Raw genomic sequence first — 230,686 nt, 5'->3', positions numbered from 1 at the left:
GGAAGACCATACGGGCTGTTCGCGGGGAAGGCCATTCTGGTCGCCAATATCGGTAATGCCTCCGGGAATGAAAACCATGCCTTCGGGTACAGGCGTATTTTCCGGTAGCTTAAACAGCAAATCTTTGTCTCCGGAAAGAGAGACCTGCTCATCAGATGGAGACCTGTTTTCATTCCCGTCGGCTTTGCGACTGGGCGTATTTTTTACAGCATTGGTGCGGCTGAGGTCGAGTTCGTTTCCTTCAGTTACGGCCACACTTTGTTTGTCGGAAGATGATTCGCCACATCCCGCTGCCAGCATCCAACAACAAGCCAAAACTGTCCAGGCAAGGTATTTCATAGATAAACTTTTCTCCAATTTAAGAAAGAATACCTGATAATACGCCCTTCCATCGAGAATATAAATCTTGCAATTGCTGCGAATGCGCGGTATTGGGGTGGATTTCAGAGAGTTTGGTCAGTCCGGCAAATGTCTCTTCACGCCCTGCATAATATCCGGCGCCAAGTCCGGCTGCTCTTGCTGCACCCTGGGCACCATCGGTGTCGTAAAGTTCGATCGGCACGCCGGTAAGTCCTGCCAGTGTATCTCTGAATATTTCGCTGAGAAACATATTCGCCCGGCCGGCCCTGATCACTTTGGGCGCAATGCCCATGTCTTTCATGATTTCCATCCCATAGACAAACGAGCAGACAATTCCTTCCTGCGCAGCTCTCAGCAAATGCCCTCTGCTGTGGCGGTTAAAGTCAATTCCGGAAATCTGACACCCCGGGTTTCTGTTTTCCAGCACGCGTTCTGCGCCGTTTCCAAAGGGCAATATCACGAGTCCTTCCGAGCCAATAGCCACTTCTGCTGCCATCTGGTTCATTTCCTGATAGTCCCATTCGGTATGGAGATTGCGTTTGAGCCAGCTGTTGAGAATACCCGTTCCATTCACACAAAGCAATACGCCAAGACGGGTTTTTTCTGCAGTGTGGTTGACGTGGGCGAATGAATTGACCCGGGAGAACGGATCGTATTTTACGGTACCACTGACGCCATAGACTACGCCTGAAGTTCCGGCTGTTGCGGCAATGTCGCCGGGTTCCAGTACATTCAGGGAGAATGCATTATTGGGCTGGTCTCCGGCACGATAGGTAACGGGAATGCCTGCGGGAAGTCCCAGCTCGGCGGCAACCGAAGCCCGCAAAGTGCCCTGCGGACCAAATGTTGGAACGAGGCCGGGGATCAGCGACTGCGAAAATCCGTAATGATCCATCACCGGTTGGGCGAGTTGATTTTGCTGAAAATCCCAGAATATGCCTTCTGACAGCCCAGAAACGGTGGTGGTAATTTCGCCGGTAAGTTTCATGGCGATATAGTCGCCCGGCAGCATGATGCGGTGGATTTTTTCATAAATAGCCGGTTCATTTTCCTGTACCCATTTGAGTTTGGATGCGGTAAAATTGCCGGGCGAATTGAGCATACAGCTCAGACACAATTCTGCGCCGATTTCTTTAAACGCCTGGTTGCCGGTTTCTACGGCGCGGCTGTCGCACCAGATAATGGAAGGGCGAAGCGGGGTAAATGACTGATCCACCGCCACCAGCCCGTGCATCTGGTAGGAAATACCGATGGCGCCTACGGCTGCCGCTTCGGCCTTGCCCGCAGTAAACAATTCCCGGGAAACTTCTTTGATGCAGTTCCACCACGTATCGGGCGATTGTTCGGCCCATCCGGGATGTGGCGCAGAAATCGGAAGCTCCTGCCGGGGGTATTGCGCCGAAGCGATACATTTTCCCGTAGCGCCATCAATGATTGCGCCCTTTACCGATGAACTGCCGATATCAAAACCTAGTAGTAGCATAGAAAATGACTTTTGACTTCCTGTGAACCCCCTTTCCGCCGTGTCGTCCCCCTTTGAAGGGGGACTGGCGGAATAAGGTGTGAACTACAGATATTTGATTTGTAATTTAATCAGGATATCAGTTCTGACTTCCTCTAATTTAGCATCTCCATTGCCTGATTAAATACGTTTTCGGCGGTGTAGCCAAATTTTTCGTCCAGCACTTCATAAGGCGCTGAATAACCAAAATGGTCCAAACCGATCACTTTGCCGTATGGGCCAACAAGCCCCTGAAGTGTTGCGGGCAAGCCAGCGGTCATGCCCAATACGGGGATTCCGTCGGGAATGATCTGTTTCTGATATTCGGCAGACTGCGCGCGGAACAACCCTTCAGAAATGGCGGAGACGATTCTTATTTTCAATCCTTTTTCCTTGCGGAGTTTTTCTGCACCTTCGACGAGGGTCGCTACTTCGGAGCCATTGGCTACGAAGATAATGTCGGGGGTTCCGCCGTCTTCCTGCACGATATATGCACCTTTTTCAGCTTCCTGGGCATCGAGGTAGCGGTTGCCCGATTTGGAAGGCAGATCTTTGATATTCTGCCGGGAGAAAATCAGGCCCGTAGGAGTATCGGTATTTTCCATAGCCATTTTCCAGGCTACGGTGGTTTCATGACCGTCGGCAGGTCTTAATACAAGGAAGCTGCTTTTTCCCGAATGGTTTTTGAGTTGTTCGAGCAAACGCACCTGCGCTTCCTGTTCGATCGGCTGGTGAGTCGGGCCATCTTCTCCCACGCGGAAAGCGTCGTGTGTCCAGAGAAACTTCACGGGCTGCTGCATCAGGGCGGCAAGGCGCATCGTGGGTTTCATAAAGTCGGAGAAGACAAAAAATGTCGCACAAACCGGGATGATTCCGCCGTGAAGGGCCATGCCGGTAGAGAGGGCCGCCATCGTAAGTTCGGATACACCCGCCTGTAAAAATTGCCCCGAAAAGTCTCCTTTGGTAAAGGGATGTGTCTTTTTGAGGAAAGAATCGGTTTTGTCGCTATTGGAAAGGTCGGCAGATGCTACGACCATATTTTCTATATGATCGGCAAAATAGCTAAGAACGGCACCGGAAGCATTTCTGCTGGCAGAATTGGGTTTTTGTTCGATTTTGCTGTAGTCAATGGCGGGAACTTTTCCGGAGAGGAAAAAGTTGAGTTTCTCTGCAAGCGCAGGATTTTCAGCTTCCCATTTTGCCTGAACGCCTTTTCTGATTGCTGCGTTTTGTTTGTTGTGTTCATTCACTTTGGCATAATAGGCCGCTACTTCGGGGAAAATCTGAAACGGATCTGCCGGATCGCCGCCGAGATTTTTGATTGTATTTTCGAAGGAAGCGCCGGCTTTGCTCAGGGGCTGTCCGTGGGTTTCGACTTCCCGCTCAAAACTATGTCCGTCAGCGGTAACGGCGCCTTTGCCCATGATGGTTTTGCCGATGATCAGCGAAGGGCGGTCGGTTTCAGCAATGGCTGCTTTCAATGCTGCGCGAATCTGATCCTGATTATTGCCCTCGATGGTCTGAACATGCCAGCCCCAGGCTTCATATTTCTTCGCAGTGTCTTCATTCATTACATCAGACACGACAGAAGAAAGCTGAATATCATTGGCATCGTAAAACATGATGACGTTGCCGAGTCCTAGAAAACCCGCGGTACGGCCTGCGCCCTGGGAAACTTCTTCCTGAATGCCTCCGTCGGAGATGTAGATATACGTTTTGTGTGCCATCCATTCGCCAAAGCGGCTGGCGAGGAATCGTTCGGCAATCGCTGCCCCAATCCCAAAAGTATGCCCCTGCCCGAGCGGCCCGGAGGTATTTTCAATTCCGCGTTTGACGTCAATCTCCGGGTGGCCGGGAGTAGGGCTGCCCCACTGGCGGAAGTTTTTAAGATCTTCAAGAGAAATGTTCCCTATCAGCGTCTGAAGGGAATAGAGCATGGCAGACATATGGCCGGGGTCCATAAAAAAGCGGTCCCTGTGAGGCCAGGTCATATCGGAAGGATCGTACTGGAGGAATTCTGTAAACAGAATATTTACAAAATCAGCACCTCCCATAGCGCCGCCGGGGTGGCCGGATTTGGCTTTTTCCACCATGGCGGCGGAGAGAATGCGGATATTATCCGCGGCTTTATCTGCAATAGAGCTGTTTGCCGAAAAGGTCGTAAAATCGGACATAATGATCGGGGTGTTAATTGCTAAAGCTGAATATTTTCTAAACCGGTTGAAATTTGAGCTGTAAAGTAACAAACTTCCGGAGCTTTTTCCCACCCATTCATGCAGAAGATATTACGGGTTTAGGGGAATATTTGGGGAGGAGACAGATTTACGGAATATCCTTGGGGGTTATTGGCGTACTTTGCAGGCGGAAATTTTACTCATAGATGTCTTTTCGATGCCCCAGGTCAATAACATTTACTTGGAGTATATCATCAAAAATATCATAAATAATACGGTAATCCGCTACACGAATACGATATCCATCTCTGCCTTTAAGTTTTTTGCATCCTTGTGGGCGGGGATTTTCGGCGAGGCGGTAAATAGCTTCTTTGATAGAGGAATAGTAGGGCTCACTAATTTTTTTCAGAGATTTAATAGCACCTTTCCTTAAGGTAATCTGATAAGCCATTAAGATTTATTTTTCGTTTTTCGGTTGCGTTTGGCTTCGATTAACTTAAATGCCTCATCAATGGGCAGTGAGGATTCATTTTTCGACTTGGCCTCGTCATAAAGCCGGATATCCGCCAATTCTTCCAACTTTTCAATTAATATCCGAAACTCCTTCATCGGCAGGATGACGGAGATTTTTTTGCCTTTATTGTCGGTGATGTATTGTGGATGTACCGTAAGCATAACTTATAAATACTCTTTTTACAGTTAAAAAAATAATGCCGATTTATGGGAGAAAGCTACCAAATCTCAATCGGAAAAACAATACGATCATCTGAGACAAGACCAATTAGGCCAACGAGTAGTTTCAACCGTAAAATAAAAAAAGAGACCTGGCTATTAAACCGGGTCCCCATTAAGGCAAATACGATACTTCTTGATACTTTTTGTTTTCTTAAAGAATTGGGGGCCGGGCCCTTGCGTGTTTCCGACCCCCTTGATTCCCCCATTTAATCCGTTACCAGCACGAGGAACTTCGAGGTTTTCCAGAACTTAGCCGGATTCGTGATCTCGAGGCTGGTTATTTTTTTATCTTCCTGATTGAAGACATATGAGTCTGAAGGATGACTTGTCAACAGTTCTGCTTTTTTGGCGTCAACCGGTATGCTGCTGATCTTTGTGATGTCGATCGAGGTGAAAGCTGACTCGCTCAGGTTGCCAGACAGTTTGGTTTTGCTGTCTAATACTTTGCGATCTTTCAGTTCTTTGGTCGAACCGGCGATATAATAGGCAGTGTTGAGTTTGGTGGTTTGTTCGTTGAGTTTTTGAGTCTGCGCATCCAATGTCTGCTCCTGGTCGGCGAGCAGGGTACTTTGCTGCTCATTTTGCTGAGTCAGATTGTCGGCTGCATCTTTTAAGGTATCAACTCTGCGGTTGAGCGTTTCGATAGAGAAGTTGAGGTCAGCCAGATTGTTTTTTAAGGAAGCGACTTCTTCATCTTTGGTAGCCAATTGTTTTTTCAACTGGTTGACCATTTTGCGAAACTCATCGGTTTTTCCTTCTGAGGCCTGAAGTTTTTGATTCAGGTCATTGATGATCGCTTCGTTTTGTGCCAGCAATTCATTGATCGTTTGGATATCTTCCAGAATCTGATCTTTAGATTCTTTCCGCATCTCTGGGTTTTCATTGCTCATATTGACCAAAGCTTCACGCTCTTTGATCAGATCCAGATTTGCCTGGAATGATTCAAATGAAGACACGAAGTCATTCAAAAGAGAGTCTTTCTGTTGTGTCTGCTCTGAGAGTTGTGCATTTTGTAGCTCAAGTTCTGCGATCTTAGCTTTGTTACAGCTAAACAAAACGGAAGCAAGCAAGACTAAAATGATCAGATATTTTTTTGAGGAGATATTCATAATGCTCTGTGTTAAAAATTTCTGTGCTTGTTTGTTGAATGGTAAATGGCAAAGCACATTCCATTTTGGCACAGAGCAGTAAGTGGCTGAAAATCAAGTATTTAATTTTTGGCCTATTTTCTTTTTTTTCTCAATTTGAGAAATGACCTGTTAATTTGGGAATTGGGTTGCGCAATCTGTAAAATATATCCTACTCTGATACCCGGTTTTTCGAAATGATTCCATTCAACCAATAAGTCCCGGCCATAAATCCGAAAAAAATCGCTGCCAGTACGGGGTTGTAGATCGTAATGGCGATCAACGCTACAGTTGAGATCGCCAGCGCAATTGCCGGAAACCACGGATACAGGGGCACACGAAACGGGCGCGGCAGTTCTGGTTCGCGTTTTCTGAGCACAAACAGCGACACCATCGAAATCATATAGAGACACAGGGCACCAAAACACGCGATCGTAATGATTTCCGCGGTTTTGCCAGTCAGCAGGGCAATGATCCCGATGATCATATTAAATATGAGCGCATTGGCGGGAGTTTGCCTTTGTGGAAGGGTTTTTCCCAATGCTTTGGGGCCATAGCCCATTCTGCCAAATTCGAAGGTGGCTCTCCCGGCTGCGAGGATAATACCGTGGAATGAGGCGACCAGGCCAAACAGCCCGATAAATGCCACGCCTGACGTAAGCCAGTGATGATCTCCCATGACCCTGGCCATGGCCAGCGGGAGGGGCGAATCCAATGGCTCCGTACTCCCCGGCTGATACACGACACTTTCCCAACCGCCTGCACCTACAGAAGCGGCAAAGGTAAGCCCGCACAGTACCACCAAGGTAAGGATCGCCGAACCAAATCCTACCAGCACATTCCGCTGGGGGTTGATGGTCTCTTCAGCGACATTCGCTACGCCTTCTATCGCAAGGTAAAACCAGATCGCAAAGGGAATGGCTGCGAATATGCCTCCGACACCGTGTGGGAAGGCATTCTGCTGAAGATTTTTCCACTCAAAATGTGGCAGTGTGCCACCCGCAAAAAGCAACAATCCTAATACGGCAACCACCGTTACCAACAGCTCAAAGCCGGCAGCGGCGGCTACGCCATATATATTCAGCCCCGTAAAAATGAGATAGGCAAAAATTGCAATCGCCAATATCGGCAGCCAGGGCAGGAGGAGATTCAGGTACGCGCCAATGGCAAATGCAATGGCTGGTGGGGCAAAAATAAATTCAATATTTTGCGCCATTCCCCCTACAAATCCCCATTTGGGTCCCAAAGCCCGGGTGGCATAGTCAAAAGCTCCCCCTGCTTTAGGGATCGCGCAGGCCAACTCCGTATAACTAAAGGTAAAAGTCAGATACATCAGGGTGATAAACAGCGTGGCAACCGCCAGTCCGCCCGTGCCGCCTTCCGGCAAACCGAGGTTCCACCCGAAGTACATACCGGAGATTACATACCCTACCCCCAGTCCCCACAACATGACCGGACCAAGGGTTCGCTTTAATCCGGCGGATTCATTTTCTGGAATTTCCATAAATCAGGATTGGTTAATTCCGGAAAAAATAGCAAAACCTTTTATATATTTGAAAATTCGTTTTTCGCACAGGCCAGACTCAACTGCTGAATTTAACTGTTTTTCCCTATGAAAGTATATCTGGACAATGCCGCGTCTTCACCTATGGCCCTGGAGGTATTTGAACACATGAAGCCATACTTCCTTGAATTTCAGGGAAATCCGTCTTCAACACATGCGCATGGACGGCATCTTCGCAATGCCATTGAAGATGCCCGTAGAATCATAGCCACCAATCTGAAGGTATCTCCTTCCGAAATATTTTTTACCAGTGGCGGTACAGAATCTGACAATACCGCCATCGTTGGGGCCGTAAAATCTCATCATATTCAACATATCATTTCTGCCCGGACCGAGCACCATGCGGTTACGCATACCCTCGAACATCTGGAAGCGGAAGGCAAAGTTTCCGTCACCTGGCTTTCCGTTGACGCCCAAGGGCATATCGATCTGGCTGAACTGGAAGAAGTGCTGGGTCGTACGCCCCAGACGCTGGTAAGCCTGATGCACGGCAACAATGAGATCGGTACACTCCACGATATTGCTGCCATAGGAGAAATATGTCGCCGCCATAAAGCTTTATTCCACTCTGATACGGTGCAGACCATGGGCAATGTTGCCCTGGATTTCAGTCAGATTCCGGTAGATTTTGCTGCGGCTTCGGCACATAAGTTTTATGGCCCCAAAGGCGCCGGATTTATGTTTGTAAGGAAAGGGGTAAAAATTCCTGCTTTGATATATGGTGGTGGCCAGGAAAGAAATATGCGTGCCGGAACGGAAAATGTAGCCTTTATTGCCGGGGTAGCCTGTGCGTTTGACCATTGTAATCAGACTATGGCCCAAAAGACCGCGCATATTCTGGGGTTGAAAAATTATATGAAAGCGCAATTGCAGGAACAAATACCCGGTGTGCGGTTTAATGGCGAAACAGATCCACAAAGATCTTTGCCATCAGTGCTGAATACCACTTTCCCCTGCGGGGAAGAAGATGCGATGCTGCTTTTTCATCTCGACCTGGCCGGCATTTCTGCTTCGGGTGGTTCGGCCTGCAGTTCCGGTGCCCTGATGGGATCGCACGTACTGCGCGAGATCGGCGCTGATAAAGAAACCCTGCTCAACTCCGTGCGGTTTTCTTTTGGTGTACAAAACACAAAAGCGGAAATAGATTATGTAGTGGAAACCGTCAAAAAACTGGTCCCACAAACCGTAAGGTAAGATTTCCTGAATCCTTATCGCAAAAGCTAAAAATAATTGAAGCAAATTTTCACTAATTTTGCTACCGCTATCGTTATTCCTCAGATTACCTGTTATTTCGACCCTTGTTCTTCTTCCTGTTGTGGAACTTTAGTTTAAGAACAATTTGTTTGTGAGGATTGATGGAAGGACAAAATGTAGCTATTTACCTGGATTTTGAAAATCTTGCGATATCTGCTGAGACGGTTTACCCCTCAAAGCGGAAACCATTTTTAATAGAACCGCTGGTGGATTATGCCACGACCAAAGGCGCAGTGCTGATCAAAAAAGCCTATGCTGACTGGTCGAAAGACATATTTTCCCAATACCAGAATTCACTGATGGAGCAGGGGTTTGAACTCATTCACCTGCCGGAAACCAACCTTCAGGGGAAAAATGGTTCGGATGTACGCCTGGCCGTAGATGTCATGGAGTATATGGAGTTGTTTCCCCGCATCAATTCGATTTTGATCGGTTCGGGCGACACAGATTTTATTCCCCTGATTCAGCGGTTGCGTGCCAGAGGAAAAGAAGTCATCATTGTAGGATTTGAGCACAGTGTCGGCAAACTGGTTAAGCGGAACAGCGATGAATTTAAATCGCTCGAAGAGTTGTTGGGCAAGCCGGAGGCGGAATCACCGGTTTCGGGGCTTTCCGATGACCTGGATATGGTGTATGGCCGAGACCTGATGTTGCGGTTTCTCCGCAGTCGTAACGAGGATGAGCCGATGCTCATGTCCAAACTCAAGCAGCAGTTGCTGCGGCTGGATCCTTCATTCTCTGAAAAGGAGCTGGGTTTCTCCACGTTCAAGCAGTTTGTGGAGTCTCTGATAGGAGATCTTGTAGAAAAAATCGAGGCCGAAGATCAAAGCCTGCCACTCGTATTTTTTGCTGAAGTACCGGAGGAAGAAATTACCCGGGAAGTCAACACCCGCGAAAATGCCATACAGTTTCTGAATAAAAAACTACGCTACCAGAAGGCCGCACCTAAAAGAATAGAGCTTTCGGGCGTTTTGCTAAAAGCGCTGAAAGAGGACAAGTCCATGTCGATGAATCAAATGTTTGAATATGTAAGCGAAAATCTCGACAGGAAAATTCCCAAAACAGACATTAAAAAGTATATCAATACGCTTTTTACCGGCGGTGCTTTCCAGCCCAGTGATAAAAAAGCAAACGGCCCTTTACTATCCCGGCCATTTTACCTGAAAGAATCTCTCCGAAACCCGGAACTTCTGGATGTCATATATATTCAGCGGGTGAGTGAAATATTACAAAGCCGTTACACAGAGCTTGGCGCGCAGGAAATATTGGAGATGTTGATTTGATCTAATTCGTTCAAACACAAATATTGTCAGTTGGCGGTAAAAGATGACAGGGTGAACAAACATTCTCCTATCTTAGTGTCGCTTGCCTTGATATCCATTTTTATTCCATAGCCTCTTTCTTGTACGTCCTCGTTCACGTAATCAGAAAGCCGTTTTGCTATGTTCAGTCCGTTAAAAGAAACTCATACACCAAACACCAACCGCTCTAAAGCTGGCTCAGCCGGAACCGGTAAAAAACTTCGGGCCAAACAAACAAACCAAGAGGAAGAAGTAAAAATTGTTCCTCTTAACGAATCACAGCATAACAGTGACCTTTTGTCCAGTAAAAGCCCCAAAAAGACTTCTCCGAGAATAAAAGAATCAGGAGAAAACAAGGTAATTGTCCCGGTAAAAAAAGCGTTCAAAGCTCCGGGAAAAGGAGCGAGAAAATTATTTACCGAAACAGAAATCTGGGTTTGCGGAAAATGCCAGGCTGAGAATCCTGTCGCCAACACTTCCTGTCTCGGTTGTAAAGGCGTGTTACCTGTCATTACCCTGTTTAAGGCGAGTCACAAAAAAATCGCATTAGGTACACCGATCCGTCTTTCCTGGGAAGTTTTTGAAGCAGATACTGTCGAATTGAATCCCGGTGAAGAAGTCCTTCCAAAAAAAGGGATGATGGATGTGATGCCAGATGAGACGACCGAATACATCATCACCGCAAGAAATGAAATCGGCGCCCGTACGCTTGCCGTGGAAGTTGTATTGGATGCTCCCCAAATTCATTATTTTGATGCGACCGATACCCAGATCCAGGTTGATTTTCCGATGATTTTTCACTGGGAAGTAGAAAATGGCGCAGAATTGTCGCTCGATATGGGGATAGGAGATGTTTCTGGCAGAAGTTTTACCGAAGCCATGCTCACCCAGCCGGGCGTTTGTACGCTTACGGCGCGCAATAAGTCTGGCGAAGATTCGGTATCTATTACCCTTACGATCGGCAAACCTGATATCATTTCTTTTTATGCCGGTGGCGAAACGATTCGCGTCGGAGAACCTAATATCCTTTACTGGGAAGTCCTCAATGCGGAAAAAGTCATTCTCGAACCCGATGGGCTGGAGTTGACAGGCCTATCTTCGACTGAAGTATTTCCGGACAGAACCACAGCATATACGCTGCGGGCAGTAAATGCAGCCGGAGATGTATCCCGCTCTCTGACACTGACACTTCCCCCTCCCAAAGTCCTGCACTTTGGCGGGGAAAAAGAACTTTCAACGGAGGGAGAACCCCTCGACATTTCCTGGCGGGTGGAAAATGCACATACGGTAACCATCGATAACGAAATCGGTGAGGTGGAAACTTCCGGAGAGATTCGTTTCCGGCCTGTACAGGCTTATACCTACCTGACACTCACAGCTACAGGGTATTCGGGGGAAATCTCACAAACAATTCAGCTTACCCGATTCCCGATTCCGCTGGAAGAGTCCCTGATTCCTGTAAACCACGAATTATCAGATGACATGGATTTAAACGAAAAACAATTTGACCAAACAATCTCCGAGCTCGAAAAACTGGAAAATGAACTCCAGAAAGCGCACAAACAAAGGATAAAAGAAGCGCAAATAAAAAAAGCCAGAGAAATGAGTCTTACAGACGAAATGCTTTCGCTTAAAAAGGCCAGTGTGCGCTCTGAACTGCAACATATTATCCGGCGATTTAAGTCTATGTTTTCATCTAATAATTAATCCCATCTTCTTTAATATATTCTGCAATTATGGATCAGTATTCAAATTATATAGATTCCGGTACTTATGACGATTCGCCGGAGCGGCCAGGGGGATTTAAGCGATTTTTCTTCGCCTGTGCCGGTGCATATATCAAAATTCTGGAAGCCTGTCCTTCAGAACATACCAAATATGTAGGGATCGGCGCCACAATTTTCCTCACCGCCTGTCTGGCCGTAATCTCCGGATCATTTGCCATTTATACCCTGATCGACAATGCGTTTGTGGCATTTATGTTCGGACTTTTGTGGGGCGCGATGATTTTTAACCTCGACCGGTATATCGTATCAAGTATCCGGAAGGAAGGCAAAACCTGGAATGAACTTGGGCTTGCCATGCCACGTCTGATTCTTGCAGTGTTGATTTCTATTGTCATCACCAAGCCGATCGAAGTAGAGTTGTTCCGCAATCAGATCAATTCGGAGATGTTTGCTTATACCACTCAGCTTGAAAAAGAGGCCGAAGCCAAACTCGACAACCGCCTGGGGCTTGACTCCATCCGTATGCAGCTTGCTTATGTGGACAGTATCCGGATGGAATACAAAAAGCTGAAAGAAGGTAAACCTACTTCCTTTGATTTTGGTGAAGTCTCTGCCGAATACCGCGTGGCGAAACAAACCTATGATAGTATTGTAAATGTCTATATGCCGCGCATTAAGGCCAACGAAGCGCGGAGAAGTTACCTTTGGAATAAATATGCCACGAAGGTATTTGCCGAAGGCGAAGATGGCAGCACGAAGTTTATCCGCTGGGATTTTCCCGAAAAATGGCAGGAAAGCAGCAACCAACTGTATCTCGTCAACAAACGCCTTCAGGAGGAGATTGATGCACAGTTTGCCATTGTCAAAAAACTGGAAGGAGAACGCCGCGGCGCCCGGGAAGCTTTTGCCGAAGGGATTGATGAAGAATTGCGCCTGCTCCAGATTCAACGCGACGAACTGATAGCCGCCAAACAGGAACGCGATGAGATCCGAAAAGAGCAGGTCGGAGGCGCGATTGAAAAAGCCCGCCGCTATGGTATTGGTTTTCCCGCCAAAATTCAGGTGCTGGAAAAAATGAAAGACAATGACTCTACGATCTGGTGGATCAGCAACCTGATTGTCATGCTGTTTATCCTGCTGGAGACTTCTCCCGTTTTTGTCAAACTTATCACCAAACGCGGACCTTACGATTATCTCCTCAGCCGGATCGAACACCATAAAAAAGTAGAGTCTCTGCGTTATATTTCCGATATGAATTACGACCTCAACGCGACCATTAAACTTCAGTCCCGCAAACATTCAGGTACTGGCAGTGTCAATGGCGTCAATGGTGTCAACGGTAAACATGTAGAAGAAATATTTGAAGAATCAAACTGATCCATTTCATTCAGACATTTATAGAAAAAAGCCCGTTCTGTTAACAGCACGGGCTTTTTTTGTGGCCGGTTTTTTTCCCTATATTGTCCACTGATTCCCCATTTTTTTTTCAAAGTCTCACACCTAATAATTATCTGTTTATGGATACTACCAACTTCTTTCTTTCAAAAACAAAGGGAATCATGGTTTTTGTGATGGCCAGCCTCTTGTCCATTTCCTGTAATACCAGCAATGCGGTCAAAGGCGGAGCAATTGGCGCCGGCACGGGCGCTGTGATTGGAGGTGTGATAGGCAAAAAAGCCGGTAATACCGCCGTAGGTGCAATATTGGGCGCAGCTGTAGGCGGCACAGCCGGTGCACTGATTGGCCGTTATATGGATAAACAGGCTGAGGAAATCCGAAGAGATGTCAGAGGGGCAGAGGTAGAAAGAATAGGGGAGGGTATAAAAATTACTTTTGACTCTCAGGCTATGTTTGATTACAATTCTTCCGAACTCAAAGCAGGAACTAAACGAAGCCTTCAGGATCTGGCCCAAATCCTCAATAAATACGGCGATACGCAGGTACTTATCGAAGGCCATACAGATGCTTCCGGTTCGGATGAATATAACCAGACCCTTTCCGAACAAAGAGCTGCGGCTGTAAATCAGTATCTTTCTGTCTTGCAGGTAGATCCTGCGCGAATGACAAATGTCGGTTATGGCGAATCCCAACCTGTGGCTGACAATGAAACCAATGCAGGAAGACAACAGAACCGCAGGGTTGAAGTAGCTATTTATGCTACTAAAAAATTAAAAAAACTGGCCAAAAAAGGCAAAATAGGGTAGTTTTAACCGATGATCACCGTTCGCTTTACTTCCGCACTGAAACGTTTTTTCCCCCGGCTGAAAGAAGAATCTGTCAGGGGAAAAAACCTCGCGGAAGTTCTCGCCGAACTGGAAACCCGATACCCCGGCCTTCGCCATTACCTTACCGATGATCAGGGCTGCCTTCGCGAGCATGTCAATATCTTTATCGGGCAGGAACTCCTCGCCGACAGATATGATCTTTCTGACCACCTGAAAGATGGCGACGAAATTTATATCATGCAGGCGCTTTCGGGTGGATGATGCTGGATTTTCGCATTTTTTCCGGCTATCTTGCGTAATTAATCATTCTGCTCTATGGAAGCTTATGCACAGGTTTTAAGTTATGCAATTCCGGGTTTCATTTTGCTGATCATCATTGAGGCGATCGCCGCCAAAAGGATGGGCATGAAGGTGAATTACGGCATGGACACTATTTCCAGTCTCAGTTCCGGTATGACCAATACCCTCAAAAATCTCACAGGCCTTTCCATTGTGATCATCAGCTACGAATGGATGGAAAGCCATCTGGCGATTTTTGAAATCAAGTCGACTATCTGGCTATATGTGCTCGCCTTTATCGGAATTGATTTTGCCGGCTATTGGTCGCACCGCTTTGACCACGTGGTAAACCTGTTCTGGAACCGCCACATTGTGCACCATAGCAGTGAGGAGTTCAACCTGGCCTGTGCCCTGCGGCAGAGCATTTCGGCTGTGGTGGGCATTTACTTTTTTCTCTACATTCCTATGGCGATCATCGGTATTCCGCCTAAAGTAGTGGCAATTACTGCTCCGCTCCACCTTTTTGCCCAATTCTGGTATCATACAAGGCTGGTAGGGCGAATGGGCTTCCTCGAATATATCATCGTTACGCCTTCCCACCACCGCGTACACCATGCGATCAATCCGGAATATATCGACAAAAATTTTTCGCAGATCTTTATTTTCTGGGATAAATGGTTTGGCACTTTTCAGGAAGAATTGCCCGATGTACAACCTGTATATGGAACGAAAGTTCCCGCGCATACCTGGAACCCGGTACTGATCAATTTTATGCACGCCTGGTCACTGGCCAAAGACGCATGGCATACCCGCAACTGGTGGGACAAAATCAGGCTTTGGTTTATGCCCACTGGCTGGCGGCCTGAAGATGTAAAGGAAAAATACCCGGTCAATATGGTGAAGGATATATATAACCGACCCAAATACCATACCGGTGGTTCTGTCCTGTTTCAGGGTTGGGTATGGTTTCAGCTAATCGTCAACAACCTGTTGCTGTACCATATGATGGTACAGATCGGCGATTATACATTCCCCGAAATCCTCCTCTATGCGCTGGTACTGATGGTATCTATTTTTGCCTATACCTCTTTGATGGATATGCACCCGATTGCCTTTCCCGCCGAACTGGTAAAGTTGGGTATGGGGGTATGGGTGATTTTTTCTACGGGCGGATGGTTTAAGCTGGACGAAATCATACCCGGGGGAACAATGATTGTGGCTGCCTATCTCATAGTTTCAGCGGCGATGGCGGGATATTTTCACTTTGCCATCAGGTCGGCCAGACTTTGATTAAACACTTCCAGCATTTCCTGGCGCAGTTCCTGAAAGAGTTTGCGGATATGGCAGGTGACTTCGTCGTGGCATTCGTCGCATTTTTCGTAAAAATTTTCCGACACGCAGGGGATGAAGGCGATGGGACCATCCATGATGCGCATGATTTCGACTACCTGAATTTCTTCGGGAGATTTTCGCAGCGAATAACCGCCATTTATCCCCCTGTCGCTTTTCAGCAGAGCCGAGCGGGTAAGTTCGCGGAGAATGGCCTCCAGAAATTTGGGTGGGATATTTTCGGTTTCAGCAATAATCCTTGAAGGCAGGGGTTGTCCGGAAGTATCTCTGGCGATTGCCATTAGGGCTTTGAGCGCGTATTTTGCACGTTTTGAAAGCATATGTAGCGAAGATATGCACGAGACGGGGAAAAACAAAAGGAGCCTGGGCCAGATGGCAGCCGGGCTTCACATTGCCTGTGCATCTTTTCCCGCAGCGATGGCTTTTCTCTTCAATCCATGCCATCAATATGCCTGCTAAACCTAACGAAATATCCGGAAGATCACCGGATTTGCTCCATATTTCCCAGCAGTTCAAGCACCCGCACATCCATCTCCTTTGCCGTTTCCACCGTTATTTCCCTGTCCGATTTGAAATACAGACGGTTGTCATCAGGACCATAGGGCACGATAAGCGACACCTTGTAGGATTTTCCGTTGAATGAAAATAAGTAAACCCTCATCCAACCATTTTCCTTCACCAAATCAGCCGTCACACTGATTACTCCTCCGGGAAACCTGGCAAGCTTGTCTTGCGAAGGCAGCGTTTCCATTTTCACCTTATCGAAGTCCGTTTCCCTGCGCATTTGGGTAAGTACCTCCAGTGCCCATGCGTTTGGGTCCCCCTCCGTTTGCTCAAAAACGACCTGAGGATATGCCGTACCAAGTCGGTCGCAACGCCCTATATGATAGCTGTTTTTTTCCGAATCATAGGCAGCCATTACATTCCCCCTCACGTGAAGGCGGAGCCCGATTTTGGGCAGGTCGAGTGGCCGCAGAATGCTGCTGTAGCCAGGGTCGCCAAAGATTTCAGCACCTATAGCAGAAAAGTTCTCATTTACGAAGACCACATCAATTATCAATATCTGGCTGCCGTTGAAAAAAGCCTGCACATAACGCACGACATTGTCTCTGATGTTGTCAATAGTCAGCATGGCATCATAAAAGGTCCATCCCAGGTAGTGGGTATGACTCTTTTGCGTGAGCGGACGAAATTTTCCGGGAGATCCATCCGCAGTGGCGGCGTACCGCTCCATCATATTGTAGAAAGTATCAGCCTTTGCGCAGCCCCATTCCGGGTACAAATACATATTGGCGATAATTTTTGCATTCTTATCCTCGCTATTGTACGCATACTGGATGAAACTTTGGCTGCCGCTTCCTTTTAGCGTCGACTTACCGGCCTCCTTGAAAAATGGTATGCTGATACCAAATTCTGGAAACTCGTACCGTTGAAGCGTGTGCTGTGCAGTGGCAATGCAGAACAGGTGCAGGCTGATTAGCAGAAGGATTGATTTTACCATAGAAAACATAAAAGTGCCTCTTTGGAGCCTTCGTAAATACCCATTGGTTTCAAGCATCTGAAAAAGAATTTGGAAACCTCAATCCTTCAGATACACGACTTTGGATGACATGAAATCCGGCTTTTTCATGGAAGCAACTACTTCCTTTCGGAGCGCCTCTCTGCTGGTCACAGCATCTATCCCCCCCTCCAGCAGGCTGACATCGTGGACTATCAGATCCTCACCATCAAATACGTAATGATAGTGATAAAACTTCTGGTCGTTTTCATCATGGGGCTTGCCAAAAAGAAAGGATTGGCCTTCGAGGGTTGTCACCCAGGCATCAAGGTAGTCAACCTGGAGAGCATACATCTCGCCCTTTTCCAATACGTGGACCTCGTAAGTATAGTCGTCTTTTTTTGTGAGGGTCAGTTTCTGCATTTCGGCCTCCCCGCTTTGGTCGATCCACGTACCAAGCAGCCGCTCATCAATTTTTTCTTTCCCGGGGTCACCCAGCGGGAAATCTAAGCCCACCGGACAGCCCGAAATCAGAACCGCAAACACCAAAAGCATAGTTGAAAACAACAGGTTTTTCATTTGACAAAAATTTAAGATCACTGGTGATATTTTGAACTTTCCCGGATGGGTGTCAAACAGGCAGATGTTTCAGTGAACCTGGTTTTTAAATTACTGACGGCCAATCACTTGAAATATTTCTGCTCGCTTGTTCCGGCAACTTCTATTCTGCACATATTTAATGAGATTCAGGAAATTTTACAATATGGTATATCAAAAAATTCCCTCTCTCCCCAGCACCAGTTTCTGTGTCTCAGTTTTTTCTGTACCAAATGCAAAAGCACTCAGTACAAGTTCTTCCGTTCCGGAGATTTTCTCCATTGATGCAGCGTGAAGGGTTGCCAGCACTTCGCCTGCATGAACAAAATCCCCCGTTTTTTTGTGCAGCACAATTCCGGCTGCCAGGTCGATATTTTCTTCCTTTGTTTTTCTTCCGGCCCCCAACTGCATGGCTGCATTGCCGATGGTGCGCGCATCCAGGTGTGTAATGTATCCACTCTGTCTGGCTGCCAGCGCAATCGAACAAACGGCTTTGGGCAACTGTGTCGGATCAAATACCGCTGCCGCATCGCCCCCCTGGGCGATGACCAACTCTGCGAGTTTGGCAAGGGCTTCGCCATTGTGGAGTTTTTCTTCCAGAATTTTCCTCGCGACAGTCTCATCAGGCGCAAATCCAGAAAGCATAAGCATTTCCGCTGCCAGTACGAGGCATATTTCCCGGAGATCTTCGGGCCCCCCGCCCCGCAAAGTGTCGATCGCTTCCTGTACTTCGAGGGCATTGCCGATGGCATATCCCAATGGCTGCTCCATGTCAGTGATAATGGCTACGGCTTTTTTGCCCATATTCGCAGCAATCTCCGTCATGGTTTTTGCCAGTAAACGTGCAGATTCAAGGGTGTTAAACGAACCGCTGCCTGTTTTCACATCCAGCACGATCACATCTGCGCCGGAAGCCAGTTTTTTGCTCATAATACTGCTGGCTATCAGCGAAATCTGCTCCACTGTGCCCGTCACATCGCGCAGGGCGTAGATTCTTTTGTCAGCAGGAACGAGCTGCGCCGACTGCCCGGTGATGGCGATGCCCACGCGGTTGACATTGTCGATAAAAGTCTCCCTGCTCAGCTCCATGTTTATGCCGGGAAATACGGCAAACTTATCAACGGTTCCGCCTGTATGCCCCATTCCCCTGCCCGACATTTTGGCGACTTTTACCCCACATGAAGCGACCAAAGGCCCCAGCACGAGAGAGGTTTTATCGCCCACGCCACCCGTGCTGTGTTTGTCGGCTTTTACCCCATCGATTCCGGAAAGATCAATTACTTCCCCCGAATACATCATGGCACGGGTGAGGTCAACGGTTTCACGGGCATCCATCCCTTTAAAATAAATGGCCATCAGCAGCGCCGAAGTCTGGTAGTCAGGGATAGAATTGTCGACCAGTCCGGAGATAAAAAAATGAATCTCATCAGAAGAAAGGGCGAGTCCGTTTCTTTTTTTCAGAATGATATCGATCATTCGCATAAAAATCAGCTTAGAGGGTACGGATAATTTCTTTGAGTAGAGGAATGACCCGGGGTTTTACCTGATCCATGGCGGCGAGTACATCCTCGTGTTCGAGCGGTTTGTCGGAGATTCCTGAACCCATATTGGCGATATAGGTTACTCCCAGCACGTCGATGCCCAGAGCAAAAGCCGTAAGTGCCTCCGGCACAGTGGACATACCCACGGCATCTCCTCCCATACGGTGAATCATTTCGATTTCGGCGGGTGTTTCAAAACTGGGGCCAGTCATAAAAGCGTAAATACCTTCTTTGACAGCCACCCGGATATTATGAGCAGAAGCCCTGGCAACTTCGAGCAGGCGGGCGGAATATACATCGGGGTTGCGGAGGAAGGATTCAGCAAAATGTATCCCCAGTTCGCCCCAGAGCGGATTACCTCTTACGACATTGAGGTGGCCGGACAGGAGCATAAGGTCGCCGGGGGTAAAGGAGCGGTTGACCCCGCCGGAGGCGGAGGTGATAATGAGCGTGCGAATCCCCAGCCCAGCGAGTACATGCACGGGAAAAGCCAGTCGCGTCATCGGGTGGCCTTCATAATAATGAAAACGACCTTGCATGGCTGCGACGGTTTTTCCGCCAAAGGTACCGACCACCAGCTGTCCGGCATGGCCGATGACAGTTGTCGGCGGGAATCCCGGGATTTCGCTGTAAGGCACAAAGACAGGGTCATCAAGCCCCTCGGCCACAGGGCCGAGGCCGGAGCCCAGGATGATACCTGTGTCGGGAATCCGCTCACCACAAAAAGCCCTGATAGCAGCCAAAGCCTCAGGAAGCCTCTCTATATATATTTGATTTTTACGCATAAAACCCACAAAACCAAATCTCACGATTTCTGGAACCGGATTCAAGTTACGAAAAATGATAAAAGTCACTCTATAAGTTGACCACACGCATCTTTTACTTTCTTCCAGCCCAATACTTTTGGGGAAACAAATTTCTACATGAGTGCAATAATTATCCTGATCGTCTTGAGCCTCGTAGTTGCCCTGGGATTTCTGGCGGCGTTTCTATGGGCAGTCAAATCGGGTCAGTTTGATGATGATTATACGCCGGCAGTAAGAATGCTGTTTGAAGAAAAAATTCAAAACCCCAATACTTATGATCAAGAATCCCACCCTGAACACCGAACAGGAAGTGAGACCAGGCCAGATTGAACATTTTGCCTACGACAACGTCATCGTAAAAAACTTTGCTATCGCCAGTGTATTCTGGGGAATAGCCGGTATGTTGGTCGGGTTGATTGTGGCACTGCAGCTGGTTTTACCTGAATTTGGATTGTGGGCCGGTATCGGAGAATTGTCCTTTGGGCGTATCCGGCCACTGCATACCAACGCTGTCATTTTTGCCTTCGTTGGTAATGGTATTTTCATGGGAGTGTACTACTCTCTTCAGCGTTTGTTAAAAGCATCTATGTACAGCAAAGCCCTGAGTAATATCCACTTTTGGGGTTGGCAGACCATCATTGTCATGGCCTTGATTTCGCTTCCTATGGGGATTACCTCCGGAAAGGAATATGCGGAGCTCGAATGGCCGATTGATATTGCGATTGCGCTGGTATGGATTGTTTTTGGTTTGAACATGTTTATGACGATGATTCACCGTCGTGAACGCCACTTGTATGTGGCGATATGGTTTTATATCGCTACATGGATTACGGTGACAGTACTGCATGTTGTCAACAGCATTGAGCTTCCTTTTAGTTTCTTAAAAAGTTACTCCGTGTATGCAGGCGTGCAGGACGCACTGGTTCAGTGGTGGTATGGTCACAATGCGGTTGCATTCTTCCTGACTACTCCTTACCTCGGATTGATGTATTACTTTATCCCTAAAGCGATCAATCGCCCGGTATATTCTTACCGACTTTCGATTATTCACTTCTGGGCACTGATATTTATTTATATCTGGGCAGGTCCTCACCACCTGTTGTACACCTCACTGCCTGACTGGGCGCAGTCGTTGGGAACGGTGTTTTCCATTATGCTGATTATGCCTTCATGGGGTGGTATGCTCAATGGTCTGATGACACTTCGCGGTGCATGGGACCGTGTGCGCAACGAGCCTATGTTAAAATTTCTGGTTGTAGCGGTTACTGCTTATGGTATGGCTACGCTGGAAGGCCCGCTGCTTTCTGTAAAGAGTTTCAACGCGATCACACACTTCACCGACTGGACCATCGGACACGTACACGTGGGCACGCTGGGCTGGAACGGCTTCCTTACTTTTGGTATCCTTTACTGGCTCATACCCAAGATGTGGAAAACACAGATTTTCTCCATCAAACTGGCCAATGCACACTTTTGGATCGGTACACTGGGCATTATTTTCTACTGCGTACCGATGTACTGGGCAGGTTTGACCCAAAGTCTGATGTGGAAAGATTTTGATGCAGATGGGTTCCTGGTTTATAAAAACTTCCTCGAAACCGTATTGCAGATTGTTCCTATGTACTGGATGAGAGCTTTAGGCGGAACGCTGTACCTTGTGGGTGTATTTATCATGGTCTATAACCTGATGAAAACCGCAGGTGCTGGCAGCTTTGAAGCATACGAACAGGCAGAAGCACCTGCACTGGAAAAAGATTTCGAAGAGAAAAAAGGCGAATACTGGCACCGCTGGATCGAACGTCGCCCCATGCAAATGCTGGTCTTCAGTCTGGTAATGATTCTGATCGGTGGTATTGTGGAGATGATCCCCACCTTTATGATCAAATCCAATATTCCTACCATCGCTTCTGTTCAGCCCTATACACCGCTTGAACTTCAGGGCAGGGATCTTTATGTGAAAGAAGGTTGTTATACCTGCCACTCACAGATGATTCGCCCATTCCGCTCCGAAACAGAGCGTTATGGTGAATACTCCAAATCCGGTGAGTTTGTTTATGATCACCCATTTCAGTGGGGTTCCAAACGCACAGGGCCTGATTTGCACCGTATTGGCGGTAAATACTCCGACAGCTGGCATTATCAGCACATGCTGGACCCGAGATCGATGTCTCCCGGTTCGCTGATGCCCAACTATTCGTGGCTCTTTGAACGCCAGATTGATATTGCTTCTACTGAAGCGAGAATCAGTGCCATGCAGACCCTTGGTGTACCTTACCCCGCCGGTTTTGAGAAAGAGGCCAACGATGACCTTTTCCGTCAGGCCGACGAAATTGTCGCAAGGCTGAAAGCAGATGATATCATTGACGCAGAAACTGGTGCCTATATCCGGGATAAGGAAATCATCGCTATGATTGCCTACCTGCAAAGAATGGGTACGGATATCAAGGCCCAAAACAAATCCGGTCAATAATCCCCTTACTTCTATTAACGCTACAATTATGTATAAAGACGTTTTGAGATCTATGGATGATGTGAGCATGTTTCCCCTGGTGGCCATCCTGTTATTCTTTGTACTGTTTGTCATCATATTTATCTACGTGATGCGAATGGACAAAGGGACAGTGGACCACATGGCCTCCATGCCGTTGAAATCGGGTACAATCTCCGATCTGACCAATGATATCTCCCTTAACGGTAAAGCAAAATGATCATGAATCGAAAGTTGATAAAATATATTTTCATGGCAGGGCTGGGAACATTTACCTTCCTGCCTGCCTTCAGCCAGACTGCTGCTACGTCGACCACTCCGGCTGCCAACATGCAGACCCAGTTGTTATGGTTACTGGTATTTTCTCTGATTGTACTGGCCTTTACCATCCTTGTCCTGACTTTTACAGTTATGGCACTGGTGAGGAAAAATCGCGAATTGGAAACCTCAGCAGAGGCAGTAGTAACCGAAGATGGCACGACAGTCGTACCCGTTGAATCCACTCCTTCAGCTTTTAGCTGGACTTCTATCCGGCAAAAACTGGTAGGCGCCGTCCCCGTAAGCCGTGAGTCAGAAATTGACCTTGGCCACAACTATGACGGTATCCGCGAACTGGACAACAACCTCCCACCCTGGTGGAAGTACGGATTTTACCTTTCTATTGTATTTGCGGTAGTATATATGATTTACTATCACATGTCGGGCAATGGCTGGTCTTCCAAAAAGGAATACGAAACAGAAGTCGCAGAAGCAAATGTTCTTAAAGAACAGTACCTTCAGAAAGTTGCCAATCTTGTCAACGAGACCAATGTAGCCGTACTCGAAGACGCGGTAAGTCAGGAAAACGGGAAGAAGATCTATATGACCAACTGTATCGCCTGTCACGGTGCACAAGGACAAGGTGGAGTAGGACCTAACCTGACTGACCAATACTGGATCCATGGCGGTGGTATCAGCAATATCTTCAAAACCATCAAGTATGGCGTTCCCGAAAAGGGAATGATCTCCTGGCAGGATCAGTTGAAACCGAAAGAAATGCAGGAAGTAGCCAGCTTTATTCTGACTTTCCAGGGAACTAATCCTCCGGATGGGAAAGCGCCGCAGGGCGATCTCTACCAGCCGGAAGAATCCGCTCCTTCGCCAGAAGCAACCACTGATACTACTACTGTTGCAATGAACCAATGATTATAAGTAATCATTAATAAGTAAAAAAATGTCTGCCCAATCAAAAGAAACCAATCAGTCCAAAACCTCAACCCTTCCTGAAATTGACTATGAGGCATTTCGGGATACGATCGGAACTGTAGATCAGGAAGGGAAGAGGCGATGGATTTATCCAAAGAAACCCGCTGGTCGCTACCATCGGAGAAGGATAGGTGTTAGCATTGTCTTATTATCATTGTTGTTTCTGGGGCCAATTCTTAAGTGGAACGGTCAGCCGATGTTTCTATTCAACATCCTCGAGCGAAAATTCATCATTTTCGGGTTGACCTTCTGGCCTCAGGACTTCCACCTGTTTGTACTGGCGATGTTGTCCTTCATGGTCTTTGTTGTACTTTTCACCGTAGTTTTTGGCCGTGTATGGTGTGGCTGGGCCTGTCCTCAGACGATTTTTATGGAAATGGTTTTCCGTAAAATCGAATACTGGATCGAAGGCGACCGTAACCAGCAGCTCAAACTCAATGAAGCACCCTGGAATACTGAGAAAATCATTAAAAAGGGAAGCAAGCTGCTGATCTTTTATGCCATCTCTTTTCTCATTGCCAATACGCTCATGGCCTACCTGATCGGCCTGGATGAAGTAGCCAAAATTGTTACCGAGTCCCCCTTTGAAAACTGGGGGAAATTCACAGGCGTAATGATTTTTTCGGGCATATTTTTCTTCATTTTCTCCTATTTCCGCGAACAGGCCTGTATTGCGGTTTGTCCTTACGGGCGTCTGCAGGGAGTCATGCTGGGAAAAGATTCAATCGTTGTGGCTTATGATTTTCTCCGGGGAGAGCCACGCCAGCGGGTAAAGAAAAATCAGGTCCGCGAAGGCGGAAATTGTATCGACTGTAGCCTGTGTGTGCAGGTTTGCCCCACCGGCATCGATATTCGCAACGGTACCCAGATGGAATGTGTCAACTGTACAGCTTGTATGGATGCCTGCGATGATGTCATGGACAAAGTCGGTTTTGACCGTGGACTGATTCGTTACGATTCATACAATGGAATCGCCAGTAAAACTCCCTTCCGGTTTACGGCCCGAATACTTGGGTATTCCCTGGTATTGGTAGCCCTGCTTTCGGTTCTGGGTTTTCTGCTTGCCGGTCGTTCTATGGTAGAAACAACCTTGTTGCGCACCCCGGGTATGCTTTTCAAAAAGACCGATGACGGAATGATCTCCAACCTCTACAATATCGAGGTGGTGAATAAAACCGCAGAGACCTTTGAAATGGAACTGAAACTCGTCTCTCACGATGGAAGAATACGTCAGGTGGGTGCAGAAAAGCTGCATGTCAACCCCAGAGATATCACCAAAAGTGCTTTATTTGTGGATATTCCTCCGGACGAACTTACCGGTAACAAGACTCAAATCGAAATAGAAGTATGGTCAGGAGATAAAATGCTGGATCATGTTACCACTAATTTTCTTGGACCTGTAAAACACTAAGCTATGAACTGGGGAAAAAAAATCGCACTCGTATATACCATCTTTGCAGTTTCGATGATATCGGTAACGGTTTACTGCTCTCAGCAGGATATCAATCTGGTAACTCCGGAATATTACGCTGAAGAATTGGGCTATGAGTCTCATATTACAAAAGTGAAAAACGCCGGTGAGCTGGCCGATCCGCTACAGATTTCGTACGAGTCGGGGGCAAAAAACATTCTGCTGACTTTTCCGGCAGGCATGACTGATATCCGGGGAGATGTAAAGTTGTATCGCCCATCCAATTCACGGCTGGACAAAGACTTCCCGATTGCGGTCAGCAATCTTCAGCAGCAAATTGCTGCGGGTGAGCTTCAGTCAGGGCTCTGGCGGGTAAAAGTAGAGTGGGAGACCGCTTCAGGGGCCTACTTTCAGGAAAAATCGATTTTTATTCAATAAGCTAACTGTAGACGTAGTATATGTTCCTCCCAGCTTTCATCCTCGGTCTGTTTAGCAGCCTTCACTGTGTAGGTATGTGCGGACCGATTGCGCTGGCGCTGCCAGGCATACGGAAGCCGGGAGGACAATTTGTCTTGCGCCGCCTCCTCTACAATCTGGGACGGATTGTAACTTACACGCTCCTCGGAGCGGTGGTCGGTGTCTTTGGCCAGACGATTTCCTTCGCTGGCTTTCAGCAATTTTTGTCTATTGCTCTGGGTGCGATGCTCCTGGTACTGGTCGTCGCCACTGCCAACTGGGAATCACGCCTTCACCTGATACCCGGGCGCTGGTTGTACCGGCTGAAGAGCCGGATGGCGACATTTCTCAACAATGACAGCCCCGCTTCACAGTTTAATATCGGCATCCTCAACGGGTTTTTACCCTGTGGATTTGTTTATCTGGGACTGGCAGGCGCACTGGCAACCGGCGATATCTTTAAGGGAATGTTCTATATGACCGTTTTTGGACTCGGTACGCTCCCTGCCATGCTGAGCCTGTCGCTGGCTAAGGGGTTTCTTCCCGCATCTTTTGGCACCAAACTGCGCCCCATTCTCCGTGGGGTTGCCATTACATTTGCCTTCCTGCTCATCCTTCGGGGAATGAACCTTGGCATTCCCTATGTAAGTCCGGTAATTTCGTCGCCAGGCGAAGTGGCCGTTTGTGAGTGAGCGCATTTCCGTATCCATCTTATGTATTGAGCAAAAAAAATCGGGCAAATCCATTGGATTTGCCCGCCGTTCCGCATGGCGAAGTTGTCTACCCGTACTAAATTAACGCTTCTGCGGACTTGTTACTTTAGCGCGTTTTAATGGAATATCTTCTTCCGGATCTTTGATCACTTTCCAGGATTTTACCTCATTGGCATTGATGGTCAACACAGGGGTCTCCAGATGATTGACCAGATTTTCGGTCAGACTACCCGTAAACACACGCTTAATAGGCTCTTTTCCAAAGTGTGCGATAGACACAAGGTCCGCTTTCACTTCTTTGGCGAAATGCGTTACGCCCAATTCGAGGTCAACATCCCCACGACCATAAACCGTACATGGAAGTGCCCAGCACATTTTTTCAAAGGCTTTCATTCTGGTCAGATCTTCCTCGTTTACCGTAAACTTCGGATAAGCTGCTACATTCAGGAGATGGATATGTGATCCAAATTTCCGGGCAAATTCAATCAGTTTTTCAAATGGTTTTTTTGCCAGATCGGAAAAGTCTGAAGCAAATACAATGTTTTTGAATATTACTGTATTTACGGGATGTTTTACCACCAGTACCGGGCAATAAGCATTTCTGACAATCTTCTGGGTTTGGGATCCCATCACCATTCCCTTTAATCCCGAAGCACCGCTTGAACCCATTACGACCATATCAATATTTTCTGTACTGATATAGTCAGTTACAGTTTTGACCAGATCGCCTGAGGAAAAAGTGGTGATGATCCGAAGATTGGAGGAGGCATATTGCTCCCGTATTTTGTAATATTTTTTCTTGATAAACTGAAGCATGGCATAAGATTCCATAGACTCCTGTTGCGAAACCGTAGAGGATTCATCAAATGCAGGGTCTATGTCTGCACGGTGATAAATGTGCAGCTCTGAACCAAATTTCTCAGCAAGTTTGACTGCCGTATCGAGGGCATAACCGGCGCAGTCGGAAAAATCAGTGGGTATAAGTATCTTTTTCATAGTCTGGTTTTTAGGTATTAAAATGTCTTACTGTTTACTCAAATTGTCTTTTGAAATTTTTCCTCTGTATCCGGTTTTTCCGTCGCAAAACCGGATAAAGGTCTGATAACCCAGATCGGTATATCAAAATCGTATGCGAGTGTTTTTTCTGTTACGCTACCCACAAGAAAAGAAGTAAGGGCCGAATGGCCTTTGGCTCCAATGAGTAACATATCGCTTTGTTGAGAACTGGCAAACTCATAAATATGACGGGCAATGTTCATGTAGTTGTTCTGAATCATGATCGGTTCTATCCTGATGCCTTTATGCTCAATCTGCATCAGGTACTTTTGCATATAATCCCTGATATTGTCCCGGATCATCTGGGCAAAGTGCGCATAGGTGCGGCCAATCTGATAATGAACACCATCAGGTACCTGGTAGATATTCAGTAGTTGAATTTCTGGTGCGGGATCAAACGTGGATGCAAAATCGATGGCTTGTTTCAATGCAAGAGTCGAGTCCATCGAAAAATCTGTGGTTACGAGCAATTTCCGGACGGTGGTTTTTACTTTTTCCGGTACAAATAATACCGAGCAGGGAGCATTTCGGAGAAATCGCCTTGCGCTGATACCACTACTTTCATTGCTGAATTTTTTTCCGAGAATCACCATATCCACCTTTTTGATCTCACTCCAATGGAGCAACTGGCGGGTGACAGAGCCTTCTACCACATCAAACTCAGTATCAAATAAACCGGGTTTTATCTTTCTTCCGACTTCCGATTCCATTCTTACACGGATCTGCTCGTCAGGGGGAATAGAAGGGATTTCCATTTCTTTGTAAAAATTTTCATTGCCGTTTGGCACTTCCAACCCCGGACTTACATGAAAAAAATAGGCCTTCTCTATTGGAAACCTTTCACCCATAAAACGCGCATAGGTCAGTAGCGCGTAATCCGTGTCAGAAAGGTCCATGCCGACAAGTATTTTTCTGAAAGTGTTCATTTTCGGGTAGCTATGGGCTTAATTCTTACATTACAAATCTCGTATTACCGAAGGCCTGTCGAAAGGAGGGCCGTCATACAGGGTGGTGATTTTAATCATCTGCGAAAAAAGATTCCTCCCAATCGGCAAAAATTGCTTTTTAAAGCGTGTTTCGTTTGTGTAACTTTGAACTCATGAATCTTTCATTCACTTATTCTCCGGCCTGGATTTTCCTGATTGTAGTTCTGGCTGCTGGTCTTACCTGGTTGATGTACAGGGGAACCCGGGATTTGCTCCCTGCTGTTCCTCGTATTCTGCTGAGTGTTTTTCGCTTCCTCGTATTGACGACGATCGGAATCCTACTGCTTCAGCCCCTTATCAGTTCCTTTTCCAAAATCTCCTATGCACCGATTGTTGCTGTATTGCAGGACAATTCGGAAAGTCTTATTATCCAGAAAGATTCTGCCTTTGTAAGGGATACTTATCCTGGCCTGCTCACAGGCTTCCTGGATGCGTTTCCTGAAAAAGATTATCAGGTTGATCTCTATGCTTTCTCCAATGATGTTAAAGCCGGGGTTTCGCCCGATTCGCTGAAATACAACCAGACCGGCACCAATATCTCACAGGGAATCAAAGCGGTGCAAAACCTCTACCAAAATCAAAATCTGGGCGCAATTGTCCTTGTCAGCGATGGCATCACTACTGCGGGTATCAGCCCGTTGTATGCGCTTGAAGGGATTCGCCAGCCCGTATATACTGTATTGCTCGGCGATACAACTGCCCGCCAGGATGTACGCATCAAGGAGGTTCTCTTCAACGAGATCGCTTATATGAAAAATGAAATGCCGATAAAGGTCAAAGTACAGAGTGTCGGCTATGACAAGGCAGATTTGAAAGTAACGCTGAGCAGCCAGGGGAAAGTTCTTGGCAGCCAGCCACTTACGCTGGGAGAAAGTAAGCAGGATGGTGAGGTGAACTTTTTTGTATTGCCCGAAGCACCCGGCCTTCGCCAGTACACTGTGCAGGTATCCCGTATGCAAAATGAAATCACTTACCGCAACAATACCTCCCAGATATTTATCAATGTACTGGAAACCCGCGTAAAAATCGCCCTGTTTGGCGGTTCACCACACCCCGACCTCGGGGCACTCACCAAAGCTTTTGCCCGGGATGACAGTTATGAGGTTACCGAATTTATTTTAAAACAACCTGGTGTGTTTTATAATGACCCGTCTAAGTATAATCTCGAAGATTTCGACCTGATGATTCTTCACAATTTTCCCCAAAGCTCACTAGACAGCAAAACGGTAACCGAAATCGCCGGGCAAATCAAAGACAATAAAAAACCAGTGATCTTCTTTGTCGGAATGTTTACCGATCTCCGCGCCCTTTCGCCATTGTTTGAATATATGGCCATTACTCCCAAAAATTTCGCGCAAAAATCAGAAGAAGTTATCGCCAATTTCAGCTCCGAATATCGCAACCATTCTACTTATACATTTCCCGAAAACTGGATACAGTGGGCAAATTCGGCTCCGCCTGTTTTCCGCAATCAGTCTAATTGGGAAGCGAAAAGTACGGCCGAGGTATTTGCCACAGCCAAAATCAAAAATATCGCACTCGACTATCCGGTATATGCGCTGCAAAATTATCTCGGCAGAAAAAATATGGTTTTCCTCGGAGAAAATTTCTGGCGCATGCGGGCGCATAGTTACCTCGAATCCAGTGATTTTGAATTGTTTGACGCCTGGCTCTTCAACAATATCAAATACCTGATGGTTGCCGACGACAAACGGAAATTTCGCGTCGCACCGGCTAAAAAAATATTTACCGGAAGTGAAGCCGTTATCTTTAAAGGTCAGGTATATGACGACAGCTACAACCCGATTCCCGATGTAGAAATCAAACTTACCATGACTTCTCCCGACGGCAAACAAAACGAGTATTACCTCAATGAAACCGGACAGGCCCAGTATTTTCTGGAATTGTACAATCTGGCAGAAGGAACTTACAGCTACCAGGCGGAAGGGCGCCGAAATGAAGTCCCCGTCGGGTCAGACCGGGGGCAGTTTTCCATCGGTAAATCAAATGTCGAACACTTTCAACTGCAGGCCGACAAAGACCTGTTGCAACAAATTGCCCTACGCACCGGCGGCGAATTTATCTATGCTAAAGATATGGGCGAACTTTCTGACAAAATCAAGGCACTGCCCGGACTAAAACCTTTGGTAGATTTCAAAAAGGCAAACACGCCTTTCAACCAGTTTTTGTGGGTAATGGCTTTGCTGCTGATTATGCTTTCAGTAGAATGGGTGGTAAGAAAACTCTATAGCCTGCTGTAAAATCACAAAAATATAGTCAGCCCCACTTCCATCGGCGGAATGATGGGGTTTTTATACCCGGCACCTCCACGCGGCGGGTCATTGGCAAACTCGTCAAACAGGGCACTCAGCCTGAAAGAATAATACAGTGAAGCCCATTTGTACCCAACCCGTGCATAAATACCATATCGGATTCGCTGAAACTCATCACTGATTTTCTCCAGATCGCTAATCTGAGTTTTGACGCGCTGCCCGTCCGAATTGACATATTTGGACTTATAGGAGGCTGAAAACAAATAGCCCAGATAGCCTCCCCCCTCTACAAAAAATTTCGGATCATTGTCCTCGTCACGGCTGATATTCACATAAAACCCTAGCGGCAATTCGGCATAAATTAGACTGTGTTTTTCACCTGTAAGGGTAAAACTCAGCGAATCAGGGATGGTGGGGAATGTTTTGATAGAAGTCTGGTTGTACTGGATGCGGGAAAAGGCAATCCCAGGCGTAGCCCGAATCCCCATCGTGTTGTTTGCCAGCGGAAATTTAATTCCCCCACCAATAAAAAATGTGCCTGAGTTGCTGCCACTGATCGGAACAGAGTCCTGGGTAGAACTTACCAGCATCAATCCCCGGTTGAAAACCAGATCAAAACGCGACGGCGGGTCAGCAGGAAGATCATCTGCGGCAGGCTGAGGCGGGAGAGGTTGTGGTTTGATTGTGTCCTGAGAAAAACTAACACTAAACAGAAAAACTGTGTGTAAAACTGTAAGAAAAAATGTTCCGATAATGTATTTCATATGCGTATTATTGGGACAAATTTAAATGAATTTTGGCGAATGAACCGGTTTAATATACGTGTGTACGGGATTTATATTGAGCAGGGAGCCCTGCTTGTTACAGACGAAATTCGCTATGGGCAGCGCATGACCAAACTTCCCGGCGGCGGGCTTGAGTTGGGAGAAGGGATTGAAGAAGGACTGAAAAGAGAGTGGCTCGAAGAGCTGAATGCCGAAATAACCGTAGGAGATATCGTCTATGTTAACCCTTTTCTGCAAGCCTCTGCTTTTCGGGAAACAGATCAGATGATTTGCCTGTATTTTCTGGTACAGGTGCATTCTCCACTGCAAGGCCCTTTCAGTGAACTTCCACAGGATTTTTCGGGTGATGAGGATGATCAGCAAATCTTTCGCTGGGTTCCGCTCGAAACTATTTCTGCGGAAACATTTACTTATCCCATCGACCGCGCCCTTGTACCCAAATTGAAACAGCTGCATGGTTAATCGCCTGAAAAAGTTGTGGATGACTGACTTTGGGAAAAGTGTAACTACACTGGTCTCGGGTTCGTTGGTGGCACAGCTTATGGGCGTAATTTCTATTATTGTTCTTCCCCGTCTGTACGACGATAATGCTTTTGGTCTGTTTGGCTTTTTTGTAGCGACGGTAGCAATTATCGCCGTAGTGATCAATGGCGGCTACGAACATGCTATCATGTTGCCGGAAGAAGAGCCAGTTTCGCAAAAACTCACCGTTCTCAGTCTCTGGATTGCAGTTAGCGGATCGTTGCTGCTGCTGGTGGTCATGGCGGTGAGTGGAAAATGGATACTTGCGTTTGGAGAAGTTTCCGAATTGTATGGATGGCATTTGCTGATTCCGCTGAGTATTTTGCTGGAAGGCTTAAGCCAACCTTACCGCACCCTGCTCAACCGAAGCGAATCTTATCGCGCGCTTTCGCTCAGCAAAATATCCCGATCTCTGGTATTGGTCGCAGTCAGCATCTGGCTGGGCGTTCTTAACAGCGGTTTTTCCGGGCTTATTTTGGGTTATATCGCCGGACAGGTAGCCGGGCTGGTGATTTTGCTGGTATATGTAAAAGGAGAAAATAAAAACCACAACCGTTGGTTTCAGTGGAAAAAGTTACTGGAAGCTGCGGGTGAGTTTAGCGATTTTCCCCGGTATTCGATTGTCAGTGCCTGGCTGAATACCGCTTCCAAACACCTTCCCTTTTATATGCTGATACCACTATTTGATGCGGGTGTCGCCGGGCAGTTCAGTCAGGCCGATCGCGTGTTGACGATACCGGTGGTACTGGTTGCGATGTCGATTGGTACAGTTTACTATCAACACGCCAGTAAGGCCAATCTGGTGAGTGAAGAGGCGCTGGCCGGGGTGACACGTCGTACATTTTTCAGGCTGTTGATACCGGCGGTTCCCTTTTTGGCGATCACGATGATTTGGGGGCCAGATTTGTTTGGTTGGGTGTTGGGGGACGAATGGCGTACCGCAGGAACATACGCCCGCTGGCTGATGCCGTGGATGTTTATGGTGTTTATGGCTTCGCCGTTGGCGTATCTAATCGATATCAAACGCAAATTGCGGGAGTTTTTGTATTTTAATATCACCTTGTTTGCCATAAGGCTGGTGGCTTTATGGCTGGGCGGACTGTATTTTTCGGCGGAGGGCGCGATGATGATTTACGGTTTTTCAGGCATGTTGATGGTGGGGTTGCAGTTGGTGTATTTACTTCATATTGGAGGGGTGTTGCGGCTACCGAAATCCATTTTACCGACATTACATCCCTAAAGAGGCTTGTGAATTCAGAAAAAAGGGAAGATATTCGTAAACAGCGACGAAAGGATGAAGGGGATGGGAAACAAAGGTAGTGAGGGTCATTTGGATAGGGTTTACGATGGATAGCAGGATTGGGGGTTAAATATAGAAAATGATGGGGATTTTTGGTAGGGGATAAGCCACGAATAACACGAATGATATCTGAAATGCGGGGTTTTACCGACAGGCAATACTAACACCCAACAGCTAACAGCTAACACCCAACAGCTAACACCCAACAGCTAACACCCAACAGCTAACACCCAACAGCTAACACCCAACAGCTAACACCCAACAGCTAACACCCAACAGCTAACACCCAACAGCCAACACCCAACAGCCAGACTCCCAAGACCGCAGTCGATTGCGGGGTTTCGGAAGCAGGTGGTAATGCCGAAGAAGCAAGGAAAGACGAAACCCTCAAGGCGACTTCCTGACGATTTTCCAATTGCCGGATTCATCACTGAGATAGGCAATTCTGTCGTGGAGGCGGCTGACTCTTCCCTGCCAGAATTCAAAATAATTGGGAATCAGCCGAAATCCGCCCCAGTTTTCGGGTCGGGGAATGATCTCCTGGCCTTCAAACCGGGCTTCCAGTTCTGTTACTTTTTTTTCCAGCAACTCCCTGTCGGGGATGATCTGGCTTTGCGCCGAAGCCCATGCGCCGATACGGCTGCCCCGGTCCCGGGAAGCGTAATAGTCGTCAGACTCTGCCGATGTGGTTTTTTCGATGCGCCCTTCAATATGGATCTGCCGGTGCAGGTCTGCCCAAAAGAAACTGATGGCAGCTTGCGGGTTTTCCGTCATTTCCTTTGCCTTACGGCTTTCATAATTGGTATAAAACACAAAACCCGTTTCGTCAAACCCTTTCAGCAGCACAATCCGCAGAGATGGCCGCCCGCCTGCGGCTGTAGCCAGACTCATGGCATTGGGCTCTTTGACCCCTGCTTCGACCGCAGCGGCAAACCAAACTTCAAATTGGGTAAATGGATTATCTGATACCTGGGATTCATCCAGGGTAAAGAGATTATAAGATTCTCTAAAATTGCGAACTTCTTTTCCTAAAGACATAAGCGCATGGTTTAGTCCTTCAATTTAAGCCAAATAATCGTAATTTTCCCCCATGGAACCACGCTTTATTTACATTACCTGCCGCGATGAAGCGGAGGCCGCGGTAATAGGAAAAACACTGGTTGAAATGCGTCTGGCTGCATGTGCCAATATTCTTCCTCCAGTCACTTCTTTTTACCGGTGGAATGGCAAACTGGCAGAAGACAGGGAAGTCGTACTCATTGCCAAAACGCTCGAAAACAGGGTGGAAAACCTGGTAGAAACCGTGAAAACGCTCCACAGTTATGAAGTCCCCTGTATCGTGGCATTGCCTATATTGCAGGGAAATGAAGCCTATATCCGTTGGATAAAAGAAGAAGTAAACCCCTATGAGTAACAATATAATTGCCATAAGAAAAGGAGTAACCAAAGATATTCCGGCGGTTCACCAGTTGGTATGCGAACTGGCAGCGTACGAAAAGGCCCCGCATGAGGTCGCAACAACTGTCGCACAGTATGAGCAGGACAGCACAGGCCCACGACCCTGGTTTGAATTTTTTGTGGCAGAACATGAGGATGAGGGAATCATCGGAATGGCCCTGTATTATTATGGATATTCTACCTGGAAAGGCAAAAAACTTTATCTCGACGATTTGGTTGTGACCGAAAGATGGCGTAGAAAAGGCATCGGGCAGATGTTGTTTGATCAATTGGTTTTTGTCGCGCTCGAAGAGCAAGCGCAGGTAATGAGCTGGCAGGTGCTTGACTGGAATACGCCAGCGATCAGGATGTATGAAAAAATCGGGGCATTTCTCGATCCGGAATGGATCAACTGTCGCATGAGTCGTACCCAAATGGAACAGTGGCTGAACCGCTGATGGGGGAGAAAATCAGTCAGATTGTAATAACTTAGCAATATTGGCTACTATTATAACCAAACGGCGTTTTAAATAGCGTCAGAAATGATTTGATAAAACTTTATTAACTTGCAAACTTAAGCTGAAATCAGGAACTAAATTTTTATTTATGACTAAGAAACTTTTTGTGTGGCTGTTATTCCTTGGGGTTTTTTCTCTCAACTCTGTTTGGGCGCAGGAATCCAATGTGCAATCTTCCAGTGAAGGAATGTGGTTGCCGCTCAAGGTAAAAGAACTCAATTATGAGGACATGGTGAAGAAGGGAGTTGAACTTCCTGTTGAAAAAATATACAACGAAAGCGAACCCAGTCTGGAAGATGCAATCGTAAAACTCAACGGCGGTCAGTGTACTTCAGAGATGATTTCTCCCGAAGGGCTGATGCTCACCAACCACCACTGTGCTTACGATGCGATCGCGTCACTAAGTACCGAAGACAATGATCTTCTTACCAATGGATTCTGGGCAATGTCTCGTGGAGAAGAATTGCCAATCCCCGGCTCTACTGCGGCTTTTCTGATCCATTCAGAAGATGTGTCGGAGAAAGTACTGGCAGCTGGTGACGACATCGAGCAGGTGATTGATGAAATTGTTTCCAAAGCTACCGAAGGTACAGACTATACAGCGGAGGTGGAGGAAATGTTTCACGGCACCGAATACTACCTCTTTGTCTATCAGGTTTTCCGTGATGTACGTCTGGTAGGCGCGCCGCCCAGCTCTATCGGGAAATTTGGCTTTGATACCGACAACTGGGTATGGCCACGGCATACCGGAGACTTCTCCCTGCTAAGAGTGTATGCAGGTCCGGACAACCAGCCTGCCGAATATTCTCCCGAAAACAAACCATACCAGCCCCGTCATTTTCTTCCGATCTCCCTTCAGGGGGTTGCTCCCGAAGATTATGCCATGGTAATGGGATATCCAGGAAGCACCACCCGCTATCTGACGTCTTCTGCGATCCAGTTGGCACTTGACCAATCCAACCTCGACAAAATCGAGCTTATGGGAGAGAAAGCCCGGATCATGAAATCGTATATGGATAAAGACGACAAAACCCGTATCGCCATGGCATCTGATTATGCCAGTCTGATGAATACCTACAAATATTATATCGGTCAGACAACCATGATGAACCGCTATGATGTGCCCGGACAAAAGAGAATGGAAGAAGTAGAATTCCAGAAATGGGCTGACAGCGACCCCGCGCGTAAAGAAAAATATGGTACCGTACTGAAGGATATTGATGAACTGCATACGTTGTACAAACCGGCAGACCATTTTATGAACTATCTGTATTACGGTGCGCTGGCTCCTTCCGCTTCGGTATTCTCCTATTTTGAATTTTCCGGCTTACTGGGAGCGCTCCAATCGGGCGATACTGATGCGATCGCAGGAGCAGTCGCAGAGGTGGAGGAAGCCAAAGGAGAACATTTTAAAACCTTCTTCTACGAGGCCGACCGGGATATATTTGCGGCGTCTTTTATCAGCTTCTACAATAATATAAGCCCGCAGCTTCGCCCCAAAATCTTTGATGAAGTCCTAAACCCTGTGGCTGTTGTCGAAGAAGTAACCGGGAAGAAGAAGAAAAAGAAGAAAAAATCAGAACCGGAAATTGTCCAGCCTGTAATGCCTATCGATATCAATGAGCGAATCAAAGCCTGGACAAATGCTGCCTATCAGACTTCTCTTGCAACTGATGAAGGACGCCTCGAAGCATTCCTTAAAAATCCTGATGCAGAAGTGCTGACCAAAGATCCGATTTTTCACTTTGTAGCAGGTGTCATCGATTTTTATCGCCAGAGAGTAGGTCTGGCTCATGCTACCTTCAATTACCAGATCGAAGGATTGAGAAAAACCTATGTGGAAGGATTGAGAGAAATGCACCCTGAGAAGAACTTCTATCCCGATGCAAACTCTACCATGCGACTCACTTATGGGAAAGTGCGCCCTTACGATCCTGCTGATGGAGTTTCCTACCACTATATGACCACACTTGATGGGGTAATGGAAAAAGAAGATCCTACCAATGAAGAATTTATCGTTCCGGCCAAACTCAAAAGCCTTTGGAAGGATAAAGATTATGGCAGATATGGAAAAGGCGGTGTCATGCCCCTTTGTTTTATCACTACCAATGACATTACTGGTGGTAACTCCGGATCACCCGTTATCAACAGCAAAGGTCAACTGATCGGAGCAGCTTTTGACGGAAACTGGGAGGCTATGTCGGGCGATATTTATGTATTCCCCAACCTCAACCGTACGATTTGTGTAGATGCCCGTTATATTCTCTTTATCATTGACAAATATGCAGGTGCAGGTCATCTGTTGAAGGAAATGACGATTGTAGAATAGTTGATATTCTTTTTTTAAAAATAAGGCTCCTGATTTCGGGGGCCTTTTTTTTTATAAATGCTTTTTGTCATTTTCCATAATGGCAAGGGATTAGTACTTTTGCGAGTCTCTAAAAAAAAGAAAGATGGTAAAAATGATCAGAAGGCTGGTTGAGTATCTGGCAATTGTCATACTGATAGGAGGAATAGTCATTATGATCCTCATGGCAGGAAAATTCCGCAACCATAAAAAGATGGAAACCGCCGGCAAGACGGAGGGAAGCTCGGAGCTCGTTACGCCGTCAGACCTCCATCTATCGGAAGACACAGCCCGGTGACGAAGGCGGCTTCTGCCGAACAAAGCCAGGCGATGCCAGCCGCGATATCTTCCGGCTGACCATATCTGCCCAATGGAATACTCTGCACGAGTTTTTCTTCCAGACGGGGATCAATTTCAAACATTTTGTCCACCATGGCTGACCGCGTAAAAACCGGGCAAACTGCATTGATCCGGATATTTTTTCGCGCATATTCGACCGCTGCCGTTCGCGTAAGTCCTAATACTGCGTGTTTACTGGCACTGTAAGCTGCGCTTAGCGGCAAAGCTTTCATGCCTGCAACAGAAGATACATTGACAATTATCCCGCCTTTGGCTTTGAGCATGTGCCGGAGTTGGGCCTGCATACAGTAAAACACTCCGTTGAGGTTGATATTCATAATGTCATGAAACTCCTCCGCAGAAATTTCCCCCAGCCGCATCCGCGGCCCGCCTACTCCCGCATTGTTGATACCAACGTCCAGTCTGCCATAATGGGAAACCGCAAAATCCATCAGCTGATTGACTTCTTCCGCCGAACCTACATTTGCCTGAAAAAAAACTGCCTGCCCACCCGCTGCGGTGATTTCAGCCACCGTTTGAATTCCGCCTGTGGCATTTACATCAGAAACTACCACATTCCCGCCCTTAGCGGCAAAAAGCTGTGCAGTCGCTTTGCCAATGCCTGAGGCCGCGCCTGTGATGACAATTGTTTTTCCGGAAAATAGCTGTTCCATAAAAATGATTGATAAATCTACTTACAAAAAGAGCAGTGGGAAAGATTTGTTAAATTTGTCATCCTGAATATACGAATCAAATGATGATAAGGAAATTCCTGACGATTGTGTTTTCCTTTGTGCTGCTGCTACTGGCGGCCTGCCACTCGTGGCTGAATATTTCCCTGCCCGTGTCTCAAACCCGAGAAGAACCCGTACCCATTCCCGCGTATCCGCAGTTTGTCGGTGGCGATCCGGACGCAGGGCTAAACTATCTGATCTATGGCGACTATATCGGCAGTGGTATTCCCTGGGATCTGTATCAGGAGTTGTTTGGCGAATATACAGATACCCTTCTGCGCAGGGAAGGCGACAATCTGCATGTGCCCTATTCGAGCAATGTATTTACCGCTGCAAACGGAGTGAAGGTCGTGAGCGGGAATTGTTTTACCTGTCACGCGAGCTATTTCAACGGAAAACTGGATCTGAGCATCGGCGAAAGCTGGTCTGACTTTACCGCCAATCAGAAGCTGAAAGTAAAACTGCTGAATCTCAAAGTTGCGCTTACCTATAAAAAAGATTCTCCGGAAAGGCTGGCTTTTGAAAATCTGGGGCACTTCCAAAAGGCGCTGGCACCGCATATTATCACCGAGGTCAAAGGCGTAAATGCTGCCTTCCGCCTGGAGGAGGCTTGTGTTGCCTACCGCAACCCCGACGACCTGACCTATCAGGATAAACCCTCCTTCAAGATGAATGGTTTTGATATCGGCGCAGATGTACCGCCGCTATGGAATGTAAAAAAGAAAAATGCGCTCTATTACAATGCAATGGGCCGGGGCGATTTTACCAAATTGCTGATGCAGGCTTCCGTGCTGGGCATTAAAGACAGTACCGCCGCCCGGGAAGTAAATGGGCATTTCCGCGATGTGCTCGCCTGGCTCAATTCGCTTGAAGCGCCTGCCTATCCCGGAGAAGTTGACGAAAAACTCGCCAGAAAAGGGAAAACAATTTTCACCCTTACCTGCAAAAAATGCCACGGTACGTATGGCGAAGAAGAAGAATACCCCAACTTGCTCGTTCCGCTTTCTGAAGTGAAAACCGACCCCTATTACGCCTGGTATTTTTCTCAGCAGTCTGGGCTCGCCGACTGGTACAACCAAAGCTGGTTTTCCCAGTCAGAACCTAAGTCCCGCATGGAACCCTCACTGGGGTATGTCGCCCCGCCACTCGATGGTATCTGGGCTACTGCACCTTACCTTCACAATGGCTCTGTCCCAACACTCGACGATCTGCTTTACAGCCCGCAGCGACCGCTGTACTGGCGCAGAAGCGGAAAACGCAGCGATTATGACTACCAGAAGGTCGGATGGAACTACAGCGTCGAAACCAATGCCAAAGAAGACTGGACTTACGATGGTACGATCGAAGGGTATGGAAATCAGGGGCATACATTTGGCGACCACCTGACATCTGAAGAAAGAGCGGCGCTGATCGAATATCTGAAGACCTTGTAAATAGCTCCAATATGAAAAAACTACTATTACTCTCCTCCTGTGTATTTTTTATTTCCACAATCTCCGCACAGAAAGTCATTCGCCTCTATGAAGGCAAAGCACCCGGCTCTGAACGGTGGACCTGGACTGAACAGACAAGTACTGTCAATCCCTGGAACACTGAAGTGGTCTATAATGTGGCCGATCCGACCATCACTGCTTATTTACCGCCCTATTATCTGGCGACAGGAACGGCTGTCATTATTGCGCCAGGAGGAGCTTTCCATACGTTGAGTATCAACAGCGAAGGCGTAGATGTTGCCAAATGGCTCAATACACTGGGAATCGCTGCGTTTGTATTAAAATATCGGCTGGCGCGAAGTTATACCGATGATCCTGTAAAAGAACTTTCAGCTAAAATGGGGGACTTTAACAAGCTGGATGAAGAGAATGCGCCAATCATTCCGCTGGCGATGGCAGATGGCCTGGCTGCTATTCAATACGTTCGTGACCATGCTTCGGAAATGGACATCGACCCCAACAAAATCGGTATCATGGGTTTTTCGGCAGGCGGAACGCTCGCAATGTCTGTGGTTTACAATGCAACCGATGAAAACCGCCCCAATTTTATCGCGCCGGTGTATGCCTACGAACCGGCCATCATCGGCAGTAAAATACCGGCTGTAAAGACACCTGCTTTTATTGCCGTCGCCAGTGACGACCAGTTGGGTATGACGCCTTTCAGCCTGAACATTTATAAAAAATGGCTGGACGCCGGGCAGCCAGCCGAACTCCATGTGTACGAAAAAGGCGGACACGGATTTGGTATGCGGGTACAGAATCTGCCAGCAGATACCTGGTACGAGCGATTCGGAGAATGGATTCGTTCGCAGGGATACCTGAAAAGAGTCTATCCCAGCAAATATGAAAAACTATACGGCGAAGAGGCCGTCAGACTCGGTGAAATCAAAGAGATAGAGCGTATGAGAAAAGATTTTGGCAATCTGGCCCGATATAAGGAGGCTAACAGCCAGGTAAAACCGCCAGCCGCAGGCGAAAACAGGGTGGTGTTTTTGGGAAATTCCATCACAGAGGGATGGGTAAGAGCTGATCCCGATTTTTTCACCCAAAACCACTACATCGGAAGGGGGATCAGCGCACAGACTTCTGTCCAGTTGTTGTTGCGTTTCCGGCAGGATGTGGTGGCACTCCAGCCCAAAGTGGTGGTCATCCACATCGGCACAAACGATGTCGCCGAAAATACCGGGCCCTATGACCCCGAATTTACCCTGAACAATATCCAGTCTATGTCTGATATTGCCCGCGCCAATGGGATAAAAGTAGTATTGGCTTCGGTTCTGCCCGCAACTAAATTTGAGTGGCGGCGCGCCCTGGGCGACCGTTCGGATATGATCGTTGACCTCAACCGACGCATCGCAGCATATGCCCGCCAGCAAAAAATCCCCTATGTTGACTACCATTCTGCCATGAAAAATGATAAAAATGGATTGGATACCGACCTTGCCGAAGACGGCGTACATCCTACCCTGAAAGGCTATAAAATCATGGAAGAACTGGTGCAAAAGACGATCAAACAAGTGCTTAGCAAATAGCCCTCAATGAAAAACATTACCACAGCCCTCCTACTGTTCGCCGCATTATATCTGCCGGTTGCGGCTCAAATGCCTGTTCCTCATCTCGCAAAAAAGGGCAATGCCACTCAACTTCTTGTCGAAGGGAAACCCTTTCTGATTTTAGGCGGAGAACTGGGCAATTCGTCAGCAACAACCATGCAGTATATGGAGCCCGTCTGGTCCAAACTGACCACCATGAATCTGAATACCGTTTTGGTGCCGGTGTATTGGGAACTGATTGAAAAAGAGGAAGGTAACTATGATTTTTCGCTATATAAGGATTTGATCACAGAAGCCCGTAAACACAAACTGAAAATCATTTTCCTCTGGTTTGGTAGCTGGAAAAACAGCATGTCAAGTCACGCCCCTGCCTGGATAAAACAAAATCAGGAAAAATACCCGCGGGTAAAGGACAACAACCAGCGTAGTCAGGAGATATTGAGTGCTTTCAGCGAAAATGTGCTACGGGCAGACCAGCGGGCATTTGAAAATCTGATGCAGTTTATCAAGGAATTTGACATTTGGGAGCAGACGGTGATCATGGTTCAGGTTGAAAATGAAATCGGCATGCTGCCTTCTGCAAGAGATTATCATCCCCTGGCAAATAAAGCTTTTCAGCAAAATGTGCCCGCCAGATTGCTGAACTATATGCAACAGCAGAAAGCGCAACTCGTACCGGAGTTTTTACAAATATGGAAAACCAACGGCTACAAAACCTCCGGCACCTGGGAGGAAGTGTTTGGGAAAGGCGTACATACAGACGAGATTTTTATGGCCTGGTATTATTCTGTATTTGCCAACAGAATTGCCGAAGCCGGCAAAAAAATATACCCGATCCCGATGTTTGTCAATGCAGCCTTAAACCGACCCAATCGGGAGCCCGGCCAGTACCCCAGCGCAGGACCACTCCCTCATCTTATGGATGTGTGGAAAGCCGCGGGCACTTCTGTAGATTTTCTTGCCCCTGATTTTTACAATCCCGATTTCCGGCACTGGTGCGATCTTTACACCCGGCAGGGCGATCCGTTATTTGTGCCCGAACATGCATTTGATGCAACCGTGGCCGCAAAATCGCTGTATGCGATTGCGCAATATGAGGCCCTCGGATTTGCCCCTTTTTCGATCGAGTCAACCCAGAAGCCCGAGGAAGAAACACTGGGAAAAATGTATGGATTGATTAAAGAATTAACGCCTCTCATCATTGCCAATCAGGGGCAGGGGAAAATAAAAGGCGTGCTGGCCTCAAAAACCAGTCAGGAAACCATCGTGAGAATGGGAAAATACGAGCTGACCTGCAAACACGACTATACCCTGAGCTGGACACCAGGCGCCCGAACCGATGACTGGCCTGTCACTGCTGCCATGATTATTCAGACCGGCGAAGACGAATTTTTTGTCGCGGGTACAGGCATTGTCATCACCTTCAAACATGTAGATAACAAAAGTCTCAACGTAGGCCTGCTGAAAGTGGATGAAGGAAAATTTGACAACGAAAAATGGATGATCAGCCGCCATTTGAATGGCGACCAGACGCATCAGGGCAGGCATGTCAGCATTCCGGTGGGGCAGATAGCGACACAGCGGGTGGAGTTGTATTTGTATGAGTAAACCTTAAAACTGAGAGAAAACCAGCGTTGTGCCCTGATTGCGGGTTGCGACAATCAATTTTTCCTGTTTAAGGTAGATGATTTTCCGCACGTCTCCGTCAAGTTTTAACCCGCTTTCATCCATCGGGCATTCCACAAATTTGCCATTACCCTTTCCGAGCAGAAGCACCCCGTATGACGCATCGCTTTGCCCAAATATCGGTTCGTTGGGGTAAAAGTTGCCGGCAAGGAGAATATCCCCGGTTCCATCGCCATTCAAATCTTCTATAAATAAATCATTTACCGGTGCCTGCTGTGCGGCCAGAGGGAAAGCGGTGAATGCAAATTTACCCGTACCGTCGTTGCGTGCGATGCCTGAGCGCAATTCTGTAACCTGATAGTCGATCGCGCCTTCTAAATCCCCTGAGGTGAAAAGATCGCTTAAATCAGCCTGCGAGTAATCCTTAAAGAGCTGATATCGTTTTTTGAATTGAATGATCTGGTCAGTCAGGGTGCCCAAAGGATGAATGGCAACTTCTTTGTCTTTGAGGAAAAGTCCCCAGATAGGATCTATCCGGCCGTCTGCGTTAAAATCTTTGGCGTAAAGCGTTACCGGCTGCGAAGGCGAAGCTTTAAATATACAGTTCAGGCCTTCGTTGCCCAAAACAAGGTCAATGTCTCCATCGTTGTCAACGTCTGCAGGTTTTACACAATTCCACCAGCCAGAAGGCAGGTTCAAATTTTCTCTCACATATTCTTTTCCCTTCTTTCTCAACAGGATTACCCCTGACCAATATCCGGTCATTACCACATCCATGTCACCATCCTGATCAATGTCAACCGATTCCATGTCTTTAATTGCCATATCATCGGGCATCCAGTCAGATTCTGCCTGACGGAAAATGCCGTCCTGCTGAACCAGTAAAACGCTTTTGCAGGTATTGGGATAAGTATCAGGGACATAACTTCCTCCCAGGAGAATGTCCATTTTCCCATCCTCATTAAAATCCTGTGCCAATACACTTTCAGCGGAGATATTTAGCGGGGGCAGCGAAGGGTTTAAGGTAAATCCTTTTCCATTTCCCATAAACAACAACGGCTGAAACGCTTCGCGCTGCGTCATAGGATTTTCACTTGCACCCGGGGCGATAAAGATATCCGCAATGCCATCCTGATTGGCATCAAATACAGCGATAGCTCCCACTTCCATCTGGTCAGTGGGTAGGGTATCTTTGGGGATAAAACTTCCGTCGGGTTGTTGGTAAAAAATGACGGTAGGGCTTCCGTTGAAAGCGCCGCCAATGACTATATCGGTGCGTGTATCTCCATCAAAATCACCTTTTGCGATGACCGGGCCATTGCGGGTAAGCATTTTTTGAAGGGTAGGGGTACGGAGAAAATCGACATAATTTGACTCTTTATGTTCAAATTTCAGGAGGGAGTTTTTCTCTGTAAACAATGCCTGTGATGGTAGATTTTTTTGGTCCGTTTTGATGGCATCCGCTTCTTCAGCTACAAGTTGCTGGCCGGCAGCCACATCTGAAAATAGCTGTTTTTTCCCTCCTGTCCAGGTTATTTCCAGTTGATCTATTGTTTTGTGATTTCCCAGCCCAATAACCAATGGCGTATTCATACTTGACAAGTATCCATGTACCGGGAAATAATCATAGACCTGACAAATAGAGTCTGTCCAAATTTTTACGGAAGCGCCTATTCCTTCCTTATTGCCCTCCAGGCCTTTGAAAGCCACTTCTATATAGTTTTTATCGATGCTTCTGTTTTCATAGACAAAAGCCGCTTCGTCGATATTATTTACCACAAGATCCAGGTCTCCATCCATATCGAGGTCGGCATAAGCTGCGCCATTGGAGTACGAGGCCTGGTCAATGCCCCATGAGGAGGAAGTATTTTGAAAACTGTGGTTGGGGATATTTTTAAAAGCGTAGTTTTTGAGTTTGATCTCCGGAATCGCCTTTAGTATTTCCTGTCGGTTTTGCTCCTGAGTTTGTCTGTTGCCGAATATATTTTGGGTTTTGTTATAAGTAATAAAATCGAGGTCAGTCACATTTTTGCGGTAGCCATTTGTAATAAATACATCCTTCCAGCCATCAAGATCAAAATCAGCCATAAGCACACTCCAGCTCCAATCTGTTGCCGCCACATTATAGAGGAATCCCTGTTCGCTGAACATCGGAATGGTGTCGCTGATCCCTAAATTGACCTGAAGGGAATTGCGCATGTATTGCAACTGATAATTGAATTGAGGTGCCTGGCTCAGGCGTTTTTTGTCATAGTCGCCACGGGCAATCATCTGTTTTTGCCGTTCGCTATCCTCCGGCAGCATATCGAGCTGAAAAATATCGCGGTGAGAGTCGTTGTTAAAATCTGCGGCATCTATGCCCATACCGTATAAACTGGTATGTTTTACGGCCTGTTTAATGATATTGGTAAAGGTTCCATCTCCGTTGTTGAGATATAGGGCATCATCGCTTTGGAAATCATTGGAACAATAGACATCGGTGAACCCATCCTGATTGACATCAGTGAGTGCCAGACCCAGGCCGAGGCCTTCAAAACGGATGCCTGCTTCGGCAGAAGCATCTTCAAAATGCCAGGTTCCGTCGGCTTGTTTTCCTGTATTTTTAAATAACTTATCCGACGATGGGTGAGTACCATTATTGATGGAAAGTCTGAGGTGATTGGGATTAGAGATATCAGGCGCTGTATTGAGCATAAAAGCATCCAGATCTCCATCCTGATCATAATCAAAGAAGGCCGTTTGCATGGTAAATCCGGCAAAGTCAAGCCCATAAGCCTTTGCTTCTTCCCTGAAGCTGGGGATTTGTGTTTTTTGGTTGATATATAGCTGGTTGACGGAACTTTTAAAAGAAGTATGCTGCGCCATAGACAGGTAGATATCCGGCCAACCGTCCTGATTGACATCTGCAATACTGATACCGGTTACCCAACCGGGATTTAAGAGACCCGTTTGTGCAACTTTTTCAAATTTCAGGGAACCTTTCCCAATGTAAAGTTCGGGGTTTGCCTGGTTGGCGGTAAAACAAATATCGGGGATCCCGTCCTGATTAAAATCTGCAATTCCCACCCCTCCACCATTATAGAAATTGGTAAAATTAAAGGCATTGATCGTATCGTCGGGGAAGAGGTCGTTTCGGAAACCGATACCGGTTTCGGAAGTGTCGAGGCTTCGAAACAATGTATTTTGTTTGCCAACACAACCGATGAGTAATGCAAAAATGGCGAGTGGAAAGGCGTAAAATTTCATCTGTTTTCCATTGAAAGAAAATCAAACTGATTAAATATCAATAAACGAAAAAACTCCCGATATCTAATGACAAAGGGAGTTTTTTCATTAATCAAGGTTCTAAATCAATAGCCTGGGTTTTGGTCGGCTTGTGTCAGTTTTGGATTGTTGTCGATCTCGGTTTGCGGGATTGGCAACAGTTCATGCTTGTTGGGCAGGAAATAAGAGATAGGCTCCTGGTCGAGCTTACCATTCTTTCTCCATCGTATAATATCAAAATTGCGCACCTGCTCACCAGCAAGCTCAATCATACGTTCGTGCTGAATGGCTTTTCTCACTTCGCCCTGGTTTCCGGCAGGAATATTTGCTGTAGGAATAGGCGGCATATCAACGGAAGGCCTTGCACGTACCTGATTTACAAGACTAATGGCGGCTGGCTGGTTGCCCAGTTCATTTTCACACTCAGCGAGCATGAGCAGTACATCTGCATACCGCATAATACGCTGGTTGATCGCGCTGGTAGCATAACCTGCATCGAGTTTATACAGGACGGAATATTTTTGCCAGGATACTTTTTGTTCGACACCATCGACAATGGAAGTATTGCCCTGTACACGGTCAGGCGTCATGATACTGTTGCCATTGTTGAACGGTTCGTTTTCCAGCCAGTAGCTAAAGTCATAGCGAGGATCATCCTTTGCATCACCTTTGGAAACCCGCTCATAGGAGTTGAGGAGTTTGTTGGAAGGGATGACGTTTCTCCAGCCTACGGCAGAATATTCCTGTGTGCGCACAGTTTCTTCCTGCACGGCCTGGCCGTCGCTATCTGCGCCCCAGTTATAAGAACCACCGGAAGGAGAGTACACTACTTCAAAAATGGATTCACTGTTAAATTCACCTTCTTCATTGGTAAGGTCGAGGTACTCTGGTGTCAGGGAATAGAGTCCGGAATTCACAACTTTTTCCAGTTCTGCTTTAGCGCTATTGTAGTCTCCTTTTTGAAGGTAAACACGAGCCAGCAGGGTTTGCGCAGCAGCTTTGGTTGCTCTTCCCAGGTTGTTGGCATCATAGGTAGCGGGCAGCAATGTCTGAGCGGCAATAAGGTCTTCTATTGCTACACCATATACCTCGGTTTGGGAGGACTTGGCGTTGGAACCATCGACGGTCTGTACAAAGTCGGTGTAAACAGGAGCACTTCCGAAAAATGTGCCGATCTCATAATAAGCCCATGCGCGAAGGAAGCGGGCTTCTCCTATCAGCCGGTTGCGCAGCCCATCGTCAATATCTTCAACGGTAGGCGCTTTGGAGATAATTACATTTGAGCGGTGAATGGTGCGGTACCATCCCTGCCAGATGGCATTGACCAATGCATTGCCGGGGTCGTGTACCCCGATCAGCAACTGGTTGCGGGGAGTTTCCAACTGACCTCCGCCGGAAGCCATTTCATCACTGCGAAGGTCATGAGTAAAAAACCATTCGCGGGAAACGAGGCTGTTTGACTGCACCAGTGCATAAATAGAGTTGACACCTGCTGTTAATTCTGCACCATTTCTAAAATATGTGTCAAGGGTAACACCATTTGGGTTTACCTTGTCGAGATCTTCTTTATTACAACTTGTAATGGTACCTATGATAAGTACAGTGAAAATTATGAAAATCTTTTTCATCATTTTATTATAAATAACTTATATCTAATAATTAGAAACCAAGGTTTATACCTGCCATAATCGTTCTGGCCTGAGGGAACTGACCATAATCAATACCTTGTGTGAGCAATGCTCCATACTTGGAACCCACCTCCGGATCATATCCTGTATATTTGGTAAAAGTCAACAGGTTTTGTGATGAGACATAGATGCGAATTCTGTTGATCACATTGTTGGTTGCGTTACCAATGTTTGGAATTGTATAGCCGATGCTCAGGTTTTTCACACGCATGTAAGAACCATCTTCGAGGAAACGGTCAGAGGTTCTGGAGTTTTGATTGGGGTCACCACTCACGGCACGAGGTACATCGGTATCGGTGTTTGAAGGTGTCCACGCATCCAGTACGTCAGTAGAAGCATTAAACAAGCGCAGCATACCCTGACCAATGACTTTGGTTCCGTTGTACACTTTGTTGCCATACACACCCTGAATATAGAGGGTGAAGTCAAAGTTTTTGTAGTTACCTGTCCAGTTCAAACCGTAGGAGAATTTAGGCAGATAACTTCCAAGGAAGTCGCGGTCATCAGCGTTTACCTGGCCATCGTTGTTCACGTCAACAAATTTGATGTCGCCGGGAGCCGTCTTGTCATTCTGATAATAACCGTTGGGTGCTTTTGCATTGAGAGCATCAATCTCTTCCTGAGTCTGGAAGATTTTTTCTACCTGCCATCCAAAGAAAGACTGAATCGGCTGTCCTTCCTGTGTGCGGGTAATCGCAAAACCGCCAAAGTCTGAGTTTGCGCCTGCATCAATGGTTGCATTGGCAGTAGCCAGACTCTGTACCTCGTTGCGGGTGATATCAAATGTTCCTGACAGGCTCCAGTTGAAGTTGTCGCTGCTGTGATTGTAACCCAGGCTTGACTCAAATCCGTAGTTGCGCATACTGCCTACGTTGGCCAGCGGGCTGGAGGAATAACCGATAGATACCGGAACGGGAACACGCAGCAGAAGACCATCTGTCTGACGGTTGTAATATTCAGCGGTAAGGAAAACCTTATTGTTCCACAACGACATATCTACACCAAAGTTGGTCATAGTTGTAACCTCCCAGCTGAGGTCGATGTTTCCAAGCTGATTGAAGTATGAGCCCAATGCAGGATTATTGCCAAAAGGATACAGCGTGTTGTTGGCCTGTACCAGCGGCTGCCACTCGTAATCGCCTATGGCGTTATAACCAGATTGTCCCCAGCTTCCGCGAAGTTTCAATTCACTGATAGCAGGGACGGCATCCATGAAGGCTTCTTCACTAATTCTCCATCCCAAAGAAACGGCTGGGAATGTACCCCACTTTTTACCGGGTGCAAATTTGGACGAACCATCACGGCGTACCGATGCACTTACCAGGTATTTTTCAGCAAAGTTGTAGTTCAGACGTCCGATATAAGAGAAGAGCGTATTTTCCGAAATGGAAGAATTGGTAGAAGGGTTAGAAATACCCTGCAGCACCATGATATTGTTGTCCGGACGCTGTCCGCTGGAATTCAGGGACTGGAATTTCGAGTCCTGACGTTCAGCTACAGCCAGTATGTTTACGTTGTGTCTGCCAAAGCCTTTGTCAAAAGTAAGGGCATTGGTATAAACCGTCGAATTAAACTGGCTGCGGTTGTCCTGAAGTGAGGCGAGTGGGCGCGTGCGGTTCCCATCATCATAGATCGGAAGGAAGCCGTTAAACCGGTTGTTGGCATAATCAATCCCCATCGTAAAGCGGTACTTCAGCCAGCTGGTGAAATTCACGTCTGCGAATAAGGAACCGATCATTTTGAATCCATTGTTGACCTGGTTTTGTTGTTCCTGCTCTGCAACGCGAAGGGGATTTTCAGGGTCGGTAGCATCAAGTCCCTGAGCGGTGGTACTGAACCCGCCCAGTTTGGTAGGATCTCTTTCAGGCCAGTAAGGAATCATACGCATGGTATTCATTACGAGGCTGCGTCCCCCACCGTCTCTTTCCGCTACTTGTTGATCACCAGCGATCATCAGGGTCTGTCCGATCGTAATAAATTTGTTAACTTTGTGATCGGAATTGATCCGGAAACTCTTACGGTTGTAGCTGGTAAATGGCATGATACCATCCTGTGAGAAATAACCCAGAGAAGTGTAAAAACGAGATTTGTCATTACCTCCACTCAGCGAAATTTTGTTGTCGCTAATGGGTGCATTGCGAAACATGACATCTTGCCAGTCTGTATTAGTTTGCGCAAAAGTTGTGCTTGCGCCATCGTAAACCGGGGTATTCAAGTTGGTAAAACGTCCCGGAACCGGTTGCCCCGAAGCTGTGAGCAGGGCAGTGCCATACTGTATATACTGGTCGCGATCCAGCAGATCAAGTGTACGCCACGCAGATTGCATACCATAGTAGCTGTCAAGACTCACCTGCATTTTGCCAGAAGAACCTTTTTTGGTAGTAACCAGAATAACACCGTTTGCCGCACGTGATCCGTAGATAGCCGCCGCACTCGCATCTTTCAGTACTTCAAGGGATTCGATGTCCTTGGGGTCGATATTGTTGATGCCACCGGCAGGAATACCGTCAATCACATACAGCGGATTGGGGTTAAGGCTGACAGAACCTACACCCCGTATCCGGATGATAGGCTCGGTACCAGGGCTACTGTTGTTGGTAACCTGGACACCCGGAACACGGCCCTGGATAGATTGAGTAAGGCTCACAACCGGGAGCGCTTTCAGGTCTTCACTGGAAACGGATGAAACCGCACCTGTTACAGAAGATCTTTTTTGTGTACCGTAACCGATAATTACAACCTGCTCCAGGGATCCGTTGGTTTCTGTCAAAGCAATGTCAATGACTTTTCTTGAACCTACCGTCTCCTCTACCGTTCCATAGCCAATGTAACTGAATATCAGTACACTGGATGAGGTCGTTCCATCAATACGGTATTTGCCATTGTCATCAGTGAGAGATCCCTGACTTGTACCTTGTACTCGTACGGTAACACCAGAGAGGGCTTCGCCACTTTCAGTAGTTACGGTACCTGTTACCTGTGCAAAAATCATAGAGTAGGGTAGCAATGCAATCATTAGCCCTAAAAAAATTCTGGAAGGGAATGATCGCCAAGCCACGTCGCGAGAGAAATAGTCGCAGTTTTGTTGCATAGTTAGTAGTCTTAGAAATTTAGTTTTTGCTAAATGGTTACATAAATCTAATATTCTTTTTGACTATAACTAATTTTTTCTGAAAAAAGTTGGCTGCCTTATAAAAAAATCTTACAGGAACGGGAATATTGGTCTTTCGGCAAATAGCGATTTGTATTTTGGTGCAATCCTGTATAAATAGTTGTATTTCAAATATTTGTATATTATCTGGACTAATGTATTCAGGCATTTTCAGCATTTTTATGACTCTTTTCTGTCGGGATAGATGAGCATTAAACAAAAAGACCTCCGGAGGATATTTCCCCTTTAGATTCTCTTTAAATTTCCCGCCCTACTTCACGGTGGCGAAAGCTTTATATTTACATATATGGTCAAACTCCTGATAGTTGAAGATGAAGCACCCCTGCTGCTGGAACTGGTGGACTATCTCTCCGGGATGGATTACCTGTGTGAGTCTGCGGCATCTTTCTCTGAAGCCGAAGACAAAATTGCACTTTATGACTACGATATCGTGCTGCTCGATCTGATGCTCCCTGGTGGAAACGGACTGTCGCTGCTACGGCAATTAAAAAAGAAAAATGCGCGCACCGGCGTCCTCATCCTTTCCGCCAAAGACTCCCTCGACGACAAACTCACAGGCCTTGACCTTGGCGCTGATGATTATATTACCAAACCTTTCCACCTCTCCGAAATCAATGCCCGCATCCACGCCCTCATCCGCCGGAAACATTTCCAGGGAAGTGAAGTGATCCATTTTGGCGCTATCGGGCTGGATGTCAAAGCACAAACCGTAAACGTAGAAGGACAGAATGTGGAGCTTACAAAAAAAGAATACGACCTTCTCCTGTTTTTTATCATCAATAAAAACCGTGTTCTGAGTAAACGCTCAATTGCCGAACACCTTTGGGGCGACGACTACGACATGGCCGACAATTATGACTTTGTCTATGTCCACGTCAAAAATTTACGCAAAAAACTCCTGGCCGCAGGCAGTCCCGACTATCTGAAAACCATTTATGGTATGGGGTATAAATTTTCGGAAGCATGAAACTACTGCAAAAAACCAACCGGCTGCAATTGCTTTTTACGGCTATCATTCTGGTGGTTTCATCGGTCGTTTTGCTGCTTTTGCTGCGTTGGATGGTAAATGAAGAACTGGACGAACAACTGCTCCTCAAAGCCGAGAGGCAGATTCAGATAGTTGCTGAGGGACATTTTTCCGGTGATCCGCTGACTGTACTTACGCCTGTACCAGAGGTCAAAACAGGCAGGCGATATGCCGACACGATGATCTACGACCACCTGAGCCAGGAGAACGAAACCTATCGCCAGTTGTCTTTTGACCAGAATATCAACGGCAAACCCTTTCATATATGGGTGGCCACTTCCCGGCTGGAGTGGGAAGATTTTTATACCGCCATATTTGGTGTTTTTTTGGGCATGGCACTTTTGCTGTTGATTGCCAGCCTATGGATTCACCGCGCCGTCTCCCGGAGGCTGTGGGCACCGTTTTTCGACAATCTGGTCATTGCCCGAAAGGCCTCTGTAAAAAGCGAGGAATCGCTGCGGTTTGAGCCTTCGGACATAGAAGAGTTTCAGGAACTGAAAGAAACCCTGGAAAACCATATAGCCAAAGCACGCCACGATTACCGGCTGTTGCGCACATTTGCCGACCATGCATCTCACGAAATACAGACACCACTGGCGGTGATTCTCGCCAAACTCGACCGCCTGAGTCAGCATCCGGCCATGGACGAAAAAATGGCTGAAACCATCAACAGTGCCCGCGAAGCTGCGGAGCGACTGTCCCGGCTCAACCGCAATCTCCTGCTGCTTACCCGACTCGAAAACCGCCAGTTTGACCTCGAAGAACATATACCCCTGACCGACCGGGTTCAAAGCCACCTGGCCCAGATGTCGGAACTATTTGACTATGAAGCCCTCTCGGTACACTCCCGGCTTTCTCCCGCTGTACAGATTATCGGCAACGGATTCCTTACCGACACCCTGATCATCAATCTTTTTTCAAATGTTTTGCGGTATGCAGATAACGGCTCCACCGTGGAGGTGGTGGTGGAAGATAACCGTTTGGAAGTGGTGAATGAGGCACCGCCATTGCCCTTTGAGCAAGAGGTGTTATTTGCCCGTTTTCAAAGTGGCAGTGATACAACCAAAGGTGCAGGACTGGGACTGGCAATTGTAAAAGAGATTTGTGAAATCAGCAAGTGGCAGGTAGAATATACCTATGAGGACGGGAAACATTTTTTTAGGGTCTGTTTCCCCGTTTAGATTCTCTTTAAATTTAGTCCCCATGTTTACATAAATCTATAAATAATACCATGATGAAAAAAGCTGTAACGTTGTCAATGATTTCCCTGTTGGCGCTGTACCTCGCAGGATGTAAGCAAACGGAAAGCCTTTCTACCACTGTTCCTGCCGCAGTAAGCGCCGCTTTCGCTGCAAAATTCCCTAAAGCAAAATCTGTGGAATGGGGAAAAGAAGGCGAAAAGGAATACGAAGCCGAATTCAAACTTTCTGGAAAGGAAATGTCCGCCAATTTTTCCGAAACCGGAGAATGGATGGAGACAGAAGCTGAAATCAACCCCCAGGACCTGCCCGCAGCGGTCAGTGAATCCATCGCCCTCAATTTTGCAGGATATGATGTGGAGGAAGTTGAAGTGGTTGAAAAACCCGAAGGAGCAACGGTCTATGAAGTAGAAATGGAAAAAGGAGAAAAATCCATTGAAGTGGTTTTTTCTGAAAATGGCCAGGTGCTGAGCCAGGAAGATGAAGGAGACGACGATGGAAATGACGAAAATGGACACAAAGATGATGATGACGGAGAAAAATAACCCGATAGTAATAGTATGAGGTATTTCAGGTCTATCAGCAGGTTTGTCATAAACCTGCTGATAACTTTCCTTCCGGTTTTTTCCACCGCCCAAATGGCTACGTTACCTGATTTCCTCGATCAGGCAAAAATGAATAACCCTCAACTCAAAGATTTTGTCAACCAGCAGGAAATTGCTGGTTATGAAAACGCAAAAATTCATGCCACTTATCGCCAGCCTTCTGTAGATATCCGCTCCCAATGGATGCAGGGCCCGATAATCAAAGGTGTTGGGTACGACGAAGCAATCACCAACGGGGCACTGTACAGTGCCATTGCCGGAGTTTCGTATCCTTTATTTACCCGCAGTTTTCTCGAAACGGAACAAAAACAGCAAACCCTTCTTCAGGAAAAAGCAAAATGGCTGTATGAAGCATCGTGGCGACAGCTGCAAATGGCCGTTTCCGACCAGTACATCACGTGTTTTTTCGACCAGATGTACATTCAAAATGCAATAGAACTTCGCGAAACGCTTGCAGCACAGCTAAAAATGGCTGAGACTCTCGCAAGAAGCGGAATCATGAAAGCGAGCGATGTGCAGTTGTTGAAAATAGAAACCGGCAATCAGAAGCTTATTCTCGCAGACCTCAATGCACAGCTTCTTCGTGATCTCCGGGACCTGTATTCACTTTGTGGAATAACTGACACCGCAAGGGTATCACTCAGCGAACCCCAGATACGTCTCTCCGAAAAACCAGGCGAAGCCAGCCGATTTGAAGAACAATTTTATATTGATAGTTTGCTTGCACAAAACCAGCTCGACAGATTTAATCTGAAATATAAACCCCAGGTTTCAGCCTTCGCAGACGCTGGTCTGAATGCGGTTACCTTGCAATACCCTCAGAAAAACCTCGGGGTTAGCTTTGGGATCAATTTCAGCCTGAATATATTCGACGGACACCAAAAGCAGCTCACCCGTGCGCAGACACATCTGGAACAGCAGACCACCGCGGGTTACCAACTGTATTTTAACCAGCAAAAACTACAGCTACTCGACAAATATATCGGGCAGATAGAATGGGTGGACAATAAAATCAGTATTATCCAACAGGAAGTGGTGGATTACAACAACCTGCTCGAACTTTACAAAAAAGAATTACAGCGTGGAGACCTTTCGGTCAATGATTATCTGGTAACCTTCCGCAATTATGTGCAGTTCAACCAGCAACTGATCGAACAGCAAAAACAAAAATATTTATCCATCAATGCATACAATTATTGGAACTGGTAAGCATTTTCTGGTGCTGATGATCTGTTTGTGGGCGGTTGCCTGTGGACAAGGGGAAAATAAAGCAGACGAGGCGCAAACGTCAATCCCTGTTAGTAAAGTACGGGTAACCCGTATTTCAAGAGCTGATCTGCATCCTTCGCGCAGCATTCCAGCGACAGTGACTTATCTCGACAAAAGTAATATCGCTGCCCCTTCCGCCGGATTTTTGACCGAAGTTTTGGTGCAAACAGGAAGTTTTGTGAAAAAAGGTCAGCCCATGTTTACGATAGAAACGAAAGAGCACCGGTCGCTGGAAAATGATACGACCTTTCAGAAAACGGAAATCGCAGCTTTTGGTCTTATTACGGTCGCTGCATCTGCCAACGGATATATAGCCGGGCTTTTGCAGCAGCAGGGAGAATATGTGCAGGAAGGAACCCCCCTCTGTACATTTACGCGTAGCGATAAAGCGCTTGTTACCGGTTACATGCCTTTCCATTTGCGAAAGGAAGCGGGTTTAGGTACGAGATGTATGTTACTTCTTCCCGATGGCACGCGGGCTCCGGGCAGAATCGCCAATATACTCCAGGTGCTGGATGCAGCATCCCAAAGCATTCAGATTCTCATCCGGCCTGATGTAATGCAAATCTGGCCCGAAGGGCTAAATCTTGAAGTCAAATTCGAGTCCTCAGTTGTCAAAATGGCTCAGCTATTGCCAGAGACTGCGATTTTGAGCAATGAGCAACTCGACGAATTTTGGGTAATGAAACTTGCCGATGATACTACCGGTGTAAAAATACCGGTCGAAATTGGCATGCAAATTCATGACTCTGTACAAATACTCGCACCAGAGTTTGACCCTTTGGATCGCTTTATTACGGAGGGTGCATACGGATTGGCAGATACGGCAAAAATCACTGTGGCAAAATGAACAAACTGTTTTTCAGAACCTACCGTACTCCCCTGATTTTTGTAATGCTCATTTTACTTGTGGGGGGCGTTTATGCCTTTCTGCAGATCCACGTGTCGCTTTTTCCACCTGCTACTTTTCCGAAAGTAAAAATTATCGCAGAGAACAATGAGCAGCCCGTCGATAAAATGATGATTACGGTAACCCGACCATTGGAGGAAGCCATCAAAAAAATTCCCGCACTCAGCGGCATCAACAGCATTACCAGCAGGGGCAGTTGCGAGATATCCGCTTTTCTGGACTGGAACACGGATATTTATACCAGCCAGCAGTTGATTGAGTCGAGGATCGCAGCCATCAAAAATGATTTACCCGCCGACACACGCATAACCGTAGAACGCATGGATCCGTCAATTTTGTCTGTGATGGGATTCTCGCTGGAGAGCAAAGACAAAAACCTTATGGAGTTAAAACTCCTGGCCGATTATACCATTAAACCCTATTTGTCACAAGTACAGGGAGTCTCCGATGTACAGGTGCAGGGAGGGAAGGTGAAAGAATACCGCATTTCTCTTGATCCAGACAAATTACTTCAGTACCGGCTGAGTGCACAAGCAGTCAGTGATGCAGTGGCAAAAACCGGCTTTATCAGTTCCAATGGCTTTATGAACAGCTACCGCCGACTGTATCTCAACCTGACAGATGCGGGGGTATACTCAATGGATGAAATTGAAAATATACCAGTCAGCATGGGAACCAATACGCCAGTTTTTATTAAAGATATAGCCCGCGTAAGTATTGAGGAAAAAGTTGAATATATAAAAATCAATGCCAACGGGCATGAAGGGGTTCTGATTAATATTTTGAAACAGCCTGACGCGAACCTCATCGACGTAACAGAAGCTACTCGGCAGAAAATCAGCGAGTTAAAGCAATTGCTGCCAGTTGGAGTTACAGTAAACCCATATTATATTCAGGCCGATTTTGTCAATACTTCCATTATTAGTATTCGGGATGCCTTATTGATCGGGTTATTACTGGCGATCGTCGTTGCGATCTTGTTTTTGCACTCTGGCCAGGCCAGCATCGCTATTTTGGTGACCATACCTGTAACGCTTTCTGCGGCTCTGCTGGTCATGCATAATCTCGGTTATACGCTCAATATTATGACGATTGGCGGCCTGGCTGCGGCCATCGGCCTTGTGATTGATGATGCAGTGGTGGTGATCGAGCAGTTGCACCGTACACGGGAAGAGCACCCAGAAACCCCTGTTTTTCAATTGGTGCAGCAATCCATGAATTATTTGTTTCCCTCATTGATCGGATCTTCGCTCAGCACTATGGTGATATTTATCCCATTTTCTCTGATGACAGGGGTTGCCGGAGCCTATTTCCGAATCCTTGCCTACACAATGGTCATCACGCTTGCCAGCTCATTTCTGGTTTCTTCTCTTATGTTACCTGCATTATACGGGTGGCTGGTCGATATACTCCCTAAAAGGGTCAAGCCAATTTTGCATAATGAAACCAGAAGGTGGATTAACTACCTTGTTCACCGCCCCGTGATTTCTTTATTGTTGATTGCAATTCTGGTAGCTGCCTCGGTTGTCATTTTTCCCCGACTGGAAACAGGCTTTCTTCCTGAAATGGACGAGGGGGAAATCGTGATGGACTACAATTCTCCTCCGGGTACTTCCATTGAAGAAACCAACAACATATTGACGCGGGTGGATAGTATGATTTTACAAATCCCGGAGGTCGTCGCCTATTCGAGGCGTACAGGTGCTCAAATGGGGTTTTTTATTACAGAGCCCAACCGCGGGGACTACCTGATCGAACTCAATAAAGACCGCCAGCGCTCCACCAATGAAGTAATCGCTGCTATTCGCCATCGGGTAGAAAGCGAAGTGCCCAACCTTACGATCGACTTTGGGCAGGTAGTTGGGGATATGCTGGGAGATTTGATCACATCCGTGCAGCCCATCAACCTGAAGGTGTTTGGGCCGGATCGAGAAAAACTTCAAACGTATGCTGCGCAGATTTCCTCTTTACTGGAAAAAATACCAGGTACAGCTGATGTGTTTGACGGAGTCGTAATTGCTGGTCCCAATATTACTGTTCATCCAGACTTTGCCAAAATGGCTGTTTATGGGATATCGCCCTCCGATCTCCAGTATCAGTTGCAAACAGCGATGCAGGGTGTGGTAGTAGGGGCCGTCATAGATCCACAGCAAATGACCGATATTCGGATGATCTATGACGGCGGCACAGATCTCAGGGAAGGTGAATTGCGGAGAATGAAAATTTTGTTGGCCGATGGCAAATTTGTGCCGCTTGAAACCATCGCAACAATAACCATCCAAAGTGGGGTGGCAGAGCAGGAGCGGGAAAACCTCCAGCCAATTGTAGGCATTACTTCCCGGCTGGAAGGGCGCGACCTGGGTAGCGTGATGCAGGAAATTAAGGCATCTGTAGCTACAAATATAGCTTTTGAAAAAGGATACGGGGTATTATATGGAGGCGCATATGCCCAGCAACAACAATCCTTCAGAGAACTGTTGTCCATTCTGATTCTCGCTTCGCTTATGGTACTGTTGGTGCAGATGATCCTTTTCCGAAATCTTCCGGTTGCACTTGCCATTCTGTTTGTTTCCCTTTTAGGCATTGGCGGAGCAGTAACCGGCCTTTACCTGACTCATACCCCTCTGAATGTGGGCAGTTATATGGGGATGATTATGATTGTAGGGATTATTGCCGAGAATGCCATATTCACCTACCAGCAATACAGCACGGCAAGGCAGAAAAACAGCCGGGATGATGCCCTTAATTATGCTCTCGCTGCAAGGCTTCGGCCCAAACTTATGACCGCTCTTGGAGCAATTATCGCCTTAATGCCACTGGCTTTGGGAATAGGAACAGGTGCACAACTGCATCAGCCGCTGGCAGTCGCTGTCATCGGTGGATTGATCGCTGCGCTGCCGTTGTTGTTGGTTGTCTTTCCTGCAATCATCCGAATGCTAAACCAGCCACCCCCTCCGGTAAAATAATTCTTTTAACCAGAAGGAATGGCTGGCCGGCACTTTGGAAAAGCCTACTTCATCTTGTTAAACATATATCGGGCGATTTTCCAGCTACCACTGGTCTTCTGAAGCACAAATAGCTCTCTGTTTTCCTCCGGAACCGTCTCCCCGGTAGCATGGATAAGGGTTGTACCTTTTGATGTGGTACGTGCTAAGGCAAAGTCACCGTTTACGACAATCTCATCGATATAGAATTCGATATTCAACTGAATATTGCTAAATACAAATTCATAAGCGCCTTTTACCTGCTCCTGCCCGACTGAAGTTGGCGCAGAAGAAGGCATAAATACTCCATCTTCGGTATATAACGGTAGTACTTTGCTGACATCTGAGGCATTCAGTGCATCGCGATAAGCAAAAAGCATGTTCTCAATAGCGGCTTTTTCGGTGTTAATGATCGTTTCCATTTCAGTTTTTTGATTAAGGGTTGAAGATTGATTGGGTTTGCTCTGGCTGGCCATGATCAACGATAAAATGACTGCCGAGGTAAAGATTCTTTTCATTGTCTTTTTTGTTTATTGACAATGTAAAGTTGGGCTGAAATGGACGCAGAAGCCTATAAGGTATATTAATAAATACCCTTAAACTTGTTTAAGCTGGATTTGGAAAAAAAGACTGATTATGTGAATCTGACCATTAATAATACATCTAGTCAAACGACTTTGAATTTCTTACTGCTTCTCAATATTCCCACTGGTTTTTGGTCGGATTAAAAAAGTTGACGCCAAATTTGATCTGACCACTGATGGCGTTGGTGTGGTTGCTGTAAGAGACCACGTAAAATCCGCCTATTCTGAACCGCTGCTTTAATATCCGAAACGGCCACTGCAATCCGGCAAATACTTCCGTGTGCAGAAAATTTCCATCTCTTATGACAAGGGTGGCAGCGCCTGCCGATTCCTGTAAGGGTGTGCGCTTCAGCAGCGGGATTTTATCGATCCATATGCCGTTGAAGTCGTGCACAAAATGGGCGTGTAGGTATTCATTTTTTGTGCTGATTGTCGGCCCAAGCAGCTGAAAATTTTTCATCGGGTTGGCAAAAAAATAGGGATCAGAGCCTCTGAAAAACCGGTAGTCGGTAAAGCGGATATTATTTGCCTGAATGAATTTGCCCATTGAAAGGCTCCATCGTGAAGTGCCCAGTGTACCTGGTTTAAACTCGTGGTTGAGGCCCAGTTCGAGAAAATCGTAATTCAGTTCACTGCCGAATATCCCCGGTAATGCTTTTTTGTATTGGGCATAAAACGTCGGCCACCGGCTTCCGGTAATAATTTTCCGGTATGGCTCCATCTGATATTTTTGTCCGGGCGTCCAGGTGAGCTTGAGTTCTATCAGAAATTCTCTGTACGGATCAAATGTGCGGGGTGTGTTCAGGTCGCCAAATAGTTGTTTGGACCAATCTTCCAGCTCAAGCTGATCTATGGCACTCCGGTCGGCAAAGTCCAGGGATGCATTCAGGTACAGGCCATTCAACAATTCGATATTATTTCCTACCCCGATAGATTTCTTCTGGATAAAATTGCTTCGACTCAGAAAAGCAAAAACAGTCTCATAGTTGTTGATAAAATCGTAGGTATTACCCGCCCTGACATAGGCGCTGGCAAATCGTTTGGGGGCATAGGTAAATCTGAGCGTTCCCGTTCCCCTGACATCCTGATTTTTAAACCCGTAGTTGATTTCTCCTCCCACCCTGACGGCTGTGTATCGGGTCCAGCGTTTTCCTACCGACCCGCCCAACTGATGCCGGTATCCGCCTACTCCCAAAGGCTGAATCTGTTCGATTAGCGGGTTAATATAATAATCCATTTTTCGCGGACGGTCGCGCCATTTTACCCCATAGATGAGAAAATCCAGAAAATCGAGGTGGTTGTAGGCGGAGTCTTCCTTATAGCGAAATTCGGGGCTGCGGCGATAGGCAATGATGCTGTCCTGGGTTTTGATAAATGATTTTTCAGCCATTCCCAGCCCCATTGGCCGGATGCCTGCCCAGGTCGCGGAGTCTTTTTCGAAGGCTTCTTTATCGGTGCGGCGGAGTTCGTTTTTGAAAAAATTGTTGGGAAAATCCACATTCGCCTGGTACTCGGTATGAATGGCCAGACTCTGACCGTAGTAAACAGCTTTTCCGTCTTTGATCTCGTAGATATATTCCTCCCGCGTTTTGTAGCGATAGTTGTCTTCGGTTTTTCCAAAACTGTGCAACATCCGGAAGCTTCGGAAATAACTGAGTGCTGATTTTTGCACTTCAAAATCCACTGATTTCACCTCCCATGTTCCGTCTTCTACAATAAACTGACCGGAAAAACAGGCGCCTTCCGGATTGATGGGCGTTACACTGATGAGATAGGTGACGCGGTTGTCTTCAAACCAGGTTTTTTCGAGTTTGTAGCGGTAGGTAACCCGCCAGAGAGTGCTGTGGAAAGGCGAAACAAAAGGCCTGTCTCCCAGGGTTGGCGCGTCGATGAGGTTGCGGTAAAAGTTAAAATCCGCCTCCGAGACATCCTGAAAAAACAGATAGGGATCGTTGAGGCCGGAGGAATAGCCCGTAGCCGGTCCTTCGTCAAAATCATAAACCGTACTGGAGGCTTTAGCCGCCGAGTAATTGCGATAAGCGTGAACGATGGACTTGTACTTGCCGGGGGATTCAAAATACGTTGTGGACTTCGATTCGATCATTTCTACCGGCTTGCGGTTTTCCCCGGGTTCGGGCAAAGAATCTACACCGAGCGAGTCGATCAGTGCTTTGCGGGCTTTGCCCTTGAGCAGGGTATCCGCTTCGAGGATAATTTTCTGATATGTTTCACAGGTATAGGAACTTACTTCATCGAGTATATCCTTTTTTGCGTCGATGATCTGGCGCACAATATCGTAGGCTGGGTCGCGTTTTCCACCGCGGATTTCGATCGTTTCGAGCTGGATATCGCGGGCATCAAGCGCAATGTCGAGGTTTTGGTTGCCGGTAATTTCGACCGGGACAACCTTCGTGATGAAGTTGAGATGTTGAAAAACCAGCCGGTACGAACCTTTGGGCAGGGAAACAGAGAAAGATCCGTCCGCTTTTGTGAGGGTGGCAAAGTCAGAACCATCCGCAAAAACCCGAACCGATTCGATCGGCGCACCTTCTGTATCGGTTACTTTCCCCCGAAGGGTTTGGGCGGAAAGTGTGTATCCGCAGGAAATCAGAAAGATTACTAGTAGTAAATTTTTTGTCATACCCCTGATAGACGGCAAACGGGGGTTGCAGGTTGTATGGGGTGAGGAATCTTTTCAATCCTCCACCATCCCTACATCCAGCCGGGAAATTTTGCCGTTTCTGACTTCAAATTTCCAGAAGGTGGGAAAGGTGCCCCATTGGGCGGAGTGAAAATCAGAAAGTTTCAGAATTTTTGCCAGTCGGAGCGAACGTGTTTGATGGATAAAATCGTAATGACTTCTTCCTCAAATTTGTAGAGGATTACTACCTGAGGTGATTTTAAAAATCCACGTCGGATTTTTTGTTTTAGCGTATTGCCAGGATTCAGGGTTGAATTCAATTTTGAGTAAAAAGTCACCCAGGCTATCAATAAATATATCACCTGCACCCTGTTTGCGTTCCTCGAAGAAGGTGAATAAATCCATGATTTCTGTACTGGCGCCTTCAAGGATAACTAATTTATATCGCTTATTTCCCGCCATAGATCCGCGTTTTCACTTCGTCCCATGTATAAGTCGCGGATTTCCCTTGCTTATACTTTTCATCTCTTTCTAATGCTTCTTTTATCCATTCATCCGGAACCGTAAATAAATGTCCTACCTCATCACCAGAAATGGATGTGGCGATAAAAGCAATTAACTGCAAACGCTCTGCTACAGGTAAAGCCAATATTTGTTTCTGAAGTTCGCTCATACTGCAATATACAAAAAAATAACCGCTCAATCATCCACCATCCCTACATCCAGCCTGGAAATTTTGCCGTTTCTGACTTCAAATTTCCAGAAGGTGGGAAAGGTGCCCCATTGCGCGGAGTGAAAGCGGCCATATATGGTCAATCCTTTATCTTCGACTCGTTCGATGGACTGAATAAACCCTCTTTCTTCGCTGAATAACTCGGTATTGCTCCATTCTACAAATTCCTGACTTGTGCCGTCATCGGTAAGCGAAACATCTTTAGAAAAAAGGGTAAACCACGCTTCACTATCGCTATGGTTCATCGCTTCAATGGCTGCTTTGACTACGGGATGCATAAGTTTGTCTGTTGCCATTGTTGTCGTATTAGTGTTTTACAATATGGTCAATTTCAGGGGGGGAAAAAAATTTCTGCCGATAATCTCCGGAAAACCGCTCCGGTACTGTAAATTGTTTGCATTAAACGGAAACTACTCACCCTATGAAACGATTAGCCACTATCTGTCTGCCCGTATTTATCCTCCTGTTTTCCTGTAATGTTATGGTCTATGCCCAGAAAAGTGAAACGCTGGTTTTCAGACCTTTGTTTAATGGAAAAAATCTGGACGGATGGGTAGATGTGAATACTTCCCCTGAAACCTGGAAAGTAAAAAAAGGCACGCTGATTTGCAGTGGATTGCCTATAGGGGTGATGCGCTCAGACCGGCAGTATGAAAATTTTATCCTCGAAGTCGAATGGCGGCATATGACTGCCGGGGGAAATTCGGGAATTTTTATCTGGAGTGAAGGCACGCAGTTTGAAGATGACCCGCTGACCAAAGCCATCGAGGTACAGATGCTGGATCTCGAATATGCGACCATCCACAATGTAACCGATGATTATGTACATGGAGAGTTGTTTCCCACCATGGGGATGACGGCCGTCCCTGACAATCCCAGAGGCATTCGCAGTAAATCCATCGAAAAAAGATGCAAGGGAAAAGGCGAATGGAATAAATATGTAGTAGTAGCCGTGGACGGAACGGTGAAATTGTCTGTGAATGGAAAGTTTGTCAATGGCCTTCGGGATTCCGAAAGAAAAAAAGGTTATATCTGCCTCGAAGCTGAAGGCGCTGAAATACAGTTTCGCAACATGCGTATTATGGAACTTCCGCCCGGGGTGACATCAGCCGCACAAACTGCACCGCTGGTAGATTGAGCATTTTTAATTTTTTTTAATTTTTTTTTCATTCCCACCATGCAACACTAAAAAAACTTTTGTCTTAGGGGTATATCACAAACTTCCAAAGGTTATGAAATACAATTTACCCCTGGTCTTCTCAATTCTGGTTACACTTCTGGCCGCCGGCTGTACGCCCGCAAGTCAGGTCGCGCAATCCTCCTCCCAGCGCCCCGCAACCCCTGTCGTAAAACCCCACAGCGCTGCTACTGTGGAAGAATCCCCCGCCGAGACAAAAGGCTTCATGGCTTTTGCCGGTGCACCTGAGATAAAAGTTAATGTTGATACTGCTATGCAAACGGAACCGTCTCCTTCCCAAAGCAAACTTCCCAAAAACCTGGATGATCTTTGGAGCCAATTCACCCAGCGGCAGTCTGCGGAAGGAGAGCGGTCCAAACCCAATTCAAACACCGACACCCTCACCACTTCATTTGCACAACCCACCCACCTTTCATCTACCCAAACCCAGGCAGTCTCTACGCCTGTTTTGCGCACAGCCAATACAACAACCAAAGCTGCGGCTTCTACTAGTGCTCAATCCGTCCCAATTTCTGCTGAGTCCACCTCACGCGGTGAAATGATCACCGTCGTCATCTCAGGCGACAAAGCGCTGATGTACGGCGAAGAAGGGAAAGCACGATTCGAAGAAGCCCTGGCCGCCATCAAACGCGGTGAACACGTGGCCGTAACGCTCGACGACCCGCTCGATCTTCCGGTCAGTGATTTTCCCGAAGAAAAAACTTCAGAAAAAGAAAAATTTGACAATCCCAACGACATGCTGCTTCATCTGATGGAACAACGTGTCGCGGACAAACCCACACCCAAACCTTCCTACGAAGTGACTGCACTTTCTATCCCCGGAAATCAGTCCGTAGTACTGGACGAAAATCTTCTCATCCAATGGGAAAATGCCATAGCCGCCCGCAAAAAGGGAGTGTATTCTCCTACTGCAGTACCCGCCTGGGTCATGCAGGGCCTCGAATGGCTGACCCATGCACCCAAGGAGGAACCTGCGCGCAGTCAGACAATTATGCCGCTGTACCGCCATATGGAAGCCTCCGGCCTGTTTGCCGACGTCAATGTCTCCAGCATGAAACCCGACCAGGTGGTCAGCAAACTGCGCCTCTTTGTGGATGAGATGAATCGTGAAAAAAAAAATTGGTAGATAGCATGGGGTTATTCGAACCAGAGGCAGGATCAATCCTGGTCCTGCCAATAGGTTCTCCTCAGGCAAACCCGCTCACCTACACAATCTCCGCTCCTGCTCCCGCTCCGGTCGCTATCGAAACCCCTGAAGTTTATCCTGACCCGATTACCCCCATTCTCTCAGAGGAAAGTACGGTCGCAGATCAACAAATATGGGGAAAGGCTTACCGCAAAAAATTACTCCGTGTTTCTCCCAGAGTTCATTATGGTACTGGTTTTTATAAGTCTGCAATGACCTATACCCTTCCCGATCTGAACGCAGGCCTGGATGTAGTCAAAGCAGAACTAAAACCCACCTTGCCCTGGGTACCCTGGGAAAAAATTGACCTGACGCCCTATAATACAACCAAAGAACGGGCACTGCGCAAACAAGGACAGTTTTTTGGCAGAGCAGGCATTAATCTTCCGCTCTTTTTCATAGACGTAGAAGGAGGCATTGGCATGTTTAGTGAGTCAATGGTTGAAGTGGGGGACGTGGTTCCTGTGAAACAGTTTTTCAACGAACAAAATCTGAAAGAGTTGATTCTGAAACAGGTAACTACCCCCCGGCCCAAAGGCGCACTTACAGCAAGAATGGGAATGGAACTCAGCCGCGTACTGCCTGATCCCTGGTTGCCAAGGGTGAGATTTGGACAGGTAGCGATGGGGGTGGATGCTTCAGGTTATTATATGTTTGGTACGGATATGAGTTATCAGGCTGGTCTTGAACTCATTGCTCCGGAAGCTGTTACAAACCTGGAATTGCTGTTTGACCCGATTCCACTGATTCCGGCCAAAGCCAAAACAGAAGCAGCCCAAACCATTATCGCCCGTGTTGAATCCAAACTTCCTGCTTACTTCTGGCCACCCGCCCTCACAGGTTATGGCCTCTCAGGAAAAGTGTATGTGGATGTAGGCAGATCGCTTCGCTTTTCGGCCTGCTACCACTACGAAAAAGCAAGGGGCATCAGCTTTGAGTCTTCAGAATGGCTCGGTCAGGGCCCCCGCGTCATCAGAACTTTTTATTCTTTCGGAATTGAATCCCAATTATAATCCTACTAATGAAAAATTTATCCTTGCTAATCGTTTTTGCGGCAATCGCTTTCCACGCGACCGCTCAGATCACCGACATTCAGGTTAGATTTGGTGCCGACATCTGGAAACTTGGCTACACAGCTTCGAGCCTCCAGATCAACTGCGGACTTTGTCCCCAGCTTATTGAACAGCAGCCCAATACGGTCTTTGCCATCAACAGCCTCAAAGATTCTTTGATTTCTGAAAATTATATCAACCGTGGGGCGGTCATCGCAGTAAGTGGCGCTATCTGGTCTCCTGCCATTCGCGCCGAGATTCAAATCAGTCCTTCGATGCGCAAGCTCGACGGCGAAAATGCACAGGGTCGATATGTCAACCGCAACTTCAGCACAATGATCGGTATCAACCCCCTTCAGTTCTCAAAGTTTGCCGGCCGATTTTACCTCGGTGAAACACAGAAGTTGTTTCTCGACTTTAGCGACGGGGGAGTGTATGCTCAGTTTAGCTACGACGGAGGGTTTGAGGAATATGTCCGCAGCACCAACAATATCGCGCTGATGGCTCGCTGGCAGCCTACACTTTGGACCAGCGACCAGAAGCGTTTTGGTATCGCCCTTCGCGGAGGAGCCAAAGTATGGATGCTTGGAAATGAAAACCCCGAAGGTCCATTTCTTACCCCTACCGGATTACCCAAGAAAGTACGCCCCGATACAGACTGGTTTATGGGTGCGGCGATCCGGATGACTATTTTCTAAAAGCTTCTGTATTATGAAAAGAACTATATCCCTGGCCTTTATCTCTTGTAGTTTTCTTGCACTGTTTGTTTTTTTCTCTTGTAAAGAGAATTTTCCCGACAATTTTGGTAATGCCGTGGTGGTGGGAGAGATCGTCAGTCAAATCGACGGTAACCCCATCCCCGGTGCCAGAATTGAGCTCTGCTTCCAGGAAGTCATGATGCTGAAAGAGGGGCTGTTTATCGGGGGAATTAATTGCGACTCTGCGGATCGCGTCGTTCAGACCGATGAAGAGGGGGTCTTTGAAATCATGCTGAATGCAGATACGACCGGACTTCCCACGTATGTATGGTTGCGTGTTTCTCATCCGGGTTATGAGGTGATGCACGAAATGTATGTACATGTGGGCAAAGGGGGAAATTCTCTGGGAATGATGCCCCTTCGCCCTTCCGGAAAACCCTCCGATATCGCGGGCAGCCCCAAAGCTCCCCGAATGATTGTGCCGCGCGACCCTTATATTTTTACACATAGCGTGAAGAGTTTGCGAAAAGTTTTTCCTGTAAATAGTCTGGATCTGCTTCCCTCCGTTACCGAAGTTTTTCCCGAAGGAAATTATGCGCGGTTTTACCAACCCATTCGCGGCTACAATACCATTCCGGAAAATTTTAGCCTGAAAAAATGGGACACCTGGGAAACCATCATTATTCCCATGGATGCAGCTATGGCAGGGGTAACGGAAGGAGAGGTCGGAGAATTTACCGATCACCCTGAAGCGCTCAAAACGCAAGCCATCTGGGCCAGAACGTATGCGCTTTACAAGGGCCTCATGTTTCGTATGCCGCAGAACCTTCAGATGGCTTTTCGCACCTGGGTCAGCGATCGTACCCTGACCGCAAGTCGGGAAACAAGTGGTATGATCCTGACTCACCCTGACGCCCCGGGAGGAGAAGGGTATCCACTCATGGCTGTGTACAGTGCCCAATGTAATGGCGACTTCACCCAATCTGGCCGGCTGGCCAAGTGGAGTGGCTGCAAAGTAGGCGGTACATGGGTTCCCTATCTGATCGCGGTTGAGTGTAGCAAACACCCCAATTGTTTTCAGACAGGCAGCAACTCCCAGTCCTGCTGTAATGTCGATCCCGAGTGGCAGCGATATGTCTATGGCCATGGTGCCGGCGGCTGTCAGCATGGGATGCGGGACTTCGCAGAGGGAAACTTTCCCAAAGGGAAACAAGGTCTGCCGCATACCGTCATTGCTCCGTACTATTTCTATGGTTCCAGCCTGATTCAGTTTAAGGAAGATGTCTGGCTGATGAAAAAACCTTCTGCCCGCCCGAAACTCGCCCTCAACGAAGAGTAATTTCCTTTTTCTCTCACTCCCATACCCCTGAAAAAATGAAACCCCTACTTCTGTTGCTGCTTGCAGCGGGGCTGAATATGCCCCTTTTTTCCCTGGCCTTTGCTCCTGATACCCTTTTTTGCGGCGATACGCTCTTCGCTGTTTACAACCCAGCCCTGGGTGGTTCTACCACCGATTCTCTATTTATCTGGACAGGAAACTGCGCTTCTTCCCTTCGGTTTGACTTTACTACTGCCAGCGTCCCCGATGGTGCCACCATGTTTTATGTGGACATATTCGGGAATCTCACCCCGGCAGGAAGTATGCCCTGGTTTGGCGGTAACTGTTTCAGTACGGGTAACTATTTCAACGATTCAGCCAGTTATCCCCTTTCGACGATGCTCGACCCCGGGCACTGTGTGCCCGGCTTTCTTGAAGTATATGGCCGCGGGCTTCCCCTTCAGGATTCTATTGTCCGGCGAAATGTCCTGCCGGCAGATTTCAAACTTCCGGGTTCTGTCGCAGAAAGTGCCAGGCTTCATCTGACCATTCCGCCGGGCTCTGTCGGGGTACTGTTTGTGATCGAGTTTCAGCCTGGCATCTACTCCACGCTCAATGCTTTGTGGGACTGTTCTCCCACCTGCTGTATTACTGCTTTGAGTCAGAATATCTGCGCAGGAGACAGCCTCCGGCTGACTACAGAATTACCCGCGCTCGGGTATCAGTGGACAGGGCCCAACGGCTTTACCTCTACACAGCGGTCGCCGGTCATCGCCGGCGCTACCCATGCAGCCGAAGGCTGGTATGTAGTCAACGGTTTTTACCGCCCGGGGTGTGTGGCAACCGATTCGGTTTTCGTCTCCGTCAACGGCCCTGTCGTTACGTTAAACCCTGCCAAAGCCTACGTTTGCAAAGGCAATTCGATCCAGCTCAAAGCCAGCGGCGCAACTTTTTACGCATGGGACATGAGCGCACAAGGGCTTTTGTCTGCCTCCGGCCCCAATGCTACCGTCGCTCCCGGCGACTCCGTAGCCTATACCGTTACCGGTGTGGATGTCAATGGTTGTGCAGATACCGCAAGGGCCGTGGTTGTGGCAACCCAAATCCGCGCTGACCTCTCAGGTTTGGACCCTACCTGTACCGGCAAAAATGACGGCAAAATCGTCGCCACAGTACAGGAAGGCCGGTTTCCCTTCGAAATCAGGCCTGCTGGCGCCACCTGGATTTCCGGCCTTAACCTGACAGGTCTGGGGGCGGGTTCCCACACGGTGGAAGTCCGCGATGCGGGAGGCTGTACCACACAGGAAACAGTCGTACTCGAAGAACCGGAGCCTGTATCTGCGTTTCTCGCTACAGGCGACGCCCACTGTGCCGGCGACTGCAACGGCGAACTGATGATTTTGGCCGATGGGGGCCATTCGCCTTATACCTTTCAGATCAACGGACAGCCAGCCGCACAGGAAAACGGCGGGCTTTGTCCGGGAGAACATGAAGCCCTTGTCACTGACACTCACGGCTGTGAGTGGAGAGAAATATTTACGATCGATGATGCAGAGCCCTTTGAAATAGACCTCGGCAAAGACCGCAAGGTATATAAAGGCGAAAGGCTGGAAGTCGCTGTTATGGCCAACGAACCGCTCGAATCCGTTGTCTGGCACGGGTTGTGCAATTCTGGTTGCGAGTATTATTACCATCTCGAGCCTGACACTTCCCTGACTGTTTATGCGACTGCTTATTCCCCGCACGGCTGTGCGGCTACAGACAGTGTGCAGATCACGGTCAAAGTCCAGGCATTGTGCAATCAGGATATTTACGTACCCACTGCATTTTCCCCCAACGGCGACGGGATCAACGACCAGTTTACCTTTTACGCCGACAGAGAAACCGCCGACGTCAAGATTGTGGAGCGACTGATGATCTATAACCGGTGGGGAAATAAAATCTTTGACCGGGGCAATATATTGCTCAACAACCCTGATGAAGGCTGGGACGGCATGATCCAGGGCAGCCCTGCCGATGTGGGCGTGTACACCTGGGCCGCCTCATTTTTGCGGGAAGACAATCACAGCTTCGAATGTGGAGGCACAATTACGGTGGTGCGGTAAGAAAATTTTTCCACCTCTGGCTTGATTCACTGTATTTAGCCTATATTGGATAATCGAAGTTTGCCATGTCGCAAAATCCCTTTATCTCCTATTGCTGAATATGAAATCAACGCTGGTTTGCCTTTTGCAACTTTTTTGGATTTTTGAAGTGTTTTCTCAAAATCCCGCTGTTGAGAAGAGCCCTTTGTGGAAGAATACCGGAACTCACCTGATGCAATTCTGGGCAACGACTGAATATCGCGGTGATGCGCAGTGTTTTTCGATTGTTCAGGATCCAAGCGGTATTATCTATGCGGGTACGCCTCCCGGAATTGTTGAGTATGACGGAAGCACATGGAAGACGATCAGCATGCCTAATCTTGTCGCTTTTTCGATGGATGTGTCTGATGCGGGTGTTGTGTATGCCGGCGGGCCGTCTGACTTTGGTTTTTTATGGCCTGATTCGGTCGGTAACAACCAATACCACTCGCTCCTCAACCAGCTTCCTAAAGAAAAACAAGATATTGCCCAGGTTTGGGGAACTTTTGCCATTGGGGAAGATGTGTTTTTCCAATCCTTTACCCGCCTGATTCGCTGGCGACCAGAACCCAACGTAAAACCTGATAAAGGCAAAATTACGGTTTGGGAATTTCCGTTTGCTTTTTCCTTTGCTGCCAGTGTCAGGGATGAACTGTACTTTTTTACCAGAGAGCGCGGGGTCACAAAATTAGTCGGAGATAGCCTGAAGACGATTCCCGGTGGCAGTGTGGAAGCCATTTCCGATAAACTGGAGACGATATGGTCGATGCTTCCCTATCCCGATCCTGAAGGTAAAAAAATACTGGTTGCGACTCAGGAAAATGGGCTTTTTCTCTACGATGGAAATTCCTTTACCCCTTTTGAAAGCCCGGCAAATCGTTTTATTGTCGAAAGTCAGGTCTACCTGAGAGGTGTTTTGCTGGAAGAAGGCGTTTTTGCTTATAATTCACTGGGGGGCGGGATTATGATTATTGACTCACACGGAAATATACTCGAAAAGGTAGATGATCAGTCAGGACTTATTTCTAATAGTGTTTTGAGCCTGTATGTGGATAAAGAAAAAAATCTATGGGCCTCTCCGCTCGGGCAAATCATCCGAATGGAGATCCCCGGGCAAATGACGGTCTTTGCTGATAATATGGCTGATGCAGAGATGATTTACCACCAGGGCAGTATGTATTTTGGAAACCTTACCGGCATTCGGTATAAAACGCTCTCCGATACTCAAAATTCCAGCCTGATAAATATTTCCGGCCCCATTACACAGATTTCGAGATTCCATGAAATAGATGAAAAGCTGTTTGTCTCTACCCGTGACGGGATTTTTGAAATCAGGAATAAGACCTGGATTCCGCTTTTTCCGCCAGAGTTACAATCTGTAATGGTATTAAACTCTGATATTGTTGTGTCCCGGTTTGTACCCAACCAATGGTATATAAACATCCGCTTCAATATAGGTATCTACAATCCACAGACAGGTAAACCCCCATTGAAGATAACTCAGATTGATGAAATCGTTGAAAATATTGAGGAGGAAGGGCTTGGGTTGCTTTGGGTAAAGACGCAGTCGGGGAATGTATTCAGGGTAGAATTTGATCCTTACGCAAAGGCAGCCGCATTGGCAAAAACAACCCCTTATGGCGAAAGTGAAGGTTTGAAAACCATGAATACCTACATGCTTTCTTTACATGATAAGATGCTGTTCTCAACAGAAAAGGGACTGCGTGAATTTGATGCAAACACCAAACGGTTTGTTCCTTCATTTGCCCTCGGTAAAAAATTTGCTGATACAACCCTAAATATTGACCTTCTTCAAAAATTGCCAGGAGAGAAACTGGCGATTGGCTATTCGTCCGCAGAAGGGGAAAATATGTTGGAAATTCTCCAGCCCAAAACGGAAGGTGGCTATTCATCAATTTTTCTGCCAACCCATAAGATATCGGGGGGGGAAACGATAAAAGAAATTATTGAAGAATCACCCGGTGTATTCTGGATTCTGACCATTACCAAAACTGTGCGATATGTTTATCCCGTGAATGAAACAAAAACAGCTGTTCCGCCCTTCAAGGCATTGGTTCGAAAAGTAACCTTCAACCAGGACTCTCTGATTTTTGCAGGCAACATTGTGCCCGGTTTTGATAGCTACCCCGCTCTTCATCTGCCCTATTCAAAAAACAATATCCGGTTTGAATATAGCGCGACCACCTATCAGACACCAGAGAATGTCTGGTTTCAGTACCGACTGATAGGAAATAACGAAACATGGTCTTCATGGACAGAAGAAAAAGTAAAAGAATATACCAACTTATGGGAAGGTGCATATCAGTTTGAAGTCCGTGCAAAAAATATTTATGACCAGATCAGCGAGCCTGTAATATACAGTTTTTCGGTTTTTCCTCCCTGGTACAGAACCTTATGGGCATATCTGGGCTATTTTATTTTGGCTGGAGGAATGGTTTTTCTCCTGCTTCGCTTTCAGAAAAAGAGACAGCAAAAATTGCACGAGAAAGAGCTGAACAGGGAAAGGGCCATCAACGAACGCCTCATACAGATTGACCACATGAAGGACCAGTTTCTGGCCAACACCTCCCACGAACTTCGCACTCCGCTCAATGGGATTATCGGTATAACAGAGTCGCTGTTTGATGCATCTGACGATCCGCACGTCCGTAAAAATCTGGGCATGGTGGTATCTTCCGGCAAACGACTGGCCTCCCTGGTTGATGATTTGCTGGATTTTTCCCGGATTCGCAATGCCGATTTGGAACTGAGACAACGACCCACAGACCTGCATACCCTCGTGGAAGTTGTGCTTCAGGTTTCCCAGCCCATGACACAGGGGAAAAAGATCACTTTGTATAATGAAATCCCCGCTGACCTTCCGGCAGTCTATGCCGACGAGGACCGGATCACCCAGGTGCTTTACAACCTGGTGGGTAATGCAATCAAATTTACCGAACAGGGATTTGTAAAGGTTGGAGCCAAATTGGAAAACGAGCAGATGGAAATATCGGTAACGGACTCAGGGATCGGTATTCCTGAAGATAAAAGAGAAGCGATCTTTGAGGCTTTTGTGCAGGCCGATGGCTCCATCAGCCGGACATATGCCGGGACAGGTCTCGGGCTGAGTATATCCAGAAACCTCATTGAGCGACACAATGGACGGATTTGGGTGGAGTCAACAATAGGTGAGGGGTCAACCTTTTTCTTTACCTTGCCCGTTTCAAAAGAAATACCCGAAACATTTGCCGTTACCCGGTCTCTGACTCCCCTTGTGGATTCCAGCTTGTCTATTCCCAGACATCCTGCGGCAGAATTAATACCCGCAAAAACTTCGGAAATTGTGGCAACAAATGGGTTAATCCGAATTCTCATCGTAGATGATGAACCTATTAACCATCAGGTACTCAAAAACCATTTGCCGGAAAATTTATATCAGGTTTTTTCTGCGATGAATGGAAATGAGACCATGAGTATTCTGGAAAATGAAAAGAAACCCTTTGACCTGGTACTTCTCGATGTGATGATGCCTCGAATGTCAGGCTATGAAGTCTGCCAGCGAATCAGAGAAAAATATCTGCCCAGTCAATTGCCGGTTATCATGGTTACAGCAAAAAATCAAATCAACGATTTGGTTCAGGGGCTTAACACTGGCGCCAATGATTATCTTGCCAAACCCTTCAGCAAAGATGAATTTCTTGCGAGGCTGGGTACTCACCTTAATCTGCATCGCATCAACCTGGCTACCAATCGCTTTGTACCTTCCGAATTTATCCAGACCCTGGGGCGCAAAGCAATCACAGATGTTCAGCTTGGAGATAATATTTACCGGGAAGTGACCGTCTTTTTTTCCGATATCAGAGGTTATACCACCATCGCAGAACAAATGACCCCTGTCGAAAACTTCCAGTTTGTGCAGGCGTATGCGCAGCGAATGGGGCCTGTCATCCAGCGAAACAACGGATTCGTAAACCAGTATCTTGGCGATGGAATTATGGCGCTGTTTCAGGGCAGTTCAAAAGACGCACTAAACGCTTCCATAGAAATGCAGGCGGAAATTGACCGTTTTAATCAGGAACTTAAGAAAAACGGATCTCTGATTTTGCAGGTCGGAATGGGCTTTCACACCGGCCCACTTGTCATGGGGATTATTGGCGACATGGATCGATCTAATCCTGCCATTATATCTGACACGGTCAACACTGCAGCCCGTCTGGAAGGACTGACGAAATACTACCACGCGAAAATTATTTTTAGTGAAATCAGCTACCAAAGTTTAAGCCCGGAACAAAAAGAATTGTGCAGACATCTGGGATTGGTTCAGGTAAAAGGCAAAAAAGAGCCTATGGGAATTTATGAATGCCTGAGTGGTGAGTTACCTGATATCAGGGACCAAAAACTGGCTACCCGCAATGATTTTCATCAGGGCATTCAGGCTTATATTAAAGGCGATTTTATGCACGCCGTGGAGGCCTTTAAGTCTGTACTTACCCGACATCCGGAAGACGAGACCGCCATTCATTTTTTGCGCAGGTGTGAAGAGCTAAACACAAAAGGAGTCCGGAAAAACTGGGCAGGAGTGGAAGAAATGAGCGAAAAATAAAGAAGTCAATCCACTATTTTACCGCAATCTCTGCGTGGGGTAAGGCCCATTCCCGGTCTTGGGTCATCAGGACAATTTTATCGCCTGATTTGCAGCGAGAGAGGATTTTGCTGATCTCGATTTCTTTATAAGATTCTCCGGAATACATCCAGTAAGTCTGTGTCACTCCGTCGCGAATGGCTACCATAAAGGCTATTTCTTCACCTTTAATATCGCCATCCTCGTTCAGACTGATCTGCGATACCGAAAGTAACCCTTTTGCCGACTGTGTTACTTCGCAAAATCCCTTTGTCGTATATTCGTTGACTAGCCGGGTTTGCCCCAAATAAGCTGCTGCACAACTGGTGAAGTCAGACTGGGCCCGGGCGGATAAAACACAGCTAAACATCAAAGCCAGAAGAAAAAAATAATTTGATTTCATTTTATGTGTATTATGGATTAGAATGTATTTCAAACCTACGACCCTTCTGATAACCTTGCCGTAAAGCCTGGGTAAAACAGTGTAAAAGAAGTGTAAAAGCTATGACTGCCGTCATGTTTTTCCGTAAATTGAGCCTCAGAAGGTTATGAATATGGCCAAAACTCACCTTTTATTTTTTTTTCTTCTCATTTTGCTCCAGACATCTTTGGAGGGAGAGACACTATGGGGAGAAACAGATTCCCGGGCAGAATCCCTCAATGCAGAAAGTGTAAATCTCGCTTTACGCCGTACAGGACACTTGCTGTTGCTGGCAGAGGAAGATTCTACGACGACCATTCCGCCAGTAAAACAGTTGGACGTGCAAACATTTATGCTTACGCTCCATGAAGGATTTGACTATGATCAGCTGCCAGGTATCCTGAGGGAATCCTTGTACCTGCGAAATATTACGGCAGATTACGAGGTACAGGTTTTTGACTGTGTGACCGATACCTTGATTTTGGGGTATTTTTATATGTCCCAAATCCCTGATGCCCCGGTCCCCTGTGTAGGCAGAAACCTGATACGGGGCTGTAGCCATATAAAAGTGGTTTTTCAGCCTGGCCCAAAAGCCGAGAATGGGAAAGGACTGCTGATGACATTGATCATTGTTATATTTGTGCTCGCTGGCCTGATTTTTTTCAGAAATTACAAACAGCCACCACCCATTTCAAAAGATGAACCCGCCACAGCATCGGGTATTCATCTATCCGCCACTGTGTTTGATCTGAGCAAACTTAAAGTCGTTGTAGCGGAAACGGAGCGCGATCTTACCTTTCGCGAGGCAAAACTCCTTCACTATTTTTTTCAGCACCCCAATGAATTGCTGGAGCGTGACCGCATTCAAAAAAATGTATGGGAAGACGAGGGCATCATCGTTGACCGAAGCCTGGATGTATTTGTATCGCGCCTTCGGAAAATCCTGGCAGAAGACCGGGGACTGAGAATCGTCAATGTACGTGGCGTGGGGTATCGGTTGGAGGTAAATGAGCAATAATTGACCTTTTATTTAATTTTTTTTCACCCCCACCGTGCAACTTCCCTAAATCTTTTGTCTTAAGGGTATAATAAAGATTTTTACAGACCCAAATGAAAAAAATGACGGCGTAATACAGTTTTTGTAAATTTACCGTTAATAGACTATCTCGAATTATACAAACTGCCTTGCTGTGAATGTAACAGTATTTATCTTGCTTCTGTGCGCTTTAGCGCTTATGGCTGAGAAAGGTCTCAAGGGATTTTCTATTGGCGAACTGATTAAACAATACTTTAGTAGTAAAGAAAATCAGGTTGCGCTCGAACTGTTGTTGCGATATAAGGAAGCTTCGGAAAAAGAACGCGGGGAAATCATCTGGTCTCTCCTCGCTCCTCACCGGAAAGACCTGTCGAAAATTATAGCAGCGATGAATGAAAATCCGCAGGATGAAATTCAGCGACTCTATGTCAGGCTTCACCACTTGTTTTTGCAGGGAAAAATCCCCGATAAAAACTGGAAATCCTGGCTGGCTCGTATCCTTCGCAATGATCTCATCAACCAGAAAAAGCGAAAATCGCCTGTAATCTCCCTGTCATTCGAACATTTGCCTGAACCCGAAAATCCGCAACCGGATGAGAACATGAACACAAACAAACTTCACGAGGCACTCAAAAAATTGCCAGACGCACAACGTCAGGTGATCGAACTGAGATACATGCAGAGTGAGGATAAAATCATGACCTACAAGGAAATCGCAGTTCTGATGAACTGTTCCGTAGGTCAGGTACATGGATATCTTGACAGAGCTAAGGAGAACCTAAGAATGAATCTCAATGAATACGTTTGAACCGATAGACAAAGACCGACTACGCCATGTTGACCTGATGATTGCTTATCTGACCGATACCGCCAGCCTGGATGATGTCGAGCAGATCGAAGCCCTGATGGAAGAGGATGACCTCTACCGTCTTTCAATGGAAGAACTTTCTGCTGAGGTTGTCAAAAATCCCGGGGCTGCCAGAGAAAAAGTCCTTTACGCTGAAAAAAATATTGATGCCCTCCTTTTGGCTGGTAAAAATGCGTTCCTTGAAAAAAATGCCGGTACGACAGATGCAAATGACCTGATCGCCCGATTCCGGAAAACACCTTTTATCTATCGGTTTTTTGGCGTCCTTGCAGGCCTTCTGGTGGCAGCTTTACTTATCTGGCTGCCGCTGCGAAAATCCAATCTGCCTTTTGACCCGACTGCAAATCTTATCGTTGGCGAAGACCTTCAACTGGCGACAGTCTTTGTGGGTAGTTGTGATGATAAAGGATTCGGTCGCCCGAAAAATGAAGTTCATGAAGGGGTTTCAATTTCCTCTGCCCTCGTTGATAATTATGCAGAAGGCAATTTCGAAGTTGCTGCATCGCAGTTTACCGAATTGCTTGCCAACCCCGCTTTTTCTGACTCATGTGTTGCATTGATCAACTTCTATCAGGCCAAAAGTCTGATGGCTGTCGGAAATAATCAACCCGCTATCGCCGCTTTTTCACAAACTATCAACCAAATTGCCGCAAAACCTTCGGTAATTAATGCCAGTCATTGGTATATTGCTAATCTGCTTCTTGTCACCGGAGACTATGCTGCCGCCCGTCAACATTTTGAAAAACTGGCGTCTTTAGAGAAAACGGATAAACAAAACCATTTGCCTTCACTCTTGTCGAAAAATTATTTATCCGAAGCCAGGCAATTTTTGGAATATTTGAAATAGAAATTTTAAATTACTTGGTGCATTTAATTCCCCAAAAAAGTTATGTATCAAAAAATGTTCTTTACGGCCTTCCTTACGCTCTTGTACCTGACATTCTGCCCCTCTATTACCCTCGCTACCCCTTCCGGTGATGATGATTGCGAAATCCAGCTTTCCGGCAGTTATAATATTACTCCGGAAAAAGGCTCCGATGCTATTGTAATTACCACCGACAACAAAAAAAGCCTCAACATCCGGTTTATGCTCAGTTGCTGTGAAGCAAAAAACCTGGATATTACCGTTGAAGATCCGATGAGTCAGTCCCTGAAGGCTGAGTTGGTCGAAGGTAATATCTTCGGCTTTACAGCTAAATTATCAGGCCCTGAAAATGCATTTATCATTTCGGCCAAGTGTAAAAAAAATAAGGTAGCTGAGCAGAAAATCATTATCCGCGTACAGGAAATCCCTATCGACCGGGAAGATTATGCCGTGATTTTTGCCGTGAGCAAACACTACAAAAAAGCCGCTAAACAAGGCTGGGTAGATCTTAAATATTCTCTCGAAGATGCACTCGCCCTTCAGTATGTGCTGGAAAAAAGATATGGATTTAAAGTCCGGCTGTATGCTGACCCCACATGGGAAGAAATGAACACGGCCATGCAGGATCTGATCGAACGCGATTGGGGTATCCATGATCAATTGATGATCTTCTATACCGGTCACGGCCACAAAGGCCCCGACGGAGGAGGGTATCTTGTGCCCAGCAATGTAGACGAAAGCATCAAAACCTACTATAAAATGGAAGACCTGAGAGATCAGGTTGATCAGATTACCTGTAATAATATTGTGGTGGGAATCGATGCCTGTTTTGCCTCCTCCTACCTCGAAAGAGGAGGAAAAGATCTTGTCGTGAGGGGGGAAGGTGTTCCCTTCAAATATTTTATCGGTTCCTCTCCCTCCAACCGGGAAATACCCGAAAAAGGTATCGTCATCAAAGATCCCAAAGCGCATACCGACAACTATAAGTTTGGCGGCAAAAAGTTTCAGGTCTCCGATTTTATGATGGTATTGCTCGAATCAATGGAAATGGGTGAGAAGGAATACCGGGGTAGCTCTGTACCAGTATGGTATGTCGGCAGAAAAGTAGAAGAACTCTATCGCCCCAAAAATCCGGGTAAAGGAGAAAATATCTATGCACGAGCTACCCGATACGGTTCTCAAAACGATCAGGGATTCCATTTTTCAGCTAAAAAATAGGGGAGAATGAGGCATCTCCCAAGGCGAATTTTCTTGCTGACAGGTATCTTATGGGTGTTCTTTTCGCCGGCAAATATATTTGCTCAAAATCCCGTCCCCAGAGATAGATGTATAGCGATCCTTCAGAAACTCTGGGATAAGCAGGGGGGCGAACAACCTCCCTCGATCTCTATTCGCCCGATCAACCAGTTTGGCAAACCGGCGGAGTATGACTTTGCGACGCGTACGATTGTCATTGACCCCAAAGCCTACGACCTCTGCATGACTTTTTCGGGAAATAAAGACGATGCCCTCGCCTTTCTTATCGCCCACGAGTTGGTTCACTCCTTTCAAAAAAATTTGTTTGACTACGAGTCTCCGGGTTTCTATACCCCTTCCGAAACGCTGAAAAACTGGGCAAAGTCTGAACGGGAAAAACGCAAGCGGATGGAAACCAAAGCAGACATATGGGGCGCAATCCTTTGTTATATGTCGGGCTATAAAGTCGATGATATTCTGCCCCAATTTATCGAATCCATTTACGATTCTTTTAATCTCAAAGAAGAAGATCCGCAATACGACTCCAAAAAAGAGCGGCTGGCCATCGCCCAAAGGTCGCAGGAAGAGCTGATGAAAACGGTTCATATTTTTGAGTTGGCCAGCTACCTCACGGTTCTTCAGCAATTCGAAAAAGATACCATCCTGTATCAGTATCTGATCGACGATTTTAAGAGCGCAGAGTTTTACAACAACCTGGGATTAAGCTATATTATGATGGCCTTGCCCAAGGTGCCTGAACCTTATCGCCATTGCCCGTACCCGTTTGCGCTGGACACGGATACGCGGCTGGAGCAGGCACTTAAAGGCCGAAATAATACCCCGCTTTTTTTCCTTCAAAAAAGTCTGGGAACGCTCAATGAGGTCGTAAAACTCAATCCGGGATACCTGCCGGCACATATCAACCGGGCCGCAGCTTTCCATCTGATCAGTGCCGTGGATCAGGCTTCGAAAAAAGACGAATATATTGCCAAAGCAAAAGAGGATATCAGTTTTGTGAAACGTGCAAATACCGGCACAGGCACTGATGTAGAAAAAAAGGAAACAAAAAATATGGTGAACGCCGCGAATCTCCTTGCGACGATTATCAACTCCCCTCAAAACTGCCCTTCCCGTTCGATAGAAATGCCACCGGTTGCGCCAGCTTCGGCATTTGAGCAGATCGAGAAAATTAAATATACCTGGTACGAAAAAGTATCCTTTGCACAAGATATTACGGTAGCCGGAAAACAGTTTGGCGGGACTACTATGCTTCTGTACAACGATAAACTCAACGGGCATAAGTTTTATCTCCAGCGCGTAACCAAAGATATTGCCTCACTTTCTGCTAAGTATGAGGCGTTTATATACCCCATCGGGAGCACCATACCCGACGCAGACCGCGCACAATTGCGAAAATCCCTGCCTACAGTCGAAGGAGATTATTTCCTGATTCACGACAAACTGGGCATGATCTACAAAATGGGTCAGGATCACAGGATCAAAGAATGGGCACTTTTTCGCGGGGTATAAAAAATTTACATTTCCACCATGCAATTTTAAAACCGGGGTTGTCTTAAGGGTATAACCTATTAACCCAAACCCTGGCTCCATGAAGAACCGCTACTTTCGTATTCTGGTGATCATCATTGGAACTTACGTACTTCGAGTGGTTGTCGATTCCTACTGGAACACCTCAAACCTGGTCGCTTCATCGCACCAGGGAAAATACGAGGACCAGATGCGACTCCCAACCCTAAAACCCGTAGCCATAGAAGCACCCGTAAGTAGTGCTTTTGGTATGCGGATTCACCCCATTATCAAAAAATGGCGAATGCATACAGGCGTCGATTTCCCCGTCCCTGTAGGTACTCCAGTCAGAGCTGCCGGCTCTGGTATTGTAACCAAAACGGTAGATCGCACAGGACTCAGTTCGTATGGCAAGCACCTGATTATTTCACATGATCAGGTTCACAGCACCATGTATGCACATTTGTCAAAAGTTTTGGTAGAACCCGGCCAATCAGTACAGCAGGGTGAAACCATCGCACTTTCCGGCAATACCGGTCTGAGTACCAGTCCACACCTGCACTTTGAGATTTTCAAAAATGGCAAACGAGTGGATCCTGAATCTTATTTAAACTTCAGTCCTTAGTAATCATCACTTTTATGGCCTTCATTTACCTTATTCTTATGCTCAGTTTTCCCGGAATGAATCCTTCCGTATCTGTTGAAACAGAGGCTGGAAAAATTCTCCGGTCGATGCATCAGCAGATTGAAGCAATCAGCTTCCACAGTTATCGGTTGAAGGTGGAAGAACGACGTACCGACAACACGATCCATGAGGCGGAAATGTTTATCTCCGTGCAGACTCGCCCGTTGAAGGTTCAGCTGGAAGCCATTAAACCCAATAAAGGCACACTTGTCGAATATGATGAGGCTACGAATACCCGTGAAGCAATCGTAACGCCGAGCAAATGGGTACCAGCGATAAAGTTTAGTGAAGATATCCACGGCAATATGTTGCGCAGAGGCCATTATGCAGTAAATGAAACCTCGCTGGGATATTTTGATCAGGTAATCCAAAAACTTGAAGAGACATTTGAGCACAATGAGGTGTACCCCGCCAATGTACAGTACCTCGGCGACGAAATGGTAGAAGGCCTGCCATGTTACCGGATCGAACTCACAGACCCCGCTTACCGGATCGCCAATTATACCGTGAAAGAAGGTGAAAACCTGATCACTATTGCCCGAAAAAAACTCATTAACCCCTACAAAATCAGAGAGTTAAATCCTGATATAGAAGATTATTACAATATATATCCGGGGCAGATTATCCGAATCCCCACCTCTTATTGCCGGCGGTGCGTGGTCATGCTGGATAAAAACCAGTTTCTTCCCCGCCGTATGGAAATTTACGACGAGAAAGGCTGTTTCGAACGGTTTGTTTTCAGCGAACTGGTTGTGAGCAGGTAATGACCGTGGCTTCATATCCGGTGACTTCGAGAGCCTCAGCCACCGGATATGAAGCCAAACAATCGGTGGCTTCGAGAGCCTCAGCCACCGGATATGAAGCCCCGATAGCACTTAATAAAATTTCATTTTACACCTAAATACCCCTTCTAACCTATGGATTCTGTATTTATTCTCGAACTTGCTATTGTAGCAATTATCATTGTAGCGCAGTTCCGTGTGTTCAGCCGCAATGGCGTTTCCATCCGCACCTTAGCGGAAATATTTCCCAAAACTGAAAACCTGAATGTATTTTCTCAGGTAGTAACCGATCCGCGCGAGCCTGCGGGAACAGAAAGCCAGAGCTTTTATCTGATCGAAGATCAGGAAAGTTATCAACCCGAATTCCGCGAAATCCTTCACAGCACCAATGCATGGCTTATTAAGACCCAGGGTGCAGCAGAAACCGAGACCCTGGAGCAAATTGCCGAGCGTAAGGTTGATTCTGTAGAGCAATCTATTGAGTCGAATATTTCTCTTCCGCTGTATATCGGGTTGTTGTGTACATTTTCAGGTGTGATCATCGGTCTGGTGAAAATTGCCACGACGGGCGTGAGCGACCTTGCGATACAGACTTTTATCGGAGGTGTGCTCATCGGAATGATTGGCAGCGCAACCGGTATGGCTCTTACCGTCAGAAGCAATTATCTGTTTCGCGAGAGCAAAAAACTTCGCGATAAAGGCTTGTATGAATATTTTCACTTCCTTCGCGCCAATATGCTTCCGGTGGTCCATCGCGAAGGGTGGGAATCTGTTCAGGATTTTCGCGAAAACCTGGTAGCGTTTAATGATGGATTTGCCAAATACCAGCACCATACCAATGAATCTCTTTCTGAAACGCTGCGCCTGTTTAATGAAATGCGAAACGTATTTGAGCAGATTCGGGTAATCAAAAAAGGCATGAGCAGTATAGGCGAATACCTCAACGCCAATGACGGACTACTTGACAAGCAATTTGCCTGCATGGATGCCTATGCGCGGAAAGCCGAAGCCCTGACAGAAAAACTGCAACGCCATCATGCGTATGTCGATAAAGAGCTGGCCGGAATCGTTTCTGAGAAAATGGCGGTGCTCGAATACCAGACACAATCCGCTTATCAGGATGTAGATTATTATCTCAATGGCGGCTACAACGGCAATGGAATGAGTTATGCAGAAGCCATTGATCGCGACATTTCGCGCCTGCGCGGAGATTTACAACAAATACACAACAATGGCTACCAGACCAACGGGAAACTGATCGAAAGTCTGGTGCAGGAGAAAAAATCCCTCGAGGAAATGACCGATCAGGTCAGGGAAATGAACACACGCATGGCGATGATGCTCGCCGGGCAAAGTTCCCAGTTTATGAATACCAGCACTTTTCGGGCATTTATTTTCACCGGAATCGCTGCATTCTCTGTGGGTATTGTGGGCGGATTTATTTACCTGATAAACACCCTGATAGCATGAGATCGGAAAGTGGAAAACTGTTCTGGGTGAGTTACGCCGACCTGATGACCTCCCTGTTTATCATCGTGCTGGTGTTATTTATTCTGAGCTATCAACTGTTTAAAGTCAGGGAAAATGATTTCCTGATGACAGAAGAACAACTTCGCCTGCGAAGTGTGGAACTTGAAGAACAAAACCTGACGCTGGATAAACTCAGGGTGCGCAGTCTCGAACTGGATAAACAGACCGTTGCGTTCAACGAACTGAAACGGAAGCTGACAAATGAGGAAATCCATGCGGGAACGCTTATTCAGCAACTCAACGACGAAAGAAACCGCCTGGCGGTGATGGAGATCGAATACAAAAAACTCCGGGAAATACAGCGGGCGATAGAAAACCTGGATTCGCGCTATTTTGCCTACCAACCCGAGTACAAACGCCATGTACTTCGCGGACAGGTGCAGTTTGCCAAAGGAGAAAGCAAGATTGATCCCCAATACAAATCCATGCTGGTAGAATCAGGCAGAGCCTTAAAGAGGTTGATGGACAGGCTCGATCCTGACGACAATATCAACTATATGCTGGTGATCGAAGGAATGTCTTCCCGCGATGCTTATAGCCGCAACTACGAACTCAGCTATGAACGCGCACTTTCCCTTTTCCGGTTGTGGGAAAATGAAGGACTACACTTTGACCCGGGAAAAGTGGAAGTGATGATCTCCGGAAGCGGCGAAGGCGGTATGGGAAGAGACCGCTACAATGAACAGAAGAACCAACGGTTTCTTATCCAGATTATCCCCAAAATCGGCGAATTGAAAGCAATAGCGCAGGGAAACGACGACGCCCGTGCCATTGTCTCCAATTGGTAAAAAAAGTAATCAACAGAAACTGTTGAAATGTGGATAACTCGATACAATCGGAGCGGGGTAAATTCAGTTACTTAGTAGGAACGCTTTTGATAACGCCGGTTACCAGCCTTCCGAACTCAATTAACACCACTAAAAATCATTAGTATGAAAGGACTATTACCCCCGGTTTATCCCCTGTATCTGGCTGGATGCTAAAGCTTTTTCTCGCAAAAACCTGTTAAAAACCAAGCAGCTGAACCCCAACGGTTAGTTTTCCCATAGTCGGGAGGCAGACCAATGCGTAAAAACTATCTATCAACAAAACAAATACCCGTCGTCATGATCTCACCATCCATCAAGTCAAAAAAATCTTCCAACGGAAAACATCACGCAACCTACACCTACCCTGAAGTACTGCCGCAAGCAGTGAAATATTTCAACGGAGACGAGCTGGCCGCCAATGTGTGGATAAACAAGTACGCCATGAAAGATTCTTACGGCAATATTTATGACCGGACGCCCGATGATATGCATCGCCGGATTGCCAAAGAAATCTTTCGCATAGAAAGTAATTATCCCAACGGATATACAGAAGAAGAGATTTATGAATCCCTAAAAGACTTTACTTATATCGTTCCGCAGGGAGGTCCTATGACCGGTATTGGTAATGACTATCAGATTATCTCTCTTTCCAACTGCTTTGTCATCGGTCATGACAACCTCGCCGACTCTTATGGTGGTGTGATGAAACTCGACGAAGAGCAGGTGCAACTCATGAAACGCCGTGGCGGTGTAGGACATGATCTTTCCCATATTCGCCCCAAAGGCAGCCCCGTGATGAACAGTGCCCTAACGTCCACAGGGGTTGTCCCTTTTATGGAGCGGTACTCCAACTCTACCCGTGAAGTTGCTCAGGACGGAAGAAGAGGTGCTTTGATGCTCAGTATTTCGATCAAACACCCCGACGCAGAGCGTTTTATCGATGCCAAACTCGATGGTACCAAAGTGACAGGTGCCAATGTCTCGGTGAAAATCGACGATGAGTTTATGCAGGCGGTGAAAGACGGCAAACCCTATGTTCAGCGTTATCCGCTCGATGGGCCAAGTCCTGTTGTGGAAAATGAAATTGATGCCCGTAACCTTTGGAAAAAAATCATTCACAATGCCTGGGCATCTGCCGAACCGGGTATTCTTTTCTGGGATACCGTGCGCAAAGAGTCTATTCCGGATTGTTATCAGGACCTTGGATTCCGCACCGTTTCTACGAATCCGTGCGGTGAAATCCCCTTGTGCCCCTATGACAGCTGCCGCCTCTTGGCAGTGAATCTCTATAGTTTTGTGGATCACCCGTTTACGGCAAAGGCGAGCTTCAATTTCGACCGCTTCCGCAAATATGTCACAATGGCACAGCGGATCATGGACGATATCGTAGATCTTGAGCTTGAAAAAATTGACGCGATCGTCACCAAAATTGAAGCTGATCCCGAAGACGAAGAAGTAAAACGCACAGAAAGGCTGCTTTGGGAAAAAATCAAAGAAAAATGTATCAAGGGTCGCCGCACGGGTGTGGGTATTACTGCCGAGGGAGATATGCTTGCCGCTTTAGGCCTTCGCTATGGAAGTGAGGAAGCGCTTGCTTTTTCGGTGGAAGTGCACAAACAACTGGCGCTGACCGCCTACCGCTCTTCGGTGGACATGGCCCGCGACAGAGGCGCGTTCCCGATTTACAACGCGGAGCGTGAAGCCAATAATCCGTTTATCCAACGCATCAAAGAAGCAGATCCTGCGCTTTATGCAGATATGGTTAAATATGGCCGCCGCAATATTGCCCTGCTCACGATTGCTCCTACCGGTACGACTTCTCTGATGACACAGACAACCTCAGGTATTGAACCGGTATTTATGGTGTCGTACAAACGCCGCCGTAAAGTCAATCCCAATGACCAGAATATCGTCGTGGATTTTGTAGATAGCGTAGGCGATGCGTGGGAAGAATTTCACGTTTTCCACCACAAATTTGTCCTCTGGCTGCGTGAACAAGGGTACAATACCCAGACGGTTTCCCGCATGAGTGAAGCGGAGCTTCAGCAACTGATCGACCGCTCGCCGTATGCCGGCGCCACAGCCAACGATGTGGACTGGGTGATGAAAGTCAAAATGCAGGGCGCCATTCAGCAGTGGGTGGATCACTCCATTTCCGTGACCGTCAACGTCCCCAATGACACCACGGAAGAGATGGTGCAGAAAATTTACATGACGGGTTGGGAAAGCGGTTGTAAAGGAATTACCGTTTACCGCGACGGCAGCCGCTCCGGGGTACTGGTTTCCAATGATGATACGGGCAAAGGCAAGAAGGCCAAGAAAAAAGCCAATGAATTTACCGATACGCTGGCGCCCCGTCGCCCTGATAAACTGGAAGCCAGAGTAATCCGCTTCTACAACAAGGACGATGCATGGGTCGCAATTGTCGGTTTGTTCGCTGACCGTCCGTATGAGATTTTCACCGGACTGGCCAAAGATTCTTTCTCCGTATTGTCTCAGGTGGACAAAGGCTGGGTCATCAAAACAAAAGATGACAATGGCCGTGGACGTTATGACTTCCAGTATGTGGATAAAGAAGGGTACAAAGTCACGATTGAAGGCCTTTCCCGTACTTTCAACAAAGAGTACTGGAACTATGCCAAACTGATCTCCGGTGTGCTCCGCCACGGGATGCCATTGCCCTATGTGGTCAATATGGTCTCCAAGCTGCACCTCGACGCCGAATCTCTCAACACCTGGAAAAATGGCCTGGTTCGCGCCCTGAAGCAGTTTATTCCCGATGGAACCGAAGCCGTAGAAAATACCTGTAACGAATGCGGCGCTCCCGCGTTAGTATATCAGGAAGGATGCCTCACCTGCAAAGAGTGTGGCTACAGTAAATGCGAATAAGTTTACGTTTACAGTTTGATACTCAAAAGGCTGCCTTCGGGCAGCCTTTTTTTATTGATTTCTCACACCTTCACAAACAACGGTTTCTGTACAGTACATACAAAAACAGCCATACCAGTCCCATGGCGCCCAAAGCCTGAAGGCAGGTATCCTTTTTTTGGGGTTACTAAGAGCCTTCATACTTCACAGAATCTTCCAATAGCCATTGCGGGGGGAACCGATGCGAGTCAACAGGTCGCGCGCCTTTAGGCGGGCAATATATTTTTTTACATTTCGGGGATTGATCCCCATGTTTTCAGAAAGCAGATCCGTGGTTATATGTGGGTTTTTTCGAATTTCATCCAATACCATATGCTCCTTGTCAGACAGGGTTTGCGTGTCTTTATTGGTGTCTTTATTAGTGTCTTTATTAGTGTCTTTATTGGTGTCTTTTAATGGCAGGGGGCAGATGGTGCCCCACAAAGTTAGCGAGGCCATATAAAATTGTACTTTCCTGTATAATAGGTTTTCTTCAAATACCGGAGATCATCTTCCCATTGATTAATAGCAATAGAATAATCCTTTTCAGAATTTTTTTTAGCCTGTTTAGCAAATGTAGCAATTGAGTTTGCCATTTTTTTTAAGCGCTTACCAGTTTTTGGTTTTCCCCATTCTACATGATATGTTTCACCGTTAATCTTAGGTAAATCGAAAAAATAGACAGTTTCCAGAATCAACCATCGATCTTTTTGTTGTAATCCCTTTTTTCCAACATGATAACCAAGAACCCCCAACATACCATACTCATACCAGTCAACATCTTCTAAGCTTTTCCGGCCCTTAATAACATTCGTTTGTGGCCATTTAAATTGCTCTAAGAGCAGGTCGCTAAATCGGGTTTCTACTTTCTCCCTTAGTTTTTTTGCACCACGTCTATTTCTTAACGAAAACTCGTGCATCAGGTCTTTAAGAACCGTTAAATTATCTGAGTTTTTCCTAAAAATGATGTCCAGATCGGTCCAGTAATAGTCGATATATTTCCGGTCGTACGACATATACTTATAGTTTTACTTTCTTCATTATTTAAGGCAAAAAATATATCCCTGTCGGGGATAAGAAATAATTGAGTTGGTATCATGTATGCTGATCGGAATGGGCTCCCAAAAATTTGATTTTTATTCGTTCATTATTCGTGTCGTCAGATCCCCGCAGGAGTATTCGTGGTTACTTCTGTTTGGGGTTGGTCTACAAGCCATTATGTTTTGGGTATAAATTAGTAAAAATGACTTTTTAAAGACTATTATTTGCACCTAATATATACCCCGACTACACCTTCACAAACAACCGGTTTCTGTACAGTACATACAAAAATAGCCATACCAGTCCCATGGCGCCCAAAGCTTGCCACACTTCGTGCCAGGGTTCGGCAGTCCATGTATAAAAACCTTCAAACAACAGCCGCGATGTATAACCAAAGTCTACAAACCGGTACACCAGATAAATCGCCAGTGAATTCAGCCCGATCACTCTGAAGAAAAATGCCCATTTGCGATAGCCGAGAATATCAATCACGCCGTAAAATATCGCCAACGCCAGAAAACCCATTCCCCCGGTCAGTAAAATAAACGCGCTGGTCCACAGGTGTTTGTTGATCGGAAAATGAAGGCTCCACAACAGCCCCAGGGCTATTCCTCCCAAACCCGCAGCAATCAGGTAGTTGAGTTTTTGTTTTTCACTTTTTTCAAGCCGCAATATATCACCCGCAAAGGCCCCCAGCATAGCCAGACACATAGCGGGAAACTGTGTCAACAGCCCCAACTCGTCATATGTTCCCTGCAACAGTCTGCCGGGCAAAAATGTGCGGTCAAACCACCCCACGAGATTTCCTTCAAACGAGAGATCGCCCGCTCCATATCCCGGTACAGGTACCAGAAACAAAGCAGCATAATAACCCAGCAGTATGCCTGCAATCCAGGCTATTCTCCCCCGGGGGGAAAAATTGAGGTAAATGATTGTGGTGACAAATCCGGCAAGGCCGATTCTCCCCAATACACTGACAAATCGAATTTTTGAAGGTTCGAAAAAGGGAACCGGTGCATTTTTATACAGGATACCCAGGCCAATCAGGATTAGCATCCGGAAAAAGGCTTTGCGGTAAAGGTGTTGTTTACTAAGGCCTTTTTTTAGTCCGCTGTTGAGGGAAAAAGGCAGGGAAACGCCCGAAATAAAGAGGAACAGCGGAAAAATGAAGTCGTAGAAGGTAAAACCATTCCATGTGGGGTGCTCAAATTGCATAGCAAGGGCATCTACCCAGGAGAGACCAGTTTTGCCATGAAGCAGAAAAAAGAAACTTCCGGCACCGGAAATCATCAGCATATCAAAGCCCCGGAGGGCATCGATGGATTCAAGACGGGAGGCAGGAGCAGGTTCAGCCATATTTTTTTTCGAGAATATAGGCTTTTTTCCTGAATTCCTATTTTTCGCTTACCGGCTCTTTTACAGAGATGAGTGAAACAAAAATTCCTGCCAGCAGAGATACCAGGATAAATGTCAGCGAAAACCACTCTGGAAATTTAAAATGATGTACCAGCAACATTTTTATGCCGACAAATGAAAGGATAACCAGCAGGCTGTATTTGAGATGGTGGAACCGTTCGAGCATATTGGCGAGGAAAAAATACATCGAACGCAAACCCATAATGGCCAGAATATTGGAACTAAAAACGACAAAAGGCTCCGAGGTAATTGCGAGAATCGCAGGGATGCTGTCCAGCGCAAAGATAATATCGGTTACCTCTATGACAATCAAGGCGATAAATAAAGGCGTGGCTATATGAAGATTTCGTTTTTTGATGAAAAAATGCTCTCCGGACATAGTCGCTGTTACAGGGACAAATTTCCGAACAAACCGGTATACCCATGAACCTTTAGGATCAAACCCCTCCTCACTGTCGTCTTGTTTCAGCATTCCAAAGGCTGTATAAAGCAGGAATATACCGAAAAAATAAGTGGTCCAGGTAAACTTCTCAATCAGAATTACGCCGAACAATATCATCACTGCCCGGAAAACAATCGCGCCCATGATACCCCAGAACAAGACTCTGTGCTGGTATTTTTGCGGAATGCGGAAGGATTTAAAGATGACGGCAATGACAAAGATATTGTCAATGCTCAGCGATAGTTCAATCAGGTAGCCGGTAATGTATTTTAATGCAGCTTCCTGAGGGGCGATATTGTGCACATTGGTGACCAGGTGGTGTTTATACAACCAGTAGATCACCACCGAAAAACTCAAGGCTATGGTCACCCATATACCTGTCCATACCGAAGCCTCTTTGGTTCTGATAATATGAGGATTTTTGTTAAAAACCCCCAGATCAAGTGCAAGAAAGAAGAGAATACATACAATAAAAATAATCCAGACAGCCATATCTCGTAATTCATTCGGTCCCCGGGTTCTTATACGTTACAAAGGAAATAATGATTAGTTCCAGAGTACGGGTTAGAACGCGAAAGGGAGCTTTTTGTTTTCTCTTACAATATCAACATCTTCAGACAGACCGGACTGGGCACGCTCACATTTATTCCTGCGTAAGTAAGCTTTCCGGTTTGGGCATCGCGCCTGAATCCGACGATATTGTCTGAATTTTGATGGGCGACAAACACAAATTCCCCTTTGGGGTCTATCATGAAATTGCGGGGTGTTTCGCCCATTGTTTCTTGAAATCCGACAAGGGTAAGTTTGCCCGAATCTGCATCGACCGAATAAATCACCAGGCTATTGTGTCCGCGGTTGGATACGTACAAAAACTTTCCGTCGGGGCTGAAGTGAATGTCTGCTACGGAGTTGTATTGGGTAAAGGTATCGGGTAAAGTCGATAGTCTTTGAATTTGCTCAGTGATCCCTGCATTGACATCTAATTCGTGTACACTTACTGAGCTGGTCAGTTCTTCTCCTACATACAAGCGTCCGCTTGATGGGTGAAAGGCAAAATGCCGGGGGCCGGATCCTGGTTCGGTAGCCACAAAGGGAACCGGAGCTGGGGTAATTTTGCCGTCTTTCATTTCGTAGATCATGAGTTTGTCTAGTCCAAGATCTGCGACCATAAAATAAGGCGTACCGGGGATAGACTGCGCGGAATGTGTATGCGGTTTTTCCTGACGGGTGGGGTTGACACTGCTGCCGGTATGGGTAAGAGAGTCAGCCAGTGGACCGGCAGCGCCATTTTCTTCGACAGTAATTACAGAAACAGAGCCTCCGCCATAGTGAGAAAGGAAAAGCCAGTGCCCATCTTCTGAAAACTGAATATGACAGGGGCCGGATCCGTAAGCGGAAACTTCATTGATCAGCGAGAGTTTACCATCGGCCTGATTGATGGAGAATGCACCGACAGAGCCAAATTTAGACGTCGAGTCAATTCCCTGGCCATTGATAGAATAGAGAAAACGGCCATCGGCGCTAATGTCAAGAAATGAGGGATTATTGCGGGTCGTAGCAGTTTGGATGACCGCTAGTTTGCTGCTATCTCTTTGAAATTCAAGGACATAAACCCCTTCGCTACCGCGAACGGAGTACGTGCCGGCATAGATATATTCACGCTGAGGTGTGGATACTTCAGCCTGAGGCGTGCAGGAAACTGCAAGCAGGAGGAGGATAGGGAGTATAGTTCGGAGCATGAGGGCTGGTGTTTAATACACGAAAGATAGGGATTCTTTGCGATAGTTTGCGAAAAATGTGCAGCCAACGCCCGTCAGATAATGTTTATGCGTTTGGAAAATGTATTGCGGTCGCTCCGGATTTGCACGATATAGGTACCAGCGGGCAATGGAGGCAGGCTCATTTCAATGATCGCTTCCCAGGGTCGTTTCGTGCTGATGACCTTTCGCCCGGTAATGTCTGTTATTTCGATAATTAGTTCTTTTGTCTCCTTTGGTTGCGGGAGGGAAACAAACAGCTGTCTCTCTGTGGGGTTGGGATAGATATGGATTTCTGAATCGGAAACCTCTGTTTCAATGGACGTAGAAGCGTTACATGGCCAGGAAATCGCGTGTGAACGAGGTTTACAGATGCCAGAGACTCTTTCGACATAATATTCGCCCGGTGTGGAGGGCAGAAACTGTTGACCGGAGCCGACCAATTGACCCTGAGTATCGTACCAGGCCGTGGCGGTTGAGTCTCCTGAGTCGAGGGTATCATTGTGGCAGCTAATCACAGGAATACCTTCAGAAAGTGTGATATCGAGGTGAAAGGTTGTGCTCGTTACCAGTTTGGTCGTGATGACAACTTCCAGGTTATGGGCTGGCTGAAAAAGGGTATCGCCGGTAATATTTGCCGGCACCAGCACATACCCCAGATCTTCCCCCGAAAGATTCCAGCAGAAGGGCCATGCGATCATAAAGTCGTATTCCCAGACTGCGATACGGAAGGCCTCACGTGTCAGTATTCCGTCTATCATAAAATCAACGGGGGGAAAGGTATTATAAGCTACAGGAGTCGAGGTGTAGAATGTGCCGCCGGAAGAATTGTAGAAATAAAGCCGAAGGTCGGGTTTTAGATCGCAACTGCCTGCATCATCCCAGACATTGCTGATCTGGGTAACAGTGATTTTATCTATCACCCGGAAAGGTGTATTGTCGGTAACAGTGAGGCTCAGTGCGTAAGAACCTTGTTCCTCATAAGAAACAACGGGTGGCTGATAACCCGGATAAGTGAAACCATTTCCCAGATCCCACATATAGGAATCAAAAATGTCGGGAACCAGCATATCAATGTGTACATTCTCACCCGGGCAGGGAGATTGACCGTCGGGCAGGTAAAACATGGGTTGCGAAAAAACCCGCTGCGCGAAAAACGAGAGTAGTATGAAGCCGGTGATCCGGGCGAAGGGTAGGGTCGTCGTCATAATATTCGCAGTTAGTGTATATGTTGAGACGGAGTTTTGGCTGCGAAAATCAAGAACCGGGGGTGTCGCGGGCAAACCATTTGGGCTGGTGAAGGAATGTTTGTAGATTTATGATTTATACGAAGACAATTTACAGGTGAAATATTTCTAAGTATTGAGATATGAACTGTAATTCAGAGTTTTAGGTATGGATAAACTAATACATGACATAAAGCAAATTCTGGAACAAGCCCGCCGAAATGCCTATGCTGCAACTGCTTCAGCAATGATTGAAGCCTACTGGTTAATGGGTAAACGAATTGTTGAAGAGGAGCAGGAGGGAAGAGAACGAGCCGACTATGGCAAAGAAATTTTAAGCAGACTTTCTTCGGCCCTTGGCAAAGGATTTAGTGCCAGAACTTTGAGGGACTATCGCCAGCTTTATAAGACCTTCCCTGAGTGGAAACATTTGGCACACGCTTGTGCCAAATTGAATTGGTCGCACATACGGCTGATTATGAGAGTTTTAGATAAGAATGCTCAACAATACTACCTGAAAGAAGCCTCCGACCAAAACTGGGCAGTACGTACATTGGAAAGAAATATCAATACACTGTATTATCACCGTTTGCTTTCATCGCAGATGCAGCAACCCGTGGAGGATGAAATGAAGGAAAATACAAAAGCTTTTCAGCAGGATACTCATGAGTTTATAAAAAACCCTACCGTACTGGAGTTCCTTAACATACCCACCCACTATGTGTACACTGAACAACATTTAGAACAAACTCTTATCAATAATCTGCAACATTTTCTGCTGGAACTGGGAAAAGGTTTTGCCTTTGTAGCCCGGCAAAAACATATCCGAACCGAAACAAAGGATTTTTTTATTGACCTGGTTTTCTACAACTATATCCTGAAATGCTTTGTGATTGTGGAACTCAAAACCGATAAAATCACCCATCAGGATATTGGTCAATTAGACATGTATGTACGGATGTTTGACGATTTGGAAAGAAAAGAGGGAGACAACCCCACGATAGGAATCTTACTCTGTACAGAAACGGATCGTACCATTGCCCGCTATTCTGTATTACATGAAAACAAACAAATTTTTGCCAGTAAATATCTGCCTTACCTGCCTACGGAAGAAGAACTCGCCGCAGAAATAGAAAGAGAGCGACAAATCATCCGAGAAAAACTAGCAGATAACGAATTATAAGAGAATCATCTCTCTGACGACTAACTCGTAGAGTAGCCCCAAGACACGTAGTTCTGCATTTGGGTTACCCAATGTCGTCAAAAGTGTATGGCGTTGTGACGCAGTTTTTCCCCGAAAATCAAGAACCGGGGGTGTCGCGGGCAAACCATTTGGGCTGGTGAAGGAATGTTTGTAGATTTATGTGATTAATTATAAATCCGTCGTATGAAATGTAAACACATGCGATATTGTCTTATATTTTTTATGGTTACATGGGGAAACCCGCTTTTTCCCCAGGCAGAAATCATCACAACGGATATTGATAATTTCTGGAGGGCATACGACCTTCTGGCAGAGGCCCGGAGCAATGCGGACAGTATAAAGGTTTTCGAGCAGGAGTATATAGCGAAAGCCTCAAAGGACAACCAGCAGTTTATCAAACTGCGCGACTTTACTGCCGGGGAGATCGTCAAGGTGATTCGCCGGTACCCCGGTTATCTGACATCCATCAGGGAAAACACGCTGAAAATCGAACACCAAAAAGCCGAAATAGAAAAATACTTATTGATGCTTCAGGATATTCTTCCTGGATTTAAGCCGCCGCGGATTTGTTTTGCTTTTGGATGCCTCCGCACCGGCGGCACAGTTTCGAAAGGCCAGATTCTGGTCGGCACAGAAATGGTGGCCGCTGATTCTAGTGCTATTATTTCCGAGCTTTCACCCTGGCTTCGGAGCACAATAAACAAGACTGGAAATGTAGTACCGGTTGTGGTCCACGAAGCCGTTCATTCATGGCAGAAAAATAAATACACCCGGGACCTTGCGTCCACTGCTATGAAAGAAGGATTTGCAGATTTTGTCACCCGAAGCCTGCTGAAACTCGACAGCAATCCTTTCCTGCACGAATATGGCGCACAACACGAATGCGGGTTGTGGCAAAAATTTAAGGCAGATGTGAATAAGGGTATAGCCGATTACTCAGATTGGGTTTATGGGGGAAGTGTGGACGAAAATCAACCTGCAGATCTGGGGTATTTTGTCGGAATGAAGATTGTGGAAGCGTATTATGCCTCCAGTCCGGACAAAGCGAAAGCAATCAAACTACTGTCTGACTGCAAAAACTACCCGGCGATTTATTCACAAAACCTGTACACCGGGAGTTGCCGGTGACATGCTCACTGCTTCACCTCCTGCTTCCGTGTGGCATTCATCGCCACTGCTACTATCAATCCTACCCAGGGTAGTCCGTGCAGCAGGGTGTCAAACCAGTCCATCGGAGCCATACCCACGGCACCGCCAGCGATCCACTTGATTTTGCCCCAGATATGCGGCTCAGGGAAAAAAGGTGCCAGACCCAGTGTCAGGCTTATCATCAGCCAGAAAGAAATATTGGAGAAGGGATTGTTTTTCATGGGGCAAAACTAATGTTATCTTTCCAGGCTTTCTGTGATGTTTGTTACCAAACAAGATTTTTGACAAGATCATCCATTGGAATAATGGGAAGAAGAAATGATTCAAACGGTGTCCCTGAGCTATAATGCGCGAGCAAGCCCCTTGTATGAGAAATCGAAATTGATAATAATGTATGGATAATTGAATCGGGAATTTCATAAGATATTCCCTTTTGGAAAGAAGCCAAATCTTTAACAAGGAAGGTATTGTCCACAGTTAGAGAAAATAACCTGTTATCAGGTGATTCTTTCCAGTAAAATACCCCTACAGTAATAATTAATACATCGCGCGCTGCTTCAACCGTGAGGGAAAAGTTATAGCTTATTTTCAATTCACCCTCAGAAGGCGAAGTATCTGGTTTATTTAAAAACTCGCGTACCTTCACAGACTGAATTCCTAACTCTATTTTTAGGTTCCGGCTTTCTTCCATCTCCTTATGCATAATGTTTTATCTGTTCTGATCCATATTCTAATAATTCTGGCTCTGAGGCTATATTAGATTGAGCGTAAACCGTACTCATACGGATGATCCTGCCTGTATTATTCTTTGATTGTATAGGAATGCTGGTTAGCATTTCATTTGCATTGCGAATCGTAATCGTTTCTAAATTTTTTCCGGAAAGAAATTCATTCACCGACAAAACCCTAAACTCCGGAACCTTCCCGATGGAGAGTAATAGCTCTACGAGCTTTTTTATAGTAAAATTAAAGTTACCATTCAGTATCTGTGAAATATACCCTTTGGTAACTCCCAGCCGGGTTGCCAGTTGAGTCTGATTAAGCCCTTCTTTTTCCATATATGCATGTAGCTGGCGAAACAGTTCATTCTGAATGCCTTCCAGCCAATACTCAGGGTATTTTTTGAGTTCTTCTTTCTTAAACATAGGATTATGATTTGCTTTAATTCCGGCTTTCAAAATATTCATGAATGATTCTCCTGAATCTTTTTATGTCTTTTTTCTGTGTTGATTTTTTCCCCGCACAAGCTATGATTTTGCCATGAAGTTCTTCATAAAATAAATACACTCTCAGGTCCCGGGTTTTAACTTAATATTCTTTTATCCTGCTCTTTGAAGGCGTTATATCCCGAAATTTTGAGACAGGAAGTAGTCGCATATTCGCAACGTCTTCCAAACGATTCTGAATAACAGCGAACTGAGCCTCCAGGTTTCCTTCCTTTCTTATCTCCATACAAAATTCATCAAACTCGCAGTGATCATCTCTGAAAAGTTTGTAAATGCGAACACGGTTTCCGCTGACTTCTTCTATTTCTTTAATGGTGAACCTGGGCATAAAACGTCAGCATTGTATTGTGCTTTCAATCATTCTATACTTACAAATTTACAAAATGTTTAGTCATAACTAAACATTTTGTAAAGATTTTTATCTATCAACTTTCCCCATCCTTTTTATCATCTTTGCATTCAAACTACGCCCCTTATGAAACTTATTGATTTTCCCATGATCGTCGCCGAAGCCTGGAAGGCGTATGATCCCAAAACGCCGGTCAAATCTATCACCGACATCAGCGCCAAAGTCTCTACCAACCATGTCTATAAGGTGAAACTTCAGGGCAAAAAGCGCTTTGTTATCGCCAAACTCTCCTACTTTGGCAAATACGAACATTTCAAGGAAGACCACACCATTATCAATGTTCTCGCCAATAGTCTGCCCAAACCTTTCAGCAAATTTCTCGCTCATTCTCTGCTGAAAGAGGGGGAAGTGTTTACCTACCGCTTTAAAGATGAAATTCAGGACGTATGGGTGGTTTTTTATCAGGCCATACACATCAAACAAAAAATGCCCCGCAGGCTTGACGATGCCCATATTATCACGCTGGGGCAGCAGGTTGCGCTTTTTCATAAAGCTTGTGCGTCCATTGTCTCTCAGCTTCCGGCTTCTTCCAAGACGGTTCAGTCTGATATCATCGACCTGCAAAATATCCTCGAAACCGGTGCAGGCCGGTTTGAATACCGCCTGCAGATAGATCAGATCAAAAGTCAATGTGAGTTGTTTCTGACCAATACTGAAAAAATCGGTTACAACAACTTCCTCAAGCTTCCGGTATTTGTTGACTGGAACATTGGCAACTTCTCGATCAGGGAAAATGGCCAATTTTACAGTCGCTGGGATTATGACTGGTTTCGAATGGCCTCCCGTGTGCTGGATTTCTACTTTTTTAGCCGTGTAGTATCTGATGCCGGAGACCGGACCGTTTTCAGTTATCTCGTTTCTCCACTAATGGAAGACCGGTTTTTGCTGTTTCTGAAATCGTATCACGAGATTTACCCGCTCAGCGAAGCGGAAGTATTATTTATTAAAGAAGCTTTTCGTTTTTTTATCCTTAACTATGTCATTAAGTACGGAAAACACTTTTTCCATAGTTTTTATGCGGGCAAACTACAAAAAGAAGCTTATGAACTATATTTGCCCTCACTCGACGCTCAATTTGATCCTGCCCCCATTCTTCAGGCATTAAATCTATAACCGAACGCATTCATGCATTTACACGATTTTAAGTCAGTCGCTCAGAATTACCGCGCCATTTTCTTTGATGCTTATGGTGTGCTGAAAAACCATAAAGGGTTGATTCCCGGAGTAGAACAGACCTTCCAGTTTCTCAAGGAAAATGATATCGATTTTTATATCCTTACCAATGATGCATCCCGGAGCCCGCTGGCCCTTGCATCAGTATATCAGGAGCGGGGGATCGCGGAGATCAATGAGCATAAAATCATTTCCTCCGGAATGATCGCCCGCGAATACCTCCGGCTTAAAGTCAAATCAGGCGTTATCGCTTATCTGGGTACACCGCAATCTGCGCATTATGTGGAGGCCATTGGGTTGAAGGCTATATCCATTCGCGATCTGGAACTCGAAGATGCTGACAAGATCAGTGCGCTTGTCCTCCTCGACGATGAAGGATATGACTGGAATCACGACATCAATAAGGCGATTAACCTCGTGCGTATCAAAAATATGCCTGTCATCGTCGCCAATACAGATGCTGCATACCCGGTTTCAAAATACGACCTTGCCGTAGCGGTAGGGTCTATTGCCAATATGATGGAGCATATTGTGGGAAAGAAATTTATCCGTTTTGGTAAACCTGATGCGCAAATGTTTAACTTTGCTTTCGAACATATTCAGAAAGAGCGCCCCATTCAAAAGAATGAAATCCTGATGGTAGGAGATACCCTTCACACAGATATTATGGGAGGGAATAAGTTTGGGATGGATACGGCCCTGGTTCTTTCAGGCAATACCCTTCCCAACCGCGCCGAAATACTCATTGAAGCCTACGGCATTATTCCCAATTATATTTGTGAGTCGATTGCTATTGGGTAGCTAACGCATTTATTTTTTCACATCAATCCATATATTACCTATGAAAAGATCAGCAACTGCTTTCTGGCAGGGCACCGGAAAAGAAGGCCATGGGCATCTTTCCACCCAAAGTACAGTGCTAAATCAGACACAGTATTCCTTTAGTTCTCGTTTTGAAAATGGTGTGGGCACAAACCCTGAAGAACTGATTGCCGCTGCGCATTCCGGATGTTTTACCATGAAACTCAGCTTCAACCTCAGCGGAGCCGGGTTTATCCCCGACCAGTTGGAAACCCGCTGTATTATTACCCTCGAAAACGGAGCGGTGACAAGTTCTCAGCTTACGCTTTCTGCTAAAGTACCCGGGATTTCTGAAGAAAAGTTTGCCGAACTGGTAAAAGACGCAGAATTGAACTGCCCTATTTCCAAACTCCTCAATACGGAGATTTCGGTAGAATACACCCTCAACGCTTAAGATCATGAGACGCAGAGACTTCATCAAGACAGGATCAATTCTGGCTGCCGGCTTACCGGCGATTTCGGCGGCTCCTTACATTCAGCGCCAACCAGAGGTCATTATCCTTGGAGCCGGATTGGCCGGCCTCGGTGCAGCCCTGCGGCTTCAGGAAATGGGTGCAAAATACACCGTCCTCGAAGCTCGTAACCGCATCGGGGGCAGGGTCAACAGTCATACTATTTCCCCTGAAAATGGCCTCACGGTTGAGCTTGGCGCTGAATGGATTGGCGAATCGCATACCGAATTGCTGAGTCTCTGCGAATCTTTTGGTCTCGAAATTCTCGATCACCGCTTTGATACGGCGCTCCTTCTCAATGGCTCTTACAGTAAAGCCAATGACTGGTCATGGGAGGCCGGCCACAAAAAACTGGAAGAACAACTCAAGGCCTTCACCTCGGCTTCTGCGAAGGAAGAAAAATCGCTCGATACGACAGACTGGTGGCGTTATCTCAAAACGCTCGGTCTTTCTGAGCGCGACCTCGAAATCCGTGAATTGCTCGACAGCACTGATTTTGGGGAGACTATCCGCAATGTTTCGGCTTTTTCCGCGCTTTCTGAATACGCCTATTCCAGCCCCAAAAATGAAATGGACTATATCGTCAAAGGGGGAAATTCGAAGATCATCGAAAAACTTGCAGACAAAACCGGCCGGGAAAATATTCACACCAGCCATAAAGTTACCCGTGTAAGCCAATCGTCGGGAAGGGTAACCGTTACCTGCGAAAACGGAAAAACCTTCACCGCAGACAAAGTAATCTGTACGCTTCCGACTTTTGCCATTTCTCAGATCCAGTGGGAGCCCGCTTTTCCGGAAGCCAAACAGGAAGCCATTTCTGCACTTCAGTACTGCCGGATTATGAAATTCAGCGTGCTGTTTTCCGAAAGGTTCTGGAAAGAAGAGGCATTTGACCTGATCACCGACACACCTGCCCATTACTTTTTCCATTCAACCAAACTCCAACCCGGAAAAGAAGGTGTTCTTACAGCTTACGCCACCGGTGATAAAGCTTATCTCATGTCCAAAATGAGCCCCCAACAGCGCAAAAAAATGGTCGCCGAAGCCCTGGATATTCCCTTCGGAAAAGTGGATGATTATATTCTGAAAGTTGCCGGATATTACTGGGGCAATGACCCGCTCACTCAGGGTGCTTATGCGATTTACGATACCAACCAGTGGTTTACCCTGTTGCCTGTACTGCACAAACCTTTCCGGCATATCCATTTCGCTGGTGAGCATATCGCTGAGTGGCAAGGATTTATGGAAGGCGCATTTGTGACAGGGAAAGAAGCTGCGGAGGCTGTGGGGTAGGATAGGGTAATATCCAAAAAGGCACTCCTGTTGTTGTGGGTGCAATTTTTTTTTCCGAACTTTCAGTAATACCGCGCGGCTATGAGGAATTTATTGAAAATATTTCCGGCTATGCAGAAAAACGTGAACCGCTCATTAATTCCCAATTGTAAACCATCAAATATTCCCGATTTGAAACGGGTTATGGGCAGAATTTGTTCTAAGCAAACGATTGCTCATGAGTTTTAACTTTTTTCTAAGGTCAGAAAATCTACTTTTAGAAAACGTAATACCTGATTAACGCTTTCTTAAATACGTGCTGGGGCAAAAATATAGATCACTCAAATACTAAGTCAATGTCTAAATCAGCCACTTCTCTTTTCTGTTTGGTGCTTGGAGTATTTTTTATGGGAATACACTCCATTTATGCACAAGGGTCCGGTAATATTTCGGGATCAGTAGTTGAAAAAGCATCCGGTGAAAAGATTCCGTTTGCGGGTGTTCGATTGGAAGGAACCAGTCATGGCGCCTCTACTAATGATGATGGGGAATTCATTCTTAGGCAGATTCCTGTAGGAGATTATCAGTTGGTGATCAAATACATTGGTTATGTAGAGCAAAAAATACCCGTCTCCGTAGCTGCGGGAAAAACGCTGGAAGTCAATGTTGAATTAGATTACGTCGGTGTTCAGGGTAAAGAAGTAGAAATCTCTGCCCAGGCTTCCGGTCAGCTAAATGCTATCAACGAGCAGTTGGCCTCTAATACCATCAAAAATGTTGTATCCGCAGACCGGATAAGAGATGTTCCGGATGTAAATGCCGCAGAATCCGTATCAAGGCTTCCCGGTATCTCCCTGATCAGAAATGGAGGGGAGGGCCAGAAGGTGTCTGTCCGGGGTATCTCGCCACAATATAATGTGACGATGGTCAATGGGGTGCGCATGCAGTCAACAGACCGGGATGACCGAAGTGTGGATTTGAACATGATTGCTCCCAACATCCTTAGCGGTATTGAAGTTACCAAAGCTTTGACACCCGATATGGATGCAGATGCGGTGGGGGGAACCGTTAATCTCAAAATTGCGAAGGCGCCTGAAGGATTCAGAAGCAATATCGGGCTGCAGGGGGGATATGGCTCCCAGGCAAATACCTATGGAAACTACCGGGTAAACGGTTTGCTTAGTAACCGGTTTTTTAAGAAGAAGCTTGGGGTGCAGGTTTCCGGGTACTTAGATAATTTCAATAGAAATTCTGATGTCCTGAATGCCGGTTATGCATTAAACGAAGAAGATTCACTGGACGGCGGGTTTATTCCGATCGACCTCAACCAGGTGAGCATCAGCGACAGAGTTACGGAAAGACAAAGATTGGGAGGAGGATTAGTGCTTGACTATCAGTTTAAAAAGGGCTCCATACTTATGAACAATTTTGTAAGTAACCTTTATCAGCATCAGATAGAGCAGCAAAATTCACTTACCCTTATCGGGAATCAATGGTCAGGATTTGCAGCAGACAGAGAGATGAGCAATACGGTGCTTAGTAATGCGCTTCAGGGAGAATTTAAATTTTCTTTTTTTACTGTTGATTTCTCCGTTTCCAATTCCATTTCCAAACAATACAACCCCGGCGACCTTAGAATGAATATAGGGATTGCCCAAAACGAAGCCGGTTTTACAACGCCATCGCTGGATGAACCTGTTAAAGCAACACCCAATGAGTTGTTAAGCGCTGCTAAAATTATTCAGGGAACCAGTGCGAAGCGGGTGACAAATTTTACCACTTTAGAGCGGGATGTTCAGGAGTCCGCCCAGGAGGCAATGCTCAATGTTAATGTTCCTTTTAGCCTTTCAAAAGCGGTTTCGGGTAAAATAAAATTTGGCGGTAAATATGTGCGCAATGTCAGAAATAATGATGAAACACAACATTTTAGCCAACCCGACCGGAACTTCTGGGGGGAAGAATTTGTAAGGGTATTAAAAGATTCGCTTTGGACAGATTTGGGTCTGGAAAATCTCGATCAGAATCTCGGAATCAGGGCTTTTCTGTTTGAAGATCCTTCCTATAAAGTGGGAAATTTCCTTGCAGGGGAAGAAGGCGTTAATGATTTATTTTATAAAGCGGATATCTGGAAAATGAATCACTATGAGGATTTAGCCGTTAATAGTGGTTATTATCTCAAGGCAGTAAAAGAATCGATTCAGTATGATTATACCTACAAAAAAGACCTTTATGCCTTTTATGCCATGTCAGAGATTAACGTTGGCAAATATGTCACACTCTTTCCCGGTATCAGGTATGAAAATTTTGCCTTTGGTTACAATTCATTCCTGACAGAAAGATTCGGCCCCAACCCGGAAGATTTCAGAAATTCAGAGCTGTCCGCAGACAATAACAAGGGCCAAAACTGGTTTCCTCAGCTCCAGGCTCGTGTGAAGCCGGTGAGCTGGCTGGATGTTCGTCTGGCCCGAACAAAAAGTATCATATATCCCGATTACAGGGCTATTTCTCCCTATATGTATTATGATTCGTACAGTGGCCCTGCGCTGGATTTAGGTAATCCGGTCCTTCTGCCAGCCATATCTCAAAACTATGATGTTTATGCTTCGGTTTATAAAAATCGCATTGGTTTGTTTACTGCCGGATATTTTTACAAAGAGATTGACAATTTAATTGTTACTACCAGTTTTAGAACCAAAGATCCGGCAAGAATTGATAACAGATTTAATTTAACACCAACCCAGCAAACGGTTGTTAATACCTGGATGAATCTCGATGGTATTTCTTATGTCAAGGGATTTGAGCTGGACTGGCAAACGCATTTCTGGTATCTGCCCTCATTCCTTAAGGGTTTTGTCTTAAATGTTAACTATACCCATATCAACTCAGAAACCACTTATCCCTATCAGACATCGGTTAAGTTAGGAACAGGGCCATTTGCGCAAACCATATTTGTCGATTCCACACGAGCAGGCAGGATGCCTAATCAGCCCAATGATGTATTTAACTTTACATTAGGTTATGATGTCGGCGGTTTTTCGGCTCGTTTATCCTTCGTATATCAGGATAATATTCTGACGGGTGTAAACAGAACTTACGATGAACTGGATGCCTATACGGCTGCTTACAGACGTTGGGATTTTACCGCTTACCAGAAACTACCCTGGCTGAATGGACGATTCCAGTTGTATATGAATGCCAATAATATTTCCAACGCAGCCGATCGTTCGTTTATAAGTGTATTACAAAAACTTTCTTCTGTGCAATATTATGGAAGAACCATTGACATAGGGATTCGCTACGGATTTCAATAATTTAAACCTTAACTTAATGACCTTTTTTAAATCGTACTTATTATGAAAAAAGCTATTACTCTTTCATTTGTGTTTGTGTTTCTGGTTGGACTGTTTACAGTTTCAACTGCACAAACAGCTTTGGATCCAAACTCGTTCGTCAATACGCAGATAACCGGCCCGGGTGTTTACACAGTTGCTGCTGGTCAATATTACGCGTTTGACGGCCGTATTGACTTGACATTTGATGTAACCATCGTGGGGCCTGATGATACCTGGATTATGGATCAAACCACCCCTCCCGTTTTGGTAAATACACCTGCCGCTGACGGTACTGCAAGAACTTTCTTTGAAATTAAAGCCGGAGGATCACTGACCCTCAAGAATGTTCTTTTTAGTGGTACAAACAGCAACGGTGAGATTAGTGGTAACTTCGTCGCAAATACCGGTGGTAGCAAAATGATGGCAGTGAACTGCGTATTTACTGACTGGCGGGATTTTGCACTCAGAAACCAGTTTAAAGGCGATAGCACCCTGATCACCGACTGTGTATTCATCAATGGCGTTCGCCCACTTTTTAATCCTTTCGGTGGCTTCCCGCTCCGTATGGATGTGGCTTGTAATAATGTCGTGATTGAAAACAACTCAGTTGTAAACTCCGGTCGTTTGACAGGCAATAGTGGCCCGTGGCACAATGCCAAAATTCATGAGATGCACAACACCTATCTCAATCAAACGGTAAATGGCCACGAGCAGCGCGCTTTCGAGATGATCACTGCCAATAATATTTTTTATAACTGGCTGTTTGTAGGCCGTAAAAATGAAAATGCAGCAACTCCCAGCAATACCTATGATTCGCATTTTACCACATGGAATTATTTTGCCGATTCCAAAACCAAGCTGGACAGTATTTCACTGTATTTAGGTCAAAACCTGTTTTATCGCGAGCAGAAAATTTTAGATTGGTTTACCACATCTGGTGGTGATTCTATTGCTCCCGGCCTTTTGTGGGAACATGCTGATGTGGACTCATTTATCACAATTGATGATAATTATACCATTGGTACAAACTACGCCGAACGGGATCCCGGATTTACTGTTCATCCCGGAAATACAGATTCGATCGTTAGTTATATAAATTCCCACTGGTATAACCAATCAGGAACCTGGCCTGACTGGCGTGTTACTTCACCCGTATCATTTGATGGAAATGGCTTGCCCGTACTTAGCTGGCCTCCGGCATTTGACCTGAGTTACTCAAATACATATATGCAGACAGCTGGAACAGACGGATTACCGCTGGGTGATTTGAACTGGTTCCCTGATAGAAAAGCAGACTATATAGCCGGCAGAGCGAATATTGTAGCAGCAATCAGAGATTCAATGGCAAATGCTACCGCAGTTTACGATCCTCTTACTATGGATAACACGCCGATGATTGTTCCATGGGCTACTTCTATTGACAAAGTGCTGCCGACGCAAATTTATGCTTTGAGCAACTATCCGAACCCATTTAACCAGACTACCACCATCCAGTTTGGTTTACTCCAGCCCGCAAATTCAGTTACACTGAGTGTATCCAACCTTTTTGGTCAGAAAGTATTTGAATTGACTGAAAGCAGATTGGCCTCAGGTACACATGAATTTAATTTTGATGCTTCAAACCTTAGCAGTGGTATCTATATCTATCAGATCAATGTTACAGGTGTAAACGGTCAAAATTTTGTGGCCTCTAAGAGAATGATTTTGTCTAAGTAGTAAACCTGCTGTAGATACTTTGAGGTGGTTTCCAATTCTGTCAAAAGATTGGGGACCACCTCATTTTTTATATGGATTCATAACTGCCTGGCGAATAAGTAGCAAGGCACTTTTTCATTTCTTTAGTTCATAATTGGTACTTCTTCCTCCCGCTGGTTTTTTTGTAATATGTCTTTATCTATCAAGTCGTTAATATCTCTAATCGCTGTATCCTTTGAACATTCAGCAATCTTTGCCCATTTCGAAGAAGTCAACTTCCCCTCAAATCGGAATTATAAACATATTGGGATAAACCACCAGGGACACCAGGAAGCCACAAGGGACACAAAGCGCAGTTTCCTTGAGGCCTTTGTGAGTCTGCCCAGGCAGATGGTTTCTGCTTCGCTTCGGAAAGATCACTTTCTCCCAATTACTTTATAATTCTGTTTTTAAATGCACCACAACATCCAAACGGGTTCCTCTTCTAAACGAACATATTTTTGACGTTGTCCTGCGGGTTTGAGTATATGAATATTTCGTTGTTCACAGAGCCGTATCTCATTTTTCTTCTGTGAATTTGTCGTATTCGTTCCAATAAAATTGTGCGCCTTCTGGATCAATTGTTTTGTAATACTCCAACAAGCGGATAAACAAATCATTGGCTAAGCCGTGAATGGTAAGCGAAACCAATGTGTCCAAATAACATTCAATTGCATTGCCGTTAGTTGTTTTACTGGAAATAAGCGTGTTTACTTCGCTTTCCAACAAAGGCAGTTGCTGTTTTATACTATCGTTAAACTGCTCGATGATTTGCTTAATGTCGTCAAACATGTTATCGCTCATTGGTCTTTATCCTGTAATTGGTTTTCTAATTGCTCAACTGTGGGCAACTGGTTTTGGAAATCTTTTGGTAAGGCTTGTGTTAAAATATATTCGCTGATGCCAATGGGTTTATTGATGTCCCGAAGGGTGTATTCTGCTTCTACCTTATCTTTGTGTTTGCATAAAATAAGTCCAATACTCGGATTATCGCTTTCGTGTTTCAGTTGGCTATCAACTGCTGACAAGTAAAAGTTAAGTTTACCAGCATATTCAGGTTTGAATTTTCCTGCTTTTAGTTCAATAACCACAAAACAGCGCAGTTGCAGGTGATAAAACAAAAGGTCTAAGTAATACTCATTTTCACTTACAATGAGTTGATATTGCCGCCCAACAAAGGCAAAACCCTTGCCCAATTCTATCAAAAAGCGGGTAATGTGTTCCATCATTGCGTTTTCGATTTCCCGTTCCAAAGCATCATTTTCTAAACCTAAAAAGTCGAGATTATAGGGGTTTCTAAGGGTTTCTGTTGCCAGTTCAGATTGTGGTTGTGGGAGCGTGTGCTGGAAATTGGTTATGGATTTGCCTTTGGTTTCATAATATTTATTTTTAATAGCTATATCTAAATTGTCTCTGCTCCAACTGTTTGCCATGGTTGCACGACAATAAAAAAGAGCCTGTTCCACATTTTTTATTTTGCTTATTATCAGTCGATTATGCCCCCAGGGGATTTGTGCCACAAGCTGTGGCACAATTGGGAACTCTTGGCTGTAAAACAGATACCATTGCCTGATGGCATATAGATTTCTGCGCGAAAAACCATTGATATTCGGGAAACTCAAACGTAAGTCAACGGCAAGCTGCTCTAAAACAGCATCGCCCCAGTTGGCTTCGTTTTGCTTGTTTACAATGTCTTTTCCCAAGTCCCAGTATAATTCTATAAGCTGGGTGTTTACGCTTATGGCTGCTTTCAGTTGGGCAGATTTTATTTTCTGCTTTATGTTTTCAAACCATTGTTTATAGTTGTTGTCTGCTAAATGCATAGTTTAAACCCCACGGTTTAAAAGTGGCAATTATTTATTTTTGAAATGTCTGTTTTGATGAAGTTCATTGAAACGCTCAGTTTGATTGCCATGATTTCTTAGCCTCCGCCAATGAGGGGTAAGTTTCATTGAATTCGTCTGTTGGAACTTAGTTGAAATTTCTGCCTTTCCGAAAACTAAAGCTGCTACCGTCACTACAATAAATGTCAGTATTGTTTTCATTATTCGTTGTCGTTTTTTGTTCCTAACATGCCCTTCTTGACACTTCCGAATATCCTTCCTTTCCCCCGAAATCACAACTATTTGGCGGAGAAAAAGGCAGGTATATAATATCACACAAGGCTGTAGCGGTAGAGGTTTTGGTGATTTTTGCCGACGGAATTATAAATTTATTAGGACATAGAATAGAACCATCTGCATAGGCAGATACACAAAGAAGGCAACAAGGATACAAAGAAAACCACTTAGATCACGATGAAAAGTCCTTCCTGAACTTAGTGCGGGCCTTGTGGTCATTGTGGTTTCTCTACTCCTTCCCAAAAGTCCCTATATCCCGATTTATAATTTTGTATCGGTATTTTGCCCTGGCAAAATTCCTATCTCATCACATTGTACTTCTCAAGCAGGTTTTCAATTCTTTCCTTTTCTTGTCCTTCTGTCATGTCGAGAATTACGACTTTGTCAATCAAAATGTCTTCATCATTGGCCGCAAAAATTGAGAACCAAACTCCTTCATCAAAGTCATGATGCCAGGTGGTCATTATATCGTGTTTCGGTAAATACAAGTCTTCAATGTCCAATTGTCTGTACACAATCTCCTCGTCAATCAAGTCGTGATTTCGTTCACAAGCCTGTCCAACAGTAGAAACCCAGCAAACGTCATTGTTGATGATTTTTGAAATTACTTCAGCAACATAGTTCCGCGGTTGTCCGTTGTCTACGAGGATGCATAGCCAGTTTGACTTGGGTAAGTCATCTGCCCAATTTCTCTCTGTCGAGTATAAAATGAAAATTATTTCTCTGTCATGGAGTGTCATAGAACAAACTTTATCCCTATTCTGAACATCAGCATTAAAGAAGCATAATGCTGTGCACAGTTTTTTCATTCTCTGAAGAATTGTTCAACTTCTTTGTCCGTCAGTTTTCTTTGTCGCCTGGTCCAATTTTTACTTTCTGGAAATCCATTTCTACAAAGTCCAATTTCATTTTTAAAATCTATAATTGCATGACAATAGTCGTTGATGATCAAAGCAGATTTAGAAAGATCATCTGTCCAGAATATTTTTATTTCAGATGGCACATTTTTATGGACTACAGATGCAACGTCATAAACATGTACAGCGTCCAGAATCATTAAAGCTGTTGCGTCTGATTTCTCAATTGCATAAAAATATCCGGTTTGTCCATCATCTTCAAAAACTACTCCTTTGTCAATAGAGGCCGGAAAACTGTCAACAACAGTTTCTTGTCCAATGCTTAATTTGTCTTCTGTCAATAAAAACATTTTGGAAAATATTGTGGGCAACGTTTAATATATGAAGCGTAGCATCCCGCAGGGTGCTATGATTTCATATATAGTGTTAGGTGTTTTATTCAATTTATAATTTTGGTTTTGGGGAGATATGATTGCAATCTTATCAAATCCTGATCACTTAATTTAACACCTTGAATAACCAACTCTTCAAGGTGACTTAAGTTTTTAAATTCTTCAGTGACGTTAAAGGCTTGATTAAATGATGCGTTTATTTTCCTTAGATGTTTAATCTTAGATAATACAGCTATTTCGTTAGCTAAATCAAAAGAATTCTGACGAATTGATAATTCTTCAAGATATTTCAATTTTAAAATCGAAATGGGTATTTGCCTTAATTCGCACATAGACATTGATATTGACTTTATTTTGGCAGTTTTAGAAATAGTTGAGAAAACTTTTTCAAAGTTCATTGACCTATTTGCATCTAAGTCGATACTTTCAATCTGATCCAATTGCTTAAATGATTCTGGGAGGCTGCGGATGTCCAATACACCTAAACCTAAATGCTTTAATGTTCTACAATTTGATAGTGATTCAAAAGCTTGGGTTAATTCTAACTTTGGATTATTGCCAATGTCTAATATTTCTAAACTAGATATTTGATTTATGTTTGACGGTATACTTGTAAGGCCAGTGCTTAAAAGATTTAGCTCTTTTAAATTTGGCAAACGGCTTAGAACTTGAACGTTTTTAGATAGTTCAAATCTTTTGTTGTATGCGAATGAAACCACCTTAAGCTTACTCAGATTACCGAAAGACTCTGGCAATACCTGCAAATCATTTGACCATATTTGCAACTCTTCTAATTGATTTAAACGGCCAAACGAGTCTGGTAGTTCGCTTAGCTTGTTTCCTGAAATTTGCAGGTATCTTAGATTCACGAGATTGCAAAATGTATTTGGGATTGTTTGAATGTCATTTCGCCTGATATCTAGAAATTCTAAATTGGGTAACGATCCAAGATTAATAAAACTGAGCGAGTCTTTTACAAGATTATTGGATAAGGAGATTTTATTCAACCCTTTTAGATAAGATATATTCTTATTTATTTGAGAGACCTCACACTTATACATCATTAGATGTTCAATTTTAGTGTTTTGTATGTATTGGAATATTGAATCAAGAGGCAACGGCTTTTGTCCTCCTAAATTTAAATATGTGAGATTATTAAATTTGGCAAGTTGAGCCAAAGGCTCGTCTTGTGAATACCACAAACTCATTCCATAAACCGAATCTGCTTTATCTATGTTCTCAACTATCCCACGGTAGACTTTTCCATCAAATGCCATTGACCCAAAACCGTCTTGAGCATTACCGCAAACTGTCAAGCCTATCAATATTAAAGTTGTCAAAATCTTAATTCTCATATTCGTTTTTATTACACCTAACGTTTTATGGTATGGTGTCGTGCGGGATTACGAAGCACTTTCCTATCAGTTTACACTAACCTTTTTTACGAGCCACAAACTCTCGCAAACCACTGAAACCCGCATGCACTATACCATGTGTTGGCAGCAGTAATTTATTCATATTTGTATTTATATGTCCTATGTTTATCTTCATCTCTATAAACGAATTCCTTATAATCTACAGAGGATTTTAAATCAAGTTTAGCATTCAATTCTTTATCTGTTAAATTATAATGTCTTTTATTTAAGAATCCTACTGTCCTAATTGTTGGATGTTCAATAATCGGAGTTAAGTCTCCATCAAGAATTTTTGTATCTACAAATCTAAAATCAATCAGTTTGGGGAAATTGCTAAGAAATTTTAGATTGTCAAGTGGCGCACATACATTTAAGCATAATACTTTTAAATTCTTAAGTTCAAATAGTTCTGGAGTTGGAATAAATTTTTTGGATTGATTAATATGCAAAAATTCCAACGAGTCTTTTAGTGAGGAAATCCCTTTATCATTCGCAAGTTTAAGACAATAATGCAACTCCAACCTTTTTAAATTATTAAATTTCTCAATACCGCTTAAATCCTTGAAATTTGCCCAATTCATCTCCAAGTATAGAAGTCTATCCGATTGCGGTAACTGGTCAAATGCCAATCCTTTATGCTTAAAGTGAAAAGTCTTGGCATACTCAACTTTATCAAAATCAGTTTTTGTCACTCGATTATCCTTATAATCACAGTGAAAAATATTGTTTTGGTCAATATGGTCAAACCATATCGTATTATATCTCCAATCCATTAAATCAAGTTATAATTTATCATTGTCGTAGGGCTCTGTTTTATTGCTGCCAACATCCATATAAACGCTACGCGTAGCGTTTATGTCCTTATTGACTGAGTCCAATATCCTCACTTCCCCCCGAGATCACAACTGTCTGGCAAAGAAAAAATCAGGTCGCAAATCCTGGTAAGAAGCTTTTGAGGAAATGCATGACGAGGGGGCAGATCAGCTATTGATGGATGAGGTGTTTGAAGATGAAAATTTTGACGAATGGATTTGAAGCAATACGAAATTGTGCTGGTCAATCTTGATCCGACAGTGGGAAGCGAGATCAAAAAAACACGCCCCTATGTCATAATTTCTCCGGATGAGATGAACAAATATCTCCGGACTATTATCATTGCTCCAATGACAACACAATCAAAAAAATATCCCACCAGAATAGAGTTCAAACACGAAAACAAAATCGGCTGGATAGTGATTGATCAGGTCAGAACAGTTGATAAGCAGCGAATTATCAAAAAACTGGGCCGTCTCTCCCAGCCTGAAATCAAAGAGGTGAAATCCGTTATCAACGAAACCTTGGTGCGGTGACCTCTGTGGTTTTTCTGTAAGGTTTAGCATAAAACACATCAGGCACAAAGATTCTCTGTTTCTATTCCCCTTACTTCTTCCCCACCAATCTCTCCGCCAGGTCGCGCCTGTCAAGCCGTAGGAGTTTGTCCTTGATTTTGGCCTGGTTTTCGGGTTTGTACCAGAAGAAAAATAAATGCTGGTTGCGTTTTTCTTCCTCGGTTTTGGCGGTGTAAATGGGCTTCAGGGTATAGGGGTGTACGCCTGTATAATAAATCACTTCCGCAACGGTCATCGGCGTCGGGGTAAATCCCTGTACCTGCTCCAGCCGGAAACCCATGTCTTTGGTCTCAGCAGCCAGATTGGCCATGTCCTGTTCCTTGCAACCGGGATGACTGGAGATAAAATACGGAATCAAGGGCTGCTCCATATCGTTCTCCTCATTAATGCGGTCGTAGTTTTTCTTAAACTCGTGAAAATGTTTAAACGGCGGTTTCCGCATGATATGCAGCGTATCGTCGGAGGTATGCTCCGGCGCGACTTTCAGCCGGCCTGAAATATGGTTTTTTACCAGTTGCTGCATGTAGTCCTCGATATCGTCCGCGTCGCCCTGCTTGTTGTAGGATTTGGTCAACAAGTCATAACGAATTCCACTGCCGACAAATGCTTTTTTCACCTTAGGGTGTGCCGCCGCTTCTTTATAGATTTCGGTCAGGGGCTTATGGCTCGTGTCGAGGTTGTGGCAAACCACAGGATGAATACAAGACGGACTGCTGCAACGGTCGCAGATTTCCTGTACCTTGCCTTTCATCTTGTACATATTGGCCGAAGGGCCGCCCAGGTCGCTGATATAGCCCTTGAAGTCGGGCATTTTCGTCACTGCATCCACCTCTTTCATGATGGACTCTTTCGAGCGCGAAGCGATAAACTTGCCCTGATGCGCTGAGATCGTACAGAAACTGCATCCGCCAAAACATCCGCGGTGCATATTGATCGAAAAGCGGATCATCTCATAGGCCGGGATGGTGCCGCGTTTGTTGTATTTGGGGTGTGGCTGGCGGGTAAATGGAAGGTCAAACGAAGCGTCAATTTCGTTTTCCACCATCGGCGGATAGGGCGGATTGACCACCAGCATTTTTTCGCCTATCCCCTGAAGAATGCGCCGCGCCTGCACTTTGTTGGACTCCTGCTCGATGATTTTAAAATTGGCGGCGTAGCGGATTTTGTCTTCCAGACAGGTTTCGTGCGAGGCGATTTCGACGTCGGTCCAGTTTTTGTTTTTGGGTACTTTATCTGCCGATTCAGCCAGAAAAGCGGTCTGGGGAATGGTTCTCAGGGAGTTGAATGGAACCCCTTTTGCCAGCAATTTCATGATTTCATTGAGCGGTTGTTCCCCCATGCCATAGACCAGCATATCGGCGCCGCTGGTTTCGAGGATGGAGGGAAACAGTTTATCTGCCCAATAATCGTAATGAGAAACCCTTCTCAGCGAAGCCTCAATGCCACCGATCAGCACCGGCACATCGGGATAGAGCTGTTTAAGGATACGGGTATAGACATTGACGGCGTAGTCGGGGCGAAAGCCCGCTTCTCCACCGGGAGTATAAGCGTCTGTGGATCGGCGGCGTTTATTGGCGGTGTAGTGATTGACCATCGAATCCATACAGCCGGAGGAAACGCCAAAAAACAGCCTTGGGCGCCCAAATTTTTTGAAGTCGCGGAGGTCGTCCTGCCAGTTGGGTTGGGGAATGATCGCCACGCGATACCCCGCATGTTCGAGGATACGGCCGATGACCGCCGGGCCAAAGGCAGGATGATCTACATATGCATCACCGGATATCAAAATGACATCCAGTTCTTCCCATCCGCGTTGCTGAACTTCCTTCGCAGTGATGGGCAACCAGTCGGTAATCGGTCGCTGTTTTTCCACATCACAAAGATACGAAATTTCCTTATATCCCAACCCATCCTTGCACCTTAGCATGGTTGGGGCCCATATCGTCGATGACGGTGTGGCTCATGTAGAGATGCCGGGCGTCGCTGATGAGGTAGGCATCGAGCTGAAGCATGACAGGAATACAGGAAACGACGGTTTTGTCGGTTTGCCGGATGTCGCCAAACGCAAAAGATTTGACAAAACCCACCTCATCACCGATGAAGGGATCGCCGGAAAGCATGAGCTTGCAGTCGTTCTGGACAAGCGTGACATCGGTCGGGTAATTGAGCCTCAGGGTATCATTTCCATAAAAATAAAACAGTGCAGAGTTCCACCGGTCGGGGATGAGCGCATAATCACCGGCGCTGGTCAGGGAGTATTCTATGGGTTGTTGAAAAGCGCCGCTCACATACATGGGAGAGGTGGGGGTAAGTGATTCACGGAGGTGGATTTGGCCGCTTTTTTCGATGACTTCAAGGATGAGGGTATCGCCGGTAAATACAAAATCTTTATTGAGCTGCTGGCAGGTGGTGGTGTAGTGGAGGAAAAGGGATTTTTGCCCTACTGCGGGTGCGGCAAAATTGACGGCGTCTTTGTTTTCTGCCGGGTCAGGTACAACCGGCGCCACTTTACAGGCAGCAAAAGTCAGAAGTGCGAACAGAGAAATAAAGGTTAGCTTGTTCATGGTTTTGGAGAATTAGGATTTTCTCCTATGACGGAAGGAAGGGGAGGAATGCTGCGTGGGGGCGCGGAGGAATCAATAGAGGCTATCAGAAGTAATTTTGGAAAACCTCGTAAATTTTGAGAAATTTAAGCTCATAGATGCTAACAAAACTTAAAGATGGAATTGAAAATAAAAATAGCATACGAGCAGGTAATTGAAATTATCAGACAATTACCGGTTAATCAGATCGCCAGGCTGCTGGTAGATGCGAAAGGTATTCTTGAAAAAGAAAAACCACATGAGGATATTTCTGCTTTTCAGCGATTTTTATTGACGGCCCCTACTATGTCCGATGAGCAGTATGAAATGTTTGTGGAAAACAGGAAAATGTTCAACCAATGGCGAAAGAAATAATTTGTCTGGATACGTCTATTCTGATTGATTTTTTCCGGAAGAAAAAGAAGGAAAATACAGTCTTTTACAAATTAACTTTAACATATCAGATCTTTGCAGTATCTGTAATAACAGAGTATGAGATTTTTTCTGGCAGTACTACTGACCAACTAGGATTTTGGGAAAGTTTTTTCTCTCAAATCTCAGTTCTTCCTTTTGATAGTGAAACGGATGCGTTTGCTGTAAAAATATTCAAACAACTCAAAGCCCGAAATAAACTAATAGATATACCTGATATATTAATAGCCGCAACTGCAGTTAAAAATAACATGAAACTAGCAACCATTAATAGAAAACATTTTGACCGGGTGGGTGATTTGGAACTCGTTGATATTACTGTTTCATAATTCCACTTCACGGCCAAACAACTCATTACCGCTTTCTCTGGCTTCCTTTAAAGAATCATTAAAATCTGACTCAGGCATATCAGACCAACTCCCTGCCAGGGCAAGAATCGCTAACAGGTTTTTTTCTTTATGTGAAATCCGACTTCTTAAGTTTTCTAAATAAGCATTCACCTGAACAAGGTATGCTTCAGGAAGCAGGCTTAAGCTTTTTAATACTGATTTATATAATTTCGCTTCCATCTTTTTTCTCACAATCCACGAATTTCATCTCTCACAAAACTTCCTGTCTTAAAGGTGCGATTTTTTATATTTTTCCACCCGCTTTATCACCTTCTCCACCCGGACTCGTTTGGCGTCTTTTTCTATTTCCCCCAACCTGCCTGAAAGCGTATCGATAAAGCGCGATTTATTGTTGGCATTGACAATGGGCAGAGCTCTTTCGGCATACATGGGCAGCTGGTTTGTCGGGCTTTTGATCAGCCGCTCGATAAGCAGGGAAAAAGCATCTGCCTCATACGTTTTCACGGCACAGAGTTTAATCAAAATTCCGACGCAGTGGTCATTGGTGATCACAGAGCCTTTGTCAGCTACGGCGATGATTTTGGGTAAGGCTTCATAAACAGCCTTTGGGCTTTCAGCTGCAATTGCATCCAGCGCTGTCATAGCGCCCCATTGCAGGCGATTGTTTTTGCTGTCGAGCAGTGTGATGAGGTCGTCTGCAAAAGGGGCAATCAGCACCGGCTTTTTCTCCCCGATTTCATACAGGACTTTGATGCAGTTGCTTTGGATAGACTTATCCTTATGGTGAAGATTTTCCACCAGTTCTTTGATCGCAGCGAGGTCTTCATTTTCTGCGATTTCCTGCGCGAGTTCCTGATTGGGAACTTCATCTTTTCTGCCCAACGAAGATGATAATCGGTCGGTTATGGACATAGCATCTGCAAATTTTACTGTCCGATGGGATGCCAGGTTGTTTTTGTCTCCTGTGTATCGCTGATAAAGTAAGGCCCCTGGGCTTCCTGTGAAAACCAGTCCGCCTGCTGCCAGGCAATTACCCGCTTGAGATTTTCTGCTGCCCGCTCGCGAATGCCGGTAAGCATCTCCCGGTTTTCATCGCAGTAAATCATGGCATTTACATCCTTATGACTGGAGAAGTGAGAAACCAGCTCTTTTTTGAATCCGGTGAGTATATTGATCACCCCTCCCGGCAGGTCGGAGGTCTGGAGTACTTCCGCAAAGGAAATCGCAGATGTAGGTGCGGCATTGGATGCAAGGACAATTACGGTATTGCCGCCCGCAACGGCGGGAATGATGGCTGAAATCAATCCCAGCAAACCGGGGGGTTCGGGTGCAAATACAGAAATCACGCCCATGGGCTCCAGCACCGAAAAGTTGAAGTGTGAAGAATCCACCGGATTCACTGCGCTGAAAATCTGCTGGTATTTGTCTGTCCAGCCTGCATAATAGACCAGTCTGTCTATGGTCGCTTCTACTTCCCTTCGTGCGTTTTCGGGTGTTTGGCCCAGCGCAACCAGTTCTGTTTCAAACTGTTGTTTTCTCCCCTCCAGCATTTCTGCCATGCGGTAGATGATCTGCCCGCGATTGTAGGCCGAGCGGGCAGCCCAGCCGGGCTGGGCATTTCGGGCACTGACTACTGCATCGCGAAAATCCTTTCGCGACGCCTGGCAAAGATTTGCCAGCAGGATACCTTCCGGGTTTTCTACTTTGTAAAAACGCCCTGACTCCGTCCGTGGAAACTTTCCGCCGATATAGAGTTTATAGGTTTTCTGCACATCGAGCCTGAGATGTTCTTTCGCAGGCTGGGTTTCTTCCTGATGCGCTGTTTCTTTGCCGTTGGCAGTGGTTTTTGTTTTTGCCATATCAGTTCAGTTTGAGGTAGGAAGATAATCCATGCAGCCCACCTTCCCTGCCAAATCCACTTTCTTTATATCCGCCAAAAGGAGCGGTTGGGTCAAATTTGTTGTACGTATTGGCCCAGATTACCCCTGCTCGCATCTGGTTGGTAAGTTTGAAAATTTTGGAGCCTTTGTCTGTCCATACGCCGGCCGAAAGGCCATAATAGGTATTATTGGCTTTTTCAATGACTTCTTCTACTGTCCGGAAAGACTGCACGGCCAGTACAGGGCCAAAAATTTCCTCCTGTACGATCCGGTGTGACTGTGAAGCATGCAAAAACAGGGTAGGGCGGCACCAGTTTCCGCCATTTTCCGGAACAGGGCAATTGCTTTGGTAAAATTCTGCGCCTTCGTTTTTGCCCAGTTCGATATAGGCTTCTATTTTTTCGAGTTGTGCGCGTGAATTGATGGCGCCGATGTCGGTATTTTTGTCCAGTGGGTCCCCGACGATGAGGGTTTCCATCCGGTCTTTCAGTTTTTGCACGACAATTTCTTCTACCGATTCCTGCACAAACAACCGCGAACCGGCGCAGCAGACGTGGCCCTGGTTGAAATAGATTCCATTGATAATTCCTTCGACTGCCTGGTCGAGGGGTGCATCTTCAAAGATGATATTGGCTGCTTTGCCGCCAAGTTCGAGGGTGATTTTTTTATCGGTAGAAGCCGTCGCACGCTGAATGATTTTGCCAACTTCTGTCGAGCCTGTGAAGGCTATTTTATCTACACCGGGATGATTGACAAGGGCTGCTCCGGTAGCGCCTGCACCTGTAACGATATTCACCACGCCGGGGGGCAGATCTGCGTCCTGGATAAGTTCGGCGAGTTTAAGCGCGGTAAGTGGGGTGGTCTCTGCCGGTTTGAGTACAACGGTATTGCCGCAGGCGAGCGCGGGTGCGAGTTTCCACGCTGCCATGAGCAGGGGAAAATTCCACGGAATAATTTGTCCGGCTACTCCCAATGCACCTGGTCTCCGGTTGGGGAATGCGTATGCTAGTTTATCAGCCCATCCTGCATAGTAGAAAAAATGTGCGGCTGCCAGCGGAATATCCACACTTTTAGACTCCCTGATGGGTTTGCCTCCATCGAGGCTTTCGATGATGGCAAATTCTCTGGCCCGTTCCTGAAGCATTCGGGCGATCCGGAAAATATATTTGCTCCGGTCTGCGGGTGCCATTCGCGACCAGTATTTATCATAGGCTTTTCGGGCCGCTTGTACGGCATGGTCTATGTCGGCAGCAGTGCCTTCGGCGATACTGGCGATGATCCTGCCGTTGGCGGGATTGAAGGTGGGGAAATAACCTCCTTCAGCAGGCGGCACAAATTTCCCTCCGATGAAGTGGTTGTACTGTGGCAGCAAGTGGATATGGTCGCTGCTTTCCGGTGCGGGCGCGTATTCCCACCGGGTATCAAAATTGAGACGGGGAGTCGAAGCCATAATTTAGTCTTTGGAGAAATAGTCGAGAGATTGATAAACGCCCGTGGATTGTTTGACGATCTGCATCAGCAGGTCGTTGGCGAGGCTGCTGGCGCCAAAGCGGAAAAAGTCTGGGGTAAGCCAGGCTTCGCCAAGGGTTTCCCGGAGTACTACCAGATACTGGAGGGCAAGTTTTGCGGTGCTGATGCCACCGGCGGGTTTCATGCCGATCATTTTGCCGGTGCGGTAATAGTAGTCGCGAATGGCTTCCAGCATTACCAGGGTAACGGGGAGGGTTGCTGCGGGCTGAACTTTGCCGGTAGAGGTTTTGATAAAATCTGCTCCGGCATCCATGGCGATATCGCTGGCCTTGCGCACATTGTCGAGGGTGCTGAGTTCACCGGTTTCGAGGATCACTTTGAGGTGTGCCGCACCGCAGGCCTCTTTGATGGCAGCGATTTCGTCGAAGACAAACTGATAGTCTCCCTGAAGGAAACGGCCACGGGAGATGACCATGTCAACCTCATCGGCTCCTTCGCCTACGGCGAAGCGGGTGTCTTCAAGTTTGACCGAAGAAGAGGCCTGCCCGCTGGGAAAAGCGGTCGCCACAGCGGCTACTTTGATCGAAGTACCCTGTAAAGCTTTTTTTGCCGTGCTTACCAGGGTCGGATAAACACAAATGGCGGCAACAGTGGGAAGGCCGGGAAATGCATCGTGGACGTGCGCAGCCTTATAGCATAACTGCCTGACTTTTCCGGGGGTATCATTTCCCGCCAGGGTAGTCAGGTCCAGCATGCTAAGAGAAAGTTTTAGCGCCTCATTTTTTGAGTCGTTTTTGATACTGCGGCTGCTCAGTCTTGCAACCCGTTCCTCCGTGCCAATCTGATCGATGGCAGGAGAATGTGGGAAATAGATCGTTTTTTCCTTCACAGAATCCTCATTTAATCATTCAAGATAAGCATATTTACCCCTATCTCAAAAGATCATTCAACGATCAGCCTTTCAGTTTGAGACCAGGGTCAATCCTCGTCGTCGTCGTCATCATCCAGATCGTCGTCGTCGTCGTCATCATCGTCATCATCCTCGTCGTCATCATCATCTTTCGATTTTGGGAATTCTTCAACGTCATCGTCGATGGCATCCTCATCGTCGTCACCGACGGGCGGAGGGGTCGCTTCTACGCCGGTGGTTTCTCCGCTGTCGTCATCTTCGTCCTCATCATCGTCATCCTGAATGATGACGGCAGGGCGATTTTTGACCTGAACATGATCCATGGAGATTTCAACTTTGAGCTTGAGCTTTCCCGCCAAATGACCATTCAGGCCCTCAATGGCATCATAAGCGTCCTGCTCCCGCCGCATCTCAATAAATGCGATACTTTCGCCGGTAATTCCTTTCAAGAACCTGATGGAGGAAACTTCTCCAAATTCTTCAAACATTTCCTCCAGCCGTAGCTTGTTGATGCTGATGTCAATGGAAGATACCCGAAGTCTCATAATACTAAATCATTAAAATGTTGGAGGACCTAAAAGTAAAATTTCGAACCGCAATAAACACAGTTTTTTGCTTTAACAAAACATTAACAAAGCCCTAACAAACTATTAAGGCAATGTCGGCGTAACCATTCTAAAACAGAAACTGTGCGAAAGTACGTTTCTGGGCCGAATTTTAAGGAATCAAATACAAATCTGAAAATCAACAATGAAAAAATTTGCAGCTATCGTGTTATCAGCCATGTTAGGAAGTGCCATCACTTTAGGTGCTTTTAAGGCTTTAGACAAAAAAGATGCGAATATATATCGCATTGAGCATACATCTGGTTCTCCCGCAATTTCTGCGAGATACGATCAATCCTCTACGGGTTCCAATGGTTTGATGGACTTTACCGCCGCCGCTGAGCAGGTTATGCCAGCCGTGGTGCACATCAAATCTACGGTTACACAATCCCGGTCTTCCCAGCCACAAATGAATATTCCTGACCCTTTCAGAGATTTTTTTGGTGACGACTTTTGGGGCAATCAAAGAGGAATGCAAAACCAACCCAGGGTAGGAACGGGTTCTGGGGTTATCATCAAAGGTTCGGGGTATATTGTTACCAACAACCACGTGATCGAAGACGCTGATGATATTGAAGTGTCCTTGTATGATAACCGTACGTTTAAGGCAGAATTGATCGGCACTGACCCTTCCACAGACATTGCGTTACTGAAAATTGATGCCGATGATCTTCCTTCTGTGCCCATGACAAATTCTGATGATGTAAAAGTCGGGCAATGGGTACTCGCTATTGGTAACCCATTCAACCTGAACTCAACCGTTACAGCAGGTATCGTCAGCGCCAAAGGACGTAACATCAATATCCTCAAAGACCAGTCGGCGATAGAGTCATTCATCCAGACCGATGCAGCGGTCAACCCCGGTAACAGCGGCGGTGCGCTCGTCAATCTCGACGGACAATTGATCGGTATCAACACAGCGATCGCCAGCCCGACAGGTTCTTATTCCGGATATTCATTTGCTGTACCTTCCAACCTCGTAGGCAAAATCATAGAAGACCTGCTCAAATACGGAACCGTTCAGCGTGGTTTCCTCGGCGTGATGATCCGCAATGTGGACGGCAACCTCGCCAAAGAGAAATCACTTGACCTCAACGATGGGGTATATGTAGACAGCCTGATGAAAAATGGATCTGCCATTGACGCGGGAATCAAACGGGGAGATGTCATCACAGCTGTAAACGGCCATACTGTAAAAACTTCTGCTGAACTTCAGGTGGCAATCGGTACACTTCGCCCGGGTGATCAGGTAAATCTGACCGTTCACAGAGACGGGAAAGTCAAAGACATCCCGGTTACGCTCAAAAACCGCGAAGGTAATACAGATGTGGTAAAGAAAGAGGAAGCGACGATCTCCTCTCTGTTGGGGGCCGAATTTCAAAATCTATCGAAAGAGGATCTGAAAAAACTGGATATAGACTCAGGCGTGAGAGTAAGCAAACTTTATCCGGGCAAACTGAGAAAATATACCGGAATAGAGGAAGGATTTGTGATCACAAAAATAGATGGAAAAAAAGTAAGTAGTGTGGAAGAAGTGGAAAAAGCGTTGGAGGGTAAAAAAGGTGGAGTGATGTTGGAAGGTGTATATGAAGGGTATCCTGGCACCCGGTACTACGCCTTCGGTTTATAGGTTGATTTTCTTTTTTCACTTGAGAGGCTGCCTCAATTTTGGGGCAGCCTCATTTTTTTGGTAGATATTTTTCAGTGATTTCAGATCGGTGGTCAGTTTTGCTGCCATCTGTTCGAGTTCTTCGAATGTCATTTCCGCCAAAATGCAAACCTTTCAAAAATAGCAATAATTTCATTTCGGGGAATTAGACTTGTTACTGGAAATTAATTACCTTTCAAAGTTTCGGGTAGGGCCAGGTGTTTGTGTCCGGCTTTGAGTTTTTAAAGATATAGCTGCCAGATATCTTTCATATAGTAGAATCAAATTAAATTTATGACAAATCGCATTTTACTGCAAGTTTTCTGTCTATTTTGGTTATCTCCTTTTGGAAATGTATTCTCCCAGAATACGCAAATAGAAGAGAGAGGAAAAACATTAGGGATAATAATTGGGCGCGGATATGAAGATGGTTGGATAAATTTATCAAAGCTGCCTACTATTGGTATTGCTTATACCCATCCCATCCATAAAAGGATTGCTCTCAGGGGCCAGGTATCCTCTTTCTATCGCTCAATGCCGGATTCATATCTGTATGATGATGCAAATGGGAGGATTATGGCAAATATTATTGTTCGGGATAGTAAAAGTCCGTTCCTTGACGATATACAAAGAGATAGAATAACGTCTATTGGTTTAAAGGATCTTGACCCGAGCTACACGGTTAAAACACTAAGTGTACCGTGGGATTTTGGCGTACTCTTTTACCCTCTTATGTTCAAAAGACATGCTTTGGGATTATTTGTCGGTGGCAGTCTAACCTATGAATCACATAATTGGATGAGGGATTATTATCCTGCAGATATAACTTTGGATGATGGGAGTGTCTATGAGGGTACTTTTGTTGCATTGAATACAGAATTCAATAGTTTGACCCCTGGTGATTGTATAAAAATTGAATACTCTTACAATTTTAATAAGTTTTTAGCAACATTCGGAGTTAGTGAGAACAACCTTCTGTTGAGCCATCGTAGTTCCATCATTTTTTACAATATTTCAATTGGAATCCATGCAAAAATTTAAACTTTTTTTAATCTCTTTAAGCCTGATCGCTATCTCACCGATATCAACAGTAGCCCAAAAGGTGGGGATTGGTGGCACAATGGGGGTACGTTCAGATTTTAATGTAAAAGCGAAAGGATTTGCACAGTCGATTTATATATATAATCGATTTACAGATAAGTTCTCTATTAAATGTGGATTAGGGCACGCTATGTCTGAATCACAATCTGCTATTTATCAAAGTGGATCAAGTAATACACTGATCCGAAACAAAAATCAACCAGTTCCGATAGAAGATACTGGTTTTTTTGGCTGGGATAATAGCGCATTTCCAAACATTGACATCTCCGACAAAGGAAATCGCTATGATGACCTGTTTGTCTATTTGGCATTAAATTATAAAATAATTCAAAAACATAGGCATTTTGGACAAATTGGAGCAGGCACTAGCCTTCATAGAAGGGATCATTCGGAGCAGATCGGTTCGATCATAGCAGCTGAGGCTCATTTTCCTATTGGTATTGGTAATGTTAATGACTTAGAAATTCCTGTTTTTGCCTATAATACCTTTTTAGATTATTCTATAATTGCAGAAGGCACTTATGGATTTATTTTAACAGAAAGCCTGGATATTTTGCTTGAGTCAAATCTCTTTTTTTATCCTAAATCAAAAACAATGTCCCTAAATATTGGATTGGGATTTAATATTGATTTTTAAGGTTGTTTACTCAGTCGGATTCGCGGTTGATTCTCTTTTTCGGAATTATCAACTTATTGGGATAAACCACCAAGGACATCAGGAAGCCACGAGGGCCACAAAGCGCAGTTTCCTTGTGCCCTTTGTGAGGCCTTTCTGAGTCTGCCTATGCAGATGGTTTCTGCTTCGCTTCGGAAAGATTACTTTCTCCCAATCACTTTACAATTCCGCTCTTTTTTCACTAGAAGGCTGTCCCTGCATGTGGGTAGCCTCATTTTTTTGGTAGATTATTTTTGAAAAGAAAAATGCAGGTATTATTTTTTGCCAAAATCCAGAAATATGAAAAAATATCTGCTTTTTATTGCGATTGTCGCGGGGGGATGGCATTTTTCCTCTGCGCAGGGCTTTGGCCTGGGGCCCAGATACAAGGAAAACATTAAAGGCATAATTACCTCACCTGAGATTTTAGGCTCTGATGAAAGCGGTTATTATGTGTACCAGAATGTTTTTTATTATGGTTCTTATTTGGACAGAAACAAAACCGAAAACTATATCTACCCCAGAAAATCAGTTCCTTTCAGAAAATTTGGAAAGGATCTCAGGCTGGAAGCTAAAGCCAAAATCCAGTTTGGAACCCCAAACCGGCCCGAAAGAGCGATGGGGGGGCTTATGCTGAAAGACAGGATATTTTTGTTTTCTGTATTCAATGACCGAACGGAAGGCAGGTCGGAATTGTTTGTGCGTGAGATGAACAAACAGGCGCTGACCATTCCCGTTAAGGGAAAAAGCCTGGGCAAGGTTTCCTTTGAAAGTTCTTTTTTTAAAGGGTTTATGCAGTATTTTTTTGTTACCTCTGCAGATACTTCCCGGATACTTGTAGTGGGACAACTTCCTCAAAAGAAGGGATTGCCGGAGAAATTTGTGGTAAAAGTACTTTCCGATGATATGACTTTGCTCTGGTCAAAAGAAGTTGTGTTGCCCTATCAGGAAGAACTTTTCTCCGTTTCGAGTTTTTCAGTAGATAATAGCGGTAAGGTTTATATTCTGGGGAAAAACTATTTTGAGAAAAAGGACGAATCGGTAGGGCGGAAACCCAATTACAACTTTAAAATCCTTATCCTCGAATCTGACAAGCAAACCCCATCAGAGCTGACGATTGATCTGGAAGACAAATTCCTGATTGATGTTAATATTGAGCCAATGGAGAATGGGCAGATTGTTTGTGCAGGAGCTTTTTCCGAAAAAATAAACGCGACCAAAGTGAAAGGTATATATTATCTGGCGGTTGATCCTGAAAGTAATAAAATAATAAAGGAGAGTTATACCGACCTGCGTTTGTCAATGTTTGGAGACGATGACGACCTGGATGATGAAGATAAACCCCAAAAACCGAGGGATAAGAGGGCTTTTTACAATTATGTTTTCAGAAAAATGATCCCGCTGAGCGACGGAAGAACTCTATTAGTTGCGGAAGAACAATACGAATTTTACAACTCAACCACCACCACTACCAGCACCAAGGCTCCAAATGCGGGAGTTGTGACTTCTACAACCACTCAACACTACATTGATTTTTATCGACATAATATTATTGTAGTTGTTATCGGCACTGACGGCTCAATCGAAAAAGCCTCGATGATCCGAAAATGGCAGCATTCCATCAATGAATTCATTTCTCTTTCCTATGGAATATTCCGGGATAATTCCAATTTGTATTTTGTATTTAACGATCATATAAAAAACCTTGATGCGGAATCCGATAATAAAATAAGACCTTTTGGAAGTTCGGTTCGGGCCAAAAAATATATTCTGGAACTTGTAACCCTCGATTCCAAAGGAGAAATCTTCCGAAGCCAACTCACGACACTTAAAGAAGCCCGGTCAGTCGCGATTCCGACATCTACCTATCAGGTTTCTCCGCATGAGGCAGTTTTGTTTTTTCAATTCAATAAAAAACGCCGTCTTGGCCGTATCTCTTTTTAATATTTTTTACAATGAAAAAATATCTGCTTTTTATTGCGATTGTCGCGGGGGGATGGCATTTTTCCTCTGCGCAGGGTTTTGGCCTGGGCCCCAAATACAATGAAACGATTTATGGCATAGCTACCTATCCTGAGGTTATCGGTGCTGATGAAACAGGTTATTATGTGTATCAGTCTCCTTATCGCCTGGGTAACTTTTCGGAAATAACTAAATATGAAGGAGCCGCTTATGCTAGAAAATCTGTTCCTTTCAGAAAATTTGGAAAGGACCTCAAACTGGAAAAAAAAGCCGAAATCGGACTTGGAACCAAAAGCAGGCCCGAAAGAGCGATGGGGGCGCTAATGCTAAATAGTAGGATATTTTTGTTTTCTGTATTCAATGAACGAACGGAAGGCAGGTCTGAATTGTTTGTTCGTGAGATGAATAAAAAGACACTGGCCGTTCCCACTAAAGGAAAAAGCCTGGGCAAGGTTTCCTTTGAAAGTTCTAATTTCAAGGGGTTTATGTGGTATTATTTTGTCAACTCTGCAGATACTTCCCGGATACTTGTTGTGGGACAACTTCCTCAGAAAAAAGGATTGCCGGAGAAATTTGTTTTAAAAGTACTTTCCGATGATATGAGCTTGCTCTGGTCAAAAGAAGTTGTGTTGCCCTATCAGGAAGAACTTTTCTCCGTTTTGAGCTTTTCCGTAGATAATAGCGGTAAGGTTTATATTCTGGGGAAAAACTATTTTGAGAAAAAGGACGAATCGGTAGGTCGGAAACCCAATTACAACTTTAAAATCCTTATCCTCGAATCTGACAAGCAAACCCCATCAGAGCTGACGATTGATCTGGAAGACAAATTCCTGATTGATGTTAATATTGAGCCAATGGAGAATGGGCAGATTGTTTGTGCAGGAGCATATTCCGAAAAAGTAGATGCGACTAAAGTAAGAGGTATTTATTATCTGGCAGTTGATCCGGTGAGTAATAAAATAATGAAAGAGAGTTATTCTGACCTTCGGAAGTCATTGTTTGGAGGCGATGACGATTTGAATGAAGAAGATACCCCTCAAAAACCGAGAGAAAAAAGGATATTTTACGACTATGTTTTCAGGAGAATGATCCCACTGAGCGACGGAAGAACGGTATTGGTTGCAGAAGAACAATTTAGAATTGATCGTCAAACCACTAAAACTACCACTTCTGCGGGTCCAAATGGGGGCTATGTAAGTTCGTCAACCAGGGAAACAATCCCTGTTTTTTACCGGAATAATATTATTGTCATTTTCATCTCTCCTGAAGGTACTATTGAGAATGCTGAAATGATCCGCAAAAGGCAGGCCATCAATTATGATTTCTATTTTCTTTCGTATGGAATATTCTGGAATAATTCTAATCTATATTTTGTATTTAACGATCATATAGATAATCTCACTGCAGGATCTCGTGATAGGATACAAGTATTTGGAGACAGAGAACCCAAAAAACGTATTCTGGCGCTCGTAACCCTGAATTCCCAGGGAGAAACCTTCCGAAGTGAGCTTATTAACCTGGGGGATGCCCAGTCAATTTCGCTTTCAACTACTACCTATCAGGTTTCCCAGCATGAGGCAGTTGTATTTTTTCAAGACAGAAGAAAAAACAACCGCCGTCTTGGACAGATTTCTTTTTAATATTTTTTGTCATGAAAAAGTACCTGCTTTTTATTGCGATTGTCGCGGGGGGATGGCGTTTACTACCCGCTCAGTTGCCTGATCTGGAAATGGGGCCGGTTTTTAAAGTAAGTGAAAGCTATCGCATGAAGAACCCCGTTATTGTGGGTAACAATGAAATGGGGTATTTGCTTTATCCATGGAGTTTGCCTGAGAATGTTTATACCTACAGAAGTAATTACCCCTCCACAGGGTTTATACTTCAGTACGTATCTCCTGATCTGGAATTTATTGAAAGTAAAAGAGTTATCATCGGTATCAGAAAAGATCAGGAGGATTTTATTGATTGCTGGATAATCGACGGAAAATTTGTGTTTCTCTCATATAAAGATAACCGAAAAGAGAAACGACACGAACTCCATTTAAGAGAAGTAATCACAAACCCGCTGAGCATACCCGAAGAAGGAACGAAAATCTGGGATTGTAGTTATGTTCACCGCCCGGAGTTTGAAAATATTAGATTTGGAATTACCAGTTCTCCTGATGGTTCGAAAATACTGATCTATAACACTCCTCTAAGGAGGCTGCGACAGCCCATTATCCGGTTATCTGTCCTTGCCACGGATTTTGAGGACCAATGGGAGGCTGAAATAACTTTGCCTGTACATTCCAATAAATGGGAACTGGCAGATGTGGGAATCAGAGAGGATGGAAATGTAGTCATTGGCGGAAAAACTGATTCAGGATCAGTACAGGATTCGATCAGGGGTAACCTCAGGTACTATACCGTGAATCCACTTAATGAAAAACCTGAAGAAAAGAACTTTGAACTGAAAGAAAAGTGGTCTGATATTCTCCTGACAGATCTTTCCCACGAGGATTCTATTTTTCGTATAGGCTACTGGAAATTAGGGGCGTTTAAAAAGATCAAAGGCTACGTGTATCACTCTTTTGACCCAAAAACCGGAAAAATTGTATCAGAGAAATATCATCCCCTTTCAACTAACTTATTTACGCTGAGTGGCCTGCCGGAAGATACAGGCGAAAATAACCTTTGGGAAGGACCTTTGTTTCCAAATGATTTTACAAAATCGCCGCATGGTGTTTTCTTCGGCGAACTGAACGAAAACATGTATCAGGGCGAAGATAAAATTGCTGCATCTGAGGGTATTGTGCTAGAGATTTCCCCGGAGGGCGAACTAAGCAGAACTGCCTTTATTCCCAAACCACGTAAAAAGTTCTTTTACAGAGGCGGCAGGCTATCCTATGGATTTTTGGAGAACACCAGGGAGATATTTCTTTTGATTTCAGCGCACCCGGAAAACCCGGGTTTGAATTCCAGCTATTCACCCGAAAAATCATTTAATAGCACAAGTTTAAAAAAAATGGCGGTCAGACTTGTATGTCTGGGAGAGCCAGGTGAAGGCTATACCAGCAAAATTATTTATTCATCGGTTGAAGACGGATTTTTCACAGACCCATCACAAGTCTATCAGACCGTTTATTCCGAAGAATATTCCGAGGGAATAATGATATTCAAAAACGGTGATTATTACCGCCTCGGCCGCCTCACCTTCTGAAAACCTTCTCACTTAACCACAACTGTTACTTCCCTTTTAAAGGCAACCATCAGGCTCTCCAACAACTCTCTATCCGGCACTCCTGAGAAGGTGACAACTCTATACCTGGAGGAGTAGGGTTCACCTTTCCGGATGTAAAATCCCTCTTCCACCATGGGGGTAAAACAAAAGTAGGGCATGTCGGGGTGGAGGCGCACAAACTGCGGAAAACGGAAGTTGTCCTTATGATCCAGCACAGCGAAACCCTCGGTTTTGCCGTCGATCGTACCCGACATGGCCACCCAGTCGGGGCGGGTGTGGTTGCCATCTGCCCGCGTTTTGCCCTCGCTGGTCAGAAAGTTTGCGGTAAATCCTTCGCCCGCGACGGGGTTCCATTGCTCCGAACCGCGAAAACCCATGCCGCCGTAGTGGTATTTTGCCACGTTCAGCGGACTGTCGGTTACACACTCCTGGTGCGAGGTGATATCCCATATAAAATAATCGCTGAGGGCATAGACGGTTATATCCCAGGTTTCAGTCAGGATCACCGTTGTGTCTCCTTCGACAATACCCAGATGTTCCTGTTGGGTCTTAAACTGCCCGTAAACAGGGCCTGAGGTATGTTCTCCCACTCCGCTGTTTCGCACGGTTCCCTCTCCGTGTTGCTGGTTCCAGAAATCGGTTTTGTGCCCCTGCCAGAAGGCATTGACCCAGGCAAAAAATACCGCATGCTGGTGGGTATGGCCTTTGGGGAAGTCATCGCTCAGTACGGCTCCATCGGGTCCATACATGGGGTGGATAAACCCGCTGCGCTGATAATAGGCAGGAAGGGTGTCAGCAGGAAAAATAGTGGATATCTGATAACTCAATACAGGCTTGTCAGAATAAGAAACCGTAATTTTATCATCGCTGGTATTAATTTCCACTTCTGCGAATGTTTCTCCCTCTCTCAAAGGTCGCAAATGATAATTCGCTTCTGTTCCTGCCTTAAGGGTTGTTTCGGGAATAAAAACTGCACGTCCGTCCAGCCGCTGCGCGGGGACTTTTACTCCGGATTGGGCATTTTCCAGCACAAGGTATTCCCAGGCAGCAAACTGCGCAGGGATGTCAAAAAATAGAGGAGAGGGCACAAGGTCTTTTTCGCCAGCTTTTACTACGATTTCAGCCGAAGGGCCCGACTGGCAGGAGATCAGGATGAACAGGGCGCAAAATAGGAACAGGGGGGAAGTTGATTTTTTCATCGGAAGAGCTTTTCTCCAAAAAAACAAAAATCCTGGAATCTCTGTCTTATTATTTTTGGGAATGATACCCTCTGCGCAACTTTGCGATTCCTTTGCGGGACTCTGCGTCAAAAAACAGAGAGAGGATCTCCGATCACAGATTCTTCCGTTCACGCTGAGGTCGCTAAGAAGTGTTTTGCGTCTTCTGTGTGAATCCTTTGCTTAATAAGTTTATAATTCCGTAAAATTTTATATATTTGCGACCAGGTAGTCGCTTTTTATTATGCCACTTTCAACTTTTTTCAACTTGCCTGAAGATCGCCGGGAGGAAATTCTGCAAATATGTTTTGAAGAATTTGCTTTGCGCGACTATCAGGGCGCTTCGGTGTCCAATATCGTACGTCGCCTCAATCTTTCCAAAGGAGGATTCTACCGCTATTTTAAAGATAAAAAAGACCTGTACCTCCATCTTCTGGATCATGGTATGCAAATGCGCATGAAACAGGTGCAAAATCTGTTTGCCCAAAGTGAAGATTTTCAGGAGTTGCTGAATGAAAATTTCTACCAGCGAATTCTTTTTGATCTGAACAATCCCGTCGTGGGGCAATTTCTCTACAATGTAAATCTGGAAGGGTATAGTGAAGACCTTGGTGATTCGATGATCGAGGTAAAGGGACGTATTCTGGAAATCATCAGGCAAATGGTAAAATCATTTCAGGGAAAAGGCAAAATCCGTGCGGATGTCTCCGAAGAGGTGATTGCTTTTATTGTTTTTCAGGTTCAACTGGGAGTATATGACTTCCTGCTGACCAAACACGGCATTCACCCTCATAAAAAAATCATCAACGAAAATCCTACGGCTTTGGTTCCTGAAAAAGAAATTATGGATACGGTCAGGGCCTTCACCGAAATTCTTGTCCATGGCCTGAAACCTGCGACTGGGTAGTCGCGTATATTTTTTGACCATCGTGCGACTGGTCAGTCGCTTTTAATCATCTTCGCTATGATTTCTGTAAATAATCTTCAATTTACCTACCGTGGCAATAAAGCGCCTACTGTCAAAAACATAAGTTTTGACTTAAAAAAAGGGGAAATCCTGGGGTTTCTGGGCCCAAGTGGTGCAGGGAAAAGCACGGTTCAGAAAATTTTGATACGCCTGCTGAGTGGCTACTCTGGAGAAATCTCCATTCTCGACAAGCCGCTCCCTTCGTGGGATCACACATTTTACGAGCATATTGGCGTGGGTTTCGAATTGCCCAACCATTATCTCAAACTTACCGCCCGGGAAAATCTGGCTTTTTTTGCCTCTTTTTATAAACGCAAAACTGCCGATCCGATGGAATTGCTGGCAATGGTCGGACTTGATCCTGATGCTGATAAAAGAGTGGAGGAATATTCCAAAGGCATGAAGATGCGGCTGAATTTTATCCGCGCCCTCCTTCACAATCCTGAAGTTTTATTTTTTGACGAACCCACTTCCGGCCTCGATCCCTACAATGCCCGGATCATGAAAGATATCATTATTCAGCAAAAAGTATTGGGGAAAACCATATTCCTGACCACACATAATATGCAAGATGCAAATGAACTATGCGACAGGGTGGCATTTATTTCTGATGGGGAAATTCGCACAATCGATACCCCGCGCCAGCTCAGGATGGATTACGGACAAAAAATGGTCACAGTAGAATACCGAAATGGAAGTCTGCAAAAAGAAGATTTTCCACTGGAAAACCTTGCGCTAAATGCAGGTTTTCAGCAGATATTACAAAAACATCCGCTGGAATCCATTCACTCACAAGAGGCTTCACTTGAGGATATTTTTATTCAGGTAACGGGAAAAAGACTAATATGAAAATGCTCCTTAATACCATCGGATGGGAACTGAGACTTCAGATTCGGTACCATATTGTGACAATTACAGCACTGGTTACAATTAGTTATGCCGCGATTTTTTATTTTTTACCCATGAAGGGCTATGAAAAAATATTAATTACGTTGATATTTTCTGATCCTGCTATGCTGGGGTTTATGTTTATCGGTGTATTGGTCTTATTTGAAAAAGGTGCAAACACCATTCAGGCCCTGGTCATAACTCCCTTAAAACCATCTGTTTATATCTGGGCAAAAGCCTTTTCTCTAACCCTGATTTCTATTCCCGCAGGATTTATTATGGCTATTATTGCCCATGGCTGGGACTTTAATTATTTGTACTTGTTACTGGGAATTATTTATTCTTCCTTTCTAGCTTTATTAATCGGGTATATAGGCGTGTCGCGTGTCCGCACACTGAATCAGTATTTAATGATCCTGCCATTTTTTCTTACACCGCTAATACTTCCTTTGTTAAATTTTTTCCACCTGACAGACAGCTGGTTACTTTATTTTATTCCCACTCAGGCTGCTTTAAATTTATTCGAAGCAGCTTTTACCGGATTCTCCCAAACCGGAGATATTTTATATGCTGTGTTTTATCCTGTTCCGTGGATATGGATATTATTTATTCAGGCGAAAAAGGCATTTATTAAATACAACTGATCTTCAGTAAATAAAATGATATGAATTACTTCCTCATACTTGTCCGCAATGATATCCGGAATATTTTCCGGGACAAGGTGCTGATTATTTTCTGCTTTTTGCCGGTAATTATGGCGGTTCTTATGCGGTTTGGCTTCCCATTGACAGTCAATTATTTCCCGCTCATAAAAGACTACCGGTTGTATGTCCTGGCTATACTTTGTCTGGTGAGTGTTACCGGGCCGGCATTTTTAAGTTCGATGATTATGCTGGATGAAAAGGATGAAAACCTGTTTACAGTACTTCGGGTAATGCCGGTTTCGTCAGGAACATTTATTTTATTCCGGCTGTTGTTTATCACTCTTTTAGGGTTTTTCGCCTCGTGGGTTACGATTGTATTTTCTGAAACTGCCGGAGTTAATTTTTTTAATGCTGTTTTATTGTCTTTACAAACGGGTTTGACGGCTCCTTTGATTACACTTCTCTGTATTACTTTGGCGAGAAATAAAGTAGAAGGTGTTACTTTTTTAAAAGGGCTGAATTTCCTGTCTATGCTTCCGCTGGTATTTATTTTTGCCGTTCCGGACTGGGAGTATGCCGGAGGAATCATTCCCTTTTACTGGGTATATAAGGCTTTTGGGAGTATCGAAATTTTCACAAAAATGATAGTTTACTCGGGTATAGGAGTTTCCGTGAACCTGCTTTTTATCAGTTGGTTGTATAAAAAATTCCAGTCGATCTGATTACAGGGAGGGAAATATTTTCCACTTATTTGGCAACTACTTTTACATGATTATATTTAATTCTTTCTATTTTTATTATTTGTTGTAATTTTATAGCTAATTAGACAGCTCATGCAAGACATAATACTTTTTTAGAAAAGTATTTTAATCAATCAGTAAAAGTGAAAGCAAAAAAAATTAACAAGTGGGTACGGGAAATAAAAACCCTGAATAAGAAGCTGGCAAAAATTGAACGTATCCTTGAAGAACAATTAAGCAAATCTCAGCCAGTTGAGGTAGTGGAATCCACAGAAACCGTTGCTATGGCCGAAATCCCTGCACCTGAAGTGGTCGTTCCTGAGCCCAAAAAACGCGGTTCCCGCACGGTGAAGACAACTAAGACCGCTAAAACGCCTGCTGCGAAAACGACAACTCCCACTAAACGCCGTGGTCGCCCTGCTCAGGTGAAAAGTGAAGCTGTAACGGTGGTCGAAACTCCCGCAAATGAAGTTGTGTCAGAGGCACCCGTTAAACGCCGCGGTCGTCCCGCTGCATTGAAAAAAGCAACAGAAACCGTAGCAGATACACCTGCGGCAGAAGTTGTGGCAGAGGCACCCGTTAAACGCCGCGGTCGTCCCGTCGGATGGAAGAAGCCCGTTGATACAACTGCCAAAACTCCCGTAAAAAAAGTTTCTATTGATGCGCCGGTAAAACGCCGTGGTCGCCCTGCCGGATGGAAGAAACCTGTGTCAAATACAGAAGTGCCTCTTGTCGAGAGCTCCGCTGAAAAAGTACAGACACAATCCAAACGCTCTTCCGGCTGGAAAAGAACTCCGAAGAATCAGGCATGATATTCCTCAATGGATACCTGATTCACTTAAGTTTTATAAAAAATTATTAATCAGAGGTGGACGGTAAAAAGTTATCGTTCACCTTTTTTTTCAATACGCATACTCCTGAAACGCTCACATCTCTTTATTATGAAAAGTAAAAAAGCTGCAAAGAAAAAAGAAAAAGAAGTTGAAGCTCTCCGGAAATCCAGTATCACTGCTCTGCTCAGGAAAATAAAAAAAGAGCAGGAAAAAAAAGCCGATAAAAAGAAAGAGAAAACCAAAATTAAAGAATTGGTACTGGATGACATGATTCAATCGATGAAGCTGAGAATAGAGAAGCTTGAGAAGGTCTTGAATAAATAGGTTTCCCTATGGATTTTTCAGCATGGACCGTACTCCCTCATACCATTGACCGGGGAAATGAATATTTTCGCCAGGGAAGAGTGCAGAAGCTTGAGCGATTTGGAAATGTATTTTCTGCTCAGGTTACAGGTGGGAAAATCTATCAGGTAGTGATTGATCTCCGGATCGAAAAACCATCATTTTCCTGCAACTGTTTGTACGATGTTGCCGGGCCTTGTAAACATGTGTTTGCAGTTTCGAATGCAATACATGCAAAACAATTTATTGCCGAATATCCGGAGTTGTCCTACAGCCAGGCGGCAATTCTGGATCTGGTGAATATCAATGCTGTCCGCGACAGGGTAAAAGATTCGCTGATAAAAGACAATTGCAATCAGGCAGACTGGCTTGCCGAAATAAGCGGTTGGTTAGCGGAAGATAATATCCGCAATGCCATCCGCTATTTGCTCGGGATTTATGAAGCAACCGGTAATACGAGCGCGAGTAAAACGATCCTTCCGGAAGGATTTATTTTGTGCATGGACCGCATACAAGCTGCCATTTCCCCCCGGAAATTGTCAGTAAAAAATGCCAGAGAAATCATGGACATCATTTTTATAAGATGGGATAAATACGAACAGTTGTATGACTATATCCAACCCGGAAAAAGTTTCCGTTACGATTTTGAATTACTCCAGCCGCTGATGGTCAAGCTGACCTTTGATAAGGTGATGGTACATTTTCTTGAAATGAAGTTTTCCGGTTATGGAGTAGACCTGACAAAGCTAATATTGCTAAAAAATCAGATGCAAAAATTTGTCATTTGATAAAGTAGGCGAGATTTTTGGAAAACATGAGGAATGATAGCATTTTGATTGAATGTTCTGTTTATCACTCTACAAACTCGCTAAGTCAGTCAGTCTATGGAAATTCAACATCAGCAATCTGGCAGTAAGGGGACATTTTTTATCAGCAGAAATAATGAAATCCTGGCAGAAATGACGTATTCCCGTGCCGGTGAAAAATTAGTAATTATCGATCATACAGAAGTCTCTGATGAGCTCCGGGGGCAAGGTGCGGGCAAGGAGCTGGTTTACACTTTGGTTGAATGGGCGAGGGCAAACGATATCAAGGTAATGCCCCTGTGTCCATTTGCAAACTCCGTTTTTAGGCGTGATCTTACCATTCAGGACGTATTAACATAATTGTATGGCAGCAAAACACCGAATTTGGCATGTGGGTAACTGGTGTATCCACGTCGGCCAGACTTATATCGAATCTCCATTTGAAGCCCCCAGTAAGGATGTCGAAATCCTCAACTATGCAGCGCCATTTGTGGAAGCACTCCGCTCGATTCCCGATGCAGAAGTGATTTCCCAGCCTTCATGGGAGCTCTACCGCATGTCGCCCGAATCTTTTGAAAAACGCCTGAACTGGGCGACAGCCATTATCTTTGGCGATGTAGAAACCAAATGCCTGATGCTTCACCCCGATTTTTTTACCCGTGCAAAATGGGGAGATGAACCGGTGACTTTCCCCGACCGTTTTGATATTCTTAGGGATTGGGTAAACAATGGCGGCCATTTTCATATGAATGGCGGCTGGTTGAGTTTTGGCGGTGAACTGGGAAAAGGTGGCTGGGGGAGAAGTCGTTTTCAGGATGTATTGCCTGTCAAATGTCTTCAGCACGATGATCTCATTGAATCAACGGCGGGTTATAAAGTGCGTGCCAATACCAATCATCCTATGGCTAAAGGTATAGATTGGGACACGATCCCACCGCTGCTGGGCTTTAATGAAACTTCAGTAAGGCCCAAAGCCGAAGCCGTGGTCGAAATTGAAAGCATGGGAAAATGGTATCCGCTGTTTGCCGTACATGACTATGGAAAAGGCAAAGTAAGCTGCTTTACCAGTGGCGCGAGTCCGCACTGGGGAATAAATTTCATGAAGTGGAATCTCTACGAACAGTTCTGGCAGCAGGTATTTGATAGCCCCTCCAAATAAAATACCCGTGGAAATATTTATCTACCAGTCAGTCGATGCTTCTGTCAGGAATTTTCTGGAAAATCATTTCCCGGAAAACAGACTGGTATATGGCGACGATTTACCGCCGGAAGCGCGCGAAACTGCGTTTATGAAAGCAGAGGCAGTTTTTGGAAATGTTCCGGCTGCCTGGCTCAACCGCACCCAAAACCTGAAATATATCCAACTGGCTTCTGTAGGTGTAAACCAGTATATCGGGCTGGATTGGGAAAAGCTGGGCGAAAAAATTACCCTTACCAACCTGGCCGGATTTTTCGGAATTTCCGTATCAGAAACAGCGCTTGGAGGAATATTGGCCATTTACCGCCGTATCGACCATCTGGCAAGACTTCAGGTCAGCCATACCTGGCGTGGAAAAGAAGAGCGGGAACTTGTGCGCACACTCTGGCAAAAAAAAGTGGTGATACTCGGCCCCGGGGCAATCGGCACCCACCTGAAAAAACTGTTGCTGGCGTTTGAATGTGAAGTGATCATGTACGGGCGGAGAAAGGAAAACTCAGACATCACAACGGTTGCCGAACTGGACGCTATTTTGCCGGGGGCAGACATTCTGGTTGCCGTTTTACCTGAAACAGAAGCGACCGTAAACTTTTTGGACAGACAAAGACTGTCTTTGTTATCTCCGGAATCGGTGCTGGTAAGCATTGGCCGCGGCTCTGTGCTGGACGAATCAGCCCTGGCCGAAATGTTGCACAACGAACAGTTGCTGGGCGCTGTGGTGGATGTGACGGTTCAGGAACCGATGCCTGAAGATCATATATTCTGGTCTTGCCCGCGCATACTGTTGACGCAACATACCTCCGGTGGATTTGAGTCAGAGGTGGCGGCTTTTGCAAGATTATTTTCAGAAAATCTCAAGCGGTATCTGAGTGGAAATCCATTGGTCAATGTTGTGGATTGGAAAAAAGGATATTGAAAGGCAATTATTCAATATTTTTTCCTTACTTAAAGCTGCTATTATCTACTACCCAATCCTGTACACATGGCTGCTACTGGAAAAGAAGCACTGACAGAAGTCAAACAACCCCCCATTGCATTTTTTGATAAGCTGAAGTTTTTGGGGCCGGGTTTTATCCTTTCGGCGAGTATTGTGGGTTCGGGCGAACTCATTGCGACGACGACCCTGGGGGCGGAAGCTGGTTTTATCACCTTTTGGGTGATTTTGGTGAGTTGTGCAGTGAAGGTGGCCATTCAACTGGAATTTGGGAAACACGCCATTTACTCTGGCGAAACAGTCATGGAAGCCTTTAACAACCTTCCCGGACCGCGTTTTGGCAAGGCACATTGGACGATCTGGACCTATCTGGTACTTATGATGACCAAGTTTCTGCAAGTAGGCGGAATTATCGGCGGGGTTGCCATTACCATGAATATCGCCTTTCCCCAAATGCCTGTTCCTGTGTGGACATTTATTATAGCCATTATTGTTTCAATGATGGTTTTTAGGGGGCATTACAAGTTTATCGAGCGGGTGTCGCTGGCTTTGATTGCTATGTTTACCCTGTTTACGTTTGGCTGTCTGTTTTTCCTTCAATACACACCATATGCCATTAGTCTTTCGCAGATCGGAGATGGGCTGACTTTCCAGCTTCCGGTAGCGGCAATTGCTGTGGCGATCGGGGCATTTGGCCTTACCGGAGTAGGAGGAGACGAAATACTGTTTTATAACTACTGGTGCCTGGAAAAGGGGTATGCCCGTTATGCCGGCCCCCGGGAAGAAAATGCCGAATGGGAATACCGCGCAAAAGGATGGATCAAAGTCATGTATCTGGATGCCATTCTTGCGATGGTAGTATATACTTCCGTTACGGCTGCGTTTTACCTTCTGGGAGCAGCCGTGCTCCATGCCCGGGGCGAAATTCCCAAAGGTTATGAAATGGTCGAAACCCTTTCCAAAATGTACACCGAATCGCTGGGCCCCTGGGCAAGATCTGTATTTTTGATGGGGGCCGTGGCTGTGCTGTTTTCCACACTATTTTCGGCCCTTGCATCATGGATACGCATATATGGTGATGCCTTTAGCCAGATCGGTTGGATAGACTATAAAAACCCGGTTTCAAGAAGCCGAATCCTGGCGGTACAGGCCTGGGTGATTCCTTTCGTTTGGGGAGTATTATTTCTGATTGTCGGAGAGCCGGTATTTATGGTGCTTACCGGCGGGGTAATCACATCCATCATACTGTTTATGGTGGTGTATGTGGCCGTTTATTTTCGCTACCGGCGGCTGCCAGCTGCATTATTTCCCGGAAGGATATATGATGTGGCATTCTGGCTGAGTGTAATTTCTATCGGCTGGGTAGGATTGTTTGGCCTGGTAAAGGTGATACAACGCATTTTTTAGTGAAAGGATGATTATTTTTTACTGAAAAAAATCCGCGAAATTCCTTCAGGAAGCCATGAAATTAGAAAATTGAAAAATTCGATTTGCGTAGGAATATTTTTTATCATAGATTAAGGCGCACAATGTTTATTTCCCTGATGCTCTTAATTCTGTGCCATGAAAAATGTCTTTACCTTTCTGTTAAGTTTGTTTTTTTTATTGCAGTTGGTGAGTGCCCAGCCAATCACAGACCATGGTGTTTCGCGTGGTATGATGGAGGTGCCGGCTCCCATTTTAAATGCTTTTGAGGAATCTTTTTCCGGAGCGGAAAAAGTGTCCTGGAGCAGGTTAAACGGCGACTATCTCGCTGAATTCACAAAGGGTGGCCATTCGATGCGGGCGATTTTTGCCGCAAATGGTGTCTGGAAGTATACGGATATTGATGTTCGGGAACAGTTCCTGAATGATCGTATACGCCAGCATATCATGAATTACTATCCGGATGCTGTGATTAAAAAGACAACCCTTCACGATGAGCCTGGAAAGTCTTCGTATTCAATTGAAATACTGACTGGCGGGCGACCCAAAGTGCTTCGTTATTCCGATAAATATCTCCCTATGGATTGATCGTTTATTGAATTAACGGATCAGAAACACCCAGCACATAAATCATGATCATACCTGAGATCCCTACTATCAACAAATAATAGATAGTGGGGATCATTGTTTTTCGCAAGGTTTCGCCTTCTTTTCCAAGCAAACCTACGGTTGCAGATGCCGCAACTACGTTGTGGATGGCGACCATATTACCGGCCGCAGCACCGACCGCCTGTAATGCGACTACCATCGCGCCTGAAATCAAAAGACTTTCTGCAACCCCATGCTGAAATAGGCTGAACATGAGATTGCTCACCGTATTGCTTCCCGCGATAAATGCTCCCAATGCGCCGATAGCGGGCGCAAAAAATGGCCAGATTTTCCCTACAGATCCCGCTACCCATTCTGCCATCGCTATGGGCATGCTGTCAAATCCTGAATCATTTATCCCGGAATTGATATACACCCTTACCATTGGTACGGTGAAGAGTAATACAAATCCGGCCCCAAGCAGCATTCGCCCCGATTCATCTATAGCATTCCACAATTTTTTTCTATCCATCTTGTGAAAAAAACCAGTGATGATCACAACAAGTATCAACACCGTACCCGGCAGGTAAAAGGGTTTGCTTGATCCACTGATACCGGTTCCAAAAATATTCGTCCAGCTTACTTCTATTCCATTCAGAAAATCTTTTACCGGTAACTGCGGTAACCTCGTGATTACCAGAAAGACAGCCACGAGCAGGTACGGAAGCCACGCCTTGCCGACAGACATAGGTTTGCCAGATGGCTGGCTTAGGTTCATCGAAAGGTTGCCCGACCACCCTTCCGGCCATTGAGATTCTGCGGGAAAATGCCAGGTGTCTTTGGGGAGCAGAAACTTTTTCTTTGCAGCAAATGTCATGATTCCCAGCCCGAAAAGCGATCCCAGCAGGGAAGGGAATTCCGGTCCCAGAAAAAGTGCCGTAAGCAGATAGGGGATCGTAAAGGCAAACCCTCCGAGAAGGGCAAACGGGAATATGGAAAGTCCTTCGCGAAATGATTTGTTGGCGCCAAAAAACCGGGTCATCAACATGACCATCAGCACGGGCATGATCGTGCCGGCGACAGTATGAAGAATTGCTACGTTGCGGGAGATCACCAACAGGTAATCCTGAAAACTCAGCCCTTTTGCTGCGAGAAGGGTGGAAATCGCCGGATTTTCCAGTCCACCTTTTACTCCCACCAGAATAGGGGTTCCCACTGCCCCAAATGTCACGGCGGTACTCTGCACCATCATCCCCAGCATGACTGCTGCTGCCGCCGGAAACCGCAATGCGACCAGTAAGGGCGCTACGATTGCCGCAGGTGTACCAAAACCCGATGCCCCTTCGATAAATGAGCCAAACAACCATGCGATGATTACGGTCTGCACCCGTGGATCGGGGCTTATCTCTGCAAAACCAGAGCGAATCGCGGTAATAGCCCCCGAGTGTTTTAGCGTATTGAGAAGCAGAATAGCTCCAAATATGATATACAGGATATCGCCTGTAATAAAAATTCCCTGAACGGAAGCCGCCGCAACGTGTTTCCACGGTACTTCCCAGGCAAACAGTGCAATGAAAACAGCAAGAATATATACCAGAGGCATAACTTCCTTTGCCGGTCTGCGAAGTCCTACCAGCAGGATCCCTGCGACGAGGATAGGGGTAATGGCGATCAGCGCCTGGAAAAATAAACTCATTTCATCGGGAAATTTGATGGATAGGTGTGGAGGTCAATTCCCCATACCAGGGGTAATATCCAGTACAGATAAAAAGTGATCAGTACGATCGAAATTATATTCATCCAGATTCCGGCACGCACCATATCTTTAATCCGAATCATTCCCGACCCAAAAACTACTGCATTGGGAGGGGTGGCGACCGGTAACATAAAGGCACAGGAAGCTGCCAGAATCGCAGGAACCATCAATCCATAAGGGTGGATGCCTATAGCCATTGCCAATGCGGCAAGAATGGGCATAATCATACTGGCTGTCGCCAGGTTGGAAGTGATCTCTGTAAGAAAGTTTACCAAAGTCGTCACGACCAGAATAATCAGAATAAAGCTGACGCCATGCAAAAGTGTCATCTGACTCCCAATCCATACGGCCAGGCCTGATTTTTCAAATCCTGCGGCAATCGCCAGTCCTCCGCCAAACAGCAACAATATGCCCCAGGGAAGCCGAATGGCATTTGACCAGTTCATCAGCCGGTCTCCGGGGTGATTGGGAGAAGGAATGAGAAAAAGCAAAACCGCGCCACCGAGGGCAATCAGGGTATCGTCCAGGGCAGGAAACCTTTTGGCAAACAAAAAAGAGCGGGTAATCCAGAGAAATGCGGTGAGCATAAAAATAATCAGTACCATAATTTCTTCGGCCTGCATTTTACCCAAACCTTTCAACTGTTGGCGGATAGTTTCTCTGCCTGTGCCAGAGGGGAGATGCTGGACTTTGAAAATGCCCCTTGTCAGCACCCACCAGCATAAAAATAATAACGCAACGGAAAACGGCAGGCCAACCAGCATCCATTGCGAAAAAGTGATTTCCTGTTGAAAGATTTCTTTTACCACACTCGCAAATACGAGGTTGGGGGGTGTGCCGATCAGGGTAGCCATTCCCCCGATTGAAGCTGCATAGGCAATAGAAAGCATCAAAGGACGGGCAAATATATGGATATCCGTATTTTCTGAATGATCATTGAGGTGGGTAACCACTGCCATAGCGATGGGCAACATCATCAGTGCAGTGGCTGTATTGGAAATCCACATAGAAATAAACGCCGTGGCGAGCATAAAACCCAAAATCAGCATGGGCAGATTGGTGCCCACCACATAAATAATATTGAGGGCAATTCTTTGATGCAGATTCCATTTTTCGATGGCCAGGGCTATGATAAAGCCGCCGAGGTAAAGAAAAACAAGCGGATGCCCATAAGCAGCAGTGGTCTGTCCGATAGAAAGCCCGCCCGTAAAAGGAAAAAGCAGAATCGGCAATATGGACGTCGCTTCGATTGGTATAGCCTCTGTGATCCACCAGACGGCTATCCAGAGTGTGGTGGCTAATATACCGACGGCTGGCTCCGGCATACTGTCAGGGCCACCGGTAAGAATGGTGATAAAAAACAAAGCAGGCCCCAGAATCAGGCCGGTAAATTGTCCGGGGTTGTAGGTCGCTCGGTGAGTGGTAGTCATAAAACGAATATAGAGACTTTTCGGAGTTTGTGAAAATGCGAAAAATCTATTATGTTTAGGCGCTTTTGTGATCTATAATATTTACCCTAACCAACGGCCATGACCAGATTTTGGATAATCGCCTGTGCGCTGGTATGTTTTACTACTTACCTTAAGGCACAAACCCGAGGGGCCTATTCGCCTCCGACAAGTCTCTCTCATGTGTTTGAAGACCATTTTCCTGATGCTGAAATGGCAAGCTGGAAAAAAGATGCTTCCGGGTATGAGGTTACTTTTGTCAACCATGAATTGAAAATGACTGCACACTATTCTTTCTCTGAAGTGTGGGAACGCACCGATATAGAAGTACCGTTAAATATGATGCCGGCAGAATCTATGGCACATTTCCGGAAAAATTTTCCGGGAGCGACACTGCTCAAAACGGGTTATCTTGATGCGCCGGAAGCCCGTTACTACAAAATAGATATTTCGATCGATGGCAGACGCCGCCAGTTGAGATATGATGATAAAGGGGTCTTTATAAAATAAATCGCTGATTTATACATGAATCCCTAACACCCTTGCTCAATAAGCATTTTTTTTTTGCCGGTCCGAAAGGGCTGGCTTTTTTTATATACCATTTTTTTTATTATCATCAACGCATGAAAGGATTTTTGGACGAACATTTTCTATTACAAACAGAAACTGCCCGGTTTCTCTACCATGAGCATGCGAAAGACATGCCTGTGATTGACTACCATTGTCATTTGTCTCCGGAGGATATTGCCAATGATCGGCAATTTGAAAACCTCACCCGTATCTGGCTGGAAGGTGATCACTACAAATGGCGGGCAATGCGCACCAATGGTGTCCCCGAAAGATATTGTACCGGCGATGCCTCAGACTATGAGAAGTTTGAAAAATGGGCAGAGACAGTGCCGTGGACCATGCGCAATCCGCTGTATCATTGGACGCACATGGAGCTAAAGCGTCCGTTTGAGATTTCTAAAATTCTCAATTCCGATACGGCCAGAGAGATTTATGATGAATGTACAGCTAAACTTCAGCAGCCTGATTTTTCGACCCGCGGTATCCTCAAACAAATGAATGTAAAGGTTATCTGTACAACCGATGACCCTATAGATTCTCTGGAAGCTCATAAAAAAATCAAAGCCGACGATTTCGGTATTCAGGTTCTCCCTGCATTCCGCCCCGATAAATCACTCAATATCGAAAATCCTCCTGCCTATAATGCGTACATGGAAAGGCTTTCGGAAGTTACGGGTTTTGAAATCAGTCACTTTATCGATTTGTTGAATGCCTTACAGGAGCGGGTGGATTATTTTCATGAAAATGGCGCACGACTCTCTGACCATGGTCTTGAGACGATGTATGCAGAGGCGTTTGACTATGACGACATCAACCGCATTTTTCATAAAGTGAGGCTGGGTACAACCCCCGATCCTCAGGAGATTCAGCAGTTTAAATCAGCCGTTTTATACCATCTGGGTGAAATGTATCATGAAAAAGGCTGGACAATGCAGTTTCACCTCGGTGCTCTGAGAAACAATAGTTCCCGAATGGTGAAGCTGCTGGGCCCTGATACAGGCTTTGATTCGATCGGTGATTTTGAAATCGCCCGGCCACTGGCAAAGTTTCTCAACCGGCTCGACACCGAAAATAAACTTTGTAAAACGATTCTCTACAACCTCAATCCCCGCGACAATGAACTGATGGCTACCATGATCGGCAATTTTAACGATGGTTCATTTCCCGGTAAGATGCAGTTTGGTTCGGCATGGTGGTTTCTCGACCAGAAAGACGGGATGGAAAAACAGATCAATGCGCTTTCCAATATGGGCCTTCTGAGCCGCTTTGTAGGTATGCTTACAGATTCGCGCAGTTTCCTTTCTTACCCCCGGCATGAATACTTCCGAAGAATTCTTTGTAATATGCTCGGCAATGATGTTGAAAATGGAGAATTGCCCAATGATCGCAAATGGCTGGGGCAATTGGTGGAGAATATCTGTTATCACAATGCGAAAGCATATTTTGGTTTCTGACAATGAGAAAACAACGAATACTGGCGATTATACTTGGCGTGTGCATGCTGAGTGGTTTGTCCTGTGAAAAAATTCTGAACCATCGGTCTCTTAAGCTGGCACACGGGCTTCCGATCGACCATCCTGTGCACAAGTCGATGGAGTTTATGGCTAAAAGATGCGCCGAAATCTCCGATGGCAAACTTCTGATCGACATTTATCCCAATGAACAATTAGGCAGGGAAAGAGAGGCCGTAGAACTCCTCCAGGTTGGCAGCATTGCGATAACCAAGGTATCGGGTGCGGTACTGGAAAATTTCGCGCCAAAGCTCAGGGTACTGGGCCTCCCGTATATATGGCGAAGTCGTGAACATCAGTTTAAGGTGCTCGATGGCCCTATCGGAGAATTGTTGTTGGAAGCTCCTTCCGCTTATCGCCTTCGCGGACTGTGTTTTTACGATGCGGGTTTCAGATCATTTTATACTACACAAAAAGGTATTCATACCCCTGATGACCTTTCGGGGATGAAAATTCGTGTCCAGAAAAGTAAAACTGCCACAGATATGGTCAATCTTCTGGGCGGATCTGCTACCCCCATTGACTGGGGGGAACTGTACAGCGCGCTCCAGCAGGGGGTGGTCGATGGGGCAGAAAATAACCCGCCGAGCTTTGAAACCTCCCGGCATTATGAAATTTGCAAATATTATTCCCTCAATGAACATTCAGCGGTGCCGGATGTCTTGCTGATCAGTACGAGGTGGTGGGAAATTCTTTCGGCACAGGAGCGCGAATGGCTTATGGAAGCCGTACATGAGTCTGTCATCTTTGAAAGGAAAGCATGGGCCGAAGCCGAACAAAAATCGCTGGATGTAATAAAAGCTGCGGGCGTAGAGGTGATTTACCCCGATAAAACGCCTTTTATGGACAAGCTTTCGGGCGTTTTTGATCAGTACAAATCGGAACCTGAGTTATATGATCTCATCCTTCAGATACAAAATGTAAAGGCCGATTCAGTAAGTTCTTCCATTAACCCTTCTACCCTGACTCAATGAAAAAATCCATTGACCGGATTCTCGAAATCATTCTGATTGTATTTATGTCTCTCATGGTGATCAATGTCACCTGGCAGGTTCTGTCCCGGTTCCTTGCGCAGTGGGGGGTAATTGCAGCTGCGAGTTCTGCTTCGGAAGAACTCGCGCGGTTTTTTCTGGTATGGCTGGGCCTGATGGGTGCTGCTTATGCTACGGGTAAGAATATGCACCTGGCCGTTGACCTGCTTCCCAATAGTTTGGCCGGGCGGTCCAAACGAAACCTGAATATGGTTATTCACGGGGTGGTTTTTGTATTTGCTTTTGTAGTGATGACCCTGGGTGGTTTTTTTCTCACAAAGCTCACCTTTGAGTTGAAACAAACCTCTCCGGTTCTCTTTATGCCACTGGGTTATCTGTATATGGCTGTTCCCGTGAGCGGACTGATTACCGCATGGTATAGCCTGGCCAATATCCTTGAGGTGAAAAACAGTTAATCCATTTACTACCTACTATTATCCTGACATGACAGTTCTTATACTCGCTTTAAGTTTTATCATTCTGCTGGCTATCGGTGTGCCGATCGCTTACAGCATTGGCATATCAGCTATCCTGACGATTGCCGTAAGTATGCCGGGCGATATTGCGCTCAGTACAATCGCACAGCGTATGGCCACCGGCCTCGATAGTTTTCCGTTGCTGGCTATTCCGTTTTTTATCCTTGCCGGGCAATTGATGAATGCGGGGGGAATTGCCCGTCGGCTGATCAGTTTTGCCCGTACCCTGATCGGATGGCTTCCCGGCGCATTGGCCCATATCAATATCCTCGCCAATATGCTTTTTGGGGCTATTTCGGGATCTGCGGTAGCTGCTGCCTCGGCCATCGGTGGGGCGATGCACAGCCAGATGGTCGATGAAGGATATGACCCTGAATACAATGCTTCGGTAAATATCAGCTCCGCAACTACGGGTATGATTATTCCTCCCAGCAATATTATGATTGTCTATTCTCTTGCCAGTGGCGGTGTTTCTATCGGTGCACTGTTTGTGGCTGGTTATATCCCCGGCGTGCTGATTGGGCTGGTACTGATGCTGGTGGCAGGGGTGATCGCTGTCAGGAAAAAATACCCGACACAGAGCAAATTGTCGAAAGAAAAAGTAGCGCGTCGTCTGATGTATGCAATACCGGGCTTGTTGGTGCTGGTGGGAATGGTTGCACTCAGCAGAAGTGTGATTGGGGCGATGGAAAATACAACGATGCGTTATCTGCTCAACTTTTTATTATGGGGGGGATATCTGGCGGTGATGGCTGTATTTGGAAGGAAAATATTCACCCATAAACTTTCCGGAATCCAACGGTCGCTGAGCCAGATTGCCTTTTTGCTGTGGGGTGGGGTATATGCAAAAAAAGACAATCGAGAAGGGGAGGAATTTTATCGGTTTACGATGGGTTTCCAGACTTTTCTGGATGCTGTACCCAGCCTGTTTCTTCTGTTGATTGTCATTGGAGGAATCATCGCCGGGGTATTTACCGCAACGGAAGCTTCTGTGATTGCAGTGCTATACACCTTATTGCTGGCTTTTATTTATGGAGAAGTGAAAATCTCGCATTTGCCGGAAGTATTGTTAAATGCAGTCAAGACTACCTCTATCGTACTGATTCTGATTGCCACTTCTATGGCTATGTCCTGGGTGCTTGCATTTGAAAATATTCCTCAGGATGTCAGTGCTGCGCTTCTCTCCATTAGCGATAGCAAAATTGTCATTCTGATCATCATCAATCTTGTGCTGCTGGCCGTAGGGGTATTTATGGATATGACGCCTGCGGTATTGATTTTTACTCCAATATTTTTGCCGGTTGTGCAGGAATTGGGGGTTGATCCAGTGCATTTTGGGATCATCATGATCATGAACCTTTGTATTGGTCTTTGTACACCGCCGGTGGGTTCTGTTTTGTTTGTGGGTGCTGCCGTAGCCAATGTGAGTATCAGCAGGCTGATAAGGCCGCTGTTGCCGTTGTTTATGGCCATGCTGCTAATTTTAATACTGACCACCTACATCCCCGAAATCAGTCTCTGGCTTCCGGGAACATTGGGCATGCTGAAATAATCTTTAGTTGAGAATCTGCCAGACAAGGGTTTTGAGGACATGGGATTCATCCATGTTTGAGGGGATCATTCCTTTTAGCTGGAGGTCGGCATCCTGAATATAGCCGATGTTTCGATACACCTGTGAGAGGTTATAAGATTTGCTGGCTTCCAGATAATCTTTTGCTGCATAATAGTTGACATCGAGCTTATTTTTTACCGCATTTACATCTTTCAACTGAAACTGCTTCAGCAGCGCAATCTGATGGAAGAAGCGAAACAATCCATTGACCGTAAGCACCGGCGGATTTGTTTTCGAATTTTGAGTCAGTCGGTCAATGATCATATGTGATCGATACACATCCCTTTTTCCGAGGGCATTGGTCAATTCAAACACATTAAACTCCTTATCGACATTGATCATTTCATACACAAACTGTTGGGTGATTTTTTTCTGACCTGTAGCTTTCAGATAGAGAAACATTTTCTCCAGCTCATTTTCTATGAGGTTTAGGTTTGTACCGAGATTGGTCACCAGTATAGCAGGAATGCCGGGGTCGCATTCGAGTCCGATATCGCTGATATGCCCTGTTACCCATTGCTGCACATCCTGATCATACATTTTTTTTGCCTGATAGACAGCAGTGCTTTTATGAAGGGTTTTTGCCACAGCGGCGGGGAGGCCGGTTTTCGGTCCTTTAAATGCCATGACAAGAATCGTGGAAGGGACCGGTTGTGCCAGATAACTTTTGAGTTTGTCGGCTTCTGTTTTGTTGAGGCGTTGTGCTTCTTTCAGGATGATCAGTTTGTACTGTGCCATGACTGGAAAACTGCGGCAGGCATTGATGATTTTGCTTGCGGTTGTTTCCGGGCCATACAATACTTCTCTGTTGAAAGCTGTTTCTGAAGCGGTGAGGACAGCCCCGTCTTTATCTAGTTCTTCGACAATTTTATCGATAAAATAGGTCTCTTCACCGTGGAGATAATATACCGGTGCAAATTTTTTCTGACGTATTTCCTGAATCAGCTTTTGAAAGGACATGATTACTTGAGGTGTTTGTTGAAAAAATCCAGGCTATGCTGTAGCACCTGGGTAAGCGGCGCAGTGGTTTCTGTAAAGGGATGGGTTGCGCCAAATGTATGGGTACCATTTGGGATAATGCGCATGAGCGTGTGGTTGGGATCTCCGTAAATATTGAGATGTTCGGCTTCAAAAAATGGAACAGTTTCGTCTTCCTGCCCGTGTAGCAGCAAGAGCGGGCGCTGGAATGTTTTGGCAGCCTGAAGGATATTAAGTTTGCTCCTTCCATTTTTTTCCAGATCATCCAAAATCGGGAGTCCCATTTTTAAAATTTGTCCGGTACGGGAATTAACTACTTCGTAGTGTCCTTTTTTTCTCCACTTTTGTCGATCTTCTTTGGTATACCGGTCAAAATTTGAAACCGCAGCCCAGGTACATAGCGCTGCTACCTTTTCGGCCCGGCTCGCCGCGAGGATACTGATCCCTCCCCCCCGGCTATGACCGATCAGTCCCAGTTTGTGGTGGAGATCTTTACCGAAAAAATTGGTATGGGTGATCAGATGAATGACTTCTAAGGTTTCACTTACCTCCAGGCTGAAAGTATTTTTTTCAAACTTATCAGTCTCCGTCAGGTTTTCTTTGTCCTTTCCGATTCCGTTGTGTGAAAAGTTGAAACAGAAAAAACTGAACCCCCGCTCAGCAAAAAAATTACCTGCGTAAGGCACAAACCCCCAGTCCTTAAATCCTTTCAGGCCATGAACATATAGAATAGCAGGGCCATCTCCGAGCGATTCTGCGCCATAGAGCGTAATTGAGATAAGATTGCCTGCTGCAGTGGTAAAGCTGAAGTCCTGTGTCATAGTTCAATAGAAAGTCAGCTACGAATGTAGAAGGAATTATGGTAATTATCCAGTATCAATGTGTCGGAAGGCTATTTTCGAGTTCGGCGAAAGAACTTTCTATCACTTCACGGATTTTCCCGACCAGCGCCTGGAGCGTCTGTTGGTTGGAATGAGTTTTAATGACTTTTTCTACTTCGAGAATGGTCTCTTTTATAGAATTAATCCCCATGAATGCCACCGAACTTTTTAGTTTATGTACAGTTTTTCCAAGTTCGTCATACTCCTTATTGTCTAGTTGGAGAGACATTTTTTCAAGCATATCTGGCGTTGTTTCGAGAAATTTTTCGATAGTTTTCCGGATGATAGTCGCATCTCCTCCAGAGATTTGCTCGAGGTATGTGAGATCTGTATATTGCTTTAAAGGCATATTATCCAACGTCTTTAGGCTTTCTTCCTTTGGGGAATTATTTGAACCATTACCATTAACGTGCAGTTGCTGTTTACCGTTGGACTGCTGGGTAGAATCCAGTTTTCGTTTTCCGGTTCTGGCGTGTTGAAGAATTTTTGTATAAAGATTGGCGATTTCAATGGGCTTTGATACATAGTCATTCATTCCTACCCGCAGGCATTCATCGTCGCTTCCTGTAAATGCATTCGCAGTAAGTGCGATGATGGGTATTTCACGGTAGGGCGAATCCATTTTCTCCCTGATATGTTGGGTGGCCTCATATCCATTCATCTCAGGCATTTGCACATCCATCAGGATCAGGTCATAGTTTTTTTCCTCAAGTTTCTCGATACACTCCCGCCCGTTGTTGGCGATCTGAATATCGATTCCCCAGTCAGAAAGTAGTTTCCGGGTTACCATCTGGTTGAGCGGATTGTCTTCGACCAGTAGTATTTCCATGCCGGTAAACTTGGTCTTGTCGATGACGACCTCTGGTTTGGGCCCTTCTTCGGGGAGAGTCAGGTCAAATCCGAGTTCAAAGTCAAAAGCAGACCCTTCTCCTACATTACTGGTAACATTGATATTGCCACCCTGAAGTTTTACCAGTTGTCTGACAATCGTAAGCCCTAATCCGGTGCCGCCCTGGCGTCGGTTGTCCTCGTTTTCGATTTGCTGGAAGCTTTCAAAAATCACTTTCAGCTTGTCTTGTGGGATACCGATACCTGTGTCAGAAACTTTAAAGTAAATATTTACCTTCTCTTTCGACTGATCGATAAGTTTAGCTTCAATGGTAATATTGCCCTTGTGGGTAAATTTGATTGCGTTGCCCACAAGATTTAGTAAGATCTGCGTCAGCCGGACATTGTCGCCGACCAGTCGCTCCGGAATACGGTTGTCAAGATTAAATATAAGCTTCAGCCCTTTTCCATTGGCAGAAAGCTCCATCATGTCTTCTACATGATCAAATACCTGCCGGAGGTTAAATCCATGATGGCTGAAGTCGATTTTGCCCGCTTCAATTTTGGAGAGGTCGAGAATATCATTGACCACTGCAAGCAACGTTTCTCCAGCCGACTTGATCGCCTCCAGTTGTTCCCGCTGAGTAGAAGAAAGGTTAGAATCCAGCAAGAGGGTGGTAAGCAGGAGAATCGGGTTGAGAGGGGTGCGGATTTCGTGGCTGGTTTTTGCCAGAAATTCCTGCCGCAGTTGCATTGCCCGGGCATTCAACTCATTCATCTGCTTCAGGTCCTCGATTTGCTTTCGCTCGGTGATATCCTGAACCGATCCTACCAGCTTTTCCGGGTGATTGTCCTGATTCATCTGGGCTTTGCCCTGAAATACAGAATATTTAACCCTTCCGTCGGGAAATGCTATTCTGTGATCCACTTCGAAGGAGCCGCCATCTTCAAACACTTTTTTCAGCTTCAGGGCTACTTCCTGTTGATCTTCCGGATGTACAGCCATAAGGTAGTCCTGCAAGGTCCTGAATTCTTCTCCCTGTTTTGTCTCAAAGATTGAGTACACAATCGGGGAGCAGGTCATCTCATTGGTTTCAATATTGAGATCCCAGTTGCCTATTTTTGCGAGATCCTGTGCCTGGTGAAGATTGCGCTGAAGCTGGTTGCGTTCGATGGCATAGTTGATTACCCGGGAGAGGTATTTGGAGGAAAGATCATTTTTGGATATAAAATCCTGGCCACCACTTTTTACTGCTCTGAGCCCCAGCTTTTCATCGGTCTCACCTGTGAGCACTACGATAGGATGCAGCGGAAACTCACTGTAGATATTTTCAAAAGTATCAAACCCCATGGAATCGGGCAGATTCAGGTCGAGGAGAATAATATCTATTTTTTTGTTGAAAAGGATCTCTCTCCCTTCCTTAAGTGTACCCGCAATGATCAGGTTATAGCGTTGGTGCGTAACCTGTCGAATATATTCGTGGATGAGCCTTGCATCGGGAATATGATCCTCTATGAGCAGTATTTGGATTCTGTTTTCCACTATAATTGCTGTCTGGGGAGTTTAACAATGCTAAACCAAAAGGTTTCGATACTTCTGATTACTTCAAAAAAGCGGTTTATATCTACAGGTTTGGTTATGTAACAATTTGCATGAAGGTCATAACTTTTTTGAATATCCTGTTCTGATTCTGAATTTGTAAGTATAACTACGGGTATAACTCGTAACTTTTTGTCCTGCTTGATTTCTTTTAGTACTTCTCTTCCATCTTTTCGGGGAAGGTTGAGATCAAGAAATATGAGGTCAGGTGTTTCTGCATCAACATATCTTCCCCGGCGGTAGAGATAGTGAATGGCAGCTTCTCCATCGGGAACAACAGACAGATTTACATTATCAAAGAATCTGGTTTCTTTCAGCGCTTCTTTTGTCAACCTGACATCACCCGGATTATCCTCGACCAGTAAAATATTCATATTCATTAGGCAATAAGGATTGAAAAAAAAATAGTTTTCGGGCAAAAAACCGGGTTTACGTCCCCTGTAAACTTTGCCCTTTTCGATGAGCAATAAAACTCTCAGAAATTACAAAACTTACATCATTATTTGGTAATTAAGGTTGTATAATTGTGAAAAAACAGCAGGAATATTACCTGCGATAACCAGGGGTATTGTAAAAAAATCGCTAAAGAATGGCAAAAAGTTTCACTTAATCAGGAATAGTGAAGCGTTTCAGCCGTAAATCAAACACGCTATAATGCTTTCAGTCTTTTAAAATGTGATCAGAATGTAACAGCACAAGTATTTTTTTTCGCTTAAGGTATAATGACAAAAATCAGGCCGCTATACAGATTATCGAAAGCAGAAAATATTTCTTTTCCTTAAAATAAAAAAGCCACTACCTAAAGGCAGTGGCTTGATAATATTTCAAAACCTGTAACTGTTAATCTCTGTTTCCTCCAAAAATACGGAGAAGGAATAGAAACAGGTTGATAAAGTCGAGGTATAAAGTCAGGGCGCCCATCAGCGCTATTTTCTTGGTGGATTCAGATTCTGGATCTGCATGCATACCGATTTCCATCAGTTTCTGTGTATCATAAGCGGTAAGGCCACAGAAAATCACGACACCGGCAACCGAGATGATAAAGTCAAACATTGACGAACCCAGAAAGAGGTTGACCACTGAAGCGATAATAATCCCTATCAGTGCCATGTACAAAATTGTGCTGTATTTGCTCAGATCAACCTTTGTCGTCAGGCCGATTATTGCCATCGCACCAAATGTACCTGCTGTGATGAAGAAGGTCTGGGAAATGACCCCAATGTTGAATACCAGGAATATAAACGAAAGGCTGATCCCCGTAACCAGTGAATAAGTAGCGAAAGTGAGGCTGGCTGCTGTAAAACTCATTTTATGAATACGAGCAGACAGAAACAGTACAAAACCCAGTGGGGCAAACATCACGATCCATTTCATGATTCCTGTCAGGAAAAAACTAATCAACGCCGGACTCTGCGCTACATACCATGCAGCCATCCCTGTGATCAATAGTCCCAAAGACATGGTTACAAATACCTGCCGCAGAAAAGCGTTGGCTTCGCCGGTATCAATAAAGCTGCTTTTGCGCCGCTCACTAACCGGGGTATCAAAATAATTTCTCATAATATTTTATACTTTCTTGTAGTTTGTGTGTTTTACGAATCTACTGTTATGTACGTAGATTTCAAAATATCTGTTAGGTTACCATTCATTAACATTAGTCAATACGCACAACCTTTTTCACAAGTTTCGTTTGTTTTGTCTCTACCGTAAGCATATAAACGCCAGTTGAAAATCGCGGAAGGGGGATCTCTTTTTCAAGGGTTCGGCTGCCAGTCTGGGTAATAGTTGTTTCATACACCACTTTTCCTACAGGATCCAGCACTTGGAGTGTTACGGGGCCTTCTTCTGCGAGTTCTGCATACAGATTCAGTGACTGACTGAATGGGTTGGGGAAGACCGAGACAAAATCACGCTGGCTCTGAAATCTGAAGTTTCTGACTTCTGAATAGCCAAATCCACCATCAAAATCTACCTGCCGCAGGCGATAAAAACTTTCGCCGGAGAATGGGTTTTTGTCTCTGTATTGATAATATTTGACCCGGTCGCTGGTTCCTGCTCCGGGTACTTCATCCAGCGCTTCCCAGATATAGGAATCGAGGCTTCTTTCGATGACGAAGTGGCTATTGGACAATTCAGAGGCAGTTGCCCAGTCAAGCAGCGCGTGATTGCCTTCAGGTGTAACCGTAAATTCCAAAAATTCTACAGGAAAACCCGTACTGCTGCTGGCTGCCCCAATCCAGAATTCGCTGAAACTCGCTACTTCAAATTCCATATAATAACCTCCCGAATGGCTTCCGACTGTGATATTGGCTGGGTCTATGTAAGACAGTTGGCCATTGCTGTTGTCTCCAAAGTCGTCATTTTCCTGCAAAGGGTCATCGGCAGAAAATTTGAAAATCCCCAGGTCGTGAATATCGTTGACCAATGGGTCAGCAAGCATAATCTCATTGAGCTCCTGTTGTGTCAGGTAGAGCCGCACCCTCACCGGCCCGGATGGCGTTTTTTCAGGGCGAATCACCCAGTTTCGGTTGATTACCCGGTTGTCGTCATAGGCGCGAACAGAGCCAGTATAGAGGTACACATCCGCGGAGGTAGAACCGAGATCCCTCTGCTGTGGATTAATAGAGAGAAAAACTTCTCCGGTAGCGGATTCAAAGTGTTTCCAGTCACAACCACTCACAGACGGATGGGTAATATTGGTCAAAGAGGTAAGATCATATACATCTCCGGTTTCTGCTGCGGGTTCTTCAATCAATACAATGGAAGTAAACGGGGCAAGGGTGATGGTTGATCCGCTACAATAGGCATTCCCAATATGGTCAATGTAGTTTTTATTGAGCGTAACGGTTTTGGATGAATAGGTATCATTGTACTCAAAACGCGTAAAATCTTCCATATTGATTGTGGTAACGGTCGCTTCCTGCAAGACGACATTATCGACCCACATAGACTGGTCGGCTTCGCTGATTTTTAGCTCAAGCCGTCCTTTGGTTACCCCTTTTTCTGTGTAGAAAAGATGTTGTTGTTCCATTCTTTTACTATTGAAAGAGCGGATTCCGGCAGGTGCAATGACTTTGTTGGTTGCTTTATCCTTGAGGTAAATCGTTGTGGCGCTGAAGTCTTTTACGCCTTTTGTGCTGTAGGTAAGCAGGTATTGTCGGTTTGCCGCGATAGGGCCAGTCAGAATTTTTGCCAGCGAGGTAGAGTTTCCTGTAAAAGGATTAAAGGTTATCTGCATGCTGTTTCCGTCCAGATCTGGAATATTGGTCAGATTCAGGTCGCAATTATTGCCGGCGCCACTGCCAAAACAAGTCCATCCGTTGAGGTTTGAGTTGAAATTCCCGTTGGGAATAATATTTACCCCAGAGACGGAATTTACTTCAAATTCAGGGTAATACACCGGACTTGGTTTGGACGTAAGGTCATAGCCGGTAACGGTCTGCCACTGTTTGAGCGAAAATTCTTCCACAATTTCTTTTCCTGCCGGGTAGGTAGGATTCCAGCGCCGGCGGTTGATCCAGTCAGGGTCTTGCGGGCTGATCAGGTAATTTTTATTGATAATGCCAAAGTTGGCGACATCATTTTTGTAGGTAAACAGGTCAACACATACCTCATCCGGGCTGAGGCTGACAAACACATTCCCGATGACATCGCAGTCATAAATCGGGTAGGTGGGTTTTCCATCATCATGGCGCATATATAATTGCCGTGGAGCGGCATACACGGTATTTTCCACAACATCTATATTGTGGGAATTGTGAATATAGATGCCTTTATCGCCACACCATGCGATGGAGTTTTTCTTGATGAGCACATTGGCAGAGCGATCGTCGGTATAGATGCCTTCTCCCACGCGTTTGGTAGAATCATCCGTACCAAATCCATTTCCCTGAATATTGAGGATAATATTATTGGTGATTTCCCTGCCGGTTTCTACAACCGTACCATTGCTCCATGTATAGATTCCTGCACCGTCGTCTTTGCTGAGGCATCCGTTTTTAATAATATTCCGGTTGACTTTTACATTGCTACCAAGAAAATAAATGCCGTTGTACCCGATATTTTCGATCAGATTGTCTTCAATCAGTACATTATCACCTTTCATATGAATACCGAGGTATTCTCCGTTGCCATTGCCTCCCAGGCCGGGATCCATGGCGATATTGCGGATGACGTTGTTTCTGATAAAGGTATTGTCGCATTTGCTAAACCGGGCACCATCGTTGTGGGTGTCGTGGATATAATTATTGTCGAAAACCATGGATTCGCAGTCTTCGAAATACACACCATCTTTCCCTGTCTGGCTTACCGTAGTATTTTTACATACGATGCCTACGGTATGAGTAAAGTAAATCGCCAGTTGAAGGTATCGGGTGAAATTTATATTTTCTACGGTAATATAATCCCGGTAGCCACTATAAAGACCCAGCTCGGCAACAGGTGCTTCAATTATATGTGTATTGGGGTTTACTCCCGCGAGGTACACATAAAAAGTTTTTGTATTTGCATTATAAGCCCATTCGCCATGGCGGTCAAGTGTGGAGATATGGTTGAGCAGGAAATATCCGTATCCATCGAGCAGGGCACTGGTCGTACCGCCGTTACCGAAAGTGAGCGTATTTCCTGTGTGATTGGCGACAGGAACTCTGTCAATGATCCATCTGCGGGTTCTTACCACAGCTTCCGCACCGGTCCAGTTAGGCGAGGCGGGCAGGCTTAAATCGGTAATACTGAGCTTCCCATTGTTGTCATCTATGGTGAGATAACCGCCATTTGGCGCATCTGCATTGGGATATCTGCCTTTGGGAAGTAGTACAGAGTCGAGAAAGAGGTTGGTCGGGTAATCGGGGCAAAGCGTGCATTGTGCTTTCCAGATATTGCCGCCGGTATTGGTCCAGTTGTTTACGGGTATGGAGCCTTTAAACAGTGGCGCATCGCCCGTTCCATAGGCCCCAAAATACAAGGGTTTGGCGGCTGTGCCGCCTTCGGTAATAAGGAGGGCACCAATAAATGTGCTGCCTCTGGCAAATAAAATACTATCTCCCGGGAGGAGGAAATCCATAGCAAGATTCACTCTTCCAAGTGAAGCCCACGGGGTGGCAGGTGAGGTACCGTTATTGCCATCATTTCCACTATTACTGACGTAATAGTTTGCTGAAAATGAGACATGTACAGAGAGCAAGGCGGCGAAGGTGATACAGAGAAGCTTAGGCATAGACATTACTTCACAAATATAATCCAAAAATTGGAAAAAATTAAGATAGTAGCCATAAAACCTTTGTTCAATTGAAATGTGTGAAAAAGTTCTCCCGTTTATGAAAATTTTTCTATCTTTCGGCCCCGAATCAAACAGAGCTTATTTCCAATAAATGAGAGAAATACAATTCAGAGAAGCGATCCGTGAAGCCATGTCCGAAGAAATGCGCCGCGACGAGCGTGTTTACCTTATGGGGGAAGAAGTGGCTGAATATAATGGCGCATACAAAGTCAGCCAGGGAATGCTGGCAGAATTTGGCCCTAAAAGAGTGATAGACACGCCTATTTCTGAGATGGGTTTTGCCGGTATCGGAGTAGGATCAGCTATGCTGGGTCTCCGTCCGATCGTGGAGTTTATGACCTTCAACTTTTCGCTGGTAGCAATTGATCAGATCATCAACAATGCCGCGAAAATGTATCAGATGAGCGGTGGCCAGTTTAACATTCCTATTGTTTTCCGTGGGCCAAGTGGTGCTGCCGGTCAGCTGGCTGCTACCCACTCCCAAAGTTTTGAAAACTGGTTTGCCAATACGCCCGGTCTTAAAGTCGTATCTCCCAGTACTCCTGCGGATGGTAAAGGTTTGCTCAAATCTGCTATTCGCGACCCTAACCCGGTTTTGGTTATGGAGTCGGAAGTGATGTACGGTGAAAAAGGCCCCGTTCCTGAAGGGGAAGAATTCCTGATTCCGCTCGATAAAGCAGATATCAAACGCCCCGGGAAAGATGTAACCATTGTCTCTTTTGGCAAAATGGTTCATGTGGCACTTGAAGCCTGTACAGAACTAGCCAAAAACGGAATCGAAGCCGAAATGATCGACCTTCGCTCCCTGCGCCCGATTGATTATGACACCGTGATCAACTCGGTGAAAAAAACCAACCGCTGCGTTGTGGTTGAAGAATCCTGGCCGCTTGCGTCAATTTCTACGGAAATTGCCTATATCCTTCAGCGCAGGGCATTTGACTACCTCGATGCACCCGTTATCCGGGTGACAGGAAGAGATACGCCTCTGCCTTACTCTTCTACATTGGTAGATACTTTCATGCCCAATGCAAAACGTACCATTGAAGCTGTAAATCAGGTTCTGTACCGGTAGTGTTTTAGCGTATAGAAAAGATCAGAATATTGATTTTCAAAATATTAAATAAAAAGCTCCTGCAACGGCAGGGGCTTTTTTTATTCCCAAAAAAATGTAATTTCCCGGTCAGAGTGAGAATTAAAAAAAACTAAACCATTACGTGACTTCTTACAGAAGTTTATGTCATAAGAATGCAGCCTACAGAATTCGCACGATTGACAAAAAATGTTAAACAGCTTTCGGATGAATCGCTGATAGAAGCGATTGTACAGACAGGTAAGACCGACCTGTTTGGCATTCTATATGACAAATACTCTAACAAGGTTTATCGCAAATGTCTAAGCTTCGTCAAAGATGAGGATATCGCTCAGGATATGGTCCAGGAGATTCTTATCAAGGTGTTTACTCAATTGTCGAAGTTTAAAGGAAAAAGTCGGTTTTCAACCTGGTTGTACTCCATTACTTATAACTTTTGTGTGGAATACTACCGAAAACAGACCAAATATGGAACAGTGGATATCGATGAAGGTCCAGAGGTCTATGATGTGAGTGACGATGAAGATGAATTGCTGCACCTTCGGGTGGAACAACTCAAAATTGCGCTGGAACATATTGCTCCCGACGATAAAGTGATTTTGTTGATGAAATATCAGGATGATATTTCCATCAAAGAGCTGATGGATGTGTTTGATGTTTCCGAAAGTGCTGTGAAGATGCGCCTTGCCCGTGCCCGTCAGCGCGTGCAGGTAATTGTGAAAGAAATGGAAAAACGTGAAGAAAATGTATGAGCAACCCGTTTAAAAATCTCGACCCGGAAAGTGAATTGCCTGAATCCGTGAAAGAGCAGACAATGGGAAATCTGTATGCGACAAAAATGATCATGGATATTATCGATCTGTTTGTATCCAAAGCCGGCTCCTCTGTCCATATGCTGATCAGTCCCACTACCCCCCAACCTCAGGCGCTATTGCCATGGGAAACTAAAACCTCTGATTCAGAAAATCAGGGTAAGGAATAATTGATAAGACCTGTTTGAAATAAATTGTTGTTATGTCGTCACTGCTAGAAATTATTCAAAACGCTTTTAAAACTGTACTGGAGCAAATGATTATGGCTTTCCCTCGGCTTGTAGGCGCCATCTTTCTATTGCTGATTGGTTGGATACTGGCGAAAATTATCTCTGGGTTAATCGGAAAACTCCTGACCCGCATTGGTATTGACCGCCTGGCTGAAAAGCTCAATACAACTGATTCCTTCCGCGAAATGAACCTCACCATTAAACCTGTCGGAATCATCAAAGGATTTCTCTACTGGATGATTTTGCTCATTTTTATCCTAAGTGCTACCGAGACGCTGGGGCTCGATATCCTCACCCAACAGATCAGCGGCCTGATTGATTATATTCCCCAATTGGTAACGGCTCTGATTATTCTCGCAATTGGGTTTTATATTTCTGATGCAGTCAAAACCGTAGTCGGCAATACCTGCAAATCGCTGGGCATTCCCGCATGGAAATTTATCAGCTCAGGGCTTTTTTACCTGCTCCTTCTGATTGTCTCTGTAACGGCCCTCAGTCAGGCAGGAATAGATACGTCGGTGATTACCTCCAACTTTTCTATCATTCTTGGGGGAATTATTCTCGCCTTCGCCATTGCCTATGGCTTTGCTGCCCGCAACGTGCTTTCCAGTATCCTCACTTCTTTTTATACCAAAAACAACTTCGAGGTGGGGCAGATCATAGAATTGGAAGGTTATAAAGGCACAATTGTCAAACTCGACAATGTATCTTTTACCATTGATATCGGAGACCGTTTGGTGGTTTTTCCACTCAACCGCCTGATGTCTGATACGATTATCATCCATCAGCTTAAAGAAAAGGATACGCTTCAGTTGCTTGATGACTAATGGCTGTTGGCTGTTGGCGATTGGCGATTGGCCGTTGGCTATTAGCTATTAGCAATTAACCATTAACCATTAACCATTAACCATTAACCCATCTCTGATATGGCAGGTGCGGTTGGCTTTTTCTGCCAGTCCGAGATTGTGGGTAGCAATCATAAAAGCGACACCCGTAGATTGGGCAAGGTCAAAAATGATTCGGTAAAGTTCTTCACTGTTGTGAGTATCCAGATTCCCGGTTGGTTCATCTGCAAGGATCATCCGGGGTTCATTAATCAGACTTCGGGCAATAGAGACCCGCTGCTGTTCTCCGCCGGAAAGTTGGCCAGGTTTGTGGTGAAAACGATTTTCCAGCCCCAGCTGACTCAGCAGTTTCTCGGCTCTTGCAATAACCGCCGTGCGGGGACTTCCCAAAATAAATGCCGGCATACACACATTTTCGAGCGCACTAAACTCCGGAAGCAAATGGTGAAACTGAAAAACAAACCCCAGGGACTGATTGCGAAACTGCGCCTTTTGTTTTTCGTTCATTTGTGTGATCTCTTTGTTTTGAAAAAACACTTTGCCCGAATCTGGATTATCCAACGTACCGAGAATCTGAAGCAGCGTGCTTTTCCCGGCACCCGAAGCGCCGATAAGCGCTACGACTTCGCCTTCTTCCAGAGAAATATCAACGCCTTTTAGTACAGAAACCTGTCCGTATGATTTATAAATATTTTCAGCCTTTAGCATAATTCAATCACTGCTGTCTGTGAATGCTGGTTGTCGTGTTTTGCGATGGCCAAATATACATAAATTTGAAAGATAAGTCAGGCTCAGTTTATTTGCATCAAAAGTAACTTATATGGAAACTGAAAACTCCGCCAGCTCCCAGCAAATCCTTCGTACTCACCGCCGCCGTCTTTGGCTGCTGATCCTGGCTTCTGCAGGGATTGATATTGCCATATTCTTTTTCGAGACGCCTGTGATCATTTCCTTTTTTGGCGCTTCTCTGATCCTCGATGAAATTGTTGAATATGGGATATCCTCCCTGCTCGCCGGCACCCGGCTGAAACTGAAACGCGGCTATAAAATTTTCGGTTTACTACCTATCCCCGGTATTACTTCTTTGAGCGCCCAGGCTATCGTAGAGCTGATCCGCGCTCACCGCAAACCTGAAAAAGTACTTGCAAAGCTGGCTGAAGGCGCAGCTTCTTGAGATCATGTTTTGCGCAAATGCGATAGCACGCTGATAACGCAGATGACGCCGATTTTCGCTGATTCTTTTTCTGCGAATATCATACAAATCAGCGTCATCTGCGTGCCAAGCTCACCGCAAACCTGAAAAAGTACTTGCAAAGCTGGCTGAAGGCGCAGCTTCTTGAGATCATGTTTTGCGCAAATGCGATAGCACGCTGATTACGCAGATGACGCCGATTTCCGCTGATTCTTTTTCTGCGAATATCATACAAATCAGCGTCATCTGCGTGCCAAAACTTATGGCTCTGCGTGCCATTTATCGTTGATTGTACCACTGATTATAAGTATCAATGATCTTGTCTAATTCCTCCGGTTTGTAGAGGCCAGTTTCTATTTCCCTGGCCAGCTCCGGGTAATCTGCAAAAACTGTAGCTACGCGTTTCCATTTAAACGCAAGGCTTACCTCATATAGCTTGCCATCTGGTTTTTCAACCAATTCGAAGTATGACGGTCCTTTCTGAAGGGTGAAAAGTGATCGCTGTTTGTAAAAACGGTAGAGCGATGCCGGCCCTTGAATTCTCCTCAACAGGAAAATCGTACTGTCGCTGAATAACCCTGCAAAATAATATGGGGTAGGTTTCGCGATATAATGTTTTCCCCCATAACCAAAACCGGCAATCCGATCAGAATGATAAATGGTTTTTACCCCATAAACATCCGTAAATCGAATGCGCTTCTGATCGCGGAAATAGTTCCCGGGAGAAATCTGCCCAAAAGTAGTGTCTCCCGAATAGGAAATAATATAACCGTGGGTATCTTCTGATACCTGAGCCAGTAGATTTCCCATAAATACCAGCGAGACCAAAAAAGAAACAAACACCTCTCTGAAGAAGCGATATCTACATACTCGTGTCATGGGACGCTATTTAACGAAACATCTAAAAAATAAAAAAATCCTGATACTTTGAATGTTATGATCATTTTCTTTGCCTTTGTATTTCATTCAAATTCAATACATGCACACGTTATCTCCTCAAACCCTTTTGGACCAGCTTTTTGATATCCAGCCTGTTTCGGTCAAACCCCTTCCCGGAGAACTGGATCTCAACTATTTTGTTCGCACCTCAAACCATCTTTCCTTTATTCTCAAAGTTTCGCATGTAGGGGAAGCATGGACTGATCTGGATATGCAGAATCAGGCGATGTTACATCTCGAAACTCACCCCTGCGGGCTGAAATTGCCGGTTGTTATACCCAATCTCGGGGGGGAGTATATTTCCCGAATAGCAGATGAGGCGGGAAATGAGCGACTGGTAAGATTGCTCACCTGGGTAGAAGGAAATGTTTGGGCAAAGGTAAATCCTCATTCTTCCGATCTGATCCAAAGCCTCGGAACAGCCTGCGGCTCACTGATCTCCTCCCTCCAGGGCTTTGATCATGCTTCCGCCCACAGATGGTATAAATGGGACCTGGCCAATGTGCGCTGGATTGAGCCGCATAAGGATATTTTTCGCCTGCCGCAACAGCGGGAAATGATAGACTATTTTTTGAATCTGTACAAAACGGCTGTTCTTCCCTTGCTCCCCCAACTTCGCGAAAGTGTCAATCACAACGATGCCAACGACTATAATATTCTCGTTTCACATACCTTCCCCTCAGAAGTGATCAGTCTGATCGATTTTGGGGATATGGTTTATACTAAAACGGTATATGAACCAGCCATTGCGGCAGCCTATGCACTGATGGGTAAACCTGATCCGCTTTCTGCTGTAGCTGACCTTGTAAAGGGCTTTCACTCGGCATTTCCTCTCACAGAAACAGAACTTTCCGTTTTATTTCCTCTGATTGCTGCAAGACTGATGATTTCGGTTACAAATGCCGCAATCAGCAGGCAGGCACATCCGGAAAATACTTATCTGCAAATCAGCGAACAACCTGCATGGGATCTGCTGGAAAAACTACGCATCATTTCCCCGGCCCTGGCTGAATATACATTTCGGGATGCTTGTGGCTATACACCTTGCCCGCAACAAACTCCTTTTTTGCGATGGGCCGAAAAACATACTTTTGCACCCGTGGTCGCTGCTGACCTGTCGCCGGAGAATATACATGTTCTGGATCTTGGGGTCGGAAGTGAAGAACTGGGCAATAATTCGACATTTGAGGATTCTGCTCAGTTTGATCGCCATATCCGAAGACTTTTGGAAGATGCCCAAAGACTTGCGGGTATAGGCAAATACGATGAAGTACGGCCTTTCTACACCACTGACAGTTATCTGACCACCGGAAATGAAGGTCCTTTATGGCGAACTGTTCATCTCGGACTTGATATATTTTTGCCATCCGGTACGGCCGTGATGGCTGTATATGAAGGCAGGATCCACAGTTTTGCCAATAATGCTCAGGAGAGAGATTATGGGCCTACATTGATATTGGAGCACAATCCTCCGGACGGGCCGACTTTTTTTACCCTTTATGGGCATTTGAGTATAAACTCCATGAAAGATTGGATGCCTGGTCGAAAAGTATCCGCCGGAGAGGTGATGGGCACAATCGGTCCCCGCCCGGAGAATGGCAACTGGCCGCCGCATCTGCATTTTCAGGTCATCCTCGACCTGTTAGGTCGGGCTGGTGATTTTCCCGGCGTAGCATATCCCCATCAGCGGGAAATCTGGAAATCTGTCAGCCCCGATCCGGGGATGCTTGCAGGTGTGAATATCCGTTCTTTCCCGGAAACAAAACCCCGGGAGATTCAGCAAGTCAGGAATCGACATTTGGGCCGGAGCCTGAGTGTCTCTTATGATCGCCCGCTGAAAATCGTCAGGGGTTACGGTCAATATCTTTATGACCACGAAGGCCGTCGATATCTCGACACTGTCAATAACGTGCCCCACGTAGGGCATCAGCATCCGCGCATTGTTGCAGCAGGGCGAAAGCAGGCAGCATTGCTCAATACCAATACCCGCTATCTTCACGAAGCGATTGTGCGTTATGCAGAAGAACTGCTGGCGACCTTGCCGCCGTCTCTGGAAGTCGTTCATTTCGTAAATTCGGGAAGTGAGGCCAATGAGCTGGCGTTGCGTATGGCCCGGGCGATTGGCGGAAACCGCGATATGCTCGTAGTGGAAGTAGGGTATCATGGCAATACCAATGCCTGTATTGATATCAGCTCATACAAATTTGACGGAAAAGGCGGAAAGGGAGCCCCTGAATGGATACATGTATTGCCGATTCCGGACAATTACCGCGGTCTGTACCGGGGAGAAGGTACCGGCGGAAAATATGCAGGCCATGTGGATGTGATACTCCGCCAGTTGGCGGAGGCGGGGAAAAAACCTGCCGGTTTTATTCATGAGAGCATCCTGAGCTGTGGGGGACAGGTAATGTTACCTGAAGGTTACCTGGCCGCAGCGTACCAAAAAGTAAGAGCTGCCGGAGGCGTCTGTATTGCAGATGAGGTGCAGGTAGGTTTTGGCAGGGTAGGGGAAAAATTCTGGGGATTTGAGCTGCAAGGGGTAGTGCCCGACATCGTGACAATGGGTAAGCCGATTGGCAATGGACATCCGCTGGGTGCGGTCGTGTGTACACGTGCCGTCGCAGAAGCTTTTGCCAACGGCATGGAATATTTCAATACTTTCGGCGGGAACCCGGTCTCCTGCGCCATTGGCAGGGAGGTCCTGGCTGTAATCAAAGATGAAGCGCTGCAACATCATGCCTTTCAAATGGGCACATTGCTGCGCAAGGGCTTGCTCGAACTGCAGCAGAAGCATGCCATAATCGGCGATGTGCGCGGTGTCGGGTTGTTTCAGGGGTTTGAACTGGTCAAAGACAGGGAATTACTTACACCCGCTCCGGATCAGACCCGGTATCTTGCCAACTGCATGCGACAGTTGGGTATTTTGATGAGTACTGACGGGCCCTTTCATAATGTTATTAAAATCAAACCACCGATGCCCTTTCATGCAGGTAATGTTTCGTTTTTAATAGATACACTGGACAAGGTTTTGGGGGAGAATTATTTTACATTTGAATAATATTTTTCCCCCGCGAAAATAATAGGGCGACAATTTTGTTTTTTTAAAGTGACCTTTATTATTTGCGCCTGTCAGAAGTACATAATCAATTTATTCTTAAACCATAACTTATACAAATCAAACATGGGACTTTTTAGTTTTGTTAAAAATGCAGGTGCAAGTCTGCTAGGCTTGAAAACCGATGCACAAAAGCGCGAAGAAGCGATCGCTAAAAAAGAAGCCGTCATTAAAGAATTCGTAGCCAAATTTGGTCTTGGTATTGAAGACCTCTCTATTGCATTTTCCGGAGAAGATGATGACACCGTTACCCTGAACGGCTTTGCAAAAACCCAGACAGACAAAGAAAAACTAATCCTTGCTGTTGGCAATATCGAAGGTATCGCTACTGTCGATGACCAAATCAAAGTAGAGTTGGTAGAAACTCCGGAACCAGAATCTGTATTTTATACTGTTGTAAAAGGAGATAGTCTTTCCAAAATTGCTAAAGCACACTACGGCAATGCGATGAAATACCCGGTGATTTTTGAGGCAAATAAGCCGATGCTGAAAGATCCGGATTTGATCTACCCAGGTCAGGTTCTGCGCATTCCTCCATTGGAAGCATAGTCAGAAAAAAAATCAACTAGTACATAAAAAAAGAGGCTGACATTTTTGTCAGCCTCTTTTTTTATATGATTGATATCCGAAGGATTTAGAAAATCCCCGGTGTTAGGTATCAATGTGCGTGAATGGCAGGTGCATGTTCGTTTCTGCCCAGTTGTTTGAGCAGGCGAAGATGTGATTCCATCGCTTCTTTCAGGTCTTTTTTCTGATAATAAGGCACTCCAAACTCTTCCGCTGTCTTTTTTACAATTTTGGAAATCTCCGTGTAATGCACATGGCATATTTTGGGGAAGAGGTGGTGTTCAATCTGGAAATTCAATCCACCGGCATACCAGTTGAGAATACGGTTGCCATTTGAAAAATTGGCGGTAGTTTCCAATTGGTGAATAGCCCAGAGATTTTCGATTGTACCATGCTCGGTAGGTGTAGGCATGGAAGTTTCTTCGACTACGTGTGCCATTTGAAAAATAACGGCAAGGATCATACCTGCGATATAGTGCATGGTAACAAAACCGATCAGGAACTGCCACCAGGTAATGTCAAGAACCATTAAAGGAATAACTGCAATATAGCTATAGTAGATAATTTTGGTAGCAATCAGTTTAAACAGCTCCATACCGCGGTTTTTGATCATATCGGTTTTGCTGTATTGGATAAACTGCATGACATCTTTATAGGCTACCCATGTGAAAGTCATAAAGCCATAGAAGAATACTGCATAATAATGCTGAAACCAATGGATTTTATATCTTTTTGCTTCGGGGGAAAGACGGATGATCACCCGTTCTCTGATATCTTCGTCCATACCGGGGATATTTGTATAGGTATGGTGGAGGATATTGTGCTGTACTTTCCAGTTAGTAGAGCTGCCTCCAATGAGGTCGAGGGTAAAACCGAGGATCTGGTTGATATATTTGTTTGCGGAATAGGCGCCATGATTGGCGTCATGCATAACTGAAAGCCCGATTCCTGCCAGTCCCACACCCATAATTGCTGTCAAAATCCACATTTGCCAGAGAGGGATATTGAGGGTCAAAATGAGGGCATAAGGAATCAAATACATTGCAAACATGGACAAGGTTTTGATGACCATGGTAGCGTTGGCGTGGGGCGTTATGTTGCCTTCAAGGAAATAATCATCTACTCTTTTTCTCAATACATGGAAAAAACGCTTCTGTTCTGTAACTGGAGGAACAAATTTAACTCTTGGATTCATATTGTCGTGTGTTAGAGTAAGTTGGTAAGGATACCGGATGCAAGATATAGAATTATACGCAGATTAGCATAAGACAAAGGTGAACTTTGATAATAGACATCGCAAAACAACTAACTAATGACCTCTGGAATACCGTATGGGCCATCTTTTAATAGAAGAATAGAAGGATGATTTTTATCACTCATCCTACATGCGTATTCCACTGCTTTTTCTACCATAGCCCGCATGACTACTTCCGGGCGGTCGTTTTTATCTCTGGAAATCATCGAAATACAAGGCGTGCCGGGGAGGTATTCGTAATCTTTTTCCGGAATTTCCAGCGCACAGTACAGAAGATTTTTTTCATTTTCCAGCACGTCAAAAACTTTGCACCACATTTGCACCTGCCATTGTTCCTGGATGAGTTTCCAGTCGGGAGCCATAATCATGGACATAAACTTTTGCCTTCCGGTTGCCTGAAGCATCTTAAGAGATGTTTTATAGCCTTCTCCGCCGACTGGGTCGGGGTCGGTATGTCTGGCCACCAGAATAATCTGCCCTCCCTGTTTTACGGCCCGGGCTGCTTCTATCGCAGCTTTTGCGGTCTGGTAATGATTGACACCGACAAACCCTGCTGGAATAATGACAATATCATATCTGTGTGGAAGCGGTACCATCACATAACTCCTGATTTTTTGTACTGCCGCCTGGTGCGCCGTTTGCAGGTTTCCGGCAAAAACCCCTGTCAGTCTTTTCTCTGCATCAATGGTGGCATTTACCAGAAAATCACATCCCGCCATCAAGGCTATTTCCAGCGATTCATCGTGTAAAGGGTTGCCTTCCAGCACCATATCTGCTGCCTGTGCCGAACTTAGAAACTTTGCCCCATGGAAGATGTTGAGTGTTTCTTTCCCCACAATCCCCGGACAAATGCCTTTTCTGCCGCCTGAAGCCCCTGCCATAAAATGACTTTCTACCAGCCCGGTTACGATTTTCAGGTCGGCTTCCATATACAAACGGTTGAGCATTACCCGTGATCCCTGCCGGGTTTCTCCCAGATATGTCAATTGCTCATCGATCTCGTACTCATGGTTGAGCACGGATACCTCCTGAAATCCCGAGGCGTGCAAACCGAGCATTTCTTCAATTTCGGGCTCAAGCATATTGCGATGTGAGCCTGCGCCAATAAGTACGAGGATGTCGCTTTCCCGAAATCCGCCCTGTATCAGGGCACGGAGTATATGCGGCATCAATCCGTTTTCTCCCTTGTATGGAACCGGTCGCGTATTGTCGGAAACGACAATAACTGCCTTGGCTTGCGGCTTAGCCGCAATTTTTTGTGCGGCTATATCAACCAGAGCCAGGGAGTTATATGGATGGCGAAGGGCATGAGGAATCACATCCGCGCCAATTAGCGGAGCCGGCGCATGTTGCATACCGGCGATCTCAGTTTGAACAGGCACAGCAATTTCCAACAGACTGCTGCCATACTCGAGGGATATCATTTTCATCCAGTAAATATAATGCTGGAACCGTGAATTTTATACATGTCGGGGAGTAGCAGAAAATGACTGGATTCCTTGCAGTCTGAGCATTATTTTCAGCAGTTGAAAACAACCCATAGCATAATAAACAGTTGCCGGTGTAAATTATCCGTTATTTTACTGTTAACGATAGATTATCAATATTTCCGTATTGTTATTATGTCTTTGATTTATATCCTACGGCTTCACCTTTAAATATAGATATTCACCTAATGCAATCAGTCAGCGAAGTATTTGACGCTCTTAAAGAATCCCGTGTCAATTATTGCCACTGGAAAAGTACGGTACGCCTGAAAGAGTCATTTCAGGGGCAAACAGATTTTGATCTATTGGTAGATCGAAAGGATGCCAGTCAGTTGTATCATGTGCTGAATGAAGCCGGATTTAAACGAAGGTTGGGCACTGCGAATAAAATTTACCCCGGAATGGAAGACTATATCGGTTGGGATGAGATGACGGGTAATATTCACCATTTTCATATTCATTACGATCTGATTATTGGGAAAAAGTTTAGGAAAAATATTGTCTTACCGTTTGGGACTTCTGTATTGGATGCGTCTATCGATGATGAAATTTATCCTTTACGCACCATTATCCCGGAGCAGGAACTCATCATTTTTATCACCAGAATTGCCCTTAAGACAGATCTTACGATTAAAAATCATGTCAAAAGGCTATTGGGACGAGATATTTTCCCCAAAATGATCACAAAGGAGCTGGACTATCTGTTGAAGATTGTTAACCCTGAATTATTTAAAAAGTGTATTCATGATTGGTTTGGAGACCACCCGGTGTATGAAAACTTTGTGGAAAGTTACCGGAAGGGGAGGCTGATGAAGGATTTTCTTAGCTTACGGAAGGAAATTCTTAAAGGAATCAGCAGCTATACCCGTTTCGCTAAATCGAGTGTCGGGAAACAGGTGCAAATTAATGAGTCAGCAGCAAAATCTTCCGTAACCTGGGTAGGTGGCGGCGGATATATGCTGAGTTTTATTGGTTGTGATGGTTCGGGCAAATCTTCGACTGTTTCGACGATCGAGTCGTGGCTTTCAGACAAACTCTCCGTGAAACGGCTGTATATGGGTTTACCCCGTAAGAACAGAACCAATCGAATATTGTTACAACTCATTAAATTTGCCGGAGCGACCAAAATTAAGGCGATCAAACGGGCCGCAGTGGGATTACAAAGGGTAAATATCGCCCGCTTTAAATATCAATTGTTTATCCAGGCCAACCAACTGAAAAATCAGGGATATATCATCATTTTTGACCGCTATCCACTGACTGCTTTTTGGGAAATGCCAAAGCCGATCGATGGTCCACGTTTGCCTGAAAATACATGGTGGGGGAAACTCGAACGAAAATATCTCAAAAAAATAGGTAATCCTGATCACCTGTTTCTGATGTATGTCACGGAAGAAGAAAGTGTGCGCCGTAAACCCGAACACAGCCTCGAAAAAAACCGGATCATGATCCGCGAAAAGATCGGAGCCATAGATACTTTTATTGAGAAAAAGGCCGACTTCTGTGAGGTGATTGACACAGTAAGGGATCAAAACGAAGTAATCCTGGATGTGAAAAGACGAATATGGAGCTTGTTATAAATATTTCCGTGGATATTTCTTGTATTTGAAATATGCCTGATTTTCCTTAACGCTTCCAGAACTACAAAATCTGAAAAAAATGTACGTTTAATTTCATATTTTGTAGAAAATTGTTCATATTTTCTTTACATTTGGTTAATATTGTATGTGGGAGTTTAATATTTTCCTGACTCATTTTTAATGAAACTGATTGAATTTCTTGGTCTGCCAGGAAGCGGAAAAACGACCCTTGTTCCATTCATTAATACTGTTATGGCCGAGAAAGGCCATGTCATATTTAGCCGAAGAGACGTACGACTTCTTCATGTTTGTGGAGGATATCGTAAGTTTCAGATTGCACAAAAATTCCCATCTATTGTTAAAAGAGCGCTGGTAAAGGTTTTCTTTCAGTTTAACCATACTGAAAGTTTTTATACAGAGAAGTTTATTCAAAAATATCCCGATCTGGTAGCATATGTGTTAAAAACCTCCGCCAAAAATGGTGTGAATGAAAAGATTCGGAGAAATAGTATTCGCTGGTTTTTGAGCTTAGGAGCTATTTATCAGCTCGCTGAAGAAATCATGCCTCCGGATGCATACCTGCTGCTTGACGAAGGGTTTTGCCAAAAAGTACTAAATCTTTTTGTTTCTGTGGACAAGGACCCCAACCTGTCTAAAGTCAAAAAATACCTGGAAATGATCCCTCTGCCTGATACGGTATTGTTTATTCAGACAGATGAAACTATTGCATTTGATCGTATGAAGCACAGAGGTCCAATAAAAAGACTTTTGGATGCTACCGATGATGAGTTGAAATCATTTCTATCCAGAGCCAAAGGAAGTACCGATTTTGTAAAAATCTTCTTGAGCGATTCTACGAGACTGGTTATCCTCGACAATTCGGAGGAACTCTTTAAAGGAAAAGAAATGATTTCTTCCAAACTCTCTGAGAGCTTTTCTGCGCAACCATTGGTTTCCTGAAATTCTTTTTTATCTGATAACAACAATAAAGGCTGTCTTTTTAAAGACAGCCTTTATTGTTTAAGGACTTAATAAGAAGGGGGAATCAATTTTTTACACTCAGCAGACGTCTGATCTGTCCGTTGTCGGTGCGGATAATTACAGTGTATATGCCTGCTGTAAGTTCGGGACGAATTCTTGCTGGTTTAGTAGTTGATACTCGGTTTTCTACATGTACAACCTGCCCAATCGAGTTAAAGATTGTAACATCGATCCATTCTGCCCCTGCGATTTCAGTTTTCAGGAAAAACTCCTCCTGAAATGGATTGGGGAAAAGTTCGATATCTTGCCCTACAGTCAGGCCCGGGAAACCTGCAGTTCTTGCCGGTGCTGAGGCTGGCTGATATTCAACAAATAATTTTGGTGCGCCAGTCGTAGAGCCATCATAAGATTCGGCTGTGCGTGTGCCGGTTCCATCTATCATTATGCCCAGCGCACTACTGATTGTCCAACCGGGCCTGCTGACAATTTCCTGTATAATAGCGCTGATATCAGGTGTCTGTTGATCCGGACCTTGCTCGCCGACTGTATTCCATGGGGCAGGAACCCAGGATGTGTTTGCCGAAGTTTTGGGACGATTGGTAGCGCTAAAGTTAGAAGAAGGATATACTGCTACATTGTCACTGGCTTCTCCGTGTATTGTCAGGCTGGTAGCGCCAGTTTTTACTTCGTCTACCGTAAACTGAATATAAGCATTCAAAATGATGCTTCCCTGCGGGATATTGAGTCCTGTAAAACGCATCGCGGTCAGCTGGGCGTTTGTTCCTTCAAATCCTAATTCAAGGTCAGAACTGGTAACGTCCATCTTTCCATTGGAAATTCTTTCTTCCACATCGTCGGAAGATGCATTGATTTGGGCCATAACAGAGACGGTTGAGCCGGGAACCAGTACGTCAAAGCTCTGGTCAACATTTGCAGCGGGCTGGTACGTTGCATCGCCTCCCTGGCTGGCACGAATGATCACCGTACCGTCAGTGCCGGTCAGAGTTATGGTATTACCGTTCAGGGTTGCAGGGCCAGAAATCAGGCTAAAGCTGACGGGAAGTCCTGAAGAAGCGGTGGCACTCACAGTAAATGGTCCGTCAGTGGTTTGTTTGTTTGCCAACGGAGCAAAGGTAATGGTCTGGGAAAGCTTATTCGTAGCAGCGATTGTAATGCTTTCTGTATCAGTAGCATTGCTGTCGTCTGTGACGGTAAGTACTACAACATAATTACCTGGAGTAGGGTATGTATGGCTGACCGTAGGACCCGTAGCGGTGTTTCCATCACCGAAAGCCCATCCATAACTTACAATGGTTCCATCAGTATCAAAAGATGCTGAGCCATCAAAATTAACAGTTATGGGTGCAACACCGCCCGAAATATCAGAGCCTAAAGCTGCCGTAGGGGGAATATTGAGAATTACTTGTGGCGGAATGCTCAGTGTGCTCTCTGTGAATACAGCACTCAGCGCAGAAGTATTTCCTGTAGCATCGAATGCGGCTACCTGGAAGTTGTAGCTGGTGGTATCATCCAAACCCGAAAAAGAAAAGTTGGTATTGGATGTTGTGCCGTGAAGGCTGCCGTTTAGATATACTCTGTATCCGGCTACTCCAACATTGTCTGTAGACGCACTCCACTGAATGTCAATGGATTCGAAGGTGCGGGCTGTAGAAGAGAGGTTGGCCGGAACAGAGGGCGGAATATTGTCCTGGCTGGACATAGCCAGGCGGGAGCTCCGGACTGTGCCAGAACTTGCATGATAGGCGAGGATTACCAGGTCATTGGTCCAGAGATCTTTTGTACTGGAGGCCATATCTACGGTTGAACCATCCCGACTTAACAAGATGGTTCGGTTTGCAGTTGCAAAGTCTCCGGGAGAATTCAAATCCGCAACTTTATAAACCAGATCGCCGGCTTTGTTGTCTGGGTAGCAGTACGCATAAACCAGTTTGTTGGCAGCTTCATTTGCTACAATAATAGGCTTTGTACCTTTGTCATTAAATTCTACCTCGTAATAACTCCAGCTTTGGTTGGGCTTTCTTTCCAGTAGGATAAGGGTAGGATATCCATTTTGGTCATATGAGGTTTTGGCTGCCATAAAAAGGTGGCCATTTGATGTAGATGCCAGGTTGATATGATCATCAGCCATTCCAATCCCAACATTTAATGCATTGGCATTTCCGGGTACTTCATCAGACGACCAGGTAGTGGCCGCATTCGTATCAAGGTGATATTTAAACCCAAAACGTTTGGCGTTATGGTTTGACCAGGCTACCCCAATTTTGCTACCCTGTGCATCGGAGAATGTAGATATTGCGGCAATGTCTCGCTGATCAAGTCCGCTGACAATCTGGATATCGCTACTCCAGCTATTGTAGGGGGAATTGCTCCAGCGTACGTTGACTATTCCGTTTCTTTCATAACACATCCACATTTTTCCCTGAGAATCGATGTCCATAGAGGCCGTCTCGGTCTTCCTTCCACCACCTGACCCCAGGTTGATGGTAGTCGAATTAGGATTTGCTGACCATGCCTGATAAGTTTGAGTACTTGTATTATACTGCAAAGTCTGTATCAATACGTTATCATTCACATCTTCAAACAGAAGAATATGGGCGAGATTTCCCACAATTTTCACATCTGCGAAAAGGTTATTGCTGCTGGTAAGAGTAAATACGGAAGACCAGACAGTGCCGTTGAGCTTCCATACTCGGGTACCTGACGAATTTGCCATTACACAATACCAACTCCCGTTGTAATTCCAGGTTTTTGACTGCGGTTTGTCAGCCGTACTTGTAGAAACGGAAAACTGTTGGAGCGTGGTGTTGGTAATTTGTTGTGCGGATAGTTTTGAGAAAAAAGATAGCTGGATGAGGCAGCAGAATACAAAAAATCTTTGTAAAGAACTGCGATCCGGAACTCGCAAAGTTGGGTAAATGGGTTTCATTTCATTAAAAATTAATCAACAAACATCTGCTCAATAATAAAATATTATTGATGGAGGGCATGTTTGGGTCTGGCACGCAGATTAATGAAAAGAGGAGCTACAACTGTAAAGATAAGATAAATTTGGGAAAATACCAGTTCGCCGTGTTTGATCGGGTTTGTTTTTTGTGAAGACCCTGCTAGTTTTTTACACTCAGAATACTCCTTACCTGACCGTTGCTAGTTTTGATGATGACAGAGTAAATGCCTTCCGTAAGGTGCGGCTGTACTCTTACCGGTTTGCGTACAGAGAGGTTATTTTCCTCATGTACGATCTGCCCAAGGGAATTGATAATCGATATACTGATATATTCAACTCCGTCTATTTCAGCTTTGATGAAAAACTCATCCTGAAATGGATTGGGGTAAAGCACCAGTTCCTGCGTTGGGCTAAGTGTTTCCTGTAATGCGGCTTTTCTTGCTGAAGCTCCGTTCGATGGCTGATATTCCACATATAAAATTGGCGCTTCATTGGTAACCGCTCCATCATAGGATACCGCCGTACGGGTCCCTGTGCCATCAATCAAAATGGACAATGCACTGCTGGTAGTCCAACCTGGACGGTTGACTATCTCCTGTACGATTGTGCTGATATCGGGGGTTCTTTGGTCAACGCCTTGCTCGCCTATAACAGTCCAGTTTACAGGTGCCCAGGGTACATTTGCCGAAGTTGTTGGACGGTTACTTACATTGAGGTTTGTTGACTGGAAGGGAGATGAATCATCGCTCGCTTCTCCTTTGATATTTAAACTGATTGCTCCCTTCTTTACCTCATCCACGGTGAACTGAACATAAGCATTGAGAATTGTGCTGCCCTGAGGAATGTTGAGGCCGCTGAATCTTATGCCATTCAGCTGCGCGTTGGGACCTTCAAAACCTAATTCCAGATCAGGACTGATGATATCTACTTTCGTTGTAGAATATCTTTGTTCGGCATCATCAGATGAATTACTTATCTGAACCATCACTACCGTAGGACCGGAGGGTGCTAATACATCAAAACTCTGGTCAACATCTGCCGCAGGGAAATAAGTTGCGTCCCCGCCCTGGCTCGCACGGAGTGTTACGGTTCCTGCAGTTCCTGTTAGTGTAACTGTATTCCCGATGATTGTAGCAGGACCTGACACTACACTAAAGCTAACGGCAAGTCCTGAAGTCGCTGCCGCATTCACTGTAAATGCTCCGTCTGTAGTTTGTTTGTCTGCCAATGGAGCAAAAGTAATGGTTTGCGTTTGCTTATTGGTTGTTACAATTGTGATACTATCAGTATCTGTTGCACTACTGTCATCGGTTACAGTAAGGACTACAAGATAGTTGCCTGCGTTGGTATAGCTATGGCTGGCGGTTGAGCCGGTAGCAACATTGCCATCTCCAAAGTCCCATGAATAGCTGACAACTACACCGTCTGTATCAAAAGAAGCCGAGCCATCAAAATTAACGGTAATGGGAGCTATTCCACCAGCAATATCTGAGGCCAAAGCAGCTGTCGGTGCTACATTCGGAACCGGGGGCACATATTCTGTAACCACAAAACTCTGATCGACATCAGCAGCGGGTGCAAAAGTTGCATCCCCCGCCTGGCTGGCGCGGATGACCACAGTTCCAGCCACGCCGGTGAGGGAAACGGTATCACCGCTTATGGTAGCCGGACCAGAAACCACGCTGAAGCTGACTGGCAGTCCGGAAGAAGCGGAAGCCGCTACGGTAAACGGATCGTCATTGCTGATTTTGGCTGCGAGAGGATCAAAAGTGATGGACTGCGCAGTTTTCTCCAAAACAGAAATGACGATGCTGGCGGTATCGGTCGCGCTGCTGTCGTCGGTAACGGTCAGCACGACATGATAATTGCCCGAAGTTGTATAAGTATGGCTGGCGGTTACACCGCTTGCAGAATTGCCATCGCCAAAATTCCAGATATAGGATGTGATGACTCCATCAGAATCGGTAGAGGGCGAAGCGTCAAAATTCACAGTAACGGGCACAATGCCGCTGGTGATATCAGAAGACAGGGCCGCAACAGGAGCGACATTAAAAACCGGGGGTACATATTCTGTAACCACAAAACTCTGATCGACATCGGCAGCGGGTGCAAAAGTGGCATCTCCCGCCTGGCTGGCGCGGATGACCACAGTTCCAGCCACGCCGGTGAGGGAAACGGTATCACCGCTTATGGTAGCCGGACCAGAAACTACGCTGAAGCTGACTGGCAGTCCGGAAGAAGCGGAAGCCGCTACGGTAAACGGATCGTCATTGCTGATTTTGGCTGCGAGAGGATCAAAAGTGATGGACTGCGCAGTTTTCTCCAAAACAGAAATGGTGATGCTGGCGGTATCGGTTGCGCTGCTGTCGTCGGTAACGGTCAGCACGACGAGATAATTGCCCGAAGTTGTATAAGTATGACTGGCGGTTACGCCGGTGGCAGAATTGCCATCTCCGAAGTCCCAGCTGTAGGCCGCGATGACTCCATCAGAATCGGTAGAGGTCGAAGCGTCAAAATTCACAGTAACGGGCACAATGCCGCTGGTGATATCCGAAGACAGGGCCGCAACAGGAGCGACATTAAAAACCGGGGGTACATATTCTGTAACCACAAAACTCTGATCGACATCGGCAGCGGGTGCAAAAGTGGCATCTCCCGCCTGGCTGGCGCGGATGACCACAGTTCCAGCCACGCCGGTGAGGGAAACGGTATCACCGCTTATGGTAGCCGGACCAGAAACTACGCTGAAGCTGACTGGCAGTCCGGAAGAAGCGGAAGCCGCTACGGTAAACGGATCGTCATTGCTGATTTTGGCTGCGAGAGGATCAAAAGTGATGGACTGCGCAGTTTTCTCCAAAACAGAAATGGCGATACTGGCGGTATCCGTTGCGCTGCTGTCGTCGGTAACGGTCAGCACGACGAGATAATTGCCGGAAGTTGTATAAGTATGACTGGCGGTTATGCCTGTGGCAGAATTGCCATCTCCGAAGTCCCAGCTGTAAGCCGCGATGACTCCATCAGAATCGGTAGAAGCCGAAGCGTCAAAATTCACAGTAACGGGCACAATGCCGCTGGTGATATCAGAAGACAGGGCCGCAACAGGAGCGACATTAAAAACCGGGGGTACATATTCTGTAACCACAAAACTCTGATTGACATCGGCAGCGGGTGCAAAAGTGGCATCTCCCGCCTGGCTGGCGCGGATGACCACAGTTCCAGCCACGCCGGTGAGGGAAACGGTATCACCGCTCATGGTCGCAGGACCAGAAACTACGCTGAAGCTGACTGGCAGTCCGGAAGAAGCGAAAGCCGCTACGGTAAACGGATCGTCATTGCTGATTTTGGCTGCGAGAGGATCAAAAGTGATGGACTGCGCAGTTTTCTCCAAAACAGAAATGGCGATGCTGGCGGTATCGGTTGCGCTGCTGTCGTCGGTAACGGTCAGCACGACGAGATAATTGCCGGAAGTTGTATAAGTATGACTGGCGGTTACGCCGGTGGCAGAATTGCCATCCCCGAAGTCCCAGCTGTAAGCCGCGATGAGTCCATCAGAATCGGTAGAGGTCGAAGCATCAAAATTCACGGTAACGGGCACAATGCCGCTGGTGATATCGGAAGACAGGGCCGCAACAGGAGCGACATTAAAAACCGGGGGCACATATTCTGTAACCACAAAACTCTGATCGACATCGGCAGCGGGTGCAAAAGTGGCATCTCCCGCCTGGCTGGCGCGGATGACCACAGTTCCAGCCACGCCGGTGAGGGAAACGGTATCACCGCTTATGGTAGCCGGACCAGAAACTACGCTGAAGCTGACTGGCAGTCCGGAAGAAGCGGAAGCCGCTACGGTAAACGGATCGTCATTGCTGATTTTGGCTGCGAGAGGATCAAAAGTGATGGACTGCGCAGTTTTCTCCAAAACAGAAATGGCGATGCTGGCGGTATCGGTCGCGCTGCTGTCGTCGGTAACGGTCAGCACGACGAGATAATTGCCCGAAGTTGTATAAGTATGGCTGGCGGTTATGCCGGTGGCAGAATTGCCATCCCCGAAGTCCCAGCTGTAAGCCGCGATGAGTCCATCAGAATCGGTAGAGGTCGAAGCGTCGAAATTCACGGTAACGGGCACAATGCCGCTGGTGATATCGGAAGACAGGGCCGCAACAGGAGCGACATTAAAAACCGGGGGCACATATTCTGTAACCACAAAACTCTGATCGACATCAGCAGCGGGTGCAAAAGTGGCATCTCCCGCCTGGCTGGCGCGGATGACCACAGTTCCAGCCACGCCGGTGAGGGAAACGGTATCACCGCTTATGGTCGCCGGACCAGAAACTACGCTGAAGCTGACTGGCAGTCCGGAAGAAGCAGAAGCCGCTACGGTAAACGGATCGTCATTGCTGATTTTGGCTGCGAGAGGATCAAAAGTGATGGACTGCGCAGTTTTCTCCAAAACAGAAATGGCGATGCTGGCGGTATCGGTCGCGCTGCTGTCGTCGGTAACGGTCAGCACAACATGATAATTGCCGGAAGTTGTATAAGTATGACTGGCGGTTACACCGCTTGCAGAATTGCCATCGCCAAAATTCCAGATATAGGATGTGATGACTCCATCAGAATCGGTAGAGGTCGAAGCGTCAAAATTCACAGTAACGGGCACAATGCCGCTGGTGATATCCGAAGACAGGGCCGCAACAGGAGCGACATTGGGAAGATTCAGCGTGCTGACAGTAAGAATTGAGCTGAGTGCAGACTGGTTGCCTGCGGCATCCAAAGCTGTAACCTGGAAGTCATACGGCGTTGCCGGATTAAGTCCGGATACGGTAAAAGTTGTACCGGTGGTTGAGTCCCGAAGGCTTCCATCCAGGTATATTTTGTAGCCGGTAACAGCAGTATTATCGGTGGACGGATTCCACTGAAGGCTGACAGAAGAAATTGTACGACCAGTGGATGTGAGGTTTACCACAACAGCGGGTGAAGTATTATCCAGTACATCAAAACTTTGATCAACATCTGTAGCCGAGGCATATGTTCCATTTCCTGCCTGGCTGGCACGGATAACAACGGTTCCGGTAACGCCGGTGAGGGTAACGGAGTTTCCGCTCATGGTCGCCGGACCGGAAACCACACTGAAACTGACTGGCAGCCCGGAAGAAGCGGTTGCACTTACTACAAATGCAGCGTCAGCCGTTTGCTTATTTGCCAGGGGGCCGAAAGTAATGGTCTGTGCAACTTTAGGTGTTGCGGAAATATTGATGCTGGCGGTATCGGTCGCGCTGCTGTCGTCGGTAACGGTCAGCACAACATGATAATTGCCGGAAGTTGTATAAGTATGACTGGCGGTTACACCGCTTGCAGAATTGCCATCGCCAAAATTCCAGATATAGGATGTGATGACTCCATCAGAATCGGTAGAGGTCGAAGCGTCAAAATTCACAGTAACGGGCACAATGCCGCTGGTGATATCCGAAGACAGGGCCGCAACAGGAGCGACATTGGGAAGATTCAGCGTGCTGACAGTAAGAATTGAGCTGAGTGCAGACTGGTTGCCTGCGGCATCCAAAGCTGTAACCTGGAAGTCATACGGCGTTGCCGGATTAAGTCCGGATACGGTAAAAGTTGTACCGGTGGTTGAGTCCCGAAGGCTTCCATCCAGGTATATTTTGTAGCCGGTAACAGCAGTATTATCGGTGGAAGGACTCCATTGAAGGCTGACCGAAGAAGTTGTGCGACCAGTGTAAGCGAGATTCAGGACAACGGAAGGAGGCGTATTGTCAGAATTGTTTGCTATTTGAAGCAAAGTACTGCGTACAGTTCCGGTAGTAGGATGGTAACCCATGATAACCAGTTCATCTGACCAGGTATCCTTCATACTGGAAGCCATATCTACAACAGAGCCGTCGCGATCAATGATAATATTTCTATTGGCAGCTGCAAAATTGTCCAGGGAGTCGAGAGACGCTATTTTATAAACCATATCCCCTGCGTTATTGCTGGGGTATGCATAAGCAATGATAAGCTTGTTTGCAGCTTCATTGGCGACAACAACAGGTTTAGTTCCTTGATCATCAAATTCTACTTCATGATACCCCCAGGTTTGGTTGGGTTTTCTGTTAAGCAGGATCAGCGTGGCATACCCTTTTTGGTCATAAGAAGTTTTTGCCGCCATATACAGGTTCCCATCCGTAGTAGTGGCGAGATTGATATGGTCATCGGCCATACCGATACCAACATTAAGCGCATTGGCATTTCCCGGAATTTCATTGGAAGACCAGGTCGTAGGTGAGTTTGTATCAAGGTGATATCTGAAGCCAAATCTTTCGGTATTATGATCAGACCAGGCAACACCAATTTTACTTCCCTGGTTATCTGTAAATGCTACGATCCCTGCGATGTCTCTTTGGTGAATTCCGCTGACAATCTGGATTGTACTGCTCCAGCTGCTGTAAGGCGCATTGCTCCAACGGACATAGACAACACCACTGCGCTCATAACAAAGCCACATTTTACCCTGTGAGTCAATATCCATTGTGGCAGTTTCTGTTTTGCGACCGCCACCTGAGCCAAGATCTATCAGCGTGGCCGCAGGTTTAACCGACCAGGGCTGGTAAGTTTGTGTGCTGTTGTTGAATTCCAGCGTCTGGATATAAACGTTGTCATCCAAATCGTCGAAAAGAAGGATATGTACGAGATTGCCCACAACCTTCACATCTGCATGCAGGTCGTTGCTGGTTGTTAAGGTTACTACAGAACTCCATGACGTGCCATTGAGTTTCCATACCTTGGTTCCCGATGTGTTAGCCATTACACAGTACCAATCCCCATTGTAGGTCCATACTTTCGACTGAGGCTTATCGGCCGTAGTCGTCGATACTGAAAACTGCTGGAGGTTTGTATTGGTAATTTGTTGAGCGGCCAATTGTGAAATGAACAACAATTGGAATAAACCAACAATGAGAAAAGATCTTTTAAAAGAAAACAGGCCCTTGCAAACAGGGACATAGCTTGGCTTAAAGCGCACTTTCATTTTTTTCCAGGGTTAATAATACAAACCTATTCAACGAAATAATTTTCGATGTCTGCTTGGGTTTTGGTTTGTGGCTAATGGCTGTCTGATAAAGGATAATGAAGACGTAAATATATGACTAATCCTTTCTTATTAATTGACCAAAAACTGAACCCACAGGAATGATGCCCCACTGGTAAAAAAACGATTGTGAACAGAATGTTAATTTAATGCGTTTGTTTGTTATTTCCTTTAATCTGAAAACCTGAAGGAATACAACAACCTGCCATTCACACTGTTTCTGAAAGCAACGGTGGCCGGGCCTGCTTTAGGCTTTACCTGTGTATTGCAGTAGCTATTATCTGTGCTTGTCCACAACACGTTGTATTTCAATCCATTAAATTGATTTTTTCCAACTTCTGGTAAAATTGGGGTTTCCGTGGTAATGGGCGATTGTGTCTCTGACCGGGTAGCGATTTCCCATACTCTGGGGAGTAGTTTCAGTGACATACTTTTTTGTGCGTCTTCGGATAAAAAGATAATCTGGCGTTTGGTTTTGCTTAGATTTTTCAGAAGCGTTTTTCTGTCTTTGATCATATCTGCCGAAGCCTCCGTTTGAGTCGTGAGTGAGGGGTCAAACAGCAGATTTGGCGAGGCAATGAATACGTACTTTGATCTGGACTGATTGATTTCTTTCAACATCCATGCTTGTTGTGTTTTCTCCGGAATACCTTCATAAACAACTTTTCCTGTGATATCGCTGACTGTGCGGAATAGTTTGGGGTCGGGAAATAAAAACAGGCAGTTGCTGATATTTTGGCTATAATTCCCTGTTTTTTGGGGAGAAATGATTTCTCCTGAAGGGAAAAATGTGGGAATATTTCTATGATAGCGGGCATTGAGCGGGTCTTCTCTCAGCCATTTTTCGAATGGTTGCCAGCCGGAAACAGATTGAGAGGGGCCTTTGGTTTTGATACCAAAATATACGGTATCATTCATGCCCCGAATAACTGCTGCCGGGATTTCGGGGTCAATCCATGGGGTCGGCAATGGGTAAAAACCCTGGCCAAATTCAAAAGAAAGCCCAGATTTGGTATCCTGCGCAGGAAGCGTAAAAAAAGAACCTTTGGTACCCTGATAATTATCGGTAGCAACCTGATAAAAATAACAGGTGCCGGGTTGAAGCCCTTCGAGCCTGACCCATCCGGTATTATCGTTTTCTCCCAAAGTAGTTGTGCGGCTGATCCCGAGGGTGAGGTTGTCTTTATCTAATCCATATCTTACAAAAAAACCTCCGGGTGCAGAAGTTCGTGCCCAAATGTCCATCGTGGTACTTGCCGCTTGTCCCAATACGCCGCCGTGGGTGATATAGATACCCCCCTGCTGATCGACAAGGCTTTTCCGGAAGGGGACAAGGCCGGCGGGATTATTGGTATAATAAGGATAGTAATCCCAGGGGTTTTTCCCCTCCATTCGCGGATCTTTGGTTTGGGTTTGGTATGCTTCCAAAGAGTTTCGGAGGTCTTTTTTTATTTCTTCATATTCCGGTAGTTGTGCAAGATTATGGATTTGATCAGGATCTTTTACGACGTCATATAGCTCTTCTGCCGGGCGTTTCCCAAAACAAAGATCAAAATAGGGTTTTACCGCCGGACGATCTCTGTTTTGAATCAGGTAACTTGTGGCAGGGCCGGCATCCGTGTCTCCAAAGAGAAACCCTTGCGGTGATTGAAAAGTCGCATCTCCATGTGGCCACCGGTAAGGCGCGTAGTTTCGTATGTAAAGATACTCAGCTGTGCGTATCGCACGGGCAGGATAACCCGGGTCGTTTTCATCCTCCTCCGGTCGGCAAATAGCATGTCTTTCTCTTCCAAAAAAAACTCTGTCCCGCTCCGCTTCAATGCGTCCGGATTGTCCGGAATTTATGATCTTAATCAGACTTTTTCCTGTCATATCAGGATTTTGGGGTAGGCCTGCAGCTTCAAGGAAAGTAGGCGCAAGATCAGTAAGGCTGACAAAATCGTCCACTACCATACCCCCTTTACACTGATTTCCCCAGCGCAATACTAATGGTACCCGTACGCCATAATCATATAGTGTGCCTTTGGCTCTCGGAAAGGGCATGCCATTATCACCCGTGACCACAATCAGTGTATTGTCAAGTTCGCCGCTGATTTTCAGATAATTGAGTATCCGCCCGATCTGGTTGTCTGCATATTGTATCTCATAGAGGTAGTCGAGCATATCGTTGCGGATTTCAGGCACATCCGGATAAAATGACGGATAATTCATGAGTTTGCCATTCATACCTGATTCCCGTCCTGCACCAGTTTTATAAGGGCGATGTGGCTCAAAAAAGCCTACCCAAAAGCAGAAAGGCTGCCCACTCTGGCGGGTATTGATAAATTCATTAAAGTTGGCTGCATAGTCAATAGAGCTTAAAGCGGAAGAAATATCCTTCGTTTTATGCCTGTTAAAGGCGGTTCCGCTGGGGTTTCTTACTCTTCCCGCGATCGCAAATTCTCCCGGTGCCCAGCCTTTTCCGGTAAAACCCACATGATACCCTGCCTTTTCAAGTATGTCGGGATATACGGCAAATTTTGTCGCCAGCGGCCCATGAAGGCTCGCGCCTTCCTCCAGTCTCCAGATTTCCTGTCCGGTAAGTATCGCCGCCCGGGCAGGAGTACAAGACGGAGTAGGGACATAACCATGATTAAATAAAATGCCTTCTCTGGCAATCTGATCAATATAAGGTGTTTTTACTGTCTTTGAACCCGTTATAGAGGTGTGCAACCACGAATGATCATCCGTGATGATAAACAAAATATTGGGTCGGGACCTGGGCGAATCCTGTCCTGTCAGGTGGGCTACCCATATCGATAACAACACAAGTAACAGAGCGTTGCGCATATATGTATCTGGTGGAATTAGTATACGAAATATCAGCAGAATTTCACAATTTGAAATCATTTTTCTTTGGACAGAATAAAAAGTTTTTGTTGGTTATCACTCATTGTTATTTACTTCAAAAATTGCCCCTATGAATCGCTTTCTGTTTAGCTATTTGGCGTATTTTCTGGTTCTTCCCGCCCTCTTTTCCCAGTCTGTGCCCGGCGTTATTTCTCAGGCGCTGTCCGTCGAGACCTCCCGCTATCACTACGGGAGAATCATCCATGCAGATCCTGTGCTGGCTGCGCTTTCTGAAGGTACGTTTTCCCTTCCCAAACCCGGAGACGAAATCGATCTGGCAGATTCAAAGAAAGCCTGGCAGACCATTCAGGCAGACGGGGAGGGCTGGTTTTCCGGACCTGCACTGCGGGGTGGATATGTTTGTGTTTCTTATCGTTCTTCCAAAGCACAAATCGTCCTCCTGGAAGAAATGGGCAATCTCTGGGCCTGGGTTAATGGCGAATTTCGCATCGGCAATCAGTACCAGAGTAAGGACAATTTCGAGGCATGGGAACCTGATTTTGGCTTCTCTATGGTTCCTGTCGAACTGAAAAAAGGGAATAACCTGCTGGTGTTTCGCTGCAACCGGGGGCGTTTTAAGCTGAAAATCCACGAATCGGCTGCGCCTGCGTTTCTAAATGCCAGAGACGCCACGCTACCTGATCTTCTTATCGGGCAAATACCCGATTATCTGGGCGCAATTGTCGTAGGTAATGCCCGCAATCAGCCCGCAGAAGGGTACCAACTCCAAATTTCTCTTCCCGATGCAGAAATGCAAAAAGTAGAAATCGGTTTCCTCCCCCCGCTGGGTTTGCGAAAAATTCCTTTTAAAATTTTGGGTAAATTTCCGGTAGATCATAACGATTCCAGCCCGCTTCTGCTCAAAGTTACGGATGCTGGTGGGAAAGTGCTCACAGAAACTACACTTACCCTTCGTCACCGATCTCCGCAGGAACTCCACAAACGCACCTATCAGAGCAGCGTCGATGGAAGTGTTCAATACTTTGCCGTCAATCCCGCCAATGGCCCCAAAGGCCCGAAAGCGCTGGTATTATCTGTCCACGGCGCTAATGTCGAAGGCCTGAATCAGGCGGCTTCCTATTACCCAAAATCGTGGGTAAATATTGTTTCTCCCACCAACCGCCGCCCGTACGGTTACAACTGGGAAGACTGGGGAAGAATGGATGCGCTCGCCGTACTGGAAGAGGCAAAAAAATTGTACGAAACCGATCTTCAGCGGGTATATCTTACCGGTCATTCGATGGGCGGACATGGTACCTGGAGCCTGGGGGCTACCTTTCCCGACCATTGGGCAGTGATCGCTCCCAGTGCAGGGTATATGAATCTGGTCAATTACTACAGCAGCTTTGTGCCTCAGCAGATGCCGGAGGAAAACACCCTGATCAGGCGAAGCCGAAATATGGCCATGACTGACAGCATGGCGATCAATTACAAGCAAAACGGCGTGTATATCCTTCACGGCGGAGCCGATGATGTGGTAAGACCCGAACAGGCGCGTTACGCAGTTTCTGTTTTGGAAAAGTTTCACAAAGACTTTGTCTACCACGAAGAGCCGGGTATGGGCCACTGGTGGGATATTTCGGATGAGGAGGGAACGGATTGCGTGGACTGGCAGCCGATGTTTGACTTCATGGCCCGCCACATTCGCCCCGGAAAAGATAAAATCAGGGAAATCAATTTTACTACAGCAAATCCTGGTGTTTCTTCCACCAACTACTGGGCGACGATCTACGACCAGTGGCACAAACTGGCCTTCAGTAAAATCCACCTGCGCCTCGATCCCGGTCAGAACAGAATCGTTGGTACAACCGAAAATGTTTCCGTCCTGGCCATTGACGGTGATGTACTGAACGTAAACCGAATCATTACGATCGTGCTCGATACTGATACGCTCAGACTTTCGTTTCCCTCGGATCAGTATTACTTTACCCACAACGGAAAAAACTGGACGGCAACCGGACAGCCTGCTCTTACTCAGAAAGGCCCTCATCGTTACGCCAATTTCCGCGATGTGATTAATCATCGGGTGGTGTTTGTGTATGGAACGGCAGGAACTGCAGCAGAAAATGCATGGGCCATGCAAAAGGCCCGTTACGATGCCGAATCGTTCTGGTATCAGGGCAATGGCTCCATTGAAGTCATACCGGATAATCTGTATTCTTCCGAAAAATACACAGGAAGAAACGTCGTGATTTACGGGCATTCACAGAGCAATCTCGCATGGAAACAACTGCTGGAGGACAGTCCGGTTCAGGTAGTGCGGGGGGAAATCATTGTGGCAGAAGAAACCTATACCGGCGACGACCTGGCGACGATATTTATCCGCCCGATAAAAGGTAGTGAAAACAATATGGTGGGAGTGGTCAGTGGTACAACGGATAAAGGCATGCATATTACCGATCAGATGTTGTATCTGTACCCTGGGTTTGGCCTTCCAGACCTGGCGATATGGGATGCGAAGACCTGGACAGGTGGAAAAGCCGTGCTGGCCGGGTATTTTGGTTCGGACTGGTCGGTAGAGAAGGGGGAGTGGGAATAAACCACCACAATCAGTTGCTGAAGTTGTCCAGCATCAGAGAAAGTTCCTGCTCCAGTAGATCCAAATCGGAGCCGGACTTTTCCTTCAGAACTTTGAATCCGGTGTTTCGGATCGATAACTGGTCCAACCCACTCTGGCTTAGTCCGCCTGATTTCTGGACAAATACCAGGAACACTTGCGAGCGATTTTTGATTTCTTCCCAACGATCTCCCATCACAACTTCGTGTAAACTGGCGCGATGCTGGCTGATAGATTCAAATAAGCCGCCAAACTTTGCCTTGAATATTTCTGTCTGTGAGTTGTAACTATTGGACCGGTTATTAAGCTCGATCTGGTAATTGCTCAGATCGGTTTGCCCTGCCATCACTTTATCGTTGATTTCATCGACGATATCCAGCAATGCCTGCGTCGCGGTTTTGAGATTGTGGATTGCCGTTTTGAATTCTGTCTGAGAAACTCCGATTTGGGATTCCAGTGTTTGCCTGTCTGCGGCATTCACTTCGGGCAGAAACAGGGTAGGGCGAATGACTTTTTCAGAAGAACCACAAAGTAAGGCCCAGTTGGACTTGCTTACTTTTACATATTCCATAATGCTGGATACGTTTCCATTGGCGCAGCGGTAGGTTCCGCTGTTATAACTGTCAGTTTTAAAACTACCATGGAAAATCAAACCGTTGGCCTGGTGTACCGATACCATTCCGTCCGGAATCCGGAGGTTTGTAAATACGGTTTTAATCGTGTCTCCGCTTTCAGATTCACGGATCATTCCCGAAAGGTTTTCTATTCCGTTTAAAAACCACCCACTGCAAATATCACCCGACACCAGAGTCAGCGTGCCCCGACCGTTAAATACCCCGTTTTCAAATCCTCCTTCATACATATTGCCACTGGCATCCTGATATTTTCCTGTACCCGTCTGGCAATCTCCGCTCAGACAAGTGCCTGTTTGTGCCAATGGGGCAAAATGTAGCTGTTGGGCCGGAAGGGTATAAACTCCCATAAAAATCAGCCCCGATAACAGTGATTTGCTGAAAATATTCATAAAACAGAGGTATGTGTATGGAAAACTATTGGATAAATATGGCGACGTTAAATTGCAGACCATACAATTTTACACGGGTTTCGCCGACAGGGTAAGGGGTGCCAATGCCTGTAAGCGAACTGTTGAGCGATTGCATTTCTATTTTCTTTAATGGCAGACGGTAAAAAGGTTTGACCTGGAATGCTGCTTTTGAGCCGAGTGGAATTTGCACAACCGCCATGATCCCGCCATACAGGCTCCCGGTTTTGTTTACTCTGATATACCGGTTGGTTCCCATTTCACTAATTCTGAAATTGGCGTACATATATCCAAGGTCAGAAGTGATACCGAGGAATCGATTTAGCATATAACCCGCCTCCCCTGAAACGGTATAAAAACCTGTTCTGATACCGTAAAGCGCACTGTTTGAGTTTACGTCTGCGATTACCCCATTTGCCTTTTCCGTGTTTTGGTATTTGGAATAGGAAAGATTCAGCCAGGCGTGTTCGGACTGATAACCGATAAAAACCACTGGTCCGAGGAAAGGATCAGGCGCGACAAAAGGCTCCGAAAGGTCTGGATTTGCCGTGTTGATATAATCCAGAAATGCAGCATATTCTGCCAGATTCGCTTTTCCGTAATTGTAACCCACCCCGATCATGGTTTTCACTTCTGATTGTGCAGGCAGGGTAAACCAGAGGAAACAGGCGAGGAAAACACACCCAAAGATTTTCATTTTAGTGGGATTGATCTGTTTGATGGAAATTTCTGAATAGCCGCCTAAAGTCAGAAAAAAAAACAACAGAACAATAATATTTCTTAATATTATACTATTTGAATTCTCTTTGCCTCACGGCCTCAAAAATAACGACTGCGGCAGTTGTGGAGACATTCATCGAGTCAATCGCGCCTTTCATGGGAATGATAATATTGGCCGTCGCGTTCTCAACCCAGATGTCGGAAAGTCCGGTTGCTTCTGTACCCAAAACAATTGCGGAAGGGATGGTAAAATCGGTTTTATAGTAAGTAAAAGAAGCTTTGAGGTAGGTACAGTAGATGGCGATGTTTTGTTGTTTCAGCCAATCGATGGTCGCTTGGGAGGATGCTGAGGCAATCTGATTGGTGAAAACACAACCCACACTGGATCGGATGACGTTGGGGTTGTAAAAATCGGTGAGCGGGTCGCAGATGATGACCGCATCCACGCCAGCGGCGTCGGCGGTGCGGAGAATCGCGCCCAGGTTGCCGGGTTTTTCTACCGATTCGAGCACAAGTACCAGCGGGGATTTGCTCAGCTTCAGGTCGCTGAGTGAGTGCGGTCGCAGCCTTGCGACCGCTAGCAGGCCACCCGAACCTTCCCTCACGGCAATTTTATCAAAGACTTCTGCCGAAACACTGACCAGCCGCAACTCCGGTAGATTCAGCAGATTTTCCACTTCGTCTCTGGCGATAAGCTGTTCGCAGTAATAGACACTTTCCAGCAAATAACCTGCCTTTACCGCCAGGGTAATTTCTTTCCTGCCTTCAATGAGGAAAACACCCTGCTTTTTCCTTTCCCGTGGTTTCTGAAGGGATATCAGGTTTTTGATTTTGGGGTTAGCGGTGCTGGTGATGGCAGGTTGCATATATGAGTACAAATCTATGACTATTTTCTATAAATACGATAGCGGCTTCTCTTACATAATCCCAAACTCCCGGAATGCATCTACAGCGCTCATTCCGCCTTCGATAGCTTTTTTTACCAATTTTTCGCCCCTGGCTTTTTCGATGGCCAGGCGAATCATCTCTTCCTCTGCCTCTCTGGGAATGATACATACCCCATCCAGATCGCCAAAGACGATATCGCCCGGTTGTATCTTCACTCCCTGAATTTCTATTCCCACCCGAAAATCCATTACTTTCCCTCTCGGTCCCTGATCCTGGGCATACCGTCCATAGCTGAAAGTAGGAAAATTGAGCGCCAGTATGCCCGGTGTATCGCGTGAGTAACCATCGACTACTGCGCCCACGGCTCCCAACTGTTTGGCGCGGGTGCTCATCAGTTCGCCCCAAAGTGCATAGCGGGGGGAAGATCCTGTGCATATATAGACTTCGTTTCGCTTCAGGTCATCGAGCGCTTCGAGCATCAGTCCGAAGGATTTTTGCATAAGGGGATTGTTGCTTCCGACCGATTTTTCCTCAAACACATCCGCCTCCAATACGGTCATCGCCCGCCCGGCTGTCACCATATCGTCGCGCAGGGGCTGAATTTGCGGCGGCAAAAACTGATGAAGCAGTCCTGCTTTATCCATCACATCACCCACTACAGCAGTAAACAACTCCTGCCGCATCAGTGCAAAAAGCTCGTCGTCATTTTTCCATAATTTCATAAAAGCGTAATTAACAGTTGATCGTACCTGCGTAATATTAACATTCAGCCGCGATCTTCACAATGGTTAGGAGGTTTGACCAGAAATGTTTAATATTTACCTATGTTGAAGAGGATGATACTTACTTCGTGTTTGGTGACATTATGGGCGCTTTGTCTGTTTTCCCAGACCTTGCCGAGACTGGAGCTTTCTGCGAATGACCATTCGGTTGCCAACCATATTGACATTGAGATGCCTGCCAAAAGTTTACGGCAATTGCAGGATTTGCGGGAGAAAAAAGACCTTTCCAGAAAGGCCCGGATGCAGATAAATGGAGAACAAATATCACCGGAATCCATCCGTATCCGGGGACAGAGTAGTCTGGAGTTTCATCGAAAAAGCCTGAACATCAAGCTGGAAAAGAAAGCAAAGTTCCGAAAAGGCGAAGAAAAGTATGCTATGAAGGAGTTTTACCTGATCGGGATGACGATGGACAAATATTATTACCGGAGCTATTTGTCCTATAGCTGCCTGCAATCTATCGGGCTGTTTCCTATGTTTTTTGCTTATACAGAAGTATTTATTAATGGAGAAAATCAGGGGGTATATATGGTGGTGGAAAAACCCCATGAGTGTATGAAAAAGCAGGATTCTCCCTGTGTCATCCGCCGCGGGTACAGTCATAAAATTGAAGAGGTGAAGTTTATGGCGAAGAAGACAGATTTACCCGAAAGAGCCTTTACCGACGCTTACGACCATCTGTATGAACTACCGGAAAAATTTACAGGAAAAGCCTTGTATGATGAATGGAATAAATGGCTGGATGTGGATGGGTATATGCGTTGGCTGGCTTTCAATTTTTTTATTATGAATGGCGATTATGCAGATGAGCTGTATCTGTACGCCGAACCTGTCAGAGACGGCGTGCGGTTTGGGGTGATTCCCTGGGACTATGACGATATCCTTGTGGGAAATCCTCACCGAAAAGATCTGGCAATTTTCCATAAAGGCTGGCACAACAAGTATATGTATATGGCGGAGGAACAAATCGATCAGATTATCGCCTCAGACAAATGGCTTCAGGCCCGGTATATAGATGCGCTCAAAGCCGTGCTCAATGATTTTTCGCCCCAAAAAATGAAGGAAATCTATCAGTCTGTGTACACCGGGCTGTCTCCTTTTTATCAATCACCTGAAACGATTGCCATGTCAAGGTATGACGAAGACGGAGAGGTGAAACCGGGCGATTTTCCCGAAGATTTTTCCGCTTCTTATGAATATCTGATGTCGAGGCGCGCCTGGCTGTTGGCGAATATGGACGATTAGCCGATAGGAATTTTCGTACGCACTCTCTATCTTGAATTTTCATTAAACTAACTACCAATTAAAACAACAACTACTCTCGAAACATGCAAGATCCACAAAAAAATCAATCTTCCACCTCTCGCAGGTCTTTCCTGAAAAAAGGTGCCATCGCCTCATCTTTTTTTATTGTACCCAGATTTGTGCTTGGCGGACCGGGATATACCGCTCCCAGCGATCAGTTGGTGCTCGCCGCTATTGGTGCAGGTGGTAAGGGTCGTAGTGACATCATGAACGCTTCGGTAAAAGGCCGGGAAAAAGTGGCCGCTTTGTGCGATGTCGATTTTTCGGGATCTGCTGCCGCTTCTGTAGAGTCATTTCCCAAGGCCAAAAGATATAGTAATTTCCGGGAAATGCTGGACAAGGAAAAAGGCATTGATGCGGTTACGATTTCCACACCGGATCATGTACATGGCCCTGCTGCAGCCTATGCCATGGAAAGAGGGATCCATGTATATGTACAAAAACCCCTGACCCACAATATACGCGAAGCCAGGATGTTGACAGAAATGGCCAGAAAGCATAAGATTGTCAGCCAGATGGGCAACCAGGGCGGCTCCAATCCGCTGCTGGGTATGGTGCAGGGCTGGATAGACTCCGGCAAGCTGGGGAAAATATCCAAAGTGCAGATTTGGACCAACCGTCCCGTATGGCCACAAGGCGGCGCGATGCCTGCCCCTGACCCTGGCAAAAAGCCTGCGGCGCTGGACTGGGATCTCTGGCTGGGCCCTGCGCCTTATATGGACTATACACCCGACCTGCATCCATTTAGCTGGAGAGGCTGGTGGGACTTTGGTACTGGCGCACTCGGAGATGTGGGTTGCCACCTCATTGATATCCCTTTCCGAACCCTCGGGCTTAAGTATCCTACCGATGCCGAATGCAGCGTAGCTTCTGTATATTCACAGATGTGGACGCCTGATTATCACCCACAGGGTTGTCCGGCGGCTTCATTTATTACCCTGCATTTTGGTGCTACCGATAAGAGCAAATCGCCGATCGAGATGACCTGGAGCGATGGGGGAATCAGACCTTCTCACCCGGATATCATTCCCGCAAACAGTGATATCGGGGGGAAAGACAGTGCAAACGGTGTGTTGATTATTGGCGAAAAGGGCATTATCTCTACCAATATCAATGACAGCTCTCCGCTGATGCCCAAGTTGTACATGAATGATGGTACGACAGATTTTGGACCCGAAACAGAACCCAATGACGAGCCGGAATACGGCCATCACCGTAAATGGGTGGACGCCTGTAAGGCCGGGTTTAACAGCCCCGAACATAAAGCCCTGACTTCTTCTTTTGACTATGCCGGCCCGATGACGGAAACCGTTTTGATGGGCAATCTGGCGATTCGGAGTTATATGCTCCGAAAAGAAGATGACAAGGGGAAAATGGAATTTTATGCCCGTAAAAAACTCTTGTGGGATGGCGAAAATATGCGTATCACCAACCTTGAGGAGGCCAATCAATTTGTAGGCAGAACCTACCGCAAGGGCTGGGAAATGTAAGATGATCCTGTATGGCCGGGGAATCTGATTCTCCGGCCTTATTCGTCACGCAAAGTATCTGCCGGGTTAGCCCGTGTGGCTCTCCGGGTCTGTAAATAAATCGTAATTCCCAGCAAGGCAGTAGTGGCGAACAGCGGCCATATATAATGTCCCGGCGAAATGTCGGTGTGGTAGGCAAATGTTGTCAGCCAGTCTGAAACGCTGTGATAACTCAGGGGAATGGCAATCGCTGCACCTGCTGCCAGCATAAACAGATACTCTCTGCCCAGCAGCAGAATAATATCCTTCAGTCCTGCACCCATCACCCGGCGGATAGCAATCTCCCGCATACGCGTGCGAAGCGACCAGGCCAGCAGGCTGAAAAGCCCCATAAACGCGATAAATATTGCCATCGCACTTACTGCCGCCAGCAGGCGAAGTTGCACGCGCTCTGTTTTGTACAAATCTTCATACAACTCATCCAGAAAGTGATACTCCATGGGGTAGGAGGGGTAAATTTCATCCCAGGCATTTTGTATTCTGCCAACGGTCTGCTGAACATTCGCTGTCTCCACTTTGATCAGAAATGTGCGCAGCCATATTGGCTCGAATAAAAATACCAGCGGGTCAATTTTGTTTTTCAGTGTCTCCTGATGGTAGTCTTTTACAATGGCGGTCACCGGGCCGGTTGCCAGTTGGAAGTTGCCAATAGACCAGCTGACCTGCTGCCCCAGGGCAGAGTCAGGGTCCTGCCATCCCAGCATACGCATGGCGGTTTCGTTGAGCATATAGTTGCGGGGGCGTTCTCCGAGATACTGTTCGGGCAGATATTCGGCAGAAAACTGTGGCGGCTCGCCATAAGGTATACTGCCGGTTTGATCCTCACCGGCGATTATTTCCAGTCCCATCGTCTCTATAAACCCCGGGCTGATCACCTGCACATCCGAAACCGGCGCTTCCTGTGGATTTCGCCCCAACACAACCAGCGGCCCTGTATCCCTGATTTCGCGGGAAGGGACTTCCATACAGGCTGCCACGCTGACTATACCAGGGATCACCGAAACCTTGTCCCGAAACAGTGGAAACCCCTCTGTGACTTTGTCAGGCACACCCGGTATGGCGAGTATCTGTTCGCGGGTGATGCCCAGGTTTTTTTTATGGATGTACTGAAACTGCGCCCAGGAGACCATGGCGCTGCCCGAAAGTAGGATAGCCAGTCCCAATTGTACGGCGACGAGTACACGTCTCAAATCAAAATTATTTTTGCCGCTGCGGGTCAGACGTGATCTGAGCATTTCCATGTTTCCGTTGGTAAGCAGGACAATGGCCGGATAAATACCTGCAACCAGTCCGCTGAGCACCGCAATACCGGCCATTTCTCCCGCCATTACCCATGGATTCATCATAAAAGATACACTGGTGAGAGACTGAAACCAGGGAAACAGCAGCCTGATTACTCCCACACTCAGCCCTGATGCCAGCAGGGTATAACTGACCGATTCTGCAAGAGCCAGAGAGACCAGTTTTCGGTTTCCTGCACCCAGAATCCGCCGCATGCCGATTTCCCTTGACCGGCTGATGGCCAGGGCGCTGCTGAGGTTAAGGTAGTTGATGATGGCGATAATCAGGATAAACAGACCGGCAAAGGAGACGATTTGCACGTAGCGGGCATTGCCGTTGGGTACGATTTCCCGCGCCAGGTCTGAGTGTAGGTGAATGTCTTTTATGGGTTGAAGATTCAAAAACATTTGCCCCTGATTTCCCTCCGGTTGGGTGTTTTCAATAAATCCGGGCAGTTTTGCTTCTACGCTTTGTACCTCAGCGTCTTTTTTAAGGAGAATATAGACATACGCCCACCAGGATCGTTCGGTTGAGTCCCGAAAAGAAATCAGCATATCGATGGGAATATGTGTATTGGGCGGAAGATCCCGCATAACACCGGTAACGGTATGGGGCGTTTCCTCCGGGGAAAAATTGCCACAAACATTCAGCGATTTTCCTACAACATCTACTGCTCCGAAGTAAGCTTTTGCCAGCGATTCTGTCAGCACTACGGAGTGTGGATTTGCCAGTGCTGTCCTGGGGTCGCCTGCCAGAAAGGGGAAATCAAACACTTCAAAGACATTGGCGTCGGTAAGATATGCGTGTTGGGGTTTGAATTTCTCCTGCCCAATGCGTACGTATTTCTGCTCCTGGTTTTGGAAGCGGATCAAAGTTTCTACTTCCGGTATCTGGCGGGGAAGTTCGTTGATAAAGTCGGCATAGGTACGTGCCCAATGGACATCACTGCCGTTGTCGAAGACCTGGCGGTGTGTAATCCTGAAAATCCGGCTGGCTTTGGAGTTGAAGTTTTCAAACCCGGTCTCGTAGTCCAGATAGATCAAAATCAAACCAAAAGCTGTAAAAGCAATGAGCAGCCCCAGCAGGTTGAGTATTGTGTACAATTTGTGCCTGAGGGCGTGGCGCAGCGCGACTTTGAGGTAGTTGAGGAGCATAATGGAAGGGAATAATGGAAGATCTGTTACCTTTTACACCCTGGTGGCCGGGAGGTTCAATGTTTAGACGGATTGCGTGTGGCGTGATAAGGAGCGGGAGTAGGTCAAACAACAGATAAGCGGGGTTTGTGACGGGGTTGGTATAATAAATTCGAAACTTTTTGAGTATATTAGTGAAAATTTATAAGGAAGATGGTGAAGAAAATTCAAGAAATTTTGCCTGCAATTCGAGCCTTATGTCAAAAACATAAGATTGAAAAGTTGTGGCTTTTTGGATCAGCGCTGGATGAACATTCATTTCTGGAAAGCTCTGATGTTGATTTTCTGTATCAGCTTTTACCAATTTCCTCCGGGAGAGAATACCTTGACAATCTGTATAATTTCCGGCAGGGACTTAAAACCCTGCTTCAAAGGGAAGTAGATATCCTTGAATACAAAAAGTTTCAGAACCCCTATTTTCGTGAAGAAGTGGAAAATACTAAGGTATTAATCTTTGAGCATGGCAAAAAGTACGAAGAAATATCTGTTTGATATTCTGCTTTCTATTCAGCGGGTTTTTGATTTCCACCTTTCGGGCATACACTCTTTGTAAGATTTGGAAACCAATATTACCGCTGCATTTGCCCTTGAAAGAGAACTGGGGATTATAGGTGAAGCGCTCAATAAGCTTCAAAAAATGGGCGTAGTACTTTCCCATTCAGACTGGGCAATTAATTTCCGCAATACACTGATTCATCAATATGATGCAGTTTCTCGTCGCACCATTTTTGAACATGTTCATCAGGACTTACCACATCTAAAGTCAGAGGTTGAAGCGTTATTAGAGGATTGAATAGCTTCTCTGCTCTAATCTGCCTTACTCCCCTACCAAAGCTTGAATTTCTTTTTCCTTCAACGCCCTGTCAAACACCGCCAACCCGCCGATCTGCCCTTTGAAAAAATTGCCCATGCCTGATTTGAGCAAGACAGCGCCCACAGTAAAATCTGAACCATTATTGCCCATTCCGGCGGGGAAATGATAGGGATTTTTGATCTGTGTCAAACCTTCGGGGTAACCTTCAAACCCTTTGGTATGATCGATCAACTCGGGCTCCCGGGCTTCGAATACGCCATTTACATAAGACTTGATGTATTTGCCATTGTAGGTAAAAGCCACGCAGACCCATTCATTGGGCGTTACTTCCTGTTTACTTGCAGAATAATCGATCGAATAAGGGAAGGGTGGGGTTGGTTTACCTGTTTGGGAAATATGCCCGCAAACCTGATTTTTACCGTTGTAATAGGGCAATGAGACAAACAGGCCGTACTGCCTTTTTCCTCCGTCGAGATATTCATTCCACATTCCTCCCACAAAACCTGTTTGCTCTCCTGTCCATTTTACCCAGGCTATGACGGTTACGCCTTGCTTTTTTCCGAATAGGTTTAGTTCACCGGTTGCTTCATTGGGTAAAGAAAGAAATGCTTTATTGCCAAACCGGGCAGAATAACCAGACAAGGGCCCTTCAGGAATGCGGGGAATTGTGCCATTTTGCTCGGTCAGGGGAAATGTGCCCTTACCCTGGGCTATGCGGGCCTGACCAGCTTCTTCTTTAAAGTCCCAAAAAGCGATCAGGCCTTTGGTTACGAGAATCTGTTGGGCAAATACTGGCGAGACGCATAAAAAAAATAATAAAATTGCCACTCGAAAAAGAGCCATGAATTCTGTAAATTTTTAATAATCCGAATACTCCGTCGGGTACATAAACATGATATCCGCGTGCGACACATTGTTCTTGTATTTCTCTATGGCTTTCAGTTCTGTCCATTCCGGAGAGGCAAAAAATTCTTTCCAAAGCGAATCCCTCGTCACCTGATCATTGAATGTGGTCATATACATGAGGTTGGGCATATGCGCGCCTGACAGCACTTCGGCATAAAATACTGCGTTAAAGTTCAGCCGGTCAAACAGTTTGATTTCGCCTCCGGCATTAAACATATCTACTTTGTTGCGGTATTTGGCTTCGGTTGCAGACTCATAACTACGCAATTCATATACACGGTCCACTCTCGGGCCATCCAGTTTGGGAACATCCATGGCCGGCATATCCGGAAAGGCTTTCATCAGCACAGACTCGATTCTTTTGTAAGGTGCATTTTCAGGTGATGCATTGATGAAATCTTCTCCTGCTGCCAGATATGTTTCGTCTTTGAGGAGGTTTTCTTCGAGAGATGCAAACTGGTCCATTGAGGAAAAGGGAATCAGAACATATATTTTTCTCAGCGTATCTTTTTCATCCAGTCTTGCTCTGAATACGCCGGTTTTTCCTATTCCCTGTTTTTTCAGGGCGGGGAGATATGCATGTTCGAAATAATGGTCAGCCGCTTCTTCCTGAATATCCGTGTCAAAAGAATAGATTTTAAGCTGATAAAACTCGCGGGAAGCTGCCGCATGGCTACTGGCCTGACCGCTATTATTCTTTTCACATCCAGCGAAAATCAGGAGGAAAAGGACGGGAATTGTAAACAGGTAAATTTTCATTTTTGAGGAGTAGGTTAATAGTTCCAAAAAACAGTATCTGTTGCAAGATATAAGGTTTCTGCAAATAGTCTGAGAGTATATTTATACTTAACACACTATAACTTCATGCGTGGCTGCTGTTTTCCCGGATTGTACCGAACCAGTTCATGACCCGTTTCTTTTTCTAATTCTCTTGCAAGGCGATACGCTTCATGCTCATTATATTTCCTGGCTATAAGGAAAAGTTCAAGATGATTGGGGCTGGCAAAAGATACTTCAAATATTACCGTAGAGGTTGTCATTATAGTGCTTCCGGTTCCATACATATTCATTCCATTGCTTCGATTTCTTCTCAAAACAAGGATATCAGGATAACTATCGAGGGAATACCATTTGCCAAATTTCATAAACCATATTGAGGTATATTCCTTGATTCGTTTACGTTCTGTATCCAGTATTATCCCTGTGATGGAAAACGTTATTGTCAGGCCAACTAATAGTGGAATAAATCCCCCCCAAAAGCCGTCAAATAAAGCTAATCTGCCTCCTGCCAAAGCAATCACAACTCCAAATAATGTAAAACCCAGTGGAGATTCTTTACCAAGTATAAACTTATGATAATTCTGCTTCATCAGCATCGAATTCAAATCACAACAGACTCTTAAACCTCGGTCTTTTAGGCGTAATATCTCCAAGCCGTGCTTTTTTATTTGCTTCGAAGTCGCTGAAATTGCCCTCAAAAAATATCACTTCGCCATCGTCTTCATAGGAAAGAATATGTGTTGCCAACCGGTCGATAAACCACCGGTCGTGAGAGATCAATAACACACAGCCTGCAAAGTTTTCAATGGCTTCTTCCAGCGCCCGCAGGGTATTCACGTCGATATCGTTAGTGGGCTCGTCGAGCAGGAGAACGTTTCCGCCTGACTTAAGCGTGATGGCCAGATGCAGCCGGTTTCTTTCTCCTCCTGAAAGTACGCCTACCTTTTTTTGCTGGTCAGCACCCACAAAGTTAAACTTGCCGAGGTAAGCACGTACATTGAGCGTACTGCCGCCTACCTGAAGAAACTCAGTGCCGCCACTCACGACTTCGTATATCGTTTTTTCGGGAAGGAGGTCCTTGTGGGATTGATCCACATATACCAGTTGTACCGTACTTCCGGTTTCAATCGTTCCACTGTCGGGTTGTTCTTCTCCCATGATCATGCGGAATAGGGTAGATTTACCTACCCCATTGGGGCCGATGATTCCGACAATCGCATTGCGGGGGATCGAGAGGTTGAGATCGTCAATCAGTACCCGGTTGTCGTACGACTTACGGAGGTTTTTAATATCGATGACATTATTTCCGAGACGTTGTCCGGGCGGAATAAAGAGTTCCAGTTTTGCTTCTTTTTCTTTGATTTCGGCATTGTTCATCTCTTCGTAGGCGTTGAGACGGGCTTTGCCTTTAGCCTGACGCGCTTTGGGAGCCATTCGTGACCATTCCAGTTCGCGGCGCAGGGTTTTCTGGCGTTTGGATTCTGATTTTTCTTCCTTGGCGAGGCGCTCGGCTTTTTGTTCGAGCCATGAGCTGTAATTTCCTTTCCATGGTATGCCTTCGCCGCGGTCGAGTTCGAGTATCCACCCGGCGACGTTGTCTAGGAAATACCGGTCGTGGGTAACGGCGATGACGGTACCCGGGAAGGATTTGAGAAACTGTTCGAGCCAGTGTACACTTTCCGCGTCGAGGTGGTTGGTAGGTTCGTCGAGCAGGAGGATGTCGGGTTTGCTCAGGAGCAGCCGGCAAAGGGCCACGCGACGGCGCTCTCCGCCTGAGAGTACAGATACTTTTGCGTCATCGGGCGGACAGCGCAGCGATTCCATGGCCAGTTCGAGCGTATGGTCGAGGTCCCATGCGTCAAGATGATCCATTTGTTCGAGGAGTTCGCCTTGTTCTTCGATGACCTTCATCATTTCATCGTCGTCCATCGGTTCTCCCAGCTTCATAGATATCGCTTCATAGGCATTGACCACATCGACGATATGCTGAACACCTTCCTGAACGACTTCCTTCACGGTTTTGGTTTCGTCAAGCTGGGGTTCCTGGGCGAGGTAGCCGATTTTATATTCCTTGTCAAAGGTGATGGTTCCCTGGTAGTCGGTATCCAGGCCTGCAATGATTTTCAGTAAGCTGGATTTCCCTGAACCATTGAGCCCCAATACACCGATTTTAGCTCCGTAGAAAAAGGAGAGCCATATATTTTTTAGCACTTGTTTGGAGGGCGGGTAAATCTTGCTTACGCCCTGCATCGAGAAAATGATCTTGTTGTCTGACATGGGGGCGAATATAGGCAAGAGGAATGATCTTCGCCACAGATTTCAGAAAATTACGGAGGAAGATTGTATTTTAACATCCTGTTTATTTTCCCAATTGATCTTGCACAAACAGCGACGGAATGATAAGTACAAAATCCTTTTATATATTCTCTCTTTTTCTGGCAGCAGCAGGCTGGAGTATGAATGTTTTGGGGGCGAATGTTTTTCCATATGGGGTGGCTTCCGGTGATCCGTTGTCTGACCGGGTAGTTATCTGGACAAAAGTTGAAGCAGATGATTGGGAATCTCAGGTGACGCTAACCTGGGAAATGGCATCAGACAGCAGTTTTAGATTGGTGGTCGGGACTGGCGACCTGGAAACTTCGAATGAAAAAGATTTTACCGCAAAAGTGGATGTATTGGGGTTAAAACCCGATACCCGGTATTTTTATCGTTTTTCTGCCTCCGGTCAATTTTCCCCTACAGGTATTACCTATACGACCCCCGAGACAGATACTGATCAACTGAAATTTGCAGTGGTTTCCTGCAACAATTACCAGCACGGCTATTTTACTGCTTACCGCCATATTGCAGAGAGAAAAGACCTCAACGCAGTGATTCATCTGGGCGATTATATCTACGAGTCTTTTGCATCAAAACGCGACCCCCGCTGGCCCAAAGAGCGTATCCACGAGCCACAAAAGGAGATCATCACCCTGAGCGATTACCGCCAGCGGTATGCGCAGTACCGAAGTGATCCTGATCTTCAGGAAGCGCATCGGGTACTTCCGTTTATCACAGTCTGGGATGATCATGAGTCAAGCAATAACTCCAATAAAAACGGCGCACCGGGGCACAATCCGGAAAGGGACGGAGAATGGGCAACGCGCCTTCAAAATGCCAAGCAGGCATATTTTGAGTGGATGCCTATTCGCGATTATCCCGGACAGAAAGTTTACCGGAAAATCAGTTATGGGAAAATGGCCGATCTGCTGATGGTTGACACTCGTACGGAAGGGCGCGACCCACAGATTTACGATATCGACCGGGCCGAATTGTCTGATTCCAACCGTTCTATTCTTGGGGCAGAACAACTGGACTGGCTGTTGAAAAATCTGGAAAGCTCTCAGGCGCGGTGGAAGGTATTGGGCAATCAGGTGATATTTTCGCCTTTGTATGCCAGCCACCTGAGTAAAAAAATCGAAAATGCGATGTTGGACATCTGGGACGGTTATCCGGCAGAGCGATTGAAAATCACCCGGTTTTTGCAGGAGGAAAAGATTGACAATGTGGTCATACTCACGGGCGACTTTCATGTGAGTATGGTGTTTGATGTGCCGGTGGACGACTGGAATTTTCCCCTGACGGGAAATGCGCCTGAATACAATTCCGAGACAGGCGAGGGCGCAGTGGCGGTTGAGTTTGCCACGCCCAGCATATCTTCAGGCAATTTTGATGAATTTGCCCGTTCTGTCAGGGTTGTCAGATATACCGGTACAGCAAGAGCCGGAGTCAGGTGGCTGGAGGGCAATCTGGGAAAGGACTACCGGCGAAACCGTAAATACCCTGGCGGTCGCCAGCCGATAAATCCCCATCTGAAGTATATCAATTTGCGAGATCACGGATATTTTGTGCTGACTTTGACGAAGGAAGAGGCCCGGGCGGATTATTATTTGCTGGATAAGGTAACGAAGAAGGATTCTCCGGAATCTTTTCGGGCAGGATTTTTTACACGGAGCGGGGAGAATCACCTCGCGAGGGAGGGGCAAACAATCAGGGTAAAATGAAGAAAGTAAGTCAGATAGTAATAGCTACGCTGAATCTGACAATATGCCTGGGTCAATCGGTTTATTTTTTTTGTCTTCTGCTAAACCAAACCTGGCCAGTCTGGCAAAGTGAGGGGACGTAGCGGCGTTCAGTTTTAATAAAAAAATCCAAACAACCATAAGGGAATTTTATTACCGATTCCTGTTTCAATTTCATCTGCGGCAATAAAAGCATTTTGGACATCTTTGATTTGACGACTGTCTTTTCCTCTTCCTCCTACTTCAAATATATACTGATCGTTGACGAGAAAGTCTCCGGTGTTGGGGTAGCTAACCTGATGTTTGTAGCGTAACTGATTCAGGAAAAAAGTTTCCCTTGAAACAGGTTTGAGGTTGTTGAGACACGGCGGTTATTGATTTCAAACAGTATATCCATGAGGTTGCATTACAATGTACAAAACAAATGTAACGTGTAAAGAAGCCCGAACCAGTCTTGCAACCGGGCGCAAACCAAAATCCGGGCTAAGTATTTGCCAGTCTCGCGTATTTTTTGCACATTTAACCCCGTAAATCCACCAAAAAAAAATTAATTAACGGGGTTAAATGAATTATCTTTCCCGAATTGCCGAGCAAGAAATCCTTGATCTGTGCGCATATTTCCCTGCAGTAGCGATTGTAGGGCCACGCCAGGTCGGAAAGACATCGCTTGCCCTTCATCTGGCGGACCATCTGGACCGCCCAGCGCTGTATATAGACCTGGAGCTGCCGCAGGATCTTGCCCTTCTCCAGGAGCCTACGCTGTTTCTTGAGCAGCACCGCGACAAAACCCTCATCATAGACGAGGTGCAGCGGGTACCCCATCTGTTTCCAGTCCTGCGGGGACTGATAGACCGGCACCGTCAGCCGGGCAGGTTTATCCTGCTGGGCTCTGCCTCGCCCGATCTGATCCGGGATGCCTCTGAGTCGCTGGCCGGGCGGATCGCGTATTATGAGTTAAAACCACTGACGCTGGCAGAAACAGGGCCCGGCACCGACCAGCGCCAGCACTGGCTGCGGGGCGGATTTCCTGAGGCATTTCTGGCACCGGACCAGCGGCGCAGCATGCAGTGGCGGCAGAACTTTATCCAGACCTATCTGGAGCGCGATCTGCCCATGCTGGGCCTTCGGGCCGACCCGATGCTCATCCGGCGGCTTTGGACCATGCTGGCGCATCTCCACGGTCAGATGCTCAATATCAGCCAGCTAGCTGCTTCGCTGGGGATCAGCGCTACGAGCGTGCGGCGTTACCTCGATTTTCTGGAGGCCGCTTACCTGATACGCCGCTTGATGCCCTACCACGCCAACATCGGCAAACGTCTCGTCAAGTCTCCTAAGGTGTATATCCGCGACTCAGGGATTCTGCATGGCCTGCTGGATCTCCCGGCCTATGATGCCCTGCTGCGGCACCCGGTACTGGGCACTTCATGGGAGGGATATGTATTGCAGGAGGTCATGGCTACCCTGCCAGCCGGAAGCGATGTGTTCTTTTACCGTACTGCCGACGGTGCGGAGGCTGATATCGTGATTACCCGGGGCGGTATGCCAGAAACATTGATCGAAGTCAAACACAGCTCAGCCCCTTCGCCATCCAAAGGATTTCATATTGCCAGTGCCGACCTGAAAACCCGGCGGCATTTCATCGTCTATCCGCTGGAGCGGAGTTACCCGGTATCAGGCGGGGGCGTTGTCACAGGCGTGCAGGGGCTCCGGGCAGCGCTGGAGCAGGAATGACCGCGGCAGGTGTGCTGTGTACTGTTCCCGATAGCTCAGCACGATCACCCGCCTCATCCCTTCGGGATTTTCGCCTGCGGCGAGTCTTCAGCAAAAAGCCCTCTCAGAATCCTATCAGATTGTTGGAAATTGCAAATTTGACCCGTGCTGCGGTGTTGCACTTCGAGCCTTAATACAGACCTTCTTATTTAAAGGTAGTTTTTCAGCAGAAGCTGGATCTCCTGATCTGAAATCGTTTCTTTTTCACCTTTATTATAGATGGAGATGAGCACAACGGTTGTTTGGATGATCTTTACAAAAGAAATCACTCTGGCTCCTCCGGATTTTCCTTTGCCTTTTGACGCGATAGCCATGCGAATTTTGTAAACATCATTGCCAAGTGGAGTTCCTTGCAGAGGGTTTTGGGAAAGTTCTTCGCCTAAAACTTTCAGTTCAGATTTAAGCGAGGGATATTTCTTGATAAGCCGCTTTGCTTCCCGGATAAAATTTTCTGAAAGAATTACTTCAAAGTTCATTCAAAAAATCTTTAAGCGGCGTGCCTTGGATTTTGCCTTCCCTGAATAACTTCATTTCTTCAAAACCGCTGATCAGGTTTTGGGTAATGGCTTCTTTTGAATCTCCTTCATCGGCTTTTTCGATGGTTACAAACCCCAGGCTTTTGATGAGCTTGATAAAAAACTTATACTCTTTGTCGGGAATTTTTAAGGTTATTTCTTTCATAATTACCTGTTGGTTAGGTTTTATATACCTGCCAGCCCAAGTTTGACTTGCGATAAAAACAAATTTAATCAAGGAAATTCTTGAAAAAAACTATTCAACGGAATAAGCATAAATTTTGTCGGTGGAAAGTCTTCAGCAAAAAGCCCGCTCCTAATCATATCAGATTATTGGAAATCGCAAACTTTACCAGCGCTGCGGTATTTTTAACAGAAAACTTTGCCAGCAGATTTTTGCGGTGGCTGTCCACCGTCAGCGGGCTGATAAACAGCTTTTCGCCGATCTCGCCATTTGTCAATCCCTCCGCGATCAGATTGAGGACTTCCTTTTCCCTTGTAGTCATCCGGGGAATAAGATTGGGATCCGTCGAATCGGGCCGCACGATCATTTGCATCACCTCCATATCCATATACATTTGTCCTTCAAAAGCCATCCTTACCGCGGCTTCCAGTTGTTTGCCCGGGATATTTTTCAACAGATACCCGGAAGCACCGCTTTCTATCATTCGGGTGATATAACTTCTCTCTTTAAAATTGCTAAGTCCCAATACCCGGATATCCGGACGTACTAGTTTGATCTGCTTACATAAATCTATCCCGGTCATATCGGGCAGGTTGATATCCGCGAGTACAACGTCTGGTAATAATTCTTCTATTTTTTGGATTGCCTCGCTGCCTGAATTAGCGGTTCCCGCAATCACAAATCCTTCTGCCGCTTCGAGCAGGCTTTTTATGCCTTCAACGACCATCGGGTGGTCATCTACAATGAATACTCGGATTTTTTCAGACATGGCTTTCAATATTTACACTTAAACCTTTACCTGGAGCTGTATGCCAATCGAGAATTCCATTGAGATACTGGACCCGCGAGACAATATTCATCCAGCCAACGCCCGGTGATGTTTGTAAAATCTGTGGATCAAACCCTTTTCCGTCATCCTCGACGGTCAGATGAACCTTATTGCCATCCCGGGTGATTTGGGCAATGATATCTGTAGCGCCGGAGTATTTGACGGCATTGTTGAGCAATTCCTGTACTATCCTGAACAGCACAATTTCTTTATTTTCCGGTAGTCTGTCTTCCAGGCCGGAAGCGAAAAAGTGAATTTCGGCTTTGGTTGCTTCTCTGAGGTGGTCGCAATAGTCTTCCAGCGCTTCTTTTAACCCAAAACGCAGAAGCGCCTCCGGCATCATATTTCGGGCAATATGGCGAAGCTCAGAAGTGCATTGGTCCAGCTCCGTAATCGCCCGGTTTAGCGATGGGGCAATATTGTCAGATTGCCTTTCGAGAGATTGAATATACTGTCTTACACCCGTAATTCTTCCCCCCAAACCATCATGCAGATCTCTGGCAAGTCGCCCTCTTTCTTCTTCCTGACCTTTCATCAGAGCTGCTGCTGTAGCTAGTTTTGACCTGTTTTGCAGGTTTCTGTAACCAAGAAATCCTGTTATTAGAAGGAGCAAAACCAGTCCGGCAACGCCGTAAAGTTGCAGCGATCTTTGTCTAAGTGTAAGCTGGCGTATGGCTGCTTCCTGGACAAGGGACTGGATCTGTTTTTCCTTTTTTTCTGTCTCATAGCGGGTTTCCATTTCCTGTACAGCGTGGATCAGGTCTTCATTGGCAACAGAATCACGTACATTGTAATACCGGTTTCTATATATCTCCCATTTGTCCAAATCACCATGTGCGAGTGCAAGGTCTGAGAGATCGAGGTAAATGACATAGGTATAACTACGCATTTCAAGTTGCTCACCGATACGGATGGCTTCCAGGTAGTTTTCTCTTGCTTCACGATATTTTTTCTCCCAGAAAGCAATTTTCCCCAGGCCATGTATATCTATCATTTTTCCATACTCATCGTTGATCTCCTTTGCGATTTTTAGCGACTCTTCCAGTAGTCGCCTGGCTTCTCTAAAATCTCCCTTGTCAAGATAAAAATCAGACATATTGCTGAGAGTCGTGACAATGACAGTCTGATAGTCAGATATTCGGGCAAAACTCAGCGCTTCTGTAAAAGCAATCAGCGCGCTGTCTGGTTGATGAAGGTTTTTCAGGGCATTGCCAATATTCAAAAGGGCAGTGGCAGCGGTTGCTGTATCGTTTAATGCGATAGCCAGATGGAGACAGTTTCGGCTATTGTCCAGTGCTTTTTTATACAGTTTCAGATCAAGATATAAAACAGAAAGATTATTTCTTACTGCAATCGGGAAATAGGGCGGAACCACGGCATTTTCCATCGCTTTCAGACTCTTTTCATAATAGTTCATGGCCAGGTGCCGGTTTCCCTGATAGTTCCAACTGTTGGCAAGGGTGTTGTAGGCTGCCGCAAGTTCTTTCTTTAAATGGATCTCCTGACAGATAGGAATCGCTTCCTGACAGAGATCATTGGCAAGCTGGTATTCGCCCAGGTCATAAACTGCATTAGCCAGATTGATCAGACAGCGCGCTTCCCCTTTTTTAAAGCCTGTTTTTCTGGCAAGCGTTAAGGCTTTTTCCTGATACAATCTGGCCGAGTCTGCATTGTGCTGATACCACGATTTTCCTGTTTCCATCCATGCCCAAATCTGCACTGTGTCTTTGGCAGAATAAGTGCCCAAAGGCTGTACTGACGAGCTCAACATCTGTTCCCCGGGTTGTCCACAAAGATGAAAAGAAAGTGTATTAAACAGAATAAAGCCCCCAAAAGCGGCAACAATAAATGAGCCTTTTTTCAAAATGAAGAATAGGTTTTTGATCGGTGCCATTCTGGTAATTGCTCTGGTATAGTAAGTTGGGATTTCGCGTGTGATAGTGCTGAGGATGGAGTATCGCTGATCAATCTAATTTATGAAATTATTTCCTTTCTCAAAACAGGCGATTTATCGTCGGTTTGCAGGGGCATCCCTGTTTTCGGGGATATAGTTAATTCCTCTTTTGAACGGATTGTGGGACGCGATATTTCCCACCAACTTTGTATTGTCCGATGAATGATTATTTCAAGTTTTTTCACCTTTTAATCTTTCTTTTATGAAAACAACACAAATTTCCCCCCTTGCCGCTGTTCAGCAGATTTATACCTGGTTTGGTGAAGGCAATATTCCTGCAATCCTTGATATGCTTACAGAAAATGTATTGTGGAAACATGCTGGTGATCACAACGTCATCCCGTTTGCCGGAACATTTCATGGAAAAGCAGGTGCACTGGACTTTTTTCAGAAACTAGGTGGATCTTATCAGATCACAGAATTTGAGCCTCACAATTTCTCCGCAAACGGACTCATCGTTACAAACGATGTACATGTATCCGGAACGGTTATTTCTACCGAAAAAACTGCCCGCCTCACCAGCCATTTTACCTGGATGTTTAATGAGGAGGGAAAAGTCTTTAGCTGGGAAATGACGGGCGATACCCACGAACTGGATATGGCCTTTCACTAAAAATTATTCTCTTCTCGCAAACACTATTTCTGTATCCCTTAACCTTTTACAACATGAACTTTAAACATTTTATCATCGCTGCTTGCAGCGTGCTGGTCTTTCCGTCACTTTTCGGTCAGAGGACAGCAACCACAATCACAACTTCAAACAGCATCCAAAAGGGAGTTATTCCACCTACGACGATCTACAATCCAGACCCGATTGTGTTTAATCCCAACAATCCGGTAGATTATATCGGTCAGATGCACAACAGCGCTGTGGAATTTCTCGGCAAAAAAACCGGATGGCAGGAGGTGCCCGTTGATACGCTGGTTTACTGGACAGATGTGTATATCAAATTGCTGGACGATCAAAACGATTATTCCTCTCATTACAAATCCAATCGTGATTTTCTGGGTGGCTTCATCTCGTCTTCCGAGACAAAGCAGACAGAAATTCTCAATACCACAGTACTTAGCCGTTATGAAGCCTATTATCTGAAACGTCTTCTGGCTACCCTCGGAGATGAATCTGCTACAAATAAGGCAACTGTAATCACCAATATCAAGAATATTGAGTCTGAAATCATGGCGGATACCCGCCTTACGCAGGACCAGCGGGATGGACTACTGGCAGACGCAGCGGTAAGCCGTTATAGTCTGGATTTCTGGTCAACCATGCTTGTCACCAATCCCTCTCTTATGCCTTCGGGGGCAGGAATGACCACTTTTAATGTATCCCAGAAAATTGCCAAGGCAGATGTCAAAGGCGGCGTAGCCGGTGGTTATAAAGGGGGGATCGTGGGGGGCATTCTCGGTGGCCCCGGTGGTATCATTCCCGGAATATTAGGTGGGATAGTAACAGGTGCAATTGTCGGTTCTGCTGTTGCCGCGCTTACAAATTAATTGAAAAACCTAGATTAATCTCCTTTCACTTTTCAACAACAAAACAATGAAAATCATCAGATTTATTCTCGCTGCAATGCTCCTGCTGAGTTTTGCCTATTCACAGATTGTCCGTCCCAGAAATCAGGACTTTGATCCCAAACCACAAGCAAATCCAAAGAACCCGTTTGATTTTTTTGGTGAAATGCACAATGACGGGGTAAAAGAGATTGGCGACCTGTTAGGCTGGAGAAGATCTCCCAAAGATACAATTTATGCCAAGACCGTCTGGTATATGACCAAAGAGGGGAGTAAAGATTTTGCTGGGATGTATGCTGCCCGAAAAGCTTCTTTTCAGGCAAAGGACATGCCTTCGATGGATTCTATGCTGGTAAAACAAGGAGCCTCTAAAATGGATATCCTGTACATACGCAAGCTGATGGCGCTTCTGGACAATACCAGCCTTACTTCCAGGCAAGCTTATATCACAGAAGTGAAAAAACTGGAAGATCAGGTAATGGCAGAACCCGGAATTACTACTGATATGGGAAATCTGATTCTTGCCTCAGCTTCCGTTGCGCGGTACAGTGTGGAGTTTTGGGATGGAATGGCTCAAAGTAACCCTGAAGTTGTTGGAATCAGTGCCGGCAGCACTTCCGGAGAGTCTTTTGTCAAGGTAAAAGACGTGGTGAAGGGCGATGTAAAAGGTGCAATTAAAGGCGCGATTGTCACCGGGATCACAGGATTTCTTGGCGGTGGCCCTGCCGGTGGTCTTGCTGGTGCTGGAGCCGGTGCGTTAGGCGGAGCTATTGGCGGATCGATAGCTGCTGCATTATTCGACTAATTCTTTTTCATTAAAATCTCTCATTCATCACATTATGAAAGCTTTCAAAGTTCTTATGTTGATGAGAATGCTGTGTCTGCCACTGGCAGGCACAGTGTTTTCTCAAAACACTTCATCGGGCGTACTTACTGCTTCCGAAGAGTATATTGACAAATTATTTATTTTCGTCGCAGAAGCCCAGTTGGTGCAATATGACCTGCTCAACCAGAACTTTGATGAAAATTCCCGTGCCATTGCGCAGAGAGGGGATGTTTTTCAGGTGATCGGGACAACTACAATCGAAGAAAACATCTGGTATGTTTTTCGTTTTCACCATACCGACAAATCTTCTCAAAACCGTATGCACACTTCTGAAAAGGAAACACCTGTATTTTACGGTGTGCGGATGCTTGATTTTCAGGCCAAAACCCGAATCTATAATAAAATATCCTCGGTCAGTTTTGGGGCAATCATGGTTCCGGTAAAATTTCGTTTTCCCAATAAAGAGGCGGCTTCTTTTGATCTATCCAAAGATGTAGCCATTGGCACTTCTGTCGGATACAAACAAGGGCTGTCGCGTTTCAACCCCTACTTCATCAATTTTTTATTTGCCACAGGTGTTTCTTCTATTTCTGCCTTTCCCGAAAATACCGGCGGAGCAATTACTTCGACTACAGATGTCGCCGGACTTACCACGAGTCTGGGCATCATTCTGGAAATGGATAAAATCCAGCTTGGTGTCTTCAGCGGAGTAGATATGGTACCCAAATCTCCCGGAAAAGTCTGGACCTATCAGGGCGCTCCCTGGCTTTCGGTTGGAATCGGGTTTCAGATGATTTCGTGGAATGCAGGGCTATAGTTACGTGTGATTCATGAGTTTTTGGAGAATATTTTCGGCAGCATCGGCAATGACTGTCCCGGGGCCAAATACACCCGCAACGCCCGCATCAAACAAAAATTGATAATCCTGTTGAGGAATAACCCCTCCCGCCACGACCAGTATGTCTTCTCTGCCGAGTTTTTTGAGTTCTTCGATCAGTTGTGGAATAAGGGTTTTGTGCCCAGCCGTCATGCTGGAAATGCCTACAATATGCACATCATTTTCTGCGGCCTGCATGGCGACTTCAGCAGGTATCTGGAATAAGGGCCCAATGTCCACGTCAAAACCCAGGTCGGCAAAACTGGTGGCAATGATTTTTGCACCCCGGTCATGGCCGTCCTGGCCCATTTTGGCGACAAGGATGCGCGGACGACGACCTTCTTTGCTGGCAAATTCGTCGGCCATCTTTCGGGCTTTTTCAAAGGCGGGGTTTTTCATGACTTCCTGAGCATAAACTCCTGATACCGATTGTGTGGTAGGACGGAAACGGCCGAAGGCCTTTTCCATGGCCTCGGAGATTTCTCCGAGGGTAGCGCGCAACCGCGCAGCCTCTACAGCCAAAGCCAGCAGATTGCCTTCTCCGCTTTGGGCCGCATTTGTCAGCGCTTCCAATGATTGGGCTACTGCGGCAGTATCTCTCCGGGCTTTTATTTCTGTCAGCTGTCTGATTTGTCCTTCTCTCACCGATACATTGTCCACTTCCCGTATCTCAAAATCTGTGGTTGTTTCTGCCTGAAAACGGTTTACCCCCACAATCACGTCCTGCCCCGAATCGATTCGCGCCTGCTTGCGTGTTGCAGCTTCTTCGATGCGCATTTTGGGTATCCCGGCTTCTATGGCTTTGGTCATTCCCCCCAATTCTTCTACTTCCTCAATCAGCGCCCACGCTTTATGGGCGAGTTCGTGGGTGAGTCGCTCTACATAATACGATCCCGCCCAGGGATCAACGGAATGGGTAATGCCCGTTTCTTCCTGAAGGTACAATTGGGTATTGCGGGCGATGCGCGCAGAGAAGTCTGTAGGTAGGGCAATGGCCTCGTCAAAACTGTTGGTGTGCAGCGATTGGGTGTGGCCAAATGTTGCCGCCAGGGCTTCTACACAGGTGCGGGCGATATTGTTGAGCGGGTCCTGTTCCGTCAGACTCCATCCCGATGTCTGGCAATGGGTGCGCAGGGACATGGATTTGGGGTTTTGGGGGTTAAAGGTTTTTACCATTTTGGCCCACAACATCCTCGCCGCGCGCATTTTGGCGATTTCCATAAAGAAGTTCATCCCCACAGCCCAGAAAAAAGATATCCTTGGGGCAAAGTCGTCCACATTCAGTCCGGCTTTTACTCCTGCGCGGAGATATTCCAGCCCGTCGGCAAGGGTATAAGCCATTTCCAGATCTGCAGTTGCGCCTGCTTCCTGCATATGATAGCCGCTGACTGAAATGGAGTTAAACTTTGGCATATGCCGGGAAGTATAGGCAAATATATCACTCACAATCCGCATGGAGGGCGCCGGCGGATAGATGTAGGTGTTCCTCACCATAAATTCTTTGAGGATATCATTCTGAATCGTTCCGTTTAACTGTTCGGGTTTTACTCCCTGCTCTTCAGCTGCCACGATGTAAAATGCCATGATGGGAATAACCGCACCGTTCATCGTCATGGAAACAGACATTTGGTCGAGGGGAATTTTGTCAAACAGGACTTTCATATCTTCCACGGTATCAATCGCCACTCCGGCTTTTCCCACATCGCCTTCTACCCTTGGGTGGTCGGAATCATAACCGCGGTGTGTGGCCAGGTCAAAAGCAACGGAGAGCCCTTTTTGCCCGGCGGCCAGATTGCGCCGGTAGAATGCGTTGGATTCTTCGGCTGTAGAAAACCCTGCGTACTGGCGAATAGTCCATGGTTTTTGGGCATACATCGTAGGGTAGGGCCCGCGAAGAAATGGTGGAATGCCTGCCGCGTATTTCAGATGTTCCAGTCCTTTGAGGTCCTCAGGGGTATATGTTTTTTTTATACTAATATCCTCCGGCGTTTTCCACCAGGGTTTTTCGGGCTCGCCTGATTCTATCGCAATTTCGCGAATTTGGGCAGGGCTTTTATAGGGAATATTTTCAAATTTGGGTCTCATATCCTGGCTGCAAGTTTTTGTAAAAATTCAAGGGCATTCATGCCTGCAAAAATATAGTCATCTGCCTGGAGTGCTTCTACGCCTTCGGGCTTTCCTGCTATAATGATTACAGCGCCCGGTGCCTGTTTTTTTGCCTTTTCGATCATGGTTTTTCCATTTTCGAGATAATCTGCATCGCTGCTGCACAGGACAACAATGTCGGGCGCTGCCGATTGAATCTCTCCTTCTTCCCCGATTTTTAATCCAAGGCAACCTAGCAGGTTGCGGGCAAATTGTTTTCTGGCGTTTCGCATTTTTACATCGCCAAATGTCATCAGAAAAGCCACCGGGCGTTTTCCGCTTTGGGCTGTCCGCTTGTCCATTTCCAGCCGCAATACTTCGAATGGGGAAAGAAATTCATGGGCATGAATGTCGGGAAAGGCTTCTGTACTACCAGGGTATTGATTGACCCCTACCATAACGGATTTCCGGCTGGCAAAATCTGTATCTTTTTTTTCTGCCGAATGTTCCAGCAATTGCAAAATCTGCCCTTCTTTCATCATCTGGCTGAATCCGCCGAGTTTTTCGATCTTTTGGAAACGTGTCCATGCGGCTTCTGCAAGCTGATCAGTGAGGATTTCCAGATGCCAGGAACCCCCGCCGGGGTCGGTAACTTTGTCCAGATAGGACTCATGGCGAAGGAGGTGCTGGATATTACCGGAAAGTCGTGCAGACTGAATATCTTCCGGCCCTTTCATGCGGTCAAAAGCGGTTACGATCAGTGCATTTGTGCCTCCTGCAATAGCTGAAATCGAGGCTGTTGTTGCCCGAAGCAGGTTGTTGTGCCGGTCGTAAAGGCTAAGATTCTGGCGGGAAGTGCGTGTGATGAGAAATGGAGACTGAAGGTCTGCACGGGTTTCTCCCCAGGCAGCAATAAGTTTGGCGTATAAAATCCGGAAAGCGCGTAGTTTGGCGGCTTCCATAAAAAAATCGCTTCCCGCAGAAAAGGTGATCGCGATATTTTCGAGAATCTCTTTTCGGGCTAATACGGACTTTGTCTGTTCGAAAAAATCGAGGTAGTCCGTCACCACAGCCAGTGCAAAGGCAATTTCTTCGGTGATCGTTCCGCCCATTTCCTGTACCCATGAAAAATCCAGCCCCAGTGTACGGAAGTTTGGGAGGTTGCGCCCGTTGATCAGTCCCCCTTCGCAATGCGCCATCTCCACAGGGTGAACAGCTTTTCCTGCACTAGCCGCTTTGGAGATCGGGTCGTTGTAGAGTGTGCCGGTGAGTTCGTTTTTGCGGAATTTTCGGATAAGGAGGAGTTTGACCAGATCGAGCACGGTTTGTACCGGACGTTGGTTTACTTCGAGGTGAACTGCTGTGGAAGGCAAATGAATCTGGGAAAGCAGGGCTTCTGTTTCTTTGGGTTCCGGAAGGCGGTAATAGCCAGAAAGGGCGATGGCTTCGGGAGGGTGGGTAAGGATTTTTTCCAGAATTTGTATTGCCTGCGGCTGGTCTGCGCTGATTTCGTTGACGATCTGCCAGCCCGGACCATAGGCATGGAAGCGGTTGCCCCGGCGGAAGGGAAATTTTCCGGGGGGAATGAGTAGCTCATGGTTAAGGTGGCGAATATCTTCCTCCCTGTACCAGGGCGCAAGGGAAAGAAATTTTTCCGGCTCAAAATGCAGCGATTCGATCGTGCGCCCCTTCAGCGCTGCTTCTGCCTGTTTTCGCCATGCGTCAGAAGACACTGGCGGAAATTCCTGAAATAACGGTAAACTCATAACAATCGGTTGTGAAGAAAGTATGTAAACTAACAGTATTTTTCCGAAAAACAGAATGACACAGTATATTCAAAACCAGTAAACGGTTAGTTTTAAGTAAATGTTAACAGGTAATATTATGGCTGCCATGCAAAACGTCAGGTTTGATAATGTTGAAGCATTTTTGGACTACCTCCCCGACAATGAGCGGGTCATTGTTGACGTGCTCCGGCAAATTATTCTGGATTGTATTCCCGATTGCCGGGAAAAATTGTCTTATAATGTCCCCTATTACTGGAGACATAGCCGGGTGTGTTTTATCTGGCCATCAGCCGTGCCATGGGGAAACGTAAAACTCAACGGCGTACAACTGGGTTTTTGCCAGGGGTATAAACTCAGCGATGAAATAGGATTTCTCGAAAAAGGCAACCGAAAGCAGGTCTATAGCAAAACCTTCACCCGGGTGGAGGAGATTGATGAAGAGTTGGTGCGGGCGTATTTGTATGAGGCTGTGGAGGTGGATAAAGACTTCAGTCAGAAGTGATTTTCCCCTGAATATGCGTTTTGTAGTGTTGTACAAAGTTAAAGGGCGCTAAAAATATAGGTCCGATTCCGGCTTTTCCAGTTACAGCGCTTATATGCTCCCGGATGTATGGGTAAATGATCGCAGGGCCGTTGATATATTTGAATTGCTCACGATCGAATGGTAGTTCTGCCGGGAGTATGAAAGCTGCTTCCATCTTTACCTTTGCATAATAAACTTGTTCACCTTCATCAGAGGGCGTCAAAGTTATCGTGAGTTCACAGATGGTAATATCCTCGCTTTCTGATGCCCTCAATTCAATATTGATCAGTGTATGCTGCTGAGGCCATTTTCCCTTATCTCCAAGCTTCTTAAACTCAGACTCAACCAGCAGAATATCGCGAAGACTAATTTGTGGAATAGTTTCTTCAGACATAGGTTATGCAGCTTGTAAATAAGAATCTTCAATATTCGTATCTATGTGTTGATTCAAATCTTCATTTATGTTGAGAGTTGTGTCAGGTGCAGGAACATAGAAAGAAGGTTCCTTACCATAAATAATGGATTCGATAATGCTGGTATCATTTGACAGATCTTCCGCGGAGACAAAAGGAGCCTCATTTTGAAAGTCTTTGGTTGAAATAATAACTATCTCTGGCTGGTCCAGCTCCGTCAGTGCCCCTTCTGTAATAAATGCCAGCGATTCTCCAAAGGATTCGAAAAACATTTGCGACCAGTCCAAATCCTTTTCAAGGAATGCGGAATCATTGTAAATCTCCGCCGGAAGCTTGATAAAGTGTGTTTCAGACGAAATCTTATATTGATAGATCAGATGAAGATTTGGATAATCCTTCAGCAGGGCTTCAATAATATTATGAATAAAGTTTAATACGGGTGTCATATTGAAAATACTTTTTTGAGTATATCTTGAATTTCTTCTGCTTTCAGCCTGGCTTTATAACATTTTTCCTGGTTTACAGGGCTGTCGTCGTAATCAGACTCATGTCGGAAATTTTTCAGGTCTTTCATAGTAGCCTGAAATGAACGGGCAATTACAGGATCTTTTTTGTTTGCGCGAAGTTCCTGAGTAATTCTTTCAATCAAAAAAGAATGAGTTCCCTGATTGGTTTTTCGGTCAAATGTCTGTTGTTGAGACCATGATTCTTCCGTTTCCCCCAATTTGTAAAGAAGAATATACTTGAGCGACTGGAGACATCCATAGTAGAGGCAATGAATGGCAGGTGCATAATACTTTTGTTGTGAACTCCCTGATTTTTCAAACAAAAGAGTAGCTGCATGGAAATTTTGGGTTGACTTATCCAAAAGATATCGCATCGGGCAATATTGTGAATGGGTGCTGTTGTACTCAAAACTGAACAACGCAATTTAATGCAATTAGATAAGAATTTCAAATTCTAAAATGACTACACCACTGGTTATGAAAGTTGTCTTTTTCTACTTCACGTCGGAGAATTCTTTTTGGCGATCTAAAGGCTAAACATTAATTTTCATGCTTATTCCCTTACCAAAATCCACATAATGAAAAAACTTTACGTGCTTTTGATGTTGTGCATTCTTATGCCATTTTCTCAAATGGTTGCACAGGACTCCCGCTATGAGGTGCTCCTCAAGTCGGGAAAAGAACTCTTCCCGGAAAATCTTGCTGCTTTCCTTCAAAATCCGGATATAAGGCCGGATGAGGTAGCCGAAAATCAATTTTTTCGCTTTGTTCAGTTTTTCAATATCCCCGACCAGGCAGACAAAGAACGGTTCCTCGCAACAGGTGTCCGGATCGTCGGTTACGTTCCCCGTTATACTTTTCTGGTAGCTTTTCCCTCCGGCTATAATACCGATCAACTGCAAAACTTTGCAATCAGAAGCGTAATGCCTGTATTGCCCCGGCACAAAATCAATCCGGTGCTGGACAATCAGTCTGTGCCTGACTATGCCCTTCGCGGCAATCGGGTCGAACTGGTAGTCGAGCATTATCCGCAGATTTCTCGCCAGACGGTCGTCAGAGGGCTGCTGAAAGCCGGAGTTGAAATCGCTGAGGAGAATAACAATTCCAATCTCCTCACCATTCTGGCGCTTCCCGAAGACATTTACAAGATCGCTGCGCTCTCCTGTGTCAGCTATATCGAACTCATATCTCCGCCACCCGTGGCTGAAGATACCCGCGGCAAAAGCCTTCACCGCGCCAATGTGCTCAACTCCGAGTTTTCGGCAGGGCGCCATTACGACGGCGCTGGAGTCAATATACTCTGTCGCGACGATGGGATTGTCGGGCCCCATATAGATTTTAAAGGCCGGATCGACAATTCGCTTACCAATAATGCAAACGGCACGCACGGCGACGGTGTTTCGGGTATCATGGCAGGCGCAGGTAATCTCGACCCCAATATTCAGGGGATGGCGCCGGGTGCGTTTCTGTATGTGACCGACTATGTTCAAAACTTCCTCGACACCACCCTCGGGCTGCATATCTATCACGATGTGATGGTGACCAACAGCTCGTATAGCAATGGCTGTAATGCGGGTTATACGACCATTACCCGTACCGTGGATCAGCAGTCATTTGACTACCCTTCCCTTCTTCATGTATTTTCAGCGGGAAACTCCAACAACTCTGACTGTGGTTATGGCGCAGGCAACCAATGGGGAAACATAACGGGAGGGCATAAGCAAGGGAAAAATGTCATTGCCACGGCCAATCTTTTGTCCAACGACGTGCTGGTCAACAGCAGTAGTCGCGGCCCGGCGCATGACGGACGGATCAAGCCCGACATTTCGGCCAATGGGAATGGACAGCAGTCCACCAGCCCTGATAATGAATACATTACCTTCAGCGGTACTTCCGCTGCTGCCCCCGGCATCGCCGGGGTTTCTGCGCAGTTGTACCAGGCCTATAAGTCGCTTCACGGCGGCCAAAACCCGGAGGGATCGCTGGTAAAGGCTGCCATGCTCAACACTGCCGATGATATCGGCAATACCGGGCCGGATTTTCAATTTGGCTGGGGCCGTATCAATGCGCGTCGCGCTGTGGAGGTGTTTGAAAAAAATACTTTCTTTTCCGCTACCATCACCCAAAGTGGCAATAATACGCATACTATTTCTGTTCCTGCCAATACCCGTGAGCTGCGGATTATGACCTACTGGATGGATCCTCCTGCCGCCGTACAGGCAGGTATTGCCCTGGTCAATGACTTGAATATGCAGGTTACTGCTCCCGACAATGGCATTCACAATCCGTGGATTCTCGATCCGACCCCCAACCCTGTCAACCTCAATGCACTGGCTACCACAGGTATTGACAACCTCAATAATGTGGAGCAGGTGCTTTTGCTCAATCCCCTTGCCGGAAACTATACAGTGAATATAAATGGATTTTCTGTTCCACAGGGACCGCAGAAATATTATATCGTTTACACGTTTGTCGCTGACGAAATCGTGGTGACGTATCCTTACGGAGGAGAAGGCGTTGCGCCTGGCGAGCCTGTACGGATCCGCTGGGATGCGCCGGGTTTTACTCCGGGAGATGGTACATTTACGATTGAATATACGCTTGACAATGGCTTATCATTGAACCCGATTGCATCTAATGTCGGTTCGAATGTAAGGTATTACGACTGGGGCGTTCCGGCAAATATCTCTGGTAATGCGCGCGTTCGTGTCAGCAGAGGCGCAAACAGCGATGAAAGCGATGCCGATTTTTCTATTATCGGCGTACCCGTTATTCAACTTTCCTCCTCCTGCCCCAGTAATTTTACGATTAGCTGGCCGGCGATTTCCGGTGCGGTTGCTTACGATATTTTTTTGCTGGGCCCCCAATACATGGATTCGCTGACGACCATTGCTGCAACTCCCAATCCTTCATTTACCTATTTTGTACCGATTCAGGAATTGCACTGGATTGCCGTGCGCGCCAGAGGTGCCAATGGAGAAAAAGGAAGAAGGTCTGTTGCCATACTCAGGGAGAGTGGAATCAGGCAAAACTGCCCCATCAGCAATGACGTGGGGCTTGTGGAAGGCAGTTCGGGAGTTGAAGGCCCTTTTCTGGATTGCCGGGCATATTCGATTCCGGTGAAGGTGGTTTTGAAAAACGAAGGTAATAACGGAATCGCCAATATTCCGGTGTTTTATCAATTGGGAAACAATCCTCCTGTTTCCGGAACCTATTCAGGAACGATTGCTCCAAACGGAACTATATTATTCACATTTCCTACGCTTCTCACGTTATCACAACCGGGCATTCAACCTTTGACGATCTGGACTGAATACGCTGCGGATTCTGTTCATTATAATGACACTACGGTTCAGTTGGTAAATGTACTGCCCGGTAATCTCGTAAGCCTTCCCTATCAGGAAGATTTTGAAACTTTACAAAACTGTGCTACTACCCCTAATTGCGGGGAAGAAGTGTGCAGCCTGTCCAACGGATGGTTAAATGCAGCCAATGGTACGGAAGATGATATAGACTGGAGGGTAAATAATGGCACCACCCCAACAGGTAGTACCGGCCCCACCGCAGACCATAAACCAGGAACAGCATCTGGAAAATATCTTTATCTCGAATCCTCGGGGGCATGTAATCTGCAGGAGGCGATTTTGCTGAGTCCCTGTATTGACCTGACCGGAGTAACCGCAGGTGAATTTTCGTTCTGGTATCACATGTTTGGTAATAATATGGGCGAGTTACATGTGGATTTACTTATCGGGAATGCATGGATAAATGATTATATACCACCCATAGCTGGCAATAAGGGTAACACATGGCAAAATGTCAAAGTAAACCTCATGCCCTTTTCCGGTCTGACGGTCAACATCAGAATCAGGGGTATTACCGGAACCGGATTTCAAAGCGATATAGCGATTGACGATATAGCGGTTTATGACCTCGCAGGGCCTCCGCTGGCAGATTTTGACGCCTCCGTAAAATACACCTGCCCGGGACAGTCTGTTCAGCTTACTGATATGTCTGCAAACAATCCGCAGTCATGGGCATGGTCTTTCACCCCTAATGCAGTTACATATATTGGCGGAACCAACCAGACTTCACGGAACCCTGTCGTGCAGTTTTCAGCAGCAGGAGTGTATGAAGTAAGCCTTACGGCGACCAATCCCAATGGCAGTGCCATGCAGGTTAAAACTGATTATATTACAATTACCGAGGGCCTGGTTCCTGACCTTGTTGAAACATTTGAAGGAGGCGATTTCCCGCCTCAGAACTGGTGGGTTTTAAACCCAAACGGCGGTACCACCTGGGATACACTGACAGTCATCGGAATAGACGGTAACCCTTCCCGGGCGGTGTATATCGATCATTTCAACAATTCAATCGTCGGGGATCCTGATAACCTGATAAGCTGGAAAGTGGATCTATCTGTGGCAGATCAGCCTATACTGGTTTTTGATGTGGCTTATGCCCAGTTTAATGAATTTTCTAACGACCAGTTACAGGTATCTGTTGCGCAAAACTGCGCTGAAAATTTCACCACAACCATTTATTCGAAACCAGGCCAGATACTGGCAACTGCTCCTCCTACTGACGACCCGTTTTTCCCTGCCCAGGGCTCAGACTGGCGGCGAGACACCGTTGATCTCAGTCCTTATAATGGAAGCGTGATTACACTTTTATTCCGCAGCGTAAATGGTTCTGGCAACAATAACAATATTTCACTTGACAATATCCAGGTGATTGAGACCGGGGATCCGGGGCCCAACGCAGCTTTCTCCCTTACGCCCGAAGCTATTTGCGAAGGAGAAACCATTATTTTTGCCGATCAGACGACAGGAGGAACCAATATCAGCTACAACTGGAATTTTGGACCTGATGCAACGCCCTCCTCAGCAGGTACTGCCGGGCCACATGCCGTGGTCTTCAATGCTCCCGGCACCCAGATTGTATCCCTGAGCGTAGGCGATGCCAGTGGCACGACCATTTCTTCACAAGCACTGGTGGTAAGCCCGCTGCCCGACCCCGACTTTACCTATACGACTGTAGGAGCGGTATATAAATTTACCAATACCACTGTAAACGGAAATAGCTGGTTTTGGGATTTTGGCGACGGCGTTACCAGTACGCTGGCCGATCCGCAGCATTTATATACCCTCAACAACTCCTACCAGGTCATGCTGGTGGCGTGGAACGATTGCGGCCCGGATACCACATTCCAGACGATTGATGTTACTACCGTAGGGCTGGAAGATGATTTGGGTGGAACGCAAATTTCCGTTTATCCGAATCCAGGTCAGGACTTATTTTACCTTGAACTGGCCGGAGGAAAAACAGGGACATTTGATTGTGTGGTGGTGGATATGACCGGAAGAGAGATCGTGAAGTTTGAGGTGGAAAAATATTCAGCAGAAACCACCACAGGCTTTAGTCTCACTGGCCAAACGCAGGGAATCTATTTTCTACGGGTACTCAGCGGCAGTCAGGTTCGATTGATCAAGTTGATGAAGGAATAGGGCGAGTCCTGTTCATAAAAATCAAAATACGCTATCCTGTTTGGGGTAGCGTATTTTTTTTTGAAAAAAACAAGGGCTACTACACCAGGTGCCGTAACCCTTGTCCCCAATATACTTAAAAAAGAAGATATCTTATCCTCCCACTACTTCTTCTACCTGCCGGTCGATGACTTCCTGGGGAAGTTCGGTGGGGCAGATATAGTCGGTGGTGGGAATTGATGTTTTGAGCAAAGCATCCCATCCGCCTTCGACGTCAACAATGCTGGCGATGCCTCTGGCTTTGAGGATAGACGCTGCAATCATGGAGCGATAACCGCTTTTGCAGTGGAGGAAAAGCGTTTTTCCTTTTTCGATGCGGTGCATATTCTGGTTGATAAAGTCCAATGGGAGATTTTCTGCACCATCTACATGCTGAGACAGGAATTCGGAAGGTTTGCGCACGTCAAACAGGGTATCTACTTCACCGTGAACAAACATTTCTGCCACCTTCTCTGCCGGCATTCCTTTTACCTGATCGACCTCTTTACCTGCTCTTACCCAGGTTTCCAATCCACCTTCGAGATACCCCAGGGTATTGTCGTAGCCTACGCGGGCCAGGCGGGTAACGGTTTCTTCCTCTCTGCCTTCGGTAGTAACAAGCAGAATCGGCTGATTGAGGTCGGGGATGAGTGCACCTACCCAGGGAGCAAAACTTCCATCCAGCCCTATGAATATCGAGTTGGGGATGTGTGCCGCAGCAAAATCACTTTTATTGCGGGTGTCCAGAACCAACGCACCCATATTTTCGGCGATTTCTTCAAAGTGTGCAGGCGAAAGCGGGATTGCGCCTTTGGCGAGTACATCGTCAAAGCTGCCGTAGCCATCTTTATTGAGGCGGGCATTTTTGGCGAAATACTGCGGCGGAGGCAGAAGGCCTGAACTTACTTCGACGATAAACTCCTCACGGGTCATATCTGCGCGGAGGGCGTAGTTGGTGCGTTTCTGGTTGCCGAGGGTATCCCAGGTTTCGCTGGACATATTTTTGCCGCAGGCAGAACCCGCGCCGTGGGCAGGGTATACAATCACCTCATCAGGCAAAACCATGATTTTGTTGCGGAGGCTGTCAAATAACCAGCCGGCAAGGTCTTCTTTGGTGATTTCCCCGGATTTCTGTGCGAGGTCAGGTCTTCCGACATCGCCGATAAACAAGGTGTCACCGGTGAATATCGAATGTTCTTTTCCTGATTCATCGTACAAGAGATAGGTGGCACTTTCAGGTGTATGGCCGGGGGTATGGAGGACTTTAAACGTAACTTTTCCGACTTTTAGCTCTTGTCCATCAGTAGCTTCAATGATTGGAAAATTGGTTCTGGCAGTGGGACCAAACACAATCTCCGCACCGGTTGCCTTTGCAAGGTCAACATGACCGGAAACAAAGTCCGCATGGAAATGCGTTTCGAAGATATATTTCAGGGTTACGCCTTCGGCGTTGAGTTTTCTGATATATGGCTGTGTCTCGCGGAGCGGATCAATGATCACAGCTTCGCCTTCACTTTCAATATAGTAAGCGGCCTCAGCGAGACATCCTGTATAAATCTGTTCTACTTTCATGATATTAATATTTGGCTTGCCACGGGCACGTTTAGGGGTTGTTGTTACAGGGAAATTTTGCAAATATACGAAGTTGCGGAGTTATTTTACACTTCTCCATGAACCGCCGTTGGTAATATTTTTCAAACCCTGCTCTTTGAGCCAGCTTACTACCTGTCCGCTTCTGTTTCCTGAAGCACAGCAAAAAATCAACGGCTCCTGCATTTTTTTAATCTCGTCCACTTTCTGAGCGATTTTTCCCATAGGGATATTCACTGAGTTTTCTACATGTCCAAGCATAAACTCCCAGGGTTCACGAACGTCGATAACAGTTGCTTTTTCCATTGTTTTAATGATTAAATAATTGATTAATTAGATTGAAGTGTATATGGTTTAAACTTCGAATTATAGTTTGTTTTGTCAATTCCGTCATGGAAATCCACTGCTTCCTGCACATCCATAAAGCAGTTTTCTTTTCCTATTTTTTCAATCAGCCCTGCCCGGAAGAAGGCATCCCTCACCGGGCCTTTTACTGCTGCGAAGTAGATTTTAAGGCCTATGCGGTGATAGTTTTCGATAATCTCTGTTAGGCCTCGTATCCCGCTGCTGTCGATGTAGTTGATACTCTCTGCATGAATAATAATCGCCCGAAGTTCTTCTCCCCGCTCCTCAACACAGTCGTTGAGATTTTCTCTGAAGTATTCGATATTGGCAAAGTAGATCTGTGCATCAAATCGGTATATGAGTAAATCTTTTCGCACTTCCAGATTCGTAAACCGCTTTTCATTCCTGTAATGTGTACTGCCGGGTACTTTGGCCAATACAGCTGTATGAGGCCTTGAAGTGCGGTAAATGACCACTACCAAAGACAATACTACCCCAGAAATAATCCCTGTCTGTATACCCAAAAAAAGCGTGGCAAAAAACGTTGCCGCCAGCATCCAGAAGTCTGTGCGATTGGCATTCCAGAGTGTCCGCGCTTCTTTTATATTTACCAGACCCAATGCAGCTACCATAATGATGGATGCAAGAACAACCAACGGGAGGTAATAAAATGCAGGCGTAAAAAACATCAGGGTAATCATTACTACCACCGCACTGATGATCGAAGCGAGATTCGTTTTTGCCCCGGCCTGATCGTTGACTGCCGAACGCGCAAGTCCGCCTGTTACCGGATAACCTTGAAAAACCCCACTTCCCAAATTGGCCATTCCAAGGGCGATCAGTTCCCGGTTGGGGATAATTCGCTGCCCGGTATGTTTGGCTGCAATGGCCTTACCGATGGCAATCGTTTCGGTAAAACCGATAAGAACCAGTGCAAGTGCTATGGGGAAAAGGTCTCCGATATTTTTAGGTGTAAGTGCAGGCAGGGTAAATGCCGGCAAACCGCTGGGGATATCTCCTAATATTTTCACTCCTGCCTGATTGAGTCCCAGCCCCCATGAGGCAAGTGTACCTATGATTACCAGTGTGAGAGAGCCTGGCATGGAGGGAAAATATTTTTTCCCCAGCTTTATGAGCACAATTCCTAAAGTTCCCATTCCCAGGGTAAGCAGATGCGTCTGGTTGATATTGGCTACCGTATCGATAATGATATTGAAGAAATACTGGCTCCGCCCGATATTGACCCCCAGCAGGTATTTAAATTGGTTTCCCACTATAATCAGGGCTGCAGCAGAAGTAAAACCACTGATGACAGGGTTGGACAGGAAATTGACGATAAAACCCAGCCGCAATAAGCCAAATAGTAACTGCATAGCCCCGACCATAAAAGCGAGGGTAAATGCGAGGGTAATATAGTTGATGCTCCCCGGTTCGGCTATTGCCCCGATGCCTGCGGCTACGAGCAGTGATTCCATGGCTACCGGCCCTACTGAGAGTTGGCGGGAAGTGCCAAAGATACTGTAAAGAATAGCCGGAATAGCCGCAGCATACAATCCTGTAACCGGAGGAAGGCCGGCGATCATGGCGTAAGCCATTCCCTGAGGGATTAGCATGGCGGCTACAGTCAGCCCAGCACCAAAATCTCCAGGGAGATTTTCTCTGCGGTACTGCCTGATCCAGGGAATGTTGGGAATAAATTTGCTGATTTCCATTAATGCTTTTTCCAAAATCTACCCAAAGGTATGATACGGTCAAAGTCGATTTCAGTGATGAGTATCACATTGGTCAAAACAATCTATTTGAAAGTCACAGTTTCTTTGATTTCAACGGGATCGCCAACCTTCATGATTTTTCCTTTTTGATCCGGACTCAGGTAAGTATTGACGGTCAATTGATAGGTATTGCCATAATGCAGCAACGTGCTGTCCTTTGGCAAGGAACTTAGCCTGCTTCGCATCATCTTTTTTATAAAAGACTTATCAGTTTCTCCATTCATCGGGTTACGAGGCGGAACATTGCAACGGGCTCTTGGACTCACCCCGATCATTTCAACTTCACCCACTGTGAATCGCACCCCAACCCCCGGCACTTGAAATAGTTTTTCCTCCCAAAAAGCCTCAACCCCTTCAATTTCAATATTGGCCCTGAATCTCAGCCTAAGGTCTTCAAGCGTATGATCTTTCAGATCATTTTGTAGAGATTGTAAAGTAGCGGTGCTGATTACAGTTACACTACTTTGTGTGGGTATATCCATTAGTTTCCCATTGGAGTTTTGCAACAAAACTAGTTTTATTCCAAAAAAATCTTCCAAATACCCGACGAGTTCCGAATTTTCTGGCTTTAATTCGAATTTATGGACAGTCTCTTCCCCCCTTCTGGATAGAAAAACAAATTGATTTTCCAAATCGTAGGAGGCCTTGAGCTGATTGACCAGGCCTGTTCGTTTACCATTGATAAAGCGGCCATCTTCACCTAAAAGGGCAAAGCTTCGATCATATTTTAGTGAATGAATCCCAACCTCTGCTTGCTGCACCTCCACGGGATCAAGAGATTTTATGGGATAAATACGAATCCTTTGAATAAAAGGTCTATCCATCTTTTCACTGCTTGTCTCAATCCCAAATCCCTTCCTCCTCAATCTCAAACTCTGCATCTTTCTCCCAAATCTCCATCTCACAGGGCTTGCAGTTAAACTTCAGCTTGTACTCCACTTCTCCATGCTTGAGCACCAATGGCTCCACGACCTTCTCGCCCATGGTGGCCCGTTGAAAACGCGGGCATTTGCCCAACTCATATTTGACGCAGTACTTGGTTGTCATCACCCGCGACTTGCCTGGGTCCCATTGCAATTCAAAGGCTTTCTCAATCTGGGTGACGCCATGTCTTTCGTAAAATTGCCGCGCCAGTTTGTTTGATACGTTGTGGGTGAAGTCCAGCTCGGAAATGGGGTAGGGGTGGTCTGTTTTCGTGATTTGAAATTCTTCCCGATGGTATTCTTTGATCCTGATGTCCACCAATTGCTCCAATACCGTCCGCCTGATATCGTTGATTTTGGAAATGGGCAGAAACCAATTGTTGGAAAAATGGATTTGAATATCATCGACAATAAAAGGCGTATTCCCTGCTTTGGAAAGGTTCTTTTTGATATTGGGGATAATGGATTCTCCGTTTTTGGTCAGATCTTTTTCCCCTTCGAGGGCCGCTGTGCTCACATGACCGTCTTCATCTGTGGCTGTCAGGATAAAACCAGTGGCGCTTTCTGAGAAGTTCAGGGCTACGCCGATTTTGCGAATGGCGCTGTCTTCTCTTTCTACGAGCTTATTAAAAGCTGCATCAGCGTTTCGGTAAATCAAAGTTCCCACAGGAAGTGGCCGGAATGTGTTGGGAATGACCAGGCCATTCGCAATGACATTGACGCGATCGCCATCAGCCTTTCCTTCTTCATTTACAAAGTAGAGCCCGTCGCCATTATTCAACAATTCCTGATTTTCAATGACATAGCCATTGGCTTTTACTTCCAGCAGTTTGCCGATAAACTGGCCCTGTGATTTGGGGGTTTCCCAGGAGCCAATTTTTTTCACCCTTTTATTGACAAAATAGTCGGTATAGCCCCGGTTAAAACTTTTGTCCATTTCTGCATCGAAATTGTAAAAAGTGCGCCCGGAAGAGGCTTTTTCATAGGTATCGCTACCTGCGAGAAAAGTATCCAGCCGCTTTCTCAGGTAAGAGACATTGTTTTTGACATAGACGATGTCTTTCAATCTCCCTTCTATTTTGAAAGAAGTTACCCCCGCTTCAATCAACTCCGGCAGCCGGTCGCTCAGATTCAAATCCTTGATCGAGAGCAAATGCGTTTCTGTCAACAGGGTTTTTCCCGTGCCATCGATCAGGTTGTAGGGCAGCCGGCAATTTTGTGCGCAGGAACCCCGGTTGGCACTGCGTTCGCCATTTGCCACACTCATATAACAATTGCCGCTAAACGAAACACAGAGCGCGCCTGAAACAAAAAACTCCAACTCCACATCGGTCGCTTCGCGGATTTCCCTGATCTGATCGAGGTTTAGCTCCCGCGCCAGCACTACTCGTTTCATTCCAGCGTCGTGGAGGAATTTGATGTGCTTAGGATCGCGATTGTTGGCCTGCGTACTCGCATGAATGACGATAGGCGGCAGGTTCATTTCCAGAATGCCCATGTCCTGCACGATAAGTGCATCCACACCAATGTCGTATAACTCGTGAATGAGTTTTTCACAGATTTCGAGTTCATTCTGATAAAGAATGGTATTCAGCACCACAAAGACCTGAGCCTTGAATAGGTGTGCGTACCGGACCAATTCGGCAATGTCCTCTACCGAATTGGCGGCATTGGTGCGGGCACCGAATTGAGGCGCACCGATATAAACGGCATCAGCACCGGCATTGATCGCTGCCATACCCTGGTAAAGGTTCTTAGCAGGAGCTAAAATTTCGACCTTCTTTTTCATGACGCAAAGATAGCGTGAAAATGGAAAATTTTATAGCTGGTAAAATCGGGGTCCAATTACTTCACCACTTTCAACACTGCTTTTTTGTGATCATTAATCACCGTAATAAAATAAACAGAAGAGGCACATTCCCGCATATCGTATTTAAAATGATTTTCGGCAACGGTGGTGGTATAAATCAACCGGCCTGTAAGGTCATGAACGGAGATTTCATTTACGCCATTAGGCAATTCAATATTCAAAATATCGGTAACCGGGTTAGGGTAATATTTCAAATTCATCGTTTCAAAGTCGCGGATCGAAACCGTTTTACAGCTTCCTATGACATAGGTATCTTTGTGGTCGGCGTTATTTTTTTCTACTGCGCCAGGGAAAGAGTAGGTATAATAGAAATAAATTTTCGTGCCTTTTGTTGCATTGATCTGAAACGGAACATTCCTCGTTACGCCATAACCGGGCATATTGCCGGGGTCAGTGCCATAGTACAAAATGCAGGTGGGTGTGCCTACTCCTGGCTGGTTGGAAATAAATGTAATGGTGGGATTATTGTCTGCATCTGAAAATTCATAAGCAAAATCGCCATTCCATGACACGCCGTTGCAAGAGGGTGCGGGGGTAAATTCTACCTGTACGACATTGGAAATCGTCGAATCATTATTATGATCAAATGCAACAGCCGTCAAACTGTAAATCCCGGGGATTGAAGTCCACGAAAGCGTATAAGGTGCCTGGGTAATGGTTGCCAGCTCTGTTCCGTCAGAATAGAATTTGACCATTTGAATGCTATCATTCAAATCAGCAGCCAATGCAGTAATATCAATCATTTCCCCTTCGATGTATACCGAGTTGTCCAATGGAGAAAGCAGTGCCACCGTAGGCGCAACATTCGGCGTAAGGCTTGAAATAATATATACTTCATCCTCATCGGTATAACTACCGTTATCCACTTTCAGTTTCATCAGGTAAACACCTTCAACTAATGATGAAATCGTGGACTGAGCCGTCTGGGAATTTGAAAATGACAGGGTTGAGGGGCCATATACCTGCGTCCAGTTGTAGTTGAGTGTTCCGCCATTGGGGTCGGTACTTGCGCTACCGTCGAGGGTTGCCGTACTTTGTGGCAGAACAATGATTTGATTTGCCCCGGCGTCTGCAACCGGCTGGCTATAGGTCAATGGCGAAGCATAGGTAAAGGTGAATTTTCCCACATTCAACTCGCCATTTTCAAAATATATTCTCAGAACTTGTTTACCGCTTTTGAGCGGGATTCCTGTAACGGATTTATTTGACCAGTTGTTCCATCCGCCTGAAGAGGTAACCGTAATCCCCGATTTTACGACCAGTCCATCTGATTCAATACGTAGGGGCCCGCCGCCGGCACTATTGCCACAGGCATACCGGAATGTCAGATTGTAATTTCCTGCCTGTTGGACATCAACTGTATATTCCAGCCATTCGCCGGCAACGATCCAGCCGACAATGTCACCTTCGGAAGCCTTGGTTTCTGCATCTACATATTCATTTAACCTGAAATTACCTTCATTGATAATTGAAGCATCCTGATAAGCGATTCCATTCCCC

At 45.9% G+C, this 230,686-nt stretch carries 192 protein-coding genes and 1 pseudogene (2 of these 193 cut by a window edge); 103 read left to right on the top strand and 90 right to left on the bottom strand.

The features are described 5' to 3' along the window. The 7 genes from R3D00_25630 to eat all read right to left on the bottom strand — a co-directional run. A protein-coding gene (locus R3D00_25630) for a formylglycine-generating enzyme family protein (protein ID MEZ4776583.1) crosses the window boundary here: on the bottom strand, positions 1 to 339 show its 5' end (the start). Its footprint begins 699 nt before the window's first position; the window shows 339 of its 1,038 coding nt (coding positions 1–339); its start codon is at positions 337 to 339; its stop codon lies beyond the left edge, outside the window. 19 nt (positions 340 to 358) lie between these two features. Beyond that, positions 359 to 1,843 (bottom strand): FGGY family carbohydrate kinase, encoded by a 1,485-nt coding sequence (locus tag R3D00_25625; protein MEZ4776582.1) that lies wholly within the window; start codon positions 1,841 to 1,843, stop codon positions 359 to 361. Between the two features lie 134 nt (positions 1,844 to 1,977). After that, the gene (locus tag R3D00_25620) at positions 1,978 to 4,035 is read right to left on the bottom strand and encodes a transketolase (GenBank protein ID MEZ4776581.1); all 2,058 of its coding nucleotides are present in this window, start codon (positions 4,033 to 4,035) and stop codon (positions 1,978 to 1,980) included. Positions 4,036 to 4,231: 196 nt separating this feature from the next. Further along, positions 4,232 to 4,486 carry a type II toxin-antitoxin system RelE/ParE family toxin gene (locus R3D00_25615; GenBank protein MEZ4776580.1) on the bottom strand — a complete coding sequence of 85 codons (255 nt, stop codon included), beginning with the start codon at positions 4,484 to 4,486 and terminating at the stop codon, positions 4,232 to 4,234. Further along, positions 4,486 to 4,710, bottom strand: coding sequence for a hypothetical protein (locus R3D00_25610; GenBank protein MEZ4776579.1), 225 nt, complete (start codon positions 4,708 to 4,710; stop codon positions 4,486 to 4,488). Before R3D00_25610 ends, R3D00_25615 begins: the two co-directional genes overlap by 1 nt. Before the next feature lie 266 nt (positions 4,711 to 4,976). After that, positions 4,977 to 5,879, bottom strand: a complete 903-nt coding sequence (locus R3D00_25605) for a hypothetical protein (GenBank protein MEZ4776578.1) — start codon at positions 5,877 to 5,879, stop codon at positions 4,977 to 4,979. 190 nt (positions 5,880 to 6,069) lie between these two features. Then, a complete protein-coding gene (gene eat, locus R3D00_25600; protein MEZ4776577.1) occupies positions 6,070 to 7,401 on the bottom strand; it encodes an ethanolamine permease in 1,332 nt (443 codons plus the stop codon). Between the two features lie 108 nt (positions 7,402 to 7,509). Here eat and R3D00_25595 point away from each other — a divergent pair, with 108 nt between their 5' ends. The 7 genes from R3D00_25595 (at position 7,510) to R3D00_25565 (ending at position 15,537) form a co-directional block, all read left to right on the top strand. Then, entirely contained in the window at positions 7,510 to 8,655 is a 1,146-nt protein-coding gene (locus tag R3D00_25595; protein MEZ4776576.1) for a cysteine desulfurase family protein, read from the top strand. Positions 8,656 to 8,816: 161 nt separating this feature from the next. Next, positions 8,817 to 9,998: an NYN domain-containing protein gene (locus tag R3D00_25590; GenBank protein ID MEZ4776575.1), complete on the top strand. Its 1,182-nt coding sequence runs from the start codon at positions 8,817 to 8,819 to the stop codon at positions 9,996 to 9,998. Positions 9,999 to 10,157: 159 nt separating this feature from the next. Next, positions 10,158 to 11,723 (top strand): hypothetical protein, encoded by a 1,566-nt coding sequence (locus R3D00_25585; GenBank protein ID MEZ4776574.1) that lies wholly within the window; start codon positions 10,158 to 10,160, stop codon positions 11,721 to 11,723. 29 nt (positions 11,724 to 11,752) lie between these two features. Continuing rightward, the gene (locus R3D00_25580; protein MEZ4776573.1) at positions 11,753 to 13,120 is read left to right on the top strand and encodes a DUF4407 domain-containing protein; all 1,368 of its coding nucleotides are present in this window, start codon (positions 11,753 to 11,755) and stop codon (positions 13,118 to 13,120) included. Positions 13,121 to 13,260: 140 nt separating this feature from the next. Then, complete coding sequence (locus R3D00_25575; GenBank protein MEZ4776572.1) at positions 13,261 to 13,947, top strand: OmpA family protein; 687 nt, start codon at positions 13,261 to 13,263, stop codon at positions 13,945 to 13,947. Between the two features lie 9 nt (positions 13,948 to 13,956). Continuing rightward, entirely contained in the window at positions 13,957 to 14,229 is a 273-nt protein-coding gene (locus R3D00_25570) for a MoaD/ThiS family protein (protein MEZ4776571.1), read from the top strand. A 54-nt stretch (positions 14,230 to 14,283) separates the two neighbouring features. After that, positions 14,284 to 15,537 carry a sterol desaturase family protein gene (locus R3D00_25565; protein ID MEZ4776570.1) on the top strand — a complete coding sequence of 418 codons (1,254 nt, stop codon included), beginning with the start codon at positions 14,284 to 14,286 and terminating at the stop codon, positions 15,535 to 15,537. On the opposite strand, the gene R3D00_25560 is transcribed toward R3D00_25565, so the two are convergent. The 5 genes from R3D00_25560 to R3D00_25540 form a co-directional block, all read right to left on the bottom strand. Then, on the bottom strand, positions 15,507 to 15,917 hold the full coding sequence (locus R3D00_25560) for an Rrf2 family transcriptional regulator (GenBank protein MEZ4776569.1): 411 nt from the start codon (positions 15,915 to 15,917) through the stop codon (positions 15,507 to 15,509). The two genes, R3D00_25565 and R3D00_25560, sit on opposite strands and share 31 nt — an antisense overlap. 161 nt (positions 15,918 to 16,078) lie before the next feature. Beyond that, positions 16,079 to 17,155 (bottom strand): hypothetical protein, encoded by a 1,077-nt coding sequence (locus R3D00_25555; GenBank protein MEZ4776568.1) that lies wholly within the window; start codon positions 17,153 to 17,155, stop codon positions 16,079 to 16,081. 21 nt (positions 17,156 to 17,176) lie between these two features. Further along, positions 17,177 to 17,674, bottom strand: coding sequence for a hypothetical protein (locus tag R3D00_25550; GenBank protein ID MEZ4776567.1), 498 nt, complete (start codon positions 17,672 to 17,674; stop codon positions 17,177 to 17,179). 192 nt (positions 17,675 to 17,866) lie between these two features. After that, positions 17,867 to 19,168 carry a thymidine phosphorylase gene (locus R3D00_25545; protein ID MEZ4776566.1) on the bottom strand — a complete coding sequence of 434 codons (1,302 nt, stop codon included), beginning with the start codon at positions 19,166 to 19,168 and terminating at the stop codon, positions 17,867 to 17,869. A 16-nt stretch (positions 19,169 to 19,184) separates the two neighbouring features. Then, complete coding sequence (locus R3D00_25540; GenBank protein ID MEZ4776565.1) at positions 19,185 to 20,018, bottom strand: purine-nucleoside phosphorylase; 834 nt, start codon at positions 20,016 to 20,018, stop codon at positions 19,185 to 19,187. A gap of 138 nt (positions 20,019 to 20,156) precedes the next feature. On the opposite strand from R3D00_25540, the gene ccoS reads away from it, so the two are divergent. The 7 genes from ccoS to R3D00_25505 are packed head-to-tail and all read left to right on the top strand — an operon-like array spanning position 20,157 to position 26,331. Next, positions 20,157 to 20,369 carry a cbb3-type cytochrome oxidase assembly protein CcoS gene (ccoS, locus tag R3D00_25535; protein MEZ4776564.1) on the top strand — a complete coding sequence of 71 codons (213 nt, stop codon included), beginning with the start codon at positions 20,157 to 20,159 and terminating at the stop codon, positions 20,367 to 20,369. Further along, positions 20,314 to 22,509: a cytochrome-c oxidase, cbb3-type subunit I gene (gene ccoN / locus R3D00_25530; GenBank protein MEZ4776563.1), complete on the top strand. Its 2,196-nt coding sequence runs from the start codon at positions 20,314 to 20,316 to the stop codon at positions 22,507 to 22,509. The genes ccoS and ccoN overlap by 56 nt, the downstream gene beginning before the upstream one ends. A gap of 28 nt (positions 22,510 to 22,537) precedes the next feature. After that, on the top strand, positions 22,538 to 22,747 hold the full coding sequence (locus R3D00_25525; protein MEZ4776562.1) for a cbb3-type cytochrome c oxidase subunit 3: 210 nt from the start codon (positions 22,538 to 22,540) through the stop codon (positions 22,745 to 22,747). A 2-nt stretch (positions 22,748 to 22,749) separates the two neighbouring features. Beyond that, complete coding sequence (locus tag R3D00_25520; protein MEZ4776561.1) at positions 22,750 to 23,712, top strand: cbb3-type cytochrome c oxidase N-terminal domain-containing protein; 963 nt, start codon at positions 22,750 to 22,752, stop codon at positions 23,710 to 23,712. Positions 23,713 to 23,740: 28 nt separating this feature from the next. Continuing rightward, the gene (gene ccoG / locus R3D00_25515) at positions 23,741 to 25,183 is read left to right on the top strand and encodes a cytochrome c oxidase accessory protein CcoG (GenBank protein ID MEZ4776560.1); all 1,443 of its coding nucleotides are present in this window, start codon (positions 23,741 to 23,743) and stop codon (positions 25,181 to 25,183) included. A 3-nt stretch (positions 25,184 to 25,186) separates the two neighbouring features. Beyond that, positions 25,187 to 25,621 carry a FixH family protein gene (locus R3D00_25510; protein ID MEZ4776559.1) on the top strand — a complete coding sequence of 145 codons (435 nt, stop codon included), beginning with the start codon at positions 25,187 to 25,189 and terminating at the stop codon, positions 25,619 to 25,621. A gap of 20 nt (positions 25,622 to 25,641) precedes the next feature. After that, positions 25,642 to 26,331 carry a sulfite exporter TauE/SafE family protein gene (locus R3D00_25505; protein MEZ4776558.1) on the top strand — a complete coding sequence of 230 codons (690 nt, stop codon included), beginning with the start codon at positions 25,642 to 25,644 and terminating at the stop codon, positions 26,329 to 26,331. Between the two features lie 102 nt (positions 26,332 to 26,433). On the opposite strand, the gene R3D00_25500 is transcribed toward R3D00_25505, so the two are convergent. After that, positions 26,434 to 27,348 (bottom strand): universal stress protein, encoded by a 915-nt coding sequence (locus tag R3D00_25500; GenBank protein ID MEZ4776557.1) that lies wholly within the window; start codon positions 27,346 to 27,348, stop codon positions 26,434 to 26,436. A 38-nt stretch (positions 27,349 to 27,386) separates the two neighbouring features. Further along, on the bottom strand, positions 27,387 to 28,334 hold the full coding sequence (locus R3D00_25495; GenBank protein ID MEZ4776556.1) for a universal stress protein: 948 nt from the start codon (positions 28,332 to 28,334) through the stop codon (positions 27,387 to 27,389). Positions 28,335 to 28,507: 173 nt separating this feature from the next. Between R3D00_25495 and R3D00_25490 the strand changes: the two genes are divergently transcribed. Next, positions 28,508 to 30,655, top strand: a complete 2,148-nt coding sequence (locus tag R3D00_25490; protein ID MEZ4776555.1) for a hypothetical protein — start codon at positions 28,508 to 28,510, stop codon at positions 30,653 to 30,655. Between the two features lie 2 nt (positions 30,656 to 30,657). Here R3D00_25490 and R3D00_25485 read toward each other — a convergent pair whose 3' ends face one another. Next, the gene (locus R3D00_25485; GenBank protein MEZ4776554.1) at positions 30,658 to 31,431 is read right to left on the bottom strand and encodes an outer membrane beta-barrel protein; all 774 of its coding nucleotides are present in this window, start codon (positions 31,429 to 31,431) and stop codon (positions 30,658 to 30,660) included. Between the two features lie 39 nt (positions 31,432 to 31,470). On the opposite strand from R3D00_25485, the gene R3D00_25480 reads away from it, so the two are divergent. Both R3D00_25480 and R3D00_25475 read left to right on the top strand, forming a co-directional pair. Beyond that, a complete protein-coding gene (locus R3D00_25480) occupies positions 31,471 to 31,914 on the top strand; it encodes an NUDIX domain-containing protein (protein ID MEZ4776553.1) in 444 nt (147 codons plus the stop codon). Next, on the top strand, positions 31,907 to 33,214 hold the full coding sequence (locus R3D00_25475; GenBank protein MEZ4776552.1) for an oligosaccharide flippase family protein: 1,308 nt from the start codon (positions 31,907 to 31,909) through the stop codon (positions 33,212 to 33,214). The genes R3D00_25480 and R3D00_25475 overlap by 8 nt, the downstream gene beginning before the upstream one ends. Positions 33,215 to 33,661: 447 nt before the next feature. Here R3D00_25475 and pdxH read toward each other — a convergent pair whose 3' ends face one another. After that, entirely contained in the window at positions 33,662 to 34,312 is a 651-nt protein-coding gene (pdxH, locus tag R3D00_25470) for a pyridoxamine 5'-phosphate oxidase (protein ID MEZ4776551.1), read from the bottom strand. A 52-nt stretch (positions 34,313 to 34,364) separates the two neighbouring features. On the opposite strand from pdxH, the gene cutA reads away from it, so the two are divergent. The 4 genes from cutA (at position 34,365) to R3D00_25450 (ending at position 37,874) form a co-directional block, all read left to right on the top strand. Next, the gene (cutA, locus tag R3D00_25465) at positions 34,365 to 34,688 is read left to right on the top strand and encodes a divalent-cation tolerance protein CutA (GenBank protein ID MEZ4776550.1); all 324 of its coding nucleotides are present in this window, start codon (positions 34,365 to 34,367) and stop codon (positions 34,686 to 34,688) included. Continuing rightward, entirely contained in the window at positions 34,681 to 35,169 is a 489-nt protein-coding gene (locus tag R3D00_25460) for a GNAT family N-acetyltransferase (GenBank protein MEZ4776549.1), read from the top strand. The genes cutA and R3D00_25460 overlap by 8 nt, the downstream gene beginning before the upstream one ends. Before the next feature lie 148 nt (positions 35,170 to 35,317). Next, positions 35,318 to 37,558: a S46 family peptidase gene (locus R3D00_25455; GenBank protein ID MEZ4776548.1), complete on the top strand. Its 2,241-nt coding sequence runs from the start codon at positions 35,318 to 35,320 to the stop codon at positions 37,556 to 37,558. A gap of 133 nt (positions 37,559 to 37,691) precedes the next feature. Beyond that, a complete protein-coding gene (locus R3D00_25450; protein MEZ4776547.1) occupies positions 37,692 to 37,874 on the top strand; it encodes a hypothetical protein in 183 nt (60 codons plus the stop codon). On the opposite strand, the gene R3D00_25445 is transcribed toward R3D00_25450, so the two are convergent. After that, entirely contained in the window at positions 37,831 to 38,589 is a 759-nt protein-coding gene (locus R3D00_25445; protein ID MEZ4776546.1) for a glucose 1-dehydrogenase, read from the bottom strand. The genes R3D00_25450 and R3D00_25445 overlap by 44 nt on opposite strands. A gap of 80 nt (positions 38,590 to 38,669) precedes the next feature. On the opposite strand from R3D00_25445, the gene R3D00_25440 reads away from it, so the two are divergent. From R3D00_25440 to R3D00_25430, 3 genes are read left to right on the top strand one after another with little or no spacing between them, the layout of a single operon-like run. Continuing rightward, entirely contained in the window at positions 38,670 to 40,082 is a 1,413-nt protein-coding gene (locus R3D00_25440) for a c-type cytochrome (GenBank protein ID MEZ4776545.1), read from the top strand. An 11-nt stretch (positions 40,083 to 40,093) separates the two neighbouring features. Continuing rightward, complete coding sequence (locus tag R3D00_25435) at positions 40,094 to 41,674, top strand: GDSL-type esterase/lipase family protein (protein MEZ4776544.1); 1,581 nt, start codon at positions 40,094 to 40,096, stop codon at positions 41,672 to 41,674. Positions 41,675 to 41,680: 6 nt separating this feature from the next. After that, positions 41,681 to 43,303 carry a DUF5597 domain-containing protein gene (locus tag R3D00_25430; protein ID MEZ4776543.1) on the top strand — a complete coding sequence of 541 codons (1,623 nt, stop codon included), beginning with the start codon at positions 41,681 to 41,683 and terminating at the stop codon, positions 43,301 to 43,303. A gap of 3 nt (positions 43,304 to 43,306) precedes the next feature. Here the strand turns inward: R3D00_25430 and R3D00_25425 are convergent, their stop codons facing one another. From R3D00_25425 to R3D00_25415, 3 genes are all read right to left on the bottom strand, one after another. Further along, positions 43,307 to 46,567 carry a VCBS repeat-containing protein gene (locus tag R3D00_25425; GenBank protein ID MEZ4776542.1) on the bottom strand — a complete coding sequence of 1,087 codons (3,261 nt, stop codon included), beginning with the start codon at positions 46,565 to 46,567 and terminating at the stop codon, positions 43,307 to 43,309. 104 nt (positions 46,568 to 46,671) lie between these two features. Continuing rightward, positions 46,672 to 48,216: a RagB/SusD family nutrient uptake outer membrane protein gene (locus R3D00_25420; GenBank protein MEZ4776541.1), complete on the bottom strand. Its 1,545-nt coding sequence runs from the start codon at positions 48,214 to 48,216 to the stop codon at positions 46,672 to 46,674. A 28-nt stretch (positions 48,217 to 48,244) separates the two neighbouring features. Further along, on the bottom strand, positions 48,245 to 51,289 hold the full coding sequence (locus R3D00_25415) for a TonB-dependent receptor (protein MEZ4776540.1): 3,045 nt from the start codon (positions 51,287 to 51,289) through the stop codon (positions 48,245 to 48,247). 442 nt (positions 51,290 to 51,731) lie between these two features. Between R3D00_25415 and R3D00_25410 the strand changes: the two genes are divergently transcribed. The 6 genes from R3D00_25410 to R3D00_25385 are packed head-to-tail and all read left to right on the top strand — an operon-like array spanning position 51,732 to position 59,421. Further along, positions 51,732 to 52,412: a response regulator transcription factor gene (locus R3D00_25410; GenBank protein ID MEZ4776539.1), complete on the top strand. Its 681-nt coding sequence runs from the start codon at positions 51,732 to 51,734 to the stop codon at positions 52,410 to 52,412. Then, entirely contained in the window at positions 52,409 to 53,653 is a 1,245-nt protein-coding gene (locus tag R3D00_25405) for a HAMP domain-containing sensor histidine kinase (GenBank protein ID MEZ4776538.1), read from the top strand. The genes R3D00_25410 and R3D00_25405 overlap by 4 nt, the downstream gene beginning before the upstream one ends. Positions 53,654 to 53,703: 50 nt before the next feature. Continuing rightward, on the top strand, positions 53,704 to 54,216 hold the full coding sequence (locus tag R3D00_25400) for a PepSY-like domain-containing protein (protein ID MEZ4776537.1): 513 nt from the start codon (positions 53,704 to 53,706) through the stop codon (positions 54,214 to 54,216). 15 nt (positions 54,217 to 54,231) lie between these two features. Then, positions 54,232 to 55,485, top strand: coding sequence for a TolC family protein (locus tag R3D00_25395; protein MEZ4776536.1), 1,254 nt, complete (start codon positions 54,232 to 54,234; stop codon positions 55,483 to 55,485). Then, on the top strand, positions 55,460 to 56,395 hold the full coding sequence (locus R3D00_25390; protein ID MEZ4776535.1) for a biotin/lipoyl-binding protein: 936 nt from the start codon (positions 55,460 to 55,462) through the stop codon (positions 56,393 to 56,395). Before R3D00_25395 ends, R3D00_25390 begins: the two co-directional genes overlap by 26 nt. Next, a complete protein-coding gene (locus R3D00_25385) occupies positions 56,392 to 59,421 on the top strand; it encodes an efflux RND transporter permease subunit (protein ID MEZ4776534.1) in 3,030 nt (1,009 codons plus the stop codon). Before R3D00_25390 ends, R3D00_25385 begins: the two co-directional genes overlap by 4 nt. A 44-nt stretch (positions 59,422 to 59,465) precedes the next feature. On the opposite strand, the gene R3D00_25380 is transcribed toward R3D00_25385, so the two are convergent. The 5 genes from R3D00_25380 to R3D00_25360 all read right to left on the bottom strand — a co-directional run bounded on the left by R3D00_25380 (position 59,466) and on the right by R3D00_25360 (position 63,693). Next, positions 59,466 to 59,957, bottom strand: a complete 492-nt coding sequence (locus R3D00_25380; GenBank protein ID MEZ4776533.1) for an SgcJ/EcaC family oxidoreductase — start codon at positions 59,955 to 59,957, stop codon at positions 59,466 to 59,468. Positions 59,958 to 60,135: 178 nt separating this feature from the next. Continuing rightward, entirely contained in the window at positions 60,136 to 62,664 is a 2,529-nt protein-coding gene (locus R3D00_25375) for a DUF5686 family protein (protein ID MEZ4776532.1), read from the bottom strand. A 225-nt stretch (positions 62,665 to 62,889) separates the two neighbouring features. Next, positions 62,890 to 63,126 (bottom strand): hypothetical protein, encoded by a 237-nt coding sequence (locus R3D00_25370; GenBank protein MEZ4776531.1) that lies wholly within the window; start codon positions 63,124 to 63,126, stop codon positions 62,890 to 62,892. Further along, positions 63,113 to 63,337, bottom strand: a complete 225-nt coding sequence (locus R3D00_25365; protein ID MEZ4776530.1) for an addiction module protein — start codon at positions 63,335 to 63,337, stop codon at positions 63,113 to 63,115. The genes R3D00_25370 and R3D00_25365 overlap by 14 nt, the downstream gene beginning before the upstream one ends. 26 nt (positions 63,338 to 63,363) lie before the next feature. Then, positions 63,364 to 63,693: a hypothetical protein gene (locus tag R3D00_25360; GenBank protein MEZ4776529.1), complete on the bottom strand. Its 330-nt coding sequence runs from the start codon at positions 63,691 to 63,693 to the stop codon at positions 63,364 to 63,366. A gap of 185 nt (positions 63,694 to 63,878) precedes the next feature. Between R3D00_25360 and R3D00_25355 the strand changes: the two genes are divergently transcribed. The 7 genes from R3D00_25355 (at position 63,879) to R3D00_25325 (ending at position 75,575) form a co-directional block, all read left to right on the top strand. Next, positions 63,879 to 64,535, top strand: a complete 657-nt coding sequence (locus tag R3D00_25355) for a DUF1080 domain-containing protein (GenBank protein ID MEZ4776528.1) — start codon at positions 63,879 to 63,881, stop codon at positions 64,533 to 64,535. A 94-nt stretch (positions 64,536 to 64,629) separates the two neighbouring features. Continuing rightward, a complete protein-coding gene (locus tag R3D00_25350; GenBank protein ID MEZ4776527.1) occupies positions 64,630 to 65,721 on the top strand; it encodes a hypothetical protein in 1,092 nt (363 codons plus the stop codon). A 5-nt stretch (positions 65,722 to 65,726) separates the two neighbouring features. After that, positions 65,727 to 66,794: a hypothetical protein gene (locus R3D00_25345; GenBank protein MEZ4776526.1), complete on the top strand. Its 1,068-nt coding sequence runs from the start codon at positions 65,727 to 65,729 to the stop codon at positions 66,792 to 66,794. 8 nt (positions 66,795 to 66,802) lie between these two features. Further along, complete coding sequence (locus tag R3D00_25340) at positions 66,803 to 67,531, top strand: hypothetical protein (GenBank protein ID MEZ4776525.1); 729 nt, start codon at positions 66,803 to 66,805, stop codon at positions 67,529 to 67,531. Between the two features lie 13 nt (positions 67,532 to 67,544). After that, entirely contained in the window at positions 67,545 to 68,870 is a 1,326-nt protein-coding gene (locus R3D00_25335) for a hypothetical protein (GenBank protein MEZ4776524.1), read from the top strand. 35 nt (positions 68,871 to 68,905) lie between these two features. Beyond that, the gene (locus R3D00_25330; GenBank protein ID MEZ4776523.1) at positions 68,906 to 70,954 is read left to right on the top strand and encodes a gliding motility-associated C-terminal domain-containing protein; all 2,049 of its coding nucleotides are present in this window, start codon (positions 68,906 to 68,908) and stop codon (positions 70,952 to 70,954) included. A gap of 100 nt (positions 70,955 to 71,054) precedes the next feature. Further along, on the top strand, positions 71,055 to 75,575 hold the full coding sequence (locus R3D00_25325) for an ATP-binding protein (GenBank protein ID MEZ4776522.1): 4,521 nt from the start codon (positions 71,055 to 71,057) through the stop codon (positions 75,573 to 75,575). Between the two features lie 13 nt (positions 75,576 to 75,588). Here the strand turns inward: R3D00_25325 and R3D00_25320 are convergent, their stop codons facing one another. Further along, positions 75,589 to 75,996, bottom strand: coding sequence for a hypothetical protein (locus R3D00_25320; protein MEZ4776521.1), 408 nt, complete (start codon positions 75,994 to 75,996; stop codon positions 75,589 to 75,591). 151 nt (positions 75,997 to 76,147) lie between these two features. On the opposite strand from R3D00_25320, the gene R3D00_25315 reads away from it, so the two are divergent. The 10 genes from R3D00_25315 (at position 76,148) to R3D00_25270 (ending at position 88,241) form a co-directional block, all read left to right on the top strand. Further along, positions 76,148 to 77,032, top strand: coding sequence for a winged helix-turn-helix domain-containing protein (locus R3D00_25315; GenBank protein ID MEZ4776520.1), 885 nt, complete (start codon positions 76,148 to 76,150; stop codon positions 77,030 to 77,032). Positions 77,033 to 77,204: 172 nt separating this feature from the next. Continuing rightward, a complete protein-coding gene (locus tag R3D00_25310) occupies positions 77,205 to 77,858 on the top strand; it encodes an RNA polymerase sigma factor (protein MEZ4776519.1) in 654 nt (217 codons plus the stop codon). Then, positions 77,845 to 78,765, top strand: coding sequence for a hypothetical protein (locus R3D00_25305; GenBank protein ID MEZ4776518.1), 921 nt, complete (start codon positions 77,845 to 77,847; stop codon positions 78,763 to 78,765). The genes R3D00_25310 and R3D00_25305 overlap by 14 nt, the downstream gene beginning before the upstream one ends. Positions 78,766 to 78,807: 42 nt before the next feature. Next, positions 78,808 to 80,001 (top strand): caspase family protein, encoded by a 1,194-nt coding sequence (locus R3D00_25300; GenBank protein MEZ4776517.1) that lies wholly within the window; start codon positions 78,808 to 78,810, stop codon positions 79,999 to 80,001. A 6-nt stretch (positions 80,002 to 80,007) separates the two neighbouring features. Continuing rightward, positions 80,008 to 81,549: a hypothetical protein gene (locus R3D00_25295; protein MEZ4776516.1), complete on the top strand. Its 1,542-nt coding sequence runs from the start codon at positions 80,008 to 80,010 to the stop codon at positions 81,547 to 81,549. Positions 81,550 to 81,628: 79 nt separating this feature from the next. Beyond that, on the top strand, positions 81,629 to 82,171 hold the full coding sequence (locus R3D00_25290) for a M23 family metallopeptidase (GenBank protein ID MEZ4776515.1): 543 nt from the start codon (positions 81,629 to 81,631) through the stop codon (positions 82,169 to 82,171). Positions 82,172 to 82,185: 14 nt separating this feature from the next. Continuing rightward, on the top strand, positions 82,186 to 82,995 hold the full coding sequence (locus R3D00_25285) for a LysM peptidoglycan-binding domain-containing protein (protein ID MEZ4776514.1): 810 nt from the start codon (positions 82,186 to 82,188) through the stop codon (positions 82,993 to 82,995). 153 nt (positions 82,996 to 83,148) lie between these two features. Next, entirely contained in the window at positions 83,149 to 84,483 is a 1,335-nt protein-coding gene (locus R3D00_25280) for a hypothetical protein (protein ID MEZ4776513.1), read from the top strand. Next, the gene (locus tag R3D00_25275; GenBank protein MEZ4776512.1) at positions 84,480 to 85,331 is read left to right on the top strand and encodes an OmpA family protein; all 852 of its coding nucleotides are present in this window, start codon (positions 84,480 to 84,482) and stop codon (positions 85,329 to 85,331) included. Before R3D00_25280 ends, R3D00_25275 begins: the two co-directional genes overlap by 4 nt. A 318-nt stretch (positions 85,332 to 85,649) precedes the next feature. Next, positions 85,650 to 88,241 (top strand): adenosylcobalamin-dependent ribonucleoside-diphosphate reductase, encoded by a 2,592-nt coding sequence (locus tag R3D00_25270; GenBank protein MEZ4776511.1) that lies wholly within the window; start codon positions 85,650 to 85,652, stop codon positions 88,239 to 88,241. 183 nt (positions 88,242 to 88,424) lie between these two features. Here R3D00_25270 and R3D00_25265 read toward each other — a convergent pair whose 3' ends face one another. The 6 genes from R3D00_25265 to R3D00_25240 form a co-directional block, all read right to left on the bottom strand. Next, positions 88,425 to 88,718 (bottom strand): winged helix-turn-helix transcriptional regulator, encoded by a 294-nt coding sequence (locus R3D00_25265; GenBank protein MEZ4776510.1) that lies wholly within the window; start codon positions 88,716 to 88,718, stop codon positions 88,425 to 88,427. Then, a complete protein-coding gene (locus R3D00_25260) occupies positions 88,706 to 89,275 on the bottom strand; it encodes a hypothetical protein (protein ID MEZ4776509.1) in 570 nt (189 codons plus the stop codon). The genes R3D00_25265 and R3D00_25260 overlap by 13 nt, the downstream gene beginning before the upstream one ends. Before the next feature lie 271 nt (positions 89,276 to 89,546). Further along, positions 89,547 to 90,656 (bottom strand): DUF5009 domain-containing protein, encoded by a 1,110-nt coding sequence (locus R3D00_25255; GenBank protein MEZ4776508.1) that lies wholly within the window; start codon positions 90,654 to 90,656, stop codon positions 89,547 to 89,549. A 37-nt stretch (positions 90,657 to 90,693) separates the two neighbouring features. Beyond that, positions 90,694 to 91,650 carry a TerC family protein gene (locus R3D00_25250; protein ID MEZ4776507.1) on the bottom strand — a complete coding sequence of 319 codons (957 nt, stop codon included), beginning with the start codon at positions 91,648 to 91,650 and terminating at the stop codon, positions 90,694 to 90,696. A gap of 104 nt (positions 91,651 to 91,754) precedes the next feature. After that, positions 91,755 to 92,897 carry a lactonase family protein gene (locus R3D00_25245; GenBank protein MEZ4776506.1) on the bottom strand — a complete coding sequence of 381 codons (1,143 nt, stop codon included), beginning with the start codon at positions 92,895 to 92,897 and terminating at the stop codon, positions 91,755 to 91,757. A 74-nt stretch (positions 92,898 to 92,971) separates the two neighbouring features. Beyond that, complete coding sequence (locus R3D00_25240; protein MEZ4776505.1) at positions 92,972 to 94,123, bottom strand: T9SS type A sorting domain-containing protein; 1,152 nt, start codon at positions 94,121 to 94,123, stop codon at positions 92,972 to 92,974. A gap of 187 nt (positions 94,124 to 94,310) precedes the next feature. Between R3D00_25240 and R3D00_25235 the strand changes: the two genes are divergently transcribed. Continuing rightward, positions 94,311 to 95,324 carry a PDDEXK nuclease domain-containing protein gene (locus R3D00_25235; protein MEZ4776504.1) on the top strand — a complete coding sequence of 338 codons (1,014 nt, stop codon included), beginning with the start codon at positions 94,311 to 94,313 and terminating at the stop codon, positions 95,322 to 95,324. Between the two features lie 219 nt (positions 95,325 to 95,543). Beyond that, positions 95,544 to 96,473: a DUF2268 domain-containing putative Zn-dependent protease gene (locus tag R3D00_25230; GenBank protein ID MEZ4776503.1), complete on the top strand. Its 930-nt coding sequence runs from the start codon at positions 95,544 to 95,546 to the stop codon at positions 96,471 to 96,473. Positions 96,474 to 96,478: 5 nt separating this feature from the next. On the opposite strand, the gene R3D00_25225 is transcribed toward R3D00_25230, so the two are convergent. Genes R3D00_25225 through R3D00_25215 form a run of 3 tightly spaced genes read right to left on the bottom strand, consistent with a single transcriptional unit; the run spans position 96,479 to position 97,639 of the window. Then, positions 96,479 to 96,715, bottom strand: a complete 237-nt coding sequence (locus R3D00_25225) for a hypothetical protein (GenBank protein ID MEZ4776502.1) — start codon at positions 96,713 to 96,715, stop codon at positions 96,479 to 96,481. 44 nt (positions 96,716 to 96,759) lie between these two features. Further along, the gene (locus R3D00_25220; GenBank protein ID MEZ4776501.1) at positions 96,760 to 97,185 is read right to left on the bottom strand and encodes a hypothetical protein; all 426 of its coding nucleotides are present in this window, start codon (positions 97,183 to 97,185) and stop codon (positions 96,760 to 96,762) included. A 4-nt stretch (positions 97,186 to 97,189) separates the two neighbouring features. Then, entirely contained in the window at positions 97,190 to 97,639 is a 450-nt protein-coding gene (locus tag R3D00_25215) for a helix-turn-helix domain-containing protein (GenBank protein MEZ4776500.1), read from the bottom strand. Between the two features lie 556 nt (positions 97,640 to 98,195). Here R3D00_25215 and R3D00_25210 point away from each other — a divergent pair. The 6 genes from R3D00_25210 (at position 98,196) to R3D00_25185 (ending at position 106,935) form a co-directional block, all read left to right on the top strand. Then, a complete protein-coding gene (locus R3D00_25210; protein ID MEZ4776499.1) occupies positions 98,196 to 99,242 on the top strand; it encodes a hypothetical protein in 1,047 nt (348 codons plus the stop codon). 12 nt (positions 99,243 to 99,254) lie between these two features. Continuing rightward, the gene (locus R3D00_25205) at positions 99,255 to 100,103 is read left to right on the top strand and encodes an HAD-IIA family hydrolase (GenBank protein ID MEZ4776498.1); all 849 of its coding nucleotides are present in this window, start codon (positions 99,255 to 99,257) and stop codon (positions 100,101 to 100,103) included. A 40-nt stretch (positions 100,104 to 100,143) separates the two neighbouring features. After that, a complete protein-coding gene (locus R3D00_25200; protein ID MEZ4776497.1) occupies positions 100,144 to 100,557 on the top strand; it encodes an OsmC family protein in 414 nt (137 codons plus the stop codon). A 4-nt stretch (positions 100,558 to 100,561) separates the two neighbouring features. Continuing rightward, positions 100,562 to 101,908, top strand: a complete 1,347-nt coding sequence (locus R3D00_25195) for an NAD(P)/FAD-dependent oxidoreductase (GenBank protein ID MEZ4776496.1) — start codon at positions 100,562 to 100,564, stop codon at positions 101,906 to 101,908. A 335-nt stretch (positions 101,909 to 102,243) separates the two neighbouring features. Then, a complete protein-coding gene (locus R3D00_25190; GenBank protein MEZ4776495.1) occupies positions 102,244 to 105,198 on the top strand; it encodes a TonB-dependent receptor in 2,955 nt (984 codons plus the stop codon). Positions 105,199 to 105,240: 42 nt separating this feature from the next. Next, positions 105,241 to 106,935, top strand: coding sequence for a T9SS type A sorting domain-containing protein (locus tag R3D00_25185; protein ID MEZ4776494.1), 1,695 nt, complete (start codon positions 105,241 to 105,243; stop codon positions 106,933 to 106,935). Between the two features lie 114 nt (positions 106,936 to 107,049). Here R3D00_25185 and R3D00_25180 read toward each other — a convergent pair. From R3D00_25180 to R3D00_25150, 7 genes and pseudogenes are all read right to left on the bottom strand, one after another. Continuing rightward, a pseudogene (locus R3D00_25180) lies at positions 107,050 to 107,201 on the bottom strand (DUF4172 domain-containing protein). A 271-nt stretch (positions 107,202 to 107,472) separates the two neighbouring features. Continuing rightward, positions 107,473 to 107,745 carry a hypothetical protein gene (locus R3D00_25175; protein MEZ4776493.1) on the bottom strand — a complete coding sequence of 91 codons (273 nt, stop codon included), beginning with the start codon at positions 107,743 to 107,745 and terminating at the stop codon, positions 107,473 to 107,475. An 8-nt stretch (positions 107,746 to 107,753) separates the two neighbouring features. Beyond that, positions 107,754 to 108,776 carry a PDDEXK nuclease domain-containing protein gene (locus R3D00_25170; protein MEZ4776492.1) on the bottom strand — a complete coding sequence of 341 codons (1,023 nt, stop codon included), beginning with the start codon at positions 108,774 to 108,776 and terminating at the stop codon, positions 107,754 to 107,756. A 596-nt stretch (positions 108,777 to 109,372) separates the two neighbouring features. Next, entirely contained in the window at positions 109,373 to 109,882 is a 510-nt protein-coding gene (locus tag R3D00_25165; protein MEZ4776491.1) for a hypothetical protein, read from the bottom strand. Then, complete coding sequence (locus R3D00_25160) at positions 109,879 to 110,271, bottom strand: DUF2251 domain-containing protein (GenBank protein MEZ4776490.1); 393 nt, start codon at positions 110,269 to 110,271, stop codon at positions 109,879 to 109,881. The genes R3D00_25165 and R3D00_25160 overlap by 4 nt, the downstream gene beginning before the upstream one ends. A 98-nt stretch (positions 110,272 to 110,369) precedes the next feature. Further along, complete coding sequence (locus tag R3D00_25155; GenBank protein MEZ4776489.1) at positions 110,370 to 111,677, bottom strand: leucine-rich repeat domain-containing protein; 1,308 nt, start codon at positions 111,675 to 111,677, stop codon at positions 110,370 to 110,372. Between the two features lie 155 nt (positions 111,678 to 111,832). After that, a complete protein-coding gene (locus R3D00_25150; protein MEZ4776488.1) occupies positions 111,833 to 112,510 on the bottom strand; it encodes a hypothetical protein in 678 nt (225 codons plus the stop codon). A gap of 252 nt (positions 112,511 to 112,762) precedes the next feature. On the opposite strand from R3D00_25150, the gene R3D00_25145 reads away from it, so the two are divergent. Further along, a complete protein-coding gene (locus R3D00_25145) occupies positions 112,763 to 113,086 on the top strand; it encodes a type II toxin-antitoxin system PemK/MazF family toxin (GenBank protein MEZ4776487.1) in 324 nt (107 codons plus the stop codon). A 70-nt stretch (positions 113,087 to 113,156) separates the two neighbouring features. Here R3D00_25145 and R3D00_25140 read toward each other — a convergent pair whose 3' ends face one another. Beyond that, positions 113,157 to 114,995 (bottom strand): YgiQ family radical SAM protein, encoded by a 1,839-nt coding sequence (locus R3D00_25140; GenBank protein ID MEZ4776486.1) that lies wholly within the window; start codon positions 114,993 to 114,995, stop codon positions 113,157 to 113,159. Positions 114,996 to 115,017: 22 nt separating this feature from the next. Continuing rightward, the gene (locus tag R3D00_25135) at positions 115,018 to 115,686 is read right to left on the bottom strand and encodes a hypothetical protein (protein MEZ4776485.1); all 669 of its coding nucleotides are present in this window, start codon (positions 115,684 to 115,686) and stop codon (positions 115,018 to 115,020) included. 156 nt (positions 115,687 to 115,842) lie between these two features. Here R3D00_25135 and R3D00_25130 point away from each other — a divergent pair, with 156 nt between their 5' ends. Next, positions 115,843 to 116,079, top strand: coding sequence for a hypothetical protein (locus R3D00_25130; protein MEZ4776484.1), 237 nt, complete (start codon positions 115,843 to 115,845; stop codon positions 116,077 to 116,079). After that, positions 116,064 to 116,465 carry a type II toxin-antitoxin system VapC family toxin gene (locus R3D00_25125; protein MEZ4776483.1) on the top strand — a complete coding sequence of 134 codons (402 nt, stop codon included), beginning with the start codon at positions 116,064 to 116,066 and terminating at the stop codon, positions 116,463 to 116,465. Before R3D00_25130 ends, R3D00_25125 begins: the two co-directional genes overlap by 16 nt. Here R3D00_25125 and R3D00_25120 read toward each other — a convergent pair. The 6 genes from R3D00_25120 to R3D00_25095 all read right to left on the bottom strand — a co-directional run bounded on the left by R3D00_25120 (position 116,460) and on the right by R3D00_25095 (position 121,291). After that, positions 116,460 to 116,717 (bottom strand): hypothetical protein, encoded by a 258-nt coding sequence (locus R3D00_25120; protein ID MEZ4776482.1) that lies wholly within the window; start codon positions 116,715 to 116,717, stop codon positions 116,460 to 116,462. The two genes, R3D00_25125 and R3D00_25120, sit on opposite strands and share 6 nt — an antisense overlap. Positions 116,718 to 116,753: 36 nt before the next feature. Beyond that, complete coding sequence (locus tag R3D00_25115) at positions 116,754 to 117,398, bottom strand: hypothetical protein (GenBank protein MEZ4776481.1); 645 nt, start codon at positions 117,396 to 117,398, stop codon at positions 116,754 to 116,756. A 14-nt stretch (positions 117,399 to 117,412) separates the two neighbouring features. Further along, positions 117,413 to 118,345, bottom strand: coding sequence for an aldehyde dehydrogenase family protein (locus R3D00_25110; protein MEZ4776480.1), 933 nt, complete (start codon positions 118,343 to 118,345; stop codon positions 117,413 to 117,415). A 1-nt stretch (position 118,346) separates the two neighbouring features. Next, positions 118,347 to 119,816, bottom strand: coding sequence for an aldehyde dehydrogenase family protein (locus R3D00_25105; GenBank protein ID MEZ4776479.1), 1,470 nt, complete (start codon positions 119,814 to 119,816; stop codon positions 118,347 to 118,349). 3 nt (positions 119,817 to 119,819) lie between these two features. Next, positions 119,820 to 120,725, bottom strand: a complete 906-nt coding sequence (deoC, locus tag R3D00_25100) for a deoxyribose-phosphate aldolase (protein ID MEZ4776478.1) — start codon at positions 120,723 to 120,725, stop codon at positions 119,820 to 119,822. Positions 120,726 to 120,814: 89 nt separating this feature from the next. Further along, positions 120,815 to 121,291 (bottom strand): RNA-binding protein, encoded by a 477-nt coding sequence (locus R3D00_25095; protein MEZ4776477.1) that lies wholly within the window; start codon positions 121,289 to 121,291, stop codon positions 120,815 to 120,817. A gap of 205 nt (positions 121,292 to 121,496) precedes the next feature. On the opposite strand from R3D00_25095, the gene R3D00_25090 reads away from it, so the two are divergent. The 6 genes from R3D00_25090 to R3D00_25065 all read left to right on the top strand — a co-directional run bounded on the left by R3D00_25090 (position 121,497) and on the right by R3D00_25065 (position 129,916). After that, on the top strand, positions 121,497 to 122,981 hold the full coding sequence (locus R3D00_25090; protein MEZ4776476.1) for a Do family serine endopeptidase: 1,485 nt from the start codon (positions 121,497 to 121,499) through the stop codon (positions 122,979 to 122,981). A 312-nt stretch (positions 122,982 to 123,293) separates the two neighbouring features. Beyond that, positions 123,294 to 124,040: a hypothetical protein gene (locus R3D00_25085; GenBank protein MEZ4776475.1), complete on the top strand. Its 747-nt coding sequence runs from the start codon at positions 123,294 to 123,296 to the stop codon at positions 124,038 to 124,040. Beyond that, complete coding sequence (locus tag R3D00_25080) at positions 124,027 to 124,737, top strand: hypothetical protein (protein MEZ4776474.1); 711 nt, start codon at positions 124,027 to 124,029, stop codon at positions 124,735 to 124,737. The genes R3D00_25085 and R3D00_25080 overlap by 14 nt, the downstream gene beginning before the upstream one ends. Positions 124,738 to 125,055: 318 nt before the next feature. Next, a complete protein-coding gene (locus R3D00_25075) occupies positions 125,056 to 126,699 on the top strand; it encodes a hypothetical protein (GenBank protein MEZ4776473.1) in 1,644 nt (547 codons plus the stop codon). Between the two features lie 11 nt (positions 126,700 to 126,710). Next, entirely contained in the window at positions 126,711 to 128,357 is a 1,647-nt protein-coding gene (locus tag R3D00_25070) for a hypothetical protein (protein MEZ4776472.1), read from the top strand. 11 nt (positions 128,358 to 128,368) lie between these two features. Beyond that, positions 128,369 to 129,916 carry a hypothetical protein gene (locus tag R3D00_25065; protein MEZ4776471.1) on the top strand — a complete coding sequence of 516 codons (1,548 nt, stop codon included), beginning with the start codon at positions 128,369 to 128,371 and terminating at the stop codon, positions 129,914 to 129,916. Positions 129,917 to 129,924: 8 nt separating this feature from the next. Here R3D00_25065 and R3D00_25060 read toward each other — a convergent pair whose 3' ends face one another. Further along, positions 129,925 to 131,136 (bottom strand): PmoA family protein, encoded by a 1,212-nt coding sequence (locus R3D00_25060; protein MEZ4776470.1) that lies wholly within the window; start codon positions 131,134 to 131,136, stop codon positions 129,925 to 129,927. A 286-nt stretch (positions 131,137 to 131,422) separates the two neighbouring features. Here R3D00_25060 and R3D00_25055 point away from each other — a divergent pair, with 286 nt between their 5' ends. From R3D00_25055 to R3D00_25000, 12 genes are all read left to right on the top strand, one after another. After that, positions 131,423 to 132,061 (top strand): TetR/AcrR family transcriptional regulator, encoded by a 639-nt coding sequence (locus tag R3D00_25055; protein ID MEZ4776469.1) that lies wholly within the window; start codon positions 131,423 to 131,425, stop codon positions 132,059 to 132,061. A 57-nt stretch (positions 132,062 to 132,118) separates the two neighbouring features. Beyond that, positions 132,119 to 132,970, top strand: coding sequence for an ABC transporter ATP-binding protein (locus R3D00_25050; protein MEZ4776468.1), 852 nt, complete (start codon positions 132,119 to 132,121; stop codon positions 132,968 to 132,970). Further along, positions 132,967 to 133,653, top strand: a complete 687-nt coding sequence (locus R3D00_25045; GenBank protein ID MEZ4776467.1) for a hypothetical protein — start codon at positions 132,967 to 132,969, stop codon at positions 133,651 to 133,653. Before R3D00_25050 ends, R3D00_25045 begins: the two co-directional genes overlap by 4 nt. 20 nt (positions 133,654 to 133,673) lie before the next feature. Further along, positions 133,674 to 134,375 (top strand): hypothetical protein, encoded by a 702-nt coding sequence (locus tag R3D00_25040; GenBank protein MEZ4776466.1) that lies wholly within the window; start codon positions 133,674 to 133,676, stop codon positions 134,373 to 134,375. Positions 134,376 to 134,536: 161 nt separating this feature from the next. After that, on the top strand, positions 134,537 to 135,205 hold the full coding sequence (locus R3D00_25035) for a hypothetical protein (protein MEZ4776465.1): 669 nt from the start codon (positions 134,537 to 134,539) through the stop codon (positions 135,203 to 135,205). Between the two features lie 129 nt (positions 135,206 to 135,334). After that, positions 135,335 to 135,550, top strand: coding sequence for a hypothetical protein (locus tag R3D00_25030; protein ID MEZ4776464.1), 216 nt, complete (start codon positions 135,335 to 135,337; stop codon positions 135,548 to 135,550). Between the two features lie 8 nt (positions 135,551 to 135,558). Beyond that, positions 135,559 to 136,356, top strand: coding sequence for a hypothetical protein (locus R3D00_25025; protein ID MEZ4776463.1), 798 nt, complete (start codon positions 135,559 to 135,561; stop codon positions 136,354 to 136,356). A 96-nt stretch (positions 136,357 to 136,452) separates the two neighbouring features. Then, complete coding sequence (locus R3D00_25020) at positions 136,453 to 136,734, top strand: GNAT family N-acetyltransferase (protein MEZ4776462.1); 282 nt, start codon at positions 136,453 to 136,455, stop codon at positions 136,732 to 136,734. Positions 136,735 to 136,738: 4 nt separating this feature from the next. Continuing rightward, positions 136,739 to 137,533, top strand: coding sequence for a glutamine amidotransferase (locus tag R3D00_25015; protein MEZ4776461.1), 795 nt, complete (start codon positions 136,739 to 136,741; stop codon positions 137,531 to 137,533). Between the two features lie 7 nt (positions 137,534 to 137,540). Then, the gene (locus R3D00_25010; GenBank protein ID MEZ4776460.1) at positions 137,541 to 138,488 is read left to right on the top strand and encodes a D-2-hydroxyacid dehydrogenase; all 948 of its coding nucleotides are present in this window, start codon (positions 137,541 to 137,543) and stop codon (positions 138,486 to 138,488) included. A 66-nt stretch (positions 138,489 to 138,554) separates the two neighbouring features. Continuing rightward, complete coding sequence (locus R3D00_25005) at positions 138,555 to 139,913, top strand: Nramp family divalent metal transporter (protein ID MEZ4776459.1); 1,359 nt, start codon at positions 138,555 to 138,557, stop codon at positions 139,911 to 139,913. A 156-nt stretch (positions 139,914 to 140,069) separates the two neighbouring features. Beyond that, a complete protein-coding gene (locus tag R3D00_25000; protein MEZ4776458.1) occupies positions 140,070 to 140,519 on the top strand; it encodes a PepSY-like domain-containing protein in 450 nt (149 codons plus the stop codon). A 4-nt stretch (positions 140,520 to 140,523) separates the two neighbouring features. Here the strand turns inward: R3D00_25000 and R3D00_24995 are convergent, their stop codons facing one another. Together R3D00_24995 and R3D00_24990 are read right to left on the bottom strand one after the other, a co-directional pair. Further along, positions 140,524 to 142,215 (bottom strand): L-lactate permease, encoded by a 1,692-nt coding sequence (locus R3D00_24995; GenBank protein ID MEZ4776457.1) that lies wholly within the window; start codon positions 142,213 to 142,215, stop codon positions 140,524 to 140,526. Next, complete coding sequence (locus R3D00_24990) at positions 142,212 to 143,705, bottom strand: DASS family sodium-coupled anion symporter (protein MEZ4776456.1); 1,494 nt, start codon at positions 143,703 to 143,705, stop codon at positions 142,212 to 142,214. Before R3D00_24990 ends, R3D00_24995 begins: the two co-directional genes overlap by 4 nt. A 99-nt stretch (positions 143,706 to 143,804) precedes the next feature. Here R3D00_24990 and R3D00_24985 point away from each other — a divergent pair, with 99 nt between their 5' ends. From R3D00_24985 to R3D00_24965, 5 genes are all read left to right on the top strand, one after another. Beyond that, positions 143,805 to 144,233 carry a hypothetical protein gene (locus R3D00_24985; GenBank protein ID MEZ4776455.1) on the top strand — a complete coding sequence of 143 codons (429 nt, stop codon included), beginning with the start codon at positions 143,805 to 143,807 and terminating at the stop codon, positions 144,231 to 144,233. A 113-nt stretch (positions 144,234 to 144,346) separates the two neighbouring features. Beyond that, positions 144,347 to 145,747 carry a glucuronate isomerase gene (uxaC, locus tag R3D00_24980; GenBank protein MEZ4776454.1) on the top strand — a complete coding sequence of 467 codons (1,401 nt, stop codon included), beginning with the start codon at positions 144,347 to 144,349 and terminating at the stop codon, positions 145,745 to 145,747. Between the two features lie 2 nt (positions 145,748 to 145,749). Further along, positions 145,750 to 146,778 (top strand): TRAP transporter substrate-binding protein, encoded by a 1,029-nt coding sequence (locus R3D00_24975; protein ID MEZ4776453.1) that lies wholly within the window; start codon positions 145,750 to 145,752, stop codon positions 146,776 to 146,778. Then, complete coding sequence (locus R3D00_24970) at positions 146,775 to 147,251, top strand: TRAP transporter small permease (protein MEZ4776452.1); 477 nt, start codon at positions 146,775 to 146,777, stop codon at positions 147,249 to 147,251. The genes R3D00_24975 and R3D00_24970 overlap by 4 nt, the downstream gene beginning before the upstream one ends. Positions 147,252 to 147,279: 28 nt before the next feature. Next, a complete protein-coding gene (locus R3D00_24965; protein ID MEZ4776451.1) occupies positions 147,280 to 148,863 on the top strand; it encodes a TRAP transporter large permease in 1,584 nt (527 codons plus the stop codon). 3 nt (positions 148,864 to 148,866) lie between these two features. Here R3D00_24965 and holA read toward each other — a convergent pair whose 3' ends face one another. From holA to R3D00_24935, 6 genes are all read right to left on the bottom strand, one after another. After that, positions 148,867 to 149,883 (bottom strand): DNA polymerase III subunit delta, encoded by a 1,017-nt coding sequence (gene holA / locus R3D00_24960; GenBank protein ID MEZ4776450.1) that lies wholly within the window; start codon positions 149,881 to 149,883, stop codon positions 148,867 to 148,869. Between the two features lie 2 nt (positions 149,884 to 149,885). Beyond that, positions 149,886 to 150,722 (bottom strand): prolyl oligopeptidase family serine peptidase, encoded by an 837-nt coding sequence (locus R3D00_24955; protein ID MEZ4776449.1) that lies wholly within the window; start codon positions 150,720 to 150,722, stop codon positions 149,886 to 149,888. A 55-nt stretch (positions 150,723 to 150,777) separates the two neighbouring features. Further along, positions 150,778 to 153,153, bottom strand: a complete 2,376-nt coding sequence (locus R3D00_24950; GenBank protein MEZ4776448.1) for a response regulator — start codon at positions 153,151 to 153,153, stop codon at positions 150,778 to 150,780. After that, complete coding sequence (locus R3D00_24945; GenBank protein MEZ4776447.1) at positions 153,153 to 153,584, bottom strand: response regulator; 432 nt, start codon at positions 153,582 to 153,584, stop codon at positions 153,153 to 153,155. Before R3D00_24945 ends, R3D00_24950 begins: the two co-directional genes overlap by 1 nt. A gap of 466 nt (positions 153,585 to 154,050) precedes the next feature. Next, positions 154,051 to 154,770 (bottom strand): Bax inhibitor-1/YccA family protein, encoded by a 720-nt coding sequence (locus R3D00_24940; protein ID MEZ4776446.1) that lies wholly within the window; start codon positions 154,768 to 154,770, stop codon positions 154,051 to 154,053. A gap of 94 nt (positions 154,771 to 154,864) precedes the next feature. Continuing rightward, positions 154,865 to 158,425, bottom strand: coding sequence for a right-handed parallel beta-helix repeat-containing protein (locus R3D00_24935; GenBank protein ID MEZ4776445.1), 3,561 nt, complete (start codon positions 158,423 to 158,425; stop codon positions 154,865 to 154,867). 154 nt (positions 158,426 to 158,579) lie between these two features. Between R3D00_24935 and R3D00_24930 the strand changes: the two genes are divergently transcribed. The 4 genes from R3D00_24930 to R3D00_24915 all read left to right on the top strand — a co-directional run bounded on the left by R3D00_24930 (position 158,580) and on the right by R3D00_24915 (position 161,447). Further along, the gene (locus tag R3D00_24930) at positions 158,580 to 159,560 is read left to right on the top strand and encodes a pyruvate dehydrogenase complex E1 component subunit beta (GenBank protein ID MEZ4776444.1); all 981 of its coding nucleotides are present in this window, start codon (positions 158,580 to 158,582) and stop codon (positions 159,558 to 159,560) included. A gap of 197 nt (positions 159,561 to 159,757) precedes the next feature. Continuing rightward, positions 159,758 to 160,330, top strand: a complete 573-nt coding sequence (locus R3D00_24925; GenBank protein ID MEZ4776443.1) for an RNA polymerase sigma factor — start codon at positions 159,758 to 159,760, stop codon at positions 160,328 to 160,330. Further along, on the top strand, positions 160,327 to 160,560 hold the full coding sequence (locus R3D00_24920) for a hypothetical protein (GenBank protein MEZ4776442.1): 234 nt from the start codon (positions 160,327 to 160,329) through the stop codon (positions 160,558 to 160,560). Before R3D00_24925 ends, R3D00_24920 begins: the two co-directional genes overlap by 4 nt. A gap of 32 nt (positions 160,561 to 160,592) precedes the next feature. Continuing rightward, complete coding sequence (locus tag R3D00_24915) at positions 160,593 to 161,447, top strand: hypothetical protein (GenBank protein MEZ4776441.1); 855 nt, start codon at positions 160,593 to 160,595, stop codon at positions 161,445 to 161,447. Positions 161,448 to 161,516: 69 nt separating this feature from the next. Here R3D00_24915 and R3D00_24910 read toward each other — a convergent pair whose 3' ends face one another. After that, a complete protein-coding gene (locus tag R3D00_24910; GenBank protein MEZ4776440.1) occupies positions 161,517 to 162,173 on the bottom strand; it encodes an ABC transporter ATP-binding protein in 657 nt (218 codons plus the stop codon). 112 nt (positions 162,174 to 162,285) lie between these two features. Here R3D00_24910 and R3D00_24905 point away from each other — a divergent pair, with 112 nt between their 5' ends. Next, the gene (locus tag R3D00_24905) at positions 162,286 to 162,639 is read left to right on the top strand and encodes a hypothetical protein (GenBank protein ID MEZ4776439.1); all 354 of its coding nucleotides are present in this window, start codon (positions 162,286 to 162,288) and stop codon (positions 162,637 to 162,639) included. Between the two features lie 297 nt (positions 162,640 to 162,936). Here R3D00_24905 and R3D00_24900 read toward each other — a convergent pair whose 3' ends face one another. Continuing rightward, positions 162,937 to 163,536: a hypothetical protein gene (locus R3D00_24900; GenBank protein ID MEZ4776438.1), complete on the bottom strand. Its 600-nt coding sequence runs from the start codon at positions 163,534 to 163,536 to the stop codon at positions 162,937 to 162,939. Between the two features lie 100 nt (positions 163,537 to 163,636). On the opposite strand from R3D00_24900, the gene R3D00_24895 reads away from it, so the two are divergent. Beyond that, positions 163,637 to 166,654 (top strand): aminotransferase class III-fold pyridoxal phosphate-dependent enzyme, encoded by a 3,018-nt coding sequence (locus R3D00_24895; protein ID MEZ4776437.1) that lies wholly within the window; start codon positions 163,637 to 163,639, stop codon positions 166,652 to 166,654. A gap of 123 nt (positions 166,655 to 166,777) precedes the next feature. After that, positions 166,778 to 167,260: a peptidoglycan-binding protein LysM gene (gene lysM / locus R3D00_24890; protein ID MEZ4776436.1), complete on the top strand. Its 483-nt coding sequence runs from the start codon at positions 166,778 to 166,780 to the stop codon at positions 167,258 to 167,260. Positions 167,261 to 167,369: 109 nt separating this feature from the next. On the opposite strand, the gene R3D00_24885 is transcribed toward lysM, so the two are convergent. After that, on the bottom strand, positions 167,370 to 168,473 hold the full coding sequence (locus R3D00_24885; protein ID MEZ4776435.1) for an acyl-CoA desaturase: 1,104 nt from the start codon (positions 168,471 to 168,473) through the stop codon (positions 167,370 to 167,372). Between the two features lie 110 nt (positions 168,474 to 168,583). Then, complete coding sequence (larA, locus tag R3D00_24880) at positions 168,584 to 169,963, bottom strand: nickel-dependent lactate racemase (protein ID MEZ4776434.1); 1,380 nt, start codon at positions 169,961 to 169,963, stop codon at positions 168,584 to 168,586. Positions 169,964 to 170,208: 245 nt separating this feature from the next. Here larA and R3D00_24875 point away from each other — a divergent pair, with 245 nt between their 5' ends. Together R3D00_24875 and R3D00_24870 are read left to right on the top strand one after the other, a co-directional pair. Next, positions 170,209 to 171,600: a hypothetical protein gene (locus R3D00_24875; protein MEZ4776433.1), complete on the top strand. Its 1,392-nt coding sequence runs from the start codon at positions 170,209 to 170,211 to the stop codon at positions 171,598 to 171,600. Positions 171,601 to 171,780: 180 nt separating this feature from the next. Beyond that, the gene (locus tag R3D00_24870; protein MEZ4776432.1) at positions 171,781 to 172,560 is read left to right on the top strand and encodes a hypothetical protein; all 780 of its coding nucleotides are present in this window, start codon (positions 171,781 to 171,783) and stop codon (positions 172,558 to 172,560) included. An 85-nt stretch (positions 172,561 to 172,645) separates the two neighbouring features. Here R3D00_24870 and R3D00_24865 read toward each other — a convergent pair whose 3' ends face one another. The 3 genes from R3D00_24865 to R3D00_24855 form a co-directional block, all read right to left on the bottom strand. Continuing rightward, complete coding sequence (locus R3D00_24865; GenBank protein ID MEZ4776431.1) at positions 172,646 to 175,528, bottom strand: PKD domain-containing protein; 2,883 nt, start codon at positions 175,526 to 175,528, stop codon at positions 172,646 to 172,648. A gap of 178 nt (positions 175,529 to 175,706) precedes the next feature. Beyond that, complete coding sequence (locus R3D00_24860; protein MEZ4776430.1) at positions 175,707 to 182,462, bottom strand: PKD domain-containing protein; 6,756 nt, start codon at positions 182,460 to 182,462, stop codon at positions 175,707 to 175,709. A 339-nt stretch (positions 182,463 to 182,801) separates the two neighbouring features. Continuing rightward, on the bottom strand, positions 182,802 to 185,459 hold the full coding sequence (locus R3D00_24855) for a sulfatase-like hydrolase/transferase (GenBank protein ID MEZ4776429.1): 2,658 nt from the start codon (positions 185,457 to 185,459) through the stop codon (positions 182,802 to 182,804). Between the two features lie 130 nt (positions 185,460 to 185,589). On the opposite strand from R3D00_24855, the gene R3D00_24850 reads away from it, so the two are divergent. Continuing rightward, on the top strand, positions 185,590 to 188,058 hold the full coding sequence (locus tag R3D00_24850) for a prolyl oligopeptidase family serine peptidase (GenBank protein ID MEZ4776428.1): 2,469 nt from the start codon (positions 185,590 to 185,592) through the stop codon (positions 188,056 to 188,058). A gap of 10 nt (positions 188,059 to 188,068) precedes the next feature. On the opposite strand, the gene R3D00_24845 is transcribed toward R3D00_24850, so the two are convergent. From R3D00_24845 to R3D00_24830, 4 genes are all read right to left on the bottom strand, one after another. Then, positions 188,069 to 189,100 carry a hypothetical protein gene (locus R3D00_24845; GenBank protein ID MEZ4776427.1) on the bottom strand — a complete coding sequence of 344 codons (1,032 nt, stop codon included), beginning with the start codon at positions 189,098 to 189,100 and terminating at the stop codon, positions 188,069 to 188,071. Positions 189,101 to 189,125: 25 nt separating this feature from the next. Then, positions 189,126 to 189,815 (bottom strand): hypothetical protein, encoded by a 690-nt coding sequence (locus tag R3D00_24840; protein ID MEZ4776426.1) that lies wholly within the window; start codon positions 189,813 to 189,815, stop codon positions 189,126 to 189,128. 94 nt (positions 189,816 to 189,909) lie between these two features. Further along, a complete protein-coding gene (locus R3D00_24835; GenBank protein ID MEZ4776425.1) occupies positions 189,910 to 190,704 on the bottom strand; it encodes an RNA methyltransferase in 795 nt (264 codons plus the stop codon). A gap of 51 nt (positions 190,705 to 190,755) precedes the next feature. Continuing rightward, positions 190,756 to 191,448 (bottom strand): RraA family protein, encoded by a 693-nt coding sequence (locus tag R3D00_24830; protein ID MEZ4776424.1) that lies wholly within the window; start codon positions 191,446 to 191,448, stop codon positions 190,756 to 190,758. Positions 191,449 to 191,550: 102 nt separating this feature from the next. On the opposite strand from R3D00_24830, the gene R3D00_24825 reads away from it, so the two are divergent. Both R3D00_24825 and R3D00_24820 read left to right on the top strand, forming a co-directional pair. Beyond that, entirely contained in the window at positions 191,551 to 192,753 is a 1,203-nt protein-coding gene (locus R3D00_24825; protein ID MEZ4776423.1) for a CotH kinase family protein, read from the top strand. A gap of 83 nt (positions 192,754 to 192,836) precedes the next feature. Next, positions 192,837 to 194,303, top strand: coding sequence for a Gfo/Idh/MocA family oxidoreductase (locus R3D00_24820; GenBank protein ID MEZ4776422.1), 1,467 nt, complete (start codon positions 192,837 to 192,839; stop codon positions 194,301 to 194,303). A 38-nt stretch (positions 194,304 to 194,341) separates the two neighbouring features. Here the strand turns inward: R3D00_24820 and R3D00_24815 are convergent, their stop codons facing one another. Next, positions 194,342 to 196,777: an FtsX-like permease family protein gene (locus tag R3D00_24815; protein ID MEZ4776421.1), complete on the bottom strand. Its 2,436-nt coding sequence runs from the start codon at positions 196,775 to 196,777 to the stop codon at positions 194,342 to 194,344. Between the two features lie 216 nt (positions 196,778 to 196,993). Here R3D00_24815 and R3D00_24810 point away from each other — a divergent pair, with 216 nt between their 5' ends. Both R3D00_24810 and R3D00_24805 read left to right on the top strand, forming a co-directional pair. Beyond that, a complete protein-coding gene (locus tag R3D00_24810; GenBank protein ID MEZ4776420.1) occupies positions 196,994 to 197,308 on the top strand; it encodes a nucleotidyltransferase domain-containing protein in 315 nt (104 codons plus the stop codon). 64 nt (positions 197,309 to 197,372) lie between these two features. After that, positions 197,373 to 197,609: a HepT-like ribonuclease domain-containing protein gene (locus R3D00_24805; protein ID MEZ4776419.1), complete on the top strand. Its 237-nt coding sequence runs from the start codon at positions 197,373 to 197,375 to the stop codon at positions 197,607 to 197,609. 24 nt (positions 197,610 to 197,633) lie between these two features. On the opposite strand, the gene R3D00_24800 is transcribed toward R3D00_24805, so the two are convergent. The 4 genes from R3D00_24800 to ettA all read right to left on the bottom strand — a co-directional run bounded on the left by R3D00_24800 (position 197,634) and on the right by ettA (position 201,593). Next, positions 197,634 to 198,473, bottom strand: coding sequence for a LamG domain-containing protein (locus R3D00_24800; protein MEZ4776418.1), 840 nt, complete (start codon positions 198,471 to 198,473; stop codon positions 197,634 to 197,636). Between the two features lie 15 nt (positions 198,474 to 198,488). Continuing rightward, positions 198,489 to 199,295, bottom strand: coding sequence for an NIPSNAP family protein (locus tag R3D00_24795; GenBank protein ID MEZ4776417.1), 807 nt, complete (start codon positions 199,293 to 199,295; stop codon positions 198,489 to 198,491). 95 nt (positions 199,296 to 199,390) lie between these two features. Beyond that, on the bottom strand, positions 199,391 to 199,906 hold the full coding sequence (locus R3D00_24790; protein MEZ4776416.1) for a hypothetical protein: 516 nt from the start codon (positions 199,904 to 199,906) through the stop codon (positions 199,391 to 199,393). 16 nt (positions 199,907 to 199,922) lie between these two features. Further along, positions 199,923 to 201,593 (bottom strand): energy-dependent translational throttle protein EttA, encoded by a 1,671-nt coding sequence (ettA, locus tag R3D00_24785; GenBank protein ID MEZ4776415.1) that lies wholly within the window; start codon positions 201,591 to 201,593, stop codon positions 199,923 to 199,925. A 119-nt stretch (positions 201,594 to 201,712) separates the two neighbouring features. On the opposite strand from ettA, the gene R3D00_24780 reads away from it, so the two are divergent. Further along, positions 201,713 to 203,359, top strand: a complete 1,647-nt coding sequence (locus tag R3D00_24780) for an alkaline phosphatase D family protein (GenBank protein MEZ4776414.1) — start codon at positions 201,713 to 201,715, stop codon at positions 203,357 to 203,359. 582 nt (positions 203,360 to 203,941) lie between these two features. Next, positions 203,942 to 205,108 carry an ATP-binding protein gene (locus R3D00_24775; GenBank protein MEZ4776413.1) on the top strand — a complete coding sequence of 389 codons (1,167 nt, stop codon included), beginning with the start codon at positions 203,942 to 203,944 and terminating at the stop codon, positions 205,106 to 205,108. 188 nt (positions 205,109 to 205,296) lie between these two features. On the opposite strand, the gene R3D00_24770 is transcribed toward R3D00_24775, so the two are convergent. From R3D00_24770 to R3D00_24755, 4 genes are all read right to left on the bottom strand, one after another. Beyond that, on the bottom strand, positions 205,297 to 205,623 hold the full coding sequence (locus R3D00_24770) for a type II toxin-antitoxin system RelE/ParE family toxin (GenBank protein ID MEZ4776412.1): 327 nt from the start codon (positions 205,621 to 205,623) through the stop codon (positions 205,297 to 205,299). Next, on the bottom strand, positions 205,613 to 205,828 hold the full coding sequence (locus R3D00_24765; GenBank protein ID MEZ4776411.1) for a hypothetical protein: 216 nt from the start codon (positions 205,826 to 205,828) through the stop codon (positions 205,613 to 205,615). The genes R3D00_24770 and R3D00_24765 overlap by 11 nt, the downstream gene beginning before the upstream one ends. 154 nt (positions 205,829 to 205,982) lie before the next feature. Then, positions 205,983 to 206,615, bottom strand: coding sequence for a response regulator transcription factor (locus tag R3D00_24760; protein MEZ4776410.1), 633 nt, complete (start codon positions 206,613 to 206,615; stop codon positions 205,983 to 205,985). Continuing rightward, positions 206,608 to 208,539, bottom strand: coding sequence for a sensor histidine kinase (locus tag R3D00_24755; protein MEZ4776409.1), 1,932 nt, complete (start codon positions 208,537 to 208,539; stop codon positions 206,608 to 206,610). The genes R3D00_24760 and R3D00_24755 overlap by 8 nt, the downstream gene beginning before the upstream one ends. Positions 208,540 to 208,831: 292 nt before the next feature. Between R3D00_24755 and R3D00_24750 the strand changes: the two genes are divergently transcribed. Genes R3D00_24750 through R3D00_24735 form a run of 4 tightly spaced genes read left to right on the top strand, consistent with a single transcriptional unit; the run spans position 208,832 to position 211,787 of the window. Continuing rightward, on the top strand, positions 208,832 to 209,242 hold the full coding sequence (locus tag R3D00_24750) for a nuclear transport factor 2 family protein (GenBank protein MEZ4776408.1): 411 nt from the start codon (positions 208,832 to 208,834) through the stop codon (positions 209,240 to 209,242). 53 nt (positions 209,243 to 209,295) lie between these two features. Then, complete coding sequence (locus R3D00_24745) at positions 209,296 to 210,126, top strand: hypothetical protein (protein ID MEZ4776407.1); 831 nt, start codon at positions 209,296 to 209,298, stop codon at positions 210,124 to 210,126. A gap of 46 nt (positions 210,127 to 210,172) precedes the next feature. After that, positions 210,173 to 210,949: a hypothetical protein gene (locus R3D00_24740; GenBank protein ID MEZ4776406.1), complete on the top strand. Its 777-nt coding sequence runs from the start codon at positions 210,173 to 210,175 to the stop codon at positions 210,947 to 210,949. A gap of 34 nt (positions 210,950 to 210,983) precedes the next feature. Further along, positions 210,984 to 211,787 carry a hypothetical protein gene (locus R3D00_24735; protein MEZ4776405.1) on the top strand — a complete coding sequence of 268 codons (804 nt, stop codon included), beginning with the start codon at positions 210,984 to 210,986 and terminating at the stop codon, positions 211,785 to 211,787. Here R3D00_24735 and scpA read toward each other — a convergent pair whose 3' ends face one another. Together scpA and R3D00_24725 are read right to left on the bottom strand one after the other, a co-directional pair. Beyond that, positions 211,788 to 213,932: a methylmalonyl-CoA mutase gene (gene scpA, locus R3D00_24730; protein ID MEZ4776404.1), complete on the bottom strand. Its 2,145-nt coding sequence runs from the start codon at positions 213,930 to 213,932 to the stop codon at positions 211,788 to 211,790. Further along, positions 213,929 to 215,698 carry a methylmalonyl-CoA mutase family protein gene (locus R3D00_24725; protein ID MEZ4776403.1) on the bottom strand — a complete coding sequence of 590 codons (1,770 nt, stop codon included), beginning with the start codon at positions 215,696 to 215,698 and terminating at the stop codon, positions 213,929 to 213,931. Before R3D00_24725 ends, scpA begins: the two co-directional genes overlap by 4 nt. Before the next feature lie 118 nt (positions 215,699 to 215,816). On the opposite strand from R3D00_24725, the gene R3D00_24720 reads away from it, so the two are divergent. Further along, positions 215,817 to 216,221: a DUF1801 domain-containing protein gene (locus R3D00_24720; protein MEZ4776402.1), complete on the top strand. Its 405-nt coding sequence runs from the start codon at positions 215,817 to 215,819 to the stop codon at positions 216,219 to 216,221. Here R3D00_24720 and R3D00_24715 read toward each other — a convergent pair. From R3D00_24715 to R3D00_24705, 3 genes are read right to left on the bottom strand one after another with little or no spacing between them, the layout of a single operon-like run. Then, positions 216,208 to 216,636: a protein-export chaperone SecB gene (locus R3D00_24715; GenBank protein ID MEZ4776401.1), complete on the bottom strand. Its 429-nt coding sequence runs from the start codon at positions 216,634 to 216,636 to the stop codon at positions 216,208 to 216,210. The genes R3D00_24720 and R3D00_24715 overlap by 14 nt on opposite strands. 3 nt (positions 216,637 to 216,639) lie before the next feature. Continuing rightward, the gene (locus R3D00_24710) at positions 216,640 to 217,101 is read right to left on the bottom strand and encodes a hypothetical protein (protein ID MEZ4776400.1); all 462 of its coding nucleotides are present in this window, start codon (positions 217,099 to 217,101) and stop codon (positions 216,640 to 216,642) included. Continuing rightward, entirely contained in the window at positions 217,098 to 217,535 is a 438-nt protein-coding gene (locus R3D00_24705; protein ID MEZ4776399.1) for a hypothetical protein, read from the bottom strand. Before R3D00_24705 ends, R3D00_24710 begins: the two co-directional genes overlap by 4 nt. Positions 217,536 to 217,739: 204 nt before the next feature. Between R3D00_24705 and R3D00_24700 the strand changes: the two genes are divergently transcribed. Then, positions 217,740 to 222,668, top strand: a complete 4,929-nt coding sequence (locus R3D00_24700) for a S8 family serine peptidase (protein MEZ4776398.1) — start codon at positions 217,740 to 217,742, stop codon at positions 222,666 to 222,668. A 132-nt stretch (positions 222,669 to 222,800) separates the two neighbouring features. Here the strand turns inward: R3D00_24700 and R3D00_24695 are convergent, their stop codons facing one another. The 6 genes from R3D00_24695 to R3D00_24670 all read right to left on the bottom strand — a co-directional run. Continuing rightward, positions 222,801 to 224,258, bottom strand: a complete 1,458-nt coding sequence (locus R3D00_24695) for a rhodanese-like domain-containing protein (protein ID MEZ4776397.1) — start codon at positions 224,256 to 224,258, stop codon at positions 222,801 to 222,803. Between the two features lie 81 nt (positions 224,259 to 224,339). Continuing rightward, positions 224,340 to 224,582, bottom strand: a complete 243-nt coding sequence (locus tag R3D00_24690) for a rhodanese-like domain-containing protein (protein ID MEZ4776396.1) — start codon at positions 224,580 to 224,582, stop codon at positions 224,340 to 224,342. 23 nt (positions 224,583 to 224,605) lie between these two features. Further along, on the bottom strand, positions 224,606 to 226,333 hold the full coding sequence (sulP, locus tag R3D00_24685; protein ID MEZ4776395.1) for a sulfate permease: 1,728 nt from the start codon (positions 226,331 to 226,333) through the stop codon (positions 224,606 to 224,608). A gap of 83 nt (positions 226,334 to 226,416) precedes the next feature. Continuing rightward, positions 226,417 to 227,274, bottom strand: coding sequence for an MOSC N-terminal beta barrel domain-containing protein (locus R3D00_24680; protein ID MEZ4776394.1), 858 nt, complete (start codon positions 227,272 to 227,274; stop codon positions 226,417 to 226,419). Further along, positions 227,234 to 229,105 (bottom strand): U32 family peptidase, encoded by a 1,872-nt coding sequence (locus R3D00_24675; GenBank protein MEZ4776393.1) that lies wholly within the window; start codon positions 229,103 to 229,105, stop codon positions 227,234 to 227,236. Before R3D00_24675 ends, R3D00_24680 begins: the two co-directional genes overlap by 41 nt. Positions 229,106 to 229,161: 56 nt before the next feature. Then, on the bottom strand, positions 229,162 to 230,686 hold the 3' end of the coding sequence (locus R3D00_24670; protein ID MEZ4776392.1) for a glycosyl hydrolase. 2,585 nt of this gene lie beyond the right edge of the window; only the last 1,525 of its 4,110 coding nucleotides appear in the window; its start codon lies off the right edge, out of view; the stop codon is at positions 229,162 to 229,164.

It is taken from the genome of Bacteroidia bacterium (assembly GCA_041391665.1).
In the GTDB taxonomy this organism is placed as follows: Bacteria; Bacteroidota; Bacteroidia; order J057; family J057; genus JAGQVA01.
The sequence above is the reverse complement of the archived record's forward strand: the minus strand, read 5'-3'. Positions and strand labels throughout refer to the sequence as shown.

What these genes read in the sequence shown, in the direction of transcription:
- R3D00_25625 (MEZ4776582.1), bottom strand. Translation starts at nt 1,843, where the DNA reads ATGCTACTACTAGGTTTTGATATCGGCAGTTCATCGGTAAAGGGCGCA.
- R3D00_25620 (MEZ4776581.1), bottom strand. Translation starts at nt 4,035, where the DNA reads ATGTCCGATTTTACGACCTTTTCGGCAAACAGCTCTATTGCAGATAAA.
- R3D00_25615 (MEZ4776580.1), bottom strand. Translation starts at nt 4,486, where the DNA reads ATGGCTTATCAGATTACCTTAAGGAAAGGTGCTATTAAATCTCTGAAA.
- R3D00_25610 (MEZ4776579.1), bottom strand. Translation starts at nt 4,710, where the DNA reads ATGCTTACGGTACATCCACAATACATCACCGACAATAAAGGCAAAAAA.
- R3D00_25605 (MEZ4776578.1), bottom strand. Translation starts at nt 5,879, where the DNA reads ATGAATATCTCCTCAAAAAAATATCTGATCATTTTAGTCTTGCTTGCT.
- eat (MEZ4776577.1), bottom strand. Translation starts at nt 7,401, where the DNA reads ATGGAAATTCCAGAAAATGAATCCGCCGGATTAAAGCGAACCCTTGGT.
- R3D00_25595 (MEZ4776576.1), top strand. Translation starts at nt 7,510, where the DNA reads ATGAAAGTATATCTGGACAATGCCGCGTCTTCACCTATGGCCCTGGAG.
- R3D00_25590 (MEZ4776575.1), top strand. Translation starts at nt 8,817, where the DNA reads ATGGAAGGACAAAATGTAGCTATTTACCTGGATTTTGAAAATCTTGCG.
- R3D00_25585 (MEZ4776574.1), top strand. Translation starts at nt 10,158, where the DNA reads ATGTTCAGTCCGTTAAAAGAAACTCATACACCAAACACCAACCGCTCT.
- R3D00_25580 (MEZ4776573.1), top strand. Translation starts at nt 11,753, where the DNA reads ATGGATCAGTATTCAAATTATATAGATTCCGGTACTTATGACGATTCG.
- R3D00_25575 (MEZ4776572.1), top strand. Translation starts at nt 13,261, where the DNA reads ATGGATACTACCAACTTCTTTCTTTCAAAAACAAAGGGAATCATGGTT.
- R3D00_25570 (MEZ4776571.1), top strand. Translation starts at nt 13,957, where the DNA reads ATGATCACCGTTCGCTTTACTTCCGCACTGAAACGTTTTTTCCCCCGG.
- R3D00_25565 (MEZ4776570.1), top strand. Translation starts at nt 14,284, where the DNA reads ATGGAAGCTTATGCACAGGTTTTAAGTTATGCAATTCCGGGTTTCATT.
- R3D00_25560 (MEZ4776569.1), bottom strand. Translation starts at nt 15,917, where the DNA reads ATGCTTTCAAAACGTGCAAAATACGCGCTCAAAGCCCTAATGGCAATC.
- R3D00_25555 (MEZ4776568.1), bottom strand. Translation starts at nt 17,155, where the DNA reads ATGCTTGAAACCAATGGGTATTTACGAAGGCTCCAAAGAGGCACTTTT.
- R3D00_25550 (MEZ4776567.1), bottom strand. Translation starts at nt 17,674, where the DNA reads ATGAAAAACCTGTTGTTTTCAACTATGCTTTTGGTGTTTGCGGTTCTG.
- R3D00_25545 (MEZ4776566.1), bottom strand. Translation starts at nt 19,168, where the DNA reads ATGATCGATATCATTCTGAAAAAAAGAAACGGACTCGCCCTTTCTTCT.
- R3D00_25540 (MEZ4776565.1), bottom strand. Translation starts at nt 20,018, where the DNA reads ATGCGTAAAAATCAAATATATATAGAGAGGCTTCCTGAGGCTTTGGCT.
- ccoS (MEZ4776564.1), top strand. Translation starts at nt 20,157, where the DNA reads ATGAGTGCAATAATTATCCTGATCGTCTTGAGCCTCGTAGTTGCCCTG.
- ccoN (MEZ4776563.1), top strand. Translation starts at nt 20,314, where the DNA reads ATGATCAAGAATCCCACCCTGAACACCGAACAGGAAGTGAGACCAGGC.
- R3D00_25525 (MEZ4776562.1), top strand. Translation starts at nt 22,538, where the DNA reads ATGTATAAAGACGTTTTGAGATCTATGGATGATGTGAGCATGTTTCCC.
- R3D00_25520 (MEZ4776561.1), top strand. Translation starts at nt 22,750, where the DNA reads ATGAATCGAAAGTTGATAAAATATATTTTCATGGCAGGGCTGGGAACA.
- ccoG (MEZ4776560.1), top strand. Translation starts at nt 23,741, where the DNA reads ATGTCTGCCCAATCAAAAGAAACCAATCAGTCCAAAACCTCAACCCTT.
- R3D00_25510 (MEZ4776559.1), top strand. Translation starts at nt 25,187, where the DNA reads ATGAACTGGGGAAAAAAAATCGCACTCGTATATACCATCTTTGCAGTT.
- R3D00_25505 (MEZ4776558.1), top strand. Translation starts at nt 25,642, where the DNA reads ATGTTCCTCCCAGCTTTCATCCTCGGTCTGTTTAGCAGCCTTCACTGT.
- R3D00_25500 (MEZ4776557.1), bottom strand. Translation starts at nt 27,348, where the DNA reads ATGAAAAAGATACTTATACCCACTGATTTTTCCGACTGCGCCGGTTAT.
- R3D00_25495 (MEZ4776556.1), bottom strand. Translation starts at nt 28,334, where the DNA reads ATGAACACTTTCAGAAAAATACTTGTCGGCATGGACCTTTCTGACACG.
- R3D00_25490 (MEZ4776555.1), top strand. Translation starts at nt 28,508, where the DNA reads ATGAATCTTTCATTCACTTATTCTCCGGCCTGGATTTTCCTGATTGTA.
- R3D00_25485 (MEZ4776554.1), bottom strand. Translation starts at nt 31,431, where the DNA reads ATGAAATACATTATCGGAACATTTTTTCTTACAGTTTTACACACAGTT.
- R3D00_25480 (MEZ4776553.1), top strand. Translation starts at nt 31,471, where the DNA reads ATGAACCGGTTTAATATACGTGTGTACGGGATTTATATTGAGCAGGGA.
- R3D00_25475 (MEZ4776552.1), top strand. Translation starts at nt 31,907, where the DNA reads ATGGTTAATCGCCTGAAAAAGTTGTGGATGACTGACTTTGGGAAAAGT.
- pdxH (MEZ4776551.1), bottom strand. Translation starts at nt 34,312, where the DNA reads ATGTCTTTAGGAAAAGAAGTTCGCAATTTTAGAGAATCTTATAATCTC.
- cutA (MEZ4776550.1), top strand. Translation starts at nt 34,365, where the DNA reads ATGGAACCACGCTTTATTTACATTACCTGCCGCGATGAAGCGGAGGCC.
- R3D00_25460 (MEZ4776549.1), top strand. Translation starts at nt 34,681, where the DNA reads ATGAGTAACAATATAATTGCCATAAGAAAAGGAGTAACCAAAGATATT.
- R3D00_25455 (MEZ4776548.1), top strand. Translation starts at nt 35,318, where the DNA reads ATGACTAAGAAACTTTTTGTGTGGCTGTTATTCCTTGGGGTTTTTTCT.
- R3D00_25450 (MEZ4776547.1), top strand. Translation starts at nt 37,692, where the DNA reads ATGATCAGAAGGCTGGTTGAGTATCTGGCAATTGTCATACTGATAGGA.
- R3D00_25445 (MEZ4776546.1), bottom strand. Translation starts at nt 38,589, where the DNA reads ATGGAACAGCTATTTTCCGGAAAAACAATTGTCATCACAGGCGCGGCC.
- R3D00_25440 (MEZ4776545.1), top strand. Translation starts at nt 38,670, where the DNA reads ATGATGATAAGGAAATTCCTGACGATTGTGTTTTCCTTTGTGCTGCTG.
- R3D00_25435 (MEZ4776544.1), top strand. Translation starts at nt 40,094, where the DNA reads ATGAAAAAACTACTATTACTCTCCTCCTGTGTATTTTTTATTTCCACA.
- R3D00_25430 (MEZ4776543.1), top strand. Translation starts at nt 41,681, where the DNA reads ATGAAAAACATTACCACAGCCCTCCTACTGTTCGCCGCATTATATCTG.
- R3D00_25425 (MEZ4776542.1), bottom strand. Translation starts at nt 46,567, where the DNA reads ATGAAATTTTACGCCTTTCCACTCGCCATTTTTGCATTACTCATCGGT.
- R3D00_25420 (MEZ4776541.1), bottom strand. Translation starts at nt 48,216, where the DNA reads ATGATGAAAAAGATTTTCATAATTTTCACTGTACTTATCATAGGTACC.
- R3D00_25415 (MEZ4776540.1), bottom strand. Translation starts at nt 51,289, where the DNA reads ATGATTGCATTGCTACCCTACTCTATGATTTTTGCACAGGTAACAGGT.
- R3D00_25410 (MEZ4776539.1), top strand. Translation starts at nt 51,732, where the DNA reads ATGGTCAAACTCCTGATAGTTGAAGATGAAGCACCCCTGCTGCTGGAA.
- R3D00_25405 (MEZ4776538.1), top strand. Translation starts at nt 52,409, where the DNA reads ATGAAACTACTGCAAAAAACCAACCGGCTGCAATTGCTTTTTACGGCT.
- R3D00_25400 (MEZ4776537.1), top strand. Translation starts at nt 53,704, where the DNA reads ATGATGAAAAAAGCTGTAACGTTGTCAATGATTTCCCTGTTGGCGCTG.
- R3D00_25395 (MEZ4776536.1), top strand. Translation starts at nt 54,232, where the DNA reads ATGAGGTATTTCAGGTCTATCAGCAGGTTTGTCATAAACCTGCTGATA.
- R3D00_25390 (MEZ4776535.1), top strand. Translation starts at nt 55,460, where the DNA reads ATGCATACAATTATTGGAACTGGTAAGCATTTTCTGGTGCTGATGATC.
- R3D00_25385 (MEZ4776534.1), top strand. Translation starts at nt 56,392, where the DNA reads ATGAACAAACTGTTTTTCAGAACCTACCGTACTCCCCTGATTTTTGTA.
- R3D00_25380 (MEZ4776533.1), bottom strand. Translation starts at nt 59,957, where the DNA reads ATGAAAAGAATCTTTACCTCGGCAGTCATTTTATCGTTGATCATGGCC.
- R3D00_25375 (MEZ4776532.1), bottom strand. Translation starts at nt 62,664, where the DNA reads ATGACAAAAAATTTACTACTAGTAATCTTTCTGATTTCCTGCGGATAC.
- R3D00_25370 (MEZ4776531.1), bottom strand. Translation starts at nt 63,126, where the DNA reads ATGGCGGGAAATAAGCGATATAAATTAGTTATCCTTGAAGGCGCCAGT.
- R3D00_25365 (MEZ4776530.1), bottom strand. Translation starts at nt 63,337, where the DNA reads ATGAGCGAACTTCAGAAACAAATATTGGCTTTACCTGTAGCAGAGCGT.
- R3D00_25360 (MEZ4776529.1), bottom strand. Translation starts at nt 63,693, where the DNA reads ATGGCAACAGACAAACTTATGCATCCCGTAGTCAAAGCAGCCATTGAA.
- R3D00_25355 (MEZ4776528.1), top strand. Translation starts at nt 63,879, where the DNA reads ATGGTCTATGCCCAGAAAAGTGAAACGCTGGTTTTCAGACCTTTGTTT.
- R3D00_25350 (MEZ4776527.1), top strand. Translation starts at nt 64,630, where the DNA reads ATGAAATACAATTTACCCCTGGTCTTCTCAATTCTGGTTACACTTCTG.
- R3D00_25345 (MEZ4776526.1), top strand. Translation starts at nt 65,727, where the DNA reads ATGGGGTTATTCGAACCAGAGGCAGGATCAATCCTGGTCCTGCCAATA.
- R3D00_25340 (MEZ4776525.1), top strand. Translation starts at nt 66,803, where the DNA reads ATGAAAAATTTATCCTTGCTAATCGTTTTTGCGGCAATCGCTTTCCAC.
- R3D00_25335 (MEZ4776524.1), top strand. Translation starts at nt 67,545, where the DNA reads ATGAAAAGAACTATATCCCTGGCCTTTATCTCTTGTAGTTTTCTTGCA.
- R3D00_25330 (MEZ4776523.1), top strand. Translation starts at nt 68,906, where the DNA reads ATGAAACCCCTACTTCTGTTGCTGCTTGCAGCGGGGCTGAATATGCCC.
- R3D00_25325 (MEZ4776522.1), top strand. Translation starts at nt 71,055, where the DNA reads ATGAAATCAACGCTGGTTTGCCTTTTGCAACTTTTTTGGATTTTTGAA.
- R3D00_25320 (MEZ4776521.1), bottom strand. Translation starts at nt 75,996, where the DNA reads ATGAAATCAAATTATTTTTTTCTTCTGGCTTTGATGTTTAGCTGTGTT.
- R3D00_25315 (MEZ4776520.1), top strand. Translation starts at nt 76,148, where the DNA reads ATGGCCAAAACTCACCTTTTATTTTTTTTTCTTCTCATTTTGCTCCAG.
- R3D00_25305 (MEZ4776518.1), top strand. Translation starts at nt 77,845, where the DNA reads ATGAATACGTTTGAACCGATAGACAAAGACCGACTACGCCATGTTGAC.
- R3D00_25300 (MEZ4776517.1), top strand. Translation starts at nt 78,808, where the DNA reads ATGTATCAAAAAATGTTCTTTACGGCCTTCCTTACGCTCTTGTACCTG.
- R3D00_25295 (MEZ4776516.1), top strand. Translation starts at nt 80,008, where the DNA reads ATGAGGCATCTCCCAAGGCGAATTTTCTTGCTGACAGGTATCTTATGG.
- R3D00_25290 (MEZ4776515.1), top strand. Translation starts at nt 81,629, where the DNA reads ATGAAGAACCGCTACTTTCGTATTCTGGTGATCATCATTGGAACTTAC.
- R3D00_25285 (MEZ4776514.1), top strand. Translation starts at nt 82,186, where the DNA reads ATGGCCTTCATTTACCTTATTCTTATGCTCAGTTTTCCCGGAATGAAT.
- R3D00_25280 (MEZ4776513.1), top strand. Translation starts at nt 83,149, where the DNA reads ATGGATTCTGTATTTATTCTCGAACTTGCTATTGTAGCAATTATCATT.
- R3D00_25275 (MEZ4776512.1), top strand. Translation starts at nt 84,480, where the DNA reads ATGAGATCGGAAAGTGGAAAACTGTTCTGGGTGAGTTACGCCGACCTG.
- R3D00_25270 (MEZ4776511.1), top strand. Translation starts at nt 85,650, where the DNA reads ATGATCTCACCATCCATCAAGTCAAAAAAATCTTCCAACGGAAAACAT.
- R3D00_25265 (MEZ4776510.1), bottom strand. Translation starts at nt 88,718, where the DNA reads ATGGCCTCGCTAACTTTGTGGGGCACCATCTGCCCCCTGCCATTAAAA.
- R3D00_25260 (MEZ4776509.1), bottom strand. Translation starts at nt 89,275, where the DNA reads ATGTCGTACGACCGGAAATATATCGACTATTACTGGACCGATCTGGAC.
- R3D00_25255 (MEZ4776508.1), bottom strand. Translation starts at nt 90,656, where the DNA reads ATGGCTGAACCTGCTCCTGCCTCCCGTCTTGAATCCATCGATGCCCTC.
- R3D00_25250 (MEZ4776507.1), bottom strand. Translation starts at nt 91,650, where the DNA reads ATGGCTGTCTGGATTATTTTTATTGTATGTATTCTCTTCTTTCTTGCA.
- R3D00_25245 (MEZ4776506.1), bottom strand. Translation starts at nt 92,897, where the DNA reads ATGCTCCGAACTATACTCCCTATCCTCCTCCTGCTTGCAGTTTCCTGC.
- R3D00_25240 (MEZ4776505.1), bottom strand. Translation starts at nt 94,123, where the DNA reads ATGACGACGACCCTACCCTTCGCCCGGATCACCGGCTTCATACTACTC.
- R3D00_25235 (MEZ4776504.1), top strand. Translation starts at nt 94,311, where the DNA reads ATGGATAAACTAATACATGACATAAAGCAAATTCTGGAACAAGCCCGC.
- R3D00_25230 (MEZ4776503.1), top strand. Translation starts at nt 95,544, where the DNA reads ATGCGATATTGTCTTATATTTTTTATGGTTACATGGGGAAACCCGCTT.
- R3D00_25225 (MEZ4776502.1), bottom strand. Translation starts at nt 96,715, where the DNA reads ATGAAAAACAATCCCTTCTCCAATATTTCTTTCTGGCTGATGATAAGC.
- R3D00_25220 (MEZ4776501.1), bottom strand. Translation starts at nt 97,185, where the DNA reads ATGGAAGAAAGCCGGAACCTAAAAATAGAGTTAGGAATTCAGTCTGTG.
- R3D00_25215 (MEZ4776500.1), bottom strand. Translation starts at nt 97,639, where the DNA reads ATGTTTAAGAAAGAAGAACTCAAAAAATACCCTGAGTATTGGCTGGAA.
- R3D00_25210 (MEZ4776499.1), top strand. Translation starts at nt 98,196, where the DNA reads ATGAAACTTATTGATTTTCCCATGATCGTCGCCGAAGCCTGGAAGGCG.
- R3D00_25205 (MEZ4776498.1), top strand. Translation starts at nt 99,255, where the DNA reads ATGCATTTACACGATTTTAAGTCAGTCGCTCAGAATTACCGCGCCATT.
- R3D00_25200 (MEZ4776497.1), top strand. Translation starts at nt 100,144, where the DNA reads ATGAAAAGATCAGCAACTGCTTTCTGGCAGGGCACCGGAAAAGAAGGC.
- R3D00_25195 (MEZ4776496.1), top strand. Translation starts at nt 100,562, where the DNA reads ATGAGACGCAGAGACTTCATCAAGACAGGATCAATTCTGGCTGCCGGC.
- R3D00_25190 (MEZ4776495.1), top strand. Translation starts at nt 102,244, where the DNA reads ATGTCTAAATCAGCCACTTCTCTTTTCTGTTTGGTGCTTGGAGTATTT.
- R3D00_25185 (MEZ4776494.1), top strand. Translation starts at nt 105,241, where the DNA reads ATGAAAAAAGCTATTACTCTTTCATTTGTGTTTGTGTTTCTGGTTGGA.
- R3D00_25175 (MEZ4776493.1), bottom strand. Translation starts at nt 107,745, where the DNA reads ATGTTTGACGACATTAAGCAAATCATCGAGCAGTTTAACGATAGTATA.
- R3D00_25170 (MEZ4776492.1), bottom strand. Translation starts at nt 108,776, where the DNA reads ATGCATTTAGCAGACAACAACTATAAACAATGGTTTGAAAACATAAAG.
- R3D00_25165 (MEZ4776491.1), bottom strand. Translation starts at nt 109,882, where the DNA reads ATGAAAAAACTGTGCACAGCATTATGCTTCTTTAATGCTGATGTTCAG.
- R3D00_25155 (MEZ4776489.1), bottom strand. Translation starts at nt 111,677, where the DNA reads ATGAGAATTAAGATTTTGACAACTTTAATATTGATAGGCTTGACAGTT.
- R3D00_25150 (MEZ4776488.1), bottom strand. Translation starts at nt 112,510, where the DNA reads ATGGATTGGAGATATAATACGATATGGTTTGACCATATTGACCAAAAC.
- R3D00_25145 (MEZ4776487.1), top strand. Translation starts at nt 112,763, where the DNA reads ATGGATTTGAAGCAATACGAAATTGTGCTGGTCAATCTTGATCCGACA.
- R3D00_25135 (MEZ4776485.1), bottom strand. Translation starts at nt 115,686, where the DNA reads ATGAACAAGCTAACCTTTATTTCTCTGTTCGCACTTCTGACTTTTGCT.
- R3D00_25130 (MEZ4776484.1), top strand. Translation starts at nt 115,843, where the DNA reads ATGGAATTGAAAATAAAAATAGCATACGAGCAGGTAATTGAAATTATC.
- R3D00_25125 (MEZ4776483.1), top strand. Translation starts at nt 116,064, where the DNA reads ATGGCGAAAGAAATAATTTGTCTGGATACGTCTATTCTGATTGATTTT.
- R3D00_25115 (MEZ4776481.1), bottom strand. Translation starts at nt 117,398, where the DNA reads ATGTCCATAACCGACCGATTATCATCTTCGTTGGGCAGAAAAGATGAA.
- R3D00_25110 (MEZ4776480.1), bottom strand. Translation starts at nt 118,345, where the DNA reads ATGGCAAAAACAAAAACCACTGCCAACGGCAAAGAAACAGCGCATCAG.
- R3D00_25105 (MEZ4776479.1), bottom strand. Translation starts at nt 119,816, where the DNA reads ATGGCTTCGACTCCCCGTCTCAATTTTGATACCCGGTGGGAATACGCG.
- R3D00_25095 (MEZ4776477.1), bottom strand. Translation starts at nt 121,291, where the DNA reads ATGAGACTTCGGGTATCTTCCATTGACATCAGCATCAACAAGCTACGG.
- R3D00_25090 (MEZ4776476.1), top strand. Translation starts at nt 121,497, where the DNA reads ATGAAAAAATTTGCAGCTATCGTGTTATCAGCCATGTTAGGAAGTGCC.
- R3D00_25085 (MEZ4776475.1), top strand. Translation starts at nt 123,294, where the DNA reads ATGACAAATCGCATTTTACTGCAAGTTTTCTGTCTATTTTGGTTATCT.
- R3D00_25080 (MEZ4776474.1), top strand. Translation starts at nt 124,027, where the DNA reads ATGCAAAAATTTAAACTTTTTTTAATCTCTTTAAGCCTGATCGCTATC.
- R3D00_25075 (MEZ4776473.1), top strand. Translation starts at nt 125,056, where the DNA reads ATGAAAAAATATCTGCTTTTTATTGCGATTGTCGCGGGGGGATGGCAT.
- R3D00_25070 (MEZ4776472.1), top strand. Translation starts at nt 126,711, where the DNA reads ATGAAAAAATATCTGCTTTTTATTGCGATTGTCGCGGGGGGATGGCAT.
- R3D00_25065 (MEZ4776471.1), top strand. Translation starts at nt 128,369, where the DNA reads ATGAAAAAGTACCTGCTTTTTATTGCGATTGTCGCGGGGGGATGGCGT.
- R3D00_25060 (MEZ4776470.1), bottom strand. Translation starts at nt 131,136, where the DNA reads ATGAAAAAATCAACTTCCCCCCTGTTCCTATTTTGCGCCCTGTTCATC.
- R3D00_25050 (MEZ4776468.1), top strand. Translation starts at nt 132,119, where the DNA reads ATGATTTCTGTAAATAATCTTCAATTTACCTACCGTGGCAATAAAGCG.
- R3D00_25045 (MEZ4776467.1), top strand. Translation starts at nt 132,967, where the DNA reads ATGAAAATGCTCCTTAATACCATCGGATGGGAACTGAGACTTCAGATT.
- R3D00_25040 (MEZ4776466.1), top strand. Translation starts at nt 133,674, where the DNA reads ATGAATTACTTCCTCATACTTGTCCGCAATGATATCCGGAATATTTTC.
- R3D00_25030 (MEZ4776464.1), top strand. Translation starts at nt 135,335, where the DNA reads ATGAAAAGTAAAAAAGCTGCAAAGAAAAAAGAAAAAGAAGTTGAAGCT.
- R3D00_25025 (MEZ4776463.1), top strand. Translation starts at nt 135,559, where the DNA reads ATGGATTTTTCAGCATGGACCGTACTCCCTCATACCATTGACCGGGGA.
- R3D00_25020 (MEZ4776462.1), top strand. Translation starts at nt 136,453, where the DNA reads ATGGAAATTCAACATCAGCAATCTGGCAGTAAGGGGACATTTTTTATC.
- R3D00_25015 (MEZ4776461.1), top strand. Translation starts at nt 136,739, where the DNA reads ATGGCAGCAAAACACCGAATTTGGCATGTGGGTAACTGGTGTATCCAC.
- R3D00_25005 (MEZ4776459.1), top strand. Translation starts at nt 138,555, where the DNA reads ATGGCTGCTACTGGAAAAGAAGCACTGACAGAAGTCAAACAACCCCCC.
- R3D00_25000 (MEZ4776458.1), top strand. Translation starts at nt 140,070, where the DNA reads ATGAAAAATGTCTTTACCTTTCTGTTAAGTTTGTTTTTTTTATTGCAG.
- R3D00_24995 (MEZ4776457.1), bottom strand. Translation starts at nt 142,215, where the DNA reads ATGAGTTTATTTTTCCAGGCGCTGATCGCCATTACCCCTATCCTCGTC.
- R3D00_24990 (MEZ4776456.1), bottom strand. Translation starts at nt 143,705, where the DNA reads ATGACTACCACTCACCGAGCGACCTACAACCCCGGACAATTTACCGGC.
- R3D00_24985 (MEZ4776455.1), top strand. Translation starts at nt 143,805, where the DNA reads ATGACCAGATTTTGGATAATCGCCTGTGCGCTGGTATGTTTTACTACT.
- uxaC (MEZ4776454.1), top strand. Translation starts at nt 144,347, where the DNA reads ATGAAAGGATTTTTGGACGAACATTTTCTATTACAAACAGAAACTGCC.
- R3D00_24975 (MEZ4776453.1), top strand. Translation starts at nt 145,750, where the DNA reads ATGAGAAAACAACGAATACTGGCGATTATACTTGGCGTGTGCATGCTG.
- R3D00_24970 (MEZ4776452.1), top strand. Translation starts at nt 146,775, where the DNA reads ATGAAAAAATCCATTGACCGGATTCTCGAAATCATTCTGATTGTATTT.
- R3D00_24965 (MEZ4776451.1), top strand. Translation starts at nt 147,280, where the DNA reads ATGACAGTTCTTATACTCGCTTTAAGTTTTATCATTCTGCTGGCTATC.
- holA (MEZ4776450.1), bottom strand. Translation starts at nt 149,883, where the DNA reads ATGTCCTTTCAAAAGCTGATTCAGGAAATACGTCAGAAAAAATTTGCA.
- R3D00_24955 (MEZ4776449.1), bottom strand. Translation starts at nt 150,722, where the DNA reads ATGACACAGGACTTCAGCTTTACCACTGCAGCAGGCAATCTTATCTCA.
- R3D00_24945 (MEZ4776447.1), bottom strand. Translation starts at nt 153,584, where the DNA reads ATGAATATTTTACTGGTCGAGGATAATCCGGGTGATGTCAGGTTGACA.
- R3D00_24940 (MEZ4776446.1), bottom strand. Translation starts at nt 154,770, where the DNA reads ATGAGAAATTATTTTGATACCCCGGTTAGTGAGCGGCGCAAAAGCAGC.
- R3D00_24935 (MEZ4776445.1), bottom strand. Translation starts at nt 158,425, where the DNA reads ATGCCTAAGCTTCTCTGTATCACCTTCGCCGCCTTGCTCTCTGTACAT.
- R3D00_24930 (MEZ4776444.1), top strand. Translation starts at nt 158,580, where the DNA reads ATGAGAGAAATACAATTCAGAGAAGCGATCCGTGAAGCCATGTCCGAA.
- R3D00_24920 (MEZ4776442.1), top strand. Translation starts at nt 160,327, where the DNA reads ATGAGCAACCCGTTTAAAAATCTCGACCCGGAAAGTGAATTGCCTGAA.
- R3D00_24915 (MEZ4776441.1), top strand. Translation starts at nt 160,593, where the DNA reads ATGTCGTCACTGCTAGAAATTATTCAAAACGCTTTTAAAACTGTACTG.
- R3D00_24910 (MEZ4776440.1), bottom strand. Translation starts at nt 162,173, where the DNA reads ATGCTAAAGGCTGAAAATATTTATAAATCATACGGACAGGTTTCTGTA.
- R3D00_24905 (MEZ4776439.1), top strand. Translation starts at nt 162,286, where the DNA reads ATGGAAACTGAAAACTCCGCCAGCTCCCAGCAAATCCTTCGTACTCAC.
- R3D00_24900 (MEZ4776438.1), bottom strand. Translation starts at nt 163,536, where the DNA reads ATGACACGAGTATGTAGATATCGCTTCTTCAGAGAGGTGTTTGTTTCT.
- R3D00_24895 (MEZ4776437.1), top strand. Translation starts at nt 163,637, where the DNA reads ATGCACACGTTATCTCCTCAAACCCTTTTGGACCAGCTTTTTGATATC.
- lysM (MEZ4776436.1), top strand. Translation starts at nt 166,778, where the DNA reads ATGGGACTTTTTAGTTTTGTTAAAAATGCAGGTGCAAGTCTGCTAGGC.
- R3D00_24885 (MEZ4776435.1), bottom strand. Translation starts at nt 168,473, where the DNA reads ATGAATCCAAGAGTTAAATTTGTTCCTCCAGTTACAGAACAGAAGCGT.
- larA (MEZ4776434.1), bottom strand. Translation starts at nt 169,963, where the DNA reads ATGAAAATGATATCCCTCGAGTATGGCAGCAGTCTGTTGGAAATTGCT.
- R3D00_24875 (MEZ4776433.1), top strand. Translation starts at nt 170,209, where the DNA reads ATGCAATCAGTCAGCGAAGTATTTGACGCTCTTAAAGAATCCCGTGTC.
- R3D00_24870 (MEZ4776432.1), top strand. Translation starts at nt 171,781, where the DNA reads ATGAAACTGATTGAATTTCTTGGTCTGCCAGGAAGCGGAAAAACGACC.
- R3D00_24865 (MEZ4776431.1), bottom strand. Translation starts at nt 175,528, where the DNA reads ATGAAACCCATTTACCCAACTTTGCGAGTTCCGGATCGCAGTTCTTTA.
- R3D00_24855 (MEZ4776429.1), bottom strand. Translation starts at nt 185,459, where the DNA reads ATGCGCAACGCTCTGTTACTTGTGTTGTTATCGATATGGGTAGCCCAC.
- R3D00_24850 (MEZ4776428.1), top strand. Translation starts at nt 185,590, where the DNA reads ATGAATCGCTTTCTGTTTAGCTATTTGGCGTATTTTCTGGTTCTTCCC.
- R3D00_24845 (MEZ4776427.1), bottom strand. Translation starts at nt 189,100, where the DNA reads ATGAATATTTTCAGCAAATCACTGTTATCGGGGCTGATTTTTATGGGA.
- R3D00_24840 (MEZ4776426.1), bottom strand. Translation starts at nt 189,815, where the DNA reads ATGAAAATCTTTGGGTGTGTTTTCCTCGCCTGTTTCCTCTGGTTTACC.
- R3D00_24835 (MEZ4776425.1), bottom strand. Translation starts at nt 190,704, where the DNA reads ATGCAACCTGCCATCACCAGCACCGCTAACCCCAAAATCAAAAACCTG.
- R3D00_24830 (MEZ4776424.1), bottom strand. Translation starts at nt 191,448, where the DNA reads ATGAAATTATGGAAAAATGACGACGAGCTTTTTGCACTGATGCGGCAG.
- R3D00_24825 (MEZ4776423.1), top strand. Translation starts at nt 191,551, where the DNA reads ATGTTGAAGAGGATGATACTTACTTCGTGTTTGGTGACATTATGGGCG.
- R3D00_24820 (MEZ4776422.1), top strand. Translation starts at nt 192,837, where the DNA reads ATGCAAGATCCACAAAAAAATCAATCTTCCACCTCTCGCAGGTCTTTC.
- R3D00_24815 (MEZ4776421.1), bottom strand. Translation starts at nt 196,777, where the DNA reads ATGCTCCTCAACTACCTCAAAGTCGCGCTGCGCCACGCCCTCAGGCAC.
- R3D00_24800 (MEZ4776418.1), bottom strand. Translation starts at nt 198,473, where the DNA reads ATGGCTCTTTTTCGAGTGGCAATTTTATTATTTTTTTTATGCGTCTCG.
- R3D00_24795 (MEZ4776417.1), bottom strand. Translation starts at nt 199,295, where the DNA reads ATGAAAATTTACCTGTTTACAATTCCCGTCCTTTTCCTCCTGATTTTC.
- R3D00_24790 (MEZ4776416.1), bottom strand. Translation starts at nt 199,906, where the DNA reads ATGAAGCAGAATTATCATAAGTTTATACTTGGTAAAGAATCTCCACTG.
- ettA (MEZ4776415.1), bottom strand. Translation starts at nt 201,593, where the DNA reads ATGTCAGACAACAAGATCATTTTCTCGATGCAGGGCGTAAGCAAGATT.
- R3D00_24780 (MEZ4776414.1), top strand. Translation starts at nt 201,713, where the DNA reads ATGATAAGTACAAAATCCTTTTATATATTCTCTCTTTTTCTGGCAGCA.
- R3D00_24775 (MEZ4776413.1), top strand. Translation starts at nt 203,942, where the DNA reads ATGAATTATCTTTCCCGAATTGCCGAGCAAGAAATCCTTGATCTGTGC.
- R3D00_24770 (MEZ4776412.1), bottom strand. Translation starts at nt 205,623, where the DNA reads ATGAACTTTGAAGTAATTCTTTCAGAAAATTTTATCCGGGAAGCAAAG.
- R3D00_24765 (MEZ4776411.1), bottom strand. Translation starts at nt 205,828, where the DNA reads ATGAAAGAAATAACCTTAAAAATTCCCGACAAAGAGTATAAGTTTTTT.
- R3D00_24760 (MEZ4776410.1), bottom strand. Translation starts at nt 206,615, where the DNA reads ATGTCTGAAAAAATCCGAGTATTCATTGTAGATGACCACCCGATGGTC.
- R3D00_24750 (MEZ4776408.1), top strand. Translation starts at nt 208,832, where the DNA reads ATGAAAACAACACAAATTTCCCCCCTTGCCGCTGTTCAGCAGATTTAT.
- R3D00_24745 (MEZ4776407.1), top strand. Translation starts at nt 209,296, where the DNA reads ATGAACTTTAAACATTTTATCATCGCTGCTTGCAGCGTGCTGGTCTTT.
- R3D00_24740 (MEZ4776406.1), top strand. Translation starts at nt 210,173, where the DNA reads ATGAAAATCATCAGATTTATTCTCGCTGCAATGCTCCTGCTGAGTTTT.
- R3D00_24735 (MEZ4776405.1), top strand. Translation starts at nt 210,984, where the DNA reads ATGAAAGCTTTCAAAGTTCTTATGTTGATGAGAATGCTGTGTCTGCCA.
- scpA (MEZ4776404.1), bottom strand. Translation starts at nt 213,932, where the DNA reads ATGAGACCCAAATTTGAAAATATTCCCTATAAAAGCCCTGCCCAAATT.
- R3D00_24725 (MEZ4776403.1), bottom strand. Translation starts at nt 215,698, where the DNA reads ATGAGTTTACCGTTATTTCAGGAATTTCCGCCAGTGTCTTCTGACGCA.
- R3D00_24720 (MEZ4776402.1), top strand. Translation starts at nt 215,817, where the DNA reads ATGGCTGCCATGCAAAACGTCAGGTTTGATAATGTTGAAGCATTTTTG.
- R3D00_24715 (MEZ4776401.1), bottom strand. Translation starts at nt 216,636, where the DNA reads ATGTCTGAAGAAACTATTCCACAAATTAGTCTTCGCGATATTCTGCTG.
- R3D00_24710 (MEZ4776400.1), bottom strand. Translation starts at nt 217,101, where the DNA reads ATGACACCCGTATTAAACTTTATTCATAATATTATTGAAGCCCTGCTG.
- R3D00_24705 (MEZ4776399.1), bottom strand. Translation starts at nt 217,535, where the DNA reads ATGCGATATCTTTTGGATAAGTCAACCCAAAATTTCCATGCAGCTACT.
- R3D00_24700 (MEZ4776398.1), top strand. Translation starts at nt 217,740, where the DNA reads ATGAAAAAACTTTACGTGCTTTTGATGTTGTGCATTCTTATGCCATTT.
- R3D00_24695 (MEZ4776397.1), bottom strand. Translation starts at nt 224,258, where the DNA reads ATGAAAGTAGAACAGATTTATACAGGATGTCTCGCTGAGGCCGCTTAC.
- R3D00_24690 (MEZ4776396.1), bottom strand. Translation starts at nt 224,582, where the DNA reads ATGGAAAAAGCAACTGTTATCGACGTTCGTGAACCCTGGGAGTTTATG.
- sulP (MEZ4776395.1), bottom strand. Translation starts at nt 226,333, where the DNA reads ATGGAAATCAGCAAATTTATTCCCAACATTCCCTGGATCAGGCAGTAC.
- R3D00_24680 (MEZ4776394.1), bottom strand. Translation starts at nt 227,274, where the DNA reads ATGCAGAGTTTGAGATTGAGGAGGAAGGGATTTGGGATTGAGACAAGC.
- R3D00_24675 (MEZ4776393.1), bottom strand. Translation starts at nt 229,105, where the DNA reads ATGAAAAAGAAGGTCGAAATTTTAGCTCCTGCTAAGAACCTTTACCAG.